Genomic DNA, 230,686 nt, shown 5'->3' with positions numbered 1-230,686 from the left:
ATCGCTTCAGTCCATGTTGTATCAATCAACATGAGCTGTGGCGAGATAACGAAAATATAGGGAATGATAAACGCTGCAATGGCAAGTTTTGATGATAATATCCCGGTTCGTATCGGTTCACCACCCGAAACCCCAGCAGCGGCAAACGCTGCAAGCGCTACAGGAGGTGTAATATCTGCGATGATTCCAAAATAAAAGACAAACATATGAGCTGACAGATCAGGAACCCCAAATAATAAAATAGCTGGGGCCGCAATCGTTGATGTAATGACATAGTTCGCCGTTGTTGGTGATCCCATACCAAGTACGAGCGATGCGATCATCGTTAAGATCAATGTCGGAATGAGATACCCACCTGATAACTCTAGCAAACCGTTCGCCATCTTAAGACCGACACCTGTTACCGTAACCACTCCAACGATCATACCTGCCGCTGCTGTAGCAGCTGCAACGCCAAGAGCCGTTCTCGCACCATCGGCTAATGCTTCAAAAAAGAGCTTCGGTCCCATGCGAGTTTTCTTGTTTAACATCCCTACCGCAATCGCACTCACGATGGACCATAATGCTGATTTTGTAACACTAACGCCATTCATTAATAAAACAATAACCACAACGATCGGAATCAACAGATACACTTGTTTAATAACTCTTTTCGTTTCAGGCATCTCTTCACGTGATAACCCTCTAAGACCGATACGTTTTGCTTCGAAATGTGTCATGATCCATATTCCTGCAAAGTATAATACGGCAGGAATGGCAGCGGCTTTGGCGATATCCCAATAGGTAATACCGCCTCCGATAAATTCAACCATCAGAAACGCTGCCGCGCCCATGACAGGAGGCATGATCTGACCACCAGTAGAGGAAGCTGCCTCAACTGCTCCTGCAAAGTTTTTATCATAACCTAAACGTTTCATCATCGGAATCGTAAAAGCCCCTGAAGTTACAACGTTAGCAACCGAGCTTCCACTAATCGTTCCTTGTAGTGCACTCGAGAAAATCGCTACCTTAGCAGGTCCGCCGACTCGTCTTCCTGCAATGACGATGGATAGATCATTGAAATATTCGCCCACTCCCGTCTTTACGAGAAAGGCTCCAAATAAGAGAAACAGAAAGATATATGTGGATGAAACTGCAAGCGGTGTTCCTAAAATACCTTCTGTTGTAAAGAACATCGTCCTTACGATCCGTTCAATCGTCAAACCTTTATGCTCTAAGAAGCCCGGCATATAAGGTCCCATATACGCGTAAAGCAGGAATATACCTGCAATAATCGTGATCGGCAGCCCAACGACCCTTCTCGTTGCTTCTAAAACAAGTAAGATTGCGAGTACCCCTATTAGGAAATCTTGAGTCGTTAACCTTCCGACCCTCATCACAAGATCGTCCATAAATATGTACCAATACGATCCTACCGCTATAGACAAGACAGCCAAGATCATGTCATACCAAGCGACTTGAAAAAGTGGCTTACCTTCTTTTTTCTTTTTAGAAGCTGGAAATAGCAAAAAGATTAAAGTTAGTGCAAAGCCTAGATGAATCGTTCTTTGCAGCTGTGCAGGCAACACTCCGAAAATAGCTGTATAGAGTTGAAATAGTGAAAAGGTAATAAGACCGATGAGTGTAATCCAATAAAGAACACCTTTTAATTTCCGAAACCCTGCTTCCGGATCATACTTTTCCATCAGCTCTTGTACAGCTTGATCTGATATTTGTTCACGCTCGTTATGCTTGTTCTTATCCAAGTTTTTTCCCTCCTATCAACCTTTGCCATATATTCAAGTTGTCTACTTTTATTGAAACCCAAGATCCTTTTTCACTTAAACCAGAAAAGGGATATTCATGACCTTTAAGAAGGAGTGTATGATTGGCTATAATTTGTCCGATTCGAATATCTAATGAAGGAAACGTTCTTTTCATATTGGATAAAATATAGTTCTCACCCTTTTGTGCAAACACTTCACCTTCATCTGCACCTGATGGCATGCCAACACCAAATTCCTGAAACCTCATTTCAGTTTGAAGAATTTCTTCGTTATGAACTTGATAGATTTCACGAACCGGTGTTTTATGAATCGAGTGTATGTATTCTATACTGAATTCACTACCTTGCTTTGCATCAAAGAAAGCTAACGATTTACCTGTCTTGCCATCTTCAATTACTACTGATTTAAAAAAAGGCACAATTGAAGCAATCGTTAAAGACAATAAGATCAGTATCGTAATAAAAATTTTCTTCATAAGAATACATGGACTAAAGAATACTCTCTTAGTCCATGCTCAACACCTCTTATTTTAAGATTCCTTTTTCTTCAAAATACTTTTTAGCTCCAGGATGGAAGTCGATTCCCATACCGTTTACTGCATTCTCAGCAGAGATAAGCTCTCCTTTTGCATGACTGATCTTATCTGTGTTCTCAAAGATTGCCTTTGTGATCGCATACACCGCATCATCTTCCATATCTTTGCGAACAGTTAGCATGGAAAGTACGGCTACCGTTTTAACGTCTGCTTCGATCTTGTATGTTCCGCTTTTAACGGTATCTTCAATATAATACGGATGCGCTTCGATCAGCTCTTTAATCTTGTCATCTGAAATCGGTACGATCGTTACAGGTTTTGTTGCAGATAATGCATCCACAGCTCCTGTTGGCGTGCCTGCTGTGATAAAAGCCGCTTGGATGTTCTTATCTTGAATACCTTCCGTAGACTCATCGAACGATAGATGCTGGGCATCAATGTCTTCCATTGTCATACCATGAATCTTTAGAATTTGTTCAGCATTAGCAAAAGTTCCACTACCTGGCGCTCCAACTGAAACCTTTTTGCCTTTTAAGTCTTCAACACTCTTAATCCCGCTATCTTTTAATGTAACGATCTGGATCGTTTCAGGATATAATGTCCCGATTCCCGATACTTGGTCAACTTTTTCTTCAAACATTTCCTTGCCTTCTACTGCATAGCTAGCAATATCTGTTTGTGTGAACGCTACATCAGCATCACCATCTTGAAGCAGCTGCATGTTCTCAACAGATGCACCTGATGCCTGAGAGTTTGCTTCAACATCTAACTCATCCTTCACAATCTTCGCCATCTCTCCACCTAGTGGATAATATGTACCACCTGTACCACCTGTTACAATACTGATCTGATCAAGATTTAATGAAGCGCTTTTTTCACCAGAGTCTTTCTTTTCAGATGGAGTATCAATTTTTTGACCACAAGCCGCTAGTGAAAATGCTAGAATCATTATGAAAAATAATGCGATCCCCTTTTTCATGTCCTTCCTCCTTTTGGAATAATTTGGTCCATTCTTAAAGTTTAGCATACGCTTCGTTAAAATTGCAGAATAATTATAATTTTTAAAAATATAATTAGTGCACAAAAAAAGAGCGACCGAAGTCACTCCATTTTAGATTAGCTTACGAACGCACGAAGCATCCAATTATGTTTTGCTAAGCTTTCACGAACGGATAATAACATGTCGTGCGTTACCTCATCACCTTCACGCTCGGTTACTTCCATTCCTTCTTTAATCTCAGCGATCAGTAGTTCAAAATCGTTAATAACGTTTTGAACCATAACTTCTGCAGATTCGTTTGTATTCGCTTCTTCTACCGTTGCCAACTCTAAATATTCTTTCATCGTTGCAACTGGTGTTCCTTTTAGTACGAGCAGTCGCTCAGCTAATTCGTCAATGTTCGTTGCCGCTTCATTATAGAGCTCTTCAAACTTTTCATGAAGTGTGAAAAAGTGAGGTCCTTTTACATACCAGTGATAGTTGTGTAGTTTTACAAACAACACATTCCAGTTAGCTACTTGACGATTCAATACTTCTTGAATGGTATTCATCGTATCATCTCCTTATTTTGTTTCTTCGTTTAACACACGGTTCAATCTCTTGCGAAGCATGTCCATTCCGCTTCCACCAGCTTGGAAGTGACGAAGCTTACCTTCTTTATCAAACACATAGTACGCAGGTACATATTTGTTTTCAAAAGCATCGGTTAATTTATGCTCGCTATCTACATAGATAGGCTGTGTGATGTCATGTCCGATTGCCATCTGTTCGATAACGCTCATGTCAAGATCATTTTCTGATCGCGGCATGTGAACAGCCACTACGTTTAGATCGTCTTCATATTCATCGCGAAGTTCGTTAACATCAGGCATCGCTTCTTTACACAATCCACAGCTTACGGACCAGAAGTGAATTAGTGTTGCTTTTTCTCCAACCAATTCTTCCTTTGTTACTTCTTCATTTAACCAAGTTGTAGCACCATCAAGTTCAGGCATTTGTTCACGTAATTTCATCTAATATTCCTCCAAAAATTGTTCGTTAGTTTTATTCTTAAGTAATTGCAAGATGTAGTTGATTTCCGTTCCAGGTTGCTCGCTTTCCGCGGGGCAGGCGGTGAGCCACTTGCCGCTTTGCGCCTTTAAGTGTCTCACCTGACCGCTTGTCCCGCAGGAGTCTCGCACCTTCCAGTCCAATCAACGTTCAACGAGGAAATTCATTAAATAACCTCGAAGCAATAATATTTTTAAAGTGTCTTTTGCCCTGGCTTCCAGTTTGCTGGACAGAGTCCGCCTGTTTGTAGTGCTTGAAGAACACGTAGTGTTTCATCAGCATCACGGCCGATGTTGTTGTGGAAAACCACTTGATACATCATCTCGCCCTCTGGATTGATGATGAACATGCCACGAAGTGCAACACCTTCTTCTTCGATCAAAACTCCATAATCACGTGATACACGGTGGTTCGTATCAGCAGCGAGAGGATAGTTCAACTCACCAAGCCCGTTATCTTCACGACTCGTGTTGATCCACGCCAAATGCGTATGAACGGTGTCCGTTGATACCCCAATTACTTCCGCATCTAAGTCTTCGAATTCACTATATCTATCTGATAAAGCTGTAATTTCAGTTGGACATACGAAAGTGAAATCCATTGGATAGAAGAAAAGAACGGTCCATTTTCCATCTTCCATGTTCTTTTCTAAGCTTACTTTTTTCGTTTCTTTATTAGGCATGATCGCTTCCATCTCAAAGCGAGGTGCTTGTTTTCCTACCATACGTTCTGCCATTTTAAATTCCACTCCTTTTATTCAAATGATAATGAATATCATTATCATGCGTTGTTCACAATCTTTATTATACTCACTTCTATTTTGAAGTCAATACTAATTTATAATAATTATTAATAAGGAACAAGTATTATGCTCAAACATCAAGAAAACAAACAAAAAAAGCCTTACTCTAACGGTAAGAGTAAGGCTATGCGTTATCTTCTTTATGCTGATGAATTTGACTGGTAATCATCTGTTTGTTTTTCATTAGAATAGGTATACAAGCTGCAAATAGCGCTAAGCCGATTGCAATTGCGATGATTGTTCCATTTCCTTTAATAAAACTGTCACCAAGCAAGTTATATGCGAGTGTTCCTGGTAAAACGCCAAGCATCGTAGCTAAAATATAGGAGCGGAGTTTAAGTTTAGAGATTCCAGCCACATAGCTAACAACATCAAAATTCAGTACCGGAATGATTCTCAATAAGAAGATGTAAACAAAACCTTTTTCCTTAAGTTGATTCTGCCATTTCTCAATTCTTGAAGGTGAATCTGTTTTTTGTTTGATCCATCTCGCCCCAAGATGTTTGGCGATGTAGAACGATAAAATGGCACCAATTGTAGCTGAGAAAACTGTATAAACAGTTCCCCATACTACCCCGAATGCTAAACCACCTGCAAGTGAAAGAACAGAGATTGGAAATAGAGTAAAAGGCCGGATTACATTTACAATGATATAGACGATGGGAGCGACCATCCCAAAGGACAATACCCAATCACGCAAAGACATGGGGGTTATTTTAAAGACAAAATGGTTAAGAGCAAATAAAAACAGAACAATCAATAAGATTGCGGTGATCTTTACCAAAGTACTTCTTTTCATATAACCCCCCTCTTTGCCGTTTTTTTCTTACTTTTAATATTCCTGTTTCTGAGAGTTTGTAAACGTTAGCGCTGTTCGGCTTTAATCACGATACCGTTGCCTGAAGGGTCTTTTAACAAAATGGTTTCCGACTCTATATGATATGGAAATTGCTCACGTTCTAGAGCACTTAAAACTTTTTCGACTTCCAACTGCGATGGAACGATGATTTCATAATGAAGAAGTCCTGTAACATCATCTCGATTTGACTGGCCATCTATTCCGTTCCAAATATTTACGGCAATATGGTGATGATAACCTCCAGCGGAGATGAATAAAGCATGGTTCCCCATCCTTGTCTGTTCTTCAAAACCTAATATGCTCATGTAGAAAGTTTCGGCTTCGGCTATATTTAGTACATTCAAATGCACATGGCCCATAACCGTGTTTTCTGGCAGGCGATTCCAAGTCTTTGTATCTCTTTCTGCTAAAAGACTTTGTACGTCTAATGGTTCGCTGACAGCAGGTAATTTTCCTCTTTCATCTCGTCGCCAATCTTCGCGATTAACATCTCTATAAATTTCAATTCCGTTGTTCTCAGGATCTTGTAGATAGATAGCTTCACTAAACCTGTGGTTAGATGCTCCTTGTAAGTGTGTATTTGTCTCAATAAAATGGTAAAGAACATTTGCAAGATCTGTTCTACTTGGTACAAGCAATGCCAAGTGATATAAGCCTGCACTTTTTATTGGTCTCGCACGAAGCTCAGGATTACCTTCTAAAATGATAAGTGGCGTTTTGCCGTCTGCTGTTAATTCCACGATAGATTTCCGTTTTGTTAACACTTGTAGACCAATCGTTTCTGTATAGAAGGTAACAAGGTTCTCCAAATTTTCAACTTTTAAAGTCACACTTCCGATATGAGTTTCTTTATGAATAGGCGTCATCTTTTTTCCTTCTTTCCTATTTAATAGTGAAATTATTTATGTTATACGTAATTTAATTACTTTATGTAAGTAATTATAAAATAGTTATTAACAAACTTCAACCAGAAAAAAGAAAATGAGAAAAAGAGGCTGATCGTCTCAGCCTCCTATATAGGACATTTCTATTTTTTTTCTTTCGCTCATTCCCTGTTCTTTTCTTTCATCAGAATAGCGGTCAGATCGATTTCGCCATATTTGAACAATACGGTTATACAGATCTTCGTCAGTGGCACCGTCTCGTACAAAATCTTTTAGATCAGTTCCTCGTCCAGTAAAAAGGCACGTGTATACTTTTCCGTCTGCAGACAATCTTGCTCTTGTACAAGTCGAACAAAACGTATCACTGATTGAGGATATGATACCGATTTCTCCCTGACCATCTGCATACTGATACCGTTTGGCTACTTCTCCATAATACTTACGACCAATGGGCTTTAAAGGCATTTCTGAATCAATCATCGTTAAGATCTCATTCTTTGCAACTACATCATCCCAATTCCAACCGTTTGAAGTCCCCACATCCATATATTCAATAAAACGCAAAACATATGGCGTATCTTTAAAATAACGAGCCATCGGGAGAATCTCTTTGTCGTTAATTCCCTTTTTGACCATCATATTTATTTTGACAGCAAGACCCGCTTCATGTGCAGCTTCTATTCCTTTTAAAACAGGTGATACGCCTACACCTCTTCCATTAATAATGCCAAACAGATTGTCATCAAGCGTATCCAAACTCACTGTTACTCTGTCCATTCCTGCTTTCTTTAAAGAAACAGCCATCTTAGGAAGAAGCACGCCATTGGTCGTTAACGCAATATCTCGAATTCCCTCTATAGCCCGAAGACGCTTTAACAGATCTGGCAGGTTTTTTCGAAGTAAAGGTTCACCGCCAGTAATTCGAATTTTTTCCACACCTGCCTTTGCAAACTGGGAAGCAATACGTATGATCTCATCGAAAGATAATAGCTCAGTTCGTGTTAAGAATGGATAATCTGGTCCGAAAATTTCTTTAGGCATACAATAGGTACACCGAAAATTACATTGATCGGTTACCGAGATCCGCAAGTCCTGAAGCGGACGATGCAATCGATCAGTGATTCCATTACTTTCATTCATATCATCACATCATTTGTTTTAGTATTTTTATCAATGTACCACGAATAAAAGGAAGTTAAAACCAGAATTACTTACAAAACTCAGCTTCTTTAAAGAGAACGAGAATAGTTCATAATCACTATTTAAAATTTTAAATAGACCATTATTACCAAATTTTCTCTACTTGTACTTCACTATTCCTTGTTATAACAGCTTTCTAAGAGCATACCGAATATTTAATCATTTCCTTTTTCTTGTTCTACTTGTTTATTGGTTAGTAAAATGTTACGATAAATAAGAATTATTTTTGTTCGATTGTACAGGTAGACCTATTATCTTGATATTTTTGAGCAGAGATAGTATTATTGTGCGGTTTGGCACGACAGGAGGCAACAAAAATGGAACAAGGTAAAGTTAAATGGTTTAACGCAGAAAAAGGTTTCGGATTCATCGAGCGCGAAGGTGGAGACGATGTATTCGTACACTTCTCAGCTATCCAAGCTGACGGTTTCAAATCTTTAGACGAAGGTCAAGACGTAACGTTCGAAGTTGAACAAGGACAACGCGGACCTCAAGCTACTAACGTACGTAAAGCTTAATAAACCAATAGATAAACAGGACTCTTGAAAAAGAGGCCTGTTTTTTTTATCCCCAAAAGTCATAATCATCTTACTCAAAATTTTTTTCAGTAAATTCAAACATGTGTTAATTGTTTTTGTTAAAATATATTTAACGTCTAAAATAATTAGGAGTTCAAAATGGATCTTCAAATGAAGCAGAAACAAGATCAAATTGAAATCGGTACACGAATTTCTGAAAATGCACCTCAAATTGCAGAGAAGATCATGAATAACATAAAAGATAGCAACGCATATGTTTCCCTTCAACAAAATGCTCCATTGAATAATAACGAGGAACTTCAACAGTCCATTGCATTCATTCGACTACTGGGAGATGCAGTTTCTGGAAAGGTCTCAGACTCCAAAAAAACGATTTATGAGTGGGGAGAAAATATTGGCATGCTTGCTGTACATTCTGGACAGCCGCTAGATGTCACACTTGAAAGTACGTCTTACTATCGCGATGTGATCTGGGATTTTATAAAAGAAGAAGGTTCGTTGCAAGCAATGTCTCCACACTCGGTATTGCATATTTCTACGACGATTAATCCTATGATTGATTACGCTGTACAAGCGTTCAGCAAATCTTATGTAAATAATTACAGGGAAATGACGAAACAGTTCCATCTATCTCTTCAAGAACTATCTGTTCCTGTTGTGCCTCTTTTTCCTGGAGTTGCCGTTCTGCCCGTCGTCGGCGATATTGACACGAACCGTGCAAAGCTCTTACTCGAAGCTACGCTGCAACAGTGTTTAGATCATGAAATCACTTCTTTAGTTATCGACCTATCAGGTGTGAGTTATATTGATACGATGGTCGCTCACCGACTTTTCCAACTTGTCTCAACGCTAAAACTTTTAGGAGTCAAAACAACTTTAACCGGTTTAAGCCCTGAGATCGCACAAACATCAGTAAGCTTGAATTTAGATTTTGATGAGATCACGTTAAAAGGAAACCTGCTTCAAGCATTGGCTGACTTTGGGTATGGTAAATTGGATAAAACAAATAAAAAAACAAAAAGAACAGACTCTAATTAAGGGTCTGTTTTAATTATCTTTATGATTTTCCACTTTTTAATTCTTCGAGCTCATTTAGAAGTGATTCAACCATCTCATCACATTTTTTTAGCTCATTATTAAGCATACTGATGGTCTCTTCTTCCCAAGAAAAAGGATCACCGTTTTCAGGTGTGACTGGAATGCCTTGATAGATATCTCCTTGTTCTCGTTCATCAGGCTGAAAGTAAATGGCTACTTCACAGATAGGATTTCCTAAGGCTATCCTTTGACGCAGCGAGACCTTTCCATAACCAAATTTTCGTGCTGCTATTCCACCAAGTACACTGGATGTCATTTTGCATAAGTGCGGTGCATCCTTAACAAACTCCCCGAAAGGACACTCTTTTGCACGAACTATTACATGGTCAGGCTTTACACTGACAATCTCAAAATGCCCGCCGATGGAATTTTTTAAATCCACAATGACATGAACGTATTGATCAACTGTCCAGTCTAATGGATCATCATAAAATCTTTCTATCCATTCGCCGGTACGTAGACCTAGCTGCTCAATATATCTTTCCGCAGCGGGACCAATTGCTTTTTTATGAATATGGGCATATTGAGTAATGAGTTTTGCTAAAAAAGTGTGTCCATTCAATTCACCTTTTGAAAGGTTCATACTGCATCTACCCTTTCTTTTGAATTACATGCTGTTTCACTTATTTTGGCAAGATATGGACAACACTCTTTGGATACCCGAATGAGATGGTTTAAAACATTATTTTAATTATCCAAGTAAATTATTTTTGTGACTTTTCCCAATAGATCATATCGTCTACCTCTCTTATGATCATAAATCCTGATTTTTTCAGTACTTTTACAGATGCAGTATTACTTACTAGACACTCTGCAGAAATACTTTCAACTTCTGGATGTGAAGAAAGCCACTCCGTGAATCCAATTACCATTTCAGTGGCATACCCCTTGTTTCGTGCTTCACCTACCATGCCATATCCAATCTCAACTCTCCCCTTCTCATCTGGTGGAGCTTTACATCCTATTTCTCCAAATAGTGTACGTGTTTCCTTGTCAATGGCTATTCTGCCCCATGCACTACTATCAGGCGTTTGTTGCAGCTTGTCTTTTTGAATCTTGATCAACTTCATATATTGCGGACTCGGCCACTCTTTGGATACATTGTAGTTTAGTAAATTGATCAGATCTTCTTTACTCTTAAGTGTGGCCTCCGCAAGTTCATAAGTAAAAGGGAGTAATAGAAGACGGTGCGTTTCAATCATTTTTCTTTTCCTCCTTTGTCAGGGGCTAATGGTTTTAACTATACTTAATAAATGTCGGGTATATGGTACCTTCTCTTAAAAAGTATTCGTTTATTAACAATAATTCCCTTGTACTTAACCCTTCCGTATTCATTCAAGAACTTTGACACATGTAACTACTTAAACTAACTAATAGATTCAATTGATCTTTTTCATAAATTTCTTTCCTAAATTACTTTAAATGCAACAACTTTCTCGTTATTTAAGATAAAATGAAATAAAATTAACTTAGTTAAACATAGCTTAAATAAAGGAGATAACGATGAACTTAGAACAAATGAAATATATTGTAGAAGTGGCCAAAGAAAGTTCGATTACGAAGGCGGCAGACAAACTACACCTATCTCCTTCAGCGATATCACAATCTATCACTCAACTTGAAAAAGAGTTTGGCGTTACCATTTTTACTCGGTCTAGACAAGGTACAATTCCCACTACTGATGGAAAATTTATTGTATCAAAAGCCTACGAGATTCTTAAGAAGATGCAAGAGCTTCATGAAGAATTAGCAGATAAACAACATGCAAAAAAACATGTTTTAAAGGTTGGTTGTGCACCAGCTTTAATGTACATCGTGTACGATGCCTTCTTATTGTTTCATGAACAATTTCCTGAAACGAACGTTATGATTAGAGAGATCGATCAAGATCATATATTAGAGGAAATGAAGAACGGACATATTGATATTGGATTAAGTCCATTTACCGATTATGAAGTATCCAACCTTCAGCATGAAAAAGGAGTGGATTATGAACTGTTGTATACGGGACATGTTTGCGTTTGTGCAGGCAAGAAATCTTCGTTGTATTACAAAGATTTTCTTACTCCAGATGAGTTGAGCGATGAGAAACTGGTAATTTACAATTCAAAAGGCGGTATAACATTTAATGACAAATACGTAAAGAACGAACAGATTCTATTCTCATCCAATAATATTGAAGTCATGCGTTCTGCGATCTTGGATGGACATGCTTTTTCTTTTGTTTTTAATTTTACTTTCAAAAACAACGCAGATGTAAGAAACAGCAATTTAGCGATTATTCCGTTTATGCAGCCTGATCTGATCTACCAAGACTTCTGGACACTATATCCTTTAACAAAAGGGCTCTCGACAGAAGCGAAAGAATTTAAAGAGAAGGTTAAATTTCTTTTAGACCAGTAATCTCAATATCTTATTTTACAGATGGATTCTCCATGATTGCTTTTTGATAAAGGTAGATTAGTTTGTCCAGCTTTTGACTCTGTTTGACGAGATCAGCATCTGAAAAATCATTGGAGCTTGGTTTAAGATCATACATTTCTTGACGGCAGATTTTAATTTCTTGCAATAGTATATTCAGATCAACATCCATGAATGATTTCCTTTCTATCTACACAATACTTCCAAATAAATGGATATGCATTTATGATAGTTGTTCTTTGTTTTTATGTAAATTTAGAAATAGTTAAAGACCACTAATCTATTCTTAATGTATCTTGTGTTTTATTATTTAAGTAACTTATTTCTAAATGACCAACATCGCTATCCAGTTGATTGGAGTGTAAGGTGCGTGCGTGCCTGCCACCTGAAGTACATCTCGCAAGGCGTGCGACGAGAAAGCTTACTCCTCTAGCATTAACTTGTAGACGCAGGAGCAAGGAGCATAAAGACGGGACAGGTGAGATACCTTATGGCGCAAAACGTCAAGGTTGCTCACCGCACGCCCCCCGAAAAGCGAGCACCTGGAACGGAGATCAACAATATATACGAAAAGAGAAGCTCCATTCAAGCTTATGGGCTTCTCTTTTCTTTTGCACATTCTTTATATTTTCTCTTCTACCCTATTAATGGAATAAACACCTCATTCAATGGACATACCTAGTAAAAAACGAGGGAGGTCTGTTGCATTGAAAAAAGAAGGAAATTCACAAATAGACCACTCCCCATTATTAAGTAACAGTCTTTCTAGCAATCTGGAAGGGATTCAAACTACGCTCGGTCCAACACCTGATTTAAAAATGCTACAGTACGAAATCAGAAATACACCTTTAACTATTCTGTATATGGCAGACTTAGTTGATTCAGATAAGCTGCAGAACATCTTAAAATCAATTAAATATATAAAATACGCACCACCTGTGGATTCGTCGTTGTTTGAGCAAATGTATTCGGATATCTACCTAACCGCTCAAACCGCTAAGATATCGAAAACGAAAGATGTGATCAACCATCTTTTGAGCGGCAAAACCATCATCTTATTGGATTCCATAAACGAAGGCTTTAGTGTGGATACGTATGGCGGCAAAGTTCGGGCGATCGAGGAACCACAAACAGAATCTCTTATTCGTGGGCCTAAAGTAAGTTTTACAGAAGAGATCGGTGTCAATATCGCGATGATTCGTAAACAGATCACAGATGAGAACCTGAAGATAGAGACTTTTGTGATTGGTGAACGAGGGAAGAAAAAAGTAGCTTTATTGTATATAGGTGATGTGATCAATCCTGCAATCGTAGAAGAAGCAAGACATCGTTTACAGCATATAAGCATTGATGCACCTATCGACTCAGGCATTATTGAACAATCGATAGAAGACAACTTTCTATCTCCCTTTCCGCAGTTTATTAGCACGGAACGTCCTGATAAAGTTGCACTCTCACTCTTGCAAGGAAGATTAGCGATTATTCCTGATCAGACAGCAAACGCACTGATTGCACCTATCTCGATCCTGGATACGGTTCATTCTCCTGAAGATTATTATGAAAGATGGCACATCGGGTCACTGCTGCGCATGCTGCGTGCATTCGCTGTTTTCATCTCACTATTTCTTCCATCCTTTTATATAGCACTTGTTTCCTTTCATCAGGGCTTAATTCCGTCACGTCTCGCATTTTCAATTGCCGCTTCGCGTGAAGGGGTTCCTTTTCCAGCATTTGTTGAGGCTCTGATGATGGCGATTACGATGGAACTTTTACGGGAAGCTGGACTGCGTCTTCCGAAACCCATCGGACAAACGATTGGTATCGTAGGAGGAATCGTTATTGGAGAAGCTGCTGTTCAAGCTGGAATCGTTAGTACCGTAATGGTCATCGTAATCGCAATCACTGCAATCGCTTCTTTTACATTACCGGTCTATAGCATGGGTGTAACCTATAGAATCCTCTTGTTCAGTTTTATTTTTGCTGCAGGCATGATGGGACTCTATGGAATTTCACTTGCTTTTATTGTACTTGTCATACATGTAGTCAATCTGACCAGTCTAGGTATTCCATACGCCGCACCTCTTGCCCCTATCTTTATCAACGACTGGAAAGAGCTATTCCTACGCTTGCCCATCTCTTTTATTAAAAAGAGACCTGTTTTCTTAGATACAGTAGATGAAGTCCGTTCAGAGAAAGAGGAATAAACTGTGAGCAAAGTCAAATACACCGATCGTTCCATTAGTGCTAAAGAATTAATGTACGCAGTAGCTTCCATGGTAATTGGTGTTGGTATCTTTAATCTGCCTCGCTATATCACGACCGTAACAAACGGCATCGACGGTGTGATCAGCATTCTTGTAATGGGAGGAATAGTGCTAGGTATCGTATGGATCATGGGTCAATTCGTTCGAATGTTTCCGGGTAAAGGCATCTATGAAATTTTGCTAGGAATCATCCCAAAGCCACTCGCCCTGCCTTTAATCATAATTTATGGTGCATTTTTTGCTTTATTAGCAGCCTATGAAATACGAGCAATCGCAGAGATAACGAAGAAATATTTGTTGCCAAACACGAGCTCTGATAGTTTAAGTCTGCTTTTTTTGCTTGTTACGCTATATGCGCTTTTTGGTTCTCGTACAGCACTCATTCGTATAAACTCGATGTTTTTACCTGTCGTATTAATCGTGTCATTGTTATTAGTAGTTTTAAACATTCGAATCATGCATCTAGATAATTTTTATCCGCTGCTCACAACAGATTTGCAAGGCTATGGATCAGGCATGATCAATATATTCTTTTCGTTCACCGGCATCTCTATAATCTTAAGCTATTCTTACCTTGTTAATGAACCTGATAAAGCATCATCAGCTGCGGTGAAAGGTGTATTTATTTCCATTATCATCTACACGCTGGTCTTTGTTTCGTGTGTGGCTGTCTTTTCTAATCTCGGAACTGATTTTTTAGAGAATCCAACGATCGAGCTAGGTAAGGAGATTGAACTTCCTGGAGGTTTTTTTGAGAGATTCGAATCTGTCTATTTCACCATCTGGATCATGACGATCTTTAATACAACATCGATGTCTATTGATTCTTCACTCGTCGTCTTAGAATCTCTATTTAAAAAAGCAAAGAAAGAGACACTGATCGTCATCTTATCTCCTATCATTTTCTTCGTCTCAATGGTTCCGATTGGCATGGAAGGTATGGAAGCGATGGGAACGTTTATCGGACGACTCAGCTTAGCATTAATTGCAATCGTGCCTGTCCCTCTTTATATTATCGCTAAGATTAGAGGAGTGAAATCATGAAGAAGCTTTGTTATACGCTATCAACCCTCCTCCTTATTAACTTGTTGCAAGGTTGCGGAGCACGAGAGATCGAGAAAAAGGCTTTTGTGATTGGTGTCGGAATCGATCAGGAAACTATGGGTGATGATTCGAATCAACCAATGATGAACGGAACCTTTCAAGTGGCTGTCCCAAGGTCCCTAAAACCTGAAGTAACGAACGAAAAAGCGTATCAAAACTTTCAGGAAAAAGGACATGATATATCCGAACAAATATCAAAAATTGCTCAATTCTCGAATAAAGAGTTATATTTTGCCCACAACCAGATCATATTGGTTTCAGATAAGGTTGCAAGACAACCAGAAAGAATGGAGCGTCTGCTAGATTTTTTTGTCAGACATGAAGATATTAGGCGGAGTGTACGTGTCTTTATTACAAAAGGAGACACGAAGCAGTATCTTGACGTTGAGAATAACGAAAAACTACCATCACTCTATATCGATACACTGTCTGCTAATGTACAAAATCATTCCCGTACTGCGAGCATTAAGAGGTTAGGAGATCTGCAGGAAGACCTGTTAGCTCACCGTTCTTTCGTCCTGCCAATGTTACATTATAAGAATACAGAAGAGATCAAGCTTGGTGGTGCCGCTATCATAAAAGGGGAATCAAGCAGATTAACGCAAATACTTAATGAAAAAGATACAGAAGCTATGAACATTTTGAACGGTGAATTTCAAAAAGGCATGCTTTTTTTCGAATTAGATGAGGATCTCTACATCTATAAAATAGATAAATCGAAAAGTAAGATCAAACTCGTTCCAACTAAAAACGGTCAGCTTACATTCACGATCAAAATCAGCCTAGAAGGAGAGATTCAAGAAGTCAATAAACAGATGGATTCACGTACCGTTTCAGCAGATCATGTGAAAAAAGAAGTAGAAAAACAGGTCGCTAAAAAAACAGAGTCATTTATTAAGAAACTTCAGAACCAATATAAAACCGATATTCTAGGTCTCGGTGTCTACATGGAAAAGCATCATCATAAAGAGTGGCTAAAACTAAAAAATGACTGGGAAACAGGTGAAAATCACTTTAGCCAAGTAAAGATAAACACACAGATCCATACGACAATTAGCTCAGCAGGAGGTCTAAGATAAGCGATGATCGAAATGAATGAATTTTTAACCCGCATTCTTACTTGGCGGTTTATCTTTTTCACCCTACTATCCTTCTTATTTCCATTCACCTATATCACGCTATATAAGTTGCTGCAAAAAAGAGGTATGCCACTATGGAAAAAGGAAGCGCGAACCACTTCAAAAAAAATGAACAACACGTGAAATTCGTTGTTGATGTTCCTCATTTTTTGACTATGATGTACTCATAACGTTTCGCCTTGTATGGATAAGGTAATTCTTATGAGTATAAACTTTGGGGGGAATTTCATGGATACAGTCTTCTATTTTATTTATACAGCGGCTTACCTTGTTTTGCTTATCATGTGCATAAACTTCGGTAACAGATGGGATGCTTCTTCCCTACTCTTTTTGGTAGTGTTCGGACTTGTTTATGATAACGGATTGATCGCTATAGGGAAATTCTTAGGTGAAGGACCACTTTTAGAGAATTTGAGCTATTTACGATTTTGGTTTCATGCGTTCTTCACACCTACCCTCGTTCTATTTTCATGGAGTGTTTTAAACAGAGCTGGAATTGAGTTCGCCAAACGTAAAATTGTATACATAGTAGCTCTTTTTTACACGATCGCCCTTGTCATAATGGAAATTATCACTGAAACATATGGGGTAAAAATCGTTCCTGAAAGAGAACACGGTTTACTTCGATATGTTTCTGCAGAACCTTCATCAGGTCCTCCTCTCATGGTTCTGTTCGTGTCTATTGCTTTGATCACGGCAGGAGCGATCCTCTGGAAAAAAACAGGCTGGAAGTGGATGTTGATTGGTTCAGTTGTGATGACAGTTGGAAGCGCGGTTCCTATATCTGTGGAAAGTGCCGCTGTCACGAACGGCTTTGAGTTGTTTTTGATGATCACGCTTGTTGCAACAAAGATTCATCAAGACCGCCAATTGAAAGGTGCTTAACTTAATATGAAAAGGATAATCAAAAGAGCAATTCTTGTAATCGCAGTACTATTGGTATGCTGCTTGATCGGATTTTTTGTGTGGACTCAACAGACATATGAACCTACTAAAGAACTGTTGAAAAGTGTTGGAGACATCGAGCATGAAGACGATTGGGTAACGTTCAAACCTAGTGGTACTAATAAAGAAGTTGGGGTTATCCTTTATCCGGGTGCAAAAGTTGAACCAGAAGCATATGGTTATCTCGGTAAAGTATTGTCAGACGCTGGGTACACCGTCGGAATTCCGAAATTTAATCTAAATCTTGCGATGCTTGAAGCAAATAAAGCAGAAGAATGGATTAACCGTAATCCATCGATTAAGAAATGGTTTATTGGAGGGCACTCCTTAGGAGGGGTAAGCGCTGCTACATTTGCACATAAAAATCCCAATGTAGTAGATGGTGTTATCCTGCTTGCCTCTTATCCTGCTAGTGGAGATGACTTTTCCAACAAAGACACACCGATCTTGTCTATTTACGCAGAAAAAGATGGGCTAACGACTAGGGATAAGATTAAGGAAACGAAAAGCTTGCTGTCACGTGAGACTGTTCTATTTGAGATTCAAGGCGGAAATCATGCTGGATTCGGCATGTATGGAAAACAAAAAGGGGATAATGAAGCTGACATTTCAGCTAAAACACAGCAGGATATTGTTGCGGAAGAGATAATTAAGTGGTTAGAAAAGCATTAACACATAAGCAAAAAAACTCACTATTTTTGTGAGTTTTTTTATTTATTAAGGCTTTTTTCGTATTCATTGTTGCTTTTGAATGAGTTGTTCCGTTGCAGATGCTCGCTTTCCGCAGGGCAGGCGGTGAGCCATATTCGTACGGTTCCGTAAAAGTGTCTCACCTGCCTAGTTGCAGTGGCTAGCCCCTCGAGGTCAAAAGTTTAACGGTCTGTGATGAGCAAAGTGCGCCTTCATAGCCCATTCAACTTTTGCTTGTCGGGGCTGAACGAGCCACTTCCACTTTTCATTGAGTTCTTCTCATCCTTAAATTAAAATCGCGAGCAAGATGGGCAGCGTGATCAGTGAAAAAAGTGTACTTACTAAGGTTGCACTCGATACGAAATCAGGCTCTGTTCCAAACTGTAACGCATACATCGTCGTATTTGCTGCTGAAGGCATCGCAGCCATCAGAATCATAATCGCTGCGAGCATATCATCTATAGGAAGTATCAACGTGATACAAAATGCGATCAGAGGTGACACCGCTAATTTTAGTAGCAACGAATACGTTAACTTCTCCACCTGTACATGGCGTAATGATATTTTCGCGAGCTGCATACCGAGTATGATCATGATGGTCGGTATCGCAGAGTTCGCCACAAGATCAAGAGCTTCTGCCACAGAACCTTTTATCGGTATGTGTAACTGTTGAAAGACAACACCCGCTATCGCTCCATATACGATTGGCATACGCCTTACTGCTCTTAATGCTGAAGAGATACCATCGTTTTCTGGGCTGCCTTTTGCTGCATAATACACACCAACTGTACACATGACTAACTGCTGAATAACCATAAGAACAACCGCATAATCTAACCCTGCAGCCCCAAACGCGAACAGCGCGACTGGCGTACCATAGTTCCCATTATTCATAAAAGCAGAAGCTAAAATGACACCGCATGTTTCCCGCATATTGTATCTTTTAATATAACTGATCACATACACGAGACCGATTAAAGTGAAACATAGAATGAGCGTATAGATGAGCATATATCCATACGTTTTCGTAAAAGTAGTTTCATAAAACGTCCGAAATACGAGAAAAGGAGACATCAGATAAAGTGCCATCTTGGAAAGGGTTTGCGTTTCAAAACCTATCGTTTTTTGGCCGATAAACCCGATACCAAAGATCGCAAATACCGGAAGAATAATGCTCAACAGCTCTATCATGTCTTACCCCTTCTTTCTGTTAACTACAACGGAAAAAGGCTGACCAAGTGAGATCAGCACTTTTTTCTTGCTACAAATTTAAAACAATGATTCGTTCTTCAGTCATCTCTTCAATCGCATAGCGCGGGCCTTCTTTTCCAGTCCCGCTCTTCTTTACGCCACCGTATGGCATGTGATCCACTCGATATGCTGAAGCATCGTTTACGATAAGTCCGCCCACTTCAATCTCTTTTGCCGCTTTCATAGCGAAAGCAAGATCGTTTGTGAAGAGACCTGCTTGCAATCCATAATCCGAGTCATTCACTTGTTCGATCACTTCGTCTATCGTAGCATATGTGTCTATCCCAACAACAGGACCAAACACTTCTTGTTTACAAACTTTCATGTCACTTTTAACATCTGATAGTATCGTAGGCTCGTAAAATGCTCCATTCCGTCTACCACCCGTTACAAGAGTTGCTCCGTCAGCCACTGCTTCGTTCACCCACTCTTCAACACGCTCTGCTTCTGCCTGTCGAATCATCGGGCCGATATCGGTAGTTTCGTCTAATGGATTACCGGATTGCAGCTGCTCTGTTTTATCTTTTAATAATTGAATAAAAGGAGTTTTCACATCTTGATGAACATATACACGCTGAACAGAAATACATACTTGACCTGCATTATTAAAACTTTTGTTTGCAATGAGTGCTGCAGCCTTTTCAAGATCCGCATCTTTGTGAACGATCGTTGCGGAGTTATTTCCTAACTCCAGTGACACTTTGCGAAGTCCTGCCTTTTGTCTGATGATTTCACCGACTCTTGGACTTCCGGTAAAAGTAAACATCTTAACATCTTGATTTTCTAGTAGCCAACCGCCTACTTCTGCACCATCACCTGTAATGACTTGGAGCCTGCCATCAGGCAAGCCAGCTTCCTTAAATACCTCTGCTAACATAAGGGCACACAATGGGGTAACTTCAGCGGGCTTTAACACGACTGCATTTCCTGCAGCGAGAGCTGGACCAATCTTATGACAAACAAGGTTCAACGGCACATTAAATGGTGTAATTGCTGCAATAACACCAACTGGAACTCGTAGTGTAAAAGCCATTCGATTTTCAGAACCTGGTGCTGATTCTACAGGAACCCCTTCACCGTGGATACGCTTCGCTTCTTCAGCTGAGATTTCAAGTGTTTGTGCAGCTCGTTCTACTTCGACTCTTGAATCACGAATCGGCTTACCTACTTCAGCGACTAACACTCTAGCAAACTCTTCTTTTTTCTCCAATAATAATCGTGCAGCATTTGTAAGCACAAGATAACGGTCGTATGCCGAGAAGGTTTCTTTATATGCTTCTTTGGCTCCTTCTACCGCTTCATCTACATCCTTTTTTTCAGAGCGCGCAATCGCAGCTTCTACATTCTGCGTATATTTATTGAGTACTTCCAACACCTCTGTTTTTTCTTTCCACACACCGTTAATCCATAGTCCGTACGTTTGATACGTTGTATTTATCGCCACAAATCATCACTCCCTATTTTATAACGTTATGACCTTTTCGCGCGTTGTGAATTCACTCGCTTTTCCTGCACTTCCGAATAGACGTATTTTCTCCTGAACTTTTTTCTGCATTACTTCACGGCCTTTGCCAAGGGAAACAGCTAGATGAAATTCTTCAGGATTTTCTTCAAGAACTTGCTGCATGCCTTTTGTGAATGATTGTCTAAGCTCTGTATCCACATTGATTTTTGCAATACCTAACGAAACTGCTTTTGTAATCTGCTCATCCGGCACATCAGAACCACCATGAAGAACGATCGGACGGTTAACCGCTGCTGAGATTTCTTTTAATCGTTCAAATGCCAGTTTTGGAGGATTCTTATAGATACCATGTGCTGTACCTATTGAGACGGCAAGATAATCTACATCCGTTGCTTCAACAAACGCCACAGCCTCTTCAGTTGCTGTAATCATTGCATCTTCTTCAGCAACTGTTATGTCATCTTCCGTTCCGCCAATCTTACCGATCTCACCTTCAGAACCGATTCCAAGCGCACGTGAAGCGTCTACAACTTTTCTTGTTATTGAAGTATTCTCTTTGAACGAAAGAGCAGAGCCATCAAACATAACGGATTGAAAACCGAGCTGGATGGCTTTCATTGTTTGTTCATATTCCCTGCTGTGATCCAGATGGATACAGACTGGAACAGATATGTTTTTCATGAATACATCAATCATTGCCTTCATCGGTTCAAGCCCGATCGTGTTGATCACTTTTTGCCCAACTTGAATCATGATTGGTGCTTGTTCTTGTTCAGCAGCTTCCAAGATAGCAAGGATGGTTTCTGCGTTATGTGCACTAAATGCCCCAACAGCGTATTGGTTCTCGTAAGCATGTGTTAGCAGTTCTTTTCCTGATATATATCCCATAGTAATACCTCCGAATGTTTTTATTTAACGTCTTAGTTCAATGTCATAGTGGTATTGGTCACTTCTATATCTTGTTTTTGTATATTCGATCGGCTTGTCGTTTAGTCCATAACTCAGTCTAGTCATCTCTAAAAGAGCTTCTCCTGCACGAATTCCAAGTAGATCTGCTTCAGATATCGTAGAATTTATAGCAGAAATTTTTTCATCTGCACGTTTTAACAAAATATTGTCTTCTTCCAGGATGGAATAAAATTTAGCAGTATCCAGATCGTGTTTCATCAGTAACTTTCCGATCGCTTCTGGCCAACATGATCGTTCTAATGCGATCGGGACATCATCTGCAAATCGGATGCGTTCAATGATAAGGACTTTTTCATCTTCTTTTAATCCTAGCTTTGTTTTTTCAAAGAAAAGCGTATCAATAAATTCTGCACGAAGAACTTTAGAGTGAGGAACTTGTCCTTTTTCCATTACTTCTTCTGCAAATCCTTTTAATCTTTTTAATGAGCCAACAAGCTGTTGCGGCTTTACAACCGTTCCTTTTCCTTGTTGTTTCTCTAAAAGACCGTCAGCCACAAGCATATTAATCGCTTGTCGAATCGTCGTGCGGCTTACACCGAATTGCTTCATAAGCTCTTGTTCAGTTGGAATAAGTTGGTTCGGACGCCAGATTTGCTGCTGTATTTTCTCAATCAAATGATCTTTTACTTGCAGATATAATGCTGTATTATTGCTTTTCATATAATATTCTCCTCTTTCTCACAGTGGGATAAGCTTGTAGATCTTCCCCTGCGAGAGGTCGGAGCCATTTGTAATAGGCTTCCGGGTCATTAATAAATGCATCAGGTAGGAAACGTTCCCCACCCTGCGCAACAACTTGCAGAGGACAGCTATTCATACTAAAAGTATAATCTATATTTGCCGATCGTTGTATGCTAACCATTCTCCCCGTCTCACCATGTAATACAAGTCTTGCAGCTTCTCGTCCCACTTCAAAGGCTTCCACTTGATCTTGCTTAGAAATAACTGCTGATGAGCTGCGCTGATTCATACCAAGAATCTCAGCTCTAGCCATCACACCAAGTTCTGTTTTGATCATTTTCTCAAGCACGCCAGAAATGCCGCCAAGAATCGTCCTGCCTTGAACATTCGCTTTCTCGACCTGTTCTGAAGTGGCATTCATTTTACACCCTTCAGCAACAACAATTGTCGCGTATCCAAAAGATCGAACAGCTTCACTAACATTTGCTAAAAAATGTTCTGGTTCAATGATTCGTTCCGGAACATAAACGATATGTGGCCCATCATCTTCTCCATTTCTCAAAAGACCGCTTGCGGCAGCGAGCCATCCTGAGTTACGCCCCATCGTTTCTAGTATTCTTACTTGCTCAAAATTCTGCATGGCACATAGATCTCTACTAATATCTCTGACAGCAGTTGCCACATAACGCGCGGCACTTCCAAAGCCAGGTGCATGGTCCGTTTCAGCTAGATCATTATCAACCGTCTTCGGTATGCCGATGACTTGAAGATCATAGTTAATGTGACGCGCTTGTTCAGCTAGCTTATGAAGAGCAGCCATCGTACCGTTGCCGCCAATAAACACAAGAGTATCAATTCCATGCTTCTTTAGATGCAAAAGTGATTTTTGAATCTTTTCAGTTGTAAATTCATAGCGTCCTGAACCAAGGCATGCACCGTTTACATATCGATGTGATTTGATCCATCCTAAAAGGTCATCATCAAGCTTTTCGATGTCGTTTTCATATAAACCTTGATAGCCATTATAAACACCGAATAACTCTACTTCTTGTTGGAGCGATTCTACAAAACCTACTAAACTGGCATTGATGACGGCTGTTGGACCCCCAGCCTGCCCAATTGCTACTCTCTTTGCCATCTAAGTTCGCTCCCTTCCTATACGTACACCTCAGTAGGAATGTTAAGCTGCTTGCCTAGCTGCAATAGATCATCAGCAACATCCGCATACACAACAGCAAAGTGAGGTTCATAACCGCTTTCCATAAGAGCATTTACCGTTTCAGAGACATCTCCGTTTAATCTTACTTCAACAGAGGTTCCTGAAAACGGTTGCGGAACATCTAGCGCTTCCCCCTTCATCACGAGAAGGCGATATCCATCTGGCGTATACCCTAGTCTGAAGATCGTTACTTCTCCAGCTTTTAATCCAAAGTCCATCGTAAAGCCCATTTTACGGTTAGGATGCACGCCTGATTGTGCACCGGTTGACGGACTTGCGAGCGAATAAGCACCTGCTCCGCAATGCCAGAAAACAACCGAATTATTTGGTTCGTTCACATGAACGAGATCCCCGAGATACGGAGCGTTTCCTCCACTTAGTTCTTGTAGGATAAACATCGAAACCGCACCATGAATATCTGACTCACAGGAAGATACAACACCATCTTCGGTAAACTGAGATAGTGTCGAACACGCAGCTGCTCCTAATTCATTAAAGAATTCTGGCCAGCATCTAACAGCGAGTGCTGCAATATCTTCTTGTTCAATATACTTTTTCACATACGTGGAAAACTGTGCAAATTTCTTTACCGTTTCATCAGATCGATTCAACCCTATGACTTGCTGTTCAGCTCGATCGATGGCACCTGTCCATTCTTCCTCAGGTAGCTCTACACATTCTTGAAATGCTTTTAGGAGATCCATCTTTTTAAGTGTTACTCCCAGTTTTTGATGAAGAAGTTCTTCGTCTGTATCTGAGAAGAAGAAGCCAGGTGGATGTTCTCCAATCACTCCAATCTTTAGCTGCTTCAGCTTGTTAACCAAAACATTCACTCTGATTTGACGAGAAAGCTGTTTTTGAAGCTGCTCTTCGTCGGGGTTACCTAGTACGAATGTAAAAGGGTGACGATGATGCATGAGAACATTACTCGTGCTGTTTCCTCCAGTTAATGAATTAAGACGAAGCCTGCCGCCTACACTTGGTTCTCTTACAGACCATACAACAACAGATTCGTTTCGATATTGAAGTACTTTCGCGATAAACTCACCATCTGCAAACGTAACGCTTTGATAGATGATAGAATCAATATTTTTATTGGTTAGCGTTTCAAGGAATTGCTGTAGATCTTCTACAGATGTAAGAATTTCTTCTGGTTCATACACTGTGTGGTACGTCTTGTTGAGCCATTCAGAGCTTTGCTTACGGTATTGCTCACCAGCTTCTAGATCAAATGTTTTTCTGCCAATTGGGATATATACGATTGATGGCATTTGCATAGTTGTCCACATCCTTCATATTGTTTTATCTTTAAGGCTGTTTTCGCATATTTTGGTGCTCTTGGAAGTGGTTGATCTCCGTTTCAGTTGCTCGCTTTCCGGGGGGCGTGCGGTGAGCCACCTCGGCGCTTTGCACCCTTAGTTGTCTCACCTGTCCCGCTGATCCCCCAGGAGTCTCGCACTTACACTACAATCAACTTGTCGATGATGTCTTTAAAAGAGTAAACAAAGGCAATCATCATTTAAAAGGAAAGAGTGATCTTGAATAAGTATAACAAAAGGTTACTACCTTTTAAAATATATTACTACCTTTATATTTATAAAAGTTTTCATAAGCTTAAAAGAATAAGGGGGACAAACCTATTCCTGTCCCCTCTGTAATTCTAGTTCGTTAATGATTCAAACAATTCCTTGTATGAGGAATTCTTTCTGTAAAATACAGGCGGTTTACCGATCGGTGCTTCAACTTCTGCATAACCGCCACGATATTCTTCTCCAGTCCATACGTGCACCCATTCATCTTCCGGTAAGTAGACGTTCCAATGGGTTGCGGCTTCTTCATACACCGGTGCCACTAGAAGATCTCTGCCGTATAAATATTGATATTGAATGTCATAAGCTGTTTCGTCTTCCTCATAGTGCATGAACAAAGGACGCTGTACTGGAATTCCTTTTTCAGCATTCTCCTTTACGATGTCTTTCGTATATGGCGCTAACTTTACATAGATATCTGTCATACGAGCAATATGCTGCAGTGTCTCCTCATCACCATCAAATTGAAAACAATCATCAGGGCGATTTCCTTCATGTGTTCGCATGACAGGTGTAAAAGTTGCCATATCTGTCCAGCGAAGAAGGAGCTCTTTGCTTCGCTTGTTTCCATGAAGACTTGTATACCCGCCAATATCACTATGGTGTAAACCACAGCCTGTCATACCAGCTGATAGTGCAGCCGGGATAACAGAAGCTAATCCATCATCTAGTGACCAGTTCACACTTTGATCTCCACCCCATAATAGCGGACAATATTTTTGTATTCCCGTATAACCGGCTCTCATGAAGTATGTAACTTCACCTAGTTTTCCAGCTTCACTCACTGTTTCATAATTTATTTTTGCCCAGAGTGCGGGCCATGCATTATGCATGATTTTAGCCGATTCACCGTTATAGAGTTGAACATCTGTTGGCAAGTATTCACCAAAATCAGCCATCCAGCCGTCAAGGCCAAAGTCAATCATGTTTTCTTTAATGACTGATTTGTACCACGTACAAGCTTCTGGATTTGTAAAATCTACGACTCCACAGTTGAACTCTCCAAAGTCAACAAGGTAGATGTCCCCTGTTTCATTTAGTGCAAGGTATCCTTTCTCTGCCGCGGTTTTGTAGAGATCACCTTCAACAGCAACGTAAGGATTAATATAGCCCAAGAAGCGGATACCTTTTGCTTTCCATTCCTCAATCTTTTGATCAAGATTTGGATACTCTTCACTGTTCCAACGCCAGTTCCACATCAATCTCTTTCCGAATGAAGTGACGCGTTTTCCTTGCCAGTCCTGACACCAAACCCCTCCGACTTTTATTCCTTTTTCAAGTGCTACGTCCAGCTTTTTTTGAACAATATCGGTTCCGCCTTGTAAACCGAGCCAGATTCCGTTATACGTCCAATCTGGTAATTCTGGCTGACGCCCAAAAACATCAGTTAACTTTTCAACGAGCTCTACATAGCTTTCCGCCGTTTCAAAGAGCACATATTGTGGTATATCCCATACTTGAAGTTCATGATATTCGTCATTCCGAAAATCAAAGTCAGCATAAGCCGTCGTTTCAACATGGCAATAATATTTTTTAGTAGAAATAAAGGTTGGTTGCGGATAGTTTGTGTTGTAGTAGTCGCCGCCAGCTTTATCTTTTACATCCGCCTGCCATGTTGTGTACGTGTTCTTATTTCTTCCAACACCAGGTTCCGAAGTCCAAAGCGGAAAATTTTTGCCTCGCAGATTAAAATGTGACAGCTGCTCACCGCAACCGTAGACTTTCTCGTTGCTATCTGCTTGTACACGTAACCATAACCGGTTTATTTCTGATGAACGTTTTGTAAACTGAAGTTTTACTTTTCCGTCTTCTTCTTCAGTGAGAAGAATTTCGAGATCAGTTGGTCCACCTTCAAATTTTGAAAAAGAAAGTTTAAAACCATTCTCCTCTTGAACAACATCAACATAACGAAGTCCTATTCTTTCTACTACATAATCGTGAATGTCAAAATTTCCTCGATACATGTTGATTGTTTCTTCCCCATATCCTACATATAGCATGGGCTGCTGAAGAGAGTGATGAAAGAGAAGTCTGCCATCAGCAACAATTTGAAATCCATTATTTATTTCGTTCAAAACGAATTTTGTTTCATTTGTTTTAAGAGCCATAAGAACCTCCTTATTATGCTAGCTTTCTTGCTTCTTTTACTTCTTTTTTGTGCTGTTCACTTAAGAAGTCTGCATACTTCCGATTCCAAACCTTTAGCGAAAGGTAGATAAGAACTCCAGTAACAATTGCCAATCCTGCAATCGCTGGCCAGAAATACCCCGAAACGATTGAATCCTGATAAGCTAAACCAATCGGAGAGAACACGATGTACATACTCGCAAGCAAACTTAGCAAGATAAACGTTACGGGAAGTGCGTATTTCCAAGGTACCATGTCGACTTGTGCATTCGCTTTATACACATATGGTTTTTGCAAAGGCTTCCATTTCCCAATTGCAATCATAATTCCAACCTCTACGAAGAACAGAATCGCGTAAATATGGATAAAGTTAATGGTGGTTTGAATACCAAACAATTGATCCAAGCCCCAAACGAGCAAGTAGTACGTAATAACATGGAAAATGATTACTACTTTTGCAGCAAGTGCAGGAATTCGTTTAGAGAAGATACCAACTAGAACAATCGTGATGATTGGAATATTGAAGAACCCTGTAAAACGTCTGATCAGATCCCAAAGACCATCAGGTGCGTTCATCAATAATGGTGAGATAAAGAATGATACAAGTGCTATAACTGTACCAAACCATTTACTCATCCGGATCAACTGATCGTCAGTCGCTTTCGGATTGAACTGCGGTTTATAGATATCAAGAGCAAACATGGTTGCTGCTGAGTTAAGCAACGAGTTAAATGTACTAAATACCGCTCCTAATAGAACAGCTAGGAAGAAACCTGATAAGTATTTTGGCAATACATCTGCTACTAATGTTGGATAAGCAAGGTCAACTGGATTCAATCCTCCTCCATATAGGTGGAAAGCGATAATACCAGGAATCATCATAAATAGGGGAATCGCAAGTTTATAGAAACCAGAATATAGCACACCTTTTTGACCTTCTTTTAAGTTTTGTGCTCCAAGCGTACGTTGAATAACGTACTGGTTTGTTCCCCAATAGAACAAGTTTGCAAAAATCATACCCGTAAAGATGGTCCCAAACGGAACCGAGTCCGTACTCGATCCGATCGCATTTAGTTTTTCCGGACTGTTTGTTGCAATGGTCTTCATGCCCTCAAACATGTTCCCATCTCCGAGTGCTAAGAAACCTAGAGCAGGCACTAAAAGTCCTACTATCAAAAGTCCGATTCCATTAATCGTATCCGATACAGCAACGGCTTTTAAACCGCCAAAGATTGCGTATACTGCACCGATGATTCCGATCACCCAAATTAAGAGCCAAACCGATTGTGTGTAGGAAATGCCTAAAAGACCTGGCACATCAAAGAGTTTAAGAATAGTCAGTGCACCTGAGTAAAGGGTTGATGGAATCGTAACTAAAATATAGCCCAGCATAAATAGCAAAACCGTATAGCGACGAACCCCCTCATCAAATCGCGTGCTGAGGAACTCTGGCAATGTTGTAAAAGCTCCTCCTAAATATTTCGGTAATAGATAGAGAGCCATGATAACAATCGCAAAGCCAGCCGTTACTTCCCAAGCCATGTTGGACATGTTCGTTCGATACCCTTGTCCATTCAAACCGATCAAGTGCTCAGCAGAAAGATTGGTAAGAAGCAGTGATCCGGCGATAAATGTCCCATTCAACCCGCGTCCTGCTAAGAAATAGCCCGTAGAATCTTCTGTCTCCCCTTTTGTTTTTAAGTAAGAGATCCATGCGACCAGTCCCATAAAAAATGTACATGATAAAAGTGTAAATCCAATGCCTGAAAACATATCGAACACCCCTGTCCTTTTGAATAATGATAGTTAAAACAAGACTTCTATGTTGTCACCGATAATTCCAGGATAAGCTCCCTTTTCTATCAGCTGTTTTCGATCCGGATGTGCGATCAGCCATTTATTCTTCATAAAAAGCAAGTGATCTTCATCAGTACTTTTTTCACGCTCTGCTGGCGCAACTTCTAACGGTTCATTCGTTCCTTTTGGTAAAACAACAATGCATTTGAATCCTGATTCTTGAACTTTACAAGGTGCAAAGTGCAGTGTCGTCTCGTATATTTCAATTGCCGTTCCTTCAGGAATAAAGAAAGCCCTTACATTATTCGAATGAAATGTATTATTTTCGATATCCTGTACTTTTCCAAGAAGGAGAACTAGATCAGTCACTGCTATATTGATCTCACTTCCTTTGTGATATTCAAGGCCATTTAACGTTGAATTCCGACCGTTGCAATACCCAATCTGGGCAGGCATCTCACCATAAAAGTAAGTCTCAATTTGTTTTTTTACGAGATCGTCTTCCAGAATCGGTTCTGAAGCCACATAAACATTTTCATGCTCTGGAATTTTCGTAGATTGCTTCATCGTGTTCATTAAACGTGTAAAATCATAGCCTGTAATCACTTTTCCATAACTCTTAAATGAATCATCGCTAACATGCTCAATAATCATGCTGTTTTCTTTCATGTTTACGTGTGACAACTTATTACCTCCTCTTTTTCAAAAACCAATAACATAGGTATCTTTATTAAAACATCACTACCTTTTGTTTTAAAAAAATTCAGTCAATATGGATGTTGCTTTTTATTCTATGAAAACGCATTCAAAATTGCAAGGAGTTTTTTACATACAATTGTTTACAAATGCTCTTTTTAGTTGGTAGACAAGGATTTTTTATTATAAAAAAACTTGCAGACAAGGTCTACAAGTTTTCTTTTTGGGAGGTTTCTAACTGTTAAAACGTATGTGCGGAATCTTTAGCACGAGCAATGGCATTTTCTTTAATTTCATTCGCTTTATCTGGCATGGCCGCATGTCCTTCAACAAACAATCCTTGGAACGATGGAACGCCAAAAAATTGCATGATCACGCTTAAATAACGGTGCCCCATCTCCATTGCTGCTGCAGGTCCTTCAGAATAGACCCCGCCGCTAGCTTGTATATGTAGTGCTTTCTTGTTCGTTAATAGTCCTACAGGTCCTTGCTCTGTATATTTGAACGCTTTTCCTGCTACCGCCACTGAATCGATGTATGCTTTCATAACAGGTGGAAATGAGAAATTCCACATTGGCGTTACAAATATATATTTATCAGCTGCTACAAACTGCTCACAAAGCTCTGAAAGTCTTCCTACTTTCGCTTTTTCATCTGCAGAAAGCTCCTCAAATCCTTTACCAGATTGCAGTTTACCCCATCCGCTAAAGACATCAAGGTCGATGTGAGGAATGTCCTCTTTATACAAATCCACATGAATCCATTCATGATCCGGGTTAACTTTTTTGTATTCATCAATAAATGCTTTACCAACAGCCATGCTGTAAGAGACTTGATCATCATGAGGATGCGCTGTAATATATAATACCTTTGTCATGTAATTGACACTGCCTTTCAGTTTTTTCTTTTCTAAATTACCGTTGCTTTGAATGTTCTTTTCACTTCTATGCAAGTTGATTGGAGCGGAAGGTTGCCGACTCCTATGGGACGAGCGGTCAGGTGAGACCCTTAAGGGCGCAAAGCGGCAAGGGGCTCACCGGTCGCCCCATGGAAAGCGAGCAACCTGGAGCGGAAATCAACGACTTTCAATGAACTGCAATCACGATTTATCATAAGGATTCCCAGCAATGTTCGCCCTCACTTCATCTGTTAAAAGAAACGGCTCTTGCAAAGTATCATCATTGAAAACTTCAGTGTTTAAAAGACTCCCATCATAGTGAGTCGGTCTATCTTCATTCATCTATCCATTCACCTCCAACAGAGATAGTTTAAACGGTTGTTTAACTTTTAATTCATACAAAAAAGCTATCTGCAAAAAACAGATAGCCATAGCAAAAGGTTTGAAAATTAGTAGCGTTGTCCGCCTAAAGCTTGTGCTACAAGACGCTTAGTGATTTCTCCACCTACAGATCCGTTTGCACGTGAAGTAGTGTCTGGTCCAAGGTTTACACCGAACTCAGAAGCGATCTCATACTTCATTTGATCAAGAGCTCCTTGAGCTCCAGGTACTGATAATTGGTTGCTGTTGTTTTTAGCCATTCTATTCACCTCCCTTTCATTTCTACTCTTATAATCCCACTAACTTTCAATCTTATTCATAACCTTAGAAAATTTTTTTCAATGTTTCATTAGGTGTGTGTGTATTTTATTATTTGCTTAAGTATGGATACAGTTTGTCCAAACATTTTAAACAAGTCTGCATAAGATATGGAGAAGAGAGGATACACCGAATATTCTCTTTTCGGAAGTTCTATATGGGGGGAATTCATTGTGAGTTTCATTAGTATCTTAAACGGGGTTCTATCTTCTAAAAAACGTGCAAAAAGCAAGAAAAACAAGAAGAGAATTGGCTAACCCAATTAATTAAAGCCACAAAAAAAGCTAGCCTTTTGGTTAGCTTTTTTGCTGTGGTTGAGTGGCTGAAGCTAAGCTGAAATTTGTGAATATCAACCATTTCGGATAGACTAATGTTGCTTATACTGCAACCTATTTGATTCTCATTAGGAGGATTACATCGTGACCCATATTTTAATTGTAGATGATGATAAAAATATACTTGAGCTGCTGCACTATCATCTAAGTGAAGCAGGGTATCAAGTCTCTCAAGCTAAAGACGGCATGGAATCTTTAGATATCTTACGGCTAAAGAGGTTTGATCTCGCTGTAGTTGATGTGATGATGCCCTTTATGAACGGTTATTCCTTAACAAAAGAAATACGAGAAAATTACGATATTCCTGTGATTCTATTAACATCCAAAAATCAGATTGAAGATAAAGAACAGGGCTACTTATCCGGAACAGATGATTATCTCGTAAAACCATTTGAAGCGAGAGAATTACTTTTTCGAATCAAGGCACTTTTAAGAAGATACGATAAACACCAAGATAATTCCATCATCAGCTTAGGACGCACAACGGTAAACAAAAAAACCTATGAAGTTTATATTAACGATGTAACGATTCTATTACCTTTGAAAGAATTTGAATTGCTCTATTTTTTCATCTCGAATCCTATGCAGGCTTTTACTCGAGATCAGCTCATTCAACACATCTGGGGCTTAAATTATGAAGGCGACGATCGCACGGTAGATGTACATGTCAAAAGGTTAAGAGAACGGTTTTCGAACCTAACTGATGACTTTAAAATTAAAACGGTCCGTGGAGTAGGTTATTTATTGGAGGTTAAAAAATGAAGTCGCTGTATTCCAAATTTGTCGTCATAACGATTGGCATCATGCTTTTAAGCGGCGTATTAGCCTTTATTGCTTCCAATACATACTATCAGGAAAAATTAAAGCCGGCTAATGATCAAAAAAATACAGGGATTGCGCTTGAGATGGCTTCTTTTGTGGAAAAACACCCTACTATCAACCTGAACGATTACTTGAGAAACCTATCTAAGATTGGGTATCAGATCTACCTTGTTGAGAGTTCCGGAAACGAAACGTATTTTGGGGCAAAATTTCGTAACACCTCCCTTTCATCTTCTACGAAAGAATCTGTACTTAATGGTGAGATCTATCATGGAATTCTTCATTTTCCAAAACAAACATTTGTAACGGGATTTTTTGCAAACGAACTAAGTAATTCGATCGGGGTTCCTCTAACATATCAGGAAAAAAAGTATGCTCTGTTTATACGACCTGATATCAAACTCCTTTTTAATGAAATGCATGTACTTTTCGGATGGCTTTTTGGATTGATGATTGTTCTTAGTATCTTAATGGTAGTGGTTAGTACAAAATATTTAGTAAGACCTATCTCAAAATTGAACACCGCTACAAAATCGCTCTCAAAGGGAATCTTCTCTGTTGAGCTCGATACGAGGCGTAGCGATGAACTTGGCGTGCTCTCTCAAAGTTTTCAGCACATGGCTCGAAAACTAGAACAGTCAGATGAGATGCGAAAAGAGTTCATCTCAAATATCTCTCATGATATTCAGTCACCGTTGTCGAATATAAAAGGATATACCAACCTGTTAGAAAAAGAAGAACTGAGTTCAATTGACCGCGCAAAGTACATCTCTGTAATAAATGATGAAATCAGTAGACTCTCGAACCTAACGAAGCAATTATTGCTTCTTGCTTCACTGGATCGAAACGAAGATATTTTACAGAGAAAACATCTCAATGTTTCACAACAAATTAAAGAACTGATTCGAAATTATCAATGGCTGATCAATGAGAAAGGAATTATGCTTAGTTATTCCTTACCAGATACCGAATTTTTCGGAGATCCTTCTCTATTAAGCACCGTATGGGACAACCTTCTTACCAATGCCATTAAGTATAATAACCGTGAAGGAAGCATCGAGATATCTGTTGAAAAAAGAGAAAAATCCATCATGATCATCTTTAAAGATACCGGTATAGGCATGAATGAAGAGGAAGTTGAAAGAATTTTTGACCGCTTTTATCGAGCAGATGTTGCTCGTTCGAAAACAATAGATGGTACCGGACTCGGACTATCGATCGTCGCTACCATTGTACAACTGCATGATGGAAAAACGGTTGTGAAAAGTAAGGAGAACGAAGGAACGACAATTGCCGTTGAACTCCCTATTGATTAAATACACCCTAAAATACTCAGGCACTCTCAATGAAAATACATTGGTGGTGCCTTTTTAATGCACCTCTTCCCTTCTCTCCAACGATTTGTAACGTGTTGTTCATTGTCCGTTCATATAACGATTCTAAACTAAAGATGTAAAAAGATTGGAGGAGAGAAGTTATGAGCATCGCATGGAAAGAAATCAAAAAAAATAAAATGAGGTTTTTCATATTAGGTTCCATCATCTTTCTTGTAAGTTTGTTAACGTTTATTATTTCTGGTTTGGCCAATGGGTTATCACAAGATAACGCTGCCTTAATTAAAGACTTGCCGAACGGCCAGTTTTATATGAATAATGACGCAGAAGAAAATTACAACCTCTCTAGAATTGATAATAGGCTTCAAGAGCAAGTGTTAAACAAACATAAAAATGCTGCTGCACTCTCTATACAAATGGGTTTTCTAAACGATGAGAGTGACAAACAACGAAGCGTTGCTTTTGTTGCTTCTACCGATTCTAAATTATTCCAATCAGTGGCACCCGGGGAAATCGTTCTAGACCGTTCATTAGAGAAAGACGGAATTAAAGTTGGTGATACCTTAACACATAAACCATTCAACGAACCGCTTGTTGTTAAGGATTTTGTTGACCAAAAAAAGTTCAGTCATGCTCCAGTTGCTTTTCTGAATATGGAAGATTACAAGCAGATGTATCGAGCTGAAGAAATGCAGCTACTTTTCATACCAGGTGCAGATGAAACACTAAATTTCACAGAGCTGCAAACTTTCTCGAATAAAGAATTCCTTTCTACCATTCCGAGTTACAGTGCAGAACAAATGTCTTTGAATATGATCGTTTGGTTTCTAATCGTTATTAGCGGTATGCTGTTCGCTATCTTCTTCTATATGATGAACGTTCAAAAGATTGGGCTATATGGCATATTGAAAGCAATCGGCGTAAAAACAAGTGATCTGTTTACAATGATGTGGACACAAATGTTATGCATCACAATCATATCCCTTACTCTTTCTGTTGGTTTTAGCCAATTATTCAAGGAAATTGCACCTAAGGATATGCCTTATCATTTAACGAACGAAACCACGCTGCAATTGTCCATCGTCTTCCTGGTGATTGGATTTATTGGAGCTACGCTATCTGGTTTACAAATTAAAAAAGTTGAACCTTTACAAGCCATACAACAAGGAGAGGTTTAATATATGGATATTTTTACGATTGATGAATTACGAAAAACGTTTAGAAATGGTGATGTAAACGAAGAGGTTTTGAAAGGAGTAAACCTTAAACTTAAAGAAGGTGAAATTACAGCGTTAGTCGGTCCATCGGGGTCTGGTAAGAGTACCCTGCTAACCATTGCTGCAGGACTGCAGCCCGCATCAGACGGGAATATTTTATTTAAAGGACATAACTTAACTTCCATGACGTCAGAGCAAATGAGAAATATAAGAGCCAAGAAATTCGGTTTTGTTTTTCAATTTGCACATCTTGTCCCGTTTTTAACCGTTCGGGAGCAATTAAGCCTCATGTTAGATGTATCTGAAGTAAAAATGAAAAATGAAAAACGTGAACAAGAAATTGATTATATTTTAGACCGTGTTGGTTTATCCCATCGAAAACATGCTTATCCCTCTTCTTTATCCGGTGGAGAGAAACAGCGCGTCGCTATCGCTCGAGCGGTTATTCATAAACCGAAAGTTCTCTTTGCAGATGAACCGACTGCAAGTCTGGATACAAAGAAATCTAAAGAGATTATGTCACTCATCCAAGATCTAACGAAAACGTTAAACATTACGACTCTTATGGTCACCCATGACGAGGATATGCTTTCTTATGTTGATCATGTTGTAAAAATGAGCGATGGTTTGGTTGTGTAAATTAAAATATACCGTTCAATGCCTATTGTGCTTGAACGGTATATTAGGGTTAAAAAGGCTTTATTGCGTCCACTATTAAAGATACAAAACCAAGTTTCCCGTTTTTATTTCTATGATCAAAGCGCATAGAACGATAAATATATCCTTCACTTTCATTCCAATCCTGTGTATGAAAATTTCCTTTCTCATCACAATATTCTAAAAGAGTAACAGAAAAACCCGCTTTTCTAAACATAGATGTAATTGTTCTATAATTATGTACAATCTTATGACTTGCAGCAGGATGATCTTTCGGCCCAGGACCGCCTATTTGTACACCCATTTGATAATCTTTATCAGGAAAAAAGCCATCTGGTACTGCACAACGAATGTGGCCACCTGGCTTTAAAAAATCAAAGCAAATCTTTGCCGCCTCGACTCCCTCTGCAAAAGTCAAATGCTCCCATACGTGTTCAGCTAAGATTGCTTGTAACGATTCACCTGAAAATTGCCTCTCCCAATCAAGCCGCTTTAATAAATTTAGTTCTGACTCCTGCGTCTGCAGCCAATTGGGATTATTATTATACTCACCTGCACCGATTACAACTTTCATATCAGCTTGTTTATTCAATCTAGAAAACACGCCCTATCGTTCGGAATTTGAATTATAAAATTAATTCCCGTGCAAAATTGTTTTTCATAAACGAACTCAAAACAGGAGTATCATTATAATCTAAATAATTAACATCTTACGTATTTCCGCTTAAAACCAACCTGGCCTTTATCTATCGCCTTTTGAATATTTTCAGAAGCGAGTAGATACTTCGCTTTTTTCTTGTCCTGTTTCATTTCTACCGGTCCTATAGCGTTTGCTGTCTCAACCGCTTTTTCATGTAATGGAATATATGAAACACCCACTGTATAAACAAAATTATTCATAGAGGACTTTGTACGTTCAGGCGCATCATGAATGGTATTTTTTACGACCTCAAGCATTTTTTCTAACTTCGTTGTGGAGAATTCACTGTCTGGACGATTACCTAATAGCCAGCAGTAACAACTCCAACCTGCTGACATCTTGAGCTCTTCACCGCTTGCGATCCATTTGTCCGCCACCTCTTGTGCCATTTCAGTTTCAGAAAGAGTGACAGCTACTACATAATCGGACAACATATAAAAATAAGCTCCGTCAATCCAACGCTCAAAATCATTTTTGGTCATAACCGTTGGATCAGCTATGATTCCTGCAAAGTACATCGCATCGTAATTTCCTGTCGCGTAAAGCTCTTCAGCTAAGGTTTGATTTCCTTTAATCTTTTTAGCGATAGGCTTCATGGCACCAGTTGCTACACCAAACACCGGTTCTTTGGCACCATTGGATATATACATCTTCTTGGTCCGTTCCTTGCCAAGCGCTTCAAGTTCCTGCATCACATCTTCTGCATTCATTTATTACACTTCCTTTTTGTGTTGGAATTCAGGGTCAACTAGTGAGATGGATTTCATCATTCACTACCCCTTTCTCTTCTCGACTGATTTAGATATTCCTCTTTCACCAGCAATCAACTTGCACCATAAAAAAATAAGTGCTCTTTCCATGACAGAAATGCACTCATTTTTCTACCTATTTATCTGATTATGAATGCTTTTACAAAACCAGAAACCTTTTTACTGTGTTATTACTTATTCTATAATCTTACAATCACTTCAGTTCCATCTTGTGATCTCACAATAACAAGCTCTAATCCTTTGTGCTTTTTTAGCTCTTTAATAATAGGTTTCAGTTCTGATTGATTTATGGAAGGAATGGTGAAGTCTATGTTTTTCTTATCTAGATGAGGTTTCGACCATTTGTTTACTTGTCGAATTAATAACTTAGAAGTGATAATAGATATCCCTATATTTAATAGGACATAAGGAACATGAAATGAGAACTTTGCCTCTTTTGTTTTCACATTTACATGTAACATGTTTGCATCCTCTACTCAATCGTAATTGAAACGGTATCCCCGTTCGCTGACTTCACATCAACAATCTGTCCATCCAGTTCGTTTTCAATGGCTTCAAGTATTAGATTGATATCAATATCCTTTACATATTGTTCAGATTGAGGAATCTTTAGAGCAATGTTGTGACCTGCTGCTAGTACAACCTTTACTAGTTTGATGGGTAGGTTCACGTTCACATTGTCACTCTCAGATACAACACGGATCTTCAAGGTTTTGTCGATGTAATTAGAAGAATTATGAGACGTATAGCTTAATGGCTTAACAGTAGTAGAGTGTTCTTTTTCTTGTAAGACTTGAATTAATTCTGAACCTTTATCCGTATCAATCTTACCTTCTTGCACCATCGTTAAGACTTTCTCAATCTCACTTTTCATTTTTATATCCTCCTATTCATCCTTTAGCATTTTGATTGCTTCATCTGGCGTAATCTCTCCGCGCTCAAGCATCCCAACAATCTTTTTCTCGTCTACCTCATTCTTCTTTTTGGATTCGTATCCTAATGAAGAGGCTATGTCGTTCAGCTTGCCTCGAACCGTTGGATACGAGATCCCTAACTCTTTTTCAACCTCTTTTATATTGCCTCTGCATACAAGAAAGACTTCCACAAAATGAAGCTGCTCTTTCGATAGTGACGCAAATTTAGACAATTCGAATTCGTTCTCAATTGTCGTGTGACAATGTGAACAGTGAAGTTTAGTTATCTTTAACGTTTGTGAACAAACCGGACAATTTGTAAGTAATGGGTGAGCCATCTCATTCTCCTTTCTCATCAATTAATTAGATTATATACCTTTGAATTAATTTTGTGAATATTTTTATCAAAATATTAATATTTAAAGTTAAATAAATTAATTTTATCGATAAGTTTTGTTTAATACTTAATTTTAGACTTAACATTTTTAAAGCTCCTATAAAAAAAGAGACTTCCCTTATTAGAAAGTCTCCGTGAGTTTAGATGTAAATGTCTGATCCAAAAGTTTGTGTTCTTGTAGTAGATCAATATTTCGCTTCTTGCTCGCATAATCATTAATTTGTTTTCCAATGTTCGCATAAAGCTCTAAATTTTCAAGCTCTGATAGCGGAACCCACTTAACAGCTGTCTGATTTGGATCAGGCTTATCCGGCAATCTAGGTTTGGACCCACTTTTCAATGTACAATCAAACAGCATGACTAGCGTGTGTGTTTGACCATACTTATTTTCGTTCAGATGAGGAGCATACTCATAGACAAAAGCTAATGGACCTACCTCCACATCAATATTCGCTTCCTCCCTTGCTTCCCTCTTTATAGCTTCGATCAGAGATTCATGAGGTTCCGCTCCACCAGCTGGAAAATCATAAAAAATTCCCCGATAAGGATCATCAAACTCCGTTAATAATATCTCATCATTTTCAATAATAAGTGCGCCTACTCTTACTCGAATATGATAGGTCATGTCATTAATCCCCCATTATTTATATTTGCTACATATTTTATAACGAAAATATTACTTCTCTTTCAATAAAGTAGAGTTTTTATAATTTTTCCTTTTTAAGATATAAGTAGTATTAGTATTACTGCTTTAACGACATAGTGTACTGAATATTTAAAAAGGGCATCCCAAAGATCTTCATTTTGTGAGTTGCTGTTAACATATTATTTTTTGAATCCTTTATTAAAAAGGATTCTGATAGAGGTAATTTAAAAACATATTTACCTACCGCTAAGTATATCCCTGAATCAGATTCTCCCTCGCTTGATAGAAGAAGTGCACCATCCATTTCATCGAGCTGAAGAATTCCTATCATGGCTGAAAAAGGGAGTGGAAGTGATATGTTCATAAACGTTCTATCTTTGGTCTTATGGTGAGAATAAATCGCTTTAAATATAGAATCATTTCCTATATATCGATTCCACACACGGGGATTATTTCTTCCATCGATTATTGGACTCACTGCCTGTATACTTCCTGTCATCTCCACTTTTTCACTTGAAATAGGCAAGTTTAATTGCTGCATATGGTTACTTATGTATTTATAGCAGACAGCTAATGGCTTAAACCAAATAGCCCATTTTGTTGAAGCAAATAATTGATATTTCTCAGTTTGTTCGTAAAAATGAACAATAGTAGAAGGAATTCCTTTTATATCTAAATATTCGCTGAGATCATCAACCAAACCTACTACGGGCTCACCTTCTCCTTTAACGTGACCCCTGATCTGGCTAACTGGAAAATCCCATTTAGCTTGTTTAGTTTTAGGAGGGCTCATTACCCAACCTAATACACCAATAAATCCGAATAAGACACTGTTAACTAAACCATGAAAAGTGAGCATGAAATCAATGCTTACCCCCCATTTTCCAAATGCACTATTTAGCGCATACAACAGTGAAAATAGGATAGTTATCCCCAAAGAACTGAATGATAAACGAATAAAAGCGCCTTGTAATTTGTTTATAAATACGGTTTGAAAAGCTAAAATAATTAACGTATATATAGCAAAAATATAAAGTAACACAGAAATAACTTCTAAAAACGGCCAAAAAGTAATTCCAATTGCAACAAGGATAGGTCCTATTAGAATGATCGGAACACAAATTCTATACCACTTAGACTGATGTAATCGTCCAAAAAAGCCTAAAGAAACAGGGAACAAAAAGGCTGAGTAGTGAAAATGTATAGCAGTTAACCAAGTGATTAATGGACTAAAACCAGTATTTATTTCTGCAATAAATGCAAAGAACCAAAGCCCCCCAATAAATAAATACATCATTCCAACATCTATAGAAATTTCAGCCCAGTTCGTAAAACCCCTATGGAAGAAACGTTTAGCTCCATAAATAGCTACAATAAAAGTAAAAACCAAATAAATAACGGCTAATGAAATCTGTATAGTACTGTTTGAAACAAAGTGTAAAAGGAAAATCGAAAGCATCGTAATCCATATTAATCCTACATATGTTCTTTTTATTCCAATAATAAGCTGCAGCATAATTGGAACGAAAACCAGTTGTGCTGCTGTCAGCATTAAATAATAAGGTTCCTTTATCGAAAAGACACTACTGGCGATAAAGAGCATGATCCCTGGAACAGTTATTGAATTAAGTAGATATTTCTTTAAATTCGCCTTCATAGGACATCAGTCTCCCCACGATCTGATTTTGGATATGAACCCGAATGGTAAATACTTCTCGCGCATCATCATACCCTTCCTCTACCTTAACCACTCCTCGTAAAAAGCTCGGGATATAAATTTCTAGCTTACCAAAAACTAGACGCTGTACCCCTGATCGAATAACGAGGTGACCTTCTGATGTAACATCAAAATATAAATCCGAATAGAACAAACTTGGTTCTCCTAAGTAATCTTTTACGACCTTTCTTTCTGAATCAATTGTCATAAATGCGTTAAAATATCTGGTAACTCGGTCAAAGAAAAAAGTACGTTCCCAATAAACTTCATCTAATTCAGAAGATAAAGAACGACATGTATTTTTTATTGTAAAAGGGATATCCTTACCGCTTTCAGGAAAAAGGAATTTCCATCCAGTTGCTAGTTTTAAAAACGGATAAAGCCATCTTGCACCTGTTTGAATAGAATTCATTTTTCCAGAAGCATAGAAAGATTTATTCTTAGGCAGTGCATATCGTATTTGTAATTTAGGATGTAGTCTTTTGAAATCTTCACCTAAGAGATTTTGATAGATTGTCACTTTAATCACTCTTTCTTCGAACGCTTGCAGCTAGTTGCAGTTGGCACATCTTTAGCTAAAACAAATCCAAGAATTGATAGTATCCAAAGACTGCTATTAAAGGTAACAGGGTTAAACGGATGCGCAGAGATCGCTGGATCAGCTATTAACGCACTTAATGTTAATGCAGGGAACACTATTATCTGCAAAAGATAAAGATGTCTTTTATTCCGGTATAACAACCAAGTAAGCCCGAATAAAACCTCAAGAATCCCAACCACACCAACAGCCTTTACCGCCATATCCATCTCCATAGAACTAAGAGATGCTAACATAGCAACTTCCTCAGGATGTTTTGCGATGATTTTAGGAACGAGACCTTGATAGAACCATATAAAGAAAAAGAGTAGCGTAATAAGTACATTACTAAAAAAGCGAAGATACTGTAGTTTTGGTATTTCATCTTTTTCAATCCAGCGTTTCAACACATCAAAACTAAGCGCTGTTGCCCATCCTATGAGTGGGCGGAAAAAAGAGTCTACTAGTCTTCCCATAAAGCTGTAACGAACTTCATAATCGTATTGTGTTAAAAAGGTTGTACCACTTTCATTTGGTATGTACTTCCAATACCCCTTTCCTTCAGAAATCGGCGAAAGTTTTTGTGGAGTACCGAAATGAAGCGAAGATACCTTTGATCCATCCTCTTTATTATGAGTTCCGATACTTTTGCCCCATCCCGAAACCTTAAGCCCCAACCCTATCTTAGTTTCATACTGAAAGGACTGAGGATCATTCTCAGATTTTTTTGGAAGATATGTAATTGAAGAAAAGCGGAGATCCCATTGTTGATGAAGATTAGGATTTTGGGATTTTTCCCATACCTCATCAACACAGCCATTAATAGGTATTTCTACATAAATTGGTTTATTTTGCATAATAACACCCCTTATGTATAAAGTACCATAGGTATTGTAATAAAGCTTTGAATATATGAAATTTGAAATATGTAGAGTAGAAGAGACCATGAAAATCAAATTTTAAAAGGTAAGGAGAGATGTTTTTTTACAGCATCTCTTTACTCATTTAAAAATAGTTTCCTGATTTTGATGGCCAAAATGAATTTTCTGCACGGTTCATATTTAATGTAATTCAAGTTGTGTTAGGTTTAAAGAAAAGAGGAGAAACATAATTATTAAAAGAATCGCAACCGATTGTTGAAGAACTCTTTACAAGATAAATTCTATTTAACAATTAATAAATAAACATCCCGTAAATTTGATTAAGGATATCTATAAATTTGTAATTGTTTATTTTAGCTTTGTTAATAAATTCATCAAGATTTTCGTATTCTTGATGATCTAGATTATAAAATTTAGTTAAACAAATCCCAGTCTCTGTATGAGTAATAGAATATTCTTCATTATAAAATTTGTATTCAATATCATGTCCAATTTCAAGATACTTTTTAAATTCTTCTAAATCCATTTACTGCATCCTTTCTAAAGAAATGCATCAGTTTGTTAAATAATGTTTTTCTTAAAATGAATTATTTTAAAGACAGATAACTTAACAATAATAGTCGAACTCTTTCATAGTTTAAATATTCTTTCAAAAACGTTGGGTAGTCCGCTAATTTTCCCTCAAGAAACTTATATTGAATAAAAATATCAAAAAAAGTTAAACAAAGCCATTCTAACTGTCCTCGAGGAATGCTTTTCTCATTACCATTTAATATATAACTTAAACACCCAGCAATATTCATCCAATAGGTATTTAAATCCCCTGTCAAACATTCATCATCGGAAAGTTCCTCTTTGAAGTCAAACTGTATTTTATCAGTATCATCGTAAGGAAAAGGATTATATAAACTATTCTTTCTAACTAACAATTCCTCATAAATTTGTTGTTTACTTATAATGGCCACCTCATATATTTCTTATTTAAGATCTATTTTATCGCTCTTTTTTCAATGAACATGCTCTTTAATTAAAAAAGAGCCCATCTCTTTCTTGAAGAAATGCACCCGATTGTAGAATAATTCATCAAAGTGAAAGTATGAAATTAGATTGTTATATTTTTAAGTCTATTTAAACAATATTCTATATAATCGGTATTAGGAAATTTGTACTCTATCAGTGTAGAATAAAAGCTTATCCCCCCATCAATTATGGTTTTTAATAAAAGATTCTTATCATGTAACTTTACTTTAAAATAAATATCATTTACTTCTAATTCATCATGAACAATCCAATTTACCTCTCCTTGTAATGACTCTTCAACAGATAACATTACAGTCTGGACACCAAGCCTAACTTTACAAGATTTCTCTTTTGAAAGAACTTCTGCTGCCTCGATCAAATCCTCCCATAAGTTTAACTCAAAGAGGTTTGTATCAAGTAATTTTTCATCATTCCATTTCAAAACTATACTTAAATCAAGATATAAAGAATCCAGATTTTCTCTTTGTGAAATTCTCCTAATCTCTTGTTCATCAGACATCTTTACATAAATAAACATAGGAAATCTTGTTTCAATGCTTACATAATCAGGATAGATTGATTTAAAATTCTCCTTATTTACAACTAGAAAAGTCTCTAACTGAAGTACCTTTTCACTCTTTCCGTTATTATTCATTTCTTCCCATACTCCCTTTTGCCTTACTGTCTTTATTAATAAATGCCTTATTTATAAGGTATTTATTAAATAGACAAATATAGAAATACAAAGTAACTACTAAAAATAATTCAAAGTATAATATTGATAATCCAATATAACTGTATACATTTTTAAATAAAATATAAAAACTTGAGCCTGCTAAACTCATAGTAATTAAAATAGCTACTGCGAACGTGCCCTTCGAATTTATATTGTCATACATTATAAATAAAACGGCACCTATCATTAGTGAAAAACATGGAACAAGAATTAATATATTTTGCACGTCCATAAATAGAGGGAAATCCGTTCCAACCTCTACTCCCTGATAAGTAAGTAAAACACCCAGACACCCTATAAAAAAACTTAACAAATTCCCAATCTTTAATGCTAAATTCATTGAGTAATAATCTCCTTCCGAAATTATAATTTATAGTTTTAAATATATATCGTAGTTTTTATTCCAATATTAAACCGTAAAAAAGTACACTTCTCGATTTTGAAGAAATGCACCCTATTTGTTGAATATCTAATTATTATGATTTATGTATTCTAACCACTTATCTATCTCTTTTTTTAAAAACCTGTATTAATTATCTAACTTTATGTACGGAATAAATTCATATGTCTGATAACTACTCAAATTAGCTTTATCTTTATCATCATTATAAATAATGCTTTCGATTGCACCTTCACTTATTTGAAGATATACAGATAGTTGTTTTATTGTCATTACATTAGGAGTAGAAACTGTCTCTTCATTTTGATATTTTAAATCGTTTGATTTAGTTGCATTACCTGATATGCCATCTCTTAAAATTAAGGATGCTATTATAAAAGAAATGCCTAAAATAATAGCACTTAGTGAATGGACTAATGACTTCATCTAATTAGCTCCTTATTTGTTTTATGAAATAAATGTTATGCTAAAACTATTTTCACCTCCCAATTCAATCAATCCGTCATTTTCCATATTATTACATTATACCTTATTAAAAATAAAAAGGGCACATCTTATTTAAGATATGCACCCGATTGTGGAATAATTTCAATCTCCTGCAAGTTCTACTTTCCATACACGAGAATCCGATATTCTTTTTATAATCAATGTCATCTTTTGTTGATGACCTTCTACAAACTTGCAATAATCTTTTAGTTCAACAATAAGACGATCAATATGACTTGCATAATATTCTACTGAATTACCATTGTAGTGATAGAGTTTAAATAAAAAAGGGTAATTTTCTTTATTGATTCTCCCTGTGTTATTTCTAAAGAAAATGGCACTATGAAAGCCGTAGCTTATTGGTAGATAACAAATTATATTCTTTTTCGTGTCATAAGTTATTAATTCAAGTGCCAAAATTACTTGCTCCTTCTTTTTATGATTTAAGCTCTGATTTACTTTTACTAAAGTTATATTGATGCAATAACTATATGCTTAAAATGTGAATCTTCTTGTCTTGTTCTTAAAATTGCATTCTCATCCATTCCATTACAAATGGCAATATAACCGTCGTTTAAAGTAAAACCTAAGCCATATAAATAAAAATAATCGGAATTAACTGTTTCATATCTATAGATGATTTCGATTTTTGTTATAACTTGTCCAATAACCGATTGTGTAATTTCCAACTTACTTTTTTCCCATTTCATCAGCAAATCTGATTCATGCCAATCTATATCGCTAGAAACTCTAATTTGATTATAAGAGATTAAGTACTCATCAAATTTGTGTGCACATAGCTCTAATTTACAATGATCAAAACTAAAAATAACCGGATAATCACAGAACCATTCTTTATTTGTTTGATCCCACACAATCAAAATGTCATTAATTGTTTTACCTACAAGTTCTTCAAATTTCGGCTTTTGTTCTTTTAATAAGTTAATTGGTTTTGTGTATATTTTCGGATAATATCCCTTAATACCTAGCATTTTAACTACTCCCTATCAATGCTACTTTTCTATATTATATATTAGGAATAAAAATATGCATTCCTTCTTTTTGAAGAAATGCACCCGTTTGTTGGATAGCTCATTATAGGAATATGCCCATTAGCACATTAAGAAAAGGACTAGCAAGTCATGTGTAAGATTAACCTCTCCGTAAAATAGTATTAAACATTCTAGGATTATGTTTTTTAAACGATTGGATAAGTTCCTGACCAAATATAGTTATGGTCTGTTCCCAGGGATGACCTAACAATCCCCAGTTGAATTCCTTTTGTATAAAGAAGTAATAATCCCCATCAGGAAAAATAGGTATTGTCCAATCATCAAATTCTTCGTCTTTTGGAAACTCTAAAAAGGGATTGACCCAGTATGAATGGTGTTGCCAATCTAATGCATAAAAATATTCATCATTATTCGTTAATTCTTTAAATGCAAACAATGATTTCTCTTCAAGGTCTTTATAAATCTCATTAAATTCTTTAAAATCTCCTGACCAATTACTATAAACTGAAATATTGTATGTAATGAATGGGCTTGGTAGTTTAAACGATGGAAATTTAGTAATACTAGGTTTGAATTTAAAATCTTTATAAACCTTTCGCCATACTGCTTTTTCTTCTGATTTACTAAGTTCAATCCAATTATTAATGTTTGATCCCCCCAAAACACTGCTCATCAATAAGGTTAGCAATACCATTTATGCCCTTAAATTCAATACAAAGAGCACTTCTCCTTCTTGAAGAAACGCACCCGTTTATTGAATAAGTAATTCAAATTAAAAAACTGGTTTTCCGAATTAATATCTCTTTAACTAAACGTTTTGGTTTTTTATTACTTTTGAAAATTCATCAAATGCTATTAATGTCTCTAATCGGAATGGGTTTCCGAAATTTTCAAAGTCTTCTTCTTCATCACTCAAACCAATTTCTTTTCCTTCTTTTTTGAGTTTATTGATATGTATTTGAAAAGCTTTCTGAAAAGCTTTGCAAAAACCAAATATATTAAAACTATATTTATCACGATTCTTAGAGATTACAATTTGATCTCCGTATTTTTTAAATACATAGAAGAACATGGAATCAAAACCATCTATGCTAAATTCTTTACTCTCATCCTTATATAGGATTGTTAACTGTTTAAAAAGTTTGGGTAATACAATATAGCCTAACCCCGTATCAAAAATAAACTCTTGTGTTTTACTTTTAATAAAAACCTTTATATCACCAGCATCATTATCAATGAGATGACTTTCATAATTTTGCATACTACTCTCCTTTGGTATAATTCGTACTTCTTTCTATATTGACTTACTTCACCTTAGCACCCGATTGCTGAATAGTGGGTTGGATTTTAAAAAATAATCCGCACCCAAAGACTTAACCAATATATAAACGGCAATGAAAGTATTATTAGTCCTACAAATCTCAATTGCTTAAAAAAATGAATAATAAAACCTATTCCCCAAATTATAAACGGAAGAAATCTCGAGTAATCTATCTTCGAACTTTCCTCTGAAATAAATCCGATTGCCCCCAAATAACAGTTAATAAATACAAAAAATCCAGCAAGAAAAATGTAAGTGTATTTAAAAATTGTACCTTTATTGATCCCCTTTGATTTCATAGCCTTTGAAGTTTCCATATATAACCCCCTAATATAATTCTGTGTAGCTGCTTATACAACAATCCTGCTACGTTTGTTTAATATGTTCCATAAGAAAAAGCGTTAATCCTTCTTGGATCAACGCATCCTATTTATAGAATAAGCAAATTGAACTATTAATTTATAGTGAAATTTTCTATTCAATGTAAATTAGTTTTCATATAAAAATGAGGTGTCCTTTGATTCTAATATTTGTTCTGCACTCTTCTGTAATAAATCTATAACCTTATCAGATAGGGCATTACCAAAGCTGAAACGTTTTACGCCACACTCATTTAGTTCGTTGCAGTTTGTTAATCCAGGCAATGATAAAACATTAAGGGGAGCGTTTACATTTGCTACGATTTCTTTGATTTCATTTTTTTGAAGTAGACCAGGGACAAAAATACCACTTGCTCCACTCTCTACATAATACTTTGCCCGCTCTATTGTTTCAGGAAGAGGATTTTCCAATTGAAAATATGTATCCGTTCTAGCATTAATATAGAAATCTTTGTAGCCATGCTGCTCTAAAGCAGTTCTGATTTTTGATAAAAGGTTACAGTGCTCAGTTATATCTTTTAACCCTTTTTGTTTTTTGAGTGAATCCTCAATGTTGATACCAGCAACACCTACATCTGCCGTCCTTAAAACATTATCAACTATGGTTTCTGTATCTTCCCCGTAACCTGCTTCAATGTCCGCGGACACAGGTATTTTCACATTGTCTGTAATTGTTTTGATGATTCCTAAATGCCTCTTAAAATCAATTAATTCTCCATCTGCATATCCTAGCGAGTTTGCAATCCCCCAACTCGTTGTACCAACTGCTTTGAATCCTGCTTTCTCTAAAGATAAGGCTGATAAAAGATCCCAAGCATTACCTAAAAACAATAAATCCTTTGAATGATGTAGATTATTGAATTCCTGGATTTTGTTCATTTTTTTCCTCCAAATGTTAATTTAAAATCATATTAACAGGAGATCTACGTTCATTTCGTCCTCAATCTTGCTCTTATAGTCTAATAAGGCGAGGGTTTTTTCATTCAAGTTAAAGTTATTAAACTTAATTCTAATTAATATCAATTATTCCTTATTCTACAATCCTGCTAGGTTTGTTCAATAAATTCCATAAAAAAGGCGTTAATCCTTTTAGATCAACGCACCCGATAAACGGAAAATCATTTATGTTAATTTTAGATGATATGAACTCATTATTTCATTTAATTAATGGATTAAGTAATTACAATTCAGCTAATTTCTTTGACAACACCCCCTCTTATATTTCTAATACTATCCTCTAGTACTTTTTTTGTACTAGGGTGTAAAAGAATCTTATTGGTAAGATAATCTAAGGTAGAATCTTGACTATCCTTCCTCATTCCTTTGATAACGAACGTTAATCATTCACAGACCATTTCAATGAGATATTTCTAGGCATAGGGTTCAGTGGTAACTAATTCTTAATTCGTTTGCTAACTTCTATCGTAATGAACTCCGGCAAATAATTGGGAGTACATCCTTTTGATACCATTTCATCTTTGAAAAGACCCGTTTTCTCCCCAAGTTTAATACAACGTGCTCGATACTTTTCATCATAAACGCCTATCCAGCCTGCGGTGAAATTCATAGCCCATTGAACTTCCGGTTCTTCCTGCATAATAGTAGCTTCAATTGCAGATAGTAAGTCTTCGGTGTTAGCAGGCGGTGTTTGTCCAGTCCATCTCAATCGACCTTGAAAATACCAGAAAGCTCTCCTTTGAAGAGCAGAAGGGCTATTTTCCCATGACTCCATCAATGCTATGTTCTTCTTGTCTTTAGTGAGCTGATTAGCCATTAACCAATCCATCAAGTTATTTCGCTCATCAAGAGTGTGAGTCTGCATATCCTTATCAAGCTTATTTAGTACATCTTGTGAAAGAAGTTTTTTGTCCATAATTAAGATTGCCAAGAGTCTGGGCAAAAACTCCCCCGTTGACCAAAGTTCCATAGCTAGTTCGTGATCTTTTTTTATGTCCTTCGCGATTTTTCGTAAGTCGCCTAGCTTCGTTTTAGTATTGAGCTGAGATAGAGTGTTTTCTGCTTTCGAAGAGCGTTTTATTTCTGTGCTTTTATTTTTATTCATTTGACACACTCCTTATTAAAGCAATGTTTCATATTATGTTATTTGCGATATATTTCGTTATAAGTCAGTCTTGTTGCATACAATTTTACCATAACAATGAAAAAGGAGTGATTCATTTCACCGTTACTTATGTTAGGGTTCCAAACTACTAGTGCTAAACTACATCTTCAACAATCTGGCCGGATTTATAAAGAAAGGACACATTTCTTATTACAGAAACGCACCCGATAGTTGAATAATTAAATTTGCTTCTCTATGTAGACCCCTCATAAATCCCTCTAGATAAAGAGTTACTCATTCCCATCTATCTAATTCCTCACGTTAATAGTTATTACAGTTGCTGTTACTGCTGCTATAAGAATTTGAATAGTATTCACCTAATAGTGAAAAAAGAAAGTAATTAAAACCGCGTGTTCTAGTTTTGTCCATATGCCAAAAGAGCTTCCCATGTGTAGCAAAATCCTGTAGTATCGATAAGGGCACCCTAAAAATAAAAAGAGGTGCGTAATTATGTATGGCGTTATAAATTATGAAGCATTTTTGCTCACAGGAATTCTATTGAATTTAATTCCTGGAACCGACACGATGTACATCATCGGAAGAAGTATGTCACAAGGTAGAAAAGCAGGTGTGTATTCTGTTTTAGGTATTATTACAGGTTCTTTGGTTCACACATTGTTTGTAGCGTTTGGTTTATCATTGATACTTGTAAAATCTGTTTTTCTGTTTAATACGATTAAAATTATTGGTGTTATATACTTGGTGTATTTAGGCATTCGGATGATACTGGACAAGTCCAATCTATCTTTTCAAGCTGCGACAGATTCCCTTAAAATACGAAAGATCTATATACAAGGGATGCTAACGAGTCTTACAAATCCAAAAGTTTCAATGTTTTTCATTGCATTTCTTCCACAATTTATAGACACCAAAGCGGTTGGACCCATTCCTTTTTTGATTTTAGGACTGACCTTTACAGCCACTGGATTACTATGGTGTTTATTTGTTGCGTATTTCTCTTCCTACGTTACGAAAAAACTAAGAGGAAACCAAAAAATTGGGACTGTTTTGAACAAACTAACTGGACTTATTTTTATCGGTATGGGGATTAAGCTTTTACAAACAAAAGCCCCTCATTAAATCTATATAAATCAACAAGATATGCCCCCACAGATGTTTTAAATCTTTATAAGGAACGATCGATATACTACTTCCATAAACAGTCTCTTCGTCTAATAGTAGATAAAGAGACTGTTTTTATTGTAGATCTGTGTTCTTGATGATTCATTAAATTTAAAAAGACAAATAAAACGACCAGTCGCTGCTGGTCGTTTTATTTTGTTTGATATCCGACAATTGCACCCGTTTATGGAGTAAGATTCACAGTAATAATCAATGTTTGTACAATATAAATCTCAATATAAAGAAGCTTTGGTATATGCCTACACCAAGGGTTTTCGTTTTAACCGATTGAACCTTTAACTAAGCGAGAAAGTCGAGAACTCGCTTGATTACAAGTTTCGTCGCTTCAGCATCGTAAGACGGTATACTGCTGTCGGTAAAGAGATGTTCCTTGCCTTCGTACAGAAAAAGTTCAGCAAGATTGGCTGAAGCCGCAAGTTCATGGGCAGCGTCGATATCGCCGTCTTCAACGAAAAAAGGATCAGAACTCATGGCGTGAATTTGCACAGGCAAGTCGGCCGGCCACTGAGATTCAAACACCGAGGTTGGGAGACAGGCATGAAAAAACAGTGCGCCTCTGGCGCCTTCACGAGTTTGAGCGAGCTGCTGTGCTGCCGGGACACCTAGTGAAAAACCAGCATAGACAACATCGCGTGAAAGCTCGCTCGCTGCCCGAACTCCGCGCGCCGTCACTTCATTAAATCCAATTTCCTTAACAAATGCCAAGCCTTCCTCCAGCGTGGAAAACATGCGACCGTCAAATAAATCTGGCACGTACACAGTATGCCCCGCCTCTCTCAGTTGCTCAGCGATTTCTTCAATCCCCTTCGTTTTACCTAAAACATGGTGTAACAACAAAACTTCTGCCATCGTTTTTTCCTCCAATTTAATGAATTTCATATGTGTGAATTTCGACAAAAAATCCTGTTTGACCTACCAGAATTTTACGATTTAGAAAAGTCTACCTTAAAAACCTACCGCTTGCTTATTCAACAATTCTGCTACGTTTGTTTAATAAGTTCATTAAAAAGTGCGTTAATCCTTCTTGAATTAACGCACCCGATTACGGAATAACTATATTTTTCTCCTCAGTTTGAACTCTTCAACTGATTATAGGCAAGGAATTTTTCAGACCAATCTCCATGGCGGAACAAGGGAATAGTTGACCCATCCGCAAGCTGGGCATCTATATTTAGTGCAGATGAACCGATCATAAAATCTATATGAATGAGACTTTTATTTGCTCCATTAAGTTGGAGTTCTTGATCAGACATGTTTTCTCCTCCTACTAGATTATTTGGAAAGGACTGTCCTAATGCTAGATGACAAGAAGCATTTTCATCAAATAAAGTATTATAAAACGTAAGATTCATATTAGAAATTAGAGAATGATGAGGCACTAGAGCTACTTCGCCTAGAAAGCGCGCTCCTTCATCTGTATGTAGAATTGAATTTAGTACTTCTTTTCCTTTTACAGCTGTAAATTGGACGACTTTCCCTTCTTTAAACGTAAGTGAAAAATCCTCAATTATACTCCCATTGAAGTTAAGAGGTCTTGTACTAGCAACGATTCCATTTATGCCTTCCTTCTTAGGAATCGTAAAAACTTCCTCAGTAGGCATATTGGACACAAATGGAATTCCCCTTCTATTCATTCTAGATCCATAAAGCCATTGATGTTTCTCAGGCAGTTCGATCGTTAAATCAGTACTAGGTCCTAGATAAACTAGTTTTTGAATATGAAGTGCATTTAATTGTTCAGTTGTTTTCTTTAACGAATTCAGGTGATTTTTCCAATTGGTAATCGGGTCTATACTATCTATTCTGGCTGCTTGAAAAATAATGTCCCATAGTTTTGCTTTTCCTTCATCCACAGGAAGTTCTGGAAAACATTTAGTACTCCAAGAGTCAGATGGGACATTTACAATAACCCAACTAATTTTATTCAAATGAGTATGTTCTAAATATGGTCTTCTGATTGCAGAGCGCTCATTCGCATACCTAGTACTACGTTCAACTGATACATCAGTTAATAGCTCTGGATTTGGTGCTTGGATAAATAACACAGCTGCATTTTCATTTGCGTATTTTTCAAGACCATTTGCTTTCCATTCTGGATAATACCCTAAAGATGTATATGGTGCTTGTTTATGATTGATTAGCGTCAACTCATCATCTGACCATTCATGATGGACGTACGATGCACCAAGTTCATATGCGTAGCTAGTTACTGTCCGTACAAAAGGTGCAGACTGTATTGGTGCTTCAATAATAAGTTTTTGTCCATGCTGTATATTCAAACCGATACGTAGAACAGTTTCTGCATACTTTTCAATATTTTGATTTACCATAGAGTCTGACAATTTGTAGCCTCCCTTTTTAATTTGTTTCATGTTTGAATAGCTGCATTCTTACTACACCTGCTTGTTTGATAAAAATAATTTATCCTTCTCCTATAATTATTTTATGTAGTCTTAACTTCAATAAAAAATGCACTTCTCCTTGTTTGAAGAAATGCACCCGATTGTGGAATATCAATTTTGAATTATGGCATAGTCAAGTATTTCCTGATAGAGTTCGTTCCAACTCGGATAAAATTCTGTTACATCGCTTGGACTTACAAAAATTCTTTCTTGTGACTCATACCCCGCTTCAAAGTCGTGTAATTGGTCAATTTCAAATCGATAAAAAACTTGAAAACCTACTTTTGGATATTTACTATTTTCATCCCATTTAGCATTTTCATTGTGGTCAACAATGATATGTCCTAAAAGAGAGCATCTTCCCGTAACATAACCTTCTTCATATGCTTCACGCTTTAGACATTCTTCGGGTGTTTCATTACATTCGATATGACCTCCAGGAAAGTCCCATCCTCTTCGGTTTAAATTTACTAAAAGTAACTTATCATCTTTAAAACAAAATCCGTGAACGCTGGTAATTTGTTCTGCAGGAGGAAGTTGATTATCAAGTATCCACGTTAACTTTACTATCGCTTCTCCCCATTTAACATATTCTGTCGTCATAAGTGTATTATCCCCTTTAAAATACACAACTCTTATTCCACAATCCTGCTACGTCTGTTCAATAAGTTCCATAAAAAAGTGCAGATCTCCTTCTTGAAGAAATGCACCCGATACTTTAATACCGTGATATATGTTTCAATCAAAATTTATGTCACCATGTTTTCGTCTTTGAGTCGTTTAGGAAATGGGAATTTTAAGGAGAGTATTGCTGTAAAGATAGTGCTATTCGTAAAGGTTGTAGTAGTGTACGAAAATTAAAACACTATAAAAAACCCTGAGTACGAAAATACGTACTCAGAGTTTTAGTGTTTATTGAATAATGAAAGAGCTACCTATTAACGATTCAGGTGTTTTCCCTAGAGTAAGCTGGCTGAGTCTGGAGTATCCAGTATGTTTATACTCTGTGAATACTTTTCTTACTTCATCAATATCCTTGTCACTAGTTAATCGCTGGATTTCTTTTTTATACAAACGAATAACAGATCCGATAACAAATTGAGGCTTGGTATTTTCCGGGTCCTCATTCATGATTAAACATCCCATGTACTGGTATTTTAACTGCATGGTACGGGTCAAGTGAATGACATGTATCAGCTTTTCAAAAAGCTCAGGGTAGGATTGCTCTAATGTATTTAGTGCAGATTGAGCTGATTTCAGTTCGTTCTGGCTGCATAATGTGATCATGCATATACCTCCTCTTTTACATCCCACGGTTTATCAAGAGAGATAACAGCTGCTAATTCTTTACTCTTCAATCGTCTCAGCTTTCGGACTTCTGCCCTTTCTTTTGCTGTTTCATATAAAAATTTCTCTTCCTCTGTTTCAGGAATAACTTGTGGAACATCGACGGGTTTTTTATCTTCACCTAAAGCAACGAAAGTTAAGAAAGCAGTCGCAGCAATTCTTCTCTCGCCTGTTAGCATATCTTCTGCAATCACTTTACAAAAGATCTCCATTGAGCTTTTGCCGGTATATGAGACAAAGGATTCTATGCAGACAGAGTCTGTTTGATGAATAGGATATAAAAAGTCGATTGAATCGGTTGAAGCTGTTACACATTCTTTTACTCTGGCATGTCTGCGTGCAGATAAAGTTGCATTATTATCCAGCTTTCTCATCAAAACACCGCCGAATAAAGTATTATAATTATTTAGATCCAGGGACATAACCTGATCAGTATTAATAATTCTGCTTTCTCGCGCTCTCTTCTTGTTCATATGAATCATTCCTTCCAGAATGTGAATTTCCATTTACAAGGCAAGTGTACGCTTGAAATAACATGAAGTAAAATGGTTATTTTTCATTTACAACATAGACACCCTCTATGTAAATGCTTACATCTATGCCCAATTGGCATAAAAAAAGACAATTCGTGTGGAATCGTCTCTTGCATTATTTTTTAAAGTTGTTCTTTGGCATAACGCAGCCACTCTTTTGCGGCAAAAGATAAATATTGATCCTTTCTCCAAATAAGAGCGAGTTCCCAATTTATTGAGGGATTCACCACATTCATTGTTTTTACTTTTGTGGTAAGGTGCTTGCAAATACTTTCAGGTAATAAAGAAACACCGAGTTTACAAGCGACCATCTCTTCTATAAAGGACCATTGTGAGCTTTCGGAGATCACATGAGGATGAAATCCAGCATGATTACAAGAAGAGATGATCCGGTCATGCAGAACAAAATCCTTATTGAACAGTATAAAAGATTCACTGCTGAGATCCGATAGATCAACTACTTCACATTGAGCAAGTGGATGATCAGGGTGAATAATGAGCTTCAGATCTTCCTTCATAAACGAAAAGTACTGAAAGATATCGTTGTTTGTGGGGAGTACAACTACTCCGATATCCAAGAGATGATTAGCTACTTCTTCTTCGATTTTCTTCGATCCATCCTCCATCAATTCGAATGTAATGGCTGGATACTTCTCATGAAAACTTCCCACCAGTTTCGGAAAGAGACGAGAATTAAAAATAGGAGGTAATCCAATTCGAACATGTCCTTTTTGAAGTCCCAGCAAATTATCCATTTCTGATTCTAAATTGTTAAAAGCTTTATCGACGAGTTTAGCCTGTTCATAGATGACTCTGCCAGCATCGGTTAATATGAGCTTCTTTCTGCTGGAACGGTCAAATAGAACCAATCCTAGTTCATCTTCTAAATTTTTGATCATTTTACTTATGGTTGGCTGAGTGATGAACAATTCTTTAGCTGCACGGGTAAAACTGTTATATTTTGCAACCTCAATGAAATATTGTAATTGTTTAATATCCATTCCGACACCTGCATTCATATTGAAAAATGTTTTGAGTTTAGTATGTTGCTTTTCAAAATAAATTACAAACACTACAAAAAAGTCCCGATCCCATTAGTCGCCAGGTGGGGTCTGTTTGCACAGATCTAACTTCCATAAAAACTCCTTTAGAATAGATCAGTATAGAGGAAAAAAGGAAAACAGGTGCCCTTATTCTAACGGGTTCCCTTTAGGAGGAGATCCGATTTGTTTTTTCATAATCCTTATTCTCCTAAAATCGATTTAAAAGCTGAACGTCTGCTGTGTGTTGAATAAGTTCCATGAAAATTCCAATCCAATTACTTTCTCTCCCAACCCAAATGGAAAATATCAAGCCAGTAGTTTTCTACACGCTATCTTTCTTGGAATTCTTTTTCTCTTATTTTTGCTTGCCTACCAAAATTTTTAAATAACTTATTATGATTCATATATTCTTCCTTTCTTCAGAATGAATTAGTTAACTTGATACTGAGAGGTCAGTTTTCCCTAACAAATATAATTTCTATAGTTAGTACCTCTTTTACCAAACTTCCATAAAAAAATGCATTTCTCCTCCTTGAAGAAATGCCATAAAAACTTGTTCATACTTTTAATCGATTATGAGGGGTCCAGATTTTTCGGGAGTCTTTACCTGTTCTTTTATTCTGGACTTCCCGCAGACAATGTAAAAATAGAGCTTTCTTGATGGATTGATTAGTTTTTGATATCTGTAAGCGGTTGGATTTTAAGATCATAATCGACCTTCAACTTCATTAGCTCCCATCTGTTTAACCATTCCCTCCCATTAAGAGGTTTTGAGAAAGGTCTCAAGGTATAATTTCTTAATTGTAAGGGGTCAACCTTATTCTCCTGAAGCTTTTTTAAAAACTTGGTAGTTTGTTTTTCCAAATACGATTCAATTTCTGATTCGAATCTTGAAAGCTCATCACTGGTAAGTATGTTATGTTTCCGTGCAATTTCGTCAAGTCGTCCGTTTAATTGGACGTTGAGATTCAGTTCAGAATATGATTTATCTATATTCAATTGGCTATTGGCTTTCACATGGCCAAGAACAATTGATAAATCACGAATCGCAAAATACTTTAAAAAGTGATCGTTGCCGATAAGCTGGTATATTTGCTCTTCCATGTTGTTCGTGGTTTCGATTAATTTGTCATTTTTAAATATGCCAGTACCTAGGTATTGGAAATTTTCATCACTTGCTTCAAATACAGGCACTACGGGAGAATGCGCTGGTGAATGAAGTGTCTTCATGAATTGATGCAAATTTATTATTGTCAACTTCCCCTGATTATCGTAATGCTTGAACATCCGATAGAGATAATAATCTAGGTCTTCTTGCATTTTCAGTTGATTATTGATGTACTCATCGAAATTCCCTCTGACAACGGCTAGATACAAACGTTTAGAAATATCAGGATCTGTCAAAATCGTATCAATCAATGGACTGATTCCTTCTTTTGCAATTTCTTCACTAATCAACAGCATCCGGAGTTGACCAACTTTCAATTCTCTATAATACTTTAAATTGAAACCCTTCATACCTTCTTTTAACAAGTCGACTTGAACAGTCAAAAGGCGTTTATGTTCTTTTACAAGGGGAGGTATCAAAGTGCTCATTCGGTAGTTCTCATCCTCCCCTTTTTGAATCGACCAAAAAGTCACAGGAGCAATTTCTTCAATCAGATTTTTTTCTGCAATAGGCGAACAACCAAATAAAGCAATTATATTAACAAAAATGAAGAAAAGTGTTTTGGTATGTTTATGTTTCATACTAGAAACGGCCCTTTCGCTTTAAAGAGATGAAAAGAAGTAATGGTACGAATAAGTATGTGAGTGCTCCTGCCCATATCTCTAGCTCTAACAAAATATTTTGATTAGTTGCCTTTTTCCACAACAATTCATTACTCATCATTATACAAATGAAAAATATAGCACAACATAGTGCAAACCCTAATCGAGTCGTTTGATCTTTCGTTTTCTTCAAAGTAATACGAGTTGCACCATAAAAAAATAACAGGAAGATTGTTATGGCGAATACAAAGTGAAATAAATATACAGAGATTAAAATTATATCTATTCGCTCAAACACTGGTGACTGCAAGTAACGTATCATTTCCATCATCGGTAATTTGTTTTCTCCAAGATAATGTGATCCGAAAAAAAACAAAGATGCAATAAATATAATCAGATATTCAAAAATGGTAAATGCATTTCCGATTGTCATGTATTTGAGGATTTTTTCTCTCTTATTGAACCAAGGCGCAAGTAAAATCAAATATTCCGGGCCAGAAAAGGCTGACCAGATGAATAGTACACTTTTCCATGATTTTCTCGTCCATTCATATGGTATTAACGGAAATAAATCATGTATAGTGGCAGAGGGATGAAAAGGCAGTTTTAATAATAACAATAGCATCCAAGCTGTACATAAAAAGGCAATGACGATAAAACGAATGGTATTGGTCATCCCTAGTGAAGCAACATACCAGCAAATTAGTAAAATGAACAGAAGCATCCAGTTCGTATTAACTGAAGGAAAGATGAAATGTTGTGCTACTTCTATATATCCGAGTATAATTACAATCACTTTTAATAATATGAAACCGATTCCGATGAAAGCTAGTAACCGTACCATGCGTTCACCAAAAAGTTCTACAAAACCTTCGTAGCCTTTAGATGCATACATGGAATTAAACCATTTCGATAACATGAATATACTGATTTGTGATAATAACCCTACAATGATAATCATCCAAATCATATAGGGATGTATAAGAAAAACGGGCATAATGATTGCAAAATATAACATTTGTATCCTATTGACCATTAAAGTCATATAAATCCCCTGATACGAAGAGGTTTTCTCGAACAATGAAAATTCAGTCAAGGGATCATCTCCTTCGGCTATATCGCCATTTCTGTAGAGGATGAAGAGCCTCTGGCCTTGTTTTCATCCAATGCAATGGACCACGGATAAATAGATCAAGCCAATCTTTCCCATAAAAAGGGGCAACAGGGGTAAAATATGGTTGTTTCAAAGAAGTAAGTGCATTCAAATTGACTAAAAGTAAAATGATGCCCATAAAGATGCCCATTACTCCAAGAAAAGAAGCAAGGATCAATAGCGTAAACTGTATTAATGTAGTCGCTTTAGTCATCAAGTAATTCGGCACAAGAAACGAAGCAATAGCAGAAATACCAACCAAAACAATTAGCACTTGACTAGCGAATCCTGCTTCTACAGCAGCTTGTCCAACGACAATACCACCGATTACGCCTAACGTTTGGCCAGATTTCGTGGGCATTCTTAGACTTGCTTCTTTAATGACCTCAAGTGTTATCAACATAATCAGCGATTCCCAAAATGGAGTTAGTGGCAATTGACTTCTCGTTTCTACAAGGACGAATAGAATTTGCAAGGGAATCATCTGATAATGATGTGTCGTTAAAGCAACATATAGTGGAATCATCAGCAAGGAGAGCATGAAACTTAAATATCTTATGATCCGCAAGAAGCTTGCAACGATCCAGCGATTAATATAATCCTCGGGTGATTGGAATAAATGGAAAAAGTTGATTGGAGCATTCAGGGCAAAAGGTGTATTATCCACTAGAATGGTAACTTTACCCACGCCTAGTGAGTATGCACACACATCGGGACGGTCAGTATGTTGAAATTGTGGAAATACACTATGTTTGTGATCTTCCATAAAGGCTGCTAATTGGGAGGAGTCAAGAATCTGATCATAGTCAATACTCTTGATTTTTTCCCTAGCAATTGATATGAAATCAGGATTCGTTAAACCCTCAATATACATTAAAACAACCTTTGTTTCAGTTAGTGATCCTACCGTGAATTTCTCTGATTTTAATGCTGTTAGAGGTAGCCTTCTACGAATCAATGTAATATTTTGTTCTAAGTTTTCACTGAAACTGTCTTTAGCGCCATAAAGGATTGTTTCTGTTTCAGAGGTTTCTATCGCACGTCCCGTTGGATCTTTAAGATCAACGGAACACCATTGATTTTCAATGGTGTCAAAAAGAAGGATGGCTCCCAGCATCAATTTCTTTTCCGCCTCTTCCAACGTTGTAATTTCAGTAATTTTAGAGACAGAAATGCAAGTTGAAATATTTTCATACTTGCAGAGACGTAAAGGTTCAATAACAGCTTCATTTAACCTTGCTTTATCAATCAATGTTCCTATAAATATCAATACAAATATCTTATTGTTTTGGGTTTGATATTCGATTACTTCAGCGTCTTCCATGTTGTCTATACGTTCGCGGAGAACATCTATTGCGATAGGAATATTAGTTGTCATCTTTTTTGTTCTATTTTCATTTTGGCTTCCTATCCAAATATTCTTCCTTTTCCAAAACATCAACATCAATCTCCCAATAAGGATAATAGTTCTACACCTTTGGTATTATGTTCAGTTTCATATAATTTACTCCATTAGTAAAACAGCCTTGATCTTCAATCATATAAAAATCATTGTTCAAGCTTTTTGATACTATTTTTATTAGAAAGTTGTTATCTCTACTCTGTATATAAAACAGTAATAAAAAAACCACGGTTAAAATGACTAACCCGTGGTAAGTTACTATTCTGAAAAGTTTATTTCTATTTAACTGCTGATGGATCATCAGTTTCCTTTTCCAATACATTCTCAATATAATCTTTACCCCATTCATACATAGCGTCTAAGATTGGTAAAAGTCTTTTTCCATTCTCAGTAAGGGAGTATTCCACTTTTGGTGGAACTACAGGATAAACTTCTCGATGTACGATTAAATGATCTTCCAGTTCTCGCAATTGGTTTACAAGCATCCTCTGAGTAATTCCTGGCATAATGGCCTTTAATTCTCCAAATCTTTTCGTTCCTTCCTTGCCTAGGTGCCACAAAATCAACATTTTCCATTTACCACCTATTACTGCAAGAGTTAATTCTTTTTCACAGTTAAAGTCCTTATCTCCTAAATTAGGCATCTACATTCATTCTCCTTTATTTCATCCAATAGTATACTTTTTGTAACTATATGCGGAAAAAGTGCGTACTTTAAATTTATTTACATACTGAGTATACTAAACAGCATGCTAGTAAGTAAATGAATATTAACATTTACACCCAGCCACTCAGCGCAACAAAATAAAATTATCTATAAGGAGAGAAAATATAAATGAAATTACAATTAGCATTAGATCTTGTCGATATTCCGGGAGCAATTGAATTAGTGAAAGAGGTAGAAGATCATATTGATGTTGTAGAAATTGGTACACCTGTGGTGATCAATGAAGGTCTTAAAGCAGTAAAAGAAGTAAAAGCTGCATTTCCTAACTTAACCGTATTAGCTGATTTGAAAATTATGGATGCAGCTGGATATGAAGTCAGTCAAGCATCTGCTGCAGGTGCTGACATCATTACGATTCTTGGAACTGCAGAAGACGAGTCAATTAAAGGTGCAGTAGAAGAAGCTAAAAAACAAGGGAAACAAATCCTTGCTGATATGATCGCTGTTAAGGATATTACAGCCCGTGCAAAAGAACTAGATGAACTTGGCGTTGATTATATTTGTGTTCATACTGGCTACGATCTTCAAGCAGTTGGAAAGAACTCTTTTGAAGATTTACAAACAATCAAAAGTGTTGTAAAAAATGCTAAAACTGCAATCGCAGGTGGTATTAAGTTAGACACACTTCCAGAAGTCATCAAAGTACAACCAGACCTTGTCATTGTAGGTGGCGGGATTACTGGACAAGCTGATAAAAAAGCTGTTGCTGCTAAAATGCAACAAATGATTAATCAAGGCTAATTCAGTTCATGAATACAACTCAATACCTAGCTGAAATCATAAAAGAGTTAAATCGCTCCGTAGATTTAATTTCGAATGATGAAGCTGAAAAATTAGTTAATGGGATTCTTGAATCAAAAAAAATCTTTGTTGCAGGCGCAGGTAGATCTGGATTTATGGCCAAATCATTCACCATGCGAATGATGCACATGGGGATAGATGTCTACGTGATTGGCGAAACAGTAACCCCTAACTTTGAAAAAGATGACATCTTAATCATTGGATCAGGTTCAGGAGAAACGAAAGGTTTAGTTTCCATGGCTGAGAAGGCAAAAAGCATCGGTGGGACAATTGCAGCTGTAACCATTTTCCCTGAGTCCACTATCGGACAATTAGCGGATATCACAATTAAGTTGCCTGGCTCACCTAAAGATCAGTCGGAGAGTGATTTTAAGACGATTCAACCAATGGGCTCATTATTTGAGCAAACACTTTTACTATTTTACGACGCTGTGATTCTTCGGTTTATGGAGAAAAAAGGTCTGGATACCAATAAAATGTACGGTAAACACGCCAACTTAGAATAAACAATTATTCCATGAGTTCTAAATAGGAAGACCACAAACTGTTTCCATGCAAGATTGTGGTCTTTCTGTTAGTATGTTCTACTTCAATTAGTAATAATTCTAGGAGTGATAGAATGATTTCTTTAAATGGAAAAAATGCAATAGTTACTGGCGCAGGAAGAGGCATTGGGCGTGCTACTGCTATCGCCTTGGCAAAAGAAGGCGTTCATTTAGGCCTAATCGGCTTAAATATGTCTAATCTAGAAAAGGTAACTGCTGAACTAGCACAATTTGATATAAAGGTTTCTGCTGCAACAGCAGATGTAACGGACCTTGAATCCGTTACCCATGCTATTGAACATATCAAATCAGACTTAGGCCAAATTGATATCCTAATCAACAATGCTGGTGTTGCTAAATTTGGTGGGTTCCTTGATCTAACACCAGAAGAATGGGAAAAAATCATCCAAGTCAATTTAATGGGTGTGTATAATGTAACACGAGCAGTATTACCAGGTATGATCGAAAGAAAATCAGGAGATATCATTAATATCTCTTCTTCTGCTGGCCAAAAAGGTGCTCCTGTTACAAGTGCTTACAGTGCTTCTAAATTCGCTGTTTTAGGGCTAACAGAATCACTTATGCTAGAAGTAAGAAAACATAATGTCCGTGTTACTGCTTTAACACCAAGTACGGTCGTTACAGATTTAGCCATTGATACAAATCTTGTTAAAGGCAATGAAGAAAACGTGATGCACCCAGAAGACCTTGCAGAATTAGTCGTGGCTAGTTTGAAATTTAATCCAAGAGTATTTGTCAAAACAGCTGGATTATGGTCAACAAATCCTTCATAAAACGAAGCAGATCCAGTTGGGTCTGCTTCTTTAGTTCGTACAAAGTACGCTTAATAACACGTTAGCTTTTAAGTTCTATAAAGTTACTTGAATTTGGATAAAGGCTTTCATTTGAAAATCCTAAAGAAGTATAAAATTTACCAGCCTGTTCCGTATCTGTATGAAGCACCAAAATTTTATAATCTCTTTTTGCTTCGTCAATTATTTTTTTTATCAAAAGCTTTCCTATACCGTTTCTCCTATACTTTTTACTAACATAAAACCTTCTCACCCTACCAATAGATTGTTCGTTTGAAAATGGGTCTTTATTTAATCCACCAATAGCAACAAGGACCCCTTCTTCATTAAACACTCCCTGAGTATGCAAATACGTACTCAGAGTTTCGGTGATTATTGAATAATGAAGGAGCTAACTGCAAAAAGGAACAGCTACTTATTAGGTTGCTCTTCCATTTTTCGTACAGACATAAGAGTGCTGATCACATAGCCCCAGGCTGCTTTTCATATTCTATCCTGCTCGTGAACTAAGTCACTCCATGTGTAAGTTCATGCCTAATCACATCCAGTGTGTTTGTAAAACCCTACAAAAATAGTTCCCTTATTTATACATGATAATAATGATCACTGGTCATGACTCATACCTCATAAAATGGATCTCCGTGAACTGATATTCTGCCTTTTGCTCATAATATTCCTTTGCAGGGACACTCTATTATCAAAATAAACTTCTACAGGTTGGAGAGTGTCAGAAATGAAGGTTTTATCAATGATCCAGCCATGGGCAAGCCTATTTATCCTTAGAGAGGCAACATATGAAACAAGGTCATGGAGAACGAATTATCGGGGGCCACTTGCCATTCACACAAGTAAAAAAATTGATAAAGACGTCGCTAATCATATAGCCATAAAGTCTTTGCTTGGTAAGCATGGATACACACCAGAGAATCTTCCAACTGGCCATATCATTGCTGTATGCAAACTTGTAGATTGTTTGAAGGTAAATGAAAACAATGAGACATGGGCCATTCTGGAGGATGGTCGAATCGTATCAGGGAATGACTATTTTATGGGTGACTTTATAGTGGGAGGTTATGCTTGGGTAGTTAAAGACATGCAGATGTTGGATGAGTTTATTCCCGCTAAGGGAAAGCTAGGATTATGGGAGCATGATTTAATTTTATAGGAGCTGATACATTGGTATCGATGCGCAGAAATCAGCCCCTTTTTATTTCTCATGCCCTAATAAACTCTGTATCAATAAAAGAGGTGCTCCATTATTGATCATATTAGTAGCGTAGCTATAACGTAATTGGTGGTCTTATAGATGAAAAGTTAATATATACTGTTTTTTCACATTTTCATCTGATAGGTTTATTAATTATTTCAGAAATGCACCCGATTGTGGAATAACTCATTAGGAATGCTACCCTTGACTAGCTAGCTCAGATGGTAAGATTAACCTATCCGTAAAATAGTATTAAACATTCTAGGATTATGTTTTTTAAACGATTGGATAAGTTCCTCACCAAATATAGTTATGGTCTGTTCCCAGGGATGACCTAACAATCCCCAGTTGAATTCCTTTTGTATAAAGAAGTAATAATCCCCATCAGGAAAAATAGGTATTATCCACTCATCAAATTCTTCGTCTTTTGGAAACTCTAAAAAGGGATTGACCCAGTATGAATGGTGTTGCCAATCTAATGCATAAAAATATTTATCATTATTCGTTAATTCTTTAAATGCAAACAATCATTTCTCTTCAAGGTCTTTATAAATCTCATCAAATTCTTTAAAATCTCCTGACCAATTACTATAAACTGAAATATCGTATGTAATGAATGGGCTTGGTAGTTTAAAAGATGGAAATTTAGTAATACTAGGTTTGAATTTAAAATCTTTATAAACCTTTCGCCATACTGCTTTTTCTTCTGATTTACTAAGTTCAATCCAATTATTAATGTTTGATCCCCCCAAAACACTGCTCATCAATAAGGTTAGCAATACCATTTATGCCCTTAAATTCAATACAAAGAGCACTTCTCCTTCTTGAAGAAAAGCACCCTTTAATGGAACATGACAGTGATTTGCTACTGACAAGAAACGGACCAATTGAAGGCTAGAAAGTCTTTCTGAATATCAGGTATCATACCGTTGTTTATACAAGCACTCTTTGCGTGATCAAATGAGTTAACATTTAAAACGATACCTATTTTAAGTAACGATAGGATGATTACTGGAGCTAAATAAGTTTTTCTTTTCATTTTCATACAAAAAACCCCTCACTTCTTTTTAAATCTATCCAACAATCGCCGCCGATTGCTGAATAGTGGGTTGGATTTTAAAAAATAATCCGCACCCAAAGACTTAACCAATATATAAACGGCAATGAAAGTATTATTAGTCCTACAAATCTTAATTGTTTAAAAAAATGAATAATAAAACCTATTCCCCAGATTATAAACGGAAGAAATCTCGAGTAATCTATCTTCGAACTTTCCTCTGAAATAAATCCGATTGCCCCCAAATAACAGTTAATAAATAAAAAAATTCCAGCAAGAAAAATGTAAGTGTATTTAAAAATTGTACCTTTATTTATCCCCTTTGATTTCATAGCCTTTGAAGTTTCCATATACCCCCCCCCAATATAATTCTGTGTAGCTGCTTATACAACAATCCTGCTCGATTGTTTAATAAGTTCCATAAAAAAGTGCACTTCTCCTTCTTGAAGAAATGCACCCGATTGCTAAATAATTCATTTAACTTTCTTACTCATGTAATTATAAAGTCTTTGATATTCATTCAGGGGGAAATCATGGTTCACCCAATTTTCACGGTATCCCTCTATACCATGCTTCTTTAATAATTTGCTAATTGAATTTACAACAGCCTTTATAAAATCACTTAATAAACATTGTTCTTTAAATACAATACTTCTTTCAATCCCACTTACTTTTATTATTGTTATTAATACATCTCGGTCATTTTGCTTCTCGAATTTCCAAACTAATCTTTCAGGTTCTTCCTCCATATTAAAAGTACTTTCATTTATAGGGTAAGGTACACAGCCAGGAGTAATTGTTATTAATGACTTTAGAAGATCACTTAGTGAATCTGTAAGATAACTTGCTATAAAATTGAATTCTTTATTATTGATTTTAATACTACCGCTTGCCCAACCTCTTCCCGACAACTGATACTTAAATTCCATAACTCACCCAGACCATAATATATTTAGAAACTAATACACTAGTTCTCCTTTTATTCAATAAAATAGAGTATTCTCCTTCTTGTAGGAATGCACCCGATTGTTGAATATGGAGTAACACCACTTCATTCATAAAGTTCCTATTTAAAAAGCTATTGATTCATTGCCTTATTCCATCTCAATATATCCAAACATATTTAAAATAAAAAAGAACGAAGATAAGCTTAGTAAGCCACCTAATAGAATTGCTACTGATATTCTACTAAATGGATCTAAATGTAATCCAAAAATATTTGCAACTAAAGCTTCTATTTTTTTATTTAGTCCTTCTTCTTCATTAACCTTTTTGAAAATAAGGTAAATTCCATACCCTAATAGGCATATTCCTGTAATAAATATTAGAACTAAAATAATCGGAAGCAATATTATAAATACCTCATCTGTTTCCCTCATCTCCGCCTCCAATTCCCATTCCTGTAAAAATAATTAAATACATAGTCACAAGTAACTGTATTTCCGTATCATTTAAATTTATCATTTTTAACATAATAAAAGGCATTTCTTTTTAAAGAAATGCACCCGATTGTTTAAAAAGGGAATCCTTATTTTTAAATTAGAAACACCTGCAACAGTATGCTTATCACTAACGCCAAAACTCTAATCAAATAATAATATTTTTTAGATAAAACGGATTGAGATCTTTCAATATACGCAATGACTAAAATCAATCCAAAAACACCAATATAATCTTGAAAACTAACTAACTGTTTATTAGTCCAATTACTATCAATAAAGCTATAAAAGAACAAAAAAAGAAAAGTGTAAGTTCCCATAGCGAATAAAGTTTCTTTAAGTTTTTCCATTTTTTATACCGTACCCTATCTTGTTGATTTTTTATGAGATATTATACTTTTAAGAATTAAATTCCTTGTTCAACTAACCAGAAGAACGGCATATAGTCTTGTGCAACGATAGCACCCGAAAGTTGAATAAGAAAGCCAATTACTTCTTAGGAAGAAACCAATCCATATATGTTTGCTCATCACAAATGATAGCTTCCCAATTCATGTTCCGCACTATCTCATCAATATTTTCTTGTTTAGCCATAAACAAAGTGTTGAAGGAATCATACATACTCATAAAGGCATATTCAATATTATTAGTAGTAACCATCAACTCTGCTGATGACAATTCGCATATTCTTGTTGGTTTTACATCTTTTAACTTCAAACTACCACTAGTATCGAAAATAGGTTCAGAGTAATGTAATAAGGTTGCTTCTTTAGAATCCATTACTTCTAATAATCCTTTTAAAAAAAAAACTGATGTTCTATCTTCATCTGGAAAATAAAGGTCTTGCTGAAGATTCGCATTTAATGAATCAGCCAAATCTGTTTTGGCATAGTCTTCATTTAAAGCACCGATGGAGGTCAATAATGCTAACTCAATTCTGCAAATGAAGCTAGACCGCATTCATCCATCACTGTTTTCCACAAAACTGGTTTAGCATTGTTTAAGATTTCCTCATCAGTTGGATATATGTGTTTGAATGGGTTTTAATTTTTTTTTCTTTGTGTCCAACCTGACGGCATCTCTACAAAGGGATGAAGTAAAATTGCTGCTGAACTAAAATTATCTGGTATTTGACTTAGAATAGTGCACTTAGTATCTAACCTTATGTAATCCAGCAATGAAAACCACCTCTCATCTATAAATCTTACCGATTTGTTCAATAAGTTCATTAGAGCGAATCTCTTTCTTAGAGAAATTCCCCTGTTAGGTTCATAAATTATTTTGAAAATTTTTAATCATTAAAATCACATTTGAGTAGAATCCTTTTTGGGGGACTTAAAAATAATTATAAAAATTATAAAATAAAGTGTAGGGCAAATAATTAAAAACCATATAATATATTTGTGAGGTAGAGTGTTAAAGATTAAGCTAGCTAATATTAAAAAAATTAAAACTGGTAATAAAGATCTTACCACCCTTTTGGTGTTTATCTCCTTATCTTCCAAGTAAATAAACAGACACAAAAAAAAGATTGCCTTAATCAGACTGCTAATACCTCTTAAAATACGTGTTTCATCAAAATCAAATAATATATCACATATGCAATATAATGTGGACAGAACTATGATCCACCGAAGTAATATTTTTTTCATTAGTAATACTCCTTAAAAATTCCCCTTAATGCTACTAACATTTAACATAATATTTTATGAAAAACATTACAATCCAATTTTTTATTATCGAACTAATTTGCACCGTTAGATCATATCTCACCAACTTCTTTATTCAACAATCTGGCCCGATTGTGGAATAACAAAAAAAAGAGCTAACCCTTCGGTCAGCTCATATTTTTTCGTTGTTTTTACATTAATAACCAGTGATGTATATGAATAAAAATTAATAATATTGAATAAATATTACTTGGTAAGGGGAGGTCAAAGTGTTTCTAATAAATTTTGAATTTTTTTCTAATGAATTTTGAAAAAATTCTAATGAATTATGAAAAATCACATCAATCCCCAACAGCAGCATTCCGATCCACTACATCATGAACAAGGAGTACACCTAGTTGGTGGTGTTCGTTTTGATAGAGTGACCCTTGAACGAATCGAATCTCGCCATTTAAATTAAGAACTTCTAGCTTGCAGTATGCAGCGTTGATTTGAAGGGCTCGGTACAAACTTGTTTCTTGTGAAAGTGTGACTCCATTTACTTTTACTATGACTTCGCCAATCTTTAATCCCATCTTTGCAGCGGGTGTCCCTGGTACTACTGAAAGAATCATAACTCCCTGATCTCTTGGTACAAAGTGTGATGGTCTCGTATCATCACGTTGGCTCGTTACGAGTGTAATGAGCTCTCGTCCTGCAAGACCTGCTGCGATTGCTATAGCAATTAGGAGCGGCAAATTATAAAAATGACCTACTGCTGCAATGCCTGTTACGATAAATCCTAAAATCAAAACTTGTCTGCCTAGATGTTTAATCGCTTCTTCCGGCAGTGTATGTGTAACTAGCTGGCGATATCCGATGGCAAACGGTACGAGGAAGAATGAGAATCCTACCGCACCCATCGGAAACAAAGGCCACCAATCTAAAACAGGAATTGAGCCTACAGGTAAAACTAAAAACTGAGGAACAATCCAAAATCTCGTAGCTTCATGTGCACCGATATAATGTCCTCGTTTTCCTTTGAACAGCCGAGGAGAAGTGCGATCTGCACCTTTCCAGATGACCAGTATCCCTTCTTGAATCAAAAGAACACCAATAACGACTGCTAATGAATCAAGTGGCGTTTTTTGAACATCTACAATCCAACGATCTAGAAAAGAAATTCCGAGTTGAAATTTTGGAAGCAACAAACCAACAACTGCCGCTAAACTCACAGCATATGCAGGATTCATAAACCTTGTTTTAAACGTTAAGCCTAAAGCCAAATATACGACACCGATCAAAGCAATCATCCCAAGCGGCAATGTGACACCAGCAGCCACAAAGATTACAGAACCGATGAGTCCGATTAGAATGCCTGGCAGCAATGAAAATATTAAATTATCAATGAAGGGATGCACGCGCACTTTAAATTCTTTTCTCTCTCGTTTTACACGTTTTAATCCAATTAAAAAAGCAACCAGAATAAAACCATAAAAAAGCGGGTGTAAAAAAAGAAGCAGCATACCCTGAAGTAATTCTTTCACAAAGGTGTCTGTCATGTGCGGTCTCTTCCTTTCTCATCTTTCAATTCATCCACTTTTTCTTCAATACGTTTCAATCTTCTATCCGTACTCACAGCTCGCTTCACTAATAAACCAACTCCAACGATGATGGCAATCAGAATTAAAAACATTACCAGCTGATAAAGCACATCTCCAACATTCAATGACTGCATATTGTCTACCCCTTTAAGCATGACAAAGGATTTTATCTTTTAAATCATTTGATTTTCTGTTTAATTTGATACTCACCATAGAAACTATTCAGGGTTTTATTTGTTTTTTGTTAAGACTTCTCTGAATAGTTGATTGGAGCGCAAGGTGCGAGACTCCTGCGGGACAGGCCGGCAGGTGAGACACTTATACGTGAAACGTACGAATGTGGCTCACCGCCTGCCCCGCGGAAAGCGAGCAACCTGGAGCGCAAATCAACCTCTTTGAAGTCATCGTAGCACTACACAAAAAAATTCCGTAGAGAATAATTTCCTCTACGGATAGTATTCGTGTTTCAGTTGTTTTTTCCTGCCATAATCCCTTATTTTGCAAGCAATTCAATCGCCGTTTTACGCTGAACATCGTTCTTATCATCACGGATTGAATCGATCACTTTTGACTCCATCTTACCAGCTGTCTTCGTATCTACTTTCCCTGTTGCTGGCAAGTCGTTCGCGCGCTGGAACGCAGTTACAGCAGCTTGCGTTTTTTCATCAAAGTATCCATCTTCTCTACCCGTCTGGAACCCTAACCCGTTCAACATCACTTGAGCGTTCTTCACTTGCTCGTTGTTCATATCAAACTCTAACGCTTTTTTCTCAACCGTAATTGGGTTTGTGTAGAAGTAGTCTGGCTGCTTCACTTCAAAAGTAGGCTTTACCCCTTTTTTGTGAATCCAGTTTCCATCCGGTGTAAGCCACTTAAACAGTGTAAGCTTGATGTTCGACCCATCACCAAGATCGATCGATTGCTGAACAGTCCCTTTACCGAACGACTTCTCACCAACTAAGTCATAGTTTCCTGCTTCTTTTAGAGCAGCAGCTAAAATTTCAGACGCTGATGCACTACCTTTGTCGATCAAACCGATGATCGGATAATCTTTCTTTTCTTTTAACGTAGAAACATAACGTTCTTTGTTTCCTTTACGGTCTTCAATCTGAACGAATGGCTTTTTCTCAGGAATGATCTGACGAAGAATGCTGTCAACCGCTTCTAGATAGCCACCTGGATTACCACGAACGTCAATAACTAGACCATCAATTTTTTCTTTTTCTAGCTCTGTTAGCTGTTTCTTAAAATCAGCTCCCGTTTTTTCTGAGAAAGATGTGATTTCAAGTACACCGATTTTCTTACCTTTTACTTCTTCAATATCAGAGTAAACCGTCTCGATCGGAATCTCATCACGTGTAACTTTGACTGGCATTACATCGTTAACGCCTGTTCGTTTTACACCAAGTGTTACGATAGATCCTTTTTCACCGCGGATTTTTAATACGGCTTTATAGAGATCGAGTCCTTCAACGCTTTTACCGTCTATCGTGATAATCTGATCGTTTGGCTTGAGTCCTGCTTTTTCAGCAGGTGAATCTTTGAACGGTGCGACGATCGTAACTTTACCGTCTACCATGCTCACTTCTGCCCCAATTCCTTCAAAAGAAGAATCGAGTGACTGTGAAAACTGACTTGCTGTTTCTTCATCCATATAAACCGAATATGGATCTTTTAACGTTTTGACCATTCCTTGAATGGCACCTTCAAGGAGTTTGTCACGATCAACATCTTCTACATAACGAGAAGAGATGATCTCATACGTCTTCTGAAGCTTCGCAAACTCTTCGTCGTTGTCGACTTTCGTTGCGGTCTTCGGAAGATCGTTTACTTCACCATTCTGAACATACTTCGAATCGTTTCCAAACAGTGCCATCGAACCATACATGCCACCGGCACCAACAAGCAAGGAAAGAACAATCAGCAGGGCCAACATTTTTTTATTTACGTTCATTCTGCTCACCTCGTTTTTGCAGGAAAAGGCATCACACCCTGCAAAGTGCGATGCCTTCCATTGTAAGAGTCTTTAGGCAACAGCCTGTCTCCTACTTCACTATATGAATAGCTTGTTTACTTTATGTGTTTATTTTACCAGTAAGCCGCAGGATTTACAGCATTTGTTTTTCCTGCATTCCAAGGTCCTTTGTGAAGTTCAAAGTGTAAATGCTGACCAAATGAATGTCCAGTGTTCCCCATGTTGCCTAGGAACTGTCCTTTTGAAACAGAACCGCCTGATACAGCACGGCTGCTCATGTGAGCGTAAACCGTTGTCCATTGCTGCCCACCGATTGAGTGAGAGATGTATACAACATTTCCATATGAATCTGAGTATTCAGAACGAATAACTGTACCATCTGCAGCTGCATAGATCGGAACGGTTCCACCTTGAGCGATGTCGATTCCTTCATGCATACCGCTGCTTCTGTTTCCAAATCCAGAAGAAATTCTTCCAGCAGCAGGTTTGATGATCATACCGTTACCTGAAACAGGTCCCATTAAAGGAGCTGATCCGCCAGAAGAAGATTCACGAGCTGCTTTTTCACGTGCAGCTGCACGTGCTTGTTCAGCACGGAACGCCTCTTCTTGAGATTTTAGAAGTGCACCTTCGTTTTCTATCTTATGTGCTTCAGCATGCAACGAGTCTTCTTCTTTTTTAAGTGAAGCCATCAGACGCGTTTTTTCATCCATTTGAGCTTTCAATTGCTTTTGCAGCACTTGTAACTCTTTCATTGCGTTTTGTAGGTTAACTAGTTTTTTCTCAACGGCTGCCATCTTTTTCTCTAGAAGCTCTTTATCTTTCTTTTGTTCTTCTAAAAGCTGACGATCTTGCTCTGCGATCATGTTCAATGCAAGAACACGGTCAAGAAAATCCCCAAAATCTTTGGAGCCAAGAACAACTTCTAGGTAAGAAACAGCTCCGCCGGATTCATACATAGAGTTAACACGTTCTTTTAAAAGAGCATCGCGCTTATCAATTCGCTTTTGAACAACAGCGATCTCGCCTTTTAACACGTCTATCTCTTCTTTTGTTTCTTTAATATCTGTTTGTTTGGCTTGTACTTTCAGATCTGTTTCAGAAGAAAGCTTATCGATTCTTACTACTTCAGCCTCAATCGCTTCCTGGCTGCTTTTGTTCTTATCCAGCTTAGCTTTTGCAGCCTTTGCTTTCTTTGCATTTTCTTGTTGTTTTTTCTGGATGCTTGATAAAGATTCCGCGTGAACGACGGATTCAGAGTGATACATAGTAAAGGCGCCCAGTGCTAAACTTAGTGAAAGCACTGTACCAACCACTTTCCTTTTCATTCGTTTTCCTCCCTAACCCCAATTAATTGTTTCGTTTTTCTTGGATCTCTTTATTTCTGCTATCTTTACTAAATCTTCAAGAACTTACGAACAGACGTTAAGCTTCCCCAAACGCCGATCACTCCACCAATCAGAATCATCAACAGCGCTAGCTGCGGGATAAGTGGTGTTACTGGCAATAGCTCAATGAACACTGTTCCTAATTTTTGATTAACGATATCAAAAATTGCTTGATAACCAACTGAGATGACAACGATTGGTAGTATAGCACCCGCTACACCTAATGCAAAACCTTCAATGAAGAACGGCCAGCGGATAAATCCATTCGTCGCACCAACGAGTTTCATAATTTCAATCTCGCGTCGTCGTGTTACGATCGTTAATTTTATAGTATTTGAGATAAGGAACATCGCTGTGAATACAAGTCCTAATACGAGGACGATTCCAACGTTGCGGGCAACATCTGTCACTTTAAAGAGCTTTTCGACGGTCCCTTGTCCGTACTCAACTTTGTTTACAAATTTAAATTTCTCAACTTCTTTTGCTACAGCAGCCGTATCTTGCGGCTTTTCTGTGTAGATGATGAACGCATCTCGCAATGGATTTTCATTCTTAAGAGATGAGAAAGCTTCTCCTTCATCTCCTAGACTTTCAATCAGTTCATCAAGACCTTCTTCTTTAGATTGATACTCTACCGTTTTTACCTTACCAAGCTTTTCAAGCTCTTGTTTGTAAGCATCGTATCTTTCCGGCTTTTCCGTTCGTTCGATATACGCTCTGATCTGTACATCGTCTTCAATCTGACTTGCAATAAAGTTAATGTTCAAGAGAATTGCTAAGAACACACTTACTAATAGCAATGTTACCGTTACCGCAGAGATGGAAGCAAAGGACATCCAGCCGTTTCTTCCCATGCTCTTGAATGCTTCAACGAAATGACGCTTTAATGTTCTAATCTTCATAGCCGTAATCCCCCTTCGCCTCATCACGTACAATTCGGCCGCCTTCTATGGCAATTACGCGCTTTGTGATTGTATTTACGATTTCTTTATTATGAGTTGCCATAACAACTGTCGTTCCACGAGCGTTGATCTCTTTGAAGATCTCCATGATCTCCCACGCTGTTTCTGGATCAAGGTTACCTGTCGGCTCATCCGCGATAACAACTGGAGGATGGTTCACGATCGAACGTGCGATAGATACACGTTGCTGCTCTCCACCTGATAGCTCGTCTGGGAACATGCGCGCTTTGTTTTTTAGTTTTACAAGATCAAGAACTTCCATAACACGTTCTCTGATCACTTTTGGCGACTCTTCAATAACTTCAAGTGCAAAAGCTACGTTTTCGTATACCGTTAAACGCGGCAACAGTTTAAAGTCTTGGAAGATAACCCCAATCTTTCTTCGTACTTTAGGAATCTGTCTTTCTTTTACTTTTGCAAGGTTTGTTCCATTAATGATAATTGAACCTTGTGTGGGTTTCTCTTCACGATACATACATTTTATAAACGTGGATTTACCTGCTCCACTTGGTCCGACTACATAAACAAATTCACCTTTTTCTATGTAGACGTCAATCCCGTTAAGTGCCATAACACCGTTCGGGTATGTTTTCCATACATCAACCATTTCTATCAAGCAAAATCACTTCCTTACTACCCCAAAAAATATTTCCCTGATCAATCAACAAGTTCTATATAAAGGTCTTTCGACAAATACGCGATATATGTCAGTTTTTTTCCGCAATAACTATTATAACATCTTGCACTGACAATTTTATTACAGTTGTGTTTCATCTTCCCTCAGACAAGGGACCATGGTCATGTTTTCGAGATTCCGTAGTACTTAAAATACGACACAATTCGCTGAAATCCTTCATATCTCATAAAAACCTGCAGGGAGACTTTTCGACACAGGTGCAATAAAACCGACCATCGCCGTGGGATTTCGGGTCTTTTGACCTGGTATTGCTAGAGTTTTTTCAATGTATAATAGCTAATTCTAGTAAAAAGGGCTCCTCTATGCGAAAAGTACTAGTGAACAAAAGAAAACCAGTCGGGATGAATCCCAACTGGCTGCATTTCTGATTGTTTATCCTCGTTTAAACCCTTCTCCTAATACTTCGTTTGCATTAACTACGATTACGAAAGCATCTGGATCGACACCTTTTACGTATTGTTTTAATTTTGTTACTTCATATTGAGCAACAACGACCATCAACATAGGCCGTTCATCTTGCGTATAACCACCGAAGGCATTGATTTTCGTAACGCCACGATAAATGTGAGTCAGTATGCCTTGGCGAAGCTCATCTTCTTTATCTGAAATGATCAGCGCCATCTTCGTCGTCCCTAGCCCGATCTGTACGACATCGATCGTTTTTGCGGTAATGAACATCGCGATAAGTGCATATAGAGCTTGTTCGATCCCGAAAAATAAGGCGGACGACGTAACGATCGTTCCGTCTATGAGAAGGATGATTGATCCGAGTGAAGCACCCGTATACTTATGGACGATCTGTGCGAGCAGATCAACTCCACCCGTAGAGGCTTTCCCACGGAACACGATCCCAAGACCAGCTCCGATTCCTAGTCCACCGAAAATCGCTCCAAGCAATGGATCTTCAGTCGCTGCTCCCCAGCTTTCAAAAATAAAGACGAAGAACGGAAGCACAACGGTTCCAACAAGTGTTTTCGCGCCGAATCGTCGGCCGAGGAAGAACAATCCCGCAAAGAAGAGCGGAATATTTAAACTCCACTGTACAATAGAAGGTTTCCATTGAAAGAGTCCATATAAAATCGTCGATATCCCGCTCACTCCTCCAGAGGCGATCTGGTTTGGCAGCAGGAATACCGAGAATGCGAGTGCCACAAGTCCTGATCCAATCACAACATATACATATTCTAAAATGAGTTCAACGGTCGGGTGCAAGATCCCGCGTCGTTTTCGCATAGCCATCATCATTGCTGTCTTTAACCCTCAAACTTTCATAAGGAATTTCTTTAAACCGAGAAAAAGTATACCAATCACAGTATGCCCTTGTAAATGAGACCTTAGTGCCGCGGTGATGAGGTGAAGTGTTGTTGATAGCAGTTGTTTTGGTGAGATTCTGTGTGTGGGAGCTAGATGTGGATAGTATGGGCATATGAAAGAGATAGTATTTTGGTTTGTGCATTTGTCGGAATGTGTTGTGGTTTGTCGAACTTCGGATAAAAAATTTTATCCGTGAAATTATTGTTTTTATACGTGAATATAATTGCATTTACCGTGAATATATGGAGGATTACCGTGAAATTAATGATGCATATTTTCATTTTTCTTCATTTTGTACTTTGCATTACTCCACAAAAGCCATCATTATATAGAAAATGTGCAAGAGGTGGTCACTTTTGATAAAAAAACATCGAACACGGCCAATTATCATTGATAAGTTACAGTCACTTTTAAAAAGAGCCCTACTAAATGATACTAAGCATGATGAAATACACCGCGCTTTAAGAAAACATGTATCTGGTTACCGTGGTGAACAGTCACTGGACTATTTTTATCGTTATCTCCCTCAAACTAACCTTATTTTACTTCATGGTCTTAGAATTTCACATGAAGACTACTACTTTCAAATTGACACACTTATGATTACACCGCACTTCTTACTTATTATTGAAAGTAAGAACATTGCAGGACATCTCTATTTTGAAAGTGCGTACGATCCAATGATCCGTACATTAAATGATCAACAAGAAGCTTTCGACAATCCCGTTGAACAAGTAAAAAGACAATCCTATCACTTGATGGCCATTATAAATAACTTCAAAGCCCCCCACCTACCAATCGAATCTCTTGTAGTGATGACTAATCCAAAGGCAATAACAGAATTTTCTCCTGCTTACAAAGAAGCTCGCATGAAAGTAATCAAGAGTTCTGGTTTAGTAGCCAAATTTGAAGAGTTGAGCAATAAGCATCGCAAAGAAATAATCTTACCTAAAGATAGTAAAAAAATTAGTAAAAGCCTGATAAAAATACACACTCCAGATAATCCAGACGTTTGCCGCAAGTATCAAATCAATCCAAATCATTTACTAAGTGGTGTGTTTTGTCCTAGTTGCGAGGCAGAATTTTTACAGCGTCATCGGAGAACATGGTATTGTGCGTCTTGTAAAAACAACTATAACAAGGCACATGAAGCTGCATTAGTAGATTACGCTCTGCTAATCTCCAACACCATTTCCAATAAGTCCTGTAAACAATTTTTGAACCTTACATCAACAAGCCAATCATATCACCTGCTCCAGTCGTTAAACCTCCCCTTCACAGGCAATCGAAAATCCCGCGTCTACCATCTCGAGGATCTCGTTAAAAAAACAACCTCTAAGGAATATGCATCTCCTTAAAGGTTGTTCAGATGTAATCACCGTTATTGCTGGATACCTAGTTCAACTAAGATCGTTTCTAGTGTTTTTCCTTTATATTTCTTTCTAGGTGATGGTGTATCGTCCACATGCTGATTTTGCAGGAGATAGTTTTTCTGTACGAATTTCATATCTTTTGCATCTACCTTTCCGTCAAAGTTAATATCCGCTGCACGTTTTCCGCTTCCCCAAGCATTTTGAATCTCGATAGCATCATGGATATCGATCACGTTATCTTGATTTACATCTCCAGCGGTCACATCGAGCGCGGTAATAAAGCGGCTTTGTCCATATAATTCACCTTTGTGTTCAAAACCAATATACAGATTGTCTTTTGTAAAGAAATGTCCTGGCACTCTCATTTCCACTGTGAATGCTTCTTTTTGAAGGGGAAGCTTGTCGTATTTGTACTGACCGTTGTCAGCGATGCGTGTTGATGGTGCATGTGCGTTACCATCTGCATCGATAATTTGTACAGAGCCTCCTACCTTCGTCCAATCGCGTCTTTCTGTTACTGTTCCATCCTCGTTTTCAAAGCCTTCAGGCGTTACATAGCCGTTTGCAGTAGAGAACTGCGGTTTCACTTTCCAACTTAACTGAGCTTGCAGGACTGTTGATGTTTTAGCGTTGTTATCCGTTACTTTTACAATTGGCGCTACTGCAGCTCGTGTCGCATAGTAGGCATCACTTACTTTTAACGTCACTTCTACCAGTTCGGCGTGATCTAGCGTTTCGCTACCATCATTGAAGCCAACAGTTACGAGACCATCTTTCACGTCAATAGATGCTTTGTCTTTGTAAGCGTCTGTTAATTTAGCATCCACAAGAGAGACCGCGCCAAAGCTACTATTGTTAAAATTCCATTCCGCTTTGGTCAGATCATTTAAGTTATCTAATACTAGTGTGGCTTTTACCATTTCTCCGGTTTTCAATGGCGCATTTTTACTATTCGTATAGGAAACAGGTGTGCCCTCTTTTACAAAATAGTAATTCTTCTGCAGAGCCTGGTTACCTGCCAGATCAAAACCATCCATTCGGAAGTTTAATGCAGGTACATTTTCGTTCATCGCAATCTCTTCAACAAACTTACCTTCTTTGTCCATTTTTATCGCTGATGATGGGAACGGTGTGTTCCAATAATAGATCATCGAGTTTGATGATTGATCTACGTTCAAGCCAACCTTCTTCATCTCATCTACTAAAGGATCGTTAATTTTGATGTCAAATGGATACGTCGCTTGACCCGGCTTGTATTCTAAGAACGGTGAATCGCCGTCAAGTGAGCTTTCAAACGTTGGTTCATCAATATCGATGAACATATGGCGGTAATCGGTTAGCTGTTTACCAGTGGCTGTTGTTGAAATAAACTTCAGTTTATAGTAACCGGCTGGTGCATAAGAGATCTCCGAATCAACTGGATTTGTTTTATCACCGGTAAATTTATTGTACATACCACTAAAAGCGTTTAACACGAAATAGCTTTGGTTTTCGTTACGACCCTCTAAATTCATGGTTCCGATCACGCCCAGATCTTTCCCTGATTTTCCGTCCTGAAGAACGACTTCCATCTTTTCCATCGGAGACTTAAAGTTAAATTCCATCGGCGTATAAATCGCGCGGTAACCAAAGAATCCACCTGTATTCAAATAGTTCGGCGCGATTACCGGAGATGAAAGCTCTAGTTTGTTGTAGCCCTCCTCCGTTATACGAACACTGAATGGAATTCTGTAGTGTTCAGCTGCTTTCGATTGATTCGTCAGCGTGATGTACCCTTCGTAAATGCCCTCTTTTGCTTTCTTAGGAATATTGATACCTGCTGACACCTTTTTAAAATCGTCACCGGCAATCTTGATTTCGTCCGGAATTGAGATCTCGATTCCGTTCTTCTTCAAGCTTGGCGATCCCTTTGTTTCTTCAACTTCCACTTTGAACGTCTTCTTCACTTTTTCATTGTTCTCAACCGTAATGGATTTTTTTAGTGACAGCTTTTTACCTGCATAATGACTTCCGTACGCGATTCCACCTGTCCGTTCTTTAATTTTCACTAGATTTGTAGAACTAGGAATCAACGTTTCATCGTTCACTTGAAAACTTGTTCCACTGTACACAGCTTGATATGGATCAACACGTCCGGCCCCAACTTCAAATACGGAGTAGTCTCCGTTAAGTGGATCAGCTGTGTTCATTAATATGGTTTTAACATCCTCAGGCTCTAAGTTAGGATTAGCATCGAGCATGAGCGCTGCGATACCTGCTGTATGCGGAGCAGCCATAGATGTTCCGGAATACCGGGAATATGCGTAATCATAGTTTTCTTGAGTAGCTGGATTCACCATGTATGACGGAACCGTTGAAAGAACGGCAACACCAGGTGCTGTAATTTCTGGTTTCATGTCGTACGTCTGTCTCGCTGGACCTCTCGAACTGAAAGCGGCTAAGCGATCGCCTTCTGTTTGAAGTTCATCATACTTTCCAAACGTAAAACTGGATTTACCTGCAGCGATTTGAGACTTAATCTTTTCACCCGCTGCTTTTGTTAAGGAGAATGATGGAATAAATGTTGTCGACTCACCAAGATTCGCCTCGATAACTCCGTCCACGTTGTTATATAGAAGAACTGCGACCGCACCGTTTTGTTTGGCGAGTGTCACTTTTTCGTTCAGTGTCGTTTCACCGCGAGCGATGAGAGCAATCTTTCCATTTAGATCTTTACCTGTGTAATCAGTAGCCTTACCTAGACCCACATCAACAAGATCGTACGACTTACCTGACAGTTCGTTCAATACATCAGCATAATGACGAGCGAGTCCAGTGAGTTGAAGTCCACTCTCACTCCCCACTGATCCTGTAAAAGAAGCGACCGTCATTGGTACGTCACTCGCTCCGATCGTAAGCGCTAATGCAGCAGCACCAGGAGAACCTAGTGTGTATGCGTTCGGACCCGCATTTCCTGCAGATACGACAGCCGTTACATCATTTAGAACCGCATAGTTGATCGCAGTACTCGTCGGATAATACGGAGCGTTGATACCGGCACCTAACGAAAGGTTGATCACATCCATCCCGTCTTTAACAGCTTTCTCGATCCCCGCGATAATGCCTTCAGAAGAGCCTGTCCCGTAAGGTCCTAACACACGATACGCATAGATATCAGCATCTGGCGCTACACCTTGAACGGATACATTCGGGTTTTTGCCTTGACCAGCGATCGTACCAGCAACATGTGTCCCATGCGAAGTGTAATATGCGTTGCCGTTAAACTCTGGTTTTTTAGAATCTTGCCAGTTTTTATACGTCGTTTCCATCGGATCGCTGTCGTTATCGACAAAATCGTATCCGCCTTTATACACTTCTTTTAAGTCCGGGTGGTTGTAGTCGATCCCTGTGTCTAAGATCCCTACCTTCACACCCTCACCAGTGATGCCCTCGTTATGTAGCTGATCAATCTTCAAGTAAGGAATGCTCTCTACAGATGTTCCAGCACTGTTGCTGTTCAGGGCTTTTTCTTCTCCCATCGCGATTGGATCTACTTTAAACGTTACATCTTTATAAACTGCTTTTACGGCTTCTGATTGTAGGAGTGCTTCTACCTGATTGGCAGGCAGTTTCATCGCCACACCGTTATATACGGTTTTGTATGTGGATGTAATTCTGTGTGTCGATTTTTTAGTCATAGGAGCGTTCGAAGGAATCAGCTTCTCAACATCCTTCTTAAATTGAGCATGCTCTTGATCTACTTTGCTGTCAGCTTGTTGACGTGAGATCTTTTTCCCTTTTAACTGAGCATCTAACACTGCAGCTTGTCCAGGCTTTGATTGAAATTGAACGATAACGGAGATCTCTTTTTCGCTCTGCAGTTCTTCTTTCTTAAAGCCTTGAAGACCTTCAACATCTGTTAGTTCGAGCTGTTTTAAAGCTTCTCTTTGTTTAGCGGTAAGTGATGCTAGAATATCCTCGGCTTTAAAAGGAGCCGCACTTGTTTTTGGCGTAAACACTGATGTGTTTGGAGATAGCAGTAATCCAGCGGCTAAGGTAAGGGCAGTAGACTTTTTAATAAAAGATATCTTTTTCATCGTTTCCCTGCTTTCTTTGGTATTAATGATTTGCAAGCCATTATTTATATATGAAACTCTCAGATGTTAAAATTTTCCTATAAAAAACAATAAAAGTTGTGTCCTCCTTTCTATTTTTTTGAATTTTTCTTAGATTCAAATGTAATTGTAATAGCAATAACCCCTTGCCGCTATCGGGGTTTTCCACATGACTCCATACCTAATTCAACTTAGAACTTAATAGATTTTCGTTTGAAAACGAGGTCAGAAATAGGGAAATAGACTTAAAAATCGTCTAACTGATTTGGGGTTTTCTTTAGTAGAATAGAAAAAGTAGAGAATTTCTTAATAGAGATAGGGGGTCATCTCATGCTAGAAGGAAAAATCATTAAATTCTACCGAGAGCTTAGAAATATGACACAAAAAGAGCTCGGAGACGGAATTTGTTCAGGTACACATGTGAGCAAGATCGAACGAGGTCTGACTGAGGTTTCCGATGAAACGATTCATTTTTTAGCGAATCGATTACAGATCGATATTCAGAATGAGATGAATTTATACAGAAACGTGGAACTTCTCTTAAGAAAGTGGGAAGAAGCAATCATCATGAAGCTAGATGTCAAAACAGAAACCATCAAAAAGCAACTCGAACAGATTCCTTTGTTGCAGATTCCAGATTTTTATCGCACCCACACCCTTTTGTTAACACGTTATTACATACTTACCGAACAAAGAAAAAAGACAGAAACCCTTCTTCAAGAGATGGAAAAGTGGACTGAACTCTCACATCGTGAACAGAGTATGCTTCTGCATATTAAAGGAATCTACGGACTTCAAATGAAACATGATTACTACGAAGCGATCGATCTCTTGAAACAGGTAGACCCTACCTACTACAACAACCCGGAATATTATTATCATATGGCTGTCGCGTATCACTCTACCAATTCCCGCGTTCTGTCATACTATTACGCTAGTAAAGCACTTAGCTATTTTGAAAAATCGCACTGCTATGTAAGGGTGATTGAAACTGAGATGCTGATGCTAATTCAAATCGAACAAGAGCCAACAAGTGGACCTCAAAATGAGAAATATCAAGAACTCATCGAAATGTGTGAGAATTTTGGCTTGGAGAAACAAAAAGCGCTTCTTCTGCACAACTTCGGCTATCATTCGATTCTTCATGGATATTTTGAAGATGCGTGCCGGCACTACAAAGCATCGATGCACCTAAAAGATCCTAGCACTTCAAACTACTTAGGGTCTCTTGAAGGATACGTAAACGCAGCTACTCTTCTTGGAAAAGAATCTGTGACAACCATTCTTCAACTCGCACAAAAAGGATTGAAAACAGCGCAAGAAACTGGCAGCACGACATTTGTTCACTTCTTTCAGATGCATATCTATCGATTAAAAAAACAAGACGATCTTTATTTTAATTATCTTGAAACAGAATTGTATCCACATTTAAAAAAGCTAGGCTATGTATTACCCGCTGAGCACTATGAGATCAAGCTGTTTGACTTTTATAACCGAAACGAAAATTTAGAAAAAGCAAATATGTACGCAAAATACATAGCGGACAAAAACCGCCGTTCGAATCAGTTTGTTTGATAAAGAAAGGAAGCCGACATTGGCTTCCTTTTCAAATTACTTATGAAGGACGTTTCATCTGCACGACCTTATTTTCTTCTTCCATGGCGAGCTGTTCTTTCGCGAGCTTCTTCTTATAGACCACGCGTGACAGCATGATGCTGATCTCATAAAGGACAAGCAGTGGGATGACGACTAGAAAATCTGATACTAAATCTGGCGGTGTGATCAAGACGGCAACGACAACAAGTCCGAAATACGAGACTTTTCTAGCTTTTGTTAAGACGTTTGGATTTAAGATACCAAGCGAAGTTAGGAACATCACCACTAACGGAATCTCAAACAAAAAGCCGAACGGAAGCGTTAGATTCATCATGAACTTAAAGTATTTTTCTGAGGTGAAGAATGTTTGGAAATGCCCTTCCGATAGACCTAGCAGGAAATTAAGAACCATTGGGTACACGATAAAATAACCGAACGCTAAACCGAGTACGAATAAGAAGAATAGTGCCGGAATATAGGACAGCGTTACCTTCTGCTCTCTGTTACTCAATGCCGGTTTGATGAACATCCACGTCTGATGCGCGGCAACCGGAATGGTGAACGCGATCGCGATGACACCGGATATCATAAAATACACCCATAAGATCTCGCTTGGTCCAAGAACGGCAAGCTGCTGATCAAGATCTCGAATCAGCCAGTCATAAATCGGCTGAACGTAGAAAAATGAAACAGAAAGAACGGTTATGAATACCGCGAGCGTGATAATAATGCGTTTTCTAAGCTCACCAAGGTGTTCAACGAAAAACATCTCTTCAGCTTTCATCCTACACAGCCTCCTTTCTTTAAATAGCGGTTCATTTTTAATTTGTTGTTAATTTGTTGTGCCGTGTTTGGACTCTAGATTCATGTGTATTGAAGTTCAATCCAGAAGTTTGAGCCTTCAATCCACGAGTTTAAGCTTTCAATCCACGAGTTTAAGCTTTCAATCCACGAGTTTAGGCTTTCAATCCACAAGTTTTGACTCTCAATCCACAAATTTCAGCTTCCAATCCACGAGTTTAAAATCGCAACAGGTATAAAGAAAAAAGATGCGGCCTTTAACCGCGCCCGCATCTTCCACTTTTCATTATTTAGACTGCGGCTTTTCTTCTTTTTCATCCGAAGACATGAGGTCTTTTGCTGAGTGCTTGAATTCGCGAAGCGTGCTTCCGAATGCTCGTCCGATTTCTGGCAGCTTAGAAGGTCCGAAAATGATAAGCGCAATGATTAAGATCAAGATCAATCCTGGTACTCCGATGTTTGTGAAACCCATGTAGATTGCCTCCTCAAATTTTGGTAATCAATCGTTTTATTCCGTGCTAACGAGAAATTAGAATCTGAAACCAGTAATGGCTACAACAGATGGACGCGGTGTGTTGCCTCCACGAACTTGCGGCCATGTGCTGGTAGGATTAGCTTTATCTTCCGTTTCCTCACCAGGGTGCTGAACACTTAGGAACAGTGTTTTTTCGTTCGGTGTAAAAGATGGTCCTGTTAACTCTGCTTCTTTTGGAGCAGATGCAAACTGGAACGCCTCTCCTTTTTCACGACCGATCGTAGGAATCATGAACATGCCGTTGTTACCAAAGCTTGTCCACGCACCAGAATTCAGCTTACTTGATGAAATATCTGTCACCGTCCATAGGTTTGCATTTGAATCAAACGTTAGGTTGTCAGGCGCACTGAATCCACTTTGACGACCGCCTGCTGCAAAGATCTCAAACTCAAAGCTCTCCGCACCATGATCTTCGTCTTTTTCAAAAAAGCGTGTGATATGGCCATGAATGTTACCGTGCTTGTCGTTGTTCGTGTGTGCGATGAATACTGTCCCATCCAGTGGTGAAATCTCCACATCTTCCGGGCGGTCTGTCGGTGTCGCGCCTAGAAGGATGGCCGCATCATGTGCGTTAACCACTACATCACCTTGTGTTTTGAACTTTTCTAAAAGGTCAGCTTTCCCTGCTGCTTTTTCACGAACAGCTTCGATCGTTAATGGAAGCCATTGTCCGTTTGCAAGATCTGCTGCGTAAAGTGTTCCTTCTTCTAGAAGCTTGCTGTTGTCTTTGCCTTTTGCAGCGGCATATTTGCCTTTACTCACAAACTTGTACACACATGCATCCTTTTTGTCATCTCCCATATAAACCACGACTCGTCCATCGTTCGAGATTCCAACGCTAGCATTTTCATGGTTGAAGCGTCCAAGAGCTGTGTGCTTTCTGACTTTGAAGTTCGGATTAAAAGGATCGACTTCAATTACCCATCCATAATGCGTTTGATCTAGATTAGCTGCTTTTGACGTATCCTCAAAGTTTTCTTCACAAGATAAAACCGTGTTCCATGGTGTACGTCCTCCAGAACAGTTCGCAAACGTTCCTTGTGCCTTTGTTGCACCATTTACAGCTGCCGTACCTTTCGCTGGCCCAGTTAGTGCGAATGGTGTGAGTCCTGTTACTCGTCGAGCGTATATCGAATTTTTATCCATTACCCACTTGCCGTTCTTCACTTTCACTTCAATAATAGAACCGCCTTGATTGTAGAGCATCTTTTCGATCTGAGCAGAAGTATATTTATCGTTTACTTTTTCACCTTCCACATATAATGGGTTCGTGTATTCATGGTTTACCCAAAGCAAGCCATGTTCACTTGATTTGTCGATCGGAAAGTACATCGTAAAATCATTATTGAATCCAAACGTGTCACCATTTTTATTAATTACATCACCATAAGATGCAATCACTTCATATTTATATCCTTTTGGCAAAACAAGATCATCTTTGTCCGTTGGTGCGATCGGGTGAAACTTAAACCCTTTTTTACGAGGTTTCATGCGCATCAAGCTGTCTGATTGAGCGTTAGCTGTGTCTGATAAAGCGCCTAATCCTGTCGTAGCTGCAGCAAGTGCCGTTGCGCCTGTACCCAAATATGTTAAAAAGGTTCTTCTATCCAATGGCTTCTTTTCCATGTCATTTCCCCCTAGACCCATAAAATTGATGTTGCACCTATAAGAATACTGTCGAAATATTAAGCCACTATGTAGAGGATTTAAACAAACGTTTAAGATTTTTTTGTTTTTTATAAAGTTACGATGCTTGCCGACATAAAATGAACAACCTTAACGGTAGGAGTACGATACAAAAAGGATTTGATTATTAGCTCATCAAACCTTTTATGACATGAAGATTTCTGCTGTAGAAAATATAAGTTGGGAAAATAGGGGAAATTCCTTTATACTAAAGAAGACACACGTCCATGTTTTTTCCCAATATACATTCCATCTTAGATAGGTATAATTAACTAGAGAGCTTTATTAGGAGTGAAGCCATGCAGATAGAAGTGGGGAGTTTCGTCATTTATAACGGCCAGGAGTATCAAGTCGTTTGGATTTATGACAATGGAAACGTTGAGATTGTAACAGACGGACAACATAGAAAGATCGAACTCGTACAAGAGGGAGATCTCACACACATACGATAAAAAAACTTCCGGAATCAATTAGCCCGGAAGTTTTGTTTTTGTTTCTTTATTTTATTTTATTGTTAGCTTGTTATTTGAAGCTTGCTTGTAACTTAATGTTTTTGGTTTAACACCCTCGACAAGTTGAACGGAGCGGAGGGTGTGAGACTCCTGCGGGACGAGTGGGCAGGTGGAGATCCTTAAAGGCGCAAAGCGGCAAGGGGCTCACCGGTCGCCCCGCGGAAAGCGAAGCACCCAGAGCGCAGATCAACCTCTCTCAAAAACCTCGAAGCAAAAACAATTTAGTTTTTTACAACTTAGACCTTAAATAAGAATCAATAAACGGCGTGATCTCGCCATCCATAACAGATTGCACATTACCAACCTCTGTATTCGTCCTGTGATCCTTCACAAGACTATAAGGATGGAAAACATAAGAACGAATCTGACTCCCCCACCCGATCTCCTTCTGCTCACCACGAATCTCATTCAACTGTGCCTGCTGCTCTTCCAAACGACGCTGCACCAATTTCGCCATCATCATCTTCATCGCACGCTCACGGTTCTTGATCTGTGAACGCTCCGTTTGACACGAAACGACCGTGTTCGTTGGGATATGTGTCATACGAACAGCAGAGTCAGTCGTGTTAACGTGCTGACCACCTGCTCCAGACGCACGGTACGTATCAATCTTAAGATCTTCTGTACGAATCTCGATCTCAGTATCATCTGTGATCTCGGGCATCACTTCACACGAAACGAATGACGTGTGACGGCGGCCTGATGAATCAAACGGTGAAATACGTACGAGGCGGTGAACCCCTTTTTCAGCCTTCAAATAACCATACGCATTATGTCCTTTAATGCTAAGTGTTACGGATTTAACTCCAGCTTCATCACCTGGTAAGTAATCGAGCGTTTCTACTTTATAGCCTTGACGCTCCGCATAACGCGTGTACATACGAAGCAGCATCGACGCCCAGTCTTGAGACTCTGTACCACCCGCACCTGGGTGAAGTTCTAAGATCGCGTTGTTTTTATCATACGGTTCGTTCAATAAAAGCTGAAGCTCAAAATCATTCAGCTTCGTGATCAAGGTTTTTAAATCTTTTACAAGTTCTTTCTGAAGATCTTCATCCGCTTCTTCTTTTACAAGTTCGTGCGCGATCTCTAGATCTTCATAAGCTGAAGCAAGTTCTTCAAACTCGTTCACTTGTTCTTTTAATCCGTTCGCTTCATTAATTACGACTTGTGCTGCGTTTTGATCATCCCAAAACGTTGGTGCACTCATCTCTTCATCTAGTTCTGCGATACGCGCTTTCTTTGTATCGAGGTCAAAGAGACCCCCTAAAGTCGTTGATACGTTTTTCAATCACGTTTAATTCCTGTTTTACTTCTACTAAATCCATAGTTTGCACCTCATCTTATAGTTGTTCCATCTTTAAAATATGCGAACGCTGCTAAAGTTAATCCTTTTTCACATCTGATTACAAGCGCAAAGAGAGCCTATAAAAAGACTCTCTTCCCTCACGCAACTTTCTATTCTTGTTCAGCTCCGTGACATTGCTTGTATTTCTTTCCGCTTCCGCATGGACAAGGATCATTACGTTTGATGTCTTGTGCTTTACGAACCGGTTTCTTCTTTTTTGCTGTATCTTGTTTATCGCTCGGAACAACAGCTTTACCTTCAGCTACTTGTTCACGCTGCATGTTTTGCTCGATCTGCGATTTTAAGATGTATGTCGTAACTTCCTCTTCGATCGCCGCAACCATCGCCTCAAACATCTCGAAGCCTTCGAACTGGTATTCACGCAACGGATCGTTCTGACCGTAAGCTCGAAGATGGATTCCTTGACGAAGCTGTTCCATCTGATCGATGTGATCCATCCATTTGCTATCAACAGAACGTAGGATTACTGCTTTTTCGAACTCAGCGATCTGTTCAGCAGGAAGCTGTGTTTCTTTTTCAGCAAACGCCGCGTGTACTTTCGCTTGAATCTTCTCAATGATCTCTTCACGGTCTAGACCGAATAGATCCTTTTCTGTGAACGTCGGCTCTGTGAACATGACCGCATTTACATAATCCGCGATTTCTTTCGTGTTCCACTCTTCTTGAACTTCCGCTTCTGGTGTATGAACCGTAACAATTCGCTCAAGTGTAGAATCGATCATGCGAAGAACGATATCACTTAAGTTCTCAGCATCTAGCACTTCTTGACGCTGTGCATAGATGATCTCACGCTGTTGACGCATAACATCGTCATATTGCAGAAGCTGTTTACGAGCATCAAAGTTCGATCCCTCTACACGTTTTTGTGCAGATTCAACAGCTTTCGTAACCATTTTAGACTCGATCGGCGTCTCTTCATCCATGCCAAGACGCTCCATCATCGTCATCAAGTTGTCAGAACCGAATCGACGCATCAATTCATCTTCCATCGAGATGTAGAAACGGGACGAACCTGGATCTCCTTGACGACCCGCACGACCACGCAACTGATTATCGATACGGCGTGATTCGTGACGCTCTGTACCAAGGATGTGCAGTCCGCCAACATCAAGAACTCCTTCACCAAGCTTGATATCTGTACCACGACCGGCCATGTTCGTTGCGATCGTTACCATGCCAAGCTGACCGGCATTTTCGATGATCTCCGCTTCACGCTCATGGTTTTTCGCGTTCAACACGTTATGCTTGATCTTACGCTTCGTTAAAAGCTGTGAAAGTAATTCAGATGTTTCAACGGCAACCGTACCAACAAGAATCGGCTGTCCTGTTTTATGACGCTCTTCGATTTCAGCCGCAATCGCTTTGAACTTGCCTTGCATCGTTTTATAAATAAGATCTGCTCTGTCATCACGCGCGATCGGACGGTTCGTCGGAATACAGATAACATCCATGTTGTAGATGTTGCGGAATTCCTCTTCTTCCGTTTTCGCTGTACCTGTCATACCAGCAAGCTTATTGTACATACGGAAGTAGTTTTGGAACGTAATTGTCGCAAGTGTCATGCTCTCACGCTGAATCTCCAAACCTTCCTTCGCTTCAATCGCTTGGTGAAGACCATCACTGTAACGGCGACCAGCCATCAAACGTCCAGTGAACGGGTCAACGATCACAATCTCGCCATCTTGAACGACGTAATCCACATCACGCTGCATGATGATGTTCGCTTTTAACGCTTGGTTAATGTGGTGATTCAATGTTACGTGCTGATAATCATATAAGTTATCGATCGAGAACATCTGCTCCGCTCGGTTGATACCTTCTTCAGAAAGCTGAACGTTCTTCGTCTTTTCATCTACTGTGTAGTCTGTTTCTTTTTTCAGCTGACGCACGAACATGTTCGCCATCTGATAAAGCTGAGTTGATTTTTGGGCGGAACCTGAAATGATCAACGGTGTACGCGCTTCGTCAATTAAAATCGAGTCAACCTCATCGACGATCGCATAGTTACGGCGCTGAACCATCTGTTCTTTATAAACCACCATGTTGTCACGCAGATAATCGAAGCCGAACTCATTGTTCGTACCATAAGTGATGTCAGCTGCGTACGCATCACGCTTCTCTTCTTTCGAAAGGTCAGATACGTTCAACCCAACACTTAAACCTAAGAAATTGTATAGCGGCGCCATGATCTCAGAGTCACGACGAGCCAAATATTCATTGACTGTAACAACGTGAGTACCTTTGCCATCTAGTGCGTTCAAATAAATAGGCATTGTCGCAACTAGTGTTTTACCTTCACCGGTTTTCATTTCTGCAATGTTACCTTCATGAAGCGCAACCGCACCCATAATCTGTACAGGATAGTGACGCATGTTCAATACACGAGCTGATGCTTCACGCACAGTCGCAAACGCTTCAGGGAGAAGGTCATCCAGAGATTCCCCTTTTTCGATACGGCTCTTGAACTCAGCCGTTTTGTTCGCCAAAGCTTCATCATTTAAAGCCTTAAACTCTTCAGCTAACGTTTCCACTTTTTCCGCAACTCTTTCGTATCTATTCAACGTTCGGTCATTGGAACTTGGAAAAATCTTTTTCAAAATGCTAATCATCCGAATAACGCTCCCTGTTCTCGAAAATTATATACCACTTCTATTCTACCAGTTTGTGAAACGAGCCACAAGAAATCCCAAATCTTTTCATCGGAATTGTAGCATTCATCGTAAAGAAACTTCCTATATATGTGAAAAATTTGATACTTTCATAGAGACTGTAGACCTAAATTTTGGTAAAATAATATAAAGATGGATGGGGGAGGTTCTGAATGGAAAACACAAATCTAGACAGGACAAATAACGCTGGGCAAGGACAAAAAGCGCAGCTGCACCAAAATAAGCAGCGAAGTGAAAAAAGCAAAACGATCATTCTCACCCTCGTTCTCAGCTTCTTCATCATCGGAGGCCTTGGCACTTGGGGATATTATTCACTGTTCGGACCAAATTCTGCAGCGAGTGTAGATACACCGTCTGATGAGGAATTAACGGAGGCTGAAAAATCGAGCGGCACTGCTCTTTTCAAGCCAACCATTGAAGTTCCAAAGACCGAGATCCAAAGACGAATCAATGTGATTCATGAATTTTGGAACGGTGAGCTCGGCTATGATAAATGGTCGAAATATAACATAGACACACATACACCTGTATTAAAAGAAATAGAAATTGATATACGAAATAAGATTCTGCCTTATGTAGCGGGTCCATTAAAGGCAGACATCGAGACCGCTCTTGATAAAATTGAGAAAAGTAAAAGTTCTGAGAGTGTAGAGCCACTAAAAGGCGTTCACCGCATCTTTCACGATCTCGATATATCGTTGAACGGCTACAAAGCTAGTGATTATTGGGACGTGACGGAAACAGGTAAATGGCTTGAGGAAGAAGTAAAAGAATAAGTAGTAGATTGGGCACTGTTCTCGTGGTTTACAGAGGGTGGTGTTTTTTTGTTTGTTAAATCGAGTCTTTTGAGTGTTGGACAGAAGGATCCAGGAGATAGATAGTGCGCTTTGTCGAACTTTCGATAAATAATTTTATCCGTGAAATTATTGCTGTTATACGTGAATATATTGCAAATTACCGTGAATAAAAAGCAACTATCCGTGAATATATTTTATGATGTATTTTTGAGGTAGACATAACAACTTTATGTCCATCAGATACGTACTTTTTCCTATAACTCACAATTTTATAGGGGATAATCCTCTTCCCCTGCGCATAAAAAAGAACTTCTCAATTTTTGAGAAGTTCTCTGCATACATTTTTACGATTTCGCAGTCGTCATATAATGATCTTTCAACTGATCACGCAATGTTCGCTTTAAAAACTTACCAACCGACGTTTTCGGGATCTCGTCCATGAACACGATATCGTCTGGAATCCACCACTTCGCAAACTGCGGCCTCAAAAACTCCACAATATCTTCTTTCGGCACTTTTCCTTTTGCCTCAGGCTTCAACACGACACATGCGAGTGGCCGCTCCTGCCATTCTGGATGAGGGACGGCGATAACAGACGCTTCGAAAACATCTGGAAACGCCATGATCGCATTCTCTAGATCAACGGACGATATCCACTCACCACCACTCTTAATAAGGTCCTTCGTCCGGTCGACAATTTTCACGAAGCCTTCTTCATCTACCGTAACGACATCCCCGGTATGAAGCCAACCATCATTGAACGTCCCTTCTGTCCGATCATCGTTATAATATTCGTCCGCGATCCAGTTTGAACGCAGCAAAAGCTCACCCATCTCGTGACTGTCCCACTTCACTTCTCCGTTCGCACCGATCACTTTCATCTCAACACCTTGCACGACATAACCTTGTTTTGCTTTGTAATCAAATTTCGTTTCTTCGTCCAGACCCTCTTGATACGTTTTCAGTCGCGTTGCGATTACAAGTGGACTCGTTTCCGTCATACCATAAGCATGCATAAACGGAATGTTATGTTTTTCTTCGAACGTTTTTATCATCCCTTTAGGTGCAGCAGATCCTCCGCAAATAACCGCTCGAAGACTAGAAGTATCATAACTATTCTGTTCGAGTTCTTGAAGAAGCCCCATCCAGATCGTTGGTACACCTGCAGCAAAGGTTACTTTTTCCATCTCAATCAGTTCCGCTAAAAGCTGTGGCGTGAATCGCGGTCCAGGCATCACTTGCTTCGAACCGAACCAGGTTGCCGCATATGGAAGTCCCCAAGCATTTACGTGGAACATCGGCACAACTGGCATAAGAACATCACTTTCTGATACAGAACCGCCATCAGCAAGTCCTAGTGACATTGAGTGAAGCACGGTCGAACGGTGCGTGTACGTTACGCCTTTTGGGTTTCCTGTCGTGGCAGACGTATAGCACATTCCAACAGGGTCGTTTTCATCGATATCCTGTGGAAATTCGTATGCCGGGTCACCCGTTTCTAATAGTTTTTCATAATGATAGAGAGGTTGAAGTGGCGATTGCGGTAACTCGTCTTCATCCGTCATCAATATATACGCTTTTACATTCGGAATATGGTCTTTAAGAGCTTCAACAAGAGGTAGAATGTCCTGATCTACGAATAAAATCTGGTCATCGGCGTGATTGATAATGTATGCAATATGCTGAGGGGAAAGTCGGATATTGATCGTGTGAAGTACAGCTTCAACACCTGGAATGGCGAAATAAGCTTCTAGATGACGATGGTGGTTCCATGCAAGTGTTCCAACCCGCTCACCTTTTTGAACACCAAGGCGTTTTAGCGCGCTCGAAAGCCTGCGTGTTCGCTCACCAATCTCCCGGTAGCTGAACTTCCTGATCCCGGACATCGTGCGGCTCGTTACTTCTTTTTTAGCAAAATACCGCTCCGCATGTTCTAGCATACTTGTAACTCGAAAAGGCACATTCATCATCATAACTACTTCTCCTCCTTAAATAGTAAACATAGTCATTAGTGTAAGCGTTTTCTTGTTATTCACTAGTTCCCCTTACCTACTTCAAAATCCTGCTGTTAAAACAGATTCCTAAGACAAAACGCAGAAAAACACGAAAAATATTTCAAAGCTGAAAAAAGTTTGAAAGATCATCGTGAATGTGCGTTACATTTACAATAATTGAAGTAGTAACGAGAATAAAATGAGAGATGTATCTGTATGGAAAGCAGAAAAAGTGTAGACGTAGAGTCTGCACTTTTTTTATTTTGCTTGTGTTTGTTTTTGAAGGTGAATCGCTTTTTTTATAGCAAGGATCGTTCCTAAATGAAGACCTTCATGATAAAACGTGCGGGGCAACACTTCCGCAAAAGTATTCATTCCAAGTTCAGTTGGTTCATCTAGCTCCTGGTGGAGTCGATGACCAAACTGCACCTGAATCACTTGTACCTGCTCCATCAAACGGTGACGAAGCTCTTGAAGCGTTGGAGGCGTCTGCTGCCAATTCTCTGGCTTCGTTCCAAATCCGAATAACTCTCGATAATGAATCGGTGAAGGATTATCTTCACGCGTTTTATGATACAGCCAATCGTACTGATCCAAAAAAATATGCCCCAAGTTCCAGCGAATGTTGTTGTTGAAACCCTCAGGAATAAAATCCACTTCCTCCTCATTCAGTCCTTCCACAGCACTCAAGGTATCGTGGCGAAAAGCTGCGAGCTGTTTCAACAGAATATCGTTTTTCATAGTAGTGGCTCCTTCATTTAGAAAATATCAGCAAGAATTACCTTTTATCGGTGAGATTTAGAATATATCGGCAAGAATCCATTTTTATCGGCGAGTTTTCAATTATATCGACGAGTTCTAGATTATATCGGCAACCTTGCTTCCTAAAACATAAAACACACCCCAGAAGAATCATGGGGTGTGTAGTCTAGTTTGGTATATGTTAGTTCGTTCCTGCAATCAGGCCATATTTGCCGTCTTTACGTCTGTACACGACGTTCATCTCACCAGATTCAGCGTTGTTGTAAACGAAGAAGTTATGGCCGAGTAATCCCATTTGGAGGATTGCTTCCTCAGTGTCCATCGGTTTCAGATCGAATCGCTTTTCACGTACGATCTCGAAATCGTCCTCTTCCTCTAACAGTGCCGTTGATACGCCTTCTGTACCGTTAGCAAACATGTGCTTTGTGCCTTCAGCATTTCTAAATTTACGGTTTACTTTTGTTTTGTGTTTTCGTATTTGACGCTCTAATTTTTCTACCACCAAATCAATCGCAGCGTATAAATCCAAATGACGTTCCTCTGCACGAAGCAGTAGGCCCTTCATCGGTATCGTAACCTCAATGGATTGTTCATTATTGTACACCTTTAGATTGACGTGTACTTCAGAATTTGGAGTTTCGTTAAAGTATTTTGTGAGTTTCGTCACCTTTTTCTCAACGTAAGCCCTAATGGCTTCTGTCACCTCGATGTTTTCTCCACGAATGTTAAAATGCATAACTTAACTCCTCCTTTCGGTGATGTATATATATTTCGATATACCCCAAAAGAATTCCTCCGTAACATTTAAAATATTTTGACAATATTTTTACACTATCGACAAATTCTTTACAATGGCTACAAACCTTATGAGACCGGGAAAAGATCCAATCAGCCACGATTCAAAAAAATATTTTTATGAAACAAAATTTCCGTTTCTTATATTTACCAATTCAGTTTTGATGCAAAAAATAAATTTGACTTACATTCTGTAAGTTTCAAACTATGTGGTATACTAGGAATTAACCTTTAAAGCTTAAAACATTTTACAAAACCTGTTCCATCACCCCACTCGATCCTTGAGTGGGGGTTTTTTTATGTAAACTTTTTTAAACAACAAAAAAACAGGCTCTAAGAGAACCTGTTTTGGTATAACGAAGCTTATGCTTTTTGAACGTTAGCAGCTTGAGCGCCACGAGCACCTTGCTCAACTTCGAAAGTTACTTTTTGACCTTCGTCTAAAGATTTGAAACCATCAGTTTGGATAGCTGAGAAATGTACGAATACATCGTCTCCGTTTTCGCGCTCGATGAATCCGAAACCTTTTTCTGCGTTAAACCATTTTACTGTACCTTGTTCCATGTTTGTTGCCTCCTAGTGCGTTACCACACGATATATTGCTACTCTTGCCCAAAGTATTGCTAAAGAAGAAAAGTCGAAACTCATACAATCTTTTACGCCGAACAAAAATAATCTATCACCATCATAACAGTGATTGCCTTATGATGCAAACTAATCATTCATATTATGAAATATTTTCTAATAATAAAAACCCGCCTGCCTGAACAGACGGGATTAAAAGTATGGTCATATTGCCTGGAATTATAGTTTAGTTACGTTAGCCGCTTGAGGCCCACGAGCTCCATCTACAATATCAAACTCGACTTGCTGACCTTCATCTAGGCTCTTGAATCCGTCCGTGTTGATTGCAGAGAAGTGTACGAACACATCGTCTCCGTCTTCGCGCTCGATAAATCCAAAACCTTTTTCTGCGTTAAACCATTTTACTTTTCCTAACATGTTTCACAATCCCTTCATCATGCGAATCTTTGTATAGATCTTCTATACACTTTATAGTATGACATATACCCAAAAAAGTTGTCAAAGGCTTAAGATTGGCGAAAAATAAGAAGTTTTGTCGAAAAATATCAGCAGTTATTTACGCATAAAAATACACACTAAACCTCATTTATGCAATATTTCCACAAAAAAGAACCGATCAATATTGACCAGTTCTTAAAAGTTTACATTTGCGAAACCATCTGTGCGAGCTTTGCACAAACAATTGCGCCATACGTTCCAACGATGTTACCGAGTAACCCCATTAAAAGGCCGACTGGTGCAAGCGCTGGTTGGAAAACAGAAGCTACAACAGGTGCAGAGCTTGTCCCACCGATGTTTCCTTGTGAGCCAACCGCAACGAAAAACATAGGAGAACGCAATAACTTAGCTGCTCCAAACAAGAAAAGAATATGAATGGCAAGCCATACGATTCCCATTAAAATATATTGAGGTGCTTCTACGACATAGATCAGGTTCGCTTTTGCTCCGATTGTAGCAAGCAATAGATAGATTCCTGCGTACCCTACTTTACTCGCTCCGTAATTTTCAAGTTCACGAACTTTTGTAAAGGATAGCACGATTCCAATTGCAGAGATGATCATGATTGTCCAAGTAGCAGTGTTTAAAATATCTCCTTGTGGCAGCTTCTCGGAAAACTTCCCTACGATAAACGCTAGACCAAAACCAAGACCAAGAATTGCAAGCAATTGAGGTACGGCGATCGGACGAGCATTCTTTTTCTCAAGCTCACCAACCTGCTTGTTCACTTCTCCAATGATGCGGTTGTCAGCTTTATTCCACTTGTCAAAACGAGCTTGATAACCCGCAAGTGCAATCATGATTCCCATCCAGCTGTATCCAACAACCGTATCAACAACGATGATCGGTGATAGAATGTGTTCTGGTGTGTCCACTGCTTCAACGAGCGCTGCCATATTCGCAGAGCCCCCGATCCAGCTTCCAGCTAATGCAGCTACACCTGTCCAAGCGTCCTCTGGTAAGTACGGCTGGAAGATCGCGAGCGCTATTGGTCCACCAACGATTACACCTACCGTTCCCGCTAAGAACATGAGGATCGCTTTCGGTCCAAGTTTGAGTGTCGCTTTTACATTGATAGATAAAAGCAATAACAGTAATCCAACCGGCAGTATGTAAGCGGAAACAAAACTGTATAAATCAGAACTTGAAGGTATGATGCCAAGAGTCGTTGAGATCATCGGCAAAAAATACGTCCAGATCAGTGGCGGCGCATAATGGAAAAACTTCCGTAGAATGTGGTTTTTGGATTCGCCCAAGATGAATACGAAGCCAACTAGCGCTACTAGATAAGCAAAAATCGCCATCGGCTCCTGAATGAGCGGTCCGTTTGATGTTGCAAACATATCCCTATTCCCCCTTAAAAAGACTTAAGTGACAAGTATACACTAAAAAACAATCATTACCTGTATAGTCCTTCAATTGCAAAGAGTGGGAATAGTAGCAACTTTTTTACACTTCTAATCGGAGCTTGCCCACATATAATGCACTATACAGCGTAGGAACATTAAACAGTTGTTTAAAAGGAGGCAATGGACGTTGCTGCAAATGATTGAAAAAGTCGTACTAGCTATGGCGGCCATTCGTATTTTATCCGGTACCCTAGAGATTACAGCAGCACTTTTCATGCTGCACTATAATACGGTAGAGCGAGCACTCGTCATCAATTCCCTGCTTTCCATCATCGGGCCGATCATCTTTTTCTCGACGATGACGCTTGGGATCTATGGATTATCTACAAAATTGTCGTTCGGCAGCTTGATCTGGATCATGTTAGGCGTCGTTTGTATTGTTTATGGGATTAAGAGATAAATAAAAAATAAGATAATTAAAACCGATACCCAGACAAATACGTCAGAAACTCTTTTTGTTTTCCATGATTGTACTTCGTTAACGCATACGTATGAGCATCCGGAATGTCCACTGAGTCACAGTCCACCTCTAGCAATCGTCCTTCTAACAGCTCTCTTCTTACGGTTGATAACGGTAAGAACGAGATTCCTAACCCTTCCGCAATAAATCGTTTTGTTATGTGAATCTGAGACACCTTCATCATCCGAACGCCGGGATAACGGGATTTCACGCGTCTGCAAAGGTCATCCCAATATCCTGGATGGTTATGGGTCAATAGGTAGTTAGAGAGCAACACTTCTTTTTCATCAAGGGGGGGCGCTGCTTCAAAATCCAACCCATCATGCGGTGCCACTAAAACGATCTTGTCTTGATAAAGCATCTGACTCGTAATCTCAGCATGCGAACTTCCTAAACAAGAAAGCCCAAGGTCCACATCCTCGTTTAAAACCGCTCTCTCAATATCTTCTGAATCAATAATTTTTATCGAAATCTCCACATCGGGATTGGCTTTTACATATCGTTTCAAAACAGAAGGCAAAATCGTATCTGCAATGAGCGGTGAGATTCCGATACAAAGCTTCGTATCATAGCCTTGCTGAAACGCATTTAGATCTTCAAGTCCACTTTCATACACTTCCATCAGTTTTCTCGCATGCTGCAGGTACCTTCTCCCTTCAGCCGTCAGCTTCACTCTTCTACCATCTCGTAAAAATAGTGACATCCCTAATTCAGATTCCAACATTTTAATATGTACTGAAACAGAGGGCTGAGAAACATGAAGAATTTCAGACGTTCTTCTAAAATTTTCGCATTCTGCCGCAGTGATAAACGTTTGTAGCCAAGAGAATTCCATCTCCCTTCAATCCCTCCTGATTAACTTTTCTTATTAAATCAATTAAAAACAATTAATATCGTAAATCATTTTCATTCTATACAATGATACTAAATAATGGAAGGAGTGGAAATCTTGATGCAAAAAGGACTAAAAGGAATTGTTGCAGCGGAAACCGCGATCAGCCACATCGATGGTACTGAGGGCAAGCTGATCTACAGAGGTTATGAAATTGGTGATCTTACTTCACGTTTTTCGTTTGAAGAAGTGGCATACCTTCTTTGGTTCGGTGAACTTCCTGACGATGAACAATTACAAAATCTCAAAAGCGAACTTACAAGAAATCGTGAGCTTCCTCTTCATATAAAAAATATCTTAGATCACCTACCTAAAGACATGGATTTGATGAGTGTAATCCGAACGGCCATTTCCTCTGAAGGTGTTTCGAGCTATGGATGGAAGCCAACCGTTTCACAAGCCCTTCGGTTAACGAATCTTGTTCCGACTATCATTTGCTATTGGACATGTCGTATGGATAGCAAACCTTTTGTTGAGCCGTCCTACGAGTTAAGTCATGTTGAAAACTATCTATATATGTTAACTGGCGAGATTCCCACCAAAGCCCATACACTAGCGCTCGAAACCTACATGATCCTAACGCTCGAGCATGGCATGAACGCTTCCACTTTTTCAGCACGCGTTACAGCATCAACCGAATCAGATATGGTTTCAGCCGCAACATCTGCAATCGGAACGATGAAAGGACCTCTTCATGGCGGAGCACCTTCAGCGGTCATTGACTTGCTTGATGAAGTTCGTAAAGCTGGAAGTGCTGAACAAGTGATACGCGGGAAGTTGGAGAATGGTGAGAAGCTCATGGGATTCGGTCACCGTGTTTATAAAACACACGATCCACGAGCTGTTGCGCTAAAAGCAAAATTATTAGAGTTAGTCGGTAAAGATGAGTGGTTAGATTTCGCGCTGGATGTAGAAAAAAAAGCGATAATATTGCTCGAAGAATACAAACCAGGCAGAGCGTTGTATACGAACGTTGAATTTTACGCCGCAGCGATTATGAAGGCGATCGAACTAGATCCTGCTTTATTCACCCCTACCTTTACAGCAAGCCGAATGGTCGGATGGACCGCTCACATTTTAGAACAATCAGAAGACAACACGATTTACCGCCCTCAATCCGTATATACAGGAAAGTTTCACGATAAAGTTACAGTTAAAGAATAGCCATTCCATATAGAAGCACCTCTAAACTCAGTGGTAGAATTGAAAGTAAGAACTCTTTGAGAAAGAGGTGCTTTTTCGTGATTCTAAAATCAATTCTATATAGAAAAGAGAAAAAACAAGAAGGATATCCATTTCAACTTCCGCTTCTTCAATCGTTTGATTCTCTTCACTTTCAAAAACCTGTCACCATCTTAGTAGGTGAAAATGGTACGGGGAAATCAACTTTGCTCGAGGCAATCGCAGATCAAGCCGGTTCTGTTCAGATCAATCGTACAGAAAAAGAGAACACCACCATCAAAAAATTGGCCAAACAATTAAAATTGACGTGGAGTGTGAAAACGAAAAAGGGATTCTTTTTGAACGCAGAAGACTTTGTTAGCTTTGTGAGGCGTGCAGCAGAAATGAAAGAGACCGCATTACAAGAATTAGCTAACATCGAAGTAGAGTACAAAGACAAGTCTGCTTATGCCAAGAGCCTTGCATCCCTTCCACACAATCGAACACTAGCTGAACTCAAAGAACTTTATAATGACGGTCTCGAGTTTCGTTCACACGGAGAACGTTTTATAGATTTCTTTCAATCACGTTTTCGCCCGAACGGCTTATACATTCTCGACGAGCCAGAAGTTCCGCTATCCCCTATGAAGCAGTTAAGTTTTATATCGATGTTAAAAGAGATGGAGCAACAAAACGCACAGTTCATTATCGCGACTCATTCTCCCATCTTAATGGCCTATCCCGGTGCAGAGATTATCAGTCTCGATTCCCTTCCACCCGCTCCAACTTCTTATGAAGATCTTGAACACGTGCAGATTACGAAAAACTTTTTAGAGAGCCCGGAGAGGTTTTTGAGGCATTTGTAAAAGATTAGTTTTAGTAGATTTTGTTCATTTACTGCTTGATAAGTTGATTGGAGCGTAAGGTGTGAGACTCCTGCGGGACGAGCGGTCAGGTGAGACCTCTTAGGGTGCAAAGCAGCAAGTGCGCTCACCGCACGCCCCGCGGAAAGCGAAACACCTGGAGCGGAGGTCAACTACTTACAAAGCAACAAAAAATAACCACAAGAAGAAGACTCCTCGTGGTCTAACAACCTTAATTCTTTTTGTCAAAATACATCCCATCCACTGAAACCGATTGATACGGGTTTGCGTAGCGGGTGTTTTTTTCTTTCTTTTTCTTCATCGTCGAAAGGTTATGCTTAATCTCTTCAAACTGCCGAGCCAACAGTGGATCAATTGTCTCATTCATCTTAACGATTAAACGCCCCATACGCTGTTCGTCTTCAGAGTACGTGCCAGGTAAGTTGCTGATAGTTACTTGTCGCTGATCGAGTAATTCATTTAAACGCTCGATATACGATTCGCGCTCTTCTTTCGGCAAACCTGCGCTCACATGATCATACAGGTTCTTCGTAATCTCGAGCAAAATTTTTACGGCAGGCATTACACGCGCCCTGTCTCGCCATGCTGCATGCGGCGGTTAATTTGAATAACTTCTTTCCACGTGTTGCGGAAATCCAGCACGTAGTCTTCCACTTCATCCAAGATCTTCACGTCATTTTGAATGTTCGCTTCAATCAGACGACGGTTGATGTAATCGTACATCGTCATCAATGACTTCGATACTTCAAGGTCCATGTTCAGCGTGACCATCAACTCTTGAATGATTTTTTGCGCTTTTAATAGGTTTGTATTCTTTTGTTCTGTATTTTTAAGCTCGATCCCCGTTCGAGCGAGACCGATAAATTTCAAACATCCGTTATAGAGCATGAGCGTCAACTCTCCTGGAGACGCCGTTTGGACTGAGTTATTTTGATACGCCTTGTTTGCGTTAAGTATGGACATGTAAAGGTAACACTCCTTTTTGGTTTAAAATTACTGTCCGCCGCCAAACTGCTGCATTAAGTACATGGATTGTTGGTTGGAACGTTGAATCGCTGACTCCATGGCTGAGAACTGACGCCAATAGCGGTCTTCAACCTGCTTCAAACGATCTTCAAAAGCTGAAATACGCTTGTCTACATCAGTTAACTCTTTACCTAGCGTAAACTGAGCATTTGTTCGAAGCGCATTTCCTGCTTTTAGCTCAATTTTGTCGACAGTCTGATCGATCGAGGCACGCAATTTTTTTGCAATGCCTTCTACATTATTAGTGCTATCACCAGTGAACATTTTCATCACAGCTTCAGGATTCGCAGCTAATGCTTCTCTTAGTTTCTTATCATCGATCTCCAGTTTCCCTTTATCGAGGTAGTTACGAGAAGTTGTGATTCCGATCTCAGAAAGCTGATCATATTTCGTATCTCCCGTATTAACAGAAGCATATAGAACCGAACGCATCGTGTTCAATCCACTCGAGAGGATAGAATCTCCACGCAGCATCCCGCTCTTCGCCTTCTCATCCCACAGTTCCGCTTCTTTTTCAGATAAGTCTTTGCGCTGTGCATCCGTTAGAGGAGGAAAATCACGGTACTTTGTTTCAGCAGTCTTTTTATTGATTGCTTCAATCGTTTCGTTGTATTTTTTCACAAAATCTTTAATAGAAGTAATTACACCTTCAGTATCAGTGGTTGAGCTGATGGTAGATTCTCCTACTGCTTTTAATGAATAGGAAACTCCGCTGATTGTGAAGTTGTTGGATGTACGTTGTATACCAGTAATCCCATTAAGATCAAACTTAGCATTTGTTCCGTTATCAGAACCTAACGCCCCAAGTTTTGTTCCATCAACTGAAAAGCCAAGATTAGAAAAGAATGTTACTGTATCAGCACTTTCAAGAGAAAGATTCGAACCTTCACCTGTTAAGTTATTTGAAATCGCAAATTTCCCCGTAGATTCATCATAAAATGCAGACATTTCAAGCCCTGCTTCTGAAAATTTCTTAGCAACAGATTCTAATGTATCTTTTGTCGGGTCGATTGATATTGTTTTCTCAACTTCTAATGTTGCATTCCCTGGTTTCTGAACTCTAAGTTTCAGTTCAATGGGTGTTGTTCCAAATGATGCACTTACGTCTTTTAGTAACTCCGATCCCTTTGCATTAACACCAGTATCTAAAATTGGTGCAGATACCCAATTCCTTGCTGTTGCCAGCTGAGTAACCTTAATGTTAGACGTAATATTAGAAGCACTTCCCGCTGCAGTCGCAGTTACTGCAATTGGATTCGTGCTGGTTACGGTCTTCTTATTAAACGTCCCTTGAAGAGCGATTCCGTCTAAAACGAAACGATCGAGATCGGTTAATAGCTTATTCATCGAACGGTAGTCATCACGCTGCCACTCAAGTGTTGTTTTCTTCTGCGCCAGTTTATCGAGTGGGATGCGCTCTGCTTTCATTAAGTCGCCAACGATCGTATCGATGTCCATTCCGCTCGCTAATCCGCCAATTCTCATACTCACGGTTCATCACCGTCCCTAAATTTTTTTATCTACAAAAATACCCATAAAATCAATCATATCCGCATACATATCAAGGAACTTTTTGTTTGGAATCTCCTTGAGCACCTCTTGTGTTACTTCGTCCACGACCTGAACGTAATAGTCGTTCAACTTTTCGTGAAGCACAAATTTTGAAGAAGTGTGTGTTGGCTTTAACATATCGTTCATCGCATGAATCACTTTTTCTAGTGATTCTTTCGTTGGTTTCCCTTGTACTGAAGCTTCGGCTTGAGTCGTTTGTTCTGGTTGGTTTTGGCTTTTAAGCACAGGCTCAGACTTTTGAAATACAGGAGAACTAATTGATTGCAGTTCCACCTTCATCGCCCCTTTTATTTTCTCTAAAATTTATATCGGATTAATAAAAAAATTGTTGAGGAAGAGTAAAGAAAGAAGCTTAGAAAAAAAATTTATTACAATTCTATGAAACTACTCAATCTTCTAATTATTTATTGTAAAATAGTTGCTTAGGAACATATAAAATGTAGAAAAATGACCAATAATGTCTGCGGCATTTACATATAGCAATACATACTCTAAAAAATGAAAAATTGAAAACGAGAGGATTCTGGCAGTAATGAAACACCGACACTCAAAGCAACAACGAAAACGCAGCCAACAGCCTAACTCAAACGTTAAGCAAACGAAAGCCATGGAACAACCTCTACACAGAAACAGATACATAACTGGCCTCGATGGACTAAGGGCCATCGCCGTACTTGCAGTTATCGCCTATCATCTTAATTTTGAATGGGCGGCAGGCGGTCTACTAGGGGTTACTGTCTTTTTTGTTTTATCAGGATATTTAATAACCGATCTATTAATCTCGGAATATGTAACAACAAATTCGATTAACTTTAAAAGCTTCTGGATCCGCCGAGCCCGAAGGTTATTGCCAGCCATGTTTACGATGCTTCTCGTCGTCGTCACATATGTAACCTTGTTCGAGCCAGCCATGCTTGAAAAACTTGAAGAAGATACCGTTGCAGCAATTTTTTATGTGAGCAACTGGTGGTATATATTCCAAGATCTTTCGTATTTCGAAAGCTTTGGACCCCCTTCCCTACTAACCCACTTTTGGAGTCTAGCGGTGGAAGAACAATTTTATATCCTATGGCCATTGGTCATTATCGTCCTATTAAAAATGAAAGTGCGTGAAGGTTCCCTATTTTCTATGATGCTAGTAGGTGCACTCCTTTCAGCAGCACTCATGGCAATTCTGTACGAACCAGGTGCAGATCCGAGCCGTGTCTATTACGGAACAGATACACGCGTGTTCTCCCTTTTACTAGGAGCAAGCCTTGCCGTCATCTGGCCGAGCCGCAAACTGTCTAGCACGCTACCACCTGAGATTCGTTGGAAACTAGACTTTGTCGGACTATCTGCACTCGCATTTATCTTTTACATGTTTGCAAGCACGGACCAATATCAAGACTTCCTCTACCAAGGTGGAATGGTCGCTATATCTGTTGCAGCTCTGTTAGTAGTAGCCGTAATGGTTCACCCATCAAGCAGACTCAACACATGGTTGAGCTTTAAACCGTTACGTTGGGTCGGCGTTCGTTCTTACGGAATCTATTTATGGCACTTCCCGGTGATTGTTCTGACGAGCCCTCAATGGGGAGCGGATGCACCAAGCTTTTTTAGAACGACATTTCAAATTGTACTGATCTTCGTGCTAGCTAACCTGTCTTGGAAATACATCGAGAACCCGATCCGTAAAGGTGCGCTATCGAGATTCTGTAGAGTGGTGAAACGCGGTGAATGGAAACGTGAGCGGTCGTTTATTGGGCGGTTTGTGTTAACAGCTTGTATCTTAGGTCTTTTCATGTGCGTATCTGCGATCGGCTTCACGACAACTTCAGTAGCGTTAAGTAAAGGTAAAGTAATCTCTGCTATTCAAGACAAAGTTGGCAATGAAGAGCCACCGCCAGAGAATACGGTGAGACCAGAGCCCAAGCCTGATGGTGCTGAAGTCGAAAAGCCGGCAGAAGAGCCTGAAGAAAAACCTTCTGAAAATAAGCCATCTAACGAAAAAGACGAAGAGAAAGAACCTGTTCAAGATACACGCTCACTTTCAGTCATTGGCGACTCCGTTATGATTGATGTGACACCTCATATAGAGGAAGTATTCCCAAATGCAAAAGTGGACGCGAAGATCGGGCGCCAGTTTAGAGAAGCAGAAGATATCGTTCAGCAGAAGAAAAGTTCAGGCAGTTTAGGAGAGATTGTTGTCATTGAGCTTGGAGCGAACGGGCCACTATCTGAAAAGAGAATGCATAACTTAATCGAGCTAATCGGTGATCGAGATATTTATATGATTACAGCGCGTGTTCCTAAGCCTTGGCAGCGGGAAGTGAATGAGACGATTACTACTGTTGCTCAGGAGTACAAACATGTTAAAGTTGTGGACTGGTTCGAGATGAGTGAGTCACACCCTGAATATATCGGTAGCGATGGCGTACATTTAACGCTCACTGGTGCAAAAGAGTATGCAAAATTCTTAATTAAACATATTGATTAAAAAAGAAAGCCAATCATCCGAAAACATACGGTGATTGGCTTTTCTATATCTACTCTTCGTCATTATTGATTAAAGGATTGTCTTTTCCGTTCGGAGCTGGAAATTCTCCTTTTGGAAGATCTTTTAAGTAATCCGTAAGTTCTGGTAAATAATAGGCTGAAATGGTTATTTCGTATTTGAGCTGGTCGGTAACAGCATCAGCAGAAGCGATTTCAAGTTCTTCCATTCCAGTAAACGTAATGCCTTCCACGACAATGACACGCTTTAATTCTTCAATAGTTCGTATGAATTTTTGAATACCTTCATAATCTTTAGATACCACTGACATCTCAGCAGTAATCTTTTTTACACCCTGAGGTAAAACTTCAGGAACAGCAGGTGTTGGTGTTTCAGTTGTTTCCACTGCATTGCTTCCGTTTGCACCTTCATTTTCTACTACTTCGGTCGTATTTGCACCTTCATCTGAATTTTCGGTTTCATTTGATTCTTCAGCTGCTGGTTCCTCAGGAGCTGGACTATCAGCAGTCTCTTCTTGAACAACCTCTTCCTCTTCCGATGCTTCGCCATCTGAAAAGTCCATCGTTAGGATAAGGCTATCAGATAAGACCTCTGCTTTCTCGAACTGCAGCATTAATTGATCAACGAGAGGCTTAACCGGCACTTCCTCTTGAAGAGCAAATGTATTTTCACTTGTTTGTGTAGTTACAGCAACAGATTCATTTGCCTTCTTTAAAAGTACCTCTTGCTGTTTCATTTCTGTATCTACCGATTCAATTCTCTGATGCAAAGGTGACAATAAGCCAAAGTATCCATATACTCCACCTATAACCAATAAAAGAATGACACCTAGTCCCACATATGTAAGAAGCTTATTATTCTCCGCCATTCTCTTCACCTTTTAACTCAAGAATTTTCTCTTTCTCAAACTCAATTTTATAGAGACTTTTATAACGGGGCAGATACTCTTCCATAGCTGTCATATCTTCTCCATTATTGATTTCCTCAAAGTTAGTCGTTTCCATTTTTTCAATTGTAGCCTCTGCTAGATATGGAGAATTGGTTAATTCAAATAAATAGTGAGAAGTTTCTGCTAGTGTGTCAAACTGCGCTTCAACATAGATTGTCTTCTTATCTTTGTATTCATACTTCATAAAAAAACCACGTTCTGGAAGCAAGGCCACTAAGTGCTGAAGTAAATCTGTAGCGGCGATCTTCTTATCACGAATATAATCAATCTTTTCCGCTAAAGGTTCTGATTCCACTTGTGGTACAACTTGTTGCTGTTTCTCCAACTGCGTTTGCACTAAAAGTTTTTCTTGTTCTAATAGTCGTTCTTTTTCTTGCAGTGTGCCTGCACTTACATAATAGTCGAGTCCTAGCCATGTCGCTGACCCTAAAAACAACGTCACTGCAGCTATTAATAGAATGGTAGTCTTTAATGATTTACTTTCTTTAACAGGTAAAAGGTTAATATCGACTAACATAGCTGCACCTCTTTTAATCCAAGACCTAGTACTACATCAAATTGTGGAGGCAGTAATGTGTCAGAAGGTTTGATCGTCAGTACGGGTACATCCAGTTTGGAAGACAATCTTTCTTGAATGTATGACAACTCTGGCAACTCACCAGACAACACAACTTTCGTAACACCTTGTTCACCTTGATTAATTGTAAACTTGTAATAGTTCACGATGCGCTCTATTTCTACCAATTTATCCTCTATTAAGCCATGTATATAACCAGAATCACCTTGCCATTCAATTCTCTGTACACCTGTAGAATGCTGTTTAAAATTCCAGCTCTTATAATCAGTCTCCATTTTTAGATGGTTGAAGAAATAAGGCTTATGATGATGAAAGATACTTAGTTGAACGGCAGGAATATCAAACTGTAGACAAAGGGTATGATCTTTTTCAGAAACGAGATCCTTCATAAAAATAAGTCGATACAAAGCGACGCATGAAGCATCAGCAACAACTGGCTTTAACTTCGCGTCAGTAAGCAATGCTGAATAGTCGTGCACCATCTTTTCCGAAGCAGCAAACAGCAAAATCTCTCGTTTCTCCTCATTTGTATCAAGTAACACATAATCAAATACAGGATCTTCAAACGGGAGATGGATGGTATTACCTAGCTCCATATATAAGTAGCCTTTAATCTCTTCATCCTTTTGGTTAGTGGGAACCTGATGTTTCCGAATAACGAGTTTGCTATCAGGGATTAAGAACTGAACTTCTCGACCTTTGATTCCCCATTCCGCTATACACTCTTCTAGAATGGTTAAAAGGGTTTCACGATCTGCAATAAGCCCATCATGAATCAATCCTTCAGGAAGATAACGTTCACCAGAGCCTCTTACATCTAGATCTTCTGGATGACGGTAATCCAAATAACGGATAACATGATCTTGGAGTATTAAGTTGATTCTTTTTTTGTTGAATAGTCCTAGATTGAATAACATTTGTTTTCACCTCTGTCTAGAATGCAAAACTATATTAGCGATTCATTTGACCATTGCACCTTATATAGATGAAATCGTAAAATGATGCGCAATTTTAGTTTTTCCTTAGTGTTAGTGCATAAAGATAATACTAATTCTCCTTCTCAAGAAAAGGAGAATTAGTATTTTACTTTTTATTGTCCACCTAAATACTTGGTTAATTCTGTTTCTGATAATACACCGTCTGTATTTGTATCAACCCCACTAACAGCTTCTGCTGCGTGTCCATCAATGCTATATGCTCCACTTGCTAATGTTACCTTCCACTCGCTATCTTTTAAATTGTTAACATAATCTGATAGAGAGCTAGAATTCTCCCAAGAGGAAGCTTTATTGTCAGCAGCATATGCTAATTTTGCGCCATTAATAATTTGAACCGCTTCTGTAACTTGTGCTTTCTCTTTTGTTTTACCAATAATTCCACCTATACTTACCACCGCAATTGCTGCGATAATACCTAGAATTACAATTACCACTAACAATTCAATAAGTGTTAAACCTTTTTCATTTTTTAATAATCTTTTAAAATTCTTTAACATCTATCCTGCATCTCCTTTAAATTCGTAGAATTAATTTCCACCAAGATATGTCGTTAATTGTGCTTCTGTAATAGGATCAGCCTGAGAAGTATTTGTTTTTTTCATAGCATCAAGTGCTGCATGATCTGATATTTTATATGTTTTTGTAGTCGCATCAAATGTAACAGTCCATGCGTTATCCTTTAAATTACTAACATACTCTTTTAATGGGTTATTAGCTTCTGCTGTACTTGTCCAAGTCGTTGCATTATTTTCAGTTGAATGTGCCATCTTTGCTGCTTTAATAATTTGAACTGCCTCACTAACAGCAGCTTTATCTTTTGTCTTTCCGATAATTCCACCAATACTAACTACTGCGATAGCTGCAATAATACCTAGAATAACGATAACTACCAACAACTCAATGAGCGTTAGTCCTTTTTCGTTTTTTGCGTGTTTTTTTAATAGTTTATTAAACAACTTTGTTCACTCCCTATTTATTTTTACGTACTAACCAATTGTTTTATAAATTTCAAACATAGGAACCATAACGGATACAACAATCGTACCCACCACAGATGCTAGAAACACAATCATCAACGGTTCAATAAGCGCTTTTAATCGATCAGTCCCTGTTTCAACTTCTTTTTCATAAAAGTCAGCTACTTTTGCGAGCATTTCATCCAGTGATCCCGTTTCTTCACCAATTGAAATCATTTGGGTTACTAGTGGTGGGAATATCCAGTGATTTTTCATCGGTTCTGTCAATCTCTGTCCTGTTTCGAGAGAACTTCTTGATTCCCGAATTACTTTAGCAACGACCTCGTTTTCTACCACTTTTTCTACAATTGATAGTGATTGTAGAATTGGTACTGAACTAGAAAACAGTGAACTAAGCGTTCTTGTCATCCTCGCAAGTGCAGATTTCTGAAGTAGCTTACCGAATATTGGAACTTTCAGAATCACATAATCAAAGTAATACCTGCTAGATTTATTTTTACGAATGATCAAGAGCGCTAGATAGAATAACACCAAGAATATGAGTAAAAGCCACCAAAAACCTTGCACGAATTCACTAGCTCCTAATACAAACCTTGTTATAGCCGGCAGCTCTCCTCCAGCCTCTTGAAGCATAGCTGCAAACGTTGGCACAACCTTTGCAAGCAAGAAGATTACGACAAACACGGCTACCACTCCTACAATCATCGGATACATCATCGCTGAAATGATCTTTTGCTTCGTATAATGCTGTTTCTCAAAATAGGTAGCTAGCTGGTCGAGTGTATCGTCCAAACTACCTCCTGCTTCTCCTGCGGACACCATGTTGATAACCATCGGTGGAAACACATTTCGGTGCCGACTCATCGCATTAGACAAAGGGTTACCTTGACGAAGCTCTTCTTCCACATCGGCTAACACCTTTTGTAGCGCTTTACTCTCTGTCTGAGCAGCCATGATACTTGTCGAATCTACAACGGATACACCAGCACGCAACAATGTTGCAAACTGCCTTAAGAAAATGACAAACTGCTGAGATTTTACTGGACTGCCTAACGAAATTTCTTTGTTAAACAGCGTTTGCTTCATCTCTTGTACTTCTGTGACTGCGATTCCTTTTTCTTTTAGCTTTAGAACCGCTTCACGCTTGGATAGCCCAAGAACAGATCCTGAACGTTTTTTCCCGCTCTTGTCACGACCTACATAACTAAACTGTGCCATCTTAGCCTCCCTTCTCCAGGAGATATGGCTCCACGAATTCTCTTGAAACTTCGTTGCGTTCAAGAGCTTCCTTGGCAGACATCTCAAACGTATGCATCCCAGCGTTTTTGCTCGTCTGCATCACACTATGAATCTGGTGAATCTTTTCATTGCGAATCAAATTCGCTACAGCTGGTGTGTTGACTAACACCTCTGTAATGGCTCTTCTTCCTTTACCATCATTGGTTGGGAGAAGTCGCTGTGACATGACACCAACTAGTACGGAGGCTAACTGAATTCGGATCTGTCCTTGTTGTTCCGGTGGAAACACATCGACGATTCGATCGATCGTTGTTGATGCGTTTGTCGTATGTAGTGTGCCTAGAACAAGGTGACCCGTTTCCGCTGCCGTAATAGCGGTCGCAATGGTTTCCAGATCGCGCATTTCCCCAAGCAGAATCACATCAGGGTCTTGACGGAGTGCTGCGCGAAGACCGTTTGCGAAATTGTTTGTATCAAAACCAATTTCACGCTGGTCGATCACGCACGTTCGATGTTTGTGCAAGTACTCAATCGGGTCCTCTAACGTAATAATGTGCCGGCTCATCGTCCGGTTCATAAAATCGATCATCGAGGCAAGAGTCGTAGATTTCCCGCTACCTGTTGGGCCGGTTACTAAGACGAGCCCTTGATGTTTTCCCGCCATCTTTCGCACACTTTCTGGAAGCATCAAATCTTCCATACTTGGAATGGATGTTGGAATGATTCGAAAAGCAAGACTCACACAAGACCGCTGACGATAAGCGTTTACCCTGAAGCGCGACAATCCTTGGATACCATAGGAGATATCAATTTCTCCCGCTTCTTCAAAGTCCCCATAATACTTTTCATCGATGACTAGTTGTGAAATCTGTTCCGTATCCTCAGGTCTCAATGCTTCACTACCGTATCGTTTCAGTCCCCCATTGATTCGGAAAACAGGTGGCATTCCAACAGACAGGTGAACATCTGATGCTTTTAATTGAAAGGCTGCTCTCAGCCATTGTTCCAGCTTTTCCTTCATATCAGCACCTACTCGTTGATGGCTACACGCAAGACTTCTTCAGTCGTCGTTAAGCCTTGTTTCACTTTTAGGAATCCGTCATCGATCAAAAAGATCGTTCCGTTTTTCATTGCATAGTCACGCAATTCTACAATCGGTCTGTTGTTCATAATAAGCTGGCGAATATGCTCGTCCACAACTAATACTTCATGAAGTGCAATCCTGCCTTTATAACCAGTACTGTTGCACATCCCACAACCTTTTCCTCGGGAAACAGTTTCAATCTTAATACCGCGTTTAGCGAAGATTTCTTTTTCTCGTTCTGTCGCTTTAAACGTTTGTTTACAATCGCGGCATACTCTTCGAACCAAACGCTGAGCGATAACTCCAGATAGCGATGCGGCAACTAAGAACGGTTCAACACCCATATCAGTTAGACGAGCAATTGTACCAATTGAGTCGTTCGTATGAAGTGTGCTTAATACTAAGTGACCAGTTAGAGACGCACGAACTGCAATTTCTGCCGTTTCTGTATCTCGAATCTCCCCAATCATGACGATGTCAGGATCTTGTCGGAGGATCGAACGCAAACCACTTGCAAACGTAAGACCGACCGAAGAGTTCACTTGAATCTGGTTGATGCCAGCCAATTGGTATTCAACAGGATCCTCAATCGTTACAAGGTTCACTTCCTCTGTGTTCAGTTTGTTTAATGCTGCATACAGAGTTGATGATTTACCTGATCCCGTTGGACCCGTAATTAAGATGATTCCGTTCGGCTGTTTGATTAGATTTGTAAACCGCTGCATGTTCAGCTTGTTAAAACCTAGATTTTCTAGATGATTCAAGGAACTTCCGAGATCAAGAATACGCAGTACAATCTTCTCACCATAGATAGCTGGCAATGTAGATACTCGAAGATCTACAGGATGCATATCAAGCGTCATCTTTATTCGGCCATCTTGAGGCAGGCGGCTTTCGGTTATGTTCAAGTTCGCCATAATCTTAATACGTGCCGTCAGCATGTTCTGCATATGCTTTGGTAGACTTCGTTCCGTTTTTAACATCCCGTCAATCCGATAACGAATCACAACCTTGGTTTCGTGCGGATCAAAATGGATATCACTCGCTTTTTGCTGAACACCTTGCTGAATGATCTGGTTTACGAGTTTAACGATTGGTGAATCTTCCTCTGTCATTCGGCTGTCATCACTTAATGACGCACCTTGTGGCAGAAGATCAAGAAACTCGTCCATAGAATCGTCGATATCGTAATACTTGTTATGAGCACGGATGATATCGTCTTTCGCTGATATCGCACGTTCTATTTGAAAACCAGTTGTTAATCGCAAATCATCGATAACGGTAAAATCCATAGGATCTGCCATCGCAACAAAGAGCTTGTCTGCTTCCTTTTTCACCGGCATGAGAAAATGCCTTCTCGCAAACTCTCTTGGAACAATGGCTACTGCTTGTTCATCGATCGGATAGCGATACAAACTGAGGTGCGGAATACCGAGTTGGAATTCAAGTACCTCGATAAGCTGCTGTTCGGTCAGCAGACCTTTTTCGATAAAAGCATCACCAAGTTTTTGGTTGCTACGTTTCTCTTTTAACGTTTGCTGAAGAACTTCTTCAGTGATTAAACCAGACTCTACTAAAAGATCACCAAGGCGCTTTTTTTGAACGATCACTTTATCTCACCGTCGCTCTCTTTACCAGGATTACTAGGATTCGTTTCTTTTTCTGAATCAGGATTTGGTGTTGTCTTGTCCGAAGAATCTGTGCCCGGAATACCTGGCATTACAGGTATATATGGGTTCATCGGATTATTCGTATCTGGATAATACGGGAAAGGATACGGATATGCTGTTCCAGGTGTACCCTCTTCTGGTGTTGTTTCAGGCGTTTCCTCTTCCTCAATCGGATAGCCTCTCTCTTCTATACGATGTTGCGGAGGATAAAAGTCTTCTGCCAGCTTTTCCGAAGCTACTTCCTCACCACCAGAACCAAACGATTTACGATAGACCGTTGCCAGATAACCTTCCCTTCCACCACTTACGGTAACTGCACTCAGAATCGATGCCAGCTGGTCATTAAAATGAATAATGGTCTTTGGTTCAAAAACTTGTTTTTCCACTTTGACGGTATATGTATAAGGAAGTGGTACCCCCACAATCGAAACACTTAAATTGTTTCCATCCATCATAAAGTTGAATTTATAAGACGAAGCATTTGTATTCTTAAAAGCTAGATCCATATCTTGAGGTTTAACGAGTGCCTCATATCCTAGTGACGCATAATCAGGCAGCTCTCTTGATGTATGACGTTCGATGATGCTGAAGTTTGTTTTTTGTATCGCTCCATAAATGCCACTAGCCAACACGTTAAGATCAATCGAATCTTGTGCCGTCATGTCTACTTCTTCTAGAGCTCCTATTAATGAGAAAACTTCTCCTGGTTTCATCTCATAATTTTCTAAACCCTCTACCCAATCTTTTAAAAGAACATGCTCTCCTGGGAGTTTAATCGTGCTTTCACTCACCACTTCTTCTGCTTGTCCGAACGTAGTGAGAAATTCGTTGATTGGGATTTCAAGTTCATTTGTTTGTAAGGTAGATCCAAGCTTTTTCAGGTGTGCATGTAGCATCTCTTCATCCAATAACTCTGTAAGTCCACTAACTTGAAGTTGTTGTATGGTTTGTTCAACCGTCTCCTTATTTACGTTTACTAATAACGGTGAAACATTAGTCGAAAGGTTTTTCAGACTATCTTCAACCTGAAACTGCCATACACCACTAGGCAATTTAACTTTTTTCTCGTTGTAAACTAAGTACACGGGATGATCGTTTTGCCACTGTGATACTTTTTCATTTACAAGTGGTAATGCTTCAGATTTGGCTATATTTTCTAAGGGTAGAGAAGCGATTGCAACCCCCGTACCATACTTTTCTTCTTCGAAAATATTAGAGTATACCTTTGTCCCTAAGTGACTAATCAAGAAAAGAAAAAGAGCTGCAAGGCTAAGGGATGCAAAGATCACAAGAAAATTTTTAGGATTGAATTCTCTTTTAGCCATCGCGTTCTCTTTAGCCCACAACGTTCATGGAAAGTTCCGCTAGAACGGCAGGTCCTTTCTCTTGAGCTTTACGAACATCCTCTTTATTTAGAGTGGTTCCATTCGGAAATAAAAGCTCACCGTTTCTTTCGTAAATATCTTTAGTAGTCGTTCGTCCAGTCAATAATTTCAGTTGCTTTTCTTGGAACTCAGATAGCTCGTTTGTTTCTTCAACAGATACAGCAACTTCCTCTTCTTCTAAAGCAGCCCCACCTAATAAAGACTCAGCTTTATCTAAAAAGTTCAACTGTGCTTCTTCTTTAATAACGATCAAATCACGTCCATACGTGATAAGTTGTTCGGATGAAAGGATTACTTTCTTTGAACGCAGTGACAATTCCAGACCTAGAATGGCTCCCGTGTCTTCGTTGATGAAGAACTCAGTCGCTTCTCCAATCAGTTGACCTTTACGATCAATCAACTTAGCTCCAACTACGGTAATTTTCTTTTGCACAAGTTCGTTTGCGATCGGAATCTCTGTTAAATCAAAGATCGATGTACTGTCTTCAATCATGACTGCAAACTCTCCAACACCTACAATTTTCTTAAACGGAACTGCGCGTACGCTGATCTGCCAGTCCGCATGTTCAACCGTTAGGAAATCAACCATGCCTTCTTTTGGATTAACGACCAATGACTTTACATGTCCTACTTCTGCTCCGTCTGCAATACTGATAATAGGCAGTCCAACAAATTGATTACTTTTTTTCATATTACTCACCCAGTCCTTTATGTTTAAAATAATTATGTTATTTGTTCATTTCTTTGTATCTTTGAAGCTCTTCTACAATCACAGGGTAGTGGCTTAGCTTTTCTTCCATCGTCTCAATTAAAGGATTGACGTTGCTTAAATTACTAGACGTCATATATGAATCTAGCAACAGTTTTGAAAACAGATAGAAGTCTTTGTGTGATAGTTTTTGGTTCAATAACGTGACGAGCATTTCTTGATAAGAGCTATGATCACCTGATTCTTTGTATGAGTGCAAGGTACTTAGAAACATATCCTGTAGCTCTACATTCATATCAGGTGTACCGATTTCAACAGATTCGATAATAGACGCTTCAACTTCTTCAATTCCAGGCACTACTTCTTCTACTTCTTCTGTATCCGTAACTGGAAACTCATCTTGTTCTTCAAATGATGAAATTTCTTCAGCAGGTTCTACTATTTCAACTACTACTTCCATAGGTGTTGCTTCAATTTCAGTTTCAACTTGTATAGGCTCTTCCGGTGTGATTTCAACTTGTATGATAGGTTCTTCCATGATGTGGGCTTCTTCGGTGTTTGTCTCTTCAATCGTAGTCAGCAACTCTTCTGTATCCTCTAATCTTAGTAGTTCCTCAAGCATTGCTTCTGTTGATGGTGCATTATCCTCAAAAATAAAGTTCTTATCATGAGATAGTTCTTCAGTTGGTTCAAAGACGTCCTCAAGTATTAAGATTTCAATATTTTCCGGTGCCTCCACCAATGTGTCCGGTTCCCCTAAATCTTCTAATAATGTTGCGCGTTGTAAAAGAATCTCCTCATTTTCTATATCGGTAGCTATAGGCAAATTCGTAAGCTCTTCATCAGATATTTCTCTTGTTTCTTTCAAGAATTCGAATTCATCTTCAATAGACTCAGTGAGCATGTCATCTGTTTCCAATTCTTCTGCCGGCAAAACGATATCTATACTCATTGTTTCTTCTTCTGCTATAATTTCGTCGATATTTAAATCTAATAGTTCAATAGGATCTAAATCTTTTAAATCCTCAGCTATAAATGAATCTTTTTGAGCTTCTTTTATCTCATTATTTATATCACTGCTTGTTAAGGGCTCTTCTATTGCAACAGCTTGTTCATCTTGTTCTATAAGATTCTCTTGTACATACTTCTCAGCTGCTATTTCATTCTGGGAAAAAGAAAAAACAATATCTGATTGCCCTGTACTCGCTGAAACTAAGTTGAATTTTTTTGCTGCTATATATGATGCAATAAAAGCGATTGACATCATTGCAGTAAGAGCTAATCCAAAAGATAAATTATTTAAAATAAACAACCCTCCTAAAGCCAACAAAAAAGCTAGCCCTAGAATTGTCATTTTCAATGGCCGTTTAACGTTTGGAGGATAAAAATATAGCAGCGAACCTACAATTAATGTGCTTACTAACAAAACAATAATTTGTGTCAATGACCTCTCCTCAATTCCAATATTCGCTAATTAAACCTATAATACTACATTTTTACTAAAAATCACCCAATAATATCAAACTTTTCTAAAAAATATTGTATAATTAAGCAGTAAAATCTTTATTACTAGGTCTTTGTGACCAGAAAAAAAACAGTTAAGGATGATTATAATGCTTTCAGAAAAAGGTTTTTCTCTAATAGAAGTTCTTATTTCATTAACAATCCTATCTGTTTCCGTAATAGGGATTTCGCAATTTTTCCACCAAGCAAACCAAATATCAGCAGGAAATAATACCAAGCTAGTTGCTACCAATCTAGCTCGGATGACTTTGGAGCGTATACAGATTAATCATGAGCCATATGGAATTAATTTGATTTCTGGAATGTCTGATAAGTCATTAACCAAATCCACCTGTACAACCTCTGCTTGCCAAAGTTTATATGAGATGGATATTAATAATAAGCCATATAAGATAACCATAAGAGTTAAACAATTACCTGCCGATAAAGAGATAGGACTATATTCTGCAAAAGTTCTTGTCAATTATGGGAAACCAAATCCTACATCTGTAGAGGGGTATTTAAAAGATGCTGCGAGAACGAATTAGATACTTAGACCAAAGAGGTTTCACCTTAGTCGAATCTTTACTTTCCCTTGTTCTCTTCTCCATTATCGCTACTGCTGTTTATTTCGTTTTACTCAACGGATTAAAAACTGAGAACAAAATTTTTAATGAAACATTAATTCGTGATGAAGCAGATTTAGTCATGTCAGAATTTATTAACGTACTATATACAGCAACACCATCAAAAGTGAAAGAAACGGTCAATGATCCAAATACTCTCGTTTATAAATTAAATAATAATACAAGCAAAACCATTGGATTCGTACAAGATAAGCCTGTTATCGATGGCAGGCAGATTAGCTCTAACGATTTTAATTTCTCAGGATCCACAATAACTATAGTGGATAAGAGTATTAAAATTGATCTGCTAGTTGGAAGTAACAAGAATGCCAATGCAAAAAAGCTAAAACTAGAAAGTCAATTTAGACTAATGGAGGAATAACGCATGAAATACTTTTGTTCTGAAAAAGGCAATACGTTGATAATCGTACTTTTGATGATCGTTATTTTCACAGTCGCAGGACTCTCCTTAGTCACTACAACATTTAATGGTGTCAAAAAAACAGATGCTCGTGAAACGCAAATTCAATCTATTGAACTAGCAGAAAAAGGAATTGATTATGTATCCACCCTTTTAGAGACTCGTTCAAAAGATTATATAAATCTTGATGTTTCTGCATTCGACACGGCCATAGATAACCTCCTAGATAATTATGAAGTTGACAAACCTAGTGATGCTTTTTTAGATAACTCCATTATTCCTGCAGAAGACGGTGTCGTAAAAGTTAAGATTTATGATCGTAAGAGAATTTCAACGAATCCCGAAGACTTAACGCAAACGATGACTATACATAGCCAGGCAACAGTTAAAGGAAAAACAAAAACCTTAATTTCAACGATTCAGCTTGGTGGTAAACAAACACCTGAAGCACTTAATTATGCGCTTGGTTCGTATAATCCATTCCCTTGTACGGGCAGCAATTGTAGTTCTTCTACCGATGATGGAAACATGTTTCTGCATGGCGGAGTAGCCATTAAAGGCGATGTTTATGTTGAAGGTAACTTAGTGACTCACAATCACGGTATTGAAGGAGAAGCAAGAAATTGGATCCCATCAGATTATCCGAGTATGGAAGGAGAAGGTTCTCAAAAAGCACGGCTAATCTTATTGAAGGATTTATATAAACTAAAAAATTCTCCAAACTACAGTGTTCATATTAAAGAAAAAGAATTTCCTTCATCACTTAACTGGTATGAGGAACTACTAGGTCAGGGAAAATATGAAAAACTAGATAAAAACTTTATAAGCCCAGCTTTTACAAGCTTTCAAAGTAAGTACGTTCCCAAAATTGAGACAAGAACACCAAAGTTCACTCCGATTAAAATTGACGACCAAAAAGATGACTACTTTTTTACAGATTCAACAAGGAACTTTACAGTTACTAAACCACCTGCAAATTGTGTATTTATATTAGATCTTCAAAATAAATGTACAAATTCCAGAACTAACAACGGAAATGTATATGTTAACTCAGTGAATCCTATTCCTTTTATGGAAAGCTTTTCGTTTAAACGTTTGAGCACAACTAATAGTGTAACGTTTAATAGTCATCCGAACAAAATCGCAAATTGGAACCAACTATCATTTGAAAATGGTGCATACATTGGTGGTAATTTAACAATTGGAAAACCTGATGTTAACGGTCATTATAATGTTAACAACTACGAGAAATTCGAGATTAAAGGGCCTATCTTTGTGAATGGGAATCTTACAATCTGGAATTCACATGTTAAATTTGATTCTGTTATTTATGTAACAGGTACAACAACAATCCGTTTTGCTAGGTTAGAAGGAACAAAAAATGGAAACGAAGATGAGAAATCATTAGTGCTCTTTGGAAAGAAAAAGATTCTGATTGCCAATAACAACGTATATAAAAATGACCCTAACATTATAAGAGGATTCTTTTATTCAGAAGACTTAATGGAAATTTACGGAGTTGGGTCTAACGTTGAATTACAAGGTGGAGTATTTGGCAGAAAAGTTGTGTTGAATGCTACTAGAGGTAATGTAACTGAAGGTAGTTCTAGAGACAAATACGATGATAATCAAGACAGAATCTCACCTGATGAATCAAGACTGAGAGTCATTTATAACCCAGATCTTATTCAAAATCCACCTGAAGGACTACCCAAAGTATCAGAGTTATCCGTGAAAAAAATAGATAGGTATTTACAATAACTATTAAAGCCCACCAGAGATTCTGGTGGGCTTCTTAAATACTATCTATAAAGTGGATTTTCACTTATCTTACGAGTAGAACATTAATGATAATATGCCATATAATTACTACAGAATAAATGATCAATGCTATGTTGAGCAGCACTTGAACTCTTCTCTTTAAAGGAACAAATCCGACTGCGATGATCAAATACGTAAAAAAGAATTTAACAAGCAGAAAGATAACAGGATCATATTCATAGATACCACGCATCAACGGGTTTAGTTCTCTACCACCTTTTTGCAGTAAATGATGAGTAAACAGAGCATCTGCCGCATTCAAGAGACCTAAACACAAACAAACCCACAAATGTCGTTGTATTCGTACAAGCCGTTCCATCTCCGCTCACTCTCCTCTACTAATGAAGTATACCCATATTGAGAAAGAAAGTTTACTAGAAATGTGTTGCAAAAGTCGACAGGAATATCGACAAAATGAAAAGACCTCTGAAAAAGAGATCTCTTTATAACTTTACATCTATTTTGCTACCTATGTGTGGCTGAACAGACTGTTCCAGCATCTTGGTCAAATTCACATTGTTTTGTTCAGCAGTGTTCATCGCCATTTTCATAACAGAGATGTTCGCTTGTTGCTTGACTTGTGAGTGATTCATCATGATGGATAATGCGGCAATGTCCATGAGTTTCACCTCCTTTCAGACTTAGTTAACCTAATAAAACTATGCCACTAAAGAAAATAATAGTTCATGATGTAAAAAAGCCACCGGGGTATATCCCGATGACTTAATGAGATTAACGAAGAAGTTGAAGAACTCCTTGTGGTTGTTGGTTCGCTTGCTTCGCGACTATGTCTTTCGATCATAGAATAGACTATATCTTCACCCTTACCATCAAAGGGGCTGGGCACTTCGAACGGCTTAACCGCCCTACGGAGTTCATGGTCATAGCAATTGCCTTAGACCGTATCTCCTAGTCGTTGAACGTTCTCCAGAGTTTCCTCTTAGGAGCTTCGCTGCTGATTATCCAATCCTCTTATTTTTCAACCCGTCACGCTCACCGTTTCCAGTCACGTTGTGGGATAAAAGGCTCTAAGGAAGTTCCAGCAATTCACCCAGTGGTACTCTAACCCGTTACCAAGTTAGACGCCCTTCTCAACATTACCTTAAGAGTTGTAACACTCCTTGAGGTGTTTGTTGAGATTGAGCCAACATTGCTTGTGCTGCTTGAGAAAGAATAGAGTTCTTTGTTTGGTTCATCATTTCTTTCGCCATGTCAACGTCACGGATACGAGACTCTGCAGCAGTAACATTTTCAGAAGATGTGTTTAAATTATTAATTGTATGCTCTAATCGGTTTTGATAAGCTCCTAGTTTTGAGCGTTCTTTTGAAACTTCTTCAATTGCAGAATCAATATTAGTAATAGATGCCTTTGCGGTTGTATGATCTGTTACATCTACTCTTCCAGCTGTAGCAAGATTCAAATCACCATCAGTCTTCATATTTCTAATATTTAAACTGATTTTTTGATCTTCATTCGCACCAATTTGGAAAGTAGCAGAACCCGCGAGTACTTCTACATCACCAATTGCATCGTCAGCAGTATAACCAGCATTTGTTTTAATTGTTATTCCAAAATCAGAGAAATTTAATTCTTGAGCCCCATCCGCATTAGTAATTGTTTGAGTTTTAGAACCAAATGTCATTGTTAATTCACCAGCAGTACCACTTGTAATTGTATAAGTTCCAGCTGTTGCACCAGAAGTTTGCGCTGAAGCAACGCCTGTTACAGCCAAAACCGTTGTTGTTGCAGCATCTTGATCAACTGTACCACCTAAGTTACCTTTAAGTAACTTTTGTGTATTGAATTCTGTGGTATCTCCAATGCGATCAATTTCTTTCTTTAACTCGTTAAGTTCTTCTTGGATAGCAGCTCTATCCTCAGTTACATTCGTATCATTCGCCCCTTGTACAGCGAGTTCTCGCATGCGTTGAAGAATATCATGAGTTTCATTTAATGCACCTTCAGCAGTTTGAATAAGTGAAATTGCATCTTGTGAATTTCGAGAAGCTTGATCTAAACCACGAATTTGTCCACGCATTTTTTCAGAGATTGCTAGACCTGCAGCATCATCACCAGCACGGTTAATACGCATACCAGAAGATAACTTTTCCATTGATTTAGCTTGACCAGTTGCTGCACTGTTCAACTGACGATACGTGTTCAGAGCCGCGATATTATGATTTATTCTCATTTTCATTTCCTCCTTGAATGTGTTCCGCCCACGTCCTTGTGGTTGGATTCTTTAATGAAACATGCGTACTTTTACGGCCGTTAAAAGTACTGCTTGTTCCTACATTCGTTATATCGGAGTAATTAAAAACTTCTTTAATGGATTTTATGAGTTTTTTAACTTTTTTAATGTCTTGAAAGTGTTGAGTGAGGTGCTTGCTGCTTTACTGTTCTCTTGTTGGATAGATAGAAAGACTTCTTTTCGATGAATCTCTATATGTTTAGGCGCAGAAATTCCTATCTTCACCTGATCACCATCTATGGATAACACAGTTAACTCAATATCTTCACCAATTTTAATTGCTTCTTGTAACTTCCGGGTTAATACAAGCATGCCTTAACCCTCCTGTCCGATAAAGCGAGATTCTTGCAATTCATGCCTTGTTCGATATTTACTATCTGTTAGTACTACTTGCTTTGCCAAGTTTTCCTTTACATTAATCACTACAGGTGCTTGAAGATTGCCTGTTGTTTTTTCTAATGGTTCTTGGATCGTTAAAATGACCTGAACTAACACATCAGATTCTTCTTTTATTTTCAATTGATTTTGTACCGATTCTACTAATTCAAAATCATAGTTCTTAAAGAATAAAAATGGATTTGTGGTAAAAAAAGCGAGTTCTTTAGTAGATACCGATTGAAGTGTTGAAAATGGAGTCCCTTCCATAGGTAAAAGAACAAATTGTTTTTCGTCTTCAAAACCCGGCAATCCTTGTTCAAAATGTAAGATATCTTTCTCAGATACCTCTATTATTTCTTCAAATTTGGTATGAAGTATCATAGCAATCATCCTTTACTTTTTGTATTCTATGTCGTCCAGTTAATTGTTAAAGAAGGCATTTGTTCCATGCTTATATTTACCTTACCTGGAGTGTATTGATGCTGAGGTCTATTAATCGTAACATCAATCTCTGGTTTGTGAGTCTGCCAATTTAGTTGAACTTTACTAGTTTGATAATTGATTTTCACACTGTTTGCTCTCGGAATAAAGCCGATGTTAAATTCATATATCGGACTTTCACTGTTTATTTTGGCATGTTCCGCTATTGGGTTGCCGCCGTTTTCTACCCTCATCAAGTCATCGCCTTCTTGAGCCATTCGAGCTAAACCTGTTAGCCAATCCTCGTATCCTTGTTGTGCAAAATCTTCAATTCTGCGTGAAATGTGTTTTAAATCCATATCAGCCCATGCTTCTGTTTGATCGATGGTTAATTGACTAGGTGTTACATTCACTTCTAGTTCTGCTTTTGGCTGTCGAATTTTCAAATCAGCGGGGGCTTGTTGGATGCCTTGAACAGGTTGCTGTGTTTGTAGTCCTATTCTAGCATTCGTTGATTCTAGTCTAAGTTGAGGAACATTCATTAGTGATCCCTCCAAAGGATTTTATTGCAAGAAAAGAGCTATCACAAGGATAGCTCTCTTAGGTTTATCGTAAAAAGTCCATAAGTGTAGGTTGCATGATGCGAGATCCAACTCCTAGTGCAGCTCTGTGCAAACTTTCTTGCATCTTTAAGTCTGTAATCACACGCTCGATATCCGCATCTTCATTATCAGAAAGTATGCGATTCGCGATGACTTCTTGCTCTGCAACTCGAGCATCGATTAGTTCTACACGATTGTATCTTGCTCCTAACTCAGCTCGTTCGGCAACCAGGTTATCAATATGTGAATCCAGCTTATCTAAGAATCCGTTGATTTTTTCTCCTGCAGCACCTTCTAGCGATTTTAGCAACTCATTGATATCTCCGAACAAACCACTTTCCGGTGAGCCGGCTGTATGAGTAAATACATTTTTAGGGTTGATGTTAATTGCTACTTCAATTCCCTGAGACAATTCCAGATTAACTGAATTACCATTATCGGAAACGGATGGTGTTTTGCTCAAATCAACTGGTTTTTTCGTTGTATCATTTCCATTAAATATGTACTTACCAGCAACCTGTGTGTTTGCGATAGAAACGAGATGTTCTTTTAATTGCTCAATTTCTTTTCCAATCATGCCTTTTTGAGACTCTTCATAGGTTCCGTTGCTTGCCTGAACAGTTAGCTCACGAATACGCTGCATCACGCTTGTTGCTTTATCTAGTGCAGCATCTGAATTCTCCATCCAGTTATACGCTTCAGATAGGTTACGTTTGTATTGCTCAACTTCTGTTAAGTTCGTTCGGTATGTCATGCCTTTCATCGCAACGACTGGATCATCCGATGGACGGCTAATCTTTTTACCTGTAGTTAACTGTTCTTGTGTTTTTGCCATACTTTCGTAGCTTTTGCTAATATGGCGCAGCATGTTATTAGATAACATTGATTGTGTTACACGCATTTAGTTGCACCTACCTTCCGCCGACACCCAAGCCGTTAATGATTTTATCAAGCATCTCGTCAATAACTGTAATGTTTCGAGCAGATGCGTTATATGCATGTTGAAACTGAATCATGTTCGTCATTTCTTCATCTAAAGAAACGCCACTTACCGACAGACGGCGTTGTTGAACGGAATCCGTCAATACAGCTGAGTTGTTGGTTAAACGTACCGCTTGCTGGGCATCAACTGCCATCTTACCGATTGCACCTTCATAAAAGCTTTGTAAAGAAGACTTACTGCCTGGAAAATCTAGTGGCGCATTCTTCACATCACCTAATCGTAATGCATTGCTACCGTCCCCAGCAAATTGGTTAGTTGCAGCTGCAATGTTATCCAACTCCTTCATGTCATCATGAAGTTTTAGTGATTTTGCTGCACCCTTAGGATCTAACGGGTTAGCTACAGCCCCAAGGTCGAAGAAATTATAACCGGCAGGAGCACCTGCCTCAATCTCCGATAGACTCCAACCATTAGCATGAACCTCATTAAATTCTGTCGCAAACTGATAAGCCATTTGATCCAAGTTTGTAAGCATCTCTGGATAGTTGCCTTTTACAGTACCACCATCGTTATAACCGAATGATTCTATCAGACCTTGTAATTTGCCGCCCGCAAGCTTACTAATAGTAATCGGATTACCGTCCACTTCTACACTGTCAGCTAATCCATTACCACCTGCTGAATCATCAAATTTAATTTCAAGGTGGTTAACCGTTCCATTTGCAGAATCTACTAATGTATATTCATTACCATCTTTATCTTTCATCTTAATATCATAAAGTCCAGCAGCTAGTGGATCTGGTTTGCCACCGCTTGGCTTAGTAGTCACTTCTACATTTAGTAGAGTAGATAAACGATCTACTAAACTATCTCTCTCATCATAGAGTGTATTAGGAAGATAGCCGTGCGGCTCAACTTCACTGATTTGTTTATTAATACTCTGAATATCGTCAAGAAGTGCGTTAATTTCTTTTGTCGTAATATTAGCTTGCGACTTTAAATCACCTTGAATGGCAGTTAACGAGTTTGATAGATAATTAAACGTTTCTGCTACTGCCAAACCACGCTGACGCACAACTGATCTTGCCCCTGAATCTTCAGGGTTTACAGAAAGATCTTGCAGCGATTGCCAAAATCGATCAAGCGTTTTAGCGAGTCCATTATCAGATGGTTCATTCATGATGTCTTCCATCTTCTCTAAAGCTTCACTTTTCGCATCCCAATAACCGAGCTTGTTGTTTTCTCCTCGAAATTGAGTATCTAAAAATCCTTCGCGAACACGCTGTACCGATCCCGCAGCTACACCCGTTCCCATCTGTCCAGGAATCTGAGGACGGTTCATGCTCGCAGCCGGATATGCTTCAGTTTGAACAAAGTTCACTCTTTGACGGCTATACCCAGGAGTATTCGCATTTGCTATATTGTGACCTGTCGTTTGAAGTGCTGTTTGTTGTGTAAACATTCCTCGACGGGCTGTTTCTAATCCATGAAAGGTTGAGCGCATTGTAATTCCTCCGTAGGTTTAAGCTTTTGAATCAAAAAGAGATGCTGCGTTATTATGATAAGGATTTTTCTTCGTTTGGTTATACGTCACAGGTTCACTTTGAGGCTGCATCATACTAAGTGACATATTCACATATTGAAGTGACTGCTCAAGCAACCCTTGATTAAGTTTATTTCTATCTTTTAAAGCATCATAAATATCAATCAGTCTGTTTTGCAGATTCAACAATCGTTCTTTTTGGGGTTCTTCTACTTGTTCTAAAACATCACTTAACTTGACATTTACAAAATTTACGAGTCTTTCTTTCTCGATCTGTTGAAGTCTTTTCACTTGTAGATCTTCTTCTTTTAACAAAACGTCTAATGATTTCATATCTCCTGATTTAAGCACTTTTGTTTTGCGTTCTCCGAGAGTTAGAAGATCTGTGTGGGATTGAAGCAAACGTTCAAGAAGTGATGTCATCTGTGCCGTTTCCATGAGATCCTCCTTAACCCTGCTTGTAATATTGAATAATGGAAGCTGCTGTTTTAGAAACATTGACTTGATATGTTCCGCTATCCACTTGTTGTTTAATCTCATTCACTTTATTCGTCCGGTCTTGTTCAAATTTTGAGGAAGATAAGAGTTTCTTTGCTTCATCTGAAATTTGAATCTCATCTTTTTTGTATGCAGCCTTAACATGATTATCCTTCATATGGGGCACCTGTTTTGTGTATGGGTTATTTTGAATAGAGTTAAAATGATTGATTCGCATTTTTAGTCACCTCATCTAGAGACTTTAATCTTATTTAATATATCGGCTATTTGACAAAAATCTTTAAGTGATCAAAAGAAATTAGGTTAATTGTCATCAGTATGGTAAGAAGGTAATGCTTCTTCTTGTTTTCTTCTGATTAAGTCCTCAATTGAGAGCTCTGATTTGATACGAGCTTTACACTCTTCGCATAAACGGCCATCGTTGATTGGCGCTTGGCAGCCATCACACGGATATGTGAAATTCGGATATCCTTTTACACGAATTCTTCCCTGGTGTATGAAATAGATGATTTTACTTTCAGCAACCTCGGTTGATTCACTTACTTCGACTATTGTTGCCTTTCGATTCTCGCTCTTTCTAAGAAATCGGTATACTTTATCAAAATCATGTTCTTCTTCTCGAAAGCACATATCACACTGTTCACGTATATACTTCACAAAAAGTTTGCCGCACTGCGGACAGTTCATTAAATTGTCCATATCGCTTCCCGCTCCTTAACACTTCTATCTTCAGTATATATCGGATTTAAGTGAAGGAGTTTTAACAGGTCATTCGTTTTATTTATCGGGCTAGGGTGATAGATGAAACTTCTTTCGCTCCAGCTTTAATCAGGACTTTTGCCGCATGTCGTAATGTACTCCCTGTTGTGTATATATCATCGACTAGGATGACTTTCTGATCTCTAACTTTTACAGAATCTACAACCTCAAACGGGTTCTCTTTTTGAGATAACCGCTTTTCTCGTGTTTTCTTACTTTGTTTCTCTTCATGTGTTCTTCTCTTCAATAGGTGTTGTACTGGCTTTTTTAATCCTCCTGCTAATAGCTCAGCTTGATTAAATCCTCTTTCATAATGTCGCTCTTCACTTAATGGAATGGGAATGAGAATTGCATCCCGGCAAATCTTTTTGAACTCCGAACTTAGCATGGGATAAAAGGCTTTAACAATTTCAGCATCTCCTCGATATTTCAGCTTGGCTATCATTTCTTTCATATAATCGTTATAGACATAAAGTGACCGATTTTGCTGTAGAACGCTGGTCCACTCCTCGCTTTCCTCCCACCGAATGCAGTCAAAGCAACAATCACCTTGTCGATATTGCTCGGGAAATACTGAAAAGTCCCGACCGCATATTCTACAAATCTCACCTTTGATCTTCAGCAGACTTCCTTCACAGTCTTGGCATAATAATGGTGATGCCCTTAAGCCAATCAGCGCTTCCCATGACCAACCTTCAGAATATAGTTCATGACAGTACAGGCAATAACTCAAAGTCCAGCCTCCTTGTTCATGTTCTTTACATGGTTGATTGCTTGTATCATGCTTAGTGATTTTCCGTAATGATACAGAAGTACCTTACCGTTATAATCATCCTTACTTCTCCCTGCTCTTCCTGCTATTTGAACAAGGGCACTTTCTGTGAACACATTGTGATCAGCACCAAACACTGCAACATCTAAAAACGGAACAGTAACTCCTCGTTCTAAGATGGTTGTAGTCACTAGTAATCGAATGTCTTCATTCCTAAACTTAGTCACTTTTTCTTTCCGTAGTGTATCTTCAGAATGAACACTTTCTACTGGTACATCGACGATCGTTCTTATAAGTTCTGTCAGCTTCTCTAAAATGGATACAGAAGATACAAATATCATCGCTCGTCGTCCACTCTCGGCTTGAGCTTTCAACCACTTAACAAACGGATCAGGTAGTTTTCCTCTTTCTAACCTCTTCTTCCACTCACCACCCCAAACCATTTTTGGAACAGGTAATGGAAATCCATGAAACCGCTTTGGAATTTTCACGCATTGTAATGTTCCTTTTCGTGTTGCTTTTTTCATCGTTCTAGAAGGTGTTGCAGATAAATAAAGAAGAAAGTGTTTTGGTGTACCGGCATGAGACACCGCATGCTGAAGGCTTTTATCGTAGGAATAAGGAAAGGCATCGACTTCATCGACGATCATGATGTTAAACGCTTGTTTAAATCGGTACAGCTGGTGTGTGGTTGAGATGACGAGTTGTGCTGGTGTTTCACGTTCTTCTGAGCCACCATAATAACTGGCTACCATCGTGTTTGGAAAAACAGCTTTTAAACGAGGAGCTAATTCTAGTACTACATCCGTTCGAGGCGTCGCTATACAAACACGAAGGCCGAGGTTCAATGCTTTTTCAATCCCTTTAAATAGAACTTCAGTCTTTCCAGCCCCACAAACCGCCCAAATCAAAAGTTCACCCTCACTTCCGATATTATCTGCAAACTTATGAGATGCAACTTGTTGGCCACTCGACAACTCACCATCCCACATCAGATTGTTTTCACGTGGCCACCTCACTTCAGGTCCACTCCAAGAAATCAACGGAGTACACTCACTAACTCTCCCCATCATGATGCAGTTCCGACAGTACACACAGTTATCATTCTTACAGCGAAAACAAGAAAACATCGCAAACAAACGACTCTTCTCGTTTCCGCATCGGTTACATAAATAACCGTTAGAAGTTTTACAGATACCAGGTGAATATTTCACATAACCATTTTCATAATGCAGTTGAATTTGATCAACTGTAAAAGGTAATTCATCAAATAGAAGTTGCTTACCATAGAGGATTTGTTGCAGTTTTTTGTCATACTGAAAAGTTGGGTTTAAAGGAGGTTGTTCCAAAGTTGGAAGTTCACTAAAAGGGACAGCTTTCAAAGAGGAATCGTTCACTAGAGTTTCAGGCGTAATAGTTAAACGGTTGTTTAAAAAAAGGGAGACAAACCTCATTGTGTTGTCTCCCCCTGTGTTAGAGATTTCATTTTCATCTCTCCAATGATTATTCTTTTATCCACGTAATGCCGAGTGAGCCTTCACCTAAGTGAGTCCCGATTACGGGTCCGAAGTAGCTAACCCAGACGTCTGCGTTAACAAATTTTTCACGTAACTCGTCAGCGATTTCTACCGCTTCTTCTTCACGCTTAGCATGAATCACACTGATTTTCACTTTATCATTCGGCTTCACAGTCTCATCCATGATATCGAAAATACGTTTTAAGGCTTTTTTCTTCGTACGCACTTTTTCGAACGGAACTATCTTTTTGTCTTCAAAGTGAAGAATTGGTTTGATCTGAAGTAGATTCCCTACGAAAAGTTGAGCTGTGTTCAAACGACCTCCGCGATGAAGATGATTTAAATCGTCAACCATGAAGTAAGCTGGTACTCCGTTGTTCTTCATCTGCAACAGATGATTCATAATGTCATAACCGTTCGAGCCTTCACTCGCTAGTTCAGCAGCTTTTAATACATAAAACGCTTGAGGTGAACAGCTGATCTCTGAATCAAACACATGAAGCTTGATTCCTTCAACCATCTCTCCCGCTGCTACTGCACTTTGATAGGTTCCGCTAATACCACTCGAGAGTGTGATCATCACTGCTTCATCATAGTTTTGAGAAAGCTCTTCTAGTAGTTCGACAAGCTCACCTATTGCAGGCTGTGAAGTTTTCGGAAGGGCTCCTTCTTTACCAACCATGTCGTAAAAATCATCTGCTTTTATTTCAGCTTCTTCTTTGTATGTTTCTTTGTCAAAAATCACGTTGAGCGAAATCATTACAATATTTTTTTCGTTGCGGATATGTTCGGGTATGTAGGAAGTACTGTCTGTAATGACGGCTACCTTGCTCATAATTTTAGTCCTCTCTTATGCCAAAAATCTTGTTTTTTTCTCCTCTAACAGTGTACACCATCAGAAAAAGTAATTCACTAAATTCAAATTTACTTATACTAAGTATTCTCTTTTTTCTTCAACTATCCTTTATGTGCTTTTCACCTGTTTGCGGCATAACGAGAAAGCGCCGTACAAAGCGGAGTGATTTTGCATAGATGAAATTCTTAATTTCGGTTTGTGAGGGATATATTTTTCGAGATTTCTATTTATATTTTCAATGTATATGCACTATATCGATGTACCTCCTACATCAACAGCTAATACGTACTTTTTTACCAATTCTATCATCTCCGAACCGTTTTCAACACCGATGTTCATTATTAAGCACACGAATAATTAATCTTTTTAAAAGTTTTTTTCGAATGAAGAAGGAATTTGTCGGATATGGAAGAAATTAGAATGTGAGACATGTTTTAAAGGAGGGCTAGGACCATTGGATCATAATCTATATATCGTAATACTCTCTCTATTCGTTTGCTTTCTGTTCGCCTTAATCTCACTCGATTGGGTCAATCGGCGTACAGAAGAGCAAAAATCGCAGCATCAATTCTTACTGATAGGTTCTGTTACAATGGGCATCGCTGTTTGGGCAACTCACTACATGGGAATGTTATCCATCCAAAGTCCCGTTTCTGTAAACTACAATTTTTTAATCGTTACCTCAGCACTCGCTGCAGGTATTTTCTTCTCATATGTATCGTTCTTTCATTTTACCTCTCAAAAACCGCAGAATAAACTCTTTGTACCCGTTAGTTTATTTAGCATCGGCTTAGTTTCTGTTCATGTGATCGGATTGTTGTCTATGCACTTGCATATGCCGATAGAACCCAATTTCATGTTTATCATACTTTCCATTTCTTCCGCCTATTTATTTTCCTGGCTCGGCTTTTATCTACTCACTAAAAGAAGGTTTTCTGCAAGAAAAGTTTCTGCTAGTCTTTCGTTCACACTAGGTGTTAGTCTAATGCACTATATCGGTGAGATGGGTTTAATGACCGGAACACCTACTTTCGATTGGCATAGCAGTTTTCCAATCAACAATATCAACATGACAGCTACTTTACTTGTATTTGGTGCGACAACCGTCGTATTAATTCTATACATTTTAGAACAGCGAAACCAAAAGAGACTCGTAGAACATCAATTTCAACTGCTTGAATCCGAGCACCGGTATAACTCACTTTTTGAAATGAATCCTGAAGGCGTTTTTGTAATCGGACCCGATTTAAATTTTATAAAAGTAAATCAATCACTTGTACAAATTACTGGCTATTCACTAGAAGAGCTGCACGCTATGCCGTATACCAACCTTTTAAAAGAAAATGAGATTACGAATTCATTGAGTTACTTAACTCGCGTGATTGAAGGAGAAACAATCAAACATCCACTTACGATTATCCACAAAGAAGGACACGAAATAGAGCTTGATATTACGAGCATCCCTTATTCGATAAGAAGTGATATGACCGCTGTAATCGGAATCGCAAAAGACATGACAGCAATCAATGAGGCACAAAATTTCAAACAAAGAGCAAACACACTCGCTTATGTCGGAGAACTTGCTGCAGGTCTTGCGCATGAGATACGGAACCCTCTTACTTCTATAAAAGGATTCGCACAATTGTTTCAGTCTCAAAACACGACAGAAGAAACGCACCATTTCCTAGGCATCATGCTAAGAGAGACGGATCGAATCAACTTTATCATCAGCCAGCTTATGATACTTGCTCGACCCCACATGATTCTAAAGAGTGATCATGACTTAAACGAAGTCATCAAACGCTCACTCAAATTTATAGAAGAAGAAACAGACTTTGAAACCATTTCGCTACACCTCGAGCTGCCAGAACAACCCGTTCTTTTAAAATGCGAAGAAAATCTAATAGCACAACTCATTTTAAATATCGTAAAAAATGCGTTAGAAGCGACACCTTCTTGGGGAAATATCTCGCTTCAGCTCAAACAAACGAAAGAAAACATCACGATCGCCATTCAAGATGATGGACCCGGCATCCCCGAGCACCTCCTACCAAAGCTCGGACAGCCGTTCTATACAACAAAAGAAGGCAACCCTGGACTCGGCCTCTTAATCTGCTACCAAATCGTCCAGAACCACGGAGGAAAGATGAGGATTGAATCTACAGAAGGCTACGGAACAAAAGTCTCACTAGAATTCCCAATAACCGTACCGTCAGAAGAAAAGGTCCTCGAAATGAGCTTGAGTTGATTGTTTTTTCTCTTACACCTTGTAATTAAACGAGAGAAGGATTTGTTTTTTTACTCCTCTCCGAAAGTTAATTGAAGTGGAAGATGCGAGACTCCTGCGGGACAAGCGGTCAGGTGAGACCCTTAAAGGCGCAAAGCGGCAAGGGGCTCACCGCCTGCCCCGCGGAAAGCGAGTATCTGCAACGGAAATTAACAGCTAACATCTTCCGTGACAAACCTAAAAACCACCCACAAAGATTTTCAATATACATCCCCGCATCACCACACTCGCTCCAAAAAAACAAAACAAAAAAAAGACCTTCACAATCGAAGGTCTTTTCTCCTAAATTCAAATCAACGTACCTTAACCCAACCATTCTTGATCGCCTCAACAACAGCCTGCGTACGGTCATTCACATTCATCTTCTGAAGAATATTACTCACATGGTTCTTAACCGTCTTCTCACTAATATAAAGCTCTTCCCCAATCGTACGGTTGCTTCGTCCATCTGCCAACAACTGAAGAACCTCACACTCACGACGCGTTAAGATATGAAGTGGCTTACGGTACTCCACTTCAACAAAACCAGCTTTGTTTTGCTGCGTTTTATTCGATGTCGATAAACGACGGAATTCGTTCAATAGATTATACGTAATCTTCGGATGAAGATATGCGCCACCATCTGCAACGACACGAACTGCTTCGATTAATGAATCAGCATCCATCTCTTTTAGGAGGTAACCAGATGCACCTGTTTGGACCGCATGTGACACATACGTCTCATCATCGTGGATCGATAGAATAATTACCTTCGTATCAGGAGATTTCTCAACCAAACGACGTGTTGCTTCAACACCGTTGATGTTTGGCATATTGATGTCCATCAACACCACATCTGGATTATGATCGCGGACGATATTTTCCGCTTCAGAGCCATCATCACCTTCAGCAACAACAGAGAATTGATCTTCCATATCTAGAATACGTTTTACTCCTTCACGGAACAAACGGTGGTCATCGATAATTGCTATTCTTGTTTTCTCAGGTGCTGAGGCGTTATTTTCGTACACATTAACATTATTCATGTGTGAACCCTCCTAGTCTTGAATGGGAATTTGAATGTAAACACTTGTACCGAAGTTTATGCGGGATTTCACTTTTAAAGTTCCTTCGAGCAGTTCAACCCGCTCTCTCATCCCCATCATGCCAAAGGAATTTGATTTTGTAGGTTGTGCCATATCGAACCCTTTGCCATCATCTCGGATATATAGTGAAATAAACTTTTGAGTAAACTCTAACTTTACCTCAATCAGATTTGCTTCAGAGTGCTTAACTGCATTGTTTACCGACTCTTGAATCAAACGGAAAATCGCGATCTCCATCTTATTCGGGAACCGTCGAGTCTGACCAAGCGCATGAAGCTCAACCTCTTTACCAGTACTTTCTTTCACATTTCGTAAATACTTGTCTAATGTAGGAACGATACCGAGATCGTCTAAAGCCATCGGGCGCAGGTCGTATATAATTCTACGGACCTCTTTTAAAGAATCACGGACCATAACCCGTAAATCTTTTATTTCAACACGAGCAGCCTCAGTTCCTTTTTCTACAAAAATTTTCTCTAACAGTTCCGAGCGAATGAGTACATTCGCCATTAATTGAGCTGGGCCGTCATGAATTTCTCGTGAAACGCGTTTACGCTCTTCTTCTTGGGCTTCGATAATCTGAAGTCCAAACTCTTGTTTTTGCTGAGCGTTTTGAACGAGTTCGTTAATTTTTCTTAAATCACCGTTAAGATAATTTAAAACAACAGAAATTTGACCTGCCAGAGACTCCGCTTTTTGAACCGTATCGTTCAATGCGCCGATTCTCCGTTCGAGTTCATCTCTTTTCTCCCGAAGCTGTTTCTCTGTTTGCCGGATAATGGAAAGTTCAATCTGATACTTATTGGCATTCTCATACGCATCGCGAATATCAGATTCACTATACTTTTGAAAATGCTTGCTCACCTCTGCCAGTCGAGCTCGTGCCAGCTTTGCATATTCTTCAGTTCGGTCAGATTTATGGATAACCTCAATGACCTGCTGTTTCACTAACTCAAGCTCTCTGCGCAGCTGCTGAAACTCTTGACGAGAATGCTCACTGATCTCAAAGATTTGCGATTGACTTGCCGTAACCGTATCGATGGTCTGATTTAGTATTCCGTCCAACAAATGTGGATCTATCGTTAACTTAGCTGCAGTCATGTAAATTTCCCCCAATTAAAACGATAAAGAAGTGTAACCGGAAGTTCTAGAACCATCTTGCCTAATTTATACATAGGCCTTAATACCCACTTGAGCGAATCATACCGCAAAGACATTAATCCTTCTAATATACTACATTCGCCAGGATGTGGAATTTTATGACTTTTAATGCTAAAAAATTTTTAAGAATTTGAATGCTTTTTATAATCACCTTATAATGAAGGATAACACGATACACTTGAAACATGAAGATTATTCGACAAATTTGACATGGAATTCATAATATTCACTACTCAAAGGAGTTTTACCCTATATGCTTGCCAATTATCTTACCGTAAAAAACGAAGGACAGCACGAGATCGTCATAGAAAAATCTCGTTTTATCGCTCATATCGCACGAGCTACCACTGAAGAAGAAGCACAAGAATTCATTCAAAAAATCAAAAAAGAACATTACAGCGCCACACACAACTGTTCTGCATACTTAATCGGAGAAACAGACAACATTCAAAAGGCGAACGACGACGGTGAACCGAGCGGTACAGCGGGTGTTCCAATGTTAGAAGTGCTCAAAAAACGTGAATTAAAAGATACAGTTGCTGTTGTCACACGTTACTTCGGCGGAATCAAATTGGGTGCTGGAGGACTCATTCGTGCATACGGCAAATCAGTTTCAGAAGGTCTCAATCACATTGGCGTTGTAGAACGTCAACTTCAACAGATCGTTCATATCACTGTAGATTACACACTTCTCGGAAAAATGGAGAACGAACTGCGCAACTCTGTCTACCCCATCAAAGAGATGAACTACATGGAGAAAGTGGAGATTCAGATGTATGTACCCATAAAAGAAAAGGAAACCTTTAAAGAGTGGATTATTGACCTTTCGAACGCACAAAGTGAGATTGTTTTTGGTGAAGAGGAGTATTTAGAGAAGACAATTTAATAATTTTTAGCATATGAGATAAAACTAATGCAGAGTTTACTTTCTTGGAAAGGTGCAATTCCATGAACCTTCAACTTTTCATTGCTTTTATCTCTTGTTTTTTTATCGCCCTTTCAATTACACCGCTTGTTTCATTTTTAGCAAAGAAGATAGGTGCTGTTGATAAGCCTAATAAAAGAAAAGTACATAGTGAAATAAAGCCTAGGTTAGGTGGTCTAGCCATTTATGCTGCGTTTTTGGCTGGCCTTTTCATTCTGCCAATCGACAGCCATACGACCACTTATATTTTTCTTAGTACATTAATCATCGTAATTACGGGTGTATTAGATGATATGTACGAGCTTTCTGCTAAGCAAAAGCTTCTTGGGCAATTCTTATCCGCATTTGTTTTAATTTATGGTGGATTTGTGATTGATTACATTACTATTCCTTATTTCGGCTTAGTAGAGCTTCAACTTATGAGTATCCCTCTTACGTTATTTTGGTTTATTGGGTTAATCAATGCGATTAATCTCATTGATGGTCTCGATGGGCTAGCAGGAGGAGTCTCGACGATTGCCCTCTCGACTATATTGATTATGGCTTTAGGTAAAGATCAAATTCTTGTTATTATGCTTTGTGTCATTGTAACAGGAAGCACACTAGGTTTTTTATTCTTTAATTTTTATCCAGCTAAGATTTTTATGGGGGATACGGGTTCGCAGCTATTAGGTCTCTTGATTGCACTCATCTCAATCTCTGGCTTCTTTAAAAGCGTCACGTTCTTATCCCTATTCGTACCGATCATGATTTTAGGTGTTCCTTTTATGGACACCACCTTTGCCATATTACGCCGACTTGTTAATAAACAGAAGTGGTCTCAGCCTGATAAGTCTCATTTGCACCATAGACTTTTGGCAAAGGGATTCAGTCATCCCAAAACGGTTTTACTGATTTATGGAATCAGCATTTTTTTTAGTGCACTGGCCTTCGCTTTTTCACTGTCCACATTAGAAGAATCGTTCTTCCTGTTTCTTCTTTTACTCGTCACGATTGAACTTGCAGCAGAGTTTTTAGGATTAATGGGCCAGAAAAAACCGCTTACCCATTTTTTATCAGGTTTTTGGGCTCCTCATAAAAAGAAACAATGATACAAAAAAAGCTGCTTCGAGACCTCCTCGAAGCAGCTTTTTATTTAATTTTGATCTTCACTATAGTCAGTTGCTTCAGATTCACTCGACTCTGACTCTGTGTTTGTTGTTTCTGAAGCAGAAACTTCTTGTCCTAATTGCATTTTTAACTCATTTTGAAGATTCGCTAAACCTTCTTCAGTCGGTACGAAATAGTAAACACCATTAATTGTATCGTCTACACCTTCAAGGGTTAAGCTGTCGATTTTCTTATTTCCATATTTATTCTTTAACGTGTACATCTCACGAACGGAAAGATTTGTCTCAACATTATCTCCAATGTGTTTAGCAATATCACTAAAGTTCAATAGCGTACTTACAGATGCACTTTCTTTGATCGCAGCTTGGATGACCTGTTTTTGTCTTTCGCTTCGTCCAAAGTCGCCTCTAGGATCCTGCTTTCTCATACGAACATAAGCAAGAGCTTCTTGACCGTTAAGAGTCATTTCGCCTTCTTTGAAATAAATCTTATGCTTGTCAGATCCAGCTTCTCCATCACTTACTTCAGAGAAATCAAATGGAACATCAACTGTAACTCCGCCAATTTCATCAATAACATCCTTGAACCCTTTAAAGTTCACCGTTGCGTAATAATCAATCGGAACATCTAACAATCCTTCTACCGTATCAATGGTTAACTCTTTACCACCATATACATGGGCATGATTAATTTTCGTTTGACCATGTCCTTCTATATCAACATACGTATCACGAGGGATACTTAGCATTTTGATTGAGTTTTTGTCTGGGTTAATCGAAGCGACCATTAACGAGTCTGTTCGCCCGTTTCCTCCACTCGAATAATCCTCAATTCCCATGATCAAAATGTTGATAGGGTCCTTGCCGATTGCAACAGACTCTTCACGAAGCTTAGAGTGTTCACCTCGTTCTAAATCTGAAAACGAGTTATTGGCAGCCTGATAAACGTTGTAGAACAGAAAACCGCCTATCCCTAATAGGATAAGGAAAAATACAGAACAACCCAATAACAAACGCTTTTTCTTACGTTTCTTCCTATTTCTGCGTATACTTCTATTGCGCTCATCCATCTTAAACTCTCCATTTCTTTTCTAACAATGTGATTTCTAAGCTTCCTACTTTATCGTATAGCCTTTATAGCTTTTATTTTAACAGGGTGCATTACATACTATAATGAGATTACTATTGCTTGATTTAATTTCTATCTATATATTTGTATCAGGATACATTATAGCACAAAAGACCTTGATAATAATTTACAAATTTTAATATAAAAAGACTATCTTTGACACGTTTCGACCCATCTTTTGTTTTTATAGTGGTTAAAATGATGTAAAAATATGTTAGGAGCATAAAATGTTATTAAAACACACGTTTATCTACTTTTTATCAAGAGGACTTCCAGGTCTAGTAAATTTCGCTGCAATTGCACTGTACACAAGGTTATTGTCACCTTCTGAATACGGAAAATACGCTCTTGTCCTATCTGCAGTGGGATTTGCTAGTACGGGTATATTTCACTGGCTGCGGCTAGGTTTGCTGCGTTTTGCACCGAAATATACGGAACAAGAAAATTTATTTCTAAGTTCAATATCGGCTGCCTTTCTATCTTTAGTAGGATTTTCTCTTATTTTATTTACAGGACCCTTCTTTTACTTTGCAAGAACGGACGAATGGCAAGCACTTTGGTTGATCGGATTAGGATTGTTGCTTGTTCAAAACTTATTCGACATGGCCACAGAATACTTAAGATCTAAACTATCGTCTCTTCTTTATGGAATCATCACACTTGTGAAAACGGTACTCTCTTTAGGAATTTCTTTCTTATTGATTAAGTGGGGTCTTGAAGCTAGCTCTATTCTTTGGGGTCTGATTATTGGAATGATTGTACCTTTAGTATATCTCCTTCCAAGGTATCTTAAAAAAATTAGATTGCATCATATTGATTGGGATTTGGTAAAGGAAGTATTTCGTTACGGAATGCCATTAGTCGCAACCTTATCGATGAACTATATCATCTTTAGTTCGGATCGCTTTATCATCGGCTACTTATTAGGAACAAAGAGTACGGGTCTCTATTCTGTAGGATACGACCTTGCGAAACAGATTCTAGTCCTGCTGATGATGATCGTGAATTTAGCAGCTTATCCTCTAGTCATTAAAGCTCTTGAAACAGAAGGTGTTAAGGCTGCTCAAAAGCAGCTTGATCAAAACACCATCCTGCTTTTCTTTATTGGTCTGCCTGCAACTGCAGGGCTCATTCTGCTAAGTCCTGATATTACATCTGTATTTTTTGGGACAAGTTTTAGAGAAGCCGGAGGAATTATTTTTTCACTGATATGTGTAGCTGTGTTTATTCAAAGCATTAAAACCTATTACTTTGACTTAGCGTTCGAACTTGGTAAGAAAACGCTATTTCAAATTTGGCCAGTTTTGATTGCTGGAGTTATTAACATCATTCTTAACTTCTTGCTGATTCCCCAATTCGGAATTAAAGGTTCAGCCTACGCATCCATTATCGCTTATATTGTTGCAATTATGATGAGCTGGTCGATCGGAAAGAAAGCATTTCCTTTAACTTTCCCTGGTCGGAATGTTACAAAACTTTTTATTGCTACTTTCGGTATGGCTTTGTGTCTCTATCCGTTATATAACGTGAATGGAGTACTGTGGATGTTCTTTAAAGTAGGTATCGGCGGAATCGTTTACGGATTGCTTGTTTACGTATTAAACGTAGCAAACTGCAGATCCCTGCTTCCTAAAGCATATAATAAGTTCATAAAAAAGAGGGGCTGACCATTATGGTACAGCCCCTTCTTACTATTCTTAAACCTTTTCTTGCTTTTTAAGTGATATGAGATGGATTAGAATGAACAAGATAATAAACAGCATCCAAAAGCGCGGTGACGTAAAATCTGCTCTGTACAGTGATGTGATACTTAAATGCAATGTGATTAAGAAACCTACTTGAGCATATTTCCCTTCATTTCTCCGTTTAAAGAAGTACCACAAAAAGTAACCAATCAATACTAATGACAATATAAATCCAACCATACCATGCTCGTAAAGTACGTCGATGTAGAGATTATTGGATGTCACGTATACTTTATGAATATCATCTGGGAAGTATTGCGTGATATTTAAATATTTGAACGATCCTGGTCCCATACCGAATAGAACCTGGAAAAAGGTTTGAGCATGATGAACGATCCAAACAAAAGGCATGAGCAGCAAGAAGAGTCTTTCGTGTTCTTGCATATCAAACACGGTATCAAGTCTTCCGATGACCGGCCCTACGAACTCTAACAGAAGATTCATATTCACTAGACCTACTAAGATAATAAGTCCAACCAATGCGGCTAACGCGTACAAAACCTTTTTCTTAAAAGGATTATGTGTCGTGAAGATCAATAACAGAAATCCGCACGCTACTAAAAAGAAGTTCAAATACCCTCCCAACGAGAATGAGAACAATAGTATAAAGAGTGCAGGCAAGAAACTCCAAAGAACATATTTTTTGAGCGAACTGAAAACGAGAGCACCGATTAATAAACCATCAATAACAAATGGCACCATATAACTTGGTTCGGATGCAAATGAGGTCAACCGAAAATCAAAGAATAACTTTGCTCCCCCACCTACACTATGAACATAAGAGCGAGTCTGCATATCGAACATAGGAACTCCAACAGTTAAATGAAGAAGCTGCCAAAACCCGATAAACAAGAGAAATGAAACGGCGATCCAATACGTCAGGATATATTTATGTAAACGATCTGCATTCATTTTTTGGATTAATGGTAGAAGACTGATAAGTAAAACAAAGAATAGTCCAAAGTTAATAATACGAGCAGGAAAATCGCCTTTAAAGTATTCACTATAAGGATAGCCATCTATCGTTAAGAAATTATAAACAGCGCTTAAAGTGGATAATAAAACCGGCAGAAAAAAGCAGATCAATACAACGAACAAATTCTTATCTATTTGCTGATTGAACACGAGTGGTAATTTTGAAGTTGTTTTTATGTAATACACCATAAACGCTACGGAAATGATAAGCGTCAATAATACAGATGCTGGTATAGGTCCAGTTAGTGCTCTAAAATCTTCTGAAACGGAAAAAGGAATTAAGAAAATATAAAGATAAAAAATCCAGTCAATCCATTTGTCAAAGCTAGAAGTTTTCATAATGAATGATCCTCTCATAATAAATCTATCTCTATTGTAACGAAAAAAATGGAAATACATACATTTTTTCATGGAGAAAACGCTCCTATCTTGATGATAGAAGCGTTTCTTTAAGCTGATTATCTTGCACCGTCACCTGTAAATACTACTCGAATAGTACTTAATAAAATTTTGATATCCATCGCTATGCTGATGTTACGGATGTAATACTTATCCAAGTGCAGCTTTTCTTTAGCAGAAATATCATATCCACCATTCACTTGTGCCCATCCTGTTAATCCTGGTTTAACTAATAAGCGATCCTTGAAATCAGGAATATCTTTAGAGAACTCTTCTACAAACATTGGACGTTCAGGACGAGGTCCAACGAAACTCATGTCTCCGCGTAGCACATTAATCAACTGTGGGAGTTCATCAATACGAGTTGCTCGAATGAACTTACCTACTTTAGTAACGCGTGAGTCGTTCTTTTGTGCCCATTGCGGACCGTTGCACTCTGCATCCGTATACATGGAACGCAGCTTGATTACGTTGAACACCTTACCGTTGAGTCCACAGCGTTCTTGGAAATACAGTGCAGATCCTTTGGATTCTAATCGAATGGCTACCATTGTAATCAAAACAATGATTGCAGCGGGTATGCTTAATAGTAATACGGCCATTAAATCAATTAAACGTTTAGTAAAAAGAAACGTTGAGTCATTGATCTTAGAGTACTCTGCTATTTTATTTGTGTCTGCTTGTTGTGTATAGGAATTATAGTAATTATTTGTTTCAGCACGATTCATTGCCACTAACATTCACCTCATAGTTTCTTTCAATGATGACTATATATAAACCATTTCATATCATATCACACAACTTTCGTGTGTACATATGTTTTTTTTGTCAATTTTTTGTAACTCTTTCCTTGATCCTTTTCAAGGCGATACTCACCTTTTCGACTTTTTTCGAGTCTTTCTGGGTATACCTTCGTTGTGAATTTATTCCTTTACATACGATTCTTTACGACTGAAGTATAAATCCCCTGTTTATAAGGAGTTCAAACGCAAAGGTTTATTGAATTTACAAATTCTTAATAAAACATGATTTCTTCAATTACATTGTTGCCTTGCTTTCCAGAGGTGTTTGATATGCACTAAAGGTCGCTCGCTTTCCATGGGGCGAACGGTTTGGCCTGCTAACACTTTTGCACCTAGGTGTCGACAACTTTAAGCCACTAGAAGTCTGTTGTTAATTGCTTTAAATTTTTTTAATTACTTCTTTGACTGTTGATTGGAGTGGAGGGTGCGCGACTCCTGCGGGGACAGGCGGGCTGTCCTAAAAGTGGAAGTGGCTCGTCCAGCCCCGACAAGCAAAAGGTAAATAGACAAGGAAGGTGGAAGGTGTTCTTTACCTTCATGGTCTATTTAACTTTTGACCTCGAGGGGCTAGCCACTGCAACTAGACAGGTGAGACACTTAAATGTGAAACATTCGAATGTGGCTCACCGCCTGCCCCGCGGAAAGCGAGCAACCCGGAATGGAAATCAACTACTTTCGTCAAACAACTATGAATACGAAAACAGCCTTAAAAAAAGAGCATAAAAAAAGATGCTAATAAAGCTGAGCTTTACTAGCATCTCGTTTCACTTATTTTATTGTTGGACGACCGATTGAAGCATAATAGAAGCCAGAATTTTTCATATCATCTAATTTATAGATGTTTCGGCCATCAATGATAATTGGTTCCTTAACTAATTCTTTTACTTTTGTGAGATCCATCTTTTTCACTTCATCCCACTCGGTTAAGATAATAACAGCATCGCTATCTTTAATGGTCTCATAAAGATCTGTAGAATATTGCAGTCCTTCGATCTCTTTCGCTGCGTTTTCATAAGCGATCGGATCATAAGCGATTACTTCAGCACCTTTGTTCTTGAAGTACGGAATAAGATCAATGGAAGGCGCATAACGCATATCGTCTGTATTTGGCTTGAACGCCAGCCCTAGAACGGCAAGTTTCTTACCTTCAAGATCAGGGTAGATTTCGTTCACTTTATCAGCAATTCTCATTCTTTGCTTTCCGTTAACTTCTTCTACAGCTTTAAGGATGCTAAGGTCTTCCCCAACTTCTCTTCCGATGTGGATAAGAGCACTTGTATCTTTCGGGAAACATGAACCACCGTATCCAATACCAGCTTGTAAGAAGTGCTTTCCGATTCTCTTATCAAGACCCATACCTTCAGCAACTTTGGTAACATCTGCTCCAAAATGTTCGCTTAGGTTAGCAATTTCATTAATGAAACTGATTTTTGTAGCTAGGAATGCATTGGAAGCATATTTAATCATTTCTGACGTCTCAACGTTCGTTACAACAACTTCTGTGTTAAATGGCTCATGAAGCTTTGTAAGAACTTCTTCTGCTCGTTTAGACTCTACACCAATAACGGCACGATCCATATTCATCGTATCGTAGACCGCTGAACCTTCTCTAAGGAACTCTGGGTTAGATGCTACATCAAATTCAAACTTGCCGTGTGAGTACTCACTAATGATGCTTTTCACACGCTGTCCTGTACCTACTGGAACCGTACTCTTAGTAACGATTACTTTATAACCGTTTAAGTTTTCTCCGATCGAAACCGCAACATTTTCTACATATTCTAAGTTCGCTTCTCCAGATGGTGCCTGCGGAGTTCCAACAGCGATAATAACAACTTCTGCATCCTTCATACCTTCAGCCAAGTTCGTTGAAAAGTGAAGACGTTCTTCTTCAATATTTTTCAACACCAATTCCTTTAAACCTGGCTCATAGATCGGGATGATTCCTTGTTTAAGGCGTTCGATCTTTCCTTCATCTAAATCGATACAGGTAACCTTGTTTCCGATTTCACTAAAACAAGTTCCTGACACTAGTCCGACATACCCTGTTCCAATAACACAAATATTCATTCTTCCACTCCCCAAAATATACAATTATGAACGTTCTTTTACTACTTGTCTCAGCCAATTAAGCAAAGGCTCTCCAATATCTTCTCTCTCTAAGGCGAATTCTACGGTCGCTTGAACAAAGCCGTATTTATCCCCTATATCATAGCGTTTACCTTCAAACAGATATGCAAACACTTCTTGAATTCCATTTAATTCCTGCAACGCATCTGTAAGCTGAATCTCATTCCCTTTTCCAGGCTTTAAATGCTCCAGAATGTCTAAGATCTCAGGCGTTAACACATATCTTCCCATAATAGCCAAGTTAGACGGCGCTTCTTCAATCGAAGGCTTCTCCACAAGGCTTTTCACTTTATATAGTCCGTTACCAGAGTTGAACGAACTGTCGTATTCTACAACACCATATTTAGAAACATCTTTCGTCGGTACTTCTTGAACACCGATTACTGAAGAGTTGCGTGCTTCAAATTCTTGAATAAGTTGTTTTAGACAAGGCTTTTGCGCGCGAACAATATCATCACCAAGCATAACTGCAAATGGATCATTACCGATAAATTTACGTGCACACCAAATAGCATGTCCAAGCCCTTTTGGTTCTTTTTGACGAATATAGTGAATATCAGCCATATTCGAGATCTTCTGAATACGAGCTAACTCTTCATCCTTGCCTTTTTCTTTCAATGTTTCTTCCAGTTCAAGAGATTTATCGAAGTGATCTTCAATCGCACGCTTTCCTCTTCCCGTTACGATCAAAATGTCTTCGATCCCTGCATCAACAGCTTCTTCAATAATGTATTGAATCGTTGGTGTATCTACGATTGGCAGCATTTCCTTTGGTTGTGCTTTTGTTGCTGGTAAGAATCTTGTACCTAATCCTGCAGCGGGTATTATCGCTTTTTTTACTTTCATAATTTTCCACTCCTGTTTTTAAAGGATTCTATCTCTGATTTCATAGTAGTCGCCGATTATCTTGATTTTTTGACAGCATTGTAGGCGTAATTTACAAAACACCATGCTGAGTAATGTAAACTTAATTTTTCGATGTTTCTATAAACAGCCCATGTTTTTTTTGCTGCTTTAACTTTGTTACTTGAAATTGAACCTTCGACTTTTCGATAACAAGACAAAGGAACTTGTAAGCCGTATGCCGTATAACCATCCTTTAGAATAGATAGCCATAAAGCAAAATCTTGCCGAGTACGTATATTTGGCATTTTATACTTGCCTATCTTTTCTATATTCACCATAACCGTTAAGCAGCCGATAATCGTATTTTTCAAAAGGTCATGATACGTTAGAGAGTGAGGGACTTTAACCTCGACACCGCTTGGGCTACCATCTTCATTAACGATCTCATAATTCGTAAAAGAAAAAACATAATCGTTCTCTTCCATAAAACTTAATTGTTTTTCTAGCTTTTCAGGTTTCCAATAATCATCACTGTCTAAAAAAGCTATGTATTTACCGTTTGCATTCTCGATGGCTGTATTTCTTGCAACTGCCGCACCTGAGTTGGTTTCCAGCTGAATAAGCTTTACTCTGGGATCTGCCAAAGAAACCCGCTTAATAATTTCAACTGTGCTGTCCTTTGAACAGTCATCAACAATAAGCATCTCCCAGTTTTGATGAGTCTGAGCTTGAACGGAAGCTATTGTATGCTGAATAAATTTTTCTGCATTATATGATGGAGTGATTACACTCACTAATATTTCGTCCAATTTCCTTACACCTCAATTTTAATACGTTTATGGATATAAAGCATACTTATTATACCCCTCTACACCACAGGTTACAAACAATCAAAAAAAGAGTGCTCCGAAGAGCAACTCTATTCTATCGCAATGACGCATATTCGATAAGTGCATCCGCTAATGCGCGTGATACTTTATCTTTGAATGCAGTTGTATTAGCTAACTTTTCTTCTGTTGGATTGCTGACAAATGCAATTTCAACAAGGGCAGCTGGCATTTTTGTATTTTTAATAACATAAAAATTACTTTCTTTTAACCCTCTATCTCGTAACCCTGTCGCTGCAATCAGATGTTTATGAATGATTTTTCCAAATGTAGGATCTGAGTTGTAATAGATATACGTTTCCGTTCCATGAGCATCCTTGCTTGTACTCGAATTGTAGTGGATCGACATAAACAGATCGGCATTTTGACTGTTAGCAAAAGCTACTCTATCGCCCAACGTTACATATTTGTCTGTATCTCTCGTAGTAAGTCCTATAAAGTCTGATTGTTCGTTAAGCATTTTTACAACACGCTGCGAAATGTCTAATGTTAAGTCCGCTTCATGTGTTTTATTGCTCCCAATCGCCCCAGGATCACTGCCACCATGTCCGGCATCGATCACAACTTTTGTGATCTTTGTAACGGTGATGTCTTTAAATTCATAATCGTCATATGCAGCATTTGAATAACGATCCTTCACATGAACAACCATTCTGTATTTCCCTTTATATTTAGGAACCCAATTGTAAGTACTGATCATGCTGTAGTCTTTTAAAATGGTCCATTTGCCCGTTGCTTCGTCTTTAACGGTAAACTTGTACAGAGCACCGTTAGAAGAGGAAGCTGCAGCTGTTACAGGATATGTTTTATTTGAATAAAAGGCTGTAGCATTCATGGCAAATGTCGTTAGCTTTGCTTTAGGAGCTTCTGTTACTGTTAGGGTTTTCTCATAAAAATCGTCATATGCTTTTGGACTGTACTGGTCCTTTGCATACACTTTAACGAGATAAATTCCTGGTTTGTTCGGTGTCCAATTGATTTGTGATTTTGAATCAAAATTCTGCAGAACTGTTTCAACACCAGTTGCTTGGTTCTTAACGACTGTTTTATATTGTGCAGTAATTGAACTCTTTGCAACATGAGTAATTTTAGTGGTTTGATTAGCATAATAAAACGCTCTGTCTGTTTTGAATTCTTGATAATTCGCTGTAGGATGTTCTTTTACTTCAACATCTTTAAACGTATAATTATCATACGTATTCTTGCTATAACTGTCTTTCACATGTACAACTAATCGGTAATCACCTAGCTTTGAAGGCTTCCAAGTGATTTTTCCGTTAGGAGAAAATTCTTGCAGAGTCTCCCACGTCTGATCTGGATGTTTCACTATAAACTTATAAAGAGCTGTGTTATCTGACTTTGCCGTTGCCGTAATTACGTTAGCAGGATTTAAGAAAAGGTCTTCTGTAGTCTGTAACGGCTCAACCTCTGCTTTTGAAAGATTCTTAATCGTAATGTCTTCAAAACGGTAGTGATCATAATCCTTTTTGCTCTTTTCATCTTTCACATGCATAACAATGCGGTAATTACCTGGTTTTGAAGGTGTGTAGGAGAGTTTAGAGTTGCTTGCATACTCCTGTAAAGTTACCCATTCACCTGTGTCACGGTTATTCAAGAAAAATTTATACAGCGCATGTGATGTGCTCTCTGCACTACCTAAAATTGTTTCTTTGTAACCCACATAAGCCATTTTTTTTACGTTCAAACTCTTTGCAAATGCCGTATATGCAGAAGATACTCCAACATCCCTATAGTCATAAGAGTCGTATGAAGCAGTACTTTTACTATCTTTCACATGTACAACCACTCTAAATGTACCTTCTTTTTGTGGAACCCATGAATAGGATGAAGATGTTGAATAATCCTTTAACACCGTCCACTCGTTTGTTGTTCTGTTTCCGAGAAGATACTTATAAAGCGGTTGATTATGACTGGAAGCTGTTGCTTTTACCATTGTAGAACTTCCGATTACAAGCGGATTTCCTACTGTCATGGCGGACACTTTTGCTTTTGAAATACCTGAATTTACAACAACGTCTTTATACGTATAAGAGTCATATGAAGCATTGCTCTTACTATCTCTCACATGAACAACTACGCGGTAAGAGCCTTCTGATTTTGGAGTCCACGTTGTTGAAGAAATAGAAGAATAATCTTTAATCACTGTCCAAGTTCCTGACTTCTTGTCTTGAACATGAAATTTATACAATGCTTGATTCGGACTTTTAGCAACAGAAGAAATTGATATAGCTTTACCTGCTGTTAATGGAGTACCAACTGTTAAAGTGGTAACTTGTCCTTTTGCAAGACTTGCATCCACTTTAGGATGATAAACAGACATAAACATAAATACAAAAAGAATGGATAATATTGATAGTTTATTACGCATTACGTTCCCCTTACCCTTTATGATTTTCCTTTACCATGATCAAACTTGGTCGAAGTAAATCCCTCTCTCCCCCTTTTTTGGAAATTTCTATTCCAACAATATTATCGTCAGATAGATTTTGTTATTTAGACATTTTCCTACAAAATCTTCTATAATTTTATAATGTTTTCCATTTTTATGGAAGGTAATTAGGATAAAAAATTCTAAAATTTTCTAATTTTATAGGAATTTAGTAGTTATCAGTGATTTAATTATCCATTCTTTTTGTAATTCCAAGCCTATATAACCGAATCACTCCAGCATAAAATGTTAAGGCTACAGTGTTAATCAATCGAAATATAATAGCTTTTACATAAAAATAAACATAGGAAGAAAGACAAAAAAAAACAGACCCCAAAGATACTTTGGAATCTGCTTTCAATATGAATTAGATTATATTTTAGCGCTCTCTGATACGAAGCACTTCTTCACTTGTTCAATCACTCGCTGTTGTTGCTCTACTGTCATATTCGATCCAGAAGGCAAGCACACACCATTATAAAATAGATAATCAGAGATACTCTCTTCACCGTGTGTAAAGTACTTTATTCCATCAAATAAAGGTTGAAGATGCAACGGCTTCCACACAGGACGTGCTTCAATATTGTGCTCATTTAAATAGTTTATAAGGTCCATCGGCTTAAGCGTGGTTTTCTCAGGGTTGATTGTCAGAGCTGTCAGCCATCTTGTAGATCGGCCAAATTCAGCTTCTGGCATCATTTCAATCGCATCAATTTCTGAGAAAGCAATCTTATAGCGATCAAAGACTTCTCTTCTCGCGTTTACTCTTTCATCTAATACCTCTAATTGAGCTCTTCCTACACCCGCAAGAATATTACTCATACGATAGTTATAGCCCATCTTGCTGTGTTGGTAATGAGGTGCTTGATCTCTAGCTTGTGTCGCAAGGAAACGAGCTCTACTTAATGCTTCTGTATCATCTGATACAAGCATCCCACCGCCAGATGTTGTAATGATCTTATTTCCGTTAAAAGAAAAGATACCATACTTTCCTATTGTACCACTCGCTTTATCTTTGTAAGTTGCTCCAAGTGATTCAGCAGCATCTTCGACAATAGGTACGTCATAGCGATCACAGATTTCTTGTATCGGATCCATATCAGCACTCTGTCCGTATAAGTTAACAACGATTACTGCTTTTGGCAGAGTGTTCGTTTCTTCCGCTTCTTTAAACGCTTTTTCAAGAGCAATCGGTGACATGTTCCAGCTCTCACGCTCTGAGTCGATAAATACTGGAATCGCTCCACAATAAAGAATGGGATTTGCACTCGCGATAAATGTTAAAGAAGAACAGAACACAGTGTCACCACTTTTTACGCCTAGTAGATCTAGTGCAAGATGAATACCTGCTGTTCCCGAACTGATCGCGGCAGCATCTTTTGATCCAACATAATCAGAGATTTCTTTTTCAAATAAATCAACGTTTGGTCCAAGTGGAGCAATCCAGTTCGTTTCAAATGCTTCGTTAATATATTTTTGTTCATTCCCACTCATATGGGGAGTAGATAATAAGATTCTATCGTTTGCAGACATTTTTACAACCTGCTTTCTCATAAGATTTACTTATTTAATTTAATGACCTTCGCTGGGCATCCTACTGCTACGGTGTGATCAGGAATATCATGAATAACAGCTGCTCCTGCCCCAACCACTGCTCGCTCTCCAACCTTTACCGATTGAATAATCGAAGAACCAATACCTATGTGGGCATTCGATCCAACAGATACATTACCAGCAAGGTGAACGCCAGGAGAAAGGTGAACAAAATCACTGATCTTACAATCATGATCTACCGTTGCAGCTGTATTAATGATGCAATGTTCTCCGATCTCAGCCGAATGATTAATAACACTGTTAGCCATCACGACTGTTCCATCACCGATCTTTACATGACTACCGATTACAGCAGATGGATGTATGGCAGATCCGATACTACAGCTCAATTGACGTAGTTGAGATGCAATTGTCTCTCTTACGTTATTGTTACCAATCGCAATAATATGTTGATGTTCAGAATTTGAGATCTCGTTAATCTTTCCTAAAAGAGGAAGATCCTCTAACTTTGCTTCTGGATGATCATCATAAAATCCTGCAATCTCTTGACCGCTCGCCCTAAGGATATCCAAAACGACTTTTGCATGTCCACCAGCACCAATGATTACAACCATGTGGACCTCCTAATAAGAGATTTTCTTTTGAAGAAGATGTTCGTTAACATCAATCTTCTTTATAATCTCAGCTACCTTCGAGCTTGTCGTGCCATCTCCATAAACATTATGCATGATTCTCACTTCTTCAACAAAGTCTTGGGAAAGAACTTTTTCTAACCCTTGAGAGATCGCATCATCATTCGGCTGAACATCTATAACATTTCCACTTCTTTCACGACCATTTTGTCTTGAGCCAATATTCAAAACAGGTTTTGAGAAAGAAGCAGCTTCTATAATTCCAGATGATGAGTTTCCTACTAAAGCCAAGCAATGCTTCAACACTGTTAAGTAATCGAGATGCTGAAAGTTTGTAACAAAATCAAAGCGTGGGTGATTTTGATATTGTTTGTAGATGCGCAAGATATGTTCTGTTCCCGCATCTGAATTTGGCATGATGCAAACGACAGATCTATTCGTTTTCTCAACAGCATCCAATACAGCCCTCACCTGTTGTTCTATTCCCAGAATCTCTGTCGTTACGGGATGAAAAACTAAAAGAATGTAGTCTTCTTCTGCTTTAAGAGCATACTCTGCTTTCACTTCATTCCAGCTCTTGAGCTCGGCATTTTGTATCGTTTCAATACGAGGTGCTCCTACTGGATACACTCTCCACTCATCCTCACCCATTTTACGAAGTCGTTCCGCACTTTTTTCAGTAGCAGGAAAGTGGATGTGTGAAAACTTTGAGATAGAATGACGCACTGACTCATCAATGGAACCGGATACTTCTCCACCATGAAAATGAGCGATCGGTATGTTAAGGTGTGCTGCAGCAATGCTCGCTGCTAGCATCTCACCTCTGTCCCCCAAAACAATCAAAAGGTCTGGTCTTGCCTGCTCTAATAGCTGGGTCATTCCGAGGATTCCAATGCCTATTCCTTTCGACATGTTGGCATCCGAGTCACCTTGAAGAAGCATATCTACTTTTCCTAAAATATCAAAACCGTCTTTTTCGATCTCGTTTACCGTCATACCGTACTGCGGAGACAGATGCATCCCTGTAACAAGCAAGTTCACTTGAAAGTTAGGATCTTGTTCCAACCGTTGAAGTACAGGGTGATAGATGCCATAATCTGCTCGAGTTCCTGTTACGATTGTGATTTTTTCAATACTCATAGAACATCATTCCAAGTTAGAACATTATCTTCTTTGATTTCAGTTTTCACTGTTTTACCGATCAATAGTGAAAAGTATTTAGGCGGAATCCCTGTTCCTGGTCGTTTTACAGTTAAGTTCTCTTCTGTTAAAACATCTCCTGGCTGTAAATCTTCCTGAACAACAAGGCTTTTTCGTGCTACTGATTTAGTATCTTCTTCCGAAGGCATGCAACGCTTGATTCCATCACCTAAGCTTTTCTCGACATTACGAATAGCTTGCACAAGCTCAGCAAACTCTTCAGGATTCATCGATGCTTTATGATCAGGTCCTGGCAGGTCGCGATCTAGAGTAAAATGCTTTTCAATCACTTTAGCACCCAATGTTACGGCGGCTACGGTTACTTCGTAGCCTAGCGTGTGATCAGAATAACCTACTATTTTTCCGAAAGCTTGTTCCATCGTATTCATCACGCGCAGGTTAACATCTTCACATGGTGTCGGATAGTTAGACGTACAATGCAGGATCGCAGTCTCTGTTCCTTTTAATGCCTCGATTGCTTCCTCTACTTCAGTGAGGTTACCCATACCTGTAGATAAGAGAACCGGTCGCTTGTATGTGCTTATCTCTTGTAAAAGTGGCAGGTTAGTTAGGTCACCTGATCCGATCTTAAAAGCATGTACACCGATCTCATTAAGGAACTTCGCGCTATCCGGATCGAACGGAGTTGAAAGAAACTCAATTCCAAGCTGTTCGCAATAGTCCTTTAACTCAATATGATCTTCATACGACAGTTCGAGTTTTTTTAGCATATCTAACTGAGATTCCTCAGAACTCGTATTCTGTGTTTGATACTTTGCTTTTACAGCATACTTCGATACAAGCTTCTTGCTGTTGAACGTTTGAAACTTAACAGCATCTGCACCAATTTCTGCTGCTTTTTTAATTGATTGTTTAGCAAGCTGCATATCTCCGTTATGGTTTACACCAATCTCAGCAATGATATAAGCAGGTTCACCGTGACCAATTTTTTTATCACCAATTTGAAACATATTAAACAGCTCCATCTATTAAGAGTACTTCTGCTAACTTAAAATCTATTTCATCATCTATATCAACGGATGATCTTTTATCCATCACATAGGGAATGACCTTGTCAGTATAGATTGCATTCTCAATCATGAGATGATGATGATCTGTAAGATAGATCGCCCCATTCAGCTCATACACTTCAGGAAGGTCCTGTCTACGAGTCGCCTTTTGATCAGGAAGTTCCATAAAAGGAATCAGGTAATTCTCCTTTTTGACCCTCATTAAGAATGGATGTGTGTCTGCTAACGAGACACTAACAACAGGACAATCCGACTGTAAATAAAGATCAAGTGCCTCTCTTGCATGTTGCTCTGATCTGAGCGGAGAGGTAGGTTGTAAGAGAAGAACATGGTCCGTCTCAAAGCCTTCATTTTCTTTTAAGAAATCAATTGTATGCTTTAATACATCTATTGTTGTTGCAGTGTCAGATGCCAAATATTCAGGTCGAAGAAAAGGCACTTCTGCACCCCATTGCTTTGCGATTTCTGCGATTTCCTCATCATCCGTAGAGACAATCACTCTTGATACATTATCAAGCTTCAATGCAGCTTCAATGGAATACGCGATCAGCGGCTTTCCATTCAAGGGCAGAACATTTTTTCTTTTCAGGCCCTTAGATCCACCTCTAGCAGGGATGATAGCGACAATATTCATAAGATCCTCCTAAAAGGTAAGTCCTTGCTCATCAATAAGTTCAAAGATTTCTTGCTTTGTGATCAATGGACTGTTATGTGAAGAATATGCTTTTCGATCTGCCTTTTTGAAACCTGCAGGTGCTTGCCAATCAGCATCTAAATGTGAATAGATCGCATACATGATCTCATTCTCATAGGCTCTTTCGGATTCTTCTAGCGTCATCAATTCTTCGTACACTTTTTCACCAGGACGCACTCCAACTTCTACTATGTCAGAAACGTCGGTAGCCTTACGTTTCTCTTTATAGTCGTCAATCAGTGTTTGTGCTAGATCTTCAATCTTCAGAACAGGCATTTTCAATACGAATACTTCTCCGCCCTTTGCAAGTTCAGCCGCTCGTAATACAAGTCTTGCTGCTTGTGGGATAGACATCATGAATCGTGTCATTTCTCGATCTGTTAGCGTAACAGGTTTACCTTCTTCAATCTGCATTTTAAACAATGGAATAACCGAACCTCTAGAGCCCATAACATTTCCAAATCGAACACAAGAGAAAATCGTTCTTGCTGAACCCTTATAGTATTCAGCAGCTAAAATCAGACGCTCTGAAAGAAGTTTAGTAGCACCCATCGTATTCATAGGGTTTACCACTTTATCTGTACTTATAGAAACAACGCGTTCTACGTTATTCTCGATCGCTGCTTCAATGATATTTTGTACGCCGATCACATTTGTTTTTACTGCCTCAAAAGGATTGTATTCACAAGAAGGAACATGCTTAAGAGCAGCAGCATGAAAGATGACATCAATATCTTTCGTTGCATAATTTAATCGATTCTTGTCTCTGATATCACCAACGAGGTATCGCACGTTTGTGAAATCTGAAAGCTCATGCTGAAGTGCAAACTGCTTAGATTCATCTCTGCTAAAAATACGAACAACGGCAGGGTTTTGAGCAAGTACTTGTCGAACGATCTCGCTTCCTATTGAACCTGTCCCACCTGTAATCAGAACTTTCTTTCCTTCTAACATACAATCACCAATCCTCATGTTTTACTTAATTTTTGTTAAAAAGCTGTGTCTTGTCCACTAGCTTATCTGTCAGATATAAAGCAGCTATCAATGCAATAGGAAGTAATGTTCGAAGACCAAAGCTTTGAACTTCTGAAATTCCTAATAAATGTCCTCCATAAAAAACAACATAGCCCAGTGCTAAAAACTCAACTTTTCTTGATTTTTGATACAATCCATCCGTCATTCCCGCAAGCGCAAAGAAGAATAATGTAACAACTATGATTAGTATGGCTGTTACAAGAAGAGATTCGGTCATGATATTATCTCCAAAGAAAATGGTTGGAGCACTTCCGCCTTCTTTTCCATACATACGTTCAAAAATATATCGTTTAATAGAGGTATCGTCAGGTAATGGTCTGTCTTCAAATTCGATTCGAGTTGTAAGACCAGCACCTTGTGTAACAAAGATTCGTTTTAAGATACTTTCGACGAACGTAAAAGCACTATAAGGGTTCTCACCTGCGTTAAAAAATACCTTAGTAGCAAAATAATAGACGACGAATACAAAGCCTGCTGAAAAGAGATACACAAAACGCTTACGGCTTTTAATGACATACAGAATGAAAAAGATAATGATAAGGAATAAAGTATTTTTATTAAGAGCAACAGAAGTAAAGATAACAGCCATAAGTGTAAATACGATCAACAATGTACGATTGTTTACTTTAAAGAAATTCTTCTTACTTAGCATTAAGATTAAGAAAAACGGAATAACCGTATTTGCTACAATCGTAAACGTATAAAAGAAAGGAATGCCACCAGCAACATCAGGACGGCTAAACGAAGTTTGCAGCGTCTTCCCTAATACGAGCTGTATTAGTGGAATCTTGTCTGCAAAAGTGATCACATAGATAAAACAAACGGAAAATACGATAACACTGATCCATTTGATATAGGTGTAATTTTGAAATCCTTCTGAAAGTTTAAAATCTCGTTCTAGAAATATTTGTTTCACTTTGTACTGAACAAATAGACCGGCGATCATCGCTACGTATAAAATACTCATATAGATGCTGAACCATTTTATACTGTCCTCATTCGGGACGTAATATCGCTCACCACCAAAAGCATAGAAAAGCCCTGCTGGAAGAATCATGAAGGTTACCGTAACATAAAAGGCACCTGAGAAACTTTTAAGCAGGTCTTTTTTATATGCAATATAAACAAATATTAAAAACAACACCCACGGGGCAAAGCTATAAAAAAACATTTCATTTCCTCCAACTGCAGCATTCTGTTTTAGTAATCCTTAACAACATCCATAAACTCCCCATAGTAACGGTAGATCTTTTCTATTTCTGGCTGGTTCTTTTCAGCAAGATCTTGAGGTTGCAGATAAAAAGCTTTAATCTCGATCAAATCCTTAAAAATCTGATGACATGTTCCTAAAGCAGATGAATAAAAAGAGCCTAATCCTTCTGGTAGATAAGAATTTTTTGAAAGTTCAAATTCGATACACGTATGAATCGTTGTGACTGAAATGTTCAGTTCATTTTTTATCTTGTCCAACTTTTCAGGACTTTCACTTCGATGAGGGATATAAACCATTTCTGTATCTTGTAGATACCGTTTTACTTGGCGCAAATAATCAATGTATCTCTCTTCACTAGCCATAACATTTTTCTCGCTAAGCGGTGCGCCCAAAAAGAAAAATACAGGCTTCTTTTCTTGATTCTTACTGATCGAACTAAAGTATTCATAATTGTTTTTGACGATCTCGATGTGATCTGATTTTAGATCAAAGGTCGTAAAGAACGCTATATTGGTTATTTCGTTATTTTTTGGTGCTTTTGGGGTTAATACTTTTTTAAATACCGATTTAATGATGAATTTGGCCCCTGAATCTTGTGGCAATCTTCCGTTTGAGATCATCTCAAACATGCGGATGGTCACGTTACCATCGTCGAGGAGATAGACTTTCTTATGATTAACAGACACAACAAAATCTCGCATGATGTCTGAGCGATAGTCTCCAATAAAAATATAATCAACTTGGTGATATCGTTTAACAACATTACGCAAGCTGAACAGACGAGTAACCCACGTTACTTTTCCCGTTCCGCTTCCGATAATCTGTACATCTGCCCACTCTTCCTTTGAAACCATGTTTGCTATCTGTTTCATGGTATTCTCATTCTCTGCCTGCAGGATTAAAAGAACTGCTTTTTCTTTTTTAATAGAAAAATGGTGCTTTGCTTCTATTGCATTAATTAACTGTAAGGGCGATTCAATCATAAATATGTTCATAGCTTCTTTCACTCCTGGCTTTCAGCTTGCAACTTTTTGTTCAGATATCTTCTCTCTTGATAAAGGTTAAAAAGAAATCGAGTTAATTCTGCCGCTATCGCTGCGACTACAGCGCCCCATACTCCAATAATGGGAATTAAGATCAAATTGACTCCTACGTTGACGGTTGCAGCTGAAACACTGCTAATTCCTACGATCTTAGTGTTCTTGATATAAAATAATCGGGCTACGACAACAAAATAAAATCCTCTTACAATTTCAGCTGTTAGTAAAAAGATAAGTATTCCACTTACACCATTATATTTCGGCGGGAGCAGCCACTCAATAACTAATAACGAAAAGATGATAGCCAGAACCCCAAGTACAATGACACCTACTTGGAAATATTTCATAATTTTATTCGCTTCATTCTCTTTTGCGTCTTTCATTAATCTCGTATAACGAGGAACGAAAGCGTTATTCACACCTGTATATAGCATTCCCAAAACCATTGCCATTTGAGCCGCTAGTGAAAACCTTCCAAGTTCGTCAAGAGAAACAAATTTCTCCAAGATGAATCGACTCGAAGCAGTAATCGCCCATCCGCTTATAACATGTGGCAATAAAGGAATACTGAAGGCCAAGCTCTGTTTAATATACTGCTTTTTGAAGGACAGTCGAACACTCTTGTAGAGGACACCTATGTATCCTAACCCCGTTCCGATTCCTGCTATGATAAACGAAAACAATGCCGCTTCCGGCCCCTTATTCATAAAGATCACAGCGATACTTGTAACGGCCATAACAATGACACTTTTAATAATATTAATGACAACGAATGACTTTGCTCTCTCCTGCGCACGTAGGATGGCCATTGGAACTAGAGATAAAGAAGACGATAATGCAAAATATATTAAGATATCATAGTAAGGGTCGATGGGAATATTTTTAAATAATAATGGTCCAACGATTGGCTTTAATAATAGAAGTAAAGCGGAAATTAAACCTGCGAACACCACTGTAAACATTACTACAGATCCCAGATATTCTTTTTGTTCTTTACTGTTTTCTTTGTAATCGTAATACAGTCTAGTTATGGCTCCATGTAATGAAAGAATCATTAGAAGCTGCAGAATCCAAACATAAGACTGGACGGTTGTGAAAATTCCATATTCTCCTGGCGTAAAATATTTCGTGAAAACCGGTAAAAGGATAATACCTGTTAGCGGAGGTAACATCGTTGCAAACGTATACCAGAATGAGTTCACAAAAAATTTATTCGTCAGAAGTTTTTTAATCTTTGGTGAGTATTTCATGTATCGCTTTCCTCGCAATTTTGTTTCGTCTTTTCTTTCGACATGTTTTTTTTCAAAATCATCATAATCATACCACTGTATATCTTCATTTTAAACTAACTATATCCACTCAATACTTCTTCGTAGAAAGATTGATTATAGGTCCTATATGAAAAATGTTATATAAATATAAAATTATTCCAATACATCTCTAAAATTTAGTATTTTATGTTATAATTTCACTAATATTGTAATGAATTGGGAGATGAATTATGTTATTGGGGTTAAAGGCATCAAGTGAGTCTAATAAGACATTTAAAAGATTTAAAAAATCTATAGAAACAATTAATAAATTAGAATCTTCTTATCAAAAACTTTCTGATTTAGAGTTGAAAGAAAAAACGTCTCTGTTTAAAGAGGCTCTTTCTAATGGTCAATCTATCGAAGAGATCTCTGAAGAAGCTTTCGCAACGGTTCGAGAAGCGGCTTTTCGTGTTCTTGGTCTGAGAGCATACGATGTCCAGCTCATAGGTGGTCTAGCTTTATTAAATAATGAAATTGCTGAAATGCAAACGGGGGAAGGTAAAACTTTAGTAGCGGCATTTCCAAGTTACGTAAAAGCTTTAGAAGGTAAAGGCGCTCATGTTATTACCGTTAATGAATATTTAGCCAATCGAGACTATGAAACAATTGGCAAAATCCATGAATTTTTAGGTTTAACTGTAGGTTTAAATATTTCGCAAATGGACCCTGTTGAAAAACAGCAGGCATACTTGTGTGATCTTACATATGGAACTGGCAGTGAATTTGGTTTTGATTATCTGCGAGATAATATGGTACAGGATATCTCTCAACGCGTTCAACGTCCTCTTCATTTTGCTCTTATTGACGAAGTAGATAGTATTTTGATCGATGAGGCGAAAACACCACTTGTAATTGCAAGTAAATCAAGTGAATCGGCGAATTTGTTTAAAGTAACAGCTCTTGTTGTAGAAAATTTTAAAAATGATGTTGATTACAACTTAGAAGTAAATACAAAGCAAGTGTTTCTGACAGATGAGGGCGCTAACAAGATCGAACGTGCTTTCGGAATCAATAATTTGTATGATGCAGAACATCAACTTCTTAACCACTTTGTAAATCAGTCACTCAAAGCCTTAGTAATCATGCGCAAAGATATCGATTATATCATTCGAGAAGGCAAAATTATGCTTGTAGACCAATTTACGGGTAGAGTGATGGACGGTCGCAGCTATAGCAATGGACTTCACCAAGCCATCGAAGCAAAAGAAGGCGTTGAAATTACAGAAGAGAACCAAACATTTGCGACGATCACCATCCAAAACTACTTCCAATTATATAAGTCGCTGTCTGGTTTAACAGGAACAGCGCTTACGGATAAGGATGAATTTCTTCAAACATACGGTCTTGCTGTCTCTGTCATCCCTACGAATCGCGATAGACAGCGAATTGACTTAGAAGACGTTGTATATGAAACATCAGAACAGAAATATAAGAAAATCATTGATACGGTTAAAGAACTATACAAAGAGAAAAGACCCGTATTAATCGGTACAACTTCGATCGAGCAGTCAGAAAAGCTTGCTGAAGGTCTTAAGCAGGCTAAGATTCCTCATCAGCTACTTAATGCTAAGAGTGAAGAATTAGAAGCAGAAATGATCTCAAAAGCTGGAAAACAAGGCATGATTACCATTGCTACTAATATGGCAGGTCGCGGGACAGATATCATGCTAGATGAAAAGGTAAAGCAAGCTGGCGGCCTTTTTATTCTTGGAACAGAGCGTCATGAAAGCCGTAGAATCGATAACCAATTAAGAGGCCGTGCAGGTCGTCAAGGTGATCCTGGAACAACTCAATTTGTTATTTCGCTTGAAGACGAATTATTCAATCTATACGATCAAGAGCTTATCGAGAATTGGAAGAAAAAAGTAAAGACAGATGAAAACGGCCAAGTAATGTCTCCTAAAGCGATCAAGTATATTTCAAATGTACAAGAAGCGATTGAGAGTATCCATTATTCGTCTCGTTCTCATATGTTGAAATTAGAAAGCGTTATTGAAAATCAAAGAGACACGATCTATAAGCTCAGAAATGAACTGCTAGAAACAGATAACATTCGTAATCGAGCAGAAGAAACCTTGCGTTCAACAGGGCTGATGATTATTGAACAAGAATGTCAGGAAGAATTGGTTGCCGAAGAATGGAACCTATACCAACTTGTTAAACAACTAGCAGAAATCCTTCCCTTCGAACCTATTAACATGGAAGATGTAAAAGGAAAAGAACGCTATGAAATCGAAGCTGAGTTTCTTTTAAAAGTAAAACATGCATTCGAACAGGAAGAACTGCTTCAACTCTGTCAGAGTGAACAGGTTCGTGGCGTATATTTACAGACGCTGGATCAGAATTGGATTCGACACCTTGAAAATATGCAAAACTTAAAAGAAGGAATTAACCTGCACAGTTATGGTCAAGAAGATCCGACTCGTGCATTTGAGAAAAATGGCTTTGCCCTTTTCAAAGATATGACTTTTGATTTAAACAAAGAAATTTTGAATCGAGTAAAACTATTGTTGCAGATGGAATTTAATCAGAATATAAACGATCAAGCATTAAGCACCATGGAGGTTTAGTATGTGGTCATTATTAAAAAGAAAAAAAGAAACTGATTCCTCTTCTAAAGAATTCAACAATCCTCTTGAGGAAACGGTTATAGAAGAAAAAGCAGGAAAAACTGAATTATTTGTTCATCCTGCCGTTGTGGTTAGTCCACAAGAAAAATATGTTTTTCAATATTACCACCAATTGTTGCCTAATTTACAACCAAATCAGATCTCAATTAATGGGTATGACCTCATGGTGTTTAATGATTCTGCCATTATTGAAGGCTTTATTCGAAATACACTACCTTCGAAGATTCGCTTTGAAGAAGTGATTCTGTTAGTCATGGATTCATGTGATCGAATTCTTGCTCGTAAAGTATTTGATTTTAATATGTTGGGAGAATTGCCTCCCTCTTCGTCCATACCATGGAAATTTTTATTTGAACCTGAAGATTTCCAGGTTCCATTATCAGAATGGAATTTATCAGACTGGAAACTTGCATTTGAGCTGCAAAAACAGCGTCCAACTTCCGAAACACTTGAACTTGAAGCTTCTTGGGAAGAACGCTTGAGTGCAGACGAAAAAGAAAATTTAAAAAAATTAATTTCGACACTGACACCTTTAAAGAACGAAGAAGTAAATCTTTTTGGATTAAAAGCAGAAAAAGCGATGGAAAATGGTATTGCTGTAACTCTTTTAATTCGTAATGGAACAAGTAAAAAAATCGATTTATCTCAACTGCCTTTGCAATTGACTAGTGCTGATGGCATAAGCTTAGCTTCAGGCGTCTTTCAATTAGAAGCTTTCTCAGTAAACCCTTTCTGCAGTAAACCATGGACTTTTATTTTTCCTGAAAGCTTGGTTCAGCATATGCCGGACGACTTTAGTGGATGGAAAGTGCTTGTTCCTTCATCAAATTAAAATATAAAAGACCAAAGTTGATGCTTTGGTCTTTTATATTTTTTCGTAAACTTCGTACGTTTCACCTGTCGGCCTGTCCCGCAGGAGTCTCTTACCTTCCACTTCCATCAATATCAAAGGAGAAAAGGATATGAACACAACAATCTTTTAGAAAAGAAATGCCTCCAAAAGACAATCTCATATAACGCATATAAAAAAGCGGTGTGCATCTAAACACCCCGCTCTTCATTCTTATATATCCTTGATCTTATTTTCTAAGTTCGCTTTAAGTTTTTTATGTTTTATTCCCTTTGCTTTAATAATTGCTTGATCGACGTATTTCATTTTTTCACTTTCTACCTGGTTTTGTTTTGCTTCATCTAATAAAGCTAATCCTTCCACGTAAAAAATGGCATCTCGATTAAATTGCATAGCAGGATATACATACGTAACTTTCATATCTTTCTGAACATAACTAAAAGGGATCTCAGTAAATACTTTAGATTGTTTGTCTATCGTTTCTTCGAGTTCTTTTTGTGATTTTACAGCTGCTTTGATATCAAAAGGATCTCTCACATGAACCTCTTCTGCTTTTTGTTGAGCCGTCAACAAGATCTTACCGGCACGAACTGCTTTATTAAAGGTATTTGCTGTCTCTATCTCTTTTTCAACTGATTTCAGTTGTCCTTTTAATCTTGTTTTGCGCTCACCTTTTTCGAGTTCGTTCACCATACCTATAGCATGCGCGTATTCGGTTCTCGTTTTATTATATGGGGCATCAATTCCATTCAGATAAATATTCTTATCCTTATAAGATTCTCTTAATTTAACAGACGCCTCTCGTGCCTTTTTAACCGTATTTTCTGTTACTACTTTGTCATCATGCGATGCATCATAATAGGGGTTCTTTATTAAAAAGGTCGCTGCAATTGCAATGATACTAAATACAATCCATTTCCATTTTGTTTTCATATTCATTCCCTTTCATCTCACAACGTTCATCTATCATATTACCACTCGCTATTCACAATGTTCAACAAGGACCGCTCTTTCTATACATGTTGTTTACATTTAAATGGATAACTATATTTACTTCTATTTGGAATTCAGTCCAATAAATAATAAGCAAAAAAACAAGTGCCCCAAAAGGACATCCGAAGTGTCTTTTGGAGCAGCTAGTTACGTTATTAATTTGTAACGTTATAGAACATCACACCATAATGGTCGTATGCTTTGGATGACTTTGCATCTTTTACGTGTACACTGAACTTGTATGAGCCTGGTTTAGTGGGTAGCCATCTTAATGTTTTCTCTGATGAGTACTCTTTTAAAACGGACCACTCCATACCATCATAAACATTAAACTTGTATAAAAGTGACTCTCCGCCTGTTGCATTTGCTGTTATATTAATTGCTGTATGAATACGTTGTGGTGAAGCAATATCAGCTTTAACACTCTGAACAACCACTTGACCTTGTGTTACCTTGTAATCAATCACTTTGTACACATCATATGACTTGCTAGAAGCTTGATCTTTTACATGTACGTTAATTTTATAATTTCCTGCTAAAGCAGGTTTCCAATTGTACGTGTTATTTGTAGAATAATCTTGCATTCTTACAAATGCTCCACCATCTTTTGAGACCCAAAACTTGTACAGTTTAGTTGTACCACCTTTTGCATTCGCTGTTACCTTAATCGAAGTATTAGCCGCCTGAGGGGACACTTTATCTGTTACAACACTTTCAATCGTAATTGGTGTACCAAACTGACCTGACGTTGATTCTGTAATCTTATAATCAAAGGCTTTGTATGAGTCATAGCTTTTTGATGATGATTGGTCTTTTACATGCACGCTTACTTTATAAAGTCCTGCTGCAGTAGGCTTCCATGCATACGTGTTCTTTGTGCTGTAATCTTGACTCACTTTCCACGTTTTACCGTCATAGATGTTGAACTTATACAGCTTAGTAGCACCGCCTGTAGCATTTGCAGAAATGTTAATTAGTGTGTTTGCTAGTTGGGGGCTTACTTTATCTGTTGAAACACTTTGCATCACAACCGGTTCAGTGGCTTTAGTTGAAATCTTATAAGTTAGAGTTCCATAATCATCATAGCTCTTTGATGAACCAGCATCCTTAACATGAACACTGAACTTATAGTCCCCTGAAACAGAAGGTGTCCAGTTGAAAGTGTTCAGAGATGAATATTCTTGTGCAACAGTCCATACACCGTCTTTTAAAAGATTAAACTTGTAAAGTTTTTCTTTTCCACCATCTGCATTAGCAGTCACTTTAATAGGTGTACCTGCTAATTGAGGTGATGGCTTGTCTGATGTAACACTCTTCATATCTACATTAGAAAGGATGCTATAACTTAGAGCTCCATAAGTGTCGTAGTTTTTCGCAGAAAACTTATCTTTTACATGAACGCTGAACTTGTAGTTTCCACCTTCTTTTGGAACCCAAGTGTAAGTGTTTTTTGTGGAGTAATCTTGGAGCATCCTCCACTCCGTTCCTTCTTGAACATAAAAACGGTAAACTTTATCATATCCGCCATATGCTTCAGCAGATAGCGTAATTGCTGTATTAGCTGCTTGAGGGCTTGAAACATTAGCATTAACTGCACCCATGCTCACAGCTGGATAGTTGTAGCTTTCCTTTACAATCGTTGTGTTCGGATAATAGTAAGACAGAATATCCTTATAAGAAATACCTTCGTTCCCCATTACGTATGCGCCCCATTGGCTCATACCGATACCGTGACCAAATCCTCCGCCGTTCACAGTAAATTTCTCTAAATCCGCTGTTATTGATTTAACATAAGGACTTTTCATCGTATACGTGCCAACAAGACTCCGAATATCATTACTTCGATCTTCATAACGAATACTATGTTTTAGGAGTTTACCCGTTGAATCCTTAATGAACTGATTGGTATCTGTTTTCTTTCTGTAATACTCAATATCAATATAGCCTGTTAATAAATCCTCTGCTGTGAAGGAAGTTTTAAAGTTAATTCCTGTTACGTTTATGATGCGAATGTCTGAGTTTGACGCAATCTGTGTTCCAATAAGTGCAGCTTTTAAATTCTTTATGAATGTAGCGTCAGCTTCGGCAGCCGAATTCCACCAAAGTTCTGGTTTGGATAAGTCTCGACCTAACATGCTGATCTGTTGTTTTTTGATACTGTAAGACCAGTTTGTATTTTTACCGCTCTGTACGTCATACGGGTCTTGTTTTTTTGTAAAGTACGCATAAAGAGGTGTTCCATATGTATTCGTGTTAGACAACATCATTCCACCATTACTAGAATAGTAAAGTGTTTCTGCAAATCTACCATTATATTTAAGAACTTCCCCATTTGTTTCATTAACAGCACGGTTTGAATTATCATACCAAGTAAATCCCCCGTATACTTGGTTTGCTTGTGTATCGACTAATGTCTTTCCTGCGTTGCGCATGGCATATGTTCTTGCAGCTAATGTTCCCGCTTTTAATGTATTAACGTTCCACGTTCCATGCATTTCTCTAGGAGTTACCCCTTTAACGTAATCCTCCATTAAAAGCGTATTAATTGGCCTTACATATTTACCGCTTTCTACTACAAACGTAAAAACACCAGTATATTTCGTGTTTTCAATTGTTGCGTAATGATCCGTTCCATACTTTTCTGGATGCATAGAAAACGTTGAACCGTATGATTTAACGAGTGTTGATCCTTTATACAGATTCAACACACCAGATTCTGCTTTGATTACATAATCTGTCCCGGAAAGGGTTCTACGGTCACTATCTACTATGTATTTTCCCGTTACTCCAAGTGAAATACTAGTTTTGGTCCCCACATAGTTTTGATTTTGAAGCTTAACATTAACAACCTCATTATGTACTTCTGCTGATGCATTTGTTGCAAGATGTGGAGATATCAACAGCCCCATAAGTACAAAGAATAATACTACAAATTTCTTCATTTCCGCCCCTCTTTCTACATAAATATACTAATTTTGCATATTAATAGTATAGTAATCTATTTTTTCATAAACAAGATAAAATAGTAAAATTAAAGAAAAATTTTCCACATGCGGGTGATCAAAGTCTGATATTACAAGGAATTAACTTTTAAAATAGGTATTTTAATCCAATACGATTGGAGGTAAAATTATCTTAGAATATATAGGGATGGGGGATTCGATTGAAAATAAGGCCATTATTATTATCGGCAGGGTTAAGTATATTTTTAGGTTTGAGTGTGCAGGTTTTGGAAGTGTCAGCCGATCCAGAAGTTTATGGAGGGGCTAGACATTCTTATTTAGTAGACCAAGATGGGAATGCTTTTGGATGGGGAGACAACCAATACCATCAATTAGGCTATAAAGATTCTTATGCTAGTATCCGCTATCCTGAACAGATCGGCTTTATAGACCATACACTAGCTCAAAATGTTAAGATGTTTTCTTCATCGAAATCAAATTACTTTACACTCGCCATGATGGAAGATGGAACGTTACGTTTTTGGGGACAGGTTTTTACCTATGATGGTAATTTGGGTGGGTATTGGAACGACTGGAATTACTCCAAATACAATACCATTCAAAACTTAGATGGAACACCTTTCACCGGTGCTACTATGATTTCATCTGGCGATTCTCACATGACCGCGTTAAAAGATGATGGGACAGTTTGGACATGGGGGTATAATTCATATGGTCAACTAGGTAATGGGAAGACAGAGAATACTCCCTATCCACAGCAGGTCATCATAGAGGACGGAACTCCTTTAAAAGATGTGATTTCAATCTCATCAGGTGCTTGGCATACTCTTGCTTTGAAGAAGGACGGATCCGTTTACGGATGGGGATGGAACAGAGGAAACCAGCTTTCTGTTACACCAAAGATGTATAACACAAAAGCATTACCTATTTTAACGGAAGACAAAAAAGTTCTCTCCGGAATCATCAGTATTCAGGGAGGCGGTGATCACTCTCTAGCACTAACAAATAAAAACGAAGTAATGACTTGGGGAAACAATACGTATGGTCAGTTAGGAAACGGTAGTACTTCTTCAACGCCTCAAATGTATCCAGGGTTTGTTCTTGATAGCAACAACGAGCGACTAACTCAAATAAAAGCATTAAATGCATCAGGATATAGCTCATATGCTTTAACTTTTGATTCCAAAATTCTTTCCTGGGGCAGAAATCAGTTTGGACAACTGGGGCAAGGTAATGTGACAACCAACGAAAAAGTTCCTGCTTATGTGAAGTCAATAAATAATGAAATTCTTGATGACGTTTACGCCTTCTCTCCTGGTTTTCAACACGTCGTAGCTATACAAAAAGATGGCAAGCTATGGCGCTGGGGTGATTTCTCAGGTAATTCCTTAGCTATTCAAGTTTTAAAAAATGAAAATGAGCCATACACAACTACTATTAATGGAAACATAGAACGCGAAGAAGTATCACAGCCCATGATTTCAATTGAAAATAATCAAGTCTTATTAAAATGGAACTACCCTAATAATGAAGTTAAATTTGTTGAGGTATATAAAAACGGAGATTGGGTTGGAACTTCTCCATCTACTATCTATATAGATGATTTTACCGGTGATGCTGTATATACGCTAAAAGCAGTTGATGGATTAGGCAACAAAACAGATGGAGTGCAAGTAGAGCTTAAAAATAGCGAGCCTGTTAAAATAATCAATGTAACAACGGATAAACCAACGCCTCAGCCAGCAGGTTCGTCCATTTCCATCAATGCAGCCGCTGAAGGTGGAACTGAACGGATGTATAAATTCTGGATTCTTGAAAATGGCCAATGGAAAGTACTCCAAGATTATTCTACAGCAAGCTCAGTAAAATGGAGTCCTGCTACAGAAGGAAATTATAAGGTCAGCGTTCATGTAAAAGACCGCAATTCGAGCAAATCCTATGATGATTACAAAGCGTTCGAATATAAAATTGGATCGGCTTCGGTTCTACTCAATGACTTTTTGAGCCAGCTGTCTGCACCACGGTCTGTTTATTCAAGCATTCCATTAGCTGCCTCTGCCACAGGCGGCTCTGAAAAACTTTATAAATTCTTTGAATACCATAATGGTGTTTGGACAACGCTCCAGGATTATTCTCCAACATCAACCATTAGATGGATTCCTAAGTTTACAGGGGATTATAAATTGGTGGTGCACGCTAAAGACCAAAATAGTATGAAGTCATACGATTCATATAAACAGATGATGTTTAAAGTAATCGATGGACCTGTCATGCAATCACTTACTACAAGTCTAGCAAGTCCTCAATTAGTAGGAAAAAACATACAGATTAAAGCTTCAGCTTCGGGCGGAACAGAGAAGTTATATAAATATTGGGTACATGATGGCGTGAAGTGGCATGTGTTAAAAGACTTCTCTACTTCAACCACATTCGATTGGAAACCTACTGCAAAAGGAAACTATAAAATTTCAGTACATGTAAAAGATCGTTATTCAACTCGTTCATATGATAGTTATAAGGCACTGAACTATACAATTAAATAGTTAGTATATAGAAAGAGGTCACCATGTTTTATGGTTCCTCTTTTTTTATACCAAGATATCCGTTTTATAGTATTCAATGAAAAAAAAACAACCGAAAAATAAAATTTCGGTTGTTTTAATAAGTTGAACCTACTGATTAAGTTCACTTTTTACTAAATAGGCCACTAATACATAACGATCAGGAGCAGCACCTACAAAGGTAAAGGGATAACATGTACTTACCGTTAGAGTTGCGCGAGGCATTGAAACGATCACTGAGCGGTCATCCTTATCAACGATACGCACTTTTCTAACTTTATACGTAAAAGTGCCCGCAGTAGTCTCTACAACTAATAAGTCGCCTTTTCCCACTTCACCTAATTTGCGAAAAACTGTATCACGATGACCTGAAAGTACAGAATTGTCTTTTTCACCTGGCAGTACGCTGTCTGCAAAGTGGCCAACCCCTTTTTCTAGTTCATCCTCATTCGTACCATGATAAATAGGTAGAGCAGCATCTAGCTTCGGAATTCTTAACTCTCCCATCTGCTCTCCTATTTTTGGTCGTACTTGATATAATGGTAGATTATTTTTCTTTCCACTTTCTTTAGCATGATCTGTAGCCTGCACCTTTTCGTTAGTTTTGGTAAACGTTTTTTCTGAACCAAACTTGAACATCAGATATCCCTTTGATAACTGATAGAGGCTAGTGGAAGAAAACCATATACCACCAGAGATCAATGCCACTGAAAGGATAAGCAGGATCCATTTTTTTCTCATATCAATTCCTATTTTACTGAAATTGCACGACGTCTAACCCATAATCCAAGAGCTAGCATCCCTGCTCCAAGAATCATGTAATCAACATGGTATCCAGCTGTTTTCGGAAGCTTTGCACCATTCACAGTTTTAGCAGGTTTTTGAGGCTTTGCTGCTACAGGTGTTTCTTTGATTTCTTTCCCTGTATCCGTAATGATTTCAGAATCAAACATGTCAGCTGTAAGAATAAAATCAGCTAGAAATTCTCCGTCCACTGCACTATATAACTCTACTAAAACACTATATCCCTTTAAATCATCCATAAAGATTAGTTCTTTATAGCTAATAGACGTTTTATTTCCGTCTTCATCTAGTAGATAAATTTCTCCGTCAAGCTTCAAAATCTTCATTAACTCACTTGTTAAGTATAAAAGTTCTGAAACCTGATCATCTGTCAGTTCACTTACACTCTCAAAATCTTGGAAAGCCATCATGCGATTAGCAATTTCATTTAGTCTTTCTTCATTCTCAGGCATGCTTAACTCTTCATCAAGCATTTCTAAGTGAGCTACTAAACGCTCTATTTCATCGCCAGTTAAAGCAAAAGTGTCAGCTAAGAAACTTAGAAATTCTTCATCGAACATCTCTTCATCTTCCCACTCATAACCGATGTAGTCCATCACAGCGAAATCAAGGTCATCTACATAAAGATAGTTTTCTACAGAGTCCCCGTTTTCTTCTAATACTTTTACAACATCTGTTTCGTATTCTTCACTAAGTTGATCTACATTACTTAAGTCAGCTAAAATAACTTCACCTAAGTATTCTTTCATCTCTTCGATTGAACCGAACTCATCTACACCATCTTCAAGAAAGCTGTATGTATTTAAGTACTCATTAAAATCATCTGCTGTAAGTGTATCCCATCCACGCTCTGCACTCACTTCTTTTAAATAAGCATCCAAATCTGTCTCGTCGATCGCTGCTGATGCTGGTGATGGTGATGAGAAAAACCCTAAAATCATTGCCATTGCTAAAACTAACCCTACCCATTTTTTCACGAAATAGCCTCCTGCCAAAATATGTTTATATTTTACTAATATAGTATAATTCGTAGGCACAAAATAATATATATAATATTGTAGACAAATTTCGACATCACGCTATTTTAAAGGGTTTATCTTGTTTTAAATAGGACTTTTATACGTAGTTCTTTAATTTATTTTAAACAATTGTTTAAATGTTGGAATGTCTTTCATGTAATGGTCTGGTTTATCCTTAAAAGTAGAAGATTGAACAGTAGGCAGCCAATGAACACCAATCGTAACAACCTCAGCTGCTTTCCCTGCAGAAATATCCGCATCACTATCTCCAATGAAAGCTACATCATCTTTAGATACACCTAACATTTCTATAGCTTTTAAAACACCTTCCGGATGTGGTTTAGGAAGATTTACATCATCACCTGAAATATATACGTCAAAATATTTATTCATACTTAATTTTTCTAATGAAAGATCTAAGCTTCTTTTCGCTTTACCTGTAACAATTCCTAACAAATATCCGTCTTCTTTTAAAAGGGATAAAAAATCATGCATTTGTTTGTTGTTATGAACTAACTCATCGTGTTTTTCTTCATAATGTAAGTAATATCTTTCAATGGCTTCATCTGTATTCGGATGAGTTAAATTTTCACGAATAATTCCTGTTTCAGAAGGACCAAACATATGAATAATGTCTTTTTCCGTAACGTCTTTTTGGTCATATTCCTTAAAAACAGACTGAAAGGCATAAAAACAAACAGGTAATGTATCTGCGATTGTTCCATCAAAATCAAAAATAAAGGCTTTCATAAAATGGTTCACTGCTTTCCCTATAAATTTGTAATTTTATTCATATTTCGCACTTTTTCGAATAAATCCTTTAAGCTTGTTAAAACATGCTTTGACAGGTTTCTAAATTTCCATAATGGGTATTGTAAAAATTGTCGAGAATAAACATATGTTCACTTGTTTTTTAAAGGGTTAAGCGTTACATTGTATATAGTAAATTTTTCAACATGTCAACGCATTTCTTCCAGAACATAGTTTTCAAGATAAGGAGAAATTAATGAATGAATAAAATTGAATCACCAACACAAAAGATAACAGTTCTTTTAACAGATCTTGTTCTCATTACGCTTTCGTATTTCATAGCCCTGTTACTAAGAAGACCCGATCTTGAGGTTCGAAACTGGGACGCATCTTTAGCTGTCCTGCCTTGGATTCTCGTTGTAAGTCTATTTTTCTTAGCCGCTTATGAAATGTACTCGTTTCACCGTAAGACCATTTGGGATATCTACAGCAATATTTTCATCGTAACCACTTTTATCATGTTCTTTACGATGGCAGCATCATTCATGTTCCGTGCGTTCGCCTTACCGCGTTCCGTTATCTTACTCGCATACTTGTTATCAATCGTTCTATTAATCTCGTTTAAATTGATACTAGTGAATACATCACGTAAAAGTAATGAAGGAACAGTACTTTTTGTTACAAGAGAAGCTACAGATGAATTAAAATATCTCTATCCTTCATTAAACAACATGTCTGTAAAAACAATCAGTCCGGATTCTCCATTTGATGATGTAGCTGAAGCTCTCTCATCCGCTGATTGCTTAATGATCGGCCCAGATTGCCCAGAAGAAACAAAATCCAAACTCATTTTTTATTCAATGAAAAATGATAAATTGGTTTATGTTGTACCTTCATTATATGACTTACTTGTTTCTAAATCAGTGATTACATCACTTGATGATACGATGATTGTTGGTGTTAAGCCTTTCGGACTTACATTTGATCAACTATTAGTGAAGCGCGTGTTTGATATCACCTTGTCACTCATCATGCTGATTGTTCTATCTCCTCTTTTCTTACTAGCAGCTATTGCCATTAAGATAGAGGAACCAAAAGGGACGATCTTCTACAAACAAGAAAGAGCTGGAAGACATAATCGTCCATTCATGATCTATAAGTTCCGATCAATGGTTATGAATGCAGAAGCATTAACTGGCCCTACTCTAGCTGAACAGAACGATAACCGTATCACAAGAGCTGGTAGATTCCTACGTGCAACACGTATTGATGAACTGCCACAATTAATTAACGTCCTAGCAGGACACATGTCTATCATCGGACCACGTCCTGAGCGTGAGTTTTTCATTCAGCAGTTCACGAAAAGCAACAAATCATACCAATACCGTAATACAGTTAAACCAGGAATTACGGGTTACGCTCAAATTATGGGTAAATATACAACAGATGTTGAAAACAAACTTCGCTTTGATCTGTATTACATCAGAAACTATTCGTTTTGGATGGATCTAGTGATTCTGCTACGTACGATTAACGTAGTACTTGATAAGACGAAAGCAGAAGGTGGAGCAACAAAACCGGCTAAAGAAACAAAAACTATACAAATGTAATAGTAAAGGACAGGAGAATACTCCTGTCCTTTTTCTATGTTTTGGATATTACGGTAGAATATAATCATCATTCCCTATTGATGAAAATTTTGTCAAATATTACGATATAAGAGTGAAACAGATCGAATTTTCGTTAGGGAGGAAAAAAATGAAATTTGTTTTAAAAAGTCTTGTCCTTTTTTGTATGGTTTTCACTGCGGTTGCCTTCACTCATGCAGACGATGCATCTGCAGCAGCCTCAATCAACAAAACCTACTATGTAAAAGGTGATGTTGTTAACATTCGTTCTGGAACGGGAACAAATTATCCAACCGTTACACAAGTAAAATACGGAACAAAGCTACAAGCTTTCCAATACGCATATAACAGCAAAAAAGAAGTCTGGTACCACGTTACTTTGCCTAATGGGCAAAAGGGATGGATCGCAAGCTGGCTGATCACGTCAACCGCACCTGCTTTTACTCCTATTAACGCTCCACTTATATCTCAAATGCCTGAGCTTCCAAGGGGATGTGAGGTTACAAGTCTTGCGATGATGCTTCATCATGCAGGTAAAAAAGTGAGTAAGATGACTCTTGCTTATGAAGTGAAAGAAGATCCAACACCTTACCGTAAAGTCGATGGTAAAGTCTATTTCGGAAACCCTAACGTTGGTTTTGTAGGAAATATGTATACGTATAATAAGCCTGGTTACGGTGTGTATAACAAACCCGTTGAAAGCCTAGCTAGACAATACCTTGGAAGCCGTGTTGTAAATCTATCTGGTCAATCCTTTACAGAGGTCAAAAAACAACTCGATAAGAAAAAACCAGTGTGGGTCATAGCAAACTCATGGTTTACAAAGCTTCCTGAATCCCAATTTACATACTTCTACACACCACAAGGTAAGATTAAAGTGACGTACCGTGAGCATTCCGTCTTGGTAACAGGTTATAGCGGTGGATATGTTTATTTTAACGATCCACTTTCAAACCAAAAGAATAGAAAGCTTCGATTAAACAATTTCATTGCCGCTTGGGAACAGATGGGTAAACAAGCGATTAGTTATAACTAAACAAATATAGAAAAAAGCCAGCGTATCTTGCAACGCTGGCTTTTCTTTCATTAAGCTTAATATAGGAAGCAATCATTTTATTGGTTTCATGTTATCGTTGATGATTTAAAATACATCATACGATTTTTTATCATGATAATGTAAAAAGTTAAATTTTTCTGCGTAATTTTTGCTTTTACGTTCTAACTTTGTAGACACCGTCATAATTTGAGTTTTTCCCATTTGTTGTATCTTTTTCAACTTACTAATCTGATTCTGAGCCCACTCATCTGTTGAAACTTCATTGTAGTCAAAACCTTCCCACATGAAACCATCCATATACTTATGAGTATGTTGAATGGTTTCCATACCCCAATTCTGTACCATTAGGAGATTCGGAAATTTTCGATCACTCTTATCTAAAAAAGCAAGAAGTCCATCTAATTGCTTTTTATATATAGCAGCGTTATTCTCCAAATGTTCGTTGTCAATATTCCCAACGGTATCAAAGAAAACACCATTCATTCCTTTTGCATTAACTTGTCTTTCCATTTCATCCATTAAGACTTTATGATAGTGAACACTCGCTATATCCATTAGATAAGAATCCCATTGCTCATAATGAACTCTAGCACCACTTCTTTTGAAATAGTCACTATCAGCTAGAAGTTCCAATCTCTGTTTGTTCCACGTCGGTGTTTCCATAACACTAATATAACCAAGAACAATCGTGCCATTTTGTTGAAGATATTGAATCTGCTCTTTTGTGTATAACTGTGGTTCGATCACAACTAAATCGTAACTACTTAACTTCTTAAGAATACGATCTGTTGGTGCCGAATAATAAATCTTGTAATTTTTGACCTGTTGCAGAGTACTTTGTCCACTTTGAGCAGAACTGTGTTTAGGATGTAATGAAAAAAAACCAAAAGTAAAGATTGCCATGATTAATAACCACTTTTTCATAAAAAATTCCCCCGATTCATACGAGGGATGGGTTGGTTTCGCGGACTGGCAATCTTTATTCTATTGTTAGAATCGAAGACCCATATCTTTGCGTCCTTGGTTTTCACCAAGTTTGCCCATCACCACAGTATTAAATTAATTATTTCCATTTTATAGGTTTTGAATTCAAAAAACAATAGTGAATATCTATTTTTTAGAAAAATTGGAAATAAATCTTTCTAAAGAATTTTGATAATATTTAGGATCTCTTTTTGTGAAAATATGAAAATCAGCTTCGCCTACATATGATATTAATCGAAGGCCACCATATGTAAAAGAAAGCGAAGCCCCCACAGCTATTCCTACTCCATACCAATCAAAACCAAGCGGGAGCAACAATAGAGTTAGTACAAAAGTTATGATGAAAAATATGAAAGTAGTTATACAAGCTCCTCTTCGATCATCGAAGTATAGATGAAGAAGTGATAGTGTTAAAACAAGACTAATTGAAAAGACAGCTACTAGTGTAATCGGCATTAATTCAAAGAAATCAGCACTCCACTCGAACCACGTAACAAACCGAGGCAGCAATAAGAGGACAAGTAGAGTAAATAACCCTTGCGTTCTGATAAGACGAATCACTTCTTCTTTTAAGACTCTAATCATCACTTTCTTACTTTCTTGTATTTGATCTAAACTTCCACCTTCATTCACAAAGCCGTAAAACGTCCAATATTTTTTATAAAACCTTGTTTCTATAGAAACTATAAATGTCATCATCGTAGGAATAATAGTCAAGAAGGACCAAAATAGAGCTGTATCATAATCAGGGTGATAACGAAATGTATGCAGTACATTCACCGATCCCTCACCAAACCAAATAATCCAGTTACTGACCCAAAGCCCTAAACTATAAAAGACTCCTGTTAATAGTAAGTCAGGGTATTTATAGGTATACCTCACAAATCCCCATTGATTATGTAAGGGACGGTCTGGAAAACTGATAAATAGATGGTATAAAAGCCAAAGAAGTGTAACGAGCATCCCGAATGTAAAAATACCTAGCATAAGGGCGGCTCCTTTTATAACGGGAAGAGAACGTACAAGGTCTCCTATTGGCAACACCCAAAAGACAACTACTGTTATTAGTCCCCCGAAAAAAAAGGCGTACACAATATTCATATATTCCTTTGTCGCTGTGCTATATAAAAATAGTACCCAAATGAGGTTCATAACTAGAAATAATAATAAGACTAGCCAGTCGTACCAAAATGGTATGGGAGTTAGTAAAGCAAATGGAAGCCATAAAATAAGAGCTAAACCACATGTCACTTTTGCCAATCCAACACTTGTTGCAGCAACATCTTCAATTTTCCCAGTATAGAATAGGTCTGCTATGTATCTTGTTACCACGAGCTGAAGTGAAAAATAAATCACTTGTGAAAAAATAAAGGTGTATGAGATCGAAACGACAAACAATTCCCTCGTACGAAGATCTATATTATAATAATTCATTCCCCACTGAAGAAAAGTTAGAACAGCAATGGTGATCAACCACGGTCCTGAGGTTAGGAGGATGGTAAAACCATATGCCTTCGCTCGGCTAGAAAAGTAATCCTCTTGAAACATTTTTTGAAGTTGAAATCCTATTCCTGCCATTGTATTCCTAAACCTACTTCCTTATAAAGAGAACGATATCTCTCAATGACTTCACTTAGCTGGTACCTATGCTTGACTCGATTTAATCCATTTCGCCCATGAAGCTCAATTAAAGATGGTTCTTCCACATACTTTTCTATACTTTCTGCCACTTGTCTTGGATTTACTGGAGGAACGACAAAGCCTGCTGGTCCGAATAAATCAATATCACCACCTGTAATCAGTTCTTCACAATCTCCAACATTCGTACTGACAAAAGGAATACCGGCAGATAAACCTTCTAAAATGGCTAAAGGCTGCCCTTCTGAAATACTTGTTAACAATAATACATCCAGTTCAACTAACTTTGATTGCACATTGATCTTACCCGTAAATGTTATAGAGTCCTTTAAACCTAGCTCATTTACTAAGTTTACGCACTCTTGCACATACTCCTTGTCTTCATCTAATGGCCCAAAAATGTATAAATCAAATAGGATATTTCGTTTTCGCAACATATCGGCTGCGTATATCATTGTTATAATATCTTTAATAGGAACGACTCTGACGATGGCCCCTATCTGAATAGGAGTTTCATTAGAAAAGTTCTTTCTCTGTAATGAAGAATCTGAAAGTGTTACCCCGTTTGCAATTACCAGTTGCTTGGATTTAGGCGCTCCCAAACGCTCTTGAATCTTTGAATTTTTTTGAAATAGCGTAATTAGTTGTTCAGCTCGATCATAGGCAAGTTGACTTAAAAAATAAAAAAATTGAATCCATCTGTTTTTATAGATCATTGGAATCCAATCTGATTTTAATATCTCCTCCTCTCGTTCTCGAGAGTAAATCCCATGCTCGGTAACAAGTAACGGTATATCTTGTTGTGCGGAAAGATAAGCTCCTAATACACCTGCATAACCAGTAGACGCAGCGTGCACAATGTCATATTCATCAAAGTCACTTTGGAGTAGATGAATAATAGGTTCATATTTATTACGAATCATCCAAAAGTAATCAATGAAAGAGCTTTGGAGCTTTTCTTCTTTATAACAAACCTGAACAATTTCCCAAAATTCACGGCTTCTAAAGAACCCCGATGGATTGCCGATGATACTTGTATCCCCTAAGAAACGCATGGCTTTCCCGGATGTATCTTTCGACAAAAAGAAGGATAGTAAGACGTCTCTATTTTCATCACTCAAATTAGGATAGATTGGGTTTTCTTCCTTTACTTCCAACTTGTAAACCTCAACTGATTTTCCGTTAGCAGGAAGTTTGTATTTCCAATCCTCTTTCGTTATGGCAGAACCACTTGGCATAATAGAGATGATGGTGAAATCAAACTCAGGCATTTCACTAATTAGAGTATGGATCCACGAAGAAACTCCTCCGCTAACAAAAGGATAACTTCCCTCGGCAATGATGGCTATCTTCACCTATGACTCACCTCTCTTAATAGGAACTATCGTTTTGCCCTTGAAAGTTTCAATCGTATAAAGCCCATTAAATCCTTTAATACCAGACACTTTATACCCATCAAAAGCACCTGTTTTCAACGTTTCATTGTCGTTTAGACGAATTAGAAATACACTTGGTGAAACTAGATTTTTGCCATAAAGAATAATCTTGTTTTCTTGGTAATCTATCTTCATTTCGGACTTACTATAAGCTGTGTACAGCTTTTTTGCTTCTTGAGCAGTAACACCTTTTAAAAACGGATAGGTTTCATAAATCTTATTCAAATGTCGATCCAGTTCAACATTTAAATCTGGCCATCTGTATCCTTTGTTTCGATAAGGATCCAACAAATCATCAGGATGAATGAAATGTGAAAAGATTCCGGCATTAGCTAGTGCGTCAGCATATGAAAACCGTTCATACAGATCAGGAGCGTATCCACTGGAAACACGAGGTAAGTTAAAATAACCTGCGTTGTCGTCGTAGCCAAATTCTTGGATAAACGAACCTTGTTCAGTGCCGCCTAGGTATAAAGAAGAAATCGTATTAATAGAAGGTGCGCTTCTCTTCAATGCTTTTAGTCCAGTTGTATTTATTACATTTGATGGTGGTACATAAGTTTTAATCTTATATTTTGGAAATAAGTGCTCATGCATTTTCATAACTTGGGTTGTAGCGTTTTCCATTTGTTCTTGATTAACCCATGGGATATATCCATAGTCTTTAGCTATCGGTTCGTTCTTTGTCACAAGAGATTGATGATTATATCCATGTAAACTTAACTCGTCTCCATTTTGAAGAGCATCTCGACCGTAAAATAAAAATTTCGCTTGATTTTGTTTGATTAACTGTTCGGTATTCATTCTCTGATCGGAGCGATATGTTCCAATAAAAGCATGTGTGTACTTTAAACGATATTTATTTTGTAAATCCTTCATATCCGGCCACCAAATGGTCTTAAAAAAAGAACCAACACTTGTATTGAATGTCGGGGTGATATTCTCATGATCACCGTCAGGAAATGGAGCAGGGAAATCATCAATAAAAAAGACACTCATTTCAAGTCGCCCAGAAACAAACCTGGGTGGCAGTAAGGAAAGAGATTGTAACAACAGACCTCTTGCGCCTTTTCCTTGAAGCATGGTTCCGTTCCAATACGCAACTTTCCCTTTTCCGTAGGAATGATACCAAAGTATAGGTGTTCCTTGGCTTTTTACATAAACTTCACTGTCATTCTGTAGGGTAAGATCAAGAGAATTATTCGGTATTTTACCGTCTTGATCTTCAATATCAGGATAAATAGGGGCAAAAGACTTTGTAAACGTAATACCATTTAAATCGTCTTGATGATAACCGTTAACCTCTTCAATCCCCATCACATCATTGAGGTCAGGATGGAAAAAGCGTAATCCAACAAATAGTCTTCCACCTTCATTAACAAAAGTTCGAATATTATCCTCTTCAGCTATCGCTTTTTTCTCATCAAGGATAATAACGATTGTATAAGGAGTAATAGCGACCTGGTCTAACGTTTCAATATAGGAGTAAGACAATTTCCCTAGTTCAAGAGATTTATTCAGGTGGCGTAAGGAGGGATTATTCTTAAGAGATTTTTCGTTTCCTAACACGAGAATGTTTAGTTGATCACCTTCAACATCTGACAAAACAGTTGGAAGTAAACCATGTTTCATCATTTTTATCTCCTGTTGAGGAAATAGCCAGTGAATCTCTCCAATTCTAGAAATTTGTACAATAATTAAGCAGAGTAAGGTGATAAGTAAAACTGACCAAACCACTTTATTCGTGTCTTTCATCGTTCTTCATCCCTTTATTAGTTCCAGCACAGACTGAAGTCTTAATGGAATTCTTTCTGAGTAGTGTTTCTCTATTTTTGCTAATACTTTATTGATTTGTTTCTTATCATGAGCCATATAGTAATAGTTAAGCAGAATGAAGTAACATTCGGCCGTATTTGGGAAGTGAGAGATTACCTTTTCTGACAATGAAACTGCCTGATTCTCTTTGCAGTTTTCCCAATAAAATATGGCTAATTGCTCGTAGAACAAAACCTCGTTAGGAAATTGTTTAATCGCCTCCTTCAAAAGGTTTTCATAGGTTTCTTTCTTTTCTTTCAACAAAGTATCAGAAACAACATCACTCGTTAGATAATCTTTATAGACATACAAAATATTCTTGTAGCCTTGTATGCTGCTATTCTCACGTAGTGATAACAACATGTTATTAATAGTTGTTTCATACCGTTTATTTAATAGATTTAAAGCTGTAGCAGCATAGTGTGCTGTTTCTTTATTTGGCTCACCAACTGCTACCTTTAAATATTTGCCCTGCTTAGGTATTTTGTTCTCCATTAAACGAACGACTAAGTATTTCCCAATATCATCAACCGATTGCATAGCTGCGAAAAAAGGAATAGATTCTCTTCTTTTTAACGAGAGTAGTCCCACCTCATTAAAATTGTTCACATAAAAACGTTCATGGTGAATATAACGTTTTTCTTTTCCTTTGCGATTTGAAAGCTTAATGACTACTAAAACCCCTAATGCACCTAATAGAGGAACAAACAAACTAATAAGCAATAGCCAAAAGTAATCTATTTTTCTTTCTGTATCGCTATTCTCTTTTTCAATCCGTTTTTTTATGATTAAAATAAGAATGCTGTTTATACAATATAGAAAGATGAAATACTTTACCATATTATTTTAGAACCTCCAGCACCACATTTTTTAATCTTTTCTCAATGACTTCTACATTGCCCTTAGACGTTCCTGGCAGTAGAATAATTAATTGATTCGCGCTGGGATAATAAGAAATTAAGTCGACTTCTCTTAAATACTTTCTAAGTGCTAACTCTACACGTTGCAAAGTAGGCAGGTTTAAAGGCTTCGTTTTATAGTTGACATAACAATAAGGTACGTTAAATTCTACTAATCTCGCTTTTTCTATTTCTATGCGTTCTTTAAAAAAAGAGGGCTTAAATACTTTAGTATCTGGATAATACTGCTGTTGTTCTTGTTTTTCAGACTTATTCCAAGTCTTCGTCAATTGTTCCGAGATAATTTCAATCAGCATATGTAACATAGATAATCCTTCATTACTTAGCCTAGAAAGATCAAGTTCCTGTATAACGATAATCTGTCTGATCTGATTATTAATTTTTATAGGAGCTGCCAACAATGGAGCGGTGTCTTCATCTGTAATACGGCGAATCGTAATACTTTCGTCCTGAAGCAACCTCTCGTAAAACATAGGTGCTGAATCTATAAATATGGTTTGAGGAAGCAGCTTTTCTTCTCCTTTTCGCACCTTTATGCGTAGAGCTCGTAAACTTTGATCTACGTGATAAACACCAAGGGTTTTTGCCCCATAATAGGTCTCAAGCGTTTTTGCTACTTCGTTAATAAACATCTCAACATGATCTTGATCAAGTGCCTGCAGCATCTTATAAACGTTAACCATTGTCATTTCTGAAGCAAGAATTTTCTTTTCTAGTACATCATTTGTTTCATTAACTGTGTATAAAGTAGTAACAGCTTGTTCAAATTGTGCTTGAAGCTCTGCTCGCTCAGACTCTTTATCTTCATACCGTTCTCTGTACCGAGTAGAGTATATGCCGCTTATATAGGCTGTTAATAAATAGATGATGGCTGAGATAGAAAAATCACCAAAGAAGATGTAGGAATAAATATCTTCGTTATTACTCCAGGCACTCACTAAGTGAATGCCTAGTATAATACCTGAGATTAATAAACCGTACAAAATACCATACCTTATACTAAATAAAAGTATGATAATAACATAAGGACTTGCTGATAACTCAGAAAAAGAAAATACGAACAAATCTATGATATATAGGATGGATGAAACAACTAAAAGTTCTGACCATTTTATCCAGCTTTTATTGTTGTTGTACATAGACGTTACTCCTGACTCCTAATATAAAACCACTCAAACGAACCAAATATACCCAAACACAACTTGATAATATTACCAAATTCACACTTAGCTTTCAATAGATAGATACTATAATATCGGTCAAAATAAAGTTTCCTATATATTGAAGAGGCACAAATTACACACAGCAAGTGGATGATTCAAAAAGGTATTATTGCCACTTATAAATAAATACATTTTTTATATATTTTGTTATTATGATGATAGTATATTACCTTCATAAATGAGGATGATTGTTTTGAAAAAACTAATGTATTCAATCTTAACTGCATGTCTACTACTTCTATTTCCTGTTACAGCTAAAGCCGCATCTCTCCCTGCTACAGAAAAACAAGTGAAACTCGCAGCAGAAGTTAGTACTATTCTTCATCAAAAATATACGAAGAATCTCGATTTCAGTACAGTAATTACAACGCCTTACAATAAAGCAAGGGATGAAGTGGAAAAAGCAAAAAAAATGGTAGATTCGCTCCCAAATACGGACAGGAAAAAACAATTGCTTACTCAAGTGGCGGGGTATCAGAAAGTCATACAAAACGGCAATGCTTACAACAATGCCGTGCGAACTTATCCGATATTACTAGACTATAAGACGAAGCACCTTGATCATTACCTATCTGATGAACCTTTTTATAAATGGAGATCTTACAATTATTTCAATTATAAACTGAGCCTACTCCAGCCTAATTATGACAAGGTGTATGGAAAGGATATTCAACAAGCATTTAAGCAGCGCTATTTAAATCCAATTAAAAAATCCCGCGATGAAGTGTATTACATCATAAGTGCTGATACACATCTTGACCGTGCCGAAGCATCTATTGCTAAAAACACAGAGGAAGCACAACGACGTTTAGATTTAGCGACAGCTTGTATGAATAAGATTAAGGCACCAAAAAGAAAAGCACTTCTTCAGGAACGGACTAATCTTTTACAAGAGTTGCTGGATGATAAAACAAGCGGAGTTTATGACACATTTTATGTAACTCAAAATAGAAATAATAAAATGAAAGTAACTTTTAATTATGAAGGCGAGATCAGACTTTGGATTGCTGACGCAGAAAAGTACCCTACTTATGAGTCACTTAAATCTGCAGTCGGTACAGAAGTGTATGGTCACTATTCCAGTAACGATTGGGGAAATAGATTATCAGCATTCACCTGGACGTACCGTGATTGGAGCAGTGCCTATCAAATGAATATCGTTCATGGGTATTGGGATTCTTATCTTGACCCGATCAATGAATCCAACGAAAAAATAATACCTGTAGGCAAAAAGATTAGAATCGTATTAGAAGTTGTTCAGAGTGATGGAGAGATTATTGTTAGAGAAGAAGTTGTACCCATGACAGAAGAGTTATATCGTAAATCTTTGGTAAACTAATCAAGCGAAAAGTAAAACCCAGCCGAATCAATCTTCGGCTGGGTTTTTCCTATTAAAACTCAACATTTAATGTGTATGGGCTAAGACTAGCATTTCGATTCGTGTCTTTCACCTCAATGTAGTACGTGCCTTTCTTGAGGTTCGTGAGCAATACTTCATCGTCTCCTAGACGATAATAATCAGCACGCTTCACTAACTTTCCATCTTTGTAGATGGACATGACAGCATCTACATCATTTTTGATATCTAATGTAAGCTTTGCTTTGCTATCCTTCGTAAGCTTTAATGCATACCAATCTGTATCGCCATTTGTTACCCCTGCATTTAAATAGCCTGTTGCTGTCCATTTCTTGCTGTTCACTTTTTTAAGTGAAAGGGGCTTAGATGGTTTGTAGTTACGAACCACAGAACCTGCATCCTCATCCTTCATGTTGACCGGAGCAACTTGTGCAGAGTAAGGAATTAAGCTAGGGCTAGGAGATTCAGTCATGCTTACAAATGCAATAACGTATCCCTTCCCTTTTTTCGCTAAGAAAGAGCCGCTAGAATGACCTGTTTCCCAACCTTTTTCCATATAACGAATCGTGTCAAATTCACTTTCATCCACTTTTCGGTTATTATTCTTGTCTTCAAAAACGATAGCTGCGCTGTAAATCGTTCCTAGTAATTCGGCTGGGTACTTCTTTTTCAAGTCATTCGTTACAGGATAGCGATCAATATTAACGCCGAATAACGTATCTTTACTTCCAGGTTTTAAATAGAATACATCCATATCGTTCTGCATCGCGAAGTTACCAGAGAAACGCTTAGCCGGGAGGCTCTTCACTCTCTCAAGCTTATCATTGTTCTCATACTTATCTTCAGGATTCTTAATTCTTAATTTAGAGCTGAACGAATATTGATCAAAAGAGATACTGTTTTCGTTAAACGGATCATTCATCACTTTTACATAGTATGTTTTATTTTTGCGTAGACCTACTAACATCGTGGAATTCATCTTAATTCCAGACCAATCCCATGTGTAGTTAGCTCCAATTTGACCAAGATCTGTAAACGTATTACCCTCTTCATCCGTTAGTTCGATCAATTCATACATTTCTAATGCTGGAATGTTGCCGTTCTTCGCAAAAGAAAAATCGTAGATTCCTGTTTCACCTGGTGTAACTTTAAAGTAATCCTCATCTTCTATCATTTGAAGATAACCAGCAGCTTTTTCACCAATATTGTATTCTAGTGCTGATTCTTGAATCTCACGCATCATTCTCTCATATTCATCTTCTTCATCTTCTACATCATGCAATACATCTCGAACTGCCTGTTTCTTTGCAACATACTCTTCTGCATCGATTTCGCCTTCTTCAAACTCTTCCTCAGGCATTTCTTCTTCAAGAAGTGGATAGTTATCCTCATCTTCAGGAAGAACCTTGCTTTCCATTGTTACCTCATACGGAAGGTTAGACGAATCAAATTCTCCTTCAGCGCCCTGATACATCATTTGTTCGTTCATAAAGAAGTCAAACATAAAATCGTTATACTTCATCATATTTGATGTAGCTACAAGATACTCTATGCCAGGCTCTGCTTCGAACACAAGGGTCTCCCCTTCACCATAACCACGAGAGTTAGAGTAATACATTGGCTCTAGAAACTCTTCTTCATCCTCATGAGATGGTTTAGCTGCCATAGTACCTGATGGTTCCTCTTCCTCTTCGCCTTCTTCACCTTCAGTTGGAGGGAAGAATTGTTCGTTAAGGTATACGTTCAGACTTGCATCAATTCCAGGAACCGCTGATGTTTTTACTCGCACCATCTGTTTTTCTTCAACGGTAATCTTGAAGTAGTCTTCATCGCCTTCTTCACCTGTAAACGTTAAGGCTTTTTCCTTAGAAGAATAAGGGAAAGAATCTACCACAAGGGGGTTCTCCAGATCCACACCGTCTTCTGCAAGTTCATTGCTTCTTTCAACGTTTAGCTTGTAATGAGACAAACCTTTACCTGAATCATCAAAACTTCCATTTGCGTCTTTAATTCCGATCGCTAATGTACCCGAGTAAGGAATCTCCAGCAATTTCCCTTCAGGCTTACCTTCACGTACTTGGTTGACTTCTTCGATCAGTGTTCCATCTTCTGAATATAAATGAAGCTTGTACTTGTAGTCATATGGAGCTGCACCTTGTAAAGAGGTTTGAATGAATTCTCCCTCTTTTACAGGGAACTTGATCCATTGCTCTTCGTTAGCTTTTGTAATTTTGTTTGAATAGGAATACTTGCCTGCTACTGTTACCGATTTAGCCGCTTTAAGAATCTCACTTTCTGTTTTCGGATTCTTCACTGACGCAGGAATTTTCTTCACATCAAACTTTAACGCGTCAACAGGATTAACGAGTCCGTTTCCGAACTTCGTATCAAACCCTTTCGCGCCAAGGTCTTTAGCCGTGTGCTCTAGCACATATTCCACCTGCGCTGGCGTAAGGTTAGGGTATTTTGTTAACAATAGGGACGCTACTCCTGCAACAACTGGTGAGGCCATAGACGTTCCACTTAGATAATCAAAGCTTGATTTACGTTCAGCTTCATAGATCGGAGCATAAACATTTTCACCAGGCGCTACTATATCAACAGACGGTCCGAAAGTTGAGTAGCTAGATAACTTATTATCTTTATTGGTTGACCCGACAGAGATAACGCCTTCGAAAGCGGCTGGATAGTTTAGTCCATCATCTCCGCTGTTTCCTGCAGAAGCTACAATCGTCACGTTTTTTGCGATTGCTTTTTTTACAGCGTCTTCAATCAATGGAGAAGGCATTCCTCCGCCAATGCTCATATTGATAACTTTCGCACCGTTATCTGCTGCATAAAGAATCGCATCTGCGATAGCAAAGTCATAAGCACCGCCTCCACGATCAAATACGTCAATATTTAGAATATCAGCGTTAGGGTTAACACCATAACCGCCAATTCCGTTATTTTTCTTCGCTGCAATAATTCCAGATACGTGAGTACCATGGAAATCTGGTGCTGGCTGATTAATTGGACTTACTGTGTTGTAACCAGGTAGCAGCTGTCCAGTAAGGTCTGGGTGATTTCTATCTGCTCCTTGGTCAATAACAGCTACTTTAATCGATTTATTCCCTACTAGGCTTTGAGCTTTTTCCATTTGTAAGAGAGATAGATGATATTGCTCCTTCACCTTTGGGTCGTTCGTGCTTTGTGTTGTGTACATTGCACTCGGACTTGCTAACTCTACCTTACCCATCTTTTGATAAGCTTTTAAGACCGTTTCAATTGTTCCTTTTTTCTTAATCTTAACCACTGTATAGTTCAACTTACTGATTGTTTTAATTGGTGTTGCTCCAGCACGGTTATGTTCACTTGCCGAAATCGGTCTATTGTATTTAACGATTAACGTATCCTCACTAATAGCCGGTTTCTTATTTACCTTTTCTTGACGTTTTTCTTCTAGGAATTTTGATATGTACGAGTTTGAAAGACTAACCTCTTTTCCTTTCGCTTGTACATTAACCGTTGAAAATCCTGTTCCTACTAAACTTGCACATAAACCTAATACAGATAGCTGCTTTTTCCAGTCTAGCATTTCTTTCCTCCTACCAACAATTTACTCATTTTGGAAAAATAAGTTAATTAGATTATAGCAGATTGCTAGATGATTAGTAGCTACTATTTGCCTATAACCTATACTCTATTTTTCGACAAAAAAAGACCAAAATGAATAGTAAATTCACTTTGGTCAATCTTTTTTTATAGCTGTGACATACGCTTTAAATCGGTTTCCGTACCTTGAATAAACAGCGGTTTTTTTGCTGGATCCATCCATTGCATGAGTCTTAATACATTTCCTTCATGAAGCGCTGTGCATCCTGCTGTTGGACTCGTACGCTCTCTCCAAATATGAAGAAATATAGCACTTCCTTTTCCAACAACCGGTTTCTCATTGTAACGTATGACTGTTGCATATTTGTATAGAGGATGATTGAGTCGTTCAAATGATTTCCATTTCGAGTACGGATTTCCATCATAGACCTTCCATCGGTTGTAATCAGGAGACGTTACATCATCAATCCAATAATCGTAAGCTGTTGTTTTTTTATAGGACAGCACCATTCCACTTGGTTTCGTAACAGAACCAAATCCCTGCCCCATAAAGTACATACCAGCTGGCGACTTACCATCTCCTTCTTTCTTTTGAGCTGATACGCCATTCTTACCTAAAACTGCAGGGTAAGTATAAACTCTTTTCCAAGAAGAACCAGTGTATTCATAGGCGGCTAGAACGGCTTTATAAGACGTGGAACTATCTGCCTTTACAATGATGACTTGCTTTGAACCTTTTTTCGCCAGTGCATGTGACAATAATTGTTTTTCATACGGAATAGTTGTTACCGCTTTTGTTTGAAACGGGTGTAATAGAGTAGAAGCAAAGAACGACAGGATAAATAGAACTATTTTTTTCTTTTGCATGAAATTATCTCCTTTACCAATTAGTTTAATAGTATACTAATAATTGCGAATCAGCACATATTTTAGGAGGGTCATATGAAAAAAATAATCGTCTTTCTGTTAGCTTTCACTCTCATTCTACCGACGATGAGCCAAAAAGCTGAAGCAGCAGATTATGTAAATTTGAATGCAACGGCTACTTACACAGGAATGACAGCCGACATAAAAGAATTATCAACGAAATACCCTGGACTTATTACATACAAATCATTAGGAAAAACGGTTTACGGCCGCCACATATGGGCTGTGAAACTTGGTAAAGGTGACGCTACCGTCTTTTACAACGGATCTCATCATGGTCGTGAGTGGATTACAACGAATATCACAATGGAAATGCTCGATCAATACGCAAATGCTTACAAAAATAAGACCAATTTCGATGGCTATAATGTATTCAATCTATTAAATGATGTATCCATCTGGTTCGTTCCTATGGTGAACCCTGATGGAGTAACACTTCAACAATACGGTCCAAACGTTTTTCCTTCTTCTGTTCGTTCAAATTTAATTAAGATGAACAACGGAAGCACGAACTTTAAACGGTGGAAGGCGAACGCTCAAGGTATTGACCCAAACAGACAGTATCCTCCTGGTTGGAGCAGTATTGAAGGTCCCACATCTCCATCTTACAAGAATTACAAGGGAACAAAGCCGCTTCAAACGAACGAAAACAGATTGCTGTATAACTTCACTTATTTCGTAGATCCTGAGGTAACTATCTCTTATCATTCAGCAGGACGAATATTATATTGGCATTATAATAATACGAAAGAAAACTATACACGTGATTATAATATGGCAAAAGCTTTCTCATCTATGACTGGTTATTCTTTAGTCGCACCAGCTCCGGGTGGTGGTGGAGGTTATAAAGACTGGTTCATCAGTGAATTCAAACGCCCTGCGTTCACACCTGAGTTAAGTTATGCAGTCAACGAAACGAACCCTCCTTTATCAGTAATTCCTGAAGAATGGAGAAGAAACAAAAAAGCTGGACTTTATATCGCGAATGAAGGTAAAAAACTTTGGGAAGGTAAGCTCTCAAAAACGAATTACTTAATCACAAAGTTTGATAATACGTATTTGTATGATCGTCCTGGTACTCAGTACAAATCAACGTTGCGCTTTAATGCTCAGCCAGCAACAGTTATCGCTGAAAAAGGAAACTTTTTTAGATTAAATACTGTTCATGGTAAGAAGTGGGTGTCTAAAGGAAATTATGTATTGGGATCTGTTACTAGCTATTCAACTCCGATGCCTATTTTACTAACTGAACCTCTAACTTTATATACACTTCCGTTAACGAGTAAAGTGACTAGCAGCTCCGCTCCTGCAGGAGAATACAAAGCGGTTAAGTCCTATAAAAACTGGTATGCCCTCCAAACATCAAGTGGTGTAAGATGGGTTCAAGCAAAAAATGTAGTATTGAACTATAAACCAGTTGCAATCAATAAGCAGATTAAGCTTACAACCGTGAAGAATCTGTATACGTACCCGTTAGAAGTACGCAAGACACCAACTGTTCTTCAGCCAGGTACAGCTAAAGCGACCAAACAATGGAAAGATATATGGTATTACATTGAAACGCCTCAAGGCAACGGCTGGGTAAAAGAATATACAGCACAATAATAAAGAGCTTACTCAATATTTTTGAGTAAGCCCTTTTTCTATATACTAATTTTTTATTTGCGCTAGCTGATTCTTAAAAGACTACAACGAATTTAATCTGTTGTAACTTCAAATTTAGTAACACGATCGTTTTCATCAAACCAAAAAAGTAACCATTCACTATCAATACTTGGATAGCCACTTTCATCACCTAAATAATATACAATATTATCAGGCTCTTTCCTCGCTCCATCTTTCGCGGGCTCTCCTAAAAGCTTAATGACTCTTGTTTCGGACCAGCCTTTAAAATCATACTTCTCTACCAAATCCCCTACTATGTCTCCTCGTTTGTCTTCTTGTGCATGCCATTTTTCAACCGAGAATGTAAATTTTGAACCTTGATAAGCCAAATAAGCATAAGGAAGTCCAACAAAAAGAAGGCCATTAAATAAGAAAGTAAGTAACAGTACCTTTAAAGTCTTCACCATGGTGCTCTCCTTTTATTTAAACAAAATCTCCCTGCTATATTGCTTTCCGACGAGAAGATCGTATTGCAGCATCTGGTAATCTTTCAATAATTTCTGCTGTTTTTTAGAAAGCGAAAATTCTGATCGTTGTTCATTATTAATTAGTAAGCCTGGCTTAATACCAGGAAGCTCACTTTTCACCTCATCTAAGAACGTATAAAAAGGTGGCTGTTCTAGTCCTGCAAGATTAAACAACGTTGGTCCGATAAAGGAAGGGCTCATCACTTTCAAATCTTCACGCTGCAAATCATAGTTTGCATACATCAACAATGGTGTTTCCGAGAATTTTTGCAGTTCAATCTTCGGGTTGTATGGCTCCATAAACTTCGCTTCTTCATAGATTGCTTTATTTTGACCTAGAATAGGCAGATGATCTCCCCATAAAACAACGAGTGTTGGTTCTTCAATCGTTTCAAGCTTCTTCACCAACATCTCCAGTGCACGATCAGATTGAGAAATACCCTCCGCATACGTTTCTAACTCTGCATTAGAAGCAGGACTCAGTCCAGAGACTTTAATGGAATTCTTTTTATACCGATCTGCAGCATATGGAAAATGATTCTGCATCGTTACAGCATGAACAAACATAGGCTTATCTTTACTTTTTAAATTATCTAAGATTTCATGAGCAACCGCTTCATCTGAAATGTAGGGTCCCGTCATTTCTTTATTTTTCATCGATTCCATATGAAGAAACTGATTGAATCCAAACGTGTCATACACCCTGTTTCTTTTATAAAATACTTTGTTGTATGGGTGCATAGCCAAAGACTCATATTTCCTAGCTTCTAACTCACTAACAATAGATGGAATAAAGTCTTTTTGATCGATGAGCTGTTGATACGGAAGTGATCCCGCTTTAAGGAACCTCATCGAAAACCCAGTAAGTGCCTCAAACTCAACGTTGGATGTTCCTCCTCCAAACGTAGGTGAGAGAACACTTCCCGAAGAATATTTCTTCATCAACTCTCGCGTAACAGGTAAAGGATCTTTGCTATACGTGACATTTTCTAGTTTAGTAGGATCCCAAAAAGCCTCACTCATAATGAAGACAATATTTGGATTCTTCACATCCCCTTTTTTCACTGGCTGTTTTTCAGAAGCTTGATCCTGAATTCGATTCGCTATTTCTTGAACAGCCTTCTTGCTATAACCTGCTGGCTTATCAAACGCATCCACGTGCAAGTTGGACAAAAAGCCAAATACCATCCCGTTGTCTCGATAGTTTGAAGGCTGGTTCCAACGAACGATCTTCACGTCTGACTTTTCTGCGAGTGCGTTGACATACGTCTTTGGATAATTGAAAAAAGAATAAAAAATGAAAATGGATAAACAAAGGATTAGCCCTCTTGCCCACCATGAAGTTTTGATTTCATTTATCTGTAAATAGATGATGACAACATAGCTAACAACAAGAATGAAGATCAGTCCAAGAATGAGCAACTTCCAAATAGAAAAAGCACCGAGAACCATTGGAATAACTTCAAGGATATGCGTAACCTGCTTAAAGTCTGATGGATAGAGCGGCTCACCAAGAAACGTCATCTTGTTTGCATGAGTAAGTCCGAAAAGAACGGTGACGCTCACACTCATGAATAAGCTTAAATAAAGTCTTCCCGTTATAGATAAAAACAGAAAATAGAGAGAAAGAATAAACAAGGAACTAAGCACAAAGATTTTTGTCTTTCCTTGTATCCAGTCTATAAATATATCTACGTTCATGCCGCTTTGGAAGAATTGTAGGATACCATAGAGAACAAAAGACGAGGCGATAATAAAGATGAAGACAAACATCATACGCAGTGACTTATTGTTTGTCATTTTCGCTGCTGCTTGTTCTCTAACAACAAACATAAATTTAAACCGTTGTAGTATTCCTAAAATCAAGAATATAACTATAAATAACCCTGCAAATACTTTGGTGTTCAACTGTGACCAATCAATTGCACGATCTATGCTCAAACCATGAAACATGGATAGCAAACCTAAGGATAGAATTATGGCTAGTAGACTATTAACCACTATAAACAATGTAGCTTTGTATATTATTCTTTTCATTATTACCTCACTTCTATTTTGGTTCATCCCCAAAAGATGTTTTCTTTATTATGGCAAATTTTCATAATAATTTAAATGAACATTTACATATAAACAAAAAAGGAACTCTTAACGAGTTCCCCAACCGTTTGATTTGATAGTGAGAAGCGCATAAAATCTTAACGGAAATAGCATGGTTAAATGTATGATTCCATAAACAGGTGCTAATAAAAACGTAAGTGGATGTTTCAATAAATAGAATACATTTCTCGCATACGCAGATAGTGAAATATAAGCCAGATAATAAAATAGTAAAACAAAACCTACTGATGTTGCTTTAAGAACAACACTTAAAATTAATGAGAAGCCAAATAGAATCCAAAGTGACATTTCTAATATCGTCCACACTAACACGTTCGGTTTCTTTAATCCGATACCAAATGAAATTAAGCTCTCTCTAAAGAATGATTTATTCCATCTTAGTTGCTGTTTAATAAATTGCTTTAATGTTGTAGGTGCATCTGTTATACATCTTGCAGTAGATTGATAGACCGTCTTCCCTCTTAATATGGAGTAGTTTGTCAAACATCGGTCATCACCAAACTGTACGGTTTCACCAAGAAACATCTGGTTTCCATAATTCTCTAAATTGTCTTTAATAATTTCAACGCGATATGCACTTAATGGACCGCTACATACAAGAACATTTCCAGTTACTGATTGTGCAGCTCTTTCTACCCTGAATGCATTATCATAACGCATGTCTATTAACTTCGTAAGCAGATTTTCTTTTCTGTTTCTGATGTTAACATGTCCCGTAGTCGCCATCACTTTTTCATCGTTAAACGGAATGAGCAACTCTCTTACAGCGTTCGGGAACAAATCTCCATCTGAATCGACCGTTACAACAAAGTCAGCTGTCGTTCTTCTAAATGCCCATAACTGAGCATGTCTTTTTCCGCTATTCTTTTCTAACCTATGTACAACTAAGTTAGGTATAGTACCAACTGTACCCTCAAGAGTAGCTGCTACTTCCTTATTGGTGAATTCTAATTCATTCTTCATTCTCAGTGCCATGTTATATGCAGATTGGTCTTTACTACCATCATCCACAAAAAAGATTTCATGAACCGGATAATCTTGAGCAAGAATACTATTTATCGTATTTCTAATAGCTTCCGCACTTTCGTTATAAGAAGGTATGACAACAGCGACTTTTGCTTGTTGCGCTTCTCCGACAGCAGGTCTGTAAAAGAAGGATAAAGACTGCTTAGTGAGTAAGTACAGGACCATGATAGAACCGTAAACTCCTAAGAAAACATTAAACGTACCTCGAATAAAATAACTCATTGCAAACATTGCAACGATTGTGATACTAAAAATGATGGATACGAAAACTAGTTTGTTGTTTGAATTCGAGTCATCATTCTTTGATTTTTTTATGTAATCGCTAAACTTTTCATATGATATGTAATCTGATAAATCAATCATATTTTTATTAATGTGAAAAACCTCCCTATCATTATTTTGCATACTTTCTCTGTAAACAAACCCATGTTTATCCTTGTTCCTTTGTTATATTAAAGTACTAACTTAACATTATCAAGCTTTTTTACAATAATATAATAAGTTGTTTATTTCTTTATAAATAGGGTTAAATTGTTAACGTTTTCAAAATAAAATTATATGGATATATTTACATTTATCAAAAAAAGCCCCCTCATATTTTTTTATATGAGGAGGTCCTTTTTACTGTTTATTGATATTGATCATGACACGACCACCTAGAGACTTATAGTCTACAGAACTTCCATTTAGGTGAACCGAGTTAATCCCTTTGGCATCAAAATAAAGGCTAAGTTGTTTTAATTGGTTATATTGAAGTACTTGAATGTGTATTTGGTCCTTATTCATTGAAAAGAGAATCGATGAATCAATTTGGTACGTAGCATTTTTTTCAGTAACTGCTTTAGCTGCTAGCAGATTTCCGTTTGTGTTACCATTCCTATAATTTTGATAATAGTGATGATCTTCATTTTCTAGTTCTATGGTGACACTGTTCTTCGTTTGAAGTGTTCCCTTAATCTGACTGGCCTTCCCATTTTCAGAAGGACGGATAATCGTAATAAAGTCAGCTTCCTTTCCATATTTTCTTTGGATGATAACAGGTTGTGCATTCATAAGGTGTGAAGGGCCAGGTCCTGTCGAAGTTATGACCTGAACGGGATTTGATGTCGGAACAGAATAAACCTGCATGCCTGCTGTCTGATTCTTAAACACTCCGCTCCATCCTGTTAAAGCCGTTCCTGTCGATAAATTTTTGAGCTGTTCATATCCATTTTTTTGATTATAGAGTAGTGATGCTGTATCCTTTACCGCTTTCGATTTAACGGTTGTATTCAACGAGCCCATTCCATGTAGAAACCAATCATATTGATGCTCTTTGTTCGGATCTGAAACATGAAACCAATCAAGGAGATAGTCAGAATCCATCATGATTGATCGATTGTACGTAATTCCCTTGTAAGCGGAATTTGCTTCAGCATGCATATGCTTAAAGTCACCCTCATCGATAAAAGATACCATTTTTCCTTTTGACTCTAACTGTGATTGCCCATCTACAACAACAGTATTATGACTTAATGTCTGTTTATACCATGACCGATACAAAGGATGTGAATAGGCTGGAGTTCCAAAATCAGGTGCCAGATTCGTTCTTGCACCATAAATATCCAATGCTAACTTATCTAAGTGACCGTGTGATCCTCCATGTGGACCATAATCCATTAATACATATAATTGGTCTTCGTTCTTGCGTGCATTAGACCTTAATATTCCATGTCCTACATCTTTAAAATTTGAACTTTTGACTGTTGATTCTCCGTTACCGATCACATCTTCTCCAAAAAATAAGGCAAAATCACCTCTCCTATACAATGATTTATATTTTTGGTTTAGCAACCAAGAATAAGTAGGATCTTTATACCGGGTATAGGCAGATTCATAATCATTGTATCCTTTAGATGAAAAAGTATTGATCAATGAAGCTCCAAACTTTCCACCATCGTTATTAACAGGCAAGGTTAAGTTAGGATAAGCATACGATATAGGCGCATTAAACATTTGTTTAAGTGAAGCGTTTGAAAACAGGTCATAGTTCCATTTACTGACCGCTTCCCCCAAAATATTAAAAGCTGCCAATGTATACGTATGATAAGCCATAGATCCCTCCCACCAAAAGCCATCTGACATGACTCCATGCTGGATAAGATGATTGAATCCATCTGGCCCATTTACAGCACGTTCAATGTAAGAAGTATCACCTAATACTGTTCCCGCCACACCGATTGCCGCAATATGCCACGCCTGCCAGTTAGAGAGTCCTTTGGAGCTACTCGCTATTGTTTGAATGGACGGTCTAATAAGGTTGAGCTCGATATTCTTTTTACTAGCCTCGTTTAACCCTTTAAACGTATAAAGCAGGTCATATGATGTTAGGATATCGACCATTCCGACTGCCTCATCCAACGATTGCCAATACAATCTACCTCCACGATCTTGTAAGGCATAATTCGGATATTTTTTTGCATACTCGTTTATAATTCTTACCGCTTCGTTTCCGTACTGTTCGTTTCCACTTAACGCATAAGCAAGTGACAATGTCTTTAATGCAGCAATGGCTTCATTGTGTTGAAAGAATCTGTATCCTGCATCATACCGGTCGCCATAATAGTACGTATTTTCTTTTTTACAGAAATGTCCGCTCTGGTAAGTAAGGGGTGACCCATCTTTACATGTATACCAAGAGGAGTGCCCTGCTGACTGATCTGGCACTATCACTTTTAGCTTTAGTGCTTCCTGTGCCTGCCCTTCTAAATACCGCCAATAATTCTTAGCCCATTGCACATTATGTATCCTTTGCTTCGCTCGTTTTAGCTCTTGTTCACCTATAAAGGAGTTTGGATGCTTATGTTTCGAAAGTTGATAATTTGATACTTCATAGGATAGCGGAACGGTGGATTTTTGTGATGAAGAAGAAATATTCACGTACAACTCCTTGTTCTCAGACTTTGTTAATGGTTGTTTAGACTGTATAACAAATCGACCTATAGCACCAGGCGAAAGGGTTAATTTTTGCTTATCTACTTTAAACTGATTGCTGTATTTAGCTGGAATAGCCAATGAGTATTCTTGCTTAGAATGAGAAGACTTGTTTTTTATTTTCACCTCAAACTGAGCATGTTCCCGGAGAGGAACTTTTAGATTTGTTGCTGCTTGATTTAAGACATCACTAGGCTTCAAATGTATTTTCTTGTTCTCCTTATTGTGATCCACATCCAAACCTGTTAGCTCTTCCAATGTATGCTCTGAAATCATAGAAATTTTTCCGAACATCTGAGGTTTTTCAAGAACTTTAAACGACTTCCCACCAAGCTGAATACGATCTACATTCATCGTCAGAACGATCTTGCTTCCTTTGTATGTTATCGTTGCTTGTTTCCTACCTTTATCCCATCCCACTTTGGCACCTATCACTGAGAAAATATCGTCAATGGGAAGCCACAGCATATCACCTTTCCATACAGGTTCATTTTTTATGGTCTTAACTGTATTATTCCAATAGATTTTCTTGTTAAAAGTTGCTTCTGCCTTTAAAGAAGACGATGAGATGAAGGGCAGAATTAATGTTACGATAATTATAAGTTTGGTATATGTAGACCTCATACCTTTTCCTCCCAATACCTTTTTCATACTTATCGACAAGTCTCGGTATTGTTAAATACTTTTAGGAAGAAAATAGAATAGAAAAAGCTTGCAGATTCTTTCTCTGCAAGCTCAAAATGGTTTATTTACTTCTACCTTCAAACGTATAAAGGTTTGGTGTTTGAATAGCTGAAGATACGTTGTGGACAAATAACACCATGTCCAGATCTTGTTTATCAAGATAGTCATACATGTTTCCGCCATTTAAACGTAAGTCGACAACATGTACTTCTTTAAAATGAGCACTTAGAAGAGGAATCATCGGATTTGCATAGGAATCCTTTAATACCAGCACTTTAAGGTCATTGTCTGCTTTTTCATTCTTCACTACTATCTGCGATGCATTTCCACCCATATATACATTATAACGATCCGCATACATCTCTTTATCCTCTTGTTTGCTCAGATCGTAGAAAGGTTTTCCGCATTCTCCTTTGATACAAACATCGTATCCATCGTAACCCTCTTTTGGTTCCATAATCTCGATTTGATCTGCTTTTTCTGCATATGCTTTGTTTGATAAGCGTGCGGCAGATCCATAAAACTCAGGTTCTTTATATGTTTTTACATTAAAATCAGAGAGTTTCTTAGGTTCTCCAACCTCTGGGTGTTTTTCGCTTAACTCTTTGATTACTTGTTCATATCCATAGAAAGCTGCTTTTTGTTTCCAATGGTGATCTGTATAAAAGTAGAGCTGTTCCTCTTGGTTCTTTTTCTCAATCGTTTTACGAAGATTGATCTGCTCCGCTTTAGGACTTAAACCTTCTAAAAAGTTATTCATGTTCTTTTGCGAGAAGTCTTCTGCAAAAGCAGGTAATTTGTCTTTGTTGGACATCACTTTTGTAGGTGCCATCGTGTAATATACATCAAGACCTTTTGAATCACCATATTCAATGAATTTATTGATCTGTTGGTGTTCATCCTTAAGGTTCTCGATTTTATCGACAGCTTGTAGAAGGTACCCATCCTCTCCTAGAAAGACACCATTCACTTCTTTTTCTTTCATGAACTCCTTCTTGAAGCTTGAATAAAGCTGCAGCCACTCTTCTCTTTTATAGACCTGATCGTTATAGTAGGTTTCGAATTTCCCAAAATACTCACCAGACAACAGATCATCGTCCTTTTCCACTAATGGAAATGATGCCATCTCTCTGTTTTCCAGCTCAGAAATTTTGGTATCTTCCGCTAGCACCATACCTACTCCCACCGTACTGATCAATCCTACAAAAGCAACGGCTAACACTTTTTCTCCAATGATTTTTCTCATATATAGCCCACCTTAGAATCTAAAATAAATGAAAGGATTGAAGGTTGAGTTCACCATGTACGCAATAGAAAGTAAAAGTACGGTCGCGTAATAGATCGGTGCACCAATTTCGTTTCCTAATACATAAACCTTGTTTGAAGCAGTAGCTTGTAATTTATCGATTAACCACTTGAACAAAGGAGTAGCACTAATAATCGCAAGACATAATAATACGGAATAATTCGTTAGGTAGAATGCTGCTCGTTCATCAAATAAAGGAGCATTCCCAAAACCAAACATTACTTTGAGATAGCTATACGCATAGGTGAACGTATCTGCTCTAAACAGAACCCAACCACTGATGATTAATATTAACGCATAGAGATGCTGTAAGGGTCTCCACATGCGGAAAATGAGTTTCTCTAAGAACGCTTTTTCTAGTGCAATGATAATTCCGAAGTACAATCCCCATGCGATAAACGTCCAGTTGGCTCCATGCCAGAAGCCTGTTACAAACCAAACAATGAAAAGATTACGATACGTCATCAACTTGCCGTTTTTACTTCCACCTAACGGGATGTACACATAATCCCTGAACCATGATCCTAATGATATATGCCAACGACGCCAGAATTCTGAAATGGTTCTTGAGATATAAGGGTATTTAAAATTCTCTAGAAAATCAAAACCAAACATCTTTCCTAAGCCAATCGCCATATCTGAGTACCCAGAGAAATCAAAATAGATTTGAAGGGAATAGGCGATGATACCAATCCATGCCATACCTACTGACAGCTCGTTCGCTGGCGTCTTAAAGATTTCATCTGCAATGAAACCTACGTTGTTCGCGATAAGCATCTTTTTAGCCAAACCGATAATAAATCGTTTAACACCTTCAGCAAACTTACCGAATGTCTCTATCCGGTGTTTAATTTGATCCGCTACCGTTTGATAACGCACGATGGGTCCAGCAACAAGCTGAGGGAATAAAGCGATATATAAGGCCACGTTAAGTGGATTTTTTTGCACTTCCCCATCTCTTCGGTAAACATCGATCACATAACTCATCGCTTGGAAGGTGTAGAACGAAATTCCTAACGGCAGCGGTATCGGATCTACATGGATGGATAGATCAAATGCCGCGTTAATGTTTTCCACAAAGAAATTTGTATATTTAAAAATGAACAGAATCGCGATGTTAGAAAGCACCATCGCTGTCATGACCCAAGTTACAGCACGTTTTCGATCTCGCACTCGGTCAACGACAAGTCCAAACAAATAGTTAAGCACGATAGAGCCTAACATAATCAAAACAAAAACAGGTTCTCCCCAAGCATAGAAGAACAGACTATAAGCCAACAGCAAAACATTTCTAAAGCTGCGTGGTACTAAAAAATACGTGAATAAAACGATGGGTAAGAATAAAAATAAAAAGACGGTTGAACTAAATAACATGGTGTTCCTCCTGAAGTTCAAACTAATAAATAAAAATAGCTCTATTTCTTGTTATAGCCGATTACTGTGAAAGCGTCTATAAAAATTTCACAAAGAAAAGAAGCCCACAGTTAGGCTTCAGCACAAAATATATATTCGCACCATTATTCACATTCTTGGGTAATGATCTTATGTAAATTAATGGGTTTTTGTTCTTGTATGTTTGTAAGCTATTCAAAAGAATAGCGTTAATTCCCTTTGTTATATCGGTTATATTTCGCTATTGTTCAGTGTTTTAGCTTAATTTTTATAAAAAACCGAAATTAGTATCGATCCCATCTTTGGTGAATATTCATTTAGCTTGTTTCCAATCCTTAATTAAAGCATCAAGATTTTTACCAAATGTTGTATGAATGGACTCATTATCATTCTCAGTAACTAATGTTAATGTTTTTTCTTTTCCATACGTTTTCATCAGATAGTCGACAAACGAAATACTATCGATATAGTCTTCCCAGTCGGAATTGTAGGACTGGAGAAATGCTTGATCGTTCCATAATCGTTGAATGTCTAAATTCTTAGGTGCAGTTGCCACATCTTTAAAGGTTGCATAATATTGAAATTCCGAATCTAGCTCACTTTCGTACTTAACTGCATAATACTCAGATATCATATAATTCGGTGCAAAGCTATCCTTAGAATCGGTAACCTCTTTGTAGTTAGATCGATATAAAGCACCTGCATTCACATCATAATATTCTTCCTCATCTACATAGATATCGATAAATCCAGCACCTGATTGTGTATGACCTTTACCCGGTTTAAATGAAACAAGCACTTCTGAACTCTTTTTTAATAGATCTCCAATTTCTGAATCCATGTAATTACTGTACATTTCAATCTCGTCTAAGTAATATTCTTCTAGATCTTTATCCCTCTTGTAACCTTTGAAGAATAACAACTTATATTCAATATCATTGATTACCTTTGTACCTTCTTCCTTTTTATCTTCTACCTTTTTACTAGCTGTAGCAGGCACTTCTTTTTTCTCATTGCACGCACTTAAAAGGATGATAAACGAAAGAGCGGCAGCACTAATCCTCTTCATTACCTTCACACTACTCTCTATAATAGATGAAACAAGTTGAGATCACGTTCTACGATAAGCATACCGAAAAAGAGCATAATAGTAAGGAATCATGAACAGAAGAATGATGAGCCCTATTCCTAAAGTAAGGTACATTAAAGTCGGTTCGTCTTTCGGCAAGAAACTTTCACCCATATAATAAAGCGTACCAATCGACCATACGATGTTAAAGCCAAAATAAACTTTCCAAAATGATGGTGAAAACCATTTCTTTTTAAATACATATCCCCATAATCCAATGATTCCTATTATAGAGACGATTATATCGACAAAGGTCAAACTATGATAAAACTCTTTGTCTAAAAAGCTAATTCCTGTGATGATAATAAACAATATTGTGTAAACTTTCATGGTTGCATGCTCCTTGTATTTCTTTCTTCTAGCAAACGAAAAAGCTTGTAGCTCTGTACAAGCTTTTTCGACATTTTATTTACTTAAAATAACACAAATTCCAAATTTCATTGTGCTCTTATTACCTGGGAAGAGTTTCTACATAATACGGTGTGAAACTTTGGGAAGCTCTTGGCCAGGTGTAACCCTCAAATTATTTCTATTCGTCCTGTTAATTTAACTTATTTAACTGTGAATATAGCTGTTTTGCTCTTATTGCTCGCTGCATCTGTGGCATATACGCTTACTTTACTTCCTGCTTTTTGTTGCGGTATCGCAATGCTAAACGTACCTTTTAAAGCTGTGCTTTTATACGTTTTTCCTCCGGCAATCACATACACTGAAGCGTTAATCTCTGCAGTACCCGTCACTTTCGTTGTAGTATTATGGATGCTGTTTACTTTAGGCATAGATGGCGGAGTGCGATCGATAACAGACATTTTCTTTGGCTTACTCAAATTCCCTGCACGATCTTGTGTCTTAATGTCTAGGTTTTGTCCAGCCTTAATACCAGGAATAAGAAGTTTGTATTTCCCTTCCTCATCTACTTTTACAGACTTGGTGGTAGTCGTGTTCAACTGAATTCTAATGGTAGAAAAAGGTTCCGCTTTCCCGCTAACCGTGTCATACTGATCATTGACTTGGCTAACAACAGGTGTTCCAGGAGCTACCGTATCTCGCAGAACATTAATCCATTGCTCATCCATATGATCTCCATCTGCATCCTGATATTGAGACATAACCCTAATTTTTGTATTTGCTGTCAAAGGCTTATTTAAATAAAATGAAAAACTGCCATCTCTGTTAACTGTTGAACGATACTCCATACCGTCAAACCATGTGTATACCGTAGATTCAGGTTCTGCAGTACCATTTATATAAAAGTTTGAATCATAAAGAGAGTCTATATGAATGTTTGGCTCTTTCTCATCCCTTACATGAACGTTCATTGTTTCTTTAAAACCACGATAATACGCAGTAACTTTAGCACTTCCCTCGTTTACAGCAATTAACTTGCGATTCTCATCAACTTCAACGACCTCTGAATTACTTGATACAAGCGTCACTTGTCTAGGATCAAGCAGTGTTTTAGTCCCATCAAAGTAATAATCCATTCCATAGTAAGTGCTTTGTCCCGTGTTAAGTGTAATGAAAGGATCTTCAAACGCTATACGGTTTCCAGTAGGCTCCTTTAAAGGGAACTCTTGAATTTGTGTATACGTAATATGGTACTTGCTTTTACCTCTTTCAATAGCGAGGTACTCAGGGTGATTGGAAAAGCTGATTTGACTTGTATAATAATCGGATTTAATAGAAGACACGAGCTCACCGCTATCTGGGTCATAAAACTTAAGAGCATCATAATTTGTTGTGTATATTTTACCATCCGGAGTTGTATCGATACTAACCCATTTGTGGTCATCCGTCCCTTCAATGGGTTTATTAATAAATTGTGAAGAAGTTAACACTTTCTTAGCGTATTCATTCTCTCCGTCTAAAACAATCATTTGATTAGACTTTGCACTGCTTATTAAAAAAAGGCTTTCTCCATCTGGACTGTATGACATCCCCCAAATGGCATGAAAACTCTGTCTTTCTTCTAGGGCAAACGGATTAGAAATCTTGGCGATTGTTTCTTTTGTTTCAAAATTAACAACCTCTACGTCTCTTCCATGGCTAATTGCAAGAATCGGTTCGTACGGGTGCAAAGCGATCTCTGTGTTGGCTGCCTTTTCAAAGTTTTTCTCAAAAAGAACATCCTTAGTTTGTAAGTTCACAACAGCAATGTGGTCTTGTTCAATGAAATTACTTGATCCAGAGCTGCTTGCTAAAGCAACTATATTATCGTTACTAGGCTGAAAATCGAGTGCTCCCCACGTATAAGGAAGGTCATAAAGATATTCACCTGTGTTTCCGTCCCGTACAATCATATAGTCCCCTAGGGAAATCATATAAGTTCCCTCAGGACTATATTGATATGAACCCGTATTGTTATCAGAAGTGAATGTCGCGATTCGCTCACCTGAATGAACATCATACATTTCATTCGGATAGATTTTCCCCTCGGTATTTACTTGATCAGTTATAAGGATAACATCACCATTTGGGTGTAAAGCAGGATCACTACCCTCTACAGCAAATTTTATCGGCTCTGTAAGTCCCTCAGCTTTTGCAGAAATTGTACTCACAGAAGTAAAGATAAGAGAACCCGCTAATGTTACTTGCATAAACCTATTATTCATTCCTCTACCCACCACATAATCCCCGTTTCTTTTTCAAAATAATAACATGTATTATTTTACCATAGTTTCAGTAGATTGGAATGTATAAGTTATGATATTAAAGTATTTATTGCTTTCATGTGTGAATACTTTAATTCGTAAACTCACCACTCATTTTAAATTTAACTACTACCCGTTTAATCTCATTTGAATATACGTTTTTGCCCATGCAAAAACACCTCCGAATTAGTACTTTATTTAAGTGTTCCATTTCGAAGATGTTTTATATTGTCTCACTGCTAAGTTTGGATACATTTTCATTCCTTAATTTAACACAACCCAAACCACTCCATTAATCTAAAACAGATGCTACATTCACAGTGTTTTCAAAATTGTATTCTCTAGAATAAATTCCAGTCATTTTACCTATTTCACTAATTCCTAATCTTCGTAGATTTCTCTTCCTTTGGATTGCTAAGTAGATTAATAGACCTATTACAAAAAAGGATGAAATTATTGTTAAACCTATGGTTTCTGGCAAGGAACCTCCCGTTATCAAGAAGAAAAGAAATACGACACATAGAAATCCGAGTGTTATTTGACTTTCAATTTGTTTTTGCCTTTTTTTACTCATAGTTCCCCCTATTAACTTACCAATAATGTTCTAATTAAAATGTCCAATAATATTAACCATCAGAAGTGTTAGGATAAAGTATTTTTAAGCCCAAACTAAATCTTCCGCACTCACTTGCTTATCTATTAAACCTCTTCTACCTATATTGATAATTTTAAGATTAAATCTTCCTCTATAATAAACAGCACATGAAGTATTTTCTGGTGGACAATGCGAAGTAATGAGTAAAGCTTCTACATCATTCAATCGTTTTGCAGAAAATCGATTGTTCGCAGAGTACACTAATGTTCCCACTCTGATCAAGATTTGTCCTTTAATATGATATAGCCAATCCTTTTCATGCTCTTTGATTCTCTGAGCAATACTTCTTTCAGTTTTACCTATATAAAGAAGAGACTCTTTGTTCCCATACCTTCTATATATGGCATAAATACCAGTACTAAATGCTTTTTCCTGTTTATGTATACTCTCTAATTTATAGGGTCCTGACCATTTAACAACTACTAATTGTTCCATTAGGATACTCCACCTCCATACAATATATTATCGTCTGTTTTATACTGTTTTCCATATTTTTGAAAGTTATTTTTAATATTTTATTTGAATTTGAAAATATACAACACAAGGCTTTATAGACTGATGAAAAAATTCGAAATATATATAAAAGCAAGCACTAGTGACTCTAAATCTTTGTTGTTTTAAAAAGCACTAAATTAGTTACTTCTAAGTAACCAAAAAGATATTAATAACTAAATTTATAAGTTCTCAATTTGTTATTACGATCTGAATAGGATTTTTTGAAAAATTAAAAACTAGAGGAGAAATCCCCTAGTTTATTTTTGAATCGATATCGGAAGTGTCTACACCTTCTCCAAACCATTCGATAAGCTTCTCTTTTGCCTTTTGTTTTATATCTGTGTCAATATAAATAGCAACTTGGAATAATGCAACCCCTAAAGCTCCTAAATCATCTGTATAACCTACACCAACCATCACATCAGGGATCAGATCAAGAGGTAAAATAAAGTATCCTAAAGCACCTATAATAGTTGCTTTTGCCTTAGTTGGTACTTCAGGTTTTTGAAGTGTGAAGTATAACAATAGAACCGCATAAACAACAGAGGCTCCTGCTTTTTTAGCATACTTCTTTAACTTCCCCCAAAACTTGTCGTCTGAAAAATGTTTACTAGTTTTTTTCATCTCTTCTTTTAATTGCTCATCTGTTGTTGTCATATTTAATTTCCCCCTTTCTTTCACATGCAGCATTTTTTACTTTACTTCTCTATTTTACAAGAATATGGACTATATTGGTAAATAAAATTCTTTTTAAAAAAAGAGCAACCAGTGAGGTTAGCTCCAGATTAAAGGTTTGAATGTTCCATAAAGGGAGCACCCTTGTTGCTATAAGGACGTTTATTATTAGCATTACTTCTTTAAATTGATGTAGACTTTTGAGATTGTAATATGATAGCGGCATTGAATACATTAAATATGGTCAGCACATCCAACGTTACCTCCGACTTACAACTTGTATGTTTCTTGTTGTTCACAAAAATACTTCATTTTAGCCTCCTCTTAGGACGTTATTGGTGTGCAAACTTCAGTGGCATATTAAATTACTCCTACTAAAGTTATCAATCACATTTATGCTTTTTATTAAGCGGAACATCATTCTTGAATAAAAGTTAATATGTTCCATAGCAATTCAAATAATAATACACTTTTAGTTTCTCTGGATATAGCTCTAATAGTTCACCTAAATCTGCTTTTGCTCCTTTTCATTCTTTGTTCTGCTCCATATGTCACATTCTTACCTTTATCCACTCGTGCTTATTTAACAAACCTGCTCGTTTTTCCAATAAATTTGATTATGGAAAAATAGAAAATATCTAATTATTTTTTGAGCCTTTAATTTGAAGCCGATAAATACTTATAATGACTTTTAAACTTCCATTTTGAATTAAATATTAATATAGCTCTTAACAATGATATTGTAATACGTAGTATTCGCCCCTGCTTTGCTAACCAAGAGGAAGCATTGTTTGTTCTAAAGTTATTATTACTAATCCAGCTATCCAATAGAGAGCCTACAATAGGAACACCGGGTACTGATCTCCATAGAAGTAAATTTATTAATGAGCCTAAGAGATAAAAAGCTTATCGGTCCCCCTAATATTTTTAGACCATCGCCTCGTTTCTTACTCTATCTTTTAAAAAAGTAGCGTTTATTATTATTAAAAACTCACTTTTTGATATATCCTGCCCTTTAGTTCAACAATGGTTTTATTTATATTAGACAAAAAAGACCATCGTAAGTGACGGTCTTTTTTATGATTGCATTTTTGCTGGAAACTCATAAACTAGTTTTAATAGCATGACTAAAAATTCAAATGCATTATATGCATCTTCTTTATTAATGTCAGGGATTTCGTGTGTTGCAGTATTTCCAATAAGTCTTATTTTATCTACCCAAGGTTTCATTTTTACTGTTATGTAACCATTGGTTTCAATATAATCTACATAATATGCGAATGTTTTATTTTCTTCTGCACCTTCAAGTACAGCAAGATTCATTAACATTTTCCTACACAATAAAACAGTTGAATTAAATAAACCTGATGAGATTGCCTCCCTAGTTTCACTATATAGTTTTCCTAGAGACCCTGGGAGGTGTTCTATATTTGTAACCACTTTGGAATTCGGTATTTGAATACCCAAATCAGAAAGTAAAAAAGTTGGCTGATTACAAGCAGTACATATAAGGATATATGAACCATCGTCGTAAAATCCATCTTTGTTCATTCTTTGTAAAACATAGCCCCCACTTGATGCAGTTTCAGTTCCACAATGACCGCAAGTATATTTTTGTCCAGAGATATCTTGTGTATCAAGCCATTCACCATTTAAAAACAAACCCAACACCCCTATCTGATATAAGAAAATGATACCAATTAACTTAATTACTGTAAATCACACAGAAGATTAAAGTACTTGAAATGGACAATAATCTTTACAAATGAACCCGTCAACTAAATAAAAAGAAGCTGCTTCAGCTTCTAATGGCTTCCCTTCTGAAAGAGAAAATTGTAATTCGTTCTCTTGTTTATGTTTTCCTAAGATGACCCTATGCTCTTATTTTATTTCATTTAGTTACTTGATCGAAATTGTACGTTGACTAACCTGACGATTAGAGATGTATATAATTTCAATAGGCATCTTATTCAAGTAACATCTTGATAATTATACCGAACATTCGTTCTTAAATCTAATGTGAACAGAAGGTATATTCGTATATAATTATTTTCATAAGAAGTGATTTTATTTGAGATACGGAATTTTGTTTACAGTTAAAGGCAAGACAGAAAGCAGAAAAGTTACCGTTATGGATTTTAAAAAGGAAAGAACGATCACATTTTTTGTGAAAGAAATAGAGAGTGATGAAATGGAAGACGATTTGAAGGAGTATATGCACGGGCAGCTTGTGAAGGTTGAGCGTGGATATTGGGATTATTCAGGAACATATATGAATAGGTAAATTAAAAAGCACTCTTGTCGCTAGAGTACTTCTAAGATGATTACTTCTTTTCTTTTGCTTTTTTCTTTAAATACTCCCGATGTTCCTCAGGAGTTACTTCCCAACAAAATGCCTTTTTACCAACATCTTTAGCAAAAATTCTTCTTCCTTTAACAGTGATATACGGTCTACAAATTAACATTATTATCACATCTCCTCTACAAGTTAGGTATAAAACCCTTGCAGGGGGTGAAAGATAATGATACATTTATTAATATCAATTCGCCAAAATTGAAATAAATGTAGCGACATTCATCATCTTATGTACGTTACATCAACGTCGGCCCTCTGCAAGGGCTATTTTTTTTGCTGTTCATAGCTCACAACCTCTCTCTATATATTCTTTATTTGAATTCTTGCAACATCTAATGAAACTCCGCAAGATAAAGCCACTTCTTTGATTGATAAACCCTTTATTAAATGTGCTGGGGCAAGTAACTCTGCAGCAAAAGTGTTTGCTTGCCATTCGGGACTTTTAAAAGCTGGTATGCTATCAGCCTTTTGACTTCTTGCAAGTGCAATACTCCCGGGTTTATGCAGAAATAGATGACCTATTTCATGTGCAACTGTAAATCTATCTCGCGCAATCCCCTCTATTGCATTAAGATAAACATCCTCACGAAGTCTGATAACATTCTTTTCTGGAAAAGTCACACCGTACTCATACTTCAATTCTTCAATTGGTACTACTTCCATAGAAAATGAAGGAGATATTTTGGGTAGTAACAACTCTAAAAATTGTACAATCGGAAAAAATTTTTCTTCATGTAAATCTAAAGCTCTTCTGATTGCATACGTTAGATCCCTGATACTTTTCCTCGAAGTTGGATTGGCTACATATACCGACATTTAATCCCTCCCTTTATTTTTTTGGAGGATATCTTTTATCAGTATCTTATCGTCTTCATTCAAGCCTTGGAACTTTCTCGCTAAAGCTAAGACAGTATTTTTATCCTCGTTGTTATAGCCTTCAAAATCTATCTTAACAACCTTTTGTGAATCCTGTACGACTTGATTAAATTCCATTTGCTGCTCTGCATTTAGTGTATAAATGCTAATTATTTTTTCAGTCCACTCACGAGGAACGTTTCTTTTTCCGTTTTCTACAGCGGATAAATACGAGGAAGTCACCCCTAGTTTTCCAGCCATATCTTTTAAAAGTTCTCCGTTATCAATTCTTAGTTTCCTGCAAAACTTACCGAAAGGTGTCAACATGAGATTGTTCCTCCTTTCTAATATTAAATTATCTTACTACCCATATAATAACTCTCCCTGTTAATAGAGTCAACAATTTTTGTTGATTTTTTTCACTTCGTCTGTAAACTTCAAAAATGCTTCTCTATGAAGATAGGGGCGCAGCTTGTAGAATAAAATAAGATGATGTTTGAGGGGAGAAATACACATATTATCTAAGCATTATACTGAAGAACTTCACCAAGTAACTCTAGCAGCTCTTGACGAGCTTGTACCTTAGGATCATTTGGTACGAAAAATTGACCAAGTAATGGATTTTGACTTTATTATGATGCCGTAAAACATACATATTCTTTGGATAACGGAAGACCGAGCTTGGATCCTGTTGTGCTAGTCAAATGTTCTTTCCTCAATATTTATTTGGTATCCGTTCCATGCGTCAGATGATAAAAGAGATTTAAACGAATGTCGCTTACCGTTGGTTTTTAGGATATGATATCGAAAAGATTTCTCATTTCACAACCTTATAGGTAAGAACTACGCACTGCGTTTCCATGATAGTACTCTCTTTGAACAGATTTTCTACCACATTCTTCGTGAAGCTACGAATTATTGCTTGTTGGTTTCGCAGATGCGAAAGAGATGCATTGTATGCGTTGGACGAAGCTAAGAGGGTTTAAAAAAAGTTTCTGCGCATGCGATGCTTACTTTCACTACCATAGATCTAAAAAAGCTGATAAACTGGACATGGGGAGGGCCATGACCAGTGTAATCCAGGTGAGTTTTTTCAAAAATAGGACTAAAAAACTAAAGACCCATTTGTTGAGTAACATACTTTTAATAGGTGCGTATTATGCTCTTTAAGTAAGTTACTGCTATTATTATAATGGTAATATTGCTGTATTTTATTAAATATCCATATCATCTTCAACTTCCTCAGTTTCAAAATCTGCCTCGATTTCCTCTATTCTCAAGGCTAAGTAATCTTTGATTTCAACAAGAACATCTGGTAGGTCTCTAATTATAGGTTGTGACAATAATAAGTTCTCTTTGTAAAATTCCATATATGATTTCTTTTTGTTGTCCTTGTTTGCGTTTTCGGGGATTAAATATTTAGCTATACTGTTTTCTAAATCAGATTGTAAATCAGCAGAATACAATATTAGATGATAATTTTGAAACCAGTATTGTTCATCATAATTTCCTTTTAGTAAATCAATTTCTTCTTTATTGAATAAACCATCTTTTAAGTAGTATGAAATTAATATTTGATTGTTTGAATCAATTACTTGAGCTTTAGTTTCTGTGAATATAGCTTCAAAATTTAATATTTTTATTGCGTAATAAAAATATAATTGCTCTTCGTTGAATTGTTTTTTTAGTACTTCTCTATATCTAACTTGCAGAAATTTGTACAGTTTTTGATTATCAAATTTGCTCATAGCATTAAATTTGTCAGCTGTATATAACATAGCCTCAGGAGATAAGTTCAAAAGAAAGCATAATTGATGGTAGTCATAATCCTTAACCAGATATTCCTCTAGGTTTAACTCTCTGAAATATTTTGTCTTAAAAAAGTTATTAATTAGTATTTTTTTGAGTTTATCATCCTGTAATTTGGATAGTCTAAAAACAAGTTGATTTATGAAATATAGCTTGTTATCATCTCTTTCCTCACGAAATCTTACGTTACAATGCGCTATTATCTTTTTCCAATACCTTGCAACTAAGTTGTAATTGTTAAAAGTTTCATAGGTCCATACTTCCTTTTTATCCTCATTTCTTTCAAGTTCAAATTCTTCTAATATTTTATCAAATATCTTTATTACCCTATCAGCATCATTTCTATTGCAGAAAAAGTAAAAGTCATCTGAAAAATAGGAAAACTCACAGTCTATTCCTGATTCTGTAATTTCCTTTTCAATTTCACAACTGATATTTTTCAAGTTAAGTTCTGCAAAATATAATGACAAGTAATTCCCCATTATTAATCCATTTGTTTTTCCTTGATTCATATTTGAAAGAAATCTTTCATTATGCCCCTGAAAATCTATTAAATGGGTATATATTCTTCCGTAATATTCCTTAATATCTATTTTTAATAGATGATCATATATGCATAATTTATTAAAATCTTCCTCTAACTGTCTGTCATATTCTCCTGATACAAAATCTCCGGTATTAATGTTTGCAGATAAGCGTTTATGTAAAGGATCCAAACTTTGAATTGAATCGAAATATAATAAACCCTTAAAATGTTCATAAGCAGCAGCAAAATTTAAGATATTTGGCATCTTAAGAGTACGATAGCTATTCTCTTGTTTTTTTACTCGAAAATTAAAAGGTTTAACCCAGCATAAATCATATATATCAAATGAATTTATATTGTTTGGAAACCTAAGAGTATCAATATCTAGAAAATGCTTAACCGCGTTTTTAAAATTGTACAGATTATTTAATTTCATCTTTTCATCCCCATTTCATATCTTTGAAAAGCATGACCCTTATTATATAAATGTTATATTTTTCTAATTATAACAAAGAAGTCTTTACACTAGGCAAAGTGATTTACTTAATTTACTATTATTTCACAATTTGTCACGTTGATTTTTTATTTAATAAAAAGAACTCTTAAACTATAAAAAAGAACCACTGAGTGACTAATAGTCATTCAGTGGTTCTTCTCCTATGGAAGAGGGTGCTAGATTAAGATACAACAGTAATCCTTAAAATAGCACAGCTTTCATTAAGTTTTTAAAATTATTTAACTAGTACGCCGTTAGCATCTTTTAGAACTGCTTGAGCAGCTTTAACAGATACAACTGGGGTTGCTGCAGTTGCAAGAGTAAATTTAACTTGCTTAGCGTTTCCAGAAACTTCAACAAGATCGCTAACATCAGCAGCTAATAGTTCTGTACCGTTTACAGTAACTTTGAAAGCATCAAGAGCATTAGTTGTTCCTGGTACAGTGATGTTTTCATTGAATGTTACATAAACGTCAGTTCCTAGTACTTGTACATTTGTAACAGAAGCAGAAGTGTTGTCTTTAACTACTACAGATGTATTAGCTGTAGCAATAACATTCCCAGCTTTATCAGCTACATTAGATACAGTAAGGATTGCAGAAGCACCTGTAGTTTGGTTACCAATGTTAATAGATCCAGTTGGTAATACAATCTTTACAGTATCCTTAGCTGTGCTCGTGAAATAAATTTCAGTACCTGCAGGTAATGAAGCTCCATCTAACTTGTAGTTAGAAAGATTTAATGCAGTTGCAGTAACTTCTTCACTGTATACAACTTGGAATACGTTTGTATCTGCAGTTGTAACTGCTCCAGTTGGCTTAGTAGTATCGTTATTAGTTGGAGCACCTACAGTGAATGTGGAAGTTACAGCTGTAGAAGCGTTACCTAAAGCATCTGTAAAGAATCCAGCAGGAATTGTTACAGTGTAAGTACCTGCATCAAGTACTACATCACCAGCTTTAGTATCTACTTGGTAAGTTTTGTTGTCGCCAACTTTAAGAGCTGTTTCAGCATCTACAGCACTAATTCTTACGCCGTCAGCATTTTTAATAATGATGTTAGCATCCAATCCAGCAACAGTTAAATCTTCGTTGAATTTAAATTCTAACTTTTTGCTATCTGCAGAAGTTTGTGATGAAACTAGTGCAGGAGCAGTTACATCCTTAACAAAAGTTAGATTTGTGCTAAATAACTCATTAGCATTAGCAGGTGTTGAAGTATCAGTCATTGCGCCAGCAGCTACGTATAGAGTAAATGATTCGCTTGTAGATGTACCAGCGAAGATTCCGTCTCCAGCAGTAGCACCATTCAGGTCAACAGCTAATGTATAAGTCTTACCAGTAGTGTCTGTAAGATCTTTAACTAGAGATACATCAGTTTGTGTAGCACCTTTTTGTAACTTTGCAGCTACAGTATTTTGTGTAATTGCTTCGCTTAATGTAACTTTAGCAGTATTTTGACCAGTCACTTGTACACCAGTGATTTGTGGTTTTGCAGTGTCTGCAGCTGGAGTAATTACAGTACCATTAAATAGGCTCATTTCATTACCAGCAGCAGAAGCATCTTTTGCACCAGCAACATATAGAGAAGCAGTTGTGCTAGCAGCTAATCCAGCATAGTTGATTTCAACTTTAGTTGAATCAGTTAAGCTAATAGCAATATCAGCAGCAGCAACTGGGTTTCCATTCACACGAACTACAGCTGGCTTAGTTCCGATTGCTTCAGAATAGCTAACAACAATCTTACCGTTTTCGTAAGAAGTTCCAACAACTTCTGGTTTTACTTCATCAGTGTAGCTAAGTACTTTTGTGTACTTCTCTGTGCTTACAGCATTTCCGTCTTTATCTTTCTTAGTTGTAACAACAGGGTTAACTACTAATACTTGATCAGTTCCTTCAACGTCAGCAGCAAATGTAAGTGTTACTGTCTTCTTGTCAGAAGATAATTTTGCAGTTGCAGGGTTAATTCCATCTAAAGTATATTTAGCAACTTCAGAAGCATCTCCAACTACAGTGTTGTCGTCAGTTAGCTCAGAATTGAACTTAACAACGATTGTTTTAGCGTTAATCGCACTTACAGATTCAACCTTAGCTACTTTTGCAGCTTCGATTTTCTTTCCAAGCTCAGTCCAGTCAGCAGCAATGATTTCTTTAATTGTTGCAAGACCTTTTACAGCTTTGAAAGAAGCTTCAGCGTTTTTGTATTGAACTTCTGCTTCTTCTACTTTACCAGCAGCGATAAGCTTTAGACCTTCAGCAACACGGTCAGCAGTGATTGCTGCATAGTGTCCATCTTTACGATCTGCTTCTAGTTCTGCAGTAAGGTACATTGTAGCAAAGCTAGTTTGCATTTCTTTACCGTAAACTTTAGGGAAAGTTTCTTTAGCTTGCTTGATTTTAGCAGCAAGAAGAACATTTCCTTCTTTAAGAGACTCAACGTCAGCAGCTTTAACTACTGCTTGGTGTGCAGCTGGAAGAATTTCAGTTCCAACGCGCACTGCGTTGTTGTATGCGTTAGCACGAGCAACTGTGTCGATCGTACCTTGGATACGTGAAGATAAGTAAGCTTTTTGTTTAGCATCAGATAGAGCAGCGATTTTTGCTTTCGCGCGGTTAAGCTCGTCGTTTGCTTCTTTAATGTCTACTTTTGTTTTGTAGTCAGCGTTCTTTGTATACTCAGCGTGAAGGCCGTTTGCAGCTTCACGAGCTACGTTTACTTGCTTTTCTGCTTGCTCATAAGTTACTGAAGCAGCACTTGCCGGTACAGCTGCTACTAATGCACTTGCCGCAACTGCTGAAGCTGTTGCAACTTTAAATACTCTCTTGTTAGCCATGTTAAAAATGACCCCTTCCATATAGTAAATATTTTTTTACAAAATTAAACAGTACGAGATAAGTAGATTCGTAGTTTTTTAATTAACCCCGAAAAATCAGTACTATTCAATTTCAAAACCCATAAGTTATGTAGACCTACGACCTTATAACTACTATTATGAAACTATTTGGAAATAATAGTAGATTTTGTAATCTTTGGAATACATTTCATATGATATAACAAATTTTGATAAATTACTAGCATTTTTTTGAAATTTTTTATAAAAATTTCCTTACATTTGAAACTTTGGATGTGTTTTACGACAATTTTTTCACTCGAGCTAATTACTTTATCGGAAAAGTATACGAATGTTTTAGTAGTATTTTAAAAAAAGTTCAAAAAAAGTATAAAAAAATGAGTTTAATAGATAAAAAAAAGCCCTTCTCTATAAAAAGAAGGACTTTTGTATCATTCTGCTATTTAGCAGTTTGATTGTATTCTTTTATTTCGGTTAAAGACTTTTTGTAAGAATTAATCGGATCGTTAATCGTGTTCCATTTCTTTAGATAAAATAGGTGGAACAAAATTAACCCAAGAGGTTTACCATAAATTCGAATAAATAACGGACCTTTCTTTGTTATATCCAAATTGTTTACAATTTCTTGTTCTCTTTTCTTATGATACACGACCACGGCCGGTTCATAAGAAATTTTAAACCCAGCTGCTTTTAAGTCATGAAGAATAATGTTTTCCTCACCCGATTTGTATGGACTACCTAGACCAAAGCGCTCATCAAAGAGAATTCTTTTATTCTTAAAGCAGTGCGTCTTCGCAAAAATTTCAATAGAAGATTTTCTTAAGTAATCAATTTTACTGATTTCTTTCTTCGGTTGAGTTGAATAGTTTTTATAATCTCTTTGTAAAAGTGGATCGTGAATTTTGAAACAGATGACGTCAGTGGCTGGATGCTCTTCAAAAGCGTTTATCACTTTCTGAAGACCATCTTCAGGATACCAGCAATCGTCATCAGAGAATGTTACATAGTTTCCCGTAATATACGGCAATCCTTTGTTTCTTGCCATTGATAAACCTTTTTGATCCAATTTAATATGTTTATATGTAAACGCATGTTGTTTCAACATCTCTTCTACTGCACCATGATTATCTTGAGATACCATAATGATTTCGAAATTAGTATACGTTTGTTTGGATAAGCTATCTAACAGTCGGAAGAGTTCTTGCTCTCTTTGTCCTAGTGTTGGAATGATGATACTGATCATAACATCCTCCGAGTTTCTTATTAAATATAATCATTATATAATGTTGCCTTTTTCTGCTGCATTTCAAACCTATCACTTATCAAGGTTGCTCAAATTATTGTAGCACAGTTCGTATACTTTTTCTTTATCAAAATCCTCTGTAACTTGTATAAAAAAAATCTCATCTATTCCTAATGAAATAAATGAGATCTCTTTGTTTTTTATAATACTCGTTTTGCTCCAACATAACGTTGTTTCCAATAGCCTGAACTCATGCTATCTACTTTTACATTCTTAGAAGCACTATGGATAATCTGTCCGTTTCCGATATAGATCGCAACGTGAGAGATTCCTTTTCCGCTCGTGTTATAAAACACAAGGTCTCCAGGAAGAAGGGAAGATACTTTCTTTCCGGTGTTGTACATATCTTGTGAACGTCTAGGTAGTTTAACTCCTTGTTGCTTCATTACATAAGATACGTAGCCGCTACAATCAAATCCTGTTTGTGGGCTTGTTCCGCCATATGTATATCTAACACCTTGTAACTTCTTGGCAGCGTTCACGTTAAACGTCTTCACTGTTGCTTTTTTTGCTGGTGCTTTTTTAGCAACGACTTTTTTCGCTGCAGCTTTTTGTTTGATGAGTTTAATCGTATTCTTATCCGCAACACCAGTTGCTTTTAAGCGGTATTGTTTTTGAAACTTGGTTACCGCACTTTTCGTATATGTACCATAATAAGTTGTATAACCGTTCTTATATGTAAAGTGGCCTGTTTTCTTTAAAGCAACTTGTAGATCTTTAACTTCTTTATGTGTCATACCTTGCTTTAGTTGTCGATCTCCTAGAGCAGCGTCTGCAGATAAAGGATTTGAGACAAATACTACAGCAGCTAATGCAATTGTACCTAAGGCTTTCGTTACAAATGATTTCTTCATTATGTATAATTCCCCTCAATTTCCTATATTTTTACACGTTTTTACAATCTTCTTGTATTCTATCGTAAGAATGTTTCAGAACTAGGTATTTTATATTACAGTTATATTTCAAATTGAATTTTCAGACATTAAAAAGGGACTGCATGGGTATACAGTCCCTTAATTTGCGGTTATTTATCGTTCTACTTTAATGGTTGAACTAGTTGATATGACTTTGTTTCCAGCTAAGTCCGTGAATTCAAGACTATAACGATAATCTCCGTTACTGACAGGAGCGTTTTGCTGATCGGTACCATCCCAGTTGATGATGTGCGGACCCGCATTATAGGCTTTATTGTACGTCAGTACTTTAATTCCGTTGCCTTTCGCTTCTAGTATTTTAGCTGTGAGCGTTCCTCGTTCATTATTATTGAATGAGGAAGTTGCATAACCTGTTCCGTTATAGATGGATGGTGCATCCACGGTTACAACAGGAGCTTTCGTATCTATCGTCACGTTCACATTTTTCTTAATAATGCTGTTAGAGGAATCTTGTGCAGTTAGTTTAAGCACGTATGTCCCATCTCCATATGGCGTCTCATCGTTCTTCTTTCCTGACCAGTAAAAATAGTGATTTCCTGGAGCCCACATTCGATTAGAAAAGAGAGTATCAATGACCTGCCCTTTGCTGTTATAAACGTTTGCTGTTAATTTCGCTTGTTTACTTACATTAAATTTAATAGCTTGAGGTTTAAGTTTTGGTGAAAAAGAAAGAGATGCTGATTCTGTGTTCAAAACAAAAGGAATCTGATCTGTTACTTTTATAGAAGAAACTTTTGAAAAAGTTTTCCCTCCTGCAACAGTCTTCACGACCACACGGTAATTTCCTGCCGCAACATAATACCCCTTTGCATCCTTACCATCCCAATTATAGGATAACTTCGTACCTGCTCCTTGTTTGTTCGCAACAAAGCTCTTCACCATCTTACCTTTTGCATCAACAACGTAAGCTGATACTTTCGCTTTATTGTATGGAATAAACGAGATGGCACTATAGTTGTTGCCTTTCATAAAGAAGGTGCTTGGTACTGTTAGTTTATCAATAGCAGCTGGTGTACCCGTAACTGCCTTATCAATATTAATTCTTCCGTATCCGTAATAAAGATCCCAGCCCTTCCCCCCAAGATCTGTTGAAGATTTGATGAATAGATCTCTCAGATCGTTTTCCGATAACAATGGATTCTTAGAAAGCATTAGGGCTGCGGTACCGGATACGACTGGCGCTGCCATAGAAGTACCGTCCATATACATATATTTGCTGTTTGAAACCGTTGAATAAATTTGTTCACCCGGAGCTGCAAAGTCAATGTAATCTCCATAATTGGTAAACCACGAGATTTCGTCTGCCTTATCGCTTGAACTGATACTTAAAACTCCTGGATAAGTGGCAGGATATGTTCGTTCAGCGGTATGATCATTACCCGCTGCAGCGATTAAGATTACCCCTTTTGATCGGGCATAGTTCACTGCACTTTTTAAAGGATAATTTTCTCCATATCCCCCCATGCTGAAGTTGATGATATCTGCTCCTGAATCTGCAGCATAAACGATGCCTCGAATGATATCTGCTGTATTTGCCATTTCTCCTGTGAATACATTTACAGGCATGATTTTAATATTTGGCGCAATACCGGCAATTCCGGTTTTATTAAAAGATGCCCCGATGATTCCAGCTACATGCGTCGCATGGTCATCTGGAGGAAATGTTGTTTTCTTTGTTACGGCATTGTATGGTTTTACGATTTTCCCCTTTAAATCAGGGTGACTGACTTGAACACCGCCATCCAGCACGGCTACGACTACATGATTCTCGCCTCTCGTCTGATCCCATGCTCGATCTGCGTTCAACTTACTTAAATACCACTGATTTTTAAACAAGGGTTCCCTTGAAATGTACGATGACTTAAATTCGAAGTTTGGTTCTGCTCTTTCAATATTGGATACTTTAGATAGTTCTTCTGCTGTATGTACAAGACTCGTTCCTTTTTCCAACGTAATATTGTACAACTTAGGTAATCCGATGTTTTCTACTTTTGTAATCGGAAACTTATTTTGAAGTTTGTTTAGTTCCTCTTGAGATGGAGCTTTCTTAAATGTCAGCAAAAGCTCATTTGAGATATGTTCTTCTGTTTTTAATAATTTTTTAAATTCATCTGACTGTACATGTGATGTTTTTTCTGCCGTTACTTGCTCTTCTAAGAATACGAATGAAAACATACTGAGTACTAAAATCAAGAATTTTTTCATCATTATCCCCCGCCTTCTCTATTCTGATGATTAATTATATATCGGTATAACGGTTCCTGGATACATTAATTTTCCAATAAAAAAAACTTTAAGACAGTTCGACGTCTTAAAGTTTTTTTCGACATTTTATAACTTTATTTTTTGTCCAACAGATATAGATGTGGACTTTAATTGATTAAGTTTTACAAGGTGATCAACAGAGACTTTAAATTGTTTCGATATTCCCCAAAGTGTGTCACCCGCTTTTACTGTGTACGTTTTGGCAGTGGCTGTTTTAGCAGGTGTCGTTTTCTTGACTGCTGGTTTTTTGGCTGTAGCTACTGGTGCTTTTAGTTTTAATACCTGACCGGCACGCAATGAAGTAGATTTTAAACCATTTAATTTTTGAATGTTTGCTACAGTCGTTTTATACTTTTTGCTTATTCCATAAAGCGTCTCACCTTGTTTCACCTTATGCGTAAGCGCTTTTGTATTCGTCGCAGTTGAAGCAGCGGCTACAGCAGGCTTTGGTGTTTCTTTAATCACACGTCTTGCTGTTACATAACGAGCTCCCCAATAATAGCGAGAAAAGGCATCTGTAAATTGTACACCGCCAGATGATTGAGCGTTAAGCATCTTTCCATTGCCCGCGTAGATTCCAGCGTGGTTGATCACACCGTCATAGTTCGTATCGTAAAAAACAAGATCTCCTTTTTGAAGATTTGCTTTTGATACAGGTGTACCAACTGAAGCTTGTCCTATACTCGTTCTAGGCAATGTGATGCCATGTCTTGAAAATACATAAGACGTAAATGAAGAACAATCGAATGAACTTGTGTTGCCGAATGCAGATCCATAACGATAAGGCTTTCCTAAAAAGTTATCGCCTGTGTTGATAACATCATCCCCTAATGATGCATGAACTAAATCTGCCGATGGAACTAAAACGCCTGCTGCTATAATGAGTGACATTACTTTCTTTTTCAATGTATGTACCCTCCAATTGATTACTTTGATGTAATTTCATCAATTGGGCCAAGTAGTCTAGTAGATTATGAAACTATGGTTTGATATGAGTTATGTATAATGTACAATTCTACCTATTCCTTGTCCCTTTATCCCCATGCCTATGGTACCACGAAAAATAGTGCCAATTTATTACATTTTTATTACATCTCTGACAAAATATTTAAACATTTTGTAATCTATTGGTTTTTTTGCACGAAAAAGGAATATTTTCGAAAATCAATTTAAGTACATATTTAAAAACTACATATCTATTTAATAGTGTTTCTACTTAAATCTTTTACTGGTCTGGTAAGATTAAAGAAAACCTTGTAAGGAGTACCCATTGAAGAAACTTTTTATCGCCCTACTATTCGCATTTGTAATTGGAGGATTATTTGGATTTACACAAAGTAATCAACAGCAGACTAATGATAAGAAAGAGGCTCCTCAAAAGAAAGAGGGCATAACTAGGGGTGAGAACGGAAAGGTATTCATCGATCAAGTTCCACACATCCAACAGATGCCAGAATTAGACCGCGGATGTGAGGTTACTTCCTTAGCGATGCTCCTTCAACACGCTGGTGTGGATGTTGACAAGATGGAGCTTGCCGAAAAAATTAAGAAAGTAGATACTCCTTATAGAAATGAAAACGGAACTTATTATTATGGAAACCCTAATGATGGATTTGTCGGTGACATCTATACCTTTGATAAGATGGGATATGGTGTTTATCACGAACCGGTTGCAGAGTTAGCGGAAGAGTACTTGCCGGGAAGAATTCAGGATATAAGTGGTGAGAGCTTTAATGATGTGCTGACTAATATAGAAAATGGATCTCCGGTCTGGATTATCATCAACTCCGATTTTAGCCCATTGCCTGAAAGTGATTTTAGAACATGGAACACACCTACAGGACAAGTTCAGATTACTTGGAAGGAACACTCTGTTGTGATTACTGGTTTTGATCGAGACCATGTTTATGTGAACGATCCGCTACATCAGCAAAGTAACCGGAAACTGCCTCTAGAAAAGTTTAAAAAAGCTTGGGAACAGATGGGTTCACAAGCCATTACCTATAAGTAAAAAGGAACCCTTAGAGAGGTTCCGTAAAAGTTAGTTCACACTATGCAGATCGATCAGTTCATAAACCAAATGAGTGGTATCTTCTTTCCACGTTACTTCCTTTATAACAGCTTTTCCGACTGGAGAGCTGTTTTCTTTTTTTTGAACGGGTACAGGATGATCTAAGATGAAGAGCATATAGCCGTCTAATGAAACTTCAAATACATTTCCTTCTAAACGTTTTTCTCTTCCAGTCGTCACTAAGTTAGCTTGCATCGTCATTGGCATTTGCATGGTATCACCTGCATTCTTTTTCTATTATTGTAGCATTAAACTAAATTCTTTTTGTACGAATTTTCCTGTATATGAATAGAGCTATCATGATTCCAATAAGACCACCTATCGTATCAATCATTACGTCCTCCACATGAGGAGAACGATTCGGTGTATAGCCTTGATGTACTTCGTCAGAGATGGCATACAGAATGGTTAAAATCCATGAAGTCATAAATGTTAAACGATTGTTTAACAAAAACCTGTCAAATGCTCGGTAAATCAGGAAACCTAAAACAAAATAAGTGAAAAAATGTGCAGCTTTACGAATAAAGAACTCCAGAAAATGTGCCGCTCCTAAAGCTTCGACACTAATTTCGTCACCAGCGTAATGAAATGAGATGGACGAAAACAGATGCTCTACCGTATTTAAATCAAGATTACTAGACAGTGTTGGCCGAAGATCTTGTTTCTCGTAGGGTTGAGAACTGGCATAAAAAATCATACCCATCCATAGAAAGACTGGGAGTCCATATAATAAAAATCGTTTCATGAAGTACGTACCACCTGCTTAAAAAATGACATGACTGAACTTACTATAACACATGTTTTAGAACTCAAAAAAGATAAAAGGAATGCCTTTGAAGTAACCAAAAAACCTCCACGAAGGAGGTCTTTTGGTTTATTTCACATGATCTTCGAAAACCTTCTTCACTTTAGGCACCAAGTAGTGACTGCCGCCTCTTCCCTTCACATCTTCAATCATCATCGTAACGAGAAGGGACGGATTCTCGGTGTTATATGCTACAAACCAGCCTAACTCCATACCGTTTTTATCTTCTTTACTGGCTTTCAATTCTGCCGTTCCTGTTTTGCCGGCAAGCGGCAGCTTCGCCATGTAGGCGTCATGCGCCGTTCCAGCTGAGTTCGAGACCACTTTCGACATATCATCACGAAGAATCGCTGCTGTTTCTTCGGATATCACATTCTCCTTCAAAACAGTCGGTTGACCCGCCGCTTCATCTTGTAGAATCTGCGGTTTTAACAGATTACCGTTATTCAAAAATGGCGTATACGAAATTCCGAGGTGAAGCGGACTCATCTCGATCTTTCCTTGACCATATCCGCTATCTGCGAGCTGAACTTCGGTCATCCCTTCTTCACCGATTGTGGACGGGTTTGTGAGTGGCAGATCTTCGCCAAACCCAAACTTTTTCAAGCCGTTCACGAACGGTTCTTGCCCAATTTTCAGTGCAGCTTGAGCAAAGTAAATGTTGTCTGAGTAGATCAGTGCCTTTTCAAGGTTCACACTTGGAACAGCACTAACACGGGTTACCGTATATTTACCCCACGATTCATCTTTTTTCCATGACTTACCGCTCACGTTCATCACATCGTTCGGATTGAGTGTGCCATTTTCCATCCCGATTGCGGCCGTAATTGGTTTTAATACTGAACCTGGTGCATACGTATATACGAAACGGTTTAGCGAAGGATTTTTTGAATCATCACTCCACTTTTTTCGTATTGCTTCTGTCAGGCCGAGTGTGTACTCATTCGGATTGTAAGATGGACTGTTTACAAGTGCGAGCACTTCTCCCGTTGTTGGGTGGATGGCAGATGATGTTCCCACATCTCCTTGAAGTTGAGCATAGATAGACTTCTGCACACCGCTATCAATCGTCGTTTTCACATCTTTTCCGTTAACGACCTCATTCTCAGCAACAACCGCTTTTTCTTCTTTTTCACTCGTAAGTACTTTTATGACTCCGCCCGCTTGACCGCGAAGCTGTTCTTCGTACAATCTCTCGAGTCCGGCTTTACCGACAAAATCTTGTGCGGTATATCCTTTTCCTTCTAGCTTTTTAAGATCATCAGCGTTTACTTGTGCGATGTAACCTGTTAGATGGGCTGCCGCTTCTCCTAGCGGGTACAATCTTGTTTCGGCTTTTGGTGACTGCACGCCTGCTAGCGCGACGGCTTTTTGAATATCTGGATTATCGGTCTGCATCTTTTTAATTGGCACACTATATTCCGGCTTCACCCAAGGCTGATCCAGTTTTTTTTGGACCTCTTCTGGCGTCATGCCTAAGATTTTTGCGAGTGGGACAATCGTTTTGCTTTGGTCTTCCGGCAGTTCTTGAGGAACAATCGATACCTCATAAGCTGTGCCATTAAACGCTAGCGGATTTCCTTCACGGTCTAGAATCGCTCCACGTTTTGGTGCGATGGATGAAGCTGAGATTCTATCTCCTTCCTTCATCTGAGGAAAGATGTGTGATGGATTCCACTGAACTCTCCAACTCTCTGTATCTTCTTTTTCTTCCAGATTCAGTTTTATGTTATGCGTGTAGTCCACTGGACCCGCAAGTGTGTTCATTTTTACAGAATACGAGGTTTCAGCCTTTTCTTCTTGTTTCTCGTTTTGTTTCACTTTCCCTGAAGCCTTCACCTTAAGATCGGCAGCTTCAATGCCACCATAAATAGTCTTATAACGATCTACGAATTCTTTTTTCGTAATCTGTTTCTTAGACTTTGAATCTAGCATGTCATACATACTTTCAAAATCTTGTTTTTGCCACGCGGCCATATACTTTTTCACCGTTGATTCCGGCTTTGGCGGTTCAGAACACGCCGTCAAAAAGACAAAACAAAGTGCTACCAATACGAGGATTCTATAAAAATTCTTCAAAACAGAACTCCTTTCCCTACCATTAAACAGTTGTTTAATCATTATAGCAGAATGTATGGTAATAAATGTGTGATAACGCCATGATAAAAAAATCACCTTGCGCGCATAGATAACGATACGCACAAGGTGATAGATTATTAGTAATTAATACGCTTAGAACCGAGATATCGGTCTTGCCAATACTTATAAGTAAGATTGCTGATCGTCACACCCGTGCTCGATCCGCTATGAACGAACTGATCATTACCTAAATAGATGCCAAGGTGAGATGGACCAGTGGCATATGTTTCAAAAAACACGAGATCACCAACAGCTGGCTTAGAAACAGCTGTTGTAGCGTTCCACATCTGAGCAACTGTCCTTGGAAGCGCAACGTCTTCTTTTGCAAACACATATTGAATAAATCCACTGCAGTCAAACCCGCTCGGAGTCGTTCCTGCCCAAACGTACGGCGTTCCCATAAGTTCTGCCGCGTTCGCGATCACGTTGATCGTAATTTCGTTCGGTGTTTTGACGGGTTCTGGCTTTTTGTTCTCTACTTCAGTCATCTTATCCAAAACCGATTTGGTTACGACTCCTGTCACAGGTAAGCCGTGTGCCTTTTGAAACGCTTCAACACTATCTTCTGTTACCGTCCCAAAATAGTCCGTAATCATCGGATATTTGAAGAACCCTAAATTCTTGAGTCTCGTTTGTAACTGTTTGACTTCCGGCCCTGTTGTGCCAAACTTCAACTCCTTAGAAGTTGGCTGAGGCTTCGGAGCTGGTGGTGTAGCCGGTTTGGATGGAGCCGGCGTTGGTTTTGGCTTAGATGGAGCCGTCGGTGCTTTTTTAGCCGCAACTGCCTTTCGAATCAGCTCTTGCGTTTTCGCATCAGCCACACCTGTAGCTTTTAATTTTTGACTGATCTGAAATTTACGCACCGCTTCTGTTGTGATCGTTCCATAATAATCGGTCGTTTTATAATATGTAAAATAACCAAGGAACTTTAGGTCCTGCTGAAGCTTCATGACAGCTTGTCCTGTGGAGCTCAGCTTCATAACCCTTGTATTTGAGTTTGAAGCAGGCTTTGCAGTAATTGGTTTAGTTGTAGTCGGTTTCGGTGCCAGTTCTTGAAAAGACTTTCCTAGAAGCTTACCATAAGTGTTTTTTCCCACGATTCCATCAACAACGAGTCCGTTCGCTTTCTGAAAATCCATAACTGCCTTTTTTGTAATTGGTCCAAAATACGTTGTCGTTTGTGAATCTTTAAAGTATCCTTTTTGCTTTAAAATGGATTGCAGCTGCTGAACATCCGCATGCGTTGTTCCCTGTTTAAGAGTGTTATCACCTAAGGCAGCTTCACCAACGAGAGGAACAGCAAAAAATGCACCAGCAAACGCAGAAGTCATCACTAACCGTTTTACAACCGTGTTCTCCATGTTCTCCTCCTTCAAAAATACGTTTATGACATATATCGGCAATTATGGATATTTATTTAACTGTCTTTTCGACAGGAAACTAAAAAAAGCCTGCTGGCTTTTTTTAATTTTCTTCTATTAGACTACGAATTGCACATTGCAGCATATTTTCTGCTATTGTTTGGTTCGTCTTTCTTTCTTCGAGACGTTTCACTACATCATTTATCACAGTGTAGCGTTCTCCAGCCATCCTCCTCACCTCAACCGGATTCGGTCCACCCTGAATGCTACGCCTTTTCACAAATTGAATAGGGCAAATGATGTCTTCCCATTCTATTAGGGTAAGAGATAGATGTTGATGATGAGAGGATAATATTTGATGAACCGTTTGAAGTTGCAGCTCATTTAGCTCTAACTTTTCCGATGAGCACTTTTTCGCTATCGTGCTCGCTATTTTGTGAGCTCCTCGAAACGACACTCCCTTTTCTTTTGCTAAAAAGTCCGCAAGCTCTGTAATCGTGATACAAGATGTTTTCGCACGATCGAGTGCTAGACCTTTGTTCACTTCCATCGTTCGGATGACCGCATGCATGAGGTGCATCACTCGGTTCGCTTTTTCGTAACTTCTATATAAATGCGGCTGAAGGTCGTCTTCGGTATCCACGATATCGCCAAATGGTGTGTTGTGGATCATCTGTATTGCCGCGAGTGCTTCTCCTGCTGATGAACTCGATAGTGCCCGCGAATGCTCGATGGATACCGGATTTCGTTTTTGCGGCATGATTGAGCTGATCTGCACGTATGGATCTGCTACTTTTATGATGTCATGTTCACGGGTAACGAGCTGAAGGAAGTCCTGAATCCAACGTCCGCTATTCGTCATCAACGTTAACACGGCAGTCGCGGTTTCTATCAGATAATCGGTACCAGCTACAGCATCGTATGAATTCTCGATTAGTTTCGAGAAACCGAGCAGTTCACAAACTCTATCACGGTCGATTGGAAAACTCGTTGTGGAGAGTGCTGCAGCTCCCATTGGTGAACAATTGACTGTTTCGTAAGCAAATTGAAGACGTTCGATATCTCGTAAAAGGATGTCTAGCACAGCGGTTAAGTAGTGTCCGAGAGTTGTTGGCTGTGCGGGTTGGGTGTGAGTATAGGCTGTCATGACAGTTTCCGCGTGTTCTTCGATTTTTTCTAGAAGGGCTGTTGCGAGTAAAAGCGCGCTTTCTGTGAGTGTGAGGATGTGTTCTCGGAGTACGAGGCGGTACATGGCGATTCCCATATCGTTTCGACTACGCGCCATATGCATACTGCCCGCCAGATCTGGTCCGATCTCTTCACTCATTTTGTGTTCGATCATGAAGAATAAGTCTTCGAATTGTGGATCGTAGGTTAGAGTCTGTGGGTCGATATTGGCTATGGTTTCTACTCCCCTGAGTATTTTAGCGGCTTCACTTTTATCCAGGATTTGTTGCTCAGATAGCATCACAACATGTGCGCGGTGGATGTTAAACATATGTTTAAAAAGATAGTCTCTTTGGTCGTTGAATACTGGGAGCAGCAAGTGTTCTACGTATGTCTTGCCAGGGAACACCGTGCCTTCTTGTTTGATGAAGTCGTCTTTGGATGGCATTTATTCCACCCCTCCAGATTTATGGCATTTTTTATAGTGTATTTTTATAGAACGATATTGGTGAAGATGTGCAGATATACAAAAAAAGCGCCTTTAGTATTTAGAACTACCTCTAGGCGCTTCGATCTGTTATCCACTTTTTTCTGATAATTTCACTTTATCAAAACTAAATACGTTTTCACTTGTTACATTCAATACAGAAGATGAGCTATTGATTTTTTTATTTTTTTTATTAGAAGGCATATTATACTCTCTTTGGTTCCACCTTATCAATCCTGAAGCCATAAAATTCACAGCTAATATGGTTAAAGTAAAGGCTAGTATAGGGCCAAACAACATCCAAGGATATGACATAAAGCTGTTCCAGCTCTTTCCGATCAAGCCACCCCATTCAGATGATAGAGAGAAAGACTCCATAAGTAAGTTACCCTCTAAATCCATTCCCATAATAACTTGTTTTCCACCACCAATAAAAATATCCAGAAGTGCTAAATGGGCAAACAGGGTTAATACTTGTCCCACTTGCTGAACAAACATAATGATGATTTTCGGGATGAGAAAAGGTGTAACATGCTTCAAAAAAATATGGATCGAACTACCACCAATCAGTCTGGAACTAGAAATAAATTCTTTTCTAAATATAATCTCAATTTCTCTCATGAGATAAACAGAAAGAATGGGTATTGCCAATGCGATAATAACTCCGATAGTAATATAAAATTTTGATTTATCATCATAAGACCAAGAAAACGCAATCAATGCTGGAGAGAGTATTAAATAAGCAAAAATAGCAGTAGGAGCATAATGGTAAGCATCACACAGAATTTCAATTTTGTCTTTTACTACTTTTGGTAAGATAAAAAATAGGTAGCCAAGAATAAACGAAAGGAGTATTCGAAATAAACTCAATAGAATAGCTAGACCAATCGTATATTTTGCTCCTTCAATTAAGTTTGTAAGAACACCTTTCCCTTCTTTATCAGAGCCTAATAGGAAATCTTCAGAAGGAGGAAACGGGGCTCGAGCCACTAACTCTTGATTCTCATTATAAAGAACAGCCTGAGGTTTATCATTTGGATCTTTTATTCCATAGGTGTAAACAAAACTCATGACGAATATCGTTGATAAAAAGAAAAAACCAAAAATAAAAGACTTCTCTTTTAATAGTCTTCTCATAGACTGATATCTCCTTTTATCTTTTTGGAAATAACGGCAGAAGCCAAATGAAATAAACAATAATAAGGAATAAATATTAATAATATACTTAACGTTACAAGGTCGGGATTCATACTTCCGTAAGTTTTGATGTGTGTCATAATACCGTGAATATTAAATATTATTTCTAGAACAAAAAGGTTCGAGAGTGAAAACCAAAAGATTGTCTTAAAATGAAATAGAAGAGTGAATATTGCATTTCGAAATATATGCACAAATACGATGTAATACATGGATAAACCTTTTCCTCTAGCCATTTCCACATAGGATTGCTTTTCCTCTTCTTCTAAAGAAATCAATAAATACTTTGTAATATAAATAGAAGGAAGAATACTCAAACAAAGTACTGGAAGAAAAAATGCAGGCTTACCTAATACGTTTACGATCTGAAACAACAAAATATCTGTTTTTTTATAAAACCAAATGATTAAAAACTGTAAGAGGAAAATAATAAAAATATCTGGAAGTGATTCAACGACAAATAATACCTTCTTAACTTTATCCCTTTGCGTAGTCGGTAAAAGCATAATGAAGAAACTTAAAGTTATAGCCAAAATCAACCCTATACATAAGGCAGCTATTAAGTATTTGACCGACATTAAATATAGTTGGTTCAGTTCTGGAAAAACAGGATAATATTCTTTGAATTTATAATATTGAAAGTCTTGAATAGAAAAGATGTTCCCTAGCATTTCTTTGACATGATTAAAGTAATTGCCAATATTAAATTGAACAGAATCATAGAGAAAAAGGGTATTTTCTATTTCGTTATTCTCAATCATCTTAAGTACTTTGAGCTGCCTATCTATGTCATAGATAAGAAATGGAATGGATCCTACCATAAGAATACTGATACACAGCAACAAAAAATTCACACTAAGTTTGACGACTTTCATGTTTCTCCCCCATTACTAACCAATCTGGACTTGTTTATCTACTCTAGTTCTAATACTATCTTGAATTTCCTCAAATTGATTAGCGCCACCTATTGTGGCAACATTTCCATACTGATCAACGACCACTAAAGTAGGAACCTTTTGTATGTAGTAATTTTCCAATAAATTTGGATCATATAAGAATATAAATTGAGGATATCGTTTTATGCGTTCGTCGCTATATCTTTCGGGACTAATAATGAATGTTGGTACTTCAAGAGAAGATGCCTTTTCTAAGAGGCTTTCACAAGTGGAGCATGATGGGTTGCTAAAGAACAACAATACATCTCTACCTATATAGTCATGAATTTTCACCGTATTTCCTCTACTGTCTTTAGCTCGGAAAAGAGGGGCACTCGTACCCACTTGAAGACTCATTTCCTCTACTTTTTGACCAGTAGTCCTAAATCTTGTTAAAAACTGCGATAGTATGCGAGTTAAATAAAAAATAACAAAAAATTGACAGATGACAATCACCCATAAAAAGGTTTGTGATAATATATTCCAACTCATCTAATCAAGTCCTTTCCCATGATTCTATTTATTTCACCTTGCACTGTTGATAGATTCTTTATTATTAGAGAACATAGAATAATAAATATTGCACTAAAGCAGGCAACACCATAATATAATCCGATAGATTTTATTGATTCCTCAAAAGATAAACAAAGAACAAATCCTAGGGAAATACAACCATTTCGAACAACTAACCACCAAGATATCTTGTGATTCCCCATAATGCCGCCGCATCCGCAAGATATGTCTTTTCTTCCACGAAAAAGATTGATAGCGATCGCACCAGTAAAAATCAGCATCAGACCCACTGCTCCTACTATTGCTACTTTAGATAGCTGTAAAGAGAATAATAATAAACCTATTAAAATTTCAAGACTAGCAAGTACAGGCAAAAACCGTTTAATTTGTTTCATTGAAAGAATTTGGTAGTTAAACAGTAACCTTCTATGCTCCTCTTGCTTGGCTAGCTTTTCTGTACCACTTAGAATAAAAACAATACCTAGTAATACCATATATTGCATTTGTAGAATCATGATTAATCCCTCACTATGCATACCATTTGGCTTGGACTTTAAATAACTCGCTATAAAGCGTTTCACTACTCATTAGTTCTGAATGTGAACCTACTTCAACAATTGATCCATTCTTCATGACAATAATTCTATCTGCAAAGCGAGCAGCAGCCATGCGATGTGATACAAATATAGCCGTGCGATCATTGGCCATTTCGTTCATTCGTTCAAAGATTTCCATCTCTGTAAGAGGGTCTAGCGAAGAGGTAGGCTCATCTAAGATTAGGATTTCCGCATTCTTCAAGAGTGCCCTAGCAATCGCTATTCTCTGCCATTGTCCCCCAGATAATTCTTCACTTTCATTAGACAAAATTTTACCAAGGTTTGTGTCTAAACCTTCAGGAAGACTGTTGATTTTATTTAATAAACCACTGTATTTACACAATTCCAGTAACAAGTCATCATTTTTTATTTCCTTTAAGTCACCAAAAGCAATATTTTCTCGTACCGAAAAAGGATAGCTCAT

210 protein-coding genes, 4 pseudogenes and 1 riboswitch (2 of these 215 only partly in view) are annotated in these 230,686 nt (G+C 37.9%); of the genes and pseudogenes, 42 read left to right on the top strand and 172 right to left on the bottom strand.

What is annotated here, in order from left to right; translation table 11 throughout:
* From IHV10_RS11365 to moaA, 9 genes are all read right to left on the bottom strand, one after another.
* Positions 1-1,685, bottom strand: partial view of a TRAP transporter permease gene (locus IHV10_RS11365; RefSeq protein ID WP_197129979.1) — the 5' portion only. Its footprint begins 241 nt before the window's first position; only the first 1,685 of its 1,926 coding nucleotides appear in the window; the start codon lies at positions 1,683-1,685; its stop codon lies off the left edge, out of view.
* A 52-nt stretch (positions 1,686-1,737) separates the two neighbouring features.
* Entirely contained in the window at positions 1,738-2,241 is a 504-nt protein-coding gene (locus IHV10_RS11360; RefSeq protein WP_197129236.1) for a DUF1850 domain-containing protein, read from the bottom strand.
* A 49-nt stretch (positions 2,242-2,290) separates the two neighbouring features.
* Positions 2,291-3,280: a TAXI family TRAP transporter solute-binding subunit gene (locus tag IHV10_RS11355; protein ID WP_197129234.1), complete on the bottom strand. Its 990-nt coding sequence runs from the start codon at positions 3,278-3,280 to the stop codon at positions 2,291-2,293.
* A gap of 137 nt (positions 3,281-3,417) precedes the next feature.
* Positions 3,418-3,852: a Dps family protein gene (locus tag IHV10_RS11350; RefSeq protein ID WP_197129231.1), complete on the bottom strand. Its 435-nt coding sequence runs from the start codon at positions 3,850-3,852 to the stop codon at positions 3,418-3,420.
* A gap of 12 nt (positions 3,853-3,864) precedes the next feature.
* Complete coding sequence (locus IHV10_RS11345) at positions 3,865-4,314, bottom strand: TlpA family protein disulfide reductase (RefSeq protein ID WP_066397740.1); 450 nt, start codon at positions 4,312-4,314, stop codon at positions 3,865-3,867.
* Positions 4,315-4,544: 230 nt separating this feature from the next.
* Positions 4,545-5,087, bottom strand: coding sequence for a peroxiredoxin (locus IHV10_RS11340; RefSeq protein ID WP_066397741.1), 543 nt, complete (start codon positions 5,085-5,087; stop codon positions 4,545-4,547).
* Between the two features lie 190 nt (positions 5,088-5,277).
* Positions 5,278-5,952 (bottom strand): TVP38/TMEM64 family protein, encoded by a 675-nt coding sequence (locus IHV10_RS11335; protein ID WP_197129228.1) that lies wholly within the window; start codon positions 5,950-5,952, stop codon positions 5,278-5,280.
* Between the two features lie 65 nt (positions 5,953-6,017).
* Positions 6,018-6,878, bottom strand: a complete 861-nt coding sequence (locus tag IHV10_RS11330) for a VOC family protein (protein ID WP_197129225.1) — start codon at positions 6,876-6,878, stop codon at positions 6,018-6,020.
* Between the two features lie 138 nt (positions 6,879-7,016).
* Positions 7,017-8,036, bottom strand: coding sequence for a GTP 3',8-cyclase MoaA (gene moaA, locus IHV10_RS11325; protein ID WP_197129222.1), 1,020 nt, complete (start codon positions 8,034-8,036; stop codon positions 7,017-7,019).
* A 377-nt stretch (positions 8,037-8,413) separates the two neighbouring features.
* Between moaA and IHV10_RS11320 the strand changes: the two genes are divergently transcribed.
* Both IHV10_RS11320 and IHV10_RS11315 read left to right on the top strand, forming a co-directional pair.
* Positions 8,414-8,614, top strand: coding sequence for a cold-shock protein (locus IHV10_RS11320; RefSeq protein ID WP_066397748.1), 201 nt, complete (start codon positions 8,414-8,416; stop codon positions 8,612-8,614).
* Positions 8,615-8,773: 159 nt separating this feature from the next.
* The gene (locus tag IHV10_RS11315; protein WP_197129220.1) at positions 8,774-9,673 is read left to right on the top strand and encodes an STAS domain-containing protein; all 900 of its coding nucleotides are present in this window, start codon (positions 8,774-8,776) and stop codon (positions 9,671-9,673) included.
* A 19-nt stretch (positions 9,674-9,692) separates the two neighbouring features.
* Here the strand turns inward: IHV10_RS11315 and IHV10_RS11310 are convergent, their stop codons facing one another.
* Complete coding sequence (locus IHV10_RS11310; protein WP_197129217.1) at positions 9,693-10,316, bottom strand: methanogen output domain 1-containing protein; 624 nt, start codon at positions 10,314-10,316, stop codon at positions 9,693-9,695.
* 121 nt (positions 10,317-10,437) lie between these two features.
* On the bottom strand, positions 10,438-10,935 hold the full coding sequence (locus tag IHV10_RS11305) for a GNAT family N-acetyltransferase (RefSeq protein WP_197129214.1): 498 nt from the start codon (positions 10,933-10,935) through the stop codon (positions 10,438-10,440).
* Between the two features lie 301 nt (positions 10,936-11,236).
* On the opposite strand from IHV10_RS11305, the gene IHV10_RS11300 reads away from it, so the two are divergent.
* Positions 11,237-12,136: a LysR family transcriptional regulator gene (locus IHV10_RS11300; protein ID WP_197129212.1), complete on the top strand. Its 900-nt coding sequence runs from the start codon at positions 11,237-11,239 to the stop codon at positions 12,134-12,136.
* Between the two features lie 10 nt (positions 12,137-12,146).
* Here IHV10_RS11300 and IHV10_RS11295 read toward each other — a convergent pair whose 3' ends face one another.
* Positions 12,147-12,326, bottom strand: a complete 180-nt coding sequence (locus IHV10_RS11295) for an aspartyl-phosphate phosphatase Spo0E family protein (protein WP_197129209.1) — start codon at positions 12,324-12,326, stop codon at positions 12,147-12,149.
* 535 nt (positions 12,327-12,861) lie between these two features.
* On the opposite strand from IHV10_RS11295, the gene IHV10_RS11290 reads away from it, so the two are divergent.
* The 5 genes from IHV10_RS11290 (at position 12,862) to IHV10_RS11270 (ending at position 18,278) form a co-directional block, all read left to right on the top strand.
* Complete coding sequence (locus IHV10_RS11290; RefSeq protein ID WP_231618252.1) at positions 12,862-14,358, top strand: spore germination protein; 1,497 nt, start codon at positions 12,862-12,864, stop codon at positions 14,356-14,358.
* Positions 14,359-14,361: 3 nt separating this feature from the next.
* Positions 14,362-15,462 (top strand): GerAB/ArcD/ProY family transporter, encoded by a 1,101-nt coding sequence (locus IHV10_RS11285; protein WP_197129203.1) that lies wholly within the window; start codon positions 14,362-14,364, stop codon positions 15,460-15,462.
* Positions 15,459-16,601 (top strand): Ger(x)C family spore germination protein, encoded by a 1,143-nt coding sequence (locus tag IHV10_RS11280; RefSeq protein ID WP_197129200.1) that lies wholly within the window; start codon positions 15,459-15,461, stop codon positions 16,599-16,601. The genes IHV10_RS11285 and IHV10_RS11280 overlap by 4 nt, the downstream gene beginning before the upstream one ends.
* A 288-nt stretch (positions 16,602-16,889) precedes the next feature.
* Positions 16,890-17,546 carry a hypothetical protein gene (locus IHV10_RS11275; protein WP_197129198.1) on the top strand — a complete coding sequence of 219 codons (657 nt, stop codon included), beginning with the start codon at positions 16,890-16,892 and terminating at the stop codon, positions 17,544-17,546.
* A 6-nt stretch (positions 17,547-17,552) separates the two neighbouring features.
* Complete coding sequence (locus IHV10_RS11270; RefSeq protein ID WP_197129195.1) at positions 17,553-18,278, top strand: alpha/beta hydrolase; 726 nt, start codon at positions 17,553-17,555, stop codon at positions 18,276-18,278.
* A gap of 303 nt (positions 18,279-18,581) precedes the next feature.
* Here IHV10_RS11270 and IHV10_RS11265 read toward each other — a convergent pair whose 3' ends face one another.
* The 12 genes from IHV10_RS11265 to IHV10_RS11210 all read right to left on the bottom strand — a co-directional run bounded on the left by IHV10_RS11265 (position 18,582) and on the right by IHV10_RS11210 (position 31,629).
* Entirely contained in the window at positions 18,582-19,484 is a 903-nt protein-coding gene (locus IHV10_RS11265) for an AEC family transporter (protein WP_197129976.1), read from the bottom strand.
* A 73-nt stretch (positions 19,485-19,557) separates the two neighbouring features.
* Entirely contained in the window at positions 19,558-20,991 is a 1,434-nt protein-coding gene (locus IHV10_RS11260) for an aldehyde dehydrogenase family protein (RefSeq protein ID WP_197129192.1), read from the bottom strand.
* A gap of 18 nt (positions 20,992-21,009) precedes the next feature.
* Positions 21,010-21,900 (bottom strand): class II fructose-bisphosphate aldolase, encoded by an 891-nt coding sequence (locus tag IHV10_RS11255; RefSeq protein ID WP_197129189.1) that lies wholly within the window; start codon positions 21,898-21,900, stop codon positions 21,010-21,012.
* Positions 21,901-21,924: 24 nt separating this feature from the next.
* Complete coding sequence (locus IHV10_RS23015; protein ID WP_197129186.1) at positions 21,925-22,641, bottom strand: GntR family transcriptional regulator; 717 nt, start codon at positions 22,639-22,641, stop codon at positions 21,925-21,927.
* Positions 22,628-23,800, bottom strand: a complete 1,173-nt coding sequence (locus IHV10_RS11245) for a diphosphate--fructose-6-phosphate 1-phosphotransferase (RefSeq protein ID WP_197129183.1) — start codon at positions 23,798-23,800, stop codon at positions 22,628-22,630. The genes IHV10_RS23015 and IHV10_RS11245 overlap by 14 nt, the downstream gene beginning before the upstream one ends.
* A gap of 17 nt (positions 23,801-23,817) precedes the next feature.
* Complete coding sequence (gene sftI, locus IHV10_RS11240; RefSeq protein ID WP_197129180.1) at positions 23,818-25,158, bottom strand: sulfoquinovose isomerase; 1,341 nt, start codon at positions 25,156-25,158, stop codon at positions 23,818-23,820.
* 383 nt (positions 25,159-25,541) lie between these two features.
* Complete coding sequence (locus tag IHV10_RS11235) at positions 25,542-27,578, bottom strand: alpha-glucosidase (protein WP_197129177.1); 2,037 nt, start codon at positions 27,576-27,578, stop codon at positions 25,542-25,544.
* A gap of 13 nt (positions 27,579-27,591) precedes the next feature.
* A complete protein-coding gene (locus tag IHV10_RS11230) occupies positions 27,592-29,370 on the bottom strand; it encodes a solute:sodium symporter family transporter (RefSeq protein ID WP_197129174.1) in 1,779 nt (592 codons plus the stop codon).
* Positions 29,371-29,403: 33 nt separating this feature from the next.
* Positions 29,404-30,078, bottom strand: a complete 675-nt coding sequence (locus IHV10_RS11225; RefSeq protein ID WP_231619507.1) for a DUF4867 family protein — start codon at positions 30,076-30,078, stop codon at positions 29,404-29,406.
* Positions 30,079-30,331: 253 nt separating this feature from the next.
* Entirely contained in the window at positions 30,332-30,967 is a 636-nt protein-coding gene (locus IHV10_RS11220; RefSeq protein WP_197129171.1) for an FMN-dependent NADH-azoreductase, read from the bottom strand.
* Between the two features lie 222 nt (positions 30,968-31,189).
* Positions 31,190-31,330: a hypothetical protein gene (locus IHV10_RS11215; RefSeq protein ID WP_197129168.1), complete on the bottom strand. Its 141-nt coding sequence runs from the start codon at positions 31,328-31,330 to the stop codon at positions 31,190-31,192.
* Between the two features lie 107 nt (positions 31,331-31,437).
* Complete coding sequence (locus tag IHV10_RS11210; RefSeq protein ID WP_066397779.1) at positions 31,438-31,629, bottom strand: alpha/beta-type small acid-soluble spore protein; 192 nt, start codon at positions 31,627-31,629, stop codon at positions 31,438-31,440.
* 477 nt (positions 31,630-32,106) lie between these two features.
* On the opposite strand from IHV10_RS11210, the gene IHV10_RS11205 reads away from it, so the two are divergent.
* The 4 genes from IHV10_RS11205 to IHV10_RS11190 all read left to right on the top strand — a co-directional run bounded on the left by IHV10_RS11205 (position 32,107) and on the right by IHV10_RS11190 (position 36,034).
* Positions 32,107-32,784: a response regulator transcription factor gene (locus IHV10_RS11205; RefSeq protein WP_197129165.1), complete on the top strand. Its 678-nt coding sequence runs from the start codon at positions 32,107-32,109 to the stop codon at positions 32,782-32,784.
* Positions 32,781-34,160 carry a sensor histidine kinase gene (locus IHV10_RS11200; RefSeq protein ID WP_197129162.1) on the top strand — a complete coding sequence of 460 codons (1,380 nt, stop codon included), beginning with the start codon at positions 32,781-32,783 and terminating at the stop codon, positions 34,158-34,160. Before IHV10_RS11205 ends, IHV10_RS11200 begins: the two co-directional genes overlap by 4 nt.
* Before the next feature lie 161 nt (positions 34,161-34,321).
* Positions 34,322-35,356, top strand: a complete 1,035-nt coding sequence (locus tag IHV10_RS11195) for an ABC transporter permease (RefSeq protein ID WP_197129159.1) — start codon at positions 34,322-34,324, stop codon at positions 35,354-35,356.
* 3 nt (positions 35,357-35,359) lie between these two features.
* Positions 35,360-36,034 (top strand): ABC transporter ATP-binding protein, encoded by a 675-nt coding sequence (locus IHV10_RS11190; RefSeq protein WP_197129156.1) that lies wholly within the window; start codon positions 35,360-35,362, stop codon positions 36,032-36,034.
* A gap of 49 nt (positions 36,035-36,083) precedes the next feature.
* On the opposite strand, the gene IHV10_RS11185 is transcribed toward IHV10_RS11190, so the two are convergent.
* The 20 genes from IHV10_RS11185 to IHV10_RS11090 all read right to left on the bottom strand — a co-directional run bounded on the left by IHV10_RS11185 (position 36,084) and on the right by IHV10_RS11090 (position 50,072).
* A complete protein-coding gene (locus IHV10_RS11185; protein ID WP_197129972.1) occupies positions 36,084-36,626 on the bottom strand; it encodes a class I SAM-dependent methyltransferase in 543 nt (180 codons plus the stop codon).
* Between the two features lie 128 nt (positions 36,627-36,754).
* Positions 36,755-37,462, bottom strand: a complete 708-nt coding sequence (locus IHV10_RS11180; protein WP_197129153.1) for a DNA alkylation repair protein — start codon at positions 37,460-37,462, stop codon at positions 36,755-36,757.
* Positions 37,463-37,701: 239 nt separating this feature from the next.
* Positions 37,702-37,983, bottom strand: a complete 282-nt coding sequence (locus tag IHV10_RS11175) for a hypothetical protein (RefSeq protein ID WP_197129149.1) — start codon at positions 37,981-37,983, stop codon at positions 37,702-37,704.
* A gap of 11 nt (positions 37,984-37,994) precedes the next feature.
* On the bottom strand, positions 37,995-38,396 hold the full coding sequence (locus IHV10_RS11170) for an SHOCT-like domain-containing protein (RefSeq protein WP_197129146.1): 402 nt from the start codon (positions 38,394-38,396) through the stop codon (positions 37,995-37,997).
* A 12-nt stretch (positions 38,397-38,408) separates the two neighbouring features.
* The gene (locus tag IHV10_RS11165) at positions 38,409-38,774 is read right to left on the bottom strand and encodes a DUF2089 domain-containing protein (RefSeq protein ID WP_197129143.1); all 366 of its coding nucleotides are present in this window, start codon (positions 38,772-38,774) and stop codon (positions 38,409-38,411) included.
* Positions 38,775-38,954: 180 nt separating this feature from the next.
* Positions 38,955-39,458: an NUDIX domain-containing protein gene (locus IHV10_RS11160; RefSeq protein ID WP_197129140.1), complete on the bottom strand. Its 504-nt coding sequence runs from the start codon at positions 39,456-39,458 to the stop codon at positions 38,955-38,957.
* Positions 39,459-39,576: 118 nt separating this feature from the next.
* Positions 39,577-41,136, bottom strand: a complete 1,560-nt coding sequence (locus tag IHV10_RS11155) for a YndJ family protein (RefSeq protein ID WP_197129136.1) — start codon at positions 41,134-41,136, stop codon at positions 39,577-39,579.
* Positions 41,105-41,716 carry a DUF4166 domain-containing protein gene (locus IHV10_RS11150; protein WP_197129133.1) on the bottom strand — a complete coding sequence of 204 codons (612 nt, stop codon included), beginning with the start codon at positions 41,714-41,716 and terminating at the stop codon, positions 41,105-41,107. The genes IHV10_RS11155 and IHV10_RS11150 overlap by 32 nt, the downstream gene beginning before the upstream one ends.
* A gap of 5 nt (positions 41,717-41,721) precedes the next feature.
* On the bottom strand, positions 41,722-42,630 hold the full coding sequence (locus IHV10_RS11145; RefSeq protein ID WP_197129130.1) for a DoxX-like family protein: 909 nt from the start codon (positions 42,628-42,630) through the stop codon (positions 41,722-41,724).
* A 316-nt stretch (positions 42,631-42,946) separates the two neighbouring features.
* On the bottom strand, positions 42,947-43,180 hold the full coding sequence (locus IHV10_RS11140) for a hypothetical protein (RefSeq protein ID WP_197129127.1): 234 nt from the start codon (positions 43,178-43,180) through the stop codon (positions 42,947-42,949).
* 61 nt (positions 43,181-43,241) lie between these two features.
* Positions 43,242-43,619 (bottom strand): YxiJ family protein, encoded by a 378-nt coding sequence (locus IHV10_RS11135; protein WP_197129124.1) that lies wholly within the window; start codon positions 43,617-43,619, stop codon positions 43,242-43,244.
* A 137-nt stretch (positions 43,620-43,756) separates the two neighbouring features.
* Positions 43,757-44,329, bottom strand: a complete 573-nt coding sequence (locus tag IHV10_RS11130) for a hypothetical protein (protein WP_197129121.1) — start codon at positions 44,327-44,329, stop codon at positions 43,757-43,759.
* Positions 44,322-44,750, bottom strand: coding sequence for a hypothetical protein (locus IHV10_RS11125; protein ID WP_197129118.1), 429 nt, complete (start codon positions 44,748-44,750; stop codon positions 44,322-44,324). Before IHV10_RS11125 ends, IHV10_RS11130 begins: the two co-directional genes overlap by 8 nt.
* A gap of 189 nt (positions 44,751-44,939) precedes the next feature.
* A complete protein-coding gene (locus tag IHV10_RS11120) occupies positions 44,940-45,236 on the bottom strand; it encodes a Clp protease ClpB (RefSeq protein WP_197129116.1) in 297 nt (98 codons plus the stop codon).
* A 162-nt stretch (positions 45,237-45,398) separates the two neighbouring features.
* Positions 45,399-45,713 (bottom strand): hypothetical protein, encoded by a 315-nt coding sequence (locus tag IHV10_RS11115; RefSeq protein WP_197129113.1) that lies wholly within the window; start codon positions 45,711-45,713, stop codon positions 45,399-45,401.
* 53 nt (positions 45,714-45,766) lie between these two features.
* A complete protein-coding gene (locus IHV10_RS11110) occupies positions 45,767-46,288 on the bottom strand; it encodes a hypothetical protein (protein ID WP_197129110.1) in 522 nt (173 codons plus the stop codon).
* Positions 46,289-46,448: 160 nt separating this feature from the next.
* Positions 46,449-46,955, bottom strand: coding sequence for a DUF2716 domain-containing protein (locus tag IHV10_RS11105; RefSeq protein WP_197129969.1), 507 nt, complete (start codon positions 46,953-46,955; stop codon positions 46,449-46,451).
* Between the two features lie 162 nt (positions 46,956-47,117).
* Positions 47,118-47,570 carry a hypothetical protein gene (locus tag IHV10_RS11100; protein ID WP_197129107.1) on the bottom strand — a complete coding sequence of 151 codons (453 nt, stop codon included), beginning with the start codon at positions 47,568-47,570 and terminating at the stop codon, positions 47,118-47,120.
* Between the two features lie 548 nt (positions 47,571-48,118).
* Positions 48,119-48,889 carry an isocitrate lyase/PEP mutase family protein gene (locus IHV10_RS11095; RefSeq protein ID WP_197129098.1) on the bottom strand — a complete coding sequence of 257 codons (771 nt, stop codon included), beginning with the start codon at positions 48,887-48,889 and terminating at the stop codon, positions 48,119-48,121.
* A 514-nt stretch (positions 48,890-49,403) separates the two neighbouring features.
* Entirely contained in the window at positions 49,404-50,072 is a 669-nt protein-coding gene (locus IHV10_RS11090) for a DNA alkylation repair protein (RefSeq protein ID WP_197129095.1), read from the bottom strand.
* A 510-nt stretch (positions 50,073-50,582) separates the two neighbouring features.
* Between IHV10_RS11090 and IHV10_RS11085 the strand changes: the two genes are divergently transcribed.
* Positions 50,583-51,212 carry a LysE family translocator gene (locus tag IHV10_RS11085; RefSeq protein WP_197129092.1) on the top strand — a complete coding sequence of 210 codons (630 nt, stop codon included), beginning with the start codon at positions 50,583-50,585 and terminating at the stop codon, positions 51,210-51,212.
* Between the two features lie 342 nt (positions 51,213-51,554).
* Here the strand turns inward: IHV10_RS11085 and IHV10_RS11080 are convergent, their stop codons facing one another.
* From IHV10_RS11080 to IHV10_RS11035, 10 genes are all read right to left on the bottom strand, one after another.
* Positions 51,555-52,124, bottom strand: a complete 570-nt coding sequence (locus IHV10_RS11080) for a dienelactone hydrolase family protein (RefSeq protein WP_197129089.1) — start codon at positions 52,122-52,124, stop codon at positions 51,555-51,557.
* A 218-nt stretch (positions 52,125-52,342) separates the two neighbouring features.
* On the bottom strand, positions 52,343-53,617 hold the full coding sequence (locus IHV10_RS11075; protein WP_231619506.1) for an aminopeptidase: 1,275 nt from the start codon (positions 53,615-53,617) through the stop codon (positions 52,343-52,345).
* Positions 53,618-53,788: 171 nt separating this feature from the next.
* Positions 53,789-54,280, bottom strand: a complete 492-nt coding sequence (locus tag IHV10_RS11070) for an NUDIX hydrolase (protein WP_197129086.1) — start codon at positions 54,278-54,280, stop codon at positions 53,789-53,791.
* Positions 54,281-54,589: 309 nt separating this feature from the next.
* Complete coding sequence (locus tag IHV10_RS11065) at positions 54,590-54,964, bottom strand: hypothetical protein (RefSeq protein WP_197129083.1); 375 nt, start codon at positions 54,962-54,964, stop codon at positions 54,590-54,592.
* Positions 54,961-55,497 carry an acyl-CoA thioesterase gene (locus tag IHV10_RS11060; protein WP_197129080.1) on the bottom strand — a complete coding sequence of 179 codons (537 nt, stop codon included), beginning with the start codon at positions 55,495-55,497 and terminating at the stop codon, positions 54,961-54,963. The genes IHV10_RS11065 and IHV10_RS11060 overlap by 4 nt, the downstream gene beginning before the upstream one ends.
* Positions 55,498-55,679: 182 nt before the next feature.
* The gene (gene cidR, locus IHV10_RS11055) at positions 55,680-56,558 is read right to left on the bottom strand and encodes a cidABC operon transcriptional activator CidR (protein WP_197129077.1); all 879 of its coding nucleotides are present in this window, start codon (positions 56,556-56,558) and stop codon (positions 55,680-55,682) included.
* Positions 56,559-57,269: 711 nt separating this feature from the next.
* Positions 57,270-58,349 carry a Ger(x)C family spore germination protein gene (locus IHV10_RS11050; RefSeq protein WP_197129074.1) on the bottom strand — a complete coding sequence of 360 codons (1,080 nt, stop codon included), beginning with the start codon at positions 58,347-58,349 and terminating at the stop codon, positions 57,270-57,272.
* A gap of 1 nt (position 58,350) precedes the next feature.
* On the bottom strand, positions 58,351-59,466 hold the full coding sequence (locus tag IHV10_RS11045) for a GerAB/ArcD/ProY family transporter (RefSeq protein ID WP_197129071.1): 1,116 nt from the start codon (positions 59,464-59,466) through the stop codon (positions 58,351-58,353).
* A 4-nt stretch (positions 59,467-59,470) separates the two neighbouring features.
* Positions 59,471-60,961 carry a spore germination protein gene (locus tag IHV10_RS11040; protein WP_197129068.1) on the bottom strand — a complete coding sequence of 497 codons (1,491 nt, stop codon included), beginning with the start codon at positions 60,959-60,961 and terminating at the stop codon, positions 59,471-59,473.
* Positions 60,962-61,203: 242 nt separating this feature from the next.
* Positions 61,204-61,569, bottom strand: coding sequence for a winged helix-turn-helix transcriptional regulator (locus IHV10_RS11035; protein ID WP_197129065.1), 366 nt, complete (start codon positions 61,567-61,569; stop codon positions 61,204-61,206).
* 191 nt (positions 61,570-61,760) lie between these two features.
* Between IHV10_RS11035 and hxlA the strand changes: the two genes are divergently transcribed.
* From hxlA to IHV10_RS11020, 3 genes are all read left to right on the top strand, one after another.
* Positions 61,761-62,393 (top strand): 3-hexulose-6-phosphate synthase, encoded by a 633-nt coding sequence (gene hxlA, locus IHV10_RS11030; RefSeq protein WP_197129062.1) that lies wholly within the window; start codon positions 61,761-61,763, stop codon positions 62,391-62,393.
* 8 nt (positions 62,394-62,401) lie between these two features.
* On the top strand, positions 62,402-62,959 hold the full coding sequence (gene hxlB, locus IHV10_RS11025) for a 6-phospho-3-hexuloisomerase (protein ID WP_197129059.1): 558 nt from the start codon (positions 62,402-62,404) through the stop codon (positions 62,957-62,959).
* Positions 62,960-63,072: 113 nt separating this feature from the next.
* On the top strand, positions 63,073-63,792 hold the full coding sequence (locus IHV10_RS11020) for a 3-ketoacyl-ACP reductase (RefSeq protein ID WP_197129056.1): 720 nt from the start codon (positions 63,073-63,075) through the stop codon (positions 63,790-63,792).
* Between the two features lie 61 nt (positions 63,793-63,853).
* Here the strand turns inward: IHV10_RS11020 and IHV10_RS11015 are convergent, their stop codons facing one another.
* Positions 63,854-64,159, bottom strand: coding sequence for a GNAT family N-acetyltransferase (locus IHV10_RS11015; RefSeq protein ID WP_197129053.1), 306 nt, complete (start codon positions 64,157-64,159; stop codon positions 63,854-63,856).
* 384 nt (positions 64,160-64,543) lie between these two features.
* On the opposite strand from IHV10_RS11015, the gene IHV10_RS11010 reads away from it, so the two are divergent.
* Entirely contained in the window at positions 64,544-64,975 is a 432-nt protein-coding gene (locus IHV10_RS11010; protein WP_197129050.1) for an ASCH domain-containing protein, read from the top strand.
* Between the two features lie 45 nt (positions 64,976-65,020).
* Here the strand turns inward: IHV10_RS11010 and IHV10_RS11005 are convergent.
* The 12 genes and pseudogenes from IHV10_RS11005 to IHV10_RS10950 form a co-directional block, all read right to left on the bottom strand.
* Positions 65,021-65,107, bottom strand: a pseudogene (locus tag IHV10_RS11005) (tyrosine-type recombinase/integrase); the annotation flags it as partial.
* A gap of 140 nt (positions 65,108-65,247) precedes the next feature.
* Positions 65,248-65,754: pseudogene (locus tag IHV10_RS11000) on the bottom strand (DUF2716 domain-containing protein).
* Between the two features lie 793 nt (positions 65,755-66,547).
* A complete protein-coding gene (locus IHV10_RS10995; protein ID WP_197129047.1) occupies positions 66,548-67,003 on the bottom strand; it encodes a hypothetical protein in 456 nt (151 codons plus the stop codon).
* Positions 67,004-67,168: 165 nt separating this feature from the next.
* Entirely contained in the window at positions 67,169-67,453 is a 285-nt protein-coding gene (locus IHV10_RS10990; RefSeq protein WP_197129044.1) for a hypothetical protein, read from the bottom strand.
* Positions 67,454-68,002: 549 nt separating this feature from the next.
* Positions 68,003-68,688 (bottom strand): annotated as a pseudogene (locus IHV10_RS10985) (DUF2711 family protein).
* Between the two features lie 836 nt (positions 68,689-69,524).
* Positions 69,525-70,724, bottom strand: a complete 1,200-nt coding sequence (locus IHV10_RS10980) for a PDZ domain-containing protein (protein ID WP_197129041.1) — start codon at positions 70,722-70,724, stop codon at positions 69,525-69,527.
* Entirely contained in the window at positions 70,721-70,900 is a 180-nt protein-coding gene (locus IHV10_RS10975; protein WP_153237408.1) for a DUF4083 family protein, read from the bottom strand. Before IHV10_RS10975 ends, IHV10_RS10980 begins: the two co-directional genes overlap by 4 nt.
* Before the next feature lie 359 nt (positions 70,901-71,259).
* Positions 71,260-72,720, bottom strand: coding sequence for a S41 family peptidase (locus IHV10_RS10970; protein WP_197129036.1), 1,461 nt, complete (start codon positions 72,718-72,720; stop codon positions 71,260-71,262).
* A gap of 134 nt (positions 72,721-72,854) precedes the next feature.
* Positions 72,855-74,069, bottom strand: coding sequence for a murein hydrolase activator EnvC family protein (locus tag IHV10_RS10965; RefSeq protein ID WP_197129032.1), 1,215 nt, complete (start codon positions 74,067-74,069; stop codon positions 72,855-72,857).
* A 68-nt stretch (positions 74,070-74,137) separates the two neighbouring features.
* Complete coding sequence (gene ftsX / locus IHV10_RS10960) at positions 74,138-75,031, bottom strand: permease-like cell division protein FtsX (protein ID WP_197129030.1); 894 nt, start codon at positions 75,029-75,031, stop codon at positions 74,138-74,140.
* Positions 75,021-75,707, bottom strand: coding sequence for a cell division ATP-binding protein FtsE (gene ftsE, locus IHV10_RS10955; protein ID WP_137791963.1), 687 nt, complete (start codon positions 75,705-75,707; stop codon positions 75,021-75,023). The genes ftsX and ftsE overlap by 11 nt, the downstream gene beginning before the upstream one ends.
* A gap of 453 nt (positions 75,708-76,160) precedes the next feature.
* Positions 76,161-77,021, bottom strand: a complete 861-nt coding sequence (locus IHV10_RS10950; RefSeq protein ID WP_144697907.1) for a YitT family protein — start codon at positions 77,019-77,021, stop codon at positions 76,161-76,163.
* A gap of 437 nt (positions 77,022-77,458) precedes the next feature.
* On the opposite strand from IHV10_RS10950, the gene IHV10_RS10945 reads away from it, so the two are divergent.
* On the top strand, positions 77,459-78,460 hold the full coding sequence (locus IHV10_RS10945) for a nuclease-related domain-containing protein (RefSeq protein ID WP_197129027.1): 1,002 nt from the start codon (positions 77,459-77,461) through the stop codon (positions 78,458-78,460).
* 23 nt (positions 78,461-78,483) lie between these two features.
* On the opposite strand, the gene IHV10_RS10940 is transcribed toward IHV10_RS10945, so the two are convergent.
* Positions 78,484-82,551, bottom strand: coding sequence for a S8 family serine peptidase (locus IHV10_RS10940; RefSeq protein ID WP_197129024.1), 4,068 nt, complete (start codon positions 82,549-82,551; stop codon positions 78,484-78,486).
* Between the two features lie 348 nt (positions 82,552-82,899).
* On the opposite strand from IHV10_RS10940, the gene IHV10_RS10935 reads away from it, so the two are divergent.
* The gene (locus IHV10_RS10935) at positions 82,900-84,144 is read left to right on the top strand and encodes a helix-turn-helix domain-containing protein (protein ID WP_197129021.1); all 1,245 of its coding nucleotides are present in this window, start codon (positions 82,900-82,902) and stop codon (positions 84,142-84,144) included.
* 40 nt (positions 84,145-84,184) lie between these two features.
* Here the strand turns inward: IHV10_RS10935 and tatC are convergent, their stop codons facing one another.
* The 3 genes from tatC to IHV10_RS10920 all read right to left on the bottom strand — a co-directional run bounded on the left by tatC (position 84,185) and on the right by IHV10_RS10920 (position 87,127).
* Positions 84,185-84,949, bottom strand: a complete 765-nt coding sequence (gene tatC, locus IHV10_RS10930; RefSeq protein WP_197129017.1) for a twin-arginine translocase subunit TatC — start codon at positions 84,947-84,949, stop codon at positions 84,185-84,187.
* A 303-nt stretch (positions 84,950-85,252) separates the two neighbouring features.
* Positions 85,253-85,438 carry a twin-arginine translocase TatA/TatE family subunit gene (gene tatA / locus IHV10_RS10925; protein WP_197129014.1) on the bottom strand — a complete coding sequence of 62 codons (186 nt, stop codon included), beginning with the start codon at positions 85,436-85,438 and terminating at the stop codon, positions 85,253-85,255.
* A gap of 57 nt (positions 85,439-85,495) precedes the next feature.
* Positions 85,496-87,127, bottom strand: a complete 1,632-nt coding sequence (locus IHV10_RS10920; protein WP_197129011.1) for a PhoX family protein — start codon at positions 87,125-87,127, stop codon at positions 85,496-85,498.
* Between the two features lie 359 nt (positions 87,128-87,486).
* On the opposite strand from IHV10_RS10920, the gene IHV10_RS10915 reads away from it, so the two are divergent.
* Positions 87,487-87,639 (top strand): hypothetical protein, encoded by a 153-nt coding sequence (locus tag IHV10_RS10915; protein ID WP_197129008.1) that lies wholly within the window; start codon positions 87,487-87,489, stop codon positions 87,637-87,639.
* A 289-nt stretch (positions 87,640-87,928) separates the two neighbouring features.
* Here the strand turns inward: IHV10_RS10915 and prfB are convergent.
* Positions 87,929-89,027 (bottom strand): peptide chain release factor 2 gene (gene prfB / locus IHV10_RS10910; protein WP_225218695.1). Its coding sequence is split into 2 segments (ribosomal slippage): positions 87,929-88,963 and positions 88,965-89,027, totalling 1,098 coding nucleotides; the frame shifts between segments, so codons are not numbered across the junction.
* A gap of 130 nt (positions 89,028-89,157) precedes the next feature.
* Positions 89,158-91,677 carry a preprotein translocase subunit SecA gene (gene secA / locus IHV10_RS10905; RefSeq protein ID WP_197129004.1) on the bottom strand — a complete coding sequence of 840 codons (2,520 nt, stop codon included), beginning with the start codon at positions 91,675-91,677 and terminating at the stop codon, positions 89,158-89,160.
* Positions 91,678-91,889: 212 nt separating this feature from the next.
* On the opposite strand from secA, the gene IHV10_RS10900 reads away from it, so the two are divergent.
* Positions 91,890-92,513 carry a hypothetical protein gene (locus tag IHV10_RS10900; protein WP_197128994.1) on the top strand — a complete coding sequence of 208 codons (624 nt, stop codon included), beginning with the start codon at positions 91,890-91,892 and terminating at the stop codon, positions 92,511-92,513.
* Positions 92,514-92,878: 365 nt separating this feature from the next.
* Here the strand turns inward: IHV10_RS10900 and IHV10_RS10895 are convergent, their stop codons facing one another.
* From IHV10_RS10895 to IHV10_RS10870, 6 genes are all read right to left on the bottom strand, one after another.
* Positions 92,879-94,507 carry a long-chain fatty acid--CoA ligase gene (locus IHV10_RS10895; RefSeq protein ID WP_197128992.1) on the bottom strand — a complete coding sequence of 543 codons (1,629 nt, stop codon included), beginning with the start codon at positions 94,505-94,507 and terminating at the stop codon, positions 92,879-92,881.
* 279 nt (positions 94,508-94,786) lie between these two features.
* The gene (locus IHV10_RS10890) at positions 94,787-95,269 is read right to left on the bottom strand and encodes a DinB family protein (RefSeq protein ID WP_197128990.1); all 483 of its coding nucleotides are present in this window, start codon (positions 95,267-95,269) and stop codon (positions 94,787-94,789) included.
* Between the two features lie 202 nt (positions 95,270-95,471).
* Complete coding sequence (gene hpf, locus IHV10_RS10885; protein ID WP_144697887.1) at positions 95,472-96,026, bottom strand: ribosome hibernation-promoting factor, HPF/YfiA family; 555 nt, start codon at positions 96,024-96,026, stop codon at positions 95,472-95,474.
* 422 nt (positions 96,027-96,448) lie between these two features.
* Positions 96,449-96,649 carry a cold shock protein CspC gene (gene cspC / locus IHV10_RS10880; protein ID WP_077359956.1) on the bottom strand — a complete coding sequence of 67 codons (201 nt, stop codon included), beginning with the start codon at positions 96,647-96,649 and terminating at the stop codon, positions 96,449-96,451.
* A gap of 240 nt (positions 96,650-96,889) precedes the next feature.
* The gene (locus tag IHV10_RS10875; RefSeq protein ID WP_066245425.1) at positions 96,890-97,087 is read right to left on the bottom strand and encodes a cold shock domain-containing protein; all 198 of its coding nucleotides are present in this window, start codon (positions 97,085-97,087) and stop codon (positions 96,890-96,892) included.
* A 224-nt stretch (positions 97,088-97,311) separates the two neighbouring features.
* Positions 97,312-98,511: a DUF819 domain-containing protein gene (locus IHV10_RS10870; RefSeq protein WP_197128988.1), complete on the bottom strand. Its 1,200-nt coding sequence runs from the start codon at positions 98,509-98,511 to the stop codon at positions 97,312-97,314.
* 202 nt (positions 98,512-98,713) lie between these two features.
* Here IHV10_RS10870 and IHV10_RS10865 point away from each other — a divergent pair, with 202 nt between their 5' ends.
* Entirely contained in the window at positions 98,714-98,977 is a 264-nt protein-coding gene (locus tag IHV10_RS10865; protein ID WP_171005664.1) for a YqhV family protein, read from the top strand.
* A gap of 16 nt (positions 98,978-98,993) precedes the next feature.
* On the opposite strand, the gene IHV10_RS10860 is transcribed toward IHV10_RS10865, so the two are convergent.
* Positions 98,994-99,872 carry a LysR family transcriptional regulator gene (locus IHV10_RS10860; RefSeq protein ID WP_197128986.1) on the bottom strand — a complete coding sequence of 293 codons (879 nt, stop codon included), beginning with the start codon at positions 99,870-99,872 and terminating at the stop codon, positions 98,994-98,996.
* Positions 99,873-99,986: 114 nt separating this feature from the next.
* Here IHV10_RS10860 and IHV10_RS10855 point away from each other — a divergent pair, with 114 nt between their 5' ends.
* Together IHV10_RS10855 and IHV10_RS10850 are read left to right on the top strand one after the other, a co-directional pair.
* Positions 99,987-101,093 carry a citrate synthase/methylcitrate synthase gene (locus IHV10_RS10855; protein WP_197128984.1) on the top strand — a complete coding sequence of 369 codons (1,107 nt, stop codon included), beginning with the start codon at positions 99,987-99,989 and terminating at the stop codon, positions 101,091-101,093.
* Between the two features lie 77 nt (positions 101,094-101,170).
* Positions 101,171-101,956, top strand: a complete 786-nt coding sequence (locus tag IHV10_RS10850; protein ID WP_197128983.1) for an AAA family ATPase — start codon at positions 101,171-101,173, stop codon at positions 101,954-101,956.
* A 229-nt stretch (positions 101,957-102,185) separates the two neighbouring features.
* Here IHV10_RS10850 and IHV10_RS10845 read toward each other — a convergent pair whose 3' ends face one another.
* From IHV10_RS10845 to flaG, 4 genes are read right to left on the bottom strand one after another with little or no spacing between them, the layout of a single operon-like run.
* The gene (locus IHV10_RS10845) at positions 102,186-102,536 is read right to left on the bottom strand and encodes a hypothetical protein (RefSeq protein WP_197128982.1); all 351 of its coding nucleotides are present in this window, start codon (positions 102,534-102,536) and stop codon (positions 102,186-102,188) included.
* Positions 102,536-102,937, bottom strand: a complete 402-nt coding sequence (gene fliS, locus IHV10_RS10840; protein ID WP_066397945.1) for a flagellar export chaperone FliS — start codon at positions 102,935-102,937, stop codon at positions 102,536-102,538. The genes IHV10_RS10845 and fliS overlap by 1 nt, the downstream gene beginning before the upstream one ends.
* 30 nt (positions 102,938-102,967) lie before the next feature.
* On the bottom strand, positions 102,968-104,485 hold the full coding sequence (locus tag IHV10_RS10835; RefSeq protein ID WP_197129963.1) for a flagellar hook-associated protein 2: 1,518 nt from the start codon (positions 104,483-104,485) through the stop codon (positions 102,968-102,970).
* Between the two features lie 21 nt (positions 104,486-104,506).
* Positions 104,507-104,845, bottom strand: a complete 339-nt coding sequence (flaG, locus tag IHV10_RS10830; protein WP_312035266.1) for a flagellar protein FlaG — start codon at positions 104,843-104,845, stop codon at positions 104,507-104,509.
* Positions 104,846-105,104: 259 nt separating this feature from the next.
* Here flaG and IHV10_RS10825 point away from each other — a divergent pair, with 259 nt between their 5' ends.
* On the top strand, positions 105,105-107,051 hold the full coding sequence (locus IHV10_RS10825; protein ID WP_231619504.1) for an acyltransferase family protein: 1,947 nt from the start codon (positions 105,105-105,107) through the stop codon (positions 107,049-107,051).
* A 49-nt stretch (positions 107,052-107,100) separates the two neighbouring features.
* On the opposite strand, the gene IHV10_RS10820 is transcribed toward IHV10_RS10825, so the two are convergent.
* The 11 genes from IHV10_RS10820 to IHV10_RS10770 all read right to left on the bottom strand — a co-directional run bounded on the left by IHV10_RS10820 (position 107,101) and on the right by IHV10_RS10770 (position 118,101).
* On the bottom strand, positions 107,101-107,937 hold the full coding sequence (locus IHV10_RS10820; protein WP_197128980.1) for a hypothetical protein: 837 nt from the start codon (positions 107,935-107,937) through the stop codon (positions 107,101-107,103).
* The gene (locus IHV10_RS10815) at positions 107,924-108,535 is read right to left on the bottom strand and encodes a PilN domain-containing protein (RefSeq protein WP_197128979.1); all 612 of its coding nucleotides are present in this window, start codon (positions 108,533-108,535) and stop codon (positions 107,924-107,926) included. Before IHV10_RS10815 ends, IHV10_RS10820 begins: the two co-directional genes overlap by 14 nt.
* On the bottom strand, positions 108,529-109,512 hold the full coding sequence (gene pilM, locus IHV10_RS10810) for a type IV pilus biogenesis protein PilM (protein WP_197128978.1): 984 nt from the start codon (positions 109,510-109,512) through the stop codon (positions 108,529-108,531). Before pilM ends, IHV10_RS10815 begins: the two co-directional genes overlap by 7 nt.
* Positions 109,513-109,685: 173 nt before the next feature.
* Positions 109,686-110,090 (bottom strand): type II secretion system protein, encoded by a 405-nt coding sequence (locus tag IHV10_RS10805; protein WP_197128976.1) that lies wholly within the window; start codon positions 110,088-110,090, stop codon positions 109,686-109,688.
* Between the two features lie 30 nt (positions 110,091-110,120).
* On the bottom strand, positions 110,121-110,549 hold the full coding sequence (locus IHV10_RS10800; RefSeq protein ID WP_066397963.1) for a type II secretion system protein: 429 nt from the start codon (positions 110,547-110,549) through the stop codon (positions 110,121-110,123).
* Positions 110,550-110,579: 30 nt separating this feature from the next.
* On the bottom strand, positions 110,580-111,788 hold the full coding sequence (locus tag IHV10_RS10795; protein ID WP_197128974.1) for a type II secretion system F family protein: 1,209 nt from the start codon (positions 111,786-111,788) through the stop codon (positions 110,580-110,582).
* Between the two features lies 1 nt (position 111,789).
* A complete protein-coding gene (locus tag IHV10_RS10790) occupies positions 111,790-112,830 on the bottom strand; it encodes a type IV pilus twitching motility protein PilT (RefSeq protein WP_197128972.1) in 1,041 nt (346 codons plus the stop codon).
* Between the two features lie 8 nt (positions 112,831-112,838).
* Positions 112,839-114,503: a GspE/PulE family protein gene (locus tag IHV10_RS10785; RefSeq protein ID WP_197128970.1), complete on the bottom strand. Its 1,665-nt coding sequence runs from the start codon at positions 114,501-114,503 to the stop codon at positions 112,839-112,841.
* Positions 114,500-115,888, bottom strand: a complete 1,389-nt coding sequence (locus tag IHV10_RS10780) for a VanW family protein (protein WP_197128968.1) — start codon at positions 115,886-115,888, stop codon at positions 114,500-114,502. Before IHV10_RS10780 ends, IHV10_RS10785 begins: the two co-directional genes overlap by 4 nt.
* A gap of 10 nt (positions 115,889-115,898) precedes the next feature.
* Positions 115,899-116,639 carry a PRC-barrel domain-containing protein gene (locus tag IHV10_RS10775; RefSeq protein WP_197128966.1) on the bottom strand — a complete coding sequence of 247 codons (741 nt, stop codon included), beginning with the start codon at positions 116,637-116,639 and terminating at the stop codon, positions 115,899-115,901.
* Between the two features lie 37 nt (positions 116,640-116,676).
* Entirely contained in the window at positions 116,677-118,101 is a 1,425-nt protein-coding gene (locus tag IHV10_RS10770) for a hypothetical protein (protein WP_197128964.1), read from the bottom strand.
* Positions 118,102-118,270: 169 nt separating this feature from the next.
* Here IHV10_RS10770 and IHV10_RS10765 point away from each other — a divergent pair, with 169 nt between their 5' ends.
* Genes IHV10_RS10765 through IHV10_RS10755 form a run of 3 tightly spaced genes read left to right on the top strand, consistent with a single transcriptional unit; the run spans position 118,271 to position 120,968 of the window.
* Complete coding sequence (locus IHV10_RS10765) at positions 118,271-118,708, top strand: type IV pilus modification PilV family protein (RefSeq protein ID WP_197128962.1); 438 nt, start codon at positions 118,271-118,273, stop codon at positions 118,706-118,708.
* The gene (locus tag IHV10_RS10760) at positions 118,689-119,168 is read left to right on the top strand and encodes a prepilin-type N-terminal cleavage/methylation domain-containing protein (protein WP_153237379.1); all 480 of its coding nucleotides are present in this window, start codon (positions 118,689-118,691) and stop codon (positions 119,166-119,168) included. Before IHV10_RS10765 ends, IHV10_RS10760 begins: the two co-directional genes overlap by 20 nt.
* A gap of 3 nt (positions 119,169-119,171) precedes the next feature.
* Complete coding sequence (locus IHV10_RS10755; protein ID WP_197128960.1) at positions 119,172-120,968, top strand: hypothetical protein; 1,797 nt, start codon at positions 119,172-119,174, stop codon at positions 120,966-120,968.
* Positions 120,969-121,032: 64 nt separating this feature from the next.
* On the opposite strand, the gene IHV10_RS10750 is transcribed toward IHV10_RS10755, so the two are convergent.
* The 14 genes from IHV10_RS10750 to IHV10_RS10685 form a co-directional block, all read right to left on the bottom strand.
* Positions 121,033-121,347 carry a DUF5658 family protein gene (locus IHV10_RS10750; RefSeq protein ID WP_197128958.1) on the bottom strand — a complete coding sequence of 105 codons (315 nt, stop codon included), beginning with the start codon at positions 121,345-121,347 and terminating at the stop codon, positions 121,033-121,035.
* A 124-nt stretch (positions 121,348-121,471) separates the two neighbouring features.
* A complete protein-coding gene (locus IHV10_RS10745; RefSeq protein WP_197128957.1) occupies positions 121,472-121,648 on the bottom strand; it encodes a YjfB family protein in 177 nt (58 codons plus the stop codon).
* Between the two features lie 477 nt (positions 121,649-122,125).
* The gene (locus tag IHV10_RS10740) at positions 122,126-123,220 is read right to left on the bottom strand and encodes a flagellin (RefSeq protein WP_197128955.1); all 1,095 of its coding nucleotides are present in this window, start codon (positions 123,218-123,220) and stop codon (positions 122,126-122,128) included.
* A 144-nt stretch (positions 123,221-123,364) separates the two neighbouring features.
* Entirely contained in the window at positions 123,365-123,592 is a 228-nt protein-coding gene (gene csrA / locus IHV10_RS10735) for a carbon storage regulator CsrA (RefSeq protein WP_197128953.1), read from the bottom strand.
* Positions 123,593-123,595: 3 nt separating this feature from the next.
* Positions 123,596-124,039: a flagellar assembly protein FliW gene (fliW, locus tag IHV10_RS10730; RefSeq protein WP_197128951.1), complete on the bottom strand. Its 444-nt coding sequence runs from the start codon at positions 124,037-124,039 to the stop codon at positions 123,596-123,598.
* Between the two features lie 26 nt (positions 124,040-124,065).
* Positions 124,066-124,620: a DUF6470 family protein gene (locus tag IHV10_RS10725; RefSeq protein ID WP_197128949.1), complete on the bottom strand. Its 555-nt coding sequence runs from the start codon at positions 124,618-124,620 to the stop codon at positions 124,066-124,068.
* A gap of 64 nt (positions 124,621-124,684) precedes the next feature.
* The gene (gene flgL, locus IHV10_RS10720; protein WP_197128947.1) at positions 124,685-125,581 is read right to left on the bottom strand and encodes a flagellar hook-associated protein FlgL; all 897 of its coding nucleotides are present in this window, start codon (positions 125,579-125,581) and stop codon (positions 124,685-124,687) included.
* A gap of 10 nt (positions 125,582-125,591) precedes the next feature.
* A complete protein-coding gene (gene flgK, locus IHV10_RS10715; protein WP_197128945.1) occupies positions 125,592-127,127 on the bottom strand; it encodes a flagellar hook-associated protein FlgK in 1,536 nt (511 codons plus the stop codon).
* 18 nt (positions 127,128-127,145) lie between these two features.
* Positions 127,146-127,604: a flagellar protein FlgN gene (locus tag IHV10_RS10710; RefSeq protein WP_197128943.1), complete on the bottom strand. Its 459-nt coding sequence runs from the start codon at positions 127,602-127,604 to the stop codon at positions 127,146-127,148.
* Between the two features lie 10 nt (positions 127,605-127,614).
* Positions 127,615-127,881: a flagellar biosynthesis anti-sigma factor FlgM gene (flgM, locus tag IHV10_RS10705; RefSeq protein ID WP_197128940.1), complete on the bottom strand. Its 267-nt coding sequence runs from the start codon at positions 127,879-127,881 to the stop codon at positions 127,615-127,617.
* Positions 127,882-127,967: 86 nt separating this feature from the next.
* Complete coding sequence (locus tag IHV10_RS10700; protein ID WP_197128938.1) at positions 127,968-128,363, bottom strand: TIGR03826 family flagellar region protein; 396 nt, start codon at positions 128,361-128,363, stop codon at positions 127,968-127,970.
* Positions 128,364-128,445: 82 nt separating this feature from the next.
* Positions 128,446-129,156: a ComF family protein gene (locus tag IHV10_RS10695; RefSeq protein ID WP_197128937.1), complete on the bottom strand. Its 711-nt coding sequence runs from the start codon at positions 129,154-129,156 to the stop codon at positions 128,446-128,448.
* Complete coding sequence (locus IHV10_RS10690) at positions 129,153-130,649, bottom strand: DEAD/DEAH box helicase (RefSeq protein ID WP_197128934.1); 1,497 nt, start codon at positions 130,647-130,649, stop codon at positions 129,153-129,155. Before IHV10_RS10690 ends, IHV10_RS10695 begins: the two co-directional genes overlap by 4 nt.
* Positions 130,650-130,698: 49 nt before the next feature.
* Positions 130,699-131,547: a DegV family protein gene (locus tag IHV10_RS10685; protein WP_197128933.1), complete on the bottom strand. Its 849-nt coding sequence runs from the start codon at positions 131,545-131,547 to the stop codon at positions 130,699-130,701.
* Between the two features lie 475 nt (positions 131,548-132,022).
* On the opposite strand from IHV10_RS10685, the gene IHV10_RS10680 reads away from it, so the two are divergent.
* The gene (locus IHV10_RS10680; RefSeq protein WP_197128931.1) at positions 132,023-133,816 is read left to right on the top strand and encodes an ATP-binding protein; all 1,794 of its coding nucleotides are present in this window, start codon (positions 132,023-132,025) and stop codon (positions 133,814-133,816) included.
* A 332-nt stretch (positions 133,817-134,148) separates the two neighbouring features.
* Here IHV10_RS10680 and IHV10_RS10675 read toward each other — a convergent pair whose 3' ends face one another.
* Both IHV10_RS10675 and IHV10_RS10670 read right to left on the bottom strand, forming a co-directional pair.
* Entirely contained in the window at positions 134,149-134,880 is a 732-nt protein-coding gene (locus IHV10_RS10675) for a response regulator (protein ID WP_137792006.1), read from the bottom strand.
* A gap of 12 nt (positions 134,881-134,892) precedes the next feature.
* Entirely contained in the window at positions 134,893-136,041 is a 1,149-nt protein-coding gene (locus IHV10_RS10670) for a sensor histidine kinase (RefSeq protein WP_197128929.1), read from the bottom strand.
* Between the two features lie 313 nt (positions 136,042-136,354).
* Between IHV10_RS10670 and IHV10_RS10665 the strand changes: the two genes are divergently transcribed.
* Positions 136,355-136,987, top strand: coding sequence for a YigZ family protein (locus IHV10_RS10665; protein ID WP_197128927.1), 633 nt, complete (start codon positions 136,355-136,357; stop codon positions 136,985-136,987).
* Between the two features lie 62 nt (positions 136,988-137,049).
* Positions 137,050-138,117 carry a glycosyltransferase family 4 protein gene (locus tag IHV10_RS10660; protein ID WP_197128925.1) on the top strand — a complete coding sequence of 356 codons (1,068 nt, stop codon included), beginning with the start codon at positions 137,050-137,052 and terminating at the stop codon, positions 138,115-138,117.
* 44 nt (positions 138,118-138,161) lie between these two features.
* Here the strand turns inward: IHV10_RS10660 and IHV10_RS10655 are convergent, their stop codons facing one another.
* Positions 138,162-139,205, bottom strand: a complete 1,044-nt coding sequence (locus IHV10_RS10655; protein ID WP_197128923.1) for an LCP family protein — start codon at positions 139,203-139,205, stop codon at positions 138,162-138,164.
* 286 nt (positions 139,206-139,491) lie between these two features.
* Between IHV10_RS10655 and IHV10_RS10650 the strand changes: the two genes are divergently transcribed.
* Positions 139,492-140,931: an oligosaccharide flippase family protein gene (locus IHV10_RS10650; protein WP_197128921.1), complete on the top strand. Its 1,440-nt coding sequence runs from the start codon at positions 139,492-139,494 to the stop codon at positions 140,929-140,931.
* A gap of 30 nt (positions 140,932-140,961) precedes the next feature.
* Here the strand turns inward: IHV10_RS10650 and IHV10_RS10645 are convergent, their stop codons facing one another.
* The 15 genes from IHV10_RS10645 to IHV10_RS10575 all read right to left on the bottom strand — a co-directional run bounded on the left by IHV10_RS10645 (position 140,962) and on the right by IHV10_RS10575 (position 159,147).
* On the bottom strand, positions 140,962-142,323 hold the full coding sequence (locus tag IHV10_RS10645) for an O-antigen ligase family protein (RefSeq protein ID WP_197128919.1): 1,362 nt from the start codon (positions 142,321-142,323) through the stop codon (positions 140,962-140,964).
* Between the two features lie 119 nt (positions 142,324-142,442).
* Positions 142,443-143,111: a sugar transferase gene (locus IHV10_RS10640; protein WP_197129957.1), complete on the bottom strand. Its 669-nt coding sequence runs from the start codon at positions 143,109-143,111 to the stop codon at positions 142,443-142,445.
* 843 nt (positions 143,112-143,954) lie between these two features.
* Positions 143,955-145,256 (bottom strand): UDP-glucose dehydrogenase family protein, encoded by a 1,302-nt coding sequence (locus IHV10_RS10635; protein ID WP_197128917.1) that lies wholly within the window; start codon positions 145,254-145,256, stop codon positions 143,955-143,957.
* A 24-nt stretch (positions 145,257-145,280) separates the two neighbouring features.
* Complete coding sequence (gene galU, locus IHV10_RS10630) at positions 145,281-146,162, bottom strand: UTP--glucose-1-phosphate uridylyltransferase GalU (protein ID WP_153237358.1); 882 nt, start codon at positions 146,160-146,162, stop codon at positions 145,281-145,283.
* Between the two features lie 56 nt (positions 146,163-146,218).
* Positions 146,219-146,971, bottom strand: coding sequence for a glycosyltransferase family 2 protein (locus tag IHV10_RS10625; RefSeq protein WP_197128915.1), 753 nt, complete (start codon positions 146,969-146,971; stop codon positions 146,219-146,221).
* Positions 146,972-147,086: 115 nt separating this feature from the next.
* Entirely contained in the window at positions 147,087-149,438 is a 2,352-nt protein-coding gene (locus tag IHV10_RS10620; RefSeq protein WP_197128914.1) for an N-acetylmuramoyl-L-alanine amidase, read from the bottom strand.
* 432 nt (positions 149,439-149,870) lie between these two features.
* Positions 149,871-151,031 carry a DegT/DnrJ/EryC1/StrS family aminotransferase gene (locus tag IHV10_RS10615; RefSeq protein ID WP_197128912.1) on the bottom strand — a complete coding sequence of 387 codons (1,161 nt, stop codon included), beginning with the start codon at positions 151,029-151,031 and terminating at the stop codon, positions 149,871-149,873.
* A 26-nt stretch (positions 151,032-151,057) separates the two neighbouring features.
* On the bottom strand, positions 151,058-151,666 hold the full coding sequence (locus IHV10_RS10610; RefSeq protein ID WP_197128910.1) for an acetyltransferase: 609 nt from the start codon (positions 151,664-151,666) through the stop codon (positions 151,058-151,060).
* 9 nt (positions 151,667-151,675) lie between these two features.
* Positions 151,676-152,824: a UDP-N-acetylglucosamine 2-epimerase gene (neuC, locus tag IHV10_RS10605; RefSeq protein WP_231619502.1), complete on the bottom strand. Its 1,149-nt coding sequence runs from the start codon at positions 152,822-152,824 to the stop codon at positions 151,676-151,678.
* Positions 152,821-153,855: an N-acetylneuraminate synthase gene (gene neuB / locus IHV10_RS10600; RefSeq protein WP_197128908.1), complete on the bottom strand. Its 1,035-nt coding sequence runs from the start codon at positions 153,853-153,855 to the stop codon at positions 152,821-152,823. Before neuB ends, neuC begins: the two co-directional genes overlap by 4 nt.
* Before the next feature lies 1 nt (position 153,856).
* Entirely contained in the window at positions 153,857-154,549 is a 693-nt protein-coding gene (locus IHV10_RS10595; RefSeq protein WP_197128906.1) for a cytidylyltransferase domain-containing protein, read from the bottom strand.
* Positions 154,550-154,558: 9 nt separating this feature from the next.
* Positions 154,559-155,563, bottom strand: coding sequence for a UDP-N-acetylglucosamine 4,6-dehydratase family protein (locus tag IHV10_RS10590; RefSeq protein ID WP_197128904.1), 1,005 nt, complete (start codon positions 155,561-155,563; stop codon positions 154,559-154,561).
* Positions 155,564-155,588: 25 nt separating this feature from the next.
* The gene (locus IHV10_RS10585; RefSeq protein ID WP_197128902.1) at positions 155,589-156,815 is read right to left on the bottom strand and encodes a hypothetical protein; all 1,227 of its coding nucleotides are present in this window, start codon (positions 156,813-156,815) and stop codon (positions 155,589-155,591) included.
* Positions 156,816-156,844: 29 nt separating this feature from the next.
* Positions 156,845-157,852: a polysialyltransferase family glycosyltransferase gene (locus IHV10_RS10580; protein ID WP_197128900.1), complete on the bottom strand. Its 1,008-nt coding sequence runs from the start codon at positions 157,850-157,852 to the stop codon at positions 156,845-156,847.
* 8 nt (positions 157,853-157,860) lie between these two features.
* Entirely contained in the window at positions 157,861-159,147 is a 1,287-nt protein-coding gene (locus tag IHV10_RS10575; protein WP_197128898.1) for a lipopolysaccharide biosynthesis protein, read from the bottom strand.
* 251 nt (positions 159,148-159,398) lie between these two features.
* Between IHV10_RS10575 and secA2 the strand changes: the two genes are divergently transcribed.
* Together secA2 and IHV10_RS10565 are read left to right on the top strand one after the other, a co-directional pair.
* Positions 159,399-161,780, top strand: a complete 2,382-nt coding sequence (gene secA2 / locus IHV10_RS10570; RefSeq protein ID WP_197128896.1) for an accessory Sec system translocase SecA2 — start codon at positions 159,399-159,401, stop codon at positions 161,778-161,780.
* 1 nt (position 161,781) lies between these two features.
* Positions 161,782-162,672 (top strand): accessory Sec system S-layer assembly protein, encoded by an 891-nt coding sequence (locus IHV10_RS10565; protein ID WP_197128894.1) that lies wholly within the window; start codon positions 161,782-161,784, stop codon positions 162,670-162,672.
* A 231-nt stretch (positions 162,673-162,903) separates the two neighbouring features.
* On the opposite strand, the gene IHV10_RS10560 is transcribed toward IHV10_RS10565, so the two are convergent.
* Together IHV10_RS10560 and IHV10_RS10555 are read right to left on the bottom strand one after the other, a co-directional pair.
* Positions 162,904-163,623 (bottom strand): hypothetical protein, encoded by a 720-nt coding sequence (locus IHV10_RS10560; protein WP_197128892.1) that lies wholly within the window; start codon positions 163,621-163,623, stop codon positions 162,904-162,906.
* 215 nt (positions 163,624-163,838) lie between these two features.
* A complete protein-coding gene (locus IHV10_RS10555) occupies positions 163,839-166,625 on the bottom strand; it encodes a SpoIID/LytB domain-containing protein (RefSeq protein ID WP_197128890.1) in 2,787 nt (928 codons plus the stop codon).
* A gap of 221 nt (positions 166,626-166,846) precedes the next feature.
* Between IHV10_RS10555 and IHV10_RS10550 the strand changes: the two genes are divergently transcribed.
* On the top strand, positions 166,847-169,189 hold the full coding sequence (locus IHV10_RS10550) for a triple tyrosine motif-containing protein (protein WP_197128888.1): 2,343 nt from the start codon (positions 166,847-166,849) through the stop codon (positions 169,187-169,189).
* 129 nt (positions 169,190-169,318) lie between these two features.
* Here the strand turns inward: IHV10_RS10550 and IHV10_RS10545 are convergent, their stop codons facing one another.
* The 3 genes from IHV10_RS10545 to IHV10_RS10535 form a co-directional block, all read right to left on the bottom strand.
* Positions 169,319-169,948, bottom strand: a complete 630-nt coding sequence (locus tag IHV10_RS10545) for a class D sortase (RefSeq protein WP_197128886.1) — start codon at positions 169,946-169,948, stop codon at positions 169,319-169,321.
* Between the two features lie 8 nt (positions 169,949-169,956).
* Positions 169,957-170,988 carry a processed acidic surface protein gene (locus IHV10_RS10540; RefSeq protein ID WP_197128885.1) on the bottom strand — a complete coding sequence of 344 codons (1,032 nt, stop codon included), beginning with the start codon at positions 170,986-170,988 and terminating at the stop codon, positions 169,957-169,959.
* A gap of 153 nt (positions 170,989-171,141) precedes the next feature.
* The gene (locus tag IHV10_RS10535; protein WP_197128884.1) at positions 171,142-171,780 is read right to left on the bottom strand and encodes an HAD family hydrolase; all 639 of its coding nucleotides are present in this window, start codon (positions 171,778-171,780) and stop codon (positions 171,142-171,144) included.
* Positions 171,781-172,040: 260 nt separating this feature from the next.
* Between IHV10_RS10535 and IHV10_RS10530 the strand changes: the two genes are divergently transcribed.
* Positions 172,041-173,390 carry a sugar transferase gene (locus IHV10_RS10530; RefSeq protein WP_197128883.1) on the top strand — a complete coding sequence of 450 codons (1,350 nt, stop codon included), beginning with the start codon at positions 172,041-172,043 and terminating at the stop codon, positions 173,388-173,390.
* A gap of 148 nt (positions 173,391-173,538) precedes the next feature.
* Positions 173,539-174,444, top strand: coding sequence for a C39 family peptidase (locus IHV10_RS10525; protein WP_197128882.1), 906 nt, complete (start codon positions 173,539-173,541; stop codon positions 174,442-174,444).
* A gap of 105 nt (positions 174,445-174,549) precedes the next feature.
* Here the strand turns inward: IHV10_RS10525 and IHV10_RS10520 are convergent, their stop codons facing one another.
* From IHV10_RS10520 to IHV10_RS10495, 6 genes are all read right to left on the bottom strand, one after another.
* Positions 174,550-175,389, bottom strand: a complete 840-nt coding sequence (locus tag IHV10_RS10520; RefSeq protein WP_197128881.1) for an endo alpha-1,4 polygalactosaminidase — start codon at positions 175,387-175,389, stop codon at positions 174,550-174,552.
* A 36-nt stretch (positions 175,390-175,425) separates the two neighbouring features.
* Positions 175,426-175,516, bottom strand: a riboswitch (cyclic di-GMP riboswitch).
* 59 nt (positions 175,517-175,575) lie between these two features.
* Positions 175,576-177,027 carry an exopolysaccharide Pel transporter PelG gene (pelG, locus tag IHV10_RS10515; RefSeq protein WP_197128879.1) on the bottom strand — a complete coding sequence of 484 codons (1,452 nt, stop codon included), beginning with the start codon at positions 177,025-177,027 and terminating at the stop codon, positions 175,576-175,578.
* Positions 177,015-178,442 carry a GT4 family glycosyltransferase PelF gene (gene pelF / locus IHV10_RS10510; RefSeq protein WP_197128877.1) on the bottom strand — a complete coding sequence of 476 codons (1,428 nt, stop codon included), beginning with the start codon at positions 178,440-178,442 and terminating at the stop codon, positions 177,015-177,017. Before pelF ends, pelG begins: the two co-directional genes overlap by 13 nt.
* A complete protein-coding gene (locus IHV10_RS10505) occupies positions 178,443-180,158 on the bottom strand; it encodes a DUF2194 domain-containing protein (RefSeq protein WP_197128875.1) in 1,716 nt (571 codons plus the stop codon).
* 126 nt (positions 180,159-180,284) lie between these two features.
* The gene (locus IHV10_RS10500; protein ID WP_197128873.1) at positions 180,285-181,178 is read right to left on the bottom strand and encodes a tetratricopeptide repeat protein; all 894 of its coding nucleotides are present in this window, start codon (positions 181,176-181,178) and stop codon (positions 180,285-180,287) included.
* A 1-nt stretch (position 181,179) separates the two neighbouring features.
* Complete coding sequence (locus IHV10_RS10495) at positions 181,180-182,397, bottom strand: hypothetical protein (RefSeq protein WP_197128871.1); 1,218 nt, start codon at positions 182,395-182,397, stop codon at positions 181,180-181,182.
* 277 nt (positions 182,398-182,674) lie between these two features.
* Between IHV10_RS10495 and IHV10_RS10490 the strand changes: the two genes are divergently transcribed.
* Positions 182,675-183,820, top strand: a complete 1,146-nt coding sequence (locus IHV10_RS10490) for a hypothetical protein (RefSeq protein WP_197128869.1) — start codon at positions 182,675-182,677, stop codon at positions 183,818-183,820.
* Positions 183,821-183,872: 52 nt separating this feature from the next.
* On the opposite strand, the gene IHV10_RS10485 is transcribed toward IHV10_RS10490, so the two are convergent.
* Together IHV10_RS10485 and IHV10_RS10480 are read right to left on the bottom strand one after the other, a co-directional pair.
* A complete protein-coding gene (locus IHV10_RS10485) occupies positions 183,873-187,415 on the bottom strand; it encodes a S8 family peptidase (RefSeq protein WP_197128867.1) in 3,543 nt (1,180 codons plus the stop codon).
* Positions 187,416-187,579: 164 nt separating this feature from the next.
* Entirely contained in the window at positions 187,580-188,299 is a 720-nt protein-coding gene (locus IHV10_RS10480; RefSeq protein ID WP_197128866.1) for a L,D-transpeptidase family protein, read from the bottom strand.
* A 75-nt stretch (positions 188,300-188,374) separates the two neighbouring features.
* Between IHV10_RS10480 and IHV10_RS10475 the strand changes: the two genes are divergently transcribed.
* On the top strand, positions 188,375-189,964 hold the full coding sequence (locus IHV10_RS10475) for a M14 family metallopeptidase (RefSeq protein WP_197128864.1): 1,590 nt from the start codon (positions 188,375-188,377) through the stop codon (positions 189,962-189,964).
* A gap of 92 nt (positions 189,965-190,056) precedes the next feature.
* On the opposite strand, the gene IHV10_RS10470 is transcribed toward IHV10_RS10475, so the two are convergent.
* The 13 genes from IHV10_RS10470 to IHV10_RS10410 all read right to left on the bottom strand — a co-directional run bounded on the left by IHV10_RS10470 (position 190,057) and on the right by IHV10_RS10410 (position 207,257).
* Positions 190,057-190,431 carry a hypothetical protein gene (locus IHV10_RS10470; protein WP_197128862.1) on the bottom strand — a complete coding sequence of 125 codons (375 nt, stop codon included), beginning with the start codon at positions 190,429-190,431 and terminating at the stop codon, positions 190,057-190,059.
* A gap of 12 nt (positions 190,432-190,443) precedes the next feature.
* A complete protein-coding gene (locus tag IHV10_RS10465) occupies positions 190,444-192,528 on the bottom strand; it encodes an LTA synthase family protein (protein ID WP_197128860.1) in 2,085 nt (694 codons plus the stop codon).
* A gap of 108 nt (positions 192,529-192,636) precedes the next feature.
* Complete coding sequence (locus tag IHV10_RS10460) at positions 192,637-194,040, bottom strand: glycosyltransferase (RefSeq protein ID WP_231619501.1); 1,404 nt, start codon at positions 194,038-194,040, stop codon at positions 192,637-192,639.
* 216 nt (positions 194,041-194,256) lie between these two features.
* Complete coding sequence (locus tag IHV10_RS10455; RefSeq protein ID WP_197128858.1) at positions 194,257-197,232, bottom strand: heparinase II/III domain-containing protein; 2,976 nt, start codon at positions 197,230-197,232, stop codon at positions 194,257-194,259.
* Between the two features lie 121 nt (positions 197,233-197,353).
* Complete coding sequence (locus tag IHV10_RS10450; protein ID WP_197128852.1) at positions 197,354-198,538, bottom strand: DHHW family protein; 1,185 nt, start codon at positions 198,536-198,538, stop codon at positions 197,354-197,356.
* A 12-nt stretch (positions 198,539-198,550) separates the two neighbouring features.
* Positions 198,551-199,972 carry an MBOAT family O-acyltransferase gene (locus IHV10_RS10445; RefSeq protein ID WP_197128851.1) on the bottom strand — a complete coding sequence of 474 codons (1,422 nt, stop codon included), beginning with the start codon at positions 199,970-199,972 and terminating at the stop codon, positions 198,551-198,553.
* A 331-nt stretch (positions 199,973-200,303) separates the two neighbouring features.
* The gene (locus tag IHV10_RS10440; protein ID WP_197128850.1) at positions 200,304-201,059 is read right to left on the bottom strand and encodes a hypothetical protein; all 756 of its coding nucleotides are present in this window, start codon (positions 201,057-201,059) and stop codon (positions 200,304-200,306) included.
* A 42-nt stretch (positions 201,060-201,101) separates the two neighbouring features.
* Entirely contained in the window at positions 201,102-201,449 is a 348-nt protein-coding gene (locus IHV10_RS10435; RefSeq protein ID WP_197128849.1) for a hypothetical protein, read from the bottom strand.
* Between the two features lie 221 nt (positions 201,450-201,670).
* Complete coding sequence (locus tag IHV10_RS10430; RefSeq protein ID WP_197128847.1) at positions 201,671-203,731, bottom strand: Ig-like domain-containing protein; 2,061 nt, start codon at positions 203,729-203,731, stop codon at positions 201,671-201,673.
* A gap of 331 nt (positions 203,732-204,062) precedes the next feature.
* Entirely contained in the window at positions 204,063-204,344 is a 282-nt protein-coding gene (locus IHV10_RS10425; RefSeq protein WP_197128846.1) for a hypothetical protein, read from the bottom strand.
* Between the two features lie 84 nt (positions 204,345-204,428).
* Positions 204,429-204,860 carry a GIY-YIG nuclease family protein gene (locus tag IHV10_RS10420; protein WP_197128843.1) on the bottom strand — a complete coding sequence of 144 codons (432 nt, stop codon included), beginning with the start codon at positions 204,858-204,860 and terminating at the stop codon, positions 204,429-204,431.
* A 312-nt stretch (positions 204,861-205,172) separates the two neighbouring features.
* Positions 205,173-205,577 (bottom strand): YkvA family protein, encoded by a 405-nt coding sequence (locus IHV10_RS10415; protein WP_197128842.1) that lies wholly within the window; start codon positions 205,575-205,577, stop codon positions 205,173-205,175.
* Between the two features lie 1,095 nt (positions 205,578-206,672).
* Positions 206,673-207,257, bottom strand: coding sequence for a DUF4145 domain-containing protein (locus IHV10_RS10410; RefSeq protein ID WP_197128840.1), 585 nt, complete (start codon positions 207,255-207,257; stop codon positions 206,673-206,675).
* A 409-nt stretch (positions 207,258-207,666) separates the two neighbouring features.
* Between IHV10_RS10410 and IHV10_RS10405 the strand changes: the two genes are divergently transcribed.
* Positions 207,667-207,879 carry a hypothetical protein gene (locus IHV10_RS10405; protein ID WP_197128838.1) on the top strand — a complete coding sequence of 71 codons (213 nt, stop codon included), beginning with the start codon at positions 207,667-207,669 and terminating at the stop codon, positions 207,877-207,879.
* A 40-nt stretch (positions 207,880-207,919) separates the two neighbouring features.
* Here IHV10_RS10405 and IHV10_RS10400 read toward each other — a convergent pair whose 3' ends face one another.
* From IHV10_RS10400 to IHV10_RS10390, 3 genes are all read right to left on the bottom strand, one after another.
* The gene (locus IHV10_RS10400; RefSeq protein ID WP_197128836.1) at positions 207,920-208,060 is read right to left on the bottom strand and encodes a hypothetical protein; all 141 of its coding nucleotides are present in this window, start codon (positions 208,058-208,060) and stop codon (positions 207,920-207,922) included.
* A gap of 191 nt (positions 208,061-208,251) precedes the next feature.
* The gene (locus IHV10_RS10395) at positions 208,252-208,767 is read right to left on the bottom strand and encodes an ImmA/IrrE family metallo-endopeptidase (RefSeq protein ID WP_197128834.1); all 516 of its coding nucleotides are present in this window, start codon (positions 208,765-208,767) and stop codon (positions 208,252-208,254) included.
* Positions 208,768-209,133 (bottom strand): helix-turn-helix domain-containing protein, encoded by a 366-nt coding sequence (locus tag IHV10_RS10390; RefSeq protein ID WP_197128830.1) that lies wholly within the window; start codon positions 209,131-209,133, stop codon positions 208,768-208,770.
* 187 nt (positions 209,134-209,320) lie between these two features.
* On the opposite strand from IHV10_RS10390, the pseudogene IHV10_RS10385 reads away from it, so the two are divergent.
* Positions 209,321-209,716 (top strand): annotated as a pseudogene (locus tag IHV10_RS10385) (transposase); the annotation flags it as partial.
* 304 nt (positions 209,717-210,020) lie between these two features.
* Here IHV10_RS10385 and IHV10_RS10380 read toward each other — a convergent pair.
* The 6 genes from IHV10_RS10380 to IHV10_RS10355 form a co-directional block, all read right to left on the bottom strand.
* A complete protein-coding gene (locus IHV10_RS10380) occupies positions 210,021-211,577 on the bottom strand; it encodes a hypothetical protein (protein WP_197128828.1) in 1,557 nt (518 codons plus the stop codon).
* A 295-nt stretch (positions 211,578-211,872) separates the two neighbouring features.
* On the bottom strand, positions 211,873-214,470 hold the full coding sequence (locus IHV10_RS10375; protein ID WP_197128826.1) for a hypothetical protein: 2,598 nt from the start codon (positions 214,468-214,470) through the stop codon (positions 211,873-211,875).
* Between the two features lie 457 nt (positions 214,471-214,927).
* Positions 214,928-215,731 (bottom strand): glycosyltransferase family 2 protein, encoded by an 804-nt coding sequence (locus IHV10_RS10370; RefSeq protein ID WP_197128803.1) that lies wholly within the window; start codon positions 215,729-215,731, stop codon positions 214,928-214,930.
* Positions 215,732-215,931: 200 nt separating this feature from the next.
* Positions 215,932-216,645: an NlpC/P60 family protein gene (locus IHV10_RS10365; protein ID WP_197128801.1), complete on the bottom strand. Its 714-nt coding sequence runs from the start codon at positions 216,643-216,645 to the stop codon at positions 215,932-215,934.
* 174 nt (positions 216,646-216,819) lie between these two features.
* A complete protein-coding gene (locus IHV10_RS10360; RefSeq protein ID WP_197128799.1) occupies positions 216,820-218,934 on the bottom strand; it encodes a S8 family serine peptidase in 2,115 nt (704 codons plus the stop codon).
* 123 nt (positions 218,935-219,057) lie between these two features.
* Positions 219,058-219,897, bottom strand: a complete 840-nt coding sequence (locus IHV10_RS10355; protein WP_197128797.1) for a C40 family peptidase — start codon at positions 219,895-219,897, stop codon at positions 219,058-219,060.
* Between the two features lie 364 nt (positions 219,898-220,261).
* Here IHV10_RS10355 and IHV10_RS10350 point away from each other — a divergent pair, with 364 nt between their 5' ends.
* Complete coding sequence (locus tag IHV10_RS10350; RefSeq protein ID WP_197128795.1) at positions 220,262-221,002, top strand: C39 family peptidase; 741 nt, start codon at positions 220,262-220,264, stop codon at positions 221,000-221,002.
* Positions 221,003-221,032: 30 nt separating this feature from the next.
* Here IHV10_RS10350 and IHV10_RS10345 read toward each other — a convergent pair whose 3' ends face one another.
* The 10 genes from IHV10_RS10345 to IHV10_RS10300 all read right to left on the bottom strand — a co-directional run.
* Entirely contained in the window at positions 221,033-221,275 is a 243-nt protein-coding gene (locus tag IHV10_RS10345; protein ID WP_144697707.1) for a DUF2584 family protein, read from the bottom strand.
* A gap of 40 nt (positions 221,276-221,315) precedes the next feature.
* Entirely contained in the window at positions 221,316-221,807 is a 492-nt protein-coding gene (locus IHV10_RS10340; protein WP_231619500.1) for a VanZ family protein, read from the bottom strand.
* Positions 221,808-221,936: 129 nt separating this feature from the next.
* Complete coding sequence (locus IHV10_RS10335) at positions 221,937-223,946, bottom strand: penicillin-binding transpeptidase domain-containing protein (RefSeq protein WP_231619499.1); 2,010 nt, start codon at positions 223,944-223,946, stop codon at positions 221,937-221,939.
* 137 nt (positions 223,947-224,083) lie between these two features.
* Entirely contained in the window at positions 224,084-225,367 is a 1,284-nt protein-coding gene (locus IHV10_RS10330) for a peptidoglycan-binding protein (RefSeq protein WP_197128793.1), read from the bottom strand.
* A gap of 103 nt (positions 225,368-225,470) precedes the next feature.
* Positions 225,471-226,982: an argininosuccinate lyase gene (gene argH / locus IHV10_RS10325; RefSeq protein WP_197128791.1), complete on the bottom strand. Its 1,512-nt coding sequence runs from the start codon at positions 226,980-226,982 to the stop codon at positions 225,471-225,473.
* 129 nt (positions 226,983-227,111) lie between these two features.
* On the bottom strand, positions 227,112-228,092 hold the full coding sequence (locus IHV10_RS10320) for a hypothetical protein (RefSeq protein WP_197128789.1): 981 nt from the start codon (positions 228,090-228,092) through the stop codon (positions 227,112-227,114).
* 62 nt (positions 228,093-228,154) lie between these two features.
* Positions 228,155-229,093, bottom strand: a complete 939-nt coding sequence (locus IHV10_RS10315) for an ABC transporter permease subunit (RefSeq protein WP_197128787.1) — start codon at positions 229,091-229,093, stop codon at positions 228,155-228,157.
* A 15-nt stretch (positions 229,094-229,108) separates the two neighbouring features.
* A complete protein-coding gene (locus IHV10_RS10310; RefSeq protein ID WP_197128785.1) occupies positions 229,109-229,645 on the bottom strand; it encodes a peroxiredoxin family protein in 537 nt (178 codons plus the stop codon).
* Entirely contained in the window at positions 229,642-230,181 is a 540-nt protein-coding gene (locus IHV10_RS10305) for a MauE/DoxX family redox-associated membrane protein (RefSeq protein ID WP_197128784.1), read from the bottom strand. Before IHV10_RS10305 ends, IHV10_RS10310 begins: the two co-directional genes overlap by 4 nt.
* Before the next feature lie 13 nt (positions 230,182-230,194).
* Positions 230,195-230,686, bottom strand: partial view of an ABC transporter ATP-binding protein gene (locus IHV10_RS10300; RefSeq protein ID WP_197128783.1) — the end only. 1,284 nt of this gene lie beyond the right edge of the window; only the last 492 of its 1,776 coding nucleotides appear in the window; the start codon falls outside the window, past its right edge; the stop codon is at positions 230,195-230,197.

Origin of the sequence: Fictibacillus sp. 5RED26, assembly GCF_015903895.1 — a bacterium.
GTDB lineage: Bacteria > Bacillota > Bacilli > Bacillales > Fictibacillaceae > Fictibacillus > Fictibacillus phosphorivorans.
The sequence above is the reverse complement of the archived record's forward strand: the minus strand, read 5'-3'. Positions and strand labels throughout refer to the sequence as shown.

Coding starts and splice junctions, on each gene's coding strand:
- IHV10_RS11360 (WP_197129236.1), bottom strand. CDS start 2,241: ATGAAGAAAATTTTTATTACGATACTGATCTTATTGTCTTTAACGATT.
- IHV10_RS11355 (WP_197129234.1), bottom strand. CDS start 3,280: ATGAAAAAGGGGATCGCATTATTTTTCATAATGATTCTAGCATTTTCA.
- IHV10_RS11350 (WP_197129231.1), bottom strand. CDS start 3,852: ATGAATACCATTCAAGAAGTATTGAATCGTCAAGTAGCTAACTGGAAT.
- IHV10_RS11345 (WP_066397740.1), bottom strand. CDS start 4,314: ATGAAATTACGTGAACAAATGCCTGAACTTGATGGTGCTACAACTTGG.
- IHV10_RS11340 (WP_066397741.1), bottom strand. CDS start 5,087: ATGGCAGAACGTATGGTAGGAAAACAAGCACCTCGCTTTGAGATGGAA.
- IHV10_RS11335 (WP_197129228.1), bottom strand. CDS start 5,952: ATGAAAAGAAGTACTTTGGTAAAGATCACCGCAATCTTATTGATTGTT.
- IHV10_RS11330 (WP_197129225.1), bottom strand. CDS start 6,878: ATGACGCCTATTCATAAAGAAACTCATATCGGAAGTGTGACTTTAAAA.
- moaA (WP_197129222.1), bottom strand. CDS start 8,036: ATGAATGAAAGTAATGGAATCACTGATCGATTGCATCGTCCGCTTCAG.
- IHV10_RS11320 (WP_066397748.1), top strand. CDS start 8,414: ATGGAACAAGGTAAAGTTAAATGGTTTAACGCAGAAAAAGGTTTCGGA.
- IHV10_RS11315 (WP_197129220.1), top strand. CDS start 8,774: ATGGATCTTCAAATGAAGCAGAAACAAGATCAAATTGAAATCGGTACA.
- IHV10_RS11310 (WP_197129217.1), bottom strand. CDS start 10,316: ATGAACCTTTCAAAAGGTGAATTGAATGGACACACTTTTTTAGCAAAA.
- IHV10_RS11305 (WP_197129214.1), bottom strand. CDS start 10,935: ATGATTGAAACGCACCGTCTTCTATTACTCCCTTTTACTTATGAACTT.
- IHV10_RS11300 (WP_197129212.1), top strand. CDS start 11,237: ATGAACTTAGAACAAATGAAATATATTGTAGAAGTGGCCAAAGAAAGT.
- IHV10_RS11295 (WP_197129209.1), bottom strand. CDS start 12,326: ATGGATGTTGATCTGAATATACTATTGCAAGAAATTAAAATCTGCCGT.
- IHV10_RS11280 (WP_197129200.1), top strand. CDS start 15,459: ATGAAGAAGCTTTGTTATACGCTATCAACCCTCCTCCTTATTAACTTG.
- IHV10_RS11275 (WP_197129198.1), top strand. CDS start 16,890: ATGGATACAGTCTTCTATTTTATTTATACAGCGGCTTACCTTGTTTTG.
- IHV10_RS11270 (WP_197129195.1), top strand. CDS start 17,553: ATGAAAAGGATAATCAAAAGAGCAATTCTTGTAATCGCAGTACTATTG.
- IHV10_RS11255 (WP_197129189.1), bottom strand. CDS start 21,900: ATGGGATATATATCAGGAAAAGAACTGCTAACACATGCTTACGAGAAC.
- IHV10_RS23015 (WP_197129186.1), bottom strand. CDS start 22,641: ATGAAAAGCAATAATACAGCATTATATCTGCAAGTAAAAGATCATTTG.
- IHV10_RS11245 (WP_197129183.1), bottom strand. CDS start 23,800: ATGGCAAAGAGAGTAGCAATTGGGCAGGCTGGGGGTCCAACAGCCGTC.
- sftI (WP_197129180.1), bottom strand. CDS start 25,158: ATGCAAATGCCATCAATCGTATATATCCCAATTGGCAGAAAAACATTT.
- IHV10_RS11235 (WP_197129177.1), bottom strand. CDS start 27,578: ATGGCTCTTAAAACAAATGAAACAAAATTCGTTTTGAACGAAATAAAT.
- IHV10_RS11230 (WP_197129174.1), bottom strand. CDS start 29,370: ATGTTTTCAGGCATTGGATTTACACTTTTATCATGTACATTTTTTATG.
- IHV10_RS11220 (WP_197129171.1), bottom strand. CDS start 30,967: ATGACAAAGGTATTATATATTACAGCGCATCCTCATGATGATCAAGTC.
- IHV10_RS11215 (WP_197129168.1), bottom strand. CDS start 31,330: ATGAATGAAGATAGACCGACTCACTATGATGGGAGTCTTTTAAACACT.
- IHV10_RS11210 (WP_066397779.1), bottom strand. CDS start 31,629: ATGGCTAAAAACAACAGCAACCAATTATCAGTACCTGGAGCTCAAGGA.
- IHV10_RS11200 (WP_197129162.1), top strand. CDS start 32,781: ATGAAGTCGCTGTATTCCAAATTTGTCGTCATAACGATTGGCATCATG.
- IHV10_RS11195 (WP_197129159.1), top strand. CDS start 34,322: ATGAGCATCGCATGGAAAGAAATCAAAAAAAATAAAATGAGGTTTTTC.
- IHV10_RS11190 (WP_197129156.1), top strand. CDS start 35,360: ATGGATATTTTTACGATTGATGAATTACGAAAAACGTTTAGAAATGGT.
- IHV10_RS11185 (WP_197129972.1), bottom strand. CDS start 36,626: ATGAAAGTTGTAATCGGTGCAGGTGAGTATAATAATAATCCCAATTGG.
- IHV10_RS11180 (WP_197129153.1), bottom strand. CDS start 37,462: ATGAATGCAGAAGATGTGATGCAGGAACTTGAAGCGCTTGGCAAGGAA.
- IHV10_RS11175 (WP_197129149.1), bottom strand. CDS start 37,983: ATGTTACATGTAAATGTGAAAACAAAAGAGGCAAAGTTCTCATTTCAT.
- IHV10_RS11170 (WP_197129146.1), bottom strand. CDS start 38,396: ATGAAAAGTGAGATTGAGAAAGTCTTAACGATGGTGCAAGAAGGTAAG.
- IHV10_RS11165 (WP_197129143.1), bottom strand. CDS start 38,774: ATGGCTCACCCATTACTTACAAATTGTCCGGTTTGTTCACAAACGTTA.
- IHV10_RS11160 (WP_197129140.1), bottom strand. CDS start 39,458: ATGACCTATCATATTCGAGTAAGAGTAGGCGCACTTATTATTGAAAAT.
- IHV10_RS11155 (WP_197129136.1), bottom strand. CDS start 41,136: ATGAAGGCGAATTTAAAGAAATATCTACTTAATTCAATAACTGTTCCA.
- IHV10_RS11145 (WP_197129130.1), bottom strand. CDS start 42,630: ATGCAAAATAAACCAATTTATGTAGAAATACCTATTAATGGCTGTGTT.
- IHV10_RS11140 (WP_197129127.1), bottom strand. CDS start 43,180: ATGGATTTAGAAGAATTTAAAAAGTATCTTGAAATTGGACATGATATT.
- IHV10_RS11130 (WP_197129121.1), bottom strand. CDS start 44,329: ATGAATAATAACGGAAAGAGTGAAAAGGTACTTCAGTTAGAGACTTTT.
- IHV10_RS11125 (WP_197129118.1), bottom strand. CDS start 44,750: ATGAATTTAGCATTAAAGATTGGGAATTTGTTAAGTTTTTTTATAGGG.
- IHV10_RS11120 (WP_197129116.1), bottom strand. CDS start 45,236: ATGAAGTCATTAGTCCATTCACTAAGTGCTATTATTTTAGGCATTTCT.
- IHV10_RS11110 (WP_197129110.1), bottom strand. CDS start 46,288: ATGCTAGGTATTAAGGGATATTATCCGAAAATATACACAAAACCAATT.
- IHV10_RS11100 (WP_197129107.1), bottom strand. CDS start 47,570: ATGCAAAATTATGAAAGTCATCTCATTGATAATGATGCTGGTGATATA.
- IHV10_RS11095 (WP_197129098.1), bottom strand. CDS start 48,889: ATGAACAAAATCCAGGAATTCAATAATCTACATCATTCAAAGGATTTA.
- IHV10_RS11090 (WP_197129095.1), bottom strand. CDS start 50,072: ATGAATAAAAATAAAAGCACAGAAATAAAACGCTCTTCGAAAGCAGAA.
- IHV10_RS11085 (WP_197129092.1), top strand. CDS start 50,583: ATGTATGGCGTTATAAATTATGAAGCATTTTTGCTCACAGGAATTCTA.
- IHV10_RS11080 (WP_197129089.1), bottom strand. CDS start 52,124: ATGGCAGAAGTTTTGTTGTTACACCATGTTTTAGGTAAAACGAAGGGG.
- IHV10_RS11070 (WP_197129086.1), bottom strand. CDS start 54,280: ATGACGACAGAATATGTTAAATGGGGAGAAGCGATAGTAAAGTTAACG.
- IHV10_RS11065 (WP_197129083.1), bottom strand. CDS start 54,964: ATGATCACATTATGCAGCCAGAACGAACTGAAATCAGCTCAATCTGCA.
- IHV10_RS11060 (WP_197129080.1), bottom strand. CDS start 55,497: ATGAACAAGAAGAGAGCGCGAGAAAGCAGAATTATTAATACTGATCAG.
- cidR (WP_197129077.1), bottom strand. CDS start 56,558: ATGGATATTAAACAATTACAATATTTCATTGAGGTTGCAAAATATAAC.
- IHV10_RS11050 (WP_197129074.1), bottom strand. CDS start 58,349: ATGAAACATAAACATACCAAAACACTTTTCTTCATTTTTGTTAATATA.
- IHV10_RS11040 (WP_197129068.1), bottom strand. CDS start 60,961: ATGTTTTGGAAAAGGAAGAATATTTGGATAGGAAGCCAAAATGAAAAT.
- IHV10_RS11035 (WP_197129065.1), bottom strand. CDS start 61,569: ATGCCTAATTTAGGAGATAAGGACTTTAACTGTGAAAAAGAATTAACT.
- hxlA (WP_197129062.1), top strand. CDS start 61,761: ATGAAATTACAATTAGCATTAGATCTTGTCGATATTCCGGGAGCAATT.
- hxlB (WP_197129059.1), top strand. CDS start 62,402: ATGAATACAACTCAATACCTAGCTGAAATCATAAAAGAGTTAAATCGC.
- IHV10_RS11020 (WP_197129056.1), top strand. CDS start 63,073: ATGATTTCTTTAAATGGAAAAAATGCAATAGTTACTGGCGCAGGAAGA.
- IHV10_RS11010 (WP_197129050.1), top strand. CDS start 64,544: ATGAAGGTTTTATCAATGATCCAGCCATGGGCAAGCCTATTTATCCTT.
- IHV10_RS10995 (WP_197129047.1), bottom strand. CDS start 67,003: ATGGAATTTAAGTATCAGTTGTCGGGAAGAGGTTGGGCAAGCGGTAGT.
- IHV10_RS10990 (WP_197129044.1), bottom strand. CDS start 67,453: ATGAGGGAAACAGATGAGGTATTTATAATATTGCTTCCGATTATTTTA.
- IHV10_RS10980 (WP_197129041.1), bottom strand. CDS start 70,724: ATGACAGACACCTTTGTGAAAGAATTACTTCAGGGTATGCTGCTTCTT.
- IHV10_RS10975 (WP_153237408.1), bottom strand. CDS start 70,900: ATGCAGTCATTGAATGTTGGAGATGTGCTTTATCAGCTGGTAATGTTT.
- IHV10_RS10970 (WP_197129036.1), bottom strand. CDS start 72,720: ATGAACGTAAATAAAAAAATGTTGGCCCTGCTGATTGTTCTTTCCTTG.
- IHV10_RS10965 (WP_197129032.1), bottom strand. CDS start 74,069: ATGAAAAGGAAAGTGGTTGGTACAGTGCTTTCACTAAGTTTAGCACTG.
- ftsX (WP_197129030.1), bottom strand. CDS start 75,031: ATGAAGATTAGAACATTAAAGCGTCATTTCGTTGAAGCATTCAAGAGC.
- IHV10_RS10950 (WP_144697907.1), bottom strand. CDS start 77,021: ATGCGAAAACGACGCGGGATCTTGCACCCGACCGTTGAACTCATTTTA.
- IHV10_RS10940 (WP_197129024.1), bottom strand. CDS start 82,551: ATGAAAAAGATATCTTTTATTAAAAAGTCTACTGCCCTTACCTTAGCC.
- IHV10_RS10935 (WP_197129021.1), top strand. CDS start 82,900: ATGCTAGAAGGAAAAATCATTAAATTCTACCGAGAGCTTAGAAATATG.
- tatC (WP_197129017.1), bottom strand. CDS start 84,949: ATGAAAGCTGAAGAGATGTTTTTCGTTGAACACCTTGGTGAGCTTAGA.
- tatA (WP_197129014.1), bottom strand. CDS start 85,438: ATGGGTTTCACAAACATCGGAGTACCAGGATTGATCTTGATCTTAATC.
- IHV10_RS10920 (WP_197129011.1), bottom strand. CDS start 87,127: ATGGAAAAGAAGCCATTGGATAGAAGAACCTTTTTAACATATTTGGGT.
- IHV10_RS10915 (WP_197129008.1), top strand. CDS start 87,487: ATGCAGATAGAAGTGGGGAGTTTCGTCATTTATAACGGCCAGGAGTAT.
- secA (WP_197129004.1), bottom strand. CDS start 91,677: ATGATTAGCATTTTGAAAAAGATTTTTCCAAGTTCCAATGACCGAACG.
- IHV10_RS10900 (WP_197128994.1), top strand. CDS start 91,890: ATGGAAAACACAAATCTAGACAGGACAAATAACGCTGGGCAAGGACAA.
- IHV10_RS10895 (WP_197128992.1), bottom strand. CDS start 94,507: ATGATGATGAATGTGCCTTTTCGAGTTACAAGTATGCTAGAACATGCG.
- IHV10_RS10890 (WP_197128990.1), bottom strand. CDS start 95,269: ATGAAAAACGATATTCTGTTGAAACAGCTCGCAGCTTTTCGCCACGAT.
- hpf (WP_144697887.1), bottom strand. CDS start 96,026: ATGCATTTTAACATTCGTGGAGAAAACATCGAGGTGACAGAAGCCATT.
- cspC (WP_077359956.1), bottom strand. CDS start 96,649: ATGGAACAAGGTACAGTAAAATGGTTTAACGCAGAAAAAGGTTTCGGA.
- IHV10_RS10875 (WP_066245425.1), bottom strand. CDS start 97,087: ATGTTAGGAAAAGTAAAATGGTTTAACGCAGAAAAAGGTTTTGGATTT.
- IHV10_RS10870 (WP_197128988.1), bottom strand. CDS start 98,511: ATGTTTGCAACATCAAACGGACCGCTCATTCAGGAGCCGATGGCGATT.
- IHV10_RS10865 (WP_171005664.1), top strand. CDS start 98,714: ATGATTGAAAAAGTCGTACTAGCTATGGCGGCCATTCGTATTTTATCC.
- IHV10_RS10860 (WP_197128986.1), bottom strand. CDS start 99,872: ATGGAATTCTCTTGGCTACAAACGTTTATCACTGCGGCAGAATGCGAA.
- IHV10_RS10845 (WP_197128982.1), bottom strand. CDS start 102,536: ATGCCTGCCGTAAAAATTTTGCTCGAGATTACGAAGAACCTGTATGAT.
- fliS (WP_066397945.1), bottom strand. CDS start 102,937: ATGTCCATACTTAACGCAAACAAGGCGTATCAAAATAACTCAGTCCAA.
- IHV10_RS10835 (WP_197129963.1), bottom strand. CDS start 104,485: ATGAGAATTGGCGGATTAGCGAGCGGAATGGACATCGATACGATCGTT.
- IHV10_RS10825 (WP_231619504.1), top strand. CDS start 105,105: ATGAAACACCGACACTCAAAGCAACAACGAAAACGCAGCCAACAGCCT.
- IHV10_RS10820 (WP_197128980.1), bottom strand. CDS start 107,937: ATGGCGGAGAATAATAAGCTTCTTACATATGTGGGACTAGGTGTCATT.
- IHV10_RS10815 (WP_197128979.1), bottom strand. CDS start 108,535: ATGTTAGTCGATATTAACCTTTTACCTGTTAAAGAAAGTAAATCATTA.
- pilM (WP_197128978.1), bottom strand. CDS start 109,512: ATGTTATTCAATCTAGGACTATTCAACAAAAAAAGAATCAACTTAATA.
- IHV10_RS10805 (WP_197128976.1), bottom strand. CDS start 110,090: ATGTTAAAGAATTTTAAAAGATTATTAAAAAATGAAAAAGGTTTAACA.
- IHV10_RS10795 (WP_197128974.1), bottom strand. CDS start 111,788: ATGGCACAGTTTAGTTATGTAGGTCGTGACAAGAGCGGGAAAAAACGT.
- IHV10_RS10790 (WP_197128972.1), bottom strand. CDS start 112,830: ATGAAGGAAAAGCTGGAACAATGGCTGAGAGCAGCCTTTCAATTAAAA.
- IHV10_RS10780 (WP_197128968.1), bottom strand. CDS start 115,888: ATGGCTAAAAGAGAATTCAATCCTAAAAATTTTCTTGTGATCTTTGCA.
- IHV10_RS10775 (WP_197128966.1), bottom strand. CDS start 116,639: ATGAAAAAAAGTAATCAATTTGTTGGACTGCCTATTATCAGTATTGCA.
- IHV10_RS10765 (WP_197128962.1), top strand. CDS start 118,271: ATGCTTTCAGAAAAAGGTTTTTCTCTAATAGAAGTTCTTATTTCATTA.
- IHV10_RS10760 (WP_153237379.1), top strand. CDS start 118,689: ATGCTGCGAGAACGAATTAGATACTTAGACCAAAGAGGTTTCACCTTA.
- IHV10_RS10755 (WP_197128960.1), top strand. CDS start 119,172: ATGAAATACTTTTGTTCTGAAAAAGGCAATACGTTGATAATCGTACTT.
- IHV10_RS10750 (WP_197128958.1), bottom strand. CDS start 121,347: ATGGAACGGCTTGTACGAATACAACGACATTTGTGGGTTTGTTTGTGT.
- IHV10_RS10745 (WP_197128957.1), bottom strand. CDS start 121,648: ATGGACATTGCCGCATTATCCATCATGATGAATCACTCACAAGTCAAG.
- IHV10_RS10740 (WP_197128955.1), bottom strand. CDS start 123,220: ATGAGAATAAATCATAATATCGCGGCTCTGAACACGTATCGTCAGTTG.
- csrA (WP_197128953.1), bottom strand. CDS start 123,592: ATGCTTGTATTAACCCGGAAGTTACAAGAAGCAATTAAAATTGGTGAA.
- fliW (WP_197128951.1), bottom strand. CDS start 124,039: ATGATACTTCATACCAAATTTGAAGAAATAATAGAGGTATCTGAGAAA.
- IHV10_RS10725 (WP_197128949.1), bottom strand. CDS start 124,620: ATGAATGTTCCTCAACTTAGACTAGAATCAACGAATGCTAGAATAGGA.
- flgL (WP_197128947.1), bottom strand. CDS start 125,581: ATGCGTGTAACACAATCAATGTTATCTAATAACATGCTGCGCCATATT.
- flgK (WP_197128945.1), bottom strand. CDS start 127,127: ATGCGCTCAACCTTTCATGGATTAGAAACAGCCCGTCGAGGAATGTTT.
- IHV10_RS10710 (WP_197128943.1), bottom strand. CDS start 127,604: ATGGAAACGGCACAGATGACATCACTTCTTGAACGTTTGCTTCAATCC.
- flgM (WP_197128940.1), bottom strand. CDS start 127,881: ATGCGAATCAATCATTTTAACTCTATTCAAAATAACCCATACACAAAA.
- IHV10_RS10700 (WP_197128938.1), bottom strand. CDS start 128,363: ATGGACAATTTAATGAACTGTCCGCAGTGCGGCAAACTTTTTGTGAAG.
- IHV10_RS10690 (WP_197128934.1), bottom strand. CDS start 130,649: ATGAGGTTTGTCTCCCTTTTTTTAAACAACCGTTTAACTATTACGCCT.
- IHV10_RS10685 (WP_197128933.1), bottom strand. CDS start 131,547: ATGAGCAAGGTAGCCGTCATTACAGACAGTACTTCCTACATACCCGAA.
- IHV10_RS10675 (WP_137792006.1), bottom strand. CDS start 134,880: ATGAATAATGTTAATGTGTACGAAAATAACGCCTCAGCACCTGAGAAA.
- IHV10_RS10670 (WP_197128929.1), bottom strand. CDS start 136,041: ATGACTGCAGCTAAGTTAACGATAGATCCACATTTGTTGGACGGAATA.
- IHV10_RS10665 (WP_197128927.1), top strand. CDS start 136,355: ATGCTTGCCAATTATCTTACCGTAAAAAACGAAGGACAGCACGAGATC.
- IHV10_RS10660 (WP_197128925.1), top strand. CDS start 137,050: ATGAACCTTCAACTTTTCATTGCTTTTATCTCTTGTTTTTTTATCGCC.
- IHV10_RS10655 (WP_197128923.1), bottom strand. CDS start 139,205: ATGGATGAGCGCAATAGAAGTATACGCAGAAATAGGAAGAAACGTAAG.
- IHV10_RS10650 (WP_197128921.1), top strand. CDS start 139,492: ATGTTATTAAAACACACGTTTATCTACTTTTTATCAAGAGGACTTCCA.
- IHV10_RS10645 (WP_197128919.1), bottom strand. CDS start 142,323: ATGAAAACTTCTAGCTTTGACAAATGGATTGACTGGATTTTTTATCTT.
- IHV10_RS10640 (WP_197129957.1), bottom strand. CDS start 143,111: ATGAATCGTGCTGAAACAAATAATTACTATAATTCCTATACACAACAA.
- IHV10_RS10635 (WP_197128917.1), bottom strand. CDS start 145,256: ATGAATATTTGTGTTATTGGAACAGGGTATGTCGGACTAGTGTCAGGA.
- galU (WP_153237358.1), bottom strand. CDS start 146,162: ATGAAAGTAAAAAAAGCGATAATACCCGCTGCAGGATTAGGTACAAGA.
- IHV10_RS10620 (WP_197128914.1), bottom strand. CDS start 149,438: ATGCGTAATAAACTATCAATATTATCCATTCTTTTTGTATTTATGTTT.
- IHV10_RS10615 (WP_197128912.1), bottom strand. CDS start 151,031: ATGTCTGCAAACGATAGAATCTTATTATCTACTCCCCATATGAGTGGG.
- IHV10_RS10610 (WP_197128910.1), bottom strand. CDS start 151,666: ATGGTTGTAATCATTGGTGCTGGTGGACATGCAAAAGTCGTTTTGGAT.
- neuC (WP_231619502.1), bottom strand. CDS start 152,824: ATGAGTATTGAAAAAATCACAATCGTAACAGGAACTCGAGCAGATTAT.
- neuB (WP_197128908.1), bottom strand. CDS start 153,855: ATGTTTCAAATTGGTGATAAAAAAATTGGTCACGGTGAACCTGCTTAT.
- IHV10_RS10595 (WP_197128906.1), bottom strand. CDS start 154,549: ATGAATATTGTCGCTATCATCCCTGCTAGAGGTGGATCTAAGGGCCTG.
- IHV10_RS10590 (WP_197128904.1), bottom strand. CDS start 155,563: ATGTTAGAAGGAAAGAAAGTTCTGATTACAGGTGGGACAGGTTCAATA.
- IHV10_RS10585 (WP_197128902.1), bottom strand. CDS start 156,815: ATGTTTTTTTATAGCTTTGCCCCGTGGGTGTTGTTTTTAATATTTGTT.
- IHV10_RS10580 (WP_197128900.1), bottom strand. CDS start 157,852: ATGAACATATTTATGATTGAATCGCCCTTACAGTTAATTAATGCAATA.
- IHV10_RS10575 (WP_197128898.1), bottom strand. CDS start 159,147: ATGAAATACTCACCAAAGATTAAAAAACTTCTGACGAATAAATTTTTT.
- secA2 (WP_197128896.1), top strand. CDS start 159,399: ATGTTATTGGGGTTAAAGGCATCAAGTGAGTCTAATAAGACATTTAAA.
- IHV10_RS10565 (WP_197128894.1), top strand. CDS start 161,782: ATGTGGTCATTATTAAAAAGAAAAAAAGAAACTGATTCCTCTTCTAAA.
- IHV10_RS10560 (WP_197128892.1), bottom strand. CDS start 163,623: ATGAAAACAAAATGGAAATGGATTGTATTTAGTATCATTGCAATTGCA.
- IHV10_RS10555 (WP_197128890.1), bottom strand. CDS start 166,625: ATGAAGAAATTTGTAGTATTATTCTTTGTACTTATGGGGCTGTTGATA.
- IHV10_RS10545 (WP_197128886.1), bottom strand. CDS start 169,948: ATGAGAAAAAAATGGATCCTGCTTATCCTTTCAGTGGCATTGATCTCT.
- IHV10_RS10535 (WP_197128884.1), bottom strand. CDS start 171,780: ATGAAAGCCTTTATTTTTGATTTTGATGGAACAATCGCAGATACATTA.
- IHV10_RS10530 (WP_197128883.1), top strand. CDS start 172,041: ATGAATAAAATTGAATCACCAACACAAAAGATAACAGTTCTTTTAACA.
- IHV10_RS10525 (WP_197128882.1), top strand. CDS start 173,539: ATGAAATTTGTTTTAAAAAGTCTTGTCCTTTTTTGTATGGTTTTCACT.
- IHV10_RS10520 (WP_197128881.1), bottom strand. CDS start 175,389: ATGAAAAAGTGGTTATTAATCATGGCAATCTTTACTTTTGGTTTTTTT.
- pelG (WP_197128879.1), bottom strand. CDS start 177,027: ATGGCAGGAATAGGATTTCAACTTCAAAAAATGTTTCAAGAGGATTAC.
- IHV10_RS10505 (WP_197128875.1), bottom strand. CDS start 180,158: ATGATGAAACATGGTTTACTTCCAACTGTTTTGTCAGATGTTGAAGGT.
- IHV10_RS10500 (WP_197128873.1), bottom strand. CDS start 181,178: ATGGTAAAGTATTTCATCTTTCTATATTGTATAAACAGCATTCTTATT.
- IHV10_RS10495 (WP_197128871.1), bottom strand. CDS start 182,397: ATGTACAACAACAATAAAAGCTGGATAAAATGGTCAGAACTTTTAGTT.
- IHV10_RS10485 (WP_197128867.1), bottom strand. CDS start 187,415: ATGCTAGACTGGAAAAAGCAGCTATCTGTATTAGGTTTATGTGCAAGT.
- IHV10_RS10480 (WP_197128866.1), bottom strand. CDS start 188,299: ATGCAAAAGAAAAAAATAGTTCTATTTATCCTGTCGTTCTTTGCTTCT.
- IHV10_RS10475 (WP_197128864.1), top strand. CDS start 188,375: ATGAAAAAAATAATCGTCTTTCTGTTAGCTTTCACTCTCATTCTACCG.
- IHV10_RS10470 (WP_197128862.1), bottom strand. CDS start 190,431: ATGGTGAAGACTTTAAAGGTACTGTTACTTACTTTCTTATTTAATGGC.
- IHV10_RS10465 (WP_197128860.1), bottom strand. CDS start 192,528: ATGAAAAGAATAATATACAAAGCTACATTGTTTATAGTGGTTAATAGT.
- IHV10_RS10460 (WP_231619501.1), bottom strand. CDS start 194,040: ATGCAAAATAATGATAGGGAGGTTTTTCACATTAATAAAAATATGATT.
- IHV10_RS10455 (WP_197128858.1), bottom strand. CDS start 197,232: ATGAGGTCTACATATACCAAACTTATAATTATCGTAACATTAATTCTG.
- IHV10_RS10450 (WP_197128852.1), bottom strand. CDS start 198,538: ATGAGAAAAATCATTGGAGAAAAAGTGTTAGCCGTTGCTTTTGTAGGA.
- IHV10_RS10445 (WP_197128851.1), bottom strand. CDS start 199,972: ATGTTATTTAGTTCAACCGTCTTTTTATTTTTATTCTTACCCATCGTT.
- IHV10_RS10440 (WP_197128850.1), bottom strand. CDS start 201,059: ATGAAGAGGATTAGTGCTGCCGCTCTTTCGTTTATCATCCTTTTAAGT.
- IHV10_RS10435 (WP_197128849.1), bottom strand. CDS start 201,449: ATGAAAGTTTACACAATATTGTTTATTATCATCACAGGAATTAGCTTT.
- IHV10_RS10430 (WP_197128847.1), bottom strand. CDS start 203,731: ATGAATAATAGGTTTATGCAAGTAACATTAGCGGGTTCTCTTATCTTT.
- IHV10_RS10425 (WP_197128846.1), bottom strand. CDS start 204,344: ATGAGTAAAAAAAGGCAAAAACAAATTGAAAGTCAAATAACACTCGGA.
- IHV10_RS10420 (WP_197128843.1), bottom strand. CDS start 204,860: ATGGAACAATTAGTAGTTGTTAAATGGTCAGGACCCTATAAATTAGAG.
- IHV10_RS10415 (WP_197128842.1), bottom strand. CDS start 205,577: ATGACAACAACAGATGAGCAATTAAAAGAAGAGATGAAAAAAACTAGT.
- IHV10_RS10400 (WP_197128836.1), bottom strand. CDS start 208,060: ATGTTAATTTGTAGACCGTATATCACTGTTAAAGGAAGAAGAATTTTT.
- IHV10_RS10395 (WP_197128834.1), bottom strand. CDS start 208,767: ATGTCGGTATATGTAGCCAATCCAACTTCGAGGAAAAGTATCAGGGAT.
- IHV10_RS10390 (WP_197128830.1), bottom strand. CDS start 209,133: ATGTTGACACCTTTCGGTAAGTTTTGCAGGAAACTAAGAATTGATAAC.
- IHV10_RS10380 (WP_197128828.1), bottom strand. CDS start 211,577: ATGAAATTAAATAATCTGTACAATTTTAAAAACGCGGTTAAGCATTTT.
- IHV10_RS10375 (WP_197128826.1), bottom strand. CDS start 214,470: ATGGCTAACAAGAGAGTATTTAAAGTTGCAACAGCTTCAGCAGTTGCG.
- IHV10_RS10370 (WP_197128803.1), bottom strand. CDS start 215,731: ATGATCAGTATCATCATTCCAACACTAGGACAAAGAGAGCAAGAACTC.
- IHV10_RS10365 (WP_197128801.1), bottom strand. CDS start 216,645: ATGAAGAAATCATTTGTAACGAAAGCCTTAGGTACAATTGCATTAGCT.
- IHV10_RS10360 (WP_197128799.1), bottom strand. CDS start 218,934: ATGATGAAAAAATTCTTGATTTTAGTACTCAGTATGTTTTCATTCGTA.
- IHV10_RS10345 (WP_144697707.1), bottom strand. CDS start 221,275: ATGCAAATGCCAATGACGATGCAAGCTAACTTAGTGACGACTGGAAGA.
- IHV10_RS10340 (WP_231619500.1), bottom strand. CDS start 221,807: ATGAAACGATTTTTATTATATGGACTCCCAGTCTTTCTATGGATGGGT.
- IHV10_RS10330 (WP_197128793.1), bottom strand. CDS start 225,367: ATGGAGAACACGGTTGTAAAACGGTTAGTGATGACTTCTGCGTTTGCT.
- argH (WP_197128791.1), bottom strand. CDS start 226,982: ATGCCATCCAAAGACGACTTCATCAAACAAGAAGGCACGGTGTTCCCT.
- IHV10_RS10320 (WP_197128789.1), bottom strand. CDS start 228,092: ATGAGTTTTGTTTACACCTATGGAATAAAAGATCCAAATGATAAACCT.
- IHV10_RS10315 (WP_197128787.1), bottom strand. CDS start 229,093: ATGAAAGTCGTCAAACTTAGTGTGAATTTTTTGTTGCTGTGTATCAGT.
- IHV10_RS10310 (WP_197128785.1), bottom strand. CDS start 229,645: ATGAGTTGGAATATATTATCACAAACCTTTTTATGGGTGATTGTCATC.
- IHV10_RS10305 (WP_197128784.1), bottom strand. CDS start 230,181: ATGATTCTACAAATGCAATATATGGTATTACTAGGTATTGTTTTTATT.